This window comes from Streptomyces sp. NBC_00569 (assembly GCF_036345255.1).
Taxonomy (GTDB): domain Bacteria; phylum Actinomycetota; class Actinomycetes; order Streptomycetales; family Streptomycetaceae; genus Streptomyces.
Genome location: NZ_CP107783.1, coordinates 6,466,991 through 6,697,676, shown reverse-complemented (window position 1 = coordinate 6,697,676; position 230,686 = coordinate 6,466,991). Strand labels below are relative to the sequence as shown.

The following is a 230,686-nucleotide window of genomic DNA, read 5'->3' as shown; positions in this document are numbered from 1 at the left end:
GACACCGTGTTGCCGACCCACAGGCGCCGGTAGTCGACGGAGATACGCAGCGGGGTGAGATCGGCGAGAATCCGGCGGCGACCCCCCGGCTCGGGGCCCTTCACCGGTGCGAGAGCCGATATCGCGGGGGTCTCGGAAGCGTCTGCCTGGTCCGGCGAGGAGGGGGTGCTGGTCACACGGGATGCTAACAACGCCCGGCAAGACCACCCGTCCGGCGGAACCCCGCCCGGCTCATTCCAGCGCGCGCCCGGCGCCGCCCCGCCGCAGGATTTCAGAAGGGCCGTCAGTTGACGACCCGTCACGGTCTGCGCTCTCGGGAGGATCTGCCATGACCGTCAGTCTGGAGCAGTTGCGCCGCTGCCATCTCGCCGTCGACCTGGGGGCCGCGCGGACCCGGGTGTTCGTGAAGGGCGCGGGCCTCGTCGTCGACGAGCCGAGCGCCGCCGCCGTCAACACCCGCACCGGTGCCCTGATCGCGGTCGGTGAGCTCGCCGAGCGGATGACGGGCCGCACTCCCGACTACATCCGCGTCATGCGCCCCGTCTCCGGCGGCACCGTCGTCGACATCGACATGGCCCAGCGCATGCTGCGCCACCTCATCGGCGAGAAGCTGCGCCGCACGCTGCGCCGCAAGCCCCGGCTGCGCGCCGCCGCCTGCACCCCGCACGACGCCGACCCGCTCGCGCAGCGCGCCGCCGTCGAGACCATGGTCGGACTCGGCGCGCGCCGCGTCGAACTCGTCGACACCCTCATCGCCGCCGCCGTCGGCTGCGGCCTGCCCGTCGAGCGCCCCGAAGGCACGATGATCATCGTGTGCGGGGCGGCCACGACGCAGATCGCCGTTCTCTCCCTGGGCTCGATCGTGACCGCCGAGCGCATCCCGGTCGGCGGCGACGCCATCGACCACGCGGTGGTGCAGCACCTGCGCCAGCACCACGAACTGATGCTCCCGTCGCAGTCCGTACGTCCGCTGCAGATCGCCCTCAGCGGCAACGGCCTCACCCCGCACGGCCCGGAGTCGACGGAGATCCACGGCCGGGACGTGGCGACGGGCCTGGCCCGCTCGGTGCACGTGGACACGGCGGCCGTGCGCCACGCGATCCACACCCCGCTGACCGCCGTCCTCGACGGCATCGGCAAGGTCCTGCGGGACTGCCCGCCCGACCTGGTGGCCGACCTCGCGGACCGCGGCATCATGATGGTCGGCGGCAGCGCCCTGCTGCCCGGTTTCGACCAGATGCTCCGCGACGCCACGGGAGTGCCGGTCAGTATCGCCGAGCGCCCGGACGTCTGCGCGGTCCTCGGCCTCGGCGCGATGCTGGAGGGCAAGGTCCAGCCCCTCACCCTCACCCCGGTGGCCCGCTGATTGCAGCGACCGGGCCGACGCGGCGCGGGGACGGCGTCCTTCGATCCTGTGTGTCGCGGACCTGGTCACGCCGTCCGGGCACAGCGGGAGCTGATCCCCCGGCGCGAAGTCGCCCTCCCGCGGGCGAGCAGGTTCACCGTCACGCGCACCGAGCCCCAGGGCCGGTGCGCGGGCGGTCGGCCGCGGGCAGCCCACGGATGCCCCGCGACGCACGGACATCGGGGCCGGCCCGGTGGCCACAGTCGAGGAGGACCACCGACCGTTCCGCGGGTCGCGGCGAGGCAGAGATCACCAAAGAGTCCGGGCCCCCACGCAACGGACCGGCACCACCACAGCCGTCAGAGGAATGCGCCGACCGGTGCCGATCAGCCCGGCGGCGAAGGCCGGCGGCGAGCAAGCCGTCGGGAGCCACGACGGCCGGCATGGCGCGGCTCACCTCCGCACACACGGAGGGCCATGACCGAAGAGTGCGGGAAACGCGCTTGCCCTTGGCGGGTCCACGTTGTTCACCGTGCCGCGTAGTGGTGGGCTCGCCCTCCCTGCCACTTCACCCATGTCTCGTCGTCGAGGAGAGCGCTGTGCACCGTCACGCCGGCCTGACAGAGGAATTCGACGACGTCGGCATCACATCGGGCGATCCCGGCGACGTGTCCCTGGATCGCTACCTGCCGGCCCCCGGTGGGGATGGGCGGGTGCACGACGATCGGAGTGGAGTCCATACGGCGAACGGTGCTACGGGCCGGCCGATCCCGCGCGCGTGGGCTTCGGCGGGAACGTTGCGCTGTTCGCGTGACGGGACACATCGACAGTGCCGCGAGGCCGCGCCGCGACCGGTGCCGGGGAACGGCCTGTCCGAGTGCCCGGCTGCCTGCGGCGCCGTCCGTCCGTCACGGTCGCGCGTCCCATGTGCCATGCCCACCAAGCGGGTTCGCCCACGGATACGGCTCCCGGGACCGTCTCATCACCCGGTGGCTCGCCAGGCCGCACACACCGCTCGGTTCAGTCGGGCCGAACCACTGTGTGTGACGGATGCAAGGGCGCGCCGGGCATTTCCGCTCAGCCGATCGGCTGGCTGTGTCCCCTCGATGCGCGGGCGCTGCCGGTGCAGGGAATCCCACCCCGGAGCCCGAGCCGATCACCTCACCCGCCCCTTGGCCGCCTCGCGCCGTGTTACCGAACCGAGTGATCGATTTCGTCCTGCCGTCCGACGGCGGACCTCAAAGATCATGCTCAGGAGAGGCCCACCATCCGGCCGGCCCCGCACGAATCGTCGTGCGGGGCCGGCCCCACCGTCATGAACGGCTGAATCGTCGCAGTGGCCCCGCCGGACCGGACAGCTTCGAGAGAAGCGCCTGAGACGTTTCCATGAGGCGGTTTTCGTCACGCCCGACCGAGTCCGCACTACGTGAGGTGTCGAACGGCAAAGCGGGCTGCCAATGCTGTTCGAGGCGCCCTGTCGAACTCTGCTCGCAGATCTCGGGCTGAAGCGAAGAGGGGCGACGAGCGAATGCCGCTGTCGAAACCTGATCCTGCGACGCCAACTGATTGGCCACGAGATAGATGAGCGTGGCGACCGCGTCCTGATCCACGACGACTGTACGAGCGCTGCTCACCGGTGCCGCGGGTGCGGAACTCCCCGAATTCCTTCCCGATGCGATCGGAACGGCCTGCTCCCGCCGCCCGAACTCGCCGGCCGGCGGAGCACCGGATGCGCTCACCCTTGAGGGAACGGGGCGAATACCGAGGGAGTCCCTGCGCTCTTCGATGTAGTCGAACTGCTGGTAGAAACCCGGCAGTTGAGGCGTGTCCTTCTCGAATCCCTCGTGGAGCCGCTCCCTGCCGCGCAGGAGTTCGCGATGCATTTCCCCGTACGCACTGCCCAGCTTGATGGAGTCCTCGCCGCGGTCACTCAGGCCGCTCGCATAGGGGGCGGCGATGGCCAGCGCCGCCAGACCCGACAGCCCGGAGATGAGGACCTGCGCCGTGAGCATCGAGGACTCGGCGACCAGAGGCCAGGCCAGAAGGCCGGTGAGGAGGCTGACACCTCCCGCGGCGACGCCGCAGAGACGCTCCTTACGCACCAGGCGGAGGGCTTCGCGCGGCATCCTCCTTGCCCAGTACTCGGAGCTTTCGATGGTCTCTTCAAGTCTTTGCGAGATCGCTGCGTCGGCCGGATTCTTCGGTTTACTGAGCGAGCTCTGCGGCATTTTCATGCATCCCTCGAGTCCAAAGGGGCGGATTCGGCGGCACGGATCGACGGAGCAAGGCGGTCCACGGCCTGGCGAACGCTCAGCCCGTGCACGGTCGGCAATCCCACTCACTGCGGTGTGCGGCTGGTCGGCCATGGCGCCGTTCGTATACCCCCGTCCGTATACGGAATGTGCGACATGACCGACGGCAGCCGACGTGACGTTGACATTTGACTTTCCAAGGATCCACACGCTGGTGCGGGTATGTGCCCGCGCCCACGACTGCCTGAAGACATCTGCACGTTTCCGGCGAGCACGTCGCATGGAACGACACGAAGCCTTCAAGCGGCCGGACCCTTGTGAGGCATCCCGATTCGGCCGGCTCGATCGAGGCCCTGTGTCAGACCTCGATCGAGCCGGAAGAACTGGACATACCTCGACGCGCCTTCGACGAAGCGCGACATGCCCAGGGGAGCGCCCGAAATCACCCTCATGCGCGCACGGACGTGAGGTGGTCCGTACCAGCATTAAGCCATCTCGGGCGCGGCGTGCCCGGCTGGGTTAAACTTTCGTTGACCGCCCCGGCCCGATTCCGACGGGCCGGGGCCTCAACTGTTCCGGCGGCAGGTTCTACCAGTCGTTGCCACCGCGGTCGCCGCCGCCGTAGCCGCCGCCGCCGTAGCCGCCGCCGTAGCCACCCTTGCCACCACGGAAGTCGTGGACCACACGGAAGCTGCCTACGACGCCGTGCTTGACGAAGACGCCGCCGCGGACCCTGTGGGGCGAGACGCTGTTGCTGGTGCTCCACGGTCCGACCGTGGCCACGGGAGCCCCGTTGTCGCAGGTCGCACCGCGGAAGACCTCAACCGTCTTCCAGCTGTCGTTGCGGACGTTGAAGCTGTTCGCACCCAGACCGCTGACGATGGTGATGCAGCCGTCCGAGCCGGCCGCGTAAGACCGCTCGTTGATCTGGATCCGACCCTCGTAGTGGTAGCCGCCCTTGTTGTAGTTGCCTTCCTTCTCCTTGCCCTGGCCGGAGTCGCCACCGAGGGGCGCCGCCGCGGGAGCAGCCGCCTGACGAACAGCCGGAGCCGCAGCCGGAGCCGCCTCCGTGCCGGCAGCAGCGGCATAGTTGATGCCGGTGGCGGCAAGGGCTGCAGCGCCCGCAATGGCGGCGGTGACAGCGATGGAACGCTTGCTCATGTCAGTTTCTTCCTTTCGGAGAGATCGGCCGGACAGCCGCTCTGTGAATGAAGATACAGAAATCACACCATTCGTCACTTATCAGACAGGCTGAAAATGCGAGAAATAAGCCGTGTGGCCGTATGCCCGCAAAGTCGCCAGTCGGCAGCGGCATCCACATCGGCCCCCAATTGCCCTTGTTTGCGGGTCAGTTGACGTCTCGTAAGCCTCACCCGGCGACTCGCCGACAACTGCTCAAACTTCTGATGCCGTGTCGCAGTCTCCGCGTGGCGCGCCGTCGCTCGCGGCTCCTGCCGGTCGGGGCGAGGCTCGCCGACGCCACAGAGACCGCGCTTGAGGGCGGCAGCCTCGTCCGGGGTCTACAGCTCGACGACACGCCAAGCCGGCCCCTGGCCCCCGCGCCGTCGCCCTGGTCACCGGCGTTGCCACCGTCGCCGCCCGAGATCCTCAGAACATCCAGAGCGCCCAGGACGTGCCGGGCGTCTTCGACGGCCACGGCCGTCACCACGTAGACCGACCCCGTTCGCGACACGCCGTCCCCGATGCCGATGTCGACGGCACCCCTCTTCCTGGATGAGGGAGAGCGCCGCCTCGTCCGATCCGCCGTTCTCCGGACACCCTCCATGGCGCGCGCGAAGCCCTGTCCGGGCAGGCGCAGCTCTCGGCGGCGAACCCGTCGCGGGGCGACTGTCGGGAACCCGCGGCGAAGCAGGGCAGCCGACGCGTGGGCCGATGGGACCGACAGCACGGAAGGAACTGAGCGAACTGAAGGAACGGAAGGAGCGGGAAGGGGGAGGAAGGGCCGGAAGAAGGGGCGGATTCGGTCAGAACACCGTGTGCGCACCGGCCTGGCGCGCCCATGAACGCACCCTTGAGTACACCCTGGCCGACCTGGAGGGGGTGGCGGCACACTCAAGGCCTCAAGCCCCAGCCCTCTCCCCCTGAGGCGCCAGGGGCAGCGTCAGCAATGACCCGCTCGACCGGCTCGGGGGCCTCCCCCGAGCCGGGTGACGGAGGTTGCGCCCAACGGCTTGATCGCCGACTGTCCGGGCCGGCGACGGGCGACTGACGACCTACCTGACGGGTCATCACATCAGGTGAACGGCGGACGCTCCGGTGTGTCGCAGGTCAAAACGTTCCTGCATCGGAAACATTTGGTGAGGCGGATGTGACGACGGCAAGCGGCGGGTGGGCGCGCGATCACGGGACCCAACTGGCACCCGGTGCGGCCGAGCCGATTCACAGCCCGCCGCCCACGAAGGGCGTTCGGCCTGGATCCACGGCATGACCGCCACTGACTCGGCCTCGGCGGTTTCGTTGAGACCATCCGGTCGGTCGTCCGGTGTGTCGTTGACCGATGCCCAGTGGGCGGATCGAGCTGTTGCTCCCGGACCGGACACCGAAGCGTAGTGGCCGGTGGCGTGACCACCGGGAGAGGACGGACGCGATCGCCTTCACGTTCCAGACCGGGGTTCAGCGGGTTCGCCTGCCGGAGGGATGCGGCAACCGGCAAGGGGCTGCACCCGGTTGCGCATGTGCGCCGTGGACGGCGCCTGGGAGCGGGTCTTCACTGCGCTGATGGCTCAGACCGACGCCGACGGAGCCCCGACCGGGCCGTCTCAGTGGACTCCACGATCGTGCGCGCTCACCAGCATTCGGCCGGGGCCCACAAAAAAGGGCCCCGGCCGACGAACCCGACGCCCACGCCATCGACCGATCCCGCGGCGGACCGACCACGAAGATCCACCTCGCCGCCGACAGCCGCTCCGACCACTGGCATTCGTTCTCCCCGCCGGACAGGCCGGCGATGCGCCCGTCCCTACCGACGCCATGAGCCGCTCACGCGCGCCCCGGCAGCAGGGGCGGCTCCGCACAAGACCGGACATGATCCTGGCCGACAAGGCGCACTCTTCCCGCGCGACCCACGACCACCTGCGCTAAAGCGGTATCCGGACGGTGATCCCGGTACCGGCGGATCAGCGTGGCCACAGACTGCGTCGCGGCCGGCAGGACGCAGGCCAACTGCCTTCGACCGCTGGGCGTACAAGCAGCGCAACACCGTCGAACGGTGCATCAACCGGCTCAGGCAATGGCGGGGCCAACCCCACCCGCCATGAGCAGACAGCCACGGTCTACCCGGCCGGACTCCACATGTGCGTCGGAGCCGGGGCAGCTCCGCATCGGGATCGAAGCCGGCGTCGAGGTGGTCAAGCGTCTGCTGAAGCGTCCGTCCCGGCTGAACCCGCACGAGCGTGATGTCGTAGGGCGCCGAGTGAATCTACGAAACTTCCGGCTCCGCGGCGACAGCATCGGCTCAGCCTCAGAGCGCACTCTCCATCGAGCATGTCACCGAAGAGGTGATCCCAACAAAACTGCCCGGTCGGGTCTGCGATGGGAGATCCGGCTCCGGGCAGGCAAAGTTCCGGGACCGCCCACGAGCCCATCTCGAGGCGGTGCCGCGAACCGGCACTGCCTCGACGCGTCTTCGATGAAGCGCGGCGTGGCCCGGGGAGCGCCCGAAATGACCTTCATGCGGGCACGGGGCGCGAAGCGATCCGTGCCCGCATTAAGCCATTTCGGGCGTTGCGTGCCCGGCTGGGTTAAACTAGTTGACTGCCCCGGCCCGATTCCGACGGGCCGGGGCCTCAACTATTCCGGCGGCAGGTACTACCAGTTGCCGCCGCCGTGGTCGCCACCGCCGTAGCCGCCGCCGTAGCCACCCTTGCCGCCACGGAAGTCGTGGACCACACGGAAGCTGCCCACAACACCGTTCTTGACGAACACGCCGCCACGGACCTTGAAGGGGTGGACGCTGGTGCTGCTGCTCCACGGTCCGACCGTGGCCACGGGAGCCCCGTTGTCGCAGGTCGCACCACGGAAGACCTCAACCGTCTTCCAGCTGTCGTTGCGGACGTTGAAGCTGCGCGCGCCCAGACCGCTCACCACGGTGATGCAGCCGTCCGTCTCGGCCGAGTAGGAACGCTCGTTGAACTGGATCCGACCCTTGTAGTGGTAGCCGCCCTTGTTGTAGTTGCCTTCCTTCTCCTTGCCCTGGCCGGAGTCGCCACCGAGGGGCGCCGCCGCGGGAGCAGCCGCCTGACGAACAGCCGGAGCAGCCGGAGCCGCCTCCGTGCCGGCAGCAGCGGCGTAGTTGATGCCGGTGGCGGCAAGAGCTGCAGCGCCCGCGATGGCCGCGGTGACAGCAATAGAACGCTTGCTCATGTCAGTTTCTTCCTTCTCGGAGAGATCGGCCGGACAGCCGCTCTGTGAAAGAAGATACAGAAATCACACCATTCGTCACTTATCGGACGTGCTGAAAATCCGAAAATTAAGCCGTGTGGCCGTATCCGGCGGGGGCGCCCGTCGGCTACGGGGTGTTCGCCAACTCTCAATTGCCCTTCATTTACAGGACAGTTGACGTCTCGTGAGTCCTGTCCGGCGACTCGCCGTCAGCTGCTCAAATTTCCTGGTGCCGTGTCGTAGGTACCGCGTGGCGCGCCGTTGCCCACGGACCTGACCGGTCGTCCACGAGCGCTTCACGGGCAGAGGTCATCCGTGTTGTCGTCGCTCAAGCCCTCCATGCCTCGAACAGTCAGACCTGACAGTCAGACCTTTTGAGGCCCGATGGAGGCGTGCCCACACCCCTGTCATAGGCGAGGGTTCGTCGTGGGTATGCAACTGCCGGTGTCCGTACCGATCGACGGTCGTGGCAATCGACTCGCGCCCGAGACGCGCCTGAAGGACAGGCAGCGGAACCCTGCCGGCGATCAGCCGGGACGCGTGAGCATGGCGGAGGTCGTGAATTCTCGGACGCTTCGTCAGACCGACGGCGTCGACAGCGTCCGAGGCAGGCTTCCACCGGTGGGCGTGGACGACGCCGAGTGCCGCACCCCGACCTCCGGTGCAGTGAAGATCAGGCCCGTGGACTGCCGGCCCTTGCACAGGCGCTGGAAGAGCTCGACCTGCTCAGGTGTGAGGACCGGAGTCCGGCGGGACTTCTTGGTCTTGGGGCACACCGAGGAAGGTCCCGCCCTCGCCACGTCGTTTCCGAGCACGCTGCACACGGGAGCGGGCCGCTGCGAGACGCATATAAAGTCCCGCGGTCGCAGCGCGGTCATTTCACCCCACCTCAGGCCAGTGCTCCCGAGGCCGTCAATGATGTCGACCGCGTCGACGCGCACCTGCGCTTCAACAGCGCGTGTTCCTCGGGGTCCAGGAAGACCTCGTCGTCCTCGGTGTCGCCGGCTTTGGGCAGTCGCGTGTGCGCGCACGGACGGGAGTCACGCAGAGCCCGGATCAGCATCAACAGCCGACCGCGCGTTGCTGCAGAACAGGCCGTGCAGCGGAGCCGCCACTACGCCGAACGACTGCGCATGAGGGGTCTCCGGTGTTCCTGGGGTTTGGCTCAATCGAAGCCATGCAGGAGAGCGTGCGGCTCAACGGTGTGGCGTTCGCGTGGCGAACGCCCCCGTCGCGCTACCGTGAGATGTGGCGTTTCCCCTGGCCACATCGTTTTTGCTGAGGTGGGGCGGGTGGGACTCGAACCCACGGCCGACGGATTATGAGTCCGCTGCTCTAACCGGCTGAGCTACCGCCCCGTTTCGGCGTGGCGCGTACATGTGTGCGCGCCGTCTGCCGCAGCATAGCCGCTCATACGATCTCCTGCTCCGGATGGTCGGCCTTGCTCAGGGTGGAGGACTCCGCGCGCCCGCATACGGTTCCGCCTGGCGAAGAAGACGACACGAAAAGACCCCCGGGACTTCCCGGGGGTCTTGTCCGTCAGCTCTCCCGACTGGACTCGAACCAGTAACCTGCCGGTTAACAGCCGGCTGCTCTGCCAATTGAGCTACAGGAGATCGAGCTCCCCCGACTGGACTCGAACCAGTAACCTGCCGATTAACAGTCGGCTGCTCTGCCAATTGAGCTACAGGGGAATGTCTCGTGCATCGAACGCACCTACCTTGGCACTCGCCAGGGGGCGTGCGCTCGCTGCGACACATACATTAGCGCAAGCAGGGGGGTGCTCCGCCAATCGGTTCCCCCGGTGATCACAAGGGAAGGGTGGCAGCCATGCGCTACCGGCTCACATTCGTCGCCGGTCTGGCCCTGGGGTACGTACTCGGGACCCGGGCCGGACGCGAGCGGTACGAGCAGCTGAAGAAGTCCGCGCGCGAGTTCACGCAGAACCCCGCCGTCCGGAACACGGCGGAGTCGGCGGCCCAGCAGACGCGTCAGATCGCGGGCAAGGCGCTGCACTCGGTGAGCGAGAAGGTCGAGAGCCGGGTCCCCGATTCGGTGGCCGGCCGGGTGCGCTCGCTGCGGGAGCGCGGCCAGGGCAACAACGGCTTCGAGGACGACTGGGGCACCAGCAACACCTGAGCCCCACGGCCCCGGCGAAAGCGGGTCTCCCGCCCGGCCCCGGCCCGCGGGACGGGGCCGTCGCGGAGTGCGGCAGAATTCAGTCATGGGGATAGTCGCCGGGCTGGACAGTTCGCCCGATTTCACTCGGATCGTGGTCTGTGACGCGGACTCCGGTGCCGTGCTCAAGCAGGGCTATGCCCCGCACCCGCTCGAATCCGGCGAGGGCGGTGGCCGTCCCGCCGATGTCGATCCACAGGCGTGGCTCCTCTCGCTCGGCGAGGCCGCGGGCGGCGGGCTGCTCGAAGGCGTCCAGGCGATCGGGGTCTCCGCGCAGCAGAACGCGCTGGTGCCGCTCGACTCGCAGGGCAGCACCGTGCGGCCCGCGATGCCCGGGGGCGACAAGCGGACGCAGGCCGCGGCCGCGGATCTCATCGACCGGCTCGGCGGGCGTGAGGCGTGGGCCCAGGCCGTCGGATGTGTGCCGCAGGCCATGCATCCGGTGACGAAGCTGCGGTGGCTGGCGAGGAACGAGCCGGAGGCCGCACAGCGGGTCGCGCTCGTGCTCCAGGCCCACGACTGGCTGGTGTGGCAGCTCCTCGGCCGGCCCTCGCGGCGCACCACCGACCGGGGCGGGGCCTCGGGCACCGGCTACTGGTCGGCGGCGAGCGGCGCGTACCGTCCTGACCTGGTCGAGCTGGCACTCGGGCACCAGGCGATGCTGCCGGAGGTGCTCGGACCGGGGGACGCGGCGGGCACCACTCCGGAGGGGCTGATCATCTCGGCCGGTACGGGCGAGACGATGGCCGCGGCGTTCGGGCTCGGGGTGCGCCAGGGCGACGCCGTGGTGTCGCTCGGGGCCTCGGGTTCGGTCATGGCGGTGCACCACGAGGCGCTGGCCGATCCGTCCGGGATGATCACCTCCCTCGCCGACGCGACCGGTATGCATCTGCCCGTCGTCCATACGCTCAATGCGGTGCGGGCCCTTCGCGGTACGGCCGACATGCTCGGGCTCTCCGGGATCGAGGAGCTGTCCGACCTGGCGATGAAGTCGACTCCCGGGTCGCACGGCCTGGTCATGCTGCCGTATCTGGAGGGCGAGAAGACGCCGAATCTGCCGCACACCGCGGGCACCCTGAGCGGGCTGCGGCGGGAGTCGATGAAGCCGGAGCATCTCGCGCGGGCCGCGTTCGAGGGCATGCTGTGCGGGCTCGGGGACGCCATGGACGTACTGCGCGGGCGGGGGGTCGAGGTGCGGCGGATCTTCCTGCTCGGGGCGGCGGCCGAGCTGCCGGCGGTGCAGGCCGCGGCGCCGATGCTGTTCGGGACGCAGGTCGTGGTGCCGCAGCCCGCGGACTACGCGGCCCTCGGTGCGGCGCGGCAGGCCGCGTGGGCGCTGAACGGGCAGCTGCCGCAGTGGCAGGGCGCGGCGGCGCAGGTTCTGGAGCCGGGCGAGGAGCTGCCCGTCGGGCAGGCGGTGCGGCAGCAGTTCACCGCCGTACGGGAGCAGACGCACCCCGGAGCCTTCAATTCCGTAGGCGCTTGACCGTTTCGTCCCGCTCCACGTGGGTTTCTTGGCGGGCTCTTGGCTAAATCGGTTGAGGTAACACGGGTGGAGTGTCGGACGATGAGGGTCGTGCACCAATGACCCCTCATGACGGCCGACTTCGAGAGACCGAGCGTGCTCATACGACTCCTGCGGACCTACCTCGGTCCGTACAAGAAACCCATCGGCGTGCTCGTACTGCTGCAGTTCCTGCAGACCTGCGCGTCGCTCTATCTGCCCACCCTCAACGCGGACATCATTGACAACGGTGTCGTGAAGGGGGACACGGGCTACATCCTGACGTTCGGCGCCATCATGATCGCGATCACCGTGGTCCAGATGGTCTGCAACATCGGCGCCGTGTTCTACGGCGCCCGCACCGCGGCCGCGCTCGGACGGGACGTCCGGGCCTCCGTGTTCGACCGCGTGCAGTCCTTCTCGGCGCGCGAGATGGGCCAGTTCGGGGCGCCGTCCCTGATCACCCGCACGACGAACGACGTGCAGCAGGTCCAGATGCTCACGCTCATGACGTTCACGCTGATGGTGTCGGCGCCGATCATGTGTGTCGGCGGCATCGTCATGGCGCTGGGCCAGGACGTGCCCCTGTCGGGCGTGCTGCTCGCCGTGGTCCCGGTCCTCGGGATCAGCGTCAGTCTGATCGTGCGCCGCCTGCGGCCGCTGTTCCGCACCATGCAGGTGCGGCTCGACACGGTGAACCGGGTGCTGCGCGAGCAGATCACCGGCAACCGCGTCATCCGCGCCTTCGTGCGCGACGGCTACGAGAAGGATCGCTTCCGCGAGGCCAACGCCGATCTGACCGAGGTCTCCCTCGGCACCGGCAAGCTCCTCGCGCTGATGTTCCCGATCGTCATGACCGTGGTGAACATCTCGTCGATCGCCGTCGTCTGGTTCGGCGCGCACCGCATCGACAGCGGCGGCATGCAGATCGGCGCGCTCACCGCGTTCCTCGCCTATCTGATGCAGATCGTGATGAGCGTCATGATGGCCACCTTCATGTTCATGATGGTGCCGCGCGCCGAGGTCTGCGCCGAGCGCATCCAGGAGGTCCTCTCCACCGAGTCCAGCGTCGTGCCACCGGCCTCGCCGGTGCGGGAGCTGCGCAGCCACGGCCACCTGGAGATCCGGGACGCGGGCTTCCGCTACCCGGGCGCCGAGGAACCCGTGCTCAAGGCCATCCAGGTCACCGCGCGCCCCGGCGAGACGACCGCCGTCATCGGCTCGACCGGCAGCGGCAAGTCCACCCTTCTCGGCCTGGTGCCGCGCCTGTTCGACGCGACGGACGGCGAGGTTCTGGTGGACGGTGTCGACGTGCGCACCATCGACCCCGCGCTGCTCGCCAGGACCGTCGGGCTCGTGCCGCAGAAGCCGTACCTCTTCGCGGGCACGGTCGCGACGAATCTGCGGTACGGCAATCCGGACGCGACCGACGAAGAGCTGTGGCACGCCCTGGAGGTGGCGCAGGCCAAGGACTTCGTGAAGAAGCTGGAGAACGGGCTCGACTCCCCGATCTCGCAGGGCGGCACCAATGTGTCCGGCGGACAGCGCCAGCGGCTCGCGATCGCGCGGACGCTGGTGCAGCGGCCCGAGATCTATCTCTTCGACGACTCGTTCTCCGCGCTCGACTACGCGACGGACGCCGCGCTGCGGGCCGCGCTGGGTCACGAGACCTCCGAGGCGACCGTGGTGATCGTGGCCCAGCGGGTCTCCACCATCCGCGACGCGGACCGCATCGTGGTCCTCGACGAGGGCCATGTCGTGGGCACGGGCACCCATCACGAGCTGATGGACGGCAATGCGACATACCGGGAGATCGTTCTCTCCCAGCTGACGGAAGCGGAGGCGGCCTGATGGCGGGGCCAGGCGGGCGGATGATGGCCGGGGGCCCCGACCAGCGTTCGATGGACTTCAAGGGCTCGGGCAAGCGGCTCATCAGGCAGTTCAAGCCCGAGAAGACGACGATGTACGCGATGGTCGCGTGTGTCGTCCTGAGTGTGGGCCTGTCGGTGCTGGGCCCGAAGATCCTGGGCCGGGCGACCGACCTGGTCTTCGCGGGCATCATCGGGCGTCAGATGCCCGCCGGGAGCAGCAAGGCGCAGGTCATCGAGGCGATGCGGGCCAAGGGTGACTCCGGGGTCGCCGACATGCTCTCCGGGATCGACTTCACGCCCGGCCAGGGCATCGACTTCGGGGCCGTGGGCTCCGTGCTCGGGCTCGCCCTGTGCACCTTCCTGGGGGCCGGTCTGCTGATGGCCGTGGCGACGCGGCTGTCCAACCTGGCGCTCAACAAGACCGTCTTCCGGATGCGCGAGGACATCCAGGCGAAGCTGTCGCGCCTTCCGCTGTCGTACTTCGACAAGCGCCAGCGCGGTGAGGTCCTCAGCCGCGCCACGAACGACATCGACAACATCGGGCAGACGCTCCAGCAGACGATGGGCCAGCTCATCAACTCGCTGCTCACCATCATCGGTGTGCTGGTGATGATGTTCTGGATCTCGCCGCTGCTCGCGCTGGTGGCACTGGTGACGGTGCCGCTGTCGTTCCTGATCGCGACGCGGGTCGGCAAGCGGTCGCAGCCGCAGTTCGTGCAGCAGTGGAAGACCACCGGCAAGCTGAACGCGCACATCGAGGAGATGTACACCGGCCACAACCTGGTGAAGGTCTTCGGGCGCCAGGAGGAGTCGGCCAAGGCGTTCGCCGAGCAGAACGACGCGCTCTACGAGGCCGGGTTCAAGGCACAGTTCAACAGCGGGATGATGCAGCCGCTGATGTTCTTCGTGTCGAACCTCAACTATGTGCTGGTCGCCGTGGTGGGTGGCCTGCGGGTCGCCTCGGGTTCGCTGTCGATCGGTGACGTCCAGGCGTTCATCCAGTACTCGCGGCAGTTCTCCATGCCGCTGACGCAGGTCGCCTCGATGGCGAACCTGGTGCAGTCGGGCGTCGCCTCGGCCGAGCGGATCTTCGAACTGCTCGACGCGGACGAGCAGGAGGCCGACCCGGTGCCGGGCGAGAAGCCCGATCTGCTGCGCGGGCTCGTCGAGTTCGAGAACGTGTCCTTCCGCTACGAGCAGGACAAGCCGCTCATCGAGGACCTGTCCCTCGCCGTGGAGCCGGGGCACACCGTCGCCATCGTCGGCCCGACGGGCGCCGGAAAGACGACGCTGGTCAACCTGCTGCTCCGCTTCTACGAGGTCACCGGCGGGCGCATCACCCTCGACGGGGTCGACGTGGCGAAGATGTCGCGCGACGAACTCCGTTCCGGGATCGGCATGGTCCTCCAGGACACGTGGCTGTTCGGCGGCACGATCGCGGACAACATCGCGTACGGCGCGGCGAAGGACGTCACCCGGGAGCAGATCGAGGAAGCGGCGCGGGCCGCCCACGCGGACCGGTTCATCCGGACGCTGCCCGAGGGCTACGACACCGTGATCGACGACGAGGGGTCGGGGGTCAGCGCCGGTGAGAAGCAGCTCATCACCATCGCGCGCGCGTTCCTCTCGGACCCGGTGATACTCGTCCTCGACGAGGCGACGAGCTCCGTCGACACCCGTACCGAGGTGCTCATCCAGAAGGCGATGGCGCGGCTCGCCCACGGGCGGACCAGCTTCGTCATCGCTCACCGGCTGTCCACGATCCGCGACGCCGACACCATCCTGGTGATGGAGAGCGGGGACATCGTGGAGCAGGGCACCCACGACGCGCTGCGCGCCGCGGGCGGGGCGTACGAGCGGCTGTACGAGGCTCAGTTCGCGCAGGCCGTGGCGGAGGTGGAGTAGGCGCGTCTTGGGGGGCGGGGTTCTGCGTGCGGGTCGTTCGTGGCTGAGCTGAGTGCGCAGTTCCCCGCGCCCCCGATGGTCCGGCTGCGGGCCGTGGGGTTGAGCGCGCCGTTCCCCGCGCCCCTTACGGGGCGCCGCCCTCAGTCCAAGTAGCCCCTCAGCTGGTCCGCGAAAGCGTGGTCCCTGAGTTTGTTCAGGGTCTTGGACTCGATCTGGCGGATGCGTTCCCGGGTCACCCCGAATATGCGGCCGATCTCCTCCAGTGTGCGGGGGCGGCCGTCCGCCAGGCCGTAACGGAGCTGGACCACCTTGCGTTCGCGTTCGCCGAGGGTGGAGAGGACCGCCTCCAGGTGTTCGCGCAGGAGGAGGAACGCGGCCGACTCGACGGGGGACGTCGCGTCGCCGTCCTCGATCAGGTCGCCCAGCGCGACGTCGTCCTCCTCGCCCACGGGAGCGTGCAGCGACACCGGTTCCTGGGCCAGGCGCAGGACTTCGCTGACCCGCTCGGGCGGCAGGTCGAGGTGGTCGGCGACCTCTTCGGGCGTGGGTTCGTAGCCGCGTTCCTGGAGCATGCGGCGCTGCACGCGCACGACCCGGTTGATCAGCTCGACCACGTGGACCGGGACGCGGATCGTGCGGGCCTGGTCGGCGAGGGCGCGTGACATGGCCTGCCGGATCCACCAGGTGGCGTACGTCGAGAACTTGTAGCCGCGGGCGTAGTCGAACTTCTCGACCGCCCTGATCAGGCCGAGGTTTCCCTCCTGGACCAGGTCCAGCATGGTCAGGCCGCGGCCCACGTAGCGCTTGGCTACCGAGACGACGAGGCGCAGGTTGGCCTCGATGAGGCGGCGCTTGGCCATCCGGCCCATCACGACGAGTCTGTCGAGGTCGATGGCGAGCTGGGAGTCCGGGTCCGGGGTGCCCGTCAGCTTCTCCTCGGCGAACAGACCGGCCTCGACCTTGCGGGCCAGGTCGACCTCCTCCGCGGCCGTGAGCAGCGGGATCCGTCCGATCTCGCGCAGGTACTGGCGGAAGAGGTCCGAGGAGGGGCCGCCGGTGTCGGTGCGGCCGCGCGAGGGCGGGGGCTCGGGAGTCTCGGCGTCCACGGTGTCGAGGAGGAGGGCGACGGGCGGTCGGGGGCCGGCTTCCCGCCGTTCCGGATCCGACTCCGGCTCCGGCAGCTCGGCCGTGTCGGCCGGCTGTGGGGTGTCGGCGGGATCGCCGGGCGGGTCGGAGTCCGGATGGTTCTCCGGTCCCCGCTGCTGGGGGACGGCCGGAAGCGGCTCCGCGTCCGTGTCCGGCGCGGGGGTGCCCTGGGCGCTCTGACGCGCGGCACCGGTCTGACTGAGGGTCTGGGTCTGCACGGGGGCGACCTCCAAGGTGATCGCTGCTGAGGCGTGCGGCAGGGGTACACCGGGATCGGCGACGGCGGCCACACCGCTGTCCGTCCCGTACGCGTTAGGCGGAACCGCGGGGGTGTCGGACCCCTTGTCGGGGTTCCGGCCGCGCTCCGAGGACTCAGGCACCGGACCCAGTGTGCTGTACGACACAACGCCGCCACGAGGGGCGTGCGGTGACTTTTTGAGTCCGGTGCGTGACCGCTCGGTTACCGTGCACGACGCCTGCCCCTGCGCGGCGGGACGAAACCGGCCGGGCGGACCTCGTCCCGGGCCGTCGGGGACCGAGCGCTCAGAGCGCCTGCGCGCCGAGGTCCTGCAGAGCCCTGTCGTAGCGCTGGAGGACCATCAGCTCCTCCTGGACGGCGGACAGGCGCGCCGGGTCACTGTGCGAGCCCAGACGGGTCAGGGAGCCCTGCACGTCCCGGATGCGCCGGTCGACGGCACGGCGGCGCACGGCGACGAGCTGCTGGCCCGCGTAGACCTCGTCGACGGATCTGCGCAGGATGGCCTCGACGGCGAGCTCGGTGACCATGGCGCGCACCGCGTCGTCGGGGGCCGCCTCCCGTACCCGTACGAGATATGCCTGCGGGTCCTGGGTGCCGAGGTCGGCGCCGCCCGCCTCGATGATCGCCTCGCGCACCGCGGCGTACGGGGCGGCGGTGAACTCGTCCACGCCGTACGCGTCGAAGGCCGGGGAGACCAACTCGGGCCGCTGGAGGGCGAGTTTGAGTAGCTCGCGCTCGGTGGCGTACACGGGGTTGCGCAGGGTGAGGGCGGGGCCCGCGGCGGACGCGCGGGTCGCCGCGGCCTCGTAGGGCTGCTGCGGGCGGGCCGGGGCGGGGCCACGGCCGCCGCGGTCACGGGCCCAGCGGGCGAGCTGCGAGACACGCTTGACGACGAACTGGGTGTCCAGGATGCCGAGCATGCCGGCGAGCTGGACGGCGACCTCGTGCTGCGCGCCGCTGTTCTTGATCCGGGCGACGACGGGGGCTGCCTCGTCGAGCGCGGCGGCGCGGCCCGCGGGGGTCTCCAGGTCGTAGCGGGAGACGATGTGGCGCAGGGCGAACTCGAAGAGGGGGGTGCGGGGTTCGACGAGGTCGGCGACCGCCTCGTCGCCCTTGGCCAGGCGCAGGTCGCAGGGGTCCATGCCGTCGGGGGCGACGGCGATGTACGTCTCGGCGGCGAACTTCTGGTCGTCCTCGAAGGCGCGCAGGGCGGCCTTCTGGCCCGCCGAGTCACCGTCGAAGGTGAAGATCACACGGGCGCTGCCGTTGTCCATCAGGAGGCGGCGAAGGATCTTGATGTGGTCGCCGCCGAAGGCGGTGCCGCAGGTCGCGATGGCGGTCGTGATGCCGGCCAGGTGGCAGGCCATGACGTCCGTGTAGCCCTCGACGACGACCGCGCGGCTCGACTTGGCGATCTCCTTCTTGGCGAGGTCGATGCCGTAGAGGACCTGAGACTTCCGGTAGATCGGTGTCTCCGGCGTGTTCAGGTACTTCGGACCGTTGTCGTCCTCACGCAGACGGCGGGCGCCGAAGCCGACGACCTCGCCGCCGATGTCGCGGATGGGCCACATGAGACGGCCGCGGAAGCGGTCGATGGGCCCGCGGCGGCCCTCCTGGGAGATCCCGGAGGTGATGAGCTCCTTGTCGGTGAAGCCCTTGCCGCGCAGGAAGCGCGTGAGGTGGTCCCAGCCGGCCGGGCTGTAGCCGACGCCGAAGTGCGCGGCGGCGGCCTGGTCGAAGCCGCGCTCGGCGAGGAACTTGCGGCCGATCTCCGCCTCGGCGCTCTCCAGCTGGTCCATGTAGAACTGGGCGGCCACCTTGTGCGCCTCGACCAGGCGGATGCGTTCACCGCGCTGGTGCGAGGGGTTGTAGCCGCCCTCCTCGTACCGCAGGGTGATGCCCGCCTGACCGGCGAGGCGCTCGACGACCTCGGAGAAGGAGAGGTGGTCGACCTTCATCACGAACGTGATGGTGTCGCCGCCCTCCTGGCAGCCGAAGCAGTGGAAGAGACCCTTGCTGGGGCTGACCTGGAAGGACGGAGACTTCTCGTCGTGGAAGGGGCACAGGCCCTTCAGGTTCCCGCCGCCCGCGTTGCGCAGTTGCAGGTATTCGGACACCACGGCGTCGATCGGGACCGCGTCCCGGACCGCCTTCACGTCCTCGTCATTGATCCTGCCTGCCACGCAAGGATTCTACGGCGAGCCGCCGACACTCACGTCACCCGTCCTCCCCCTCGAGGAGCGCCGTGAGCGCGACGGACGGATCCGACAGGCGGTCCGCCCCGGGCCTGACCCCGCTGCGGATGAGTGCCTGGATGGTTTCCGTGACGTCCCACACGTTCACGTTCATCCCGGCGAGCACCCGCCCGTCCTTGAGCCAGAACGCGATGAACTGCCGCTTGCCCGCGTCCCCGCGGATGACGACCTGGTCGTACGAGCCCGGGGGCGCCCAGCCCGAGTACTCGAGGCCGACGTCGTACTGGTCGGAGAAGAAGTACGGCACACGGTCGTACGTCACCTCCTGGCCCAGCATGGCGCGGGCGGCGGCCGGGCCGCCGTTGAGCGCGTTGGCCCAGTGCTCGACGCGCAGCCTGGTCCCGAAGAGGGGGTGCTGCACGGCCGCCACGTCACCGGCCGCGTAGATGTCCGGGTCGGAGGTGCGCAGCGAGGCGTCCACGGCGATGCCGCCGCCGTGCGACCGGTCGGCGAGTTCGATCCCGGCGGACTCGGCGAGCGAGGTGCGCGGGGCGGCGCCGATCGCGGCGAGCACGTCGTGGGCCGGGTGCTCGTCGCCGTCGTCGGTGAGGGCGGCGAGGACCATGCCGTCCTGGCCGGTGATGCCGGTGAGGCGGGTCCCGAAGTGGAAGCGGACGCCGTGCTCGGCGTGCAGGTCGGCGAAGATCTGGCCGATCTCGGGGCCGAGGACCGCGTGCAGCGGGGTCGCCTCGGGCTCGACGACGGTGACCTCGGCGCCGTACTCGCGGGCCGCCGCGGCGACCTCCAGGCCGATCCAGCCCGCGCCCGCGATCACGATGTGGCCGTTGTCCCGGCCGAGGGAGGCGAGGACGCCCTTGAGGCGCTCCGCGTGGGCGAGGCGGCGCAGGTGGTGCACGCCGGCGAGCTCGGTGCCCGGGATGTCCATGCGGCGCGGCTCCGCGCCGGTGACCAGGAGCAGCTTGTCGTAGTGGACGACCGTGCCGTCGCCCAGCCGGACGTTCTTCACGGCCGGGTCGACCGCGACGACGGTCTGGCCGAGGTGCAGCTCGATGTCGTTCTGTGCGTACCAGGCCGGTTCGTGGACGAAGACGCTGTCCCGTTCCTCCTTGCCCTGGAGATAGCCCTTGGACAGGGGTGGGCGTTCGTACGGATGATCTCCCTCGTCCCCGATGAGGATCACTCTGCCGTTGAAGCCCTCGGAGCGCAGCGTCTCGGCCGCTTTCGCTCCGGCGAGCCCGCCTCCGACAATGACGAACGTCTGATCCGCGTCGACCACGTGATGCCTCCTCTTTGCCATGGCGCCAGATGCGAGCGTCCCGCACGGAGCGTGATGCGGGAAGGGGGCATGGCCCGAACAGGGCATCTTTTCGTCACGCCCAGTGGTCGATGGCCGGATTCGCGACGAGGACGACGACCGTGCGGGCGAGGACGACGACCGTGCGCAGGAGCGCGACCCGCACGAACCCGCTCCGCGGCGCAGCGCGGGCGGTCCTGCGGCAGGCGGGACGGCTCGGTTCGCTGCGGAGCGGGAAGCGGGGAGCGGGGAGCGGCAGCACCGTCCTGCGTCGCCGCACCCCGCCAGGCGACGTGCTCAGGGACGCGGCCCCGTGAGCCTCGCGTGCAGCTCGCGGGCCGAGGCGTCGGTGAGGGAGGCGATCTGGTCGACGATCACGCGCTTGCGGGCACGGTCGTCGCCCGCCGTGTCGAACAGGGCGCGGAACTGCGGGTCGAGACCGTCGGGCGCGCGGCGGGTGAGCGCCTCGGCGAGCTCCGCCACGACGATGCGCTGGTCGGCGCGGAGCCGCTCCTGCTGCGGGCGCTGCATCACGTACCGGTCGGCGACCGCCTTGAGAACCGCGCATTCGTACCGCGCCTCGCGCGGCACCACCAGTTCGGCCTCGTAGCGCGTGAGGCGGCCCGTGCCGTGGCGGGCGCGGGTGGCGCCCTCCGCGGCGAGGCAGAAGCGGCCGATGAGCTGGCTCGTCGCGTCCTTGAGGCGGGCCTGGGCGACGGCCGTGCCGTCGTAGCCGTGCGGCCACCACTCCTGGTCGAGGAGCCGGTCGAGCGCCGCCGCGAGCTCTTCGGGGTCCGTGTCCGCCGGTACGTAACGGCCGATCGCGACCGCGTAGATGTCACGGCGCTCGGGCTCCGCGTGCAGCATGTTCGGGTCGAGGTGGCCGGCGTGCAGCCCGTCCTCCAGATCGTGCACCGAGTACGCGACATCGTCCGACCAGTCCATCACCTGCGCCTCGAAGCAGGTCCTGCGCTCGGGTGACTCCTTGCGGATCCAGTCGAACACCGGGCGGTCGTCCTCGTACACACCGAACTTGGGCGAGGCCGGGTCGGTGGGGTGGCCGCCGCGGGGCCACGGGTACTTCGTCGCGGCGTCGAGCGCGGCGCGCGTCAGGTTCAGTCCCACGCTGACCAGCTCGTCCGTGTCGGCGCTGTGGACGAAGCGCTTGGGTTCGATACGCGTCAGCAGGCGCAGCGACTGCGCGTTCCCCTCGAAGCCGCCGCAGTCCTGCGCCACCTCGTTCAGCGCCTGTTCGCCGTTGTGCCCGAAGGGCGGATGGCCCATGTCGTGCGAGAGGCAGGCCGTCTCGACGAGGTCCGGGTCGCAGCCGAGTGCCGCGCCGAGCTCCCGGCCCACCTGCGCGCATTCCAGGGAGTGCGTCAGCCGGGTGCGGGGGCTGGCGTCCCAGGCGCGGTTCATCGTGCCCGGGGTGACGACCTGGGTCTTGCCCGCGAGGCGGCGCAGTGCCGAGGAGTGCAGGACGCGGGCGCGGTCGCGCTGGAAGGCGGTGCGGCCGGGGCGTTTGTCGGGCTCGGGTGCCCAGCGCTCCACCGAGGCGGCGTCATAGCCGGACGGGTCGGTGGCGTGGGACGGCGCGGTCGGGACAGTCGGGGCGGTCGGATTCTTCGTGGCGGGTGTTTCGTGGTTCGCTGCGGGTGTCTCGTGCGTGCCTTCCATGGACTGACAGTAAGGGCATGCGGTGACAAACGGTCAGGCCGACGTGAGTTGGCGCTGTACGGGGGCGGCCGCCGGGGACGCGAGGGTCCCGTCGTAGCGGTGGAGGAGGAGGCGGGCCATCGCCGTGTGCGCCCCGAGCGGGGCCGCGGCTATCCAGGGGGCGGCCTGCGCGCACTGGGTGGCGAAGCGGCCCGGCGCCGTGAAGTACGCGGCGACGGCGGCGCGGTGCCTCCCTCTGACGGCGAGAGCGCGCAGCGCGGCCGGGACGGTGGGGGCGGCGGCACTCGCGTAGGCCGGCACGACCGGGACACCCAGCCGCTCGGCCAGGAGTGCGGCCGTGCGGGCCGTGTCGGCGGCCGAGTCGGGGTCGCGGGAGCCCGCCGCCGCGAGGACCACACCGCTTTCCCTGCGCGTGCGGGCGTCGGGGCGCGGGTCCCAGCCGGCCTCCACCAGGCGGGCGTACAGCGTTTCCACCAGGAGCGGGTGCGGGCCCAGCGGCGGGGCGACGCGGGCCGTCAGGTGCGGGGCCGTGGCCAGGGCTGCCGGGATGTCCTGCTTGACGTGGTAGCCGCGCGACAGGAGCAGCGGGGCGAGGACGGCCCGGCCGGGGGCGAGGCCCGCGAGCGTGTCGGTCAGGAGCGGTTCGTTCAGCTCGATGTGGCCGAGGTGGACGGGGAGTCCCGGGCGTTCCTCGCGCACCTTGTCGAGCAGGGCGTGGACCGTGGCGAGCGCCCTCGGGTCGCGGCTGCCGTGCGCCACGACGACCAGGGCGGGCGGGGTGGACGGTGCGGGCCGTGTCTGCGGGGGGTTGCGGCGGCTGCCGTCGGGCCGGACGTGGCTGAGCTGGGTGCCGAGCTGGCTGGTGATCCTGGTCATGAGTTGCGCCGTACTGTCGAGGTGGGCCGTGCCGGTGGGCTCGTCGCGCTGATGTTTCGACGCCGTCATGAATCGATCCTGCCCGGGGGAGGTTGCGGCGTCGTTGCGGGGCGGTGACGCGTCGCTTCCCCGGGGCTCACCGCGTGTTCGGGCGCGTGTGAGGTGGTCGGGGTTCCCGCTGCCGTGTGAACCGGCCGGCGCAGACGTGCGTCCAGTCGTGCGACGACGTTTTCGAGCAGGGGTGGTCAGTGGTGCGGATCCGGTTGCCGCGTACGCGGCGGGGGTGGCGGCGGTTCGTACAGGGCGCGATGGCCGTGTGTGTGCTGGCGCTGTTGCCGGCGACGTGGCTGTTCGTCGTGACCGGGGACCGGCTGCGTACGGTCGACGATGCGCCGCGCACCGATGTCGCCGTGGTGTTCGGGGCCGGGCTGTGGGAGGGCGAGCCGTCGCCCTATCTCGCGCACCGGCTCGACGCGGCGGCCCAGCTCTATCGCGACGGGCGGATCCGGGTGGTTCTCGTGACCGGCGACAACAGCCGCGAGGACTACGACGAGCCCGACGCGATGCGCGCCTATCTGACCCGGCACGGGGTGCCCGGCGACGCTGTCGTCAGCGACTACGCCGGGTTCGACACCTGGGACTCTTGCGTGCGCGCCAAGAAGATCTTCGGGGTCGACCGGGCCGTGCTGATCAGCCAGGACTTCCATATCCGGCGCGCGGTCGCCCTGTGCGAGGCCGCGGGCGTCTCGTCGTACGGGGTCGGTGTCGACGACCGGCACGACGTGACCTGGTATTACGGCGGGGCCCGTGAGGTGTTCGCGGCGGGCAAGGCCGTGGTCGATTCCGTGTTCCGGCCCGATCCCCGGTTCCTCGGGGACAAGGAGCCCGGGGTTCGGGAGGCTCTGGAGGTACGGCGTCGTTGAGCGTCGCTCTGAGGGTGGGGTCTCGCTGCGCGTGGTTCTGGGGTGGGGTCTCGCTGCGCGTCGCTTCGGGGGCAGCCTCGCTGCGCGTGTTCTGGGGTGAGGTCTCGCTGCGCGTCGCTTCGGGGGCAGCCTCGCTGCGCGTGGTTCTGGGGTGGGGTCTCGCTGCGCGTCGCTCTGAGGATGCGGCCTCGCTGCGCGTGTTCTGGGGTGAGGTCTCGCTGCGCGTCGCTTCGGGGGCAGCCTCGCTGCGCGTGTTCTGGGGTGGGGTCTCGCTGCGCGTCGCTCTGAGGGTGCGGCCTCGCTGAGGCGTCTCGTGCGTCGTGGGGCGGGGCCGCGGGGGTGTGTCCGTCCTCGCCATCGCGGCGCCTCCGCCCCGTGTACCTTCACCGGCGCCCGCACCTCCGTGCTGCGGGCGGACACACCCCCACGTCCCCTCGCGACGGTATTGCGGCTGATCCGCCGCTGTTCGTTCTCGCCGGGCCGGCGGTACCGGTGTCCCCTCGCGGCGGTTTTGCGGCTGATCCGCCGCTGTTCGTTCTCGCCGGGCCGGCGGTACCGGTGTCCCCTCGCGACGTTTCGCGCTCATCCGCCGGTACTCGTTCTCACCGGGCCGCCTGTGGCGCTATGAGGGCGTCGTGTCTTGCGTGTAATCGGGCGTGGGACGGCGCGTAACAGGGTGCGCGCAGGGTGGGCCCATGCTCACTGTCACGCCCACTCACTGCCCCTACTGCTCCCTCCAGTGCGGGATGAATCTCGTCCCGACTGCCTCCGGTGTTGTCGAGGTCGAGGAGCGTGCCGGGTTTCCCGTCAACCGGGGCGCCCTGTGCGGCAAGGGGCGTACGGCCGCTGCCGTGCTGGCCCCCGGCGTGCGGCTGACCGCGCCGCTGGTCCGCCGGGGCGGCGTGCTGGAGCCTGCCTCGTGGGACGAGGCGCTCGGCCTGGTCGCCGAGGGGCTTTCCCGTACGCGTTCGGCTCATGGCCCGGACGCGTGCGGGGTCTTCGGCGGGGGCGGGCTCACCAATGAGAAGGCGTACGGGCTCGGGAAGTTCGCCCGGGTCGTGCTCGGCACCTCCCAGATCGACTACAACGGTCGCTTCTGCATGTCGTCCGCCGCGGCGGGGCAGCTCGCCGCGTTCGGGCTCGACCGCGGGCTGCCGTTCCCCCTGGAGGACATTCCGCGTACGGGATGCGTGGTCCTCGTCGGTTCGAACATGGCCGAGACCATGCCCCCCGCGGTCCGCTATCTGAACGAACTGCGGGAGAACGGCGGCACCCTGGTCGTCATCGACCCCCGCCGCACGCGCACCGCCGAGCTCGCCGACCTCCATCTCGCGCCCCGGCCCGGCACCGATCTCGCCCTTGCCCTCGGAATGCTGCATCTGGTGGTGACCGAGGGGCGCGTCGACGAGGAGTTCGTGCACGCGCGGACGCGGGGCTGGGAGGACGCGCGGGCCGCCGTGATGGCGCACTGGCCCGAGTACGTGGAGCGCGTGACCGGGGTCGCCGTGCCTCAACTGCGCGAGGCCGTGCGGATGTTCTGCGAGCCCGAGGCCGCCATGGTCCTCACCGCGCGCGGGCCCGAGCAGCAGTCCAAGGGCACCGACACCGTGGGCGCCTGGATCAACCTGTGCCTCGCGACCGGGCGCGCCGGGCGGCCCCTTTCCGGGTACGGGTGCCTGACCGGGCAGGGCAACGGGCAGGGCGGGCGCGAGCACGGGCAGAAGGCCGACCAGCTGCCCGGGTACCGCAAGCTGACCGACCCGGCGGCGCGTGCGCATGTGGCCGGCGTGTGGGGCGTGGACCCCGACTCCCTTCCCGGCCCCGGCCGTTCCGCGTACGAGCTGCTCGACGCGCTGGGGCGGGATGTACGGGCACTGCTGGTCATGGGGTCGAACCCGGTCGTGTCCGCGCCGCGCGCCGCGCATGTGGAGGAGCGGCTGCGGTCGCTCGACTTCCTGGCCGTGGCGGATGTGGTGCTTTCCGAGACCGCCGCCCTCGCCGATGTGGTGCTGCCCGTGACCCAGTGGGCCGAGGAGACGGGGACGGTGACCAGTCTGGAGGGGCGCGTGCTGCTGCGGCGCCGCGCCGTCACGCCTCCGGACGGGGTGCGGAGCGATCTGGAGGTGCTGCGTGAGCTGGCCGGGCGGCTGGGAGTGGAGAAGGGGTTCCCTGCCGATCCGGAGGAGGTCTTCGAGGAGCTGCGGCGGGCCTCGGAGGGGGGAGCCGCTGATTACGCGGGGATCTCCTACCGGCGGCTCGTCGAGGAGGACGGGGTGTTCTGGCCCTGTCCGGAAGAGGAACACCCCGGGACGCCCCGGCTCTTTCTGGAACGGTTCGCCACCGAGGACGGGCGGGCCCGCTTCGTCGCCGTCTCGCATCGTGCGGCCGCCGAGGAGCCGGACGCCGAGTTCCCGGTCCATCTCACGACGGGGCGCGTCGTGTCGCAGTACCAGTCGGGTGCGCAGACCCGGCGCGTGGCCGAGCTGAACGCCGCCGCGCCCGGCCCCTTCGTGGAGCTGCATCCGCGGCTCGCCGCGCGGATCGGGGTGGCGGAGGGGGAGCCGGTCGCCGTCGTCTCCCGGCGCGGGCGGGCCGAGGCGCCCGCCCGGATCACCGCGGGCATCCGGCCCGACACGGTGTTCATGCCGTTTCACTGGCCAGGCGCCGGGCGCGCCAATAACCTGACCAACCCCGCGCTCGATCCGACGTCCCGGATGCCGGAGTTCAAGGTGTGCGCGGTACGGGTCGAGGCGGCCGGCACCGGCTCCGACGACCGCCCGGGTGATGTGGTTCAAGTTTGAAACGTGGCGGTCGGGCGGTTAGCTTGGGGTTGTAGCTTGAAAGTTCAAGCATGTCGATTTCCGAGTCAGGAGACCCCCACGTGACCTCCCTCGCGAACCAGCTCGGCCCGCTCCGCGCGCCCGGCACCCCCACCCCTGCCGCGCCGGCTCACGCCTATGACCTCGGCCTTCTCGTACTGCGCCTCGCCCTCGGCCTGACCATGGCCGCGCACGGCGCGCAGAAGCTCTTCGGCTGGTTCGGCGGGGGCGGGATCGACGGGACCGGGCAGTTCTTCGCCGCCTCCGGCTACCCGTCGCCGAAGGCGTTCGCCGCCGTCGCCGGGCTCAGCGAGACCCTCGGCGGGCTCGGCCTCGTGCTCGGCCTGCTCACCCCGCTGGCCGCCGCCGCCGTGGCCGGCACCCTGGTCAACGCCATCGCCGTGAAGTGGGGCGGCGGATTCTTCGCGCCGCAGGGCATCGAGTACGAGCTCTTGATCGCACTCGGCGCCGTGGCTCTCGCCCTGACCGGCCCCGGACGCATCGCCGTCGACCGCTTCCTGCCGGGGCTGCGGTCCCACCGCCTCGGATACGGCGTCGGCGCCGTGGCGCTCGGTGTCGTGGTGGCGACGATCACCCTGCTGCTGCGCAAGTGAGACCGCGAATCGGCGAAGCGCCCTCGTGAATCGACGAGTTGGTCAGCTGGCGAGTTGGTCAGCTGGCGAGCCGGTTGGTGAGCTGGTGAGTTGGTGAGCCGGTTGGTGGTCGGTCGGCCGGCCGGCCGATGGGCAGTCGGGTGGCCAGTTGGTCGCCAGCCGGTTGATGGTCAATCCGCCTGCCGGCGGATCGTCAGCCGGTGGCCGGTCGGTTGCGAGCCAGTGGCCGGTGAGCCGGTTCGGCGCGGTGGCCGGTGAGCCGGCCGGCCGTGAGCCGGTGAGTCATCGTGGCCCGGGTGCTGACGCGCTCGGGCCGTCCGGCTTTCCGGCTCATGCCCTCACGCCCCGCCCGTCTCCCCCTCGATCCACGCCAGGTACGCGGCGCTCCCCCGTATCACCGGTGTCGCGATGATCTCCGGGGTGTCGTAGTCGTGCGCCTCCAACAGCCATGACTCCAGGGCCTCGTAGCCGTCGGCCGTGGTCTTGAGGAGCACCTGCCACTCCTGTGCGGTCTCCGTGTTGCCCTGCCAGCGGTAGACCGACGTGACCGGGCCCGCGATCTGGGCGCAGGCCGCCAGGCGCGCTTCGACCGCTCCCGCGGCCAGGGCGCGGGCCTTGGCCTCGTCGTCGGTCGTCGTGAGGACCGTCAGGGCCAGTGCGTTCATGTCCGTTCCTTTCGCGGGCCGTGCACACCTGATTCTGCACGTGAACACCTATTCACAGCTCCGCCACAGAGGCGCTATGGACATGACATGTCATGGACCCTTAAATCTGGGACGTCATCAGTGTGACCCCCTCAGCGCGCCCGCGCGCCGTCACTAGGAGCCCGATGAGACCTGCCCGGACCACATCGCGACTCACCACCGCCGGCATAGCCACGGCGGCCGCCACCCTGCTGGCCGCCGCCCTCGCCCCCACCGCGGGCGCCGACACCGCCCCGCCCACCCGGGCCGACGCCGTCCGGAACGCCGCGGCCGCGCTGCAGGCGGTGGCCGGGGACCTCGGGCTCACCTCAGCTCAGGGCACCTCCGTGCGGGACGTCGTCGTCGACCCGGACGGCACCCAGCACGTGCGCTACAACCGCACCTTCCGCAAGCTCCCCGTTCTCGGCGGCGACTTCGTCGTCCACCTGAACCGCGACGGCGGCTACCGCTCGGCGAACCGCGCGGTCCGCGGCGACCTCGCCGTGCCGAGCGTGACGCCCGCCCTCCCCGCCCCGAAGGCCGCCGATCTCGCCTCCGCCGCGCTGCGCGCCGCCAACCCGGGCGAGCTCCTGCGCAAGGTCGTCGCCAAGCCCGCGCTCGTCGTGGACGCGCTGCACGGCGCGCCGAAGCTGGCCTGGCGCACCGACGCCGCCGGCAAGGACTCGCTCGGCAACCCGGTCGCCCGTGTCGTCCTCACCGACGCCACGACCGGCAAGCAGATCGACGCCTGGGACAGCATCGAGACCGCGACCGGCGACGGGAAGTCCCTCTACTCGGGCACGGTGCCGCTGGAGACGACCCAGTCCGGATCGACGTACCAGCTCAAGGACGCGACGCGGGGCGGCACCTACTCGGGTGACGCGCAGAACAAGACCGACGGCTGCATCCTGACCATCTGCTGGAGCCGCGCTCCCGCGGTGGTGTTCACCGACGCCGACAACCATTGGGGCACCGGCGCGAACGCCGACCGCTCGTCGGCCGCCGTGGACGCCCAGTACGGCACCGACACGACGTGGGACTACTACAAGAACGTCCACGGCCGTAACGGCATCGGCGGCGACGGCAAGGGCTCGTACAACCGCGTCCACTACGGCAGCAACTACAACAACGCCTTCTGGGACGACACCTGCTTCTGCATGACGTACGGCGACGGTGACGGCTCGACGTTCGGGCCGCTCGTGGCGCTCGACGTCGCCGGGCACGAGATGTCGCACGGTGTCACGTCGAAGACGGCGGGGCTCACCTACTCGGGCGAGTCCGGCGGCCTGAACGAGGCGACGTCCGACATCTTCGGCACGCTCGTCGAGTTCTACGCGAACAACGCGTCCGACCCGGGCGACTGGCTCATCGGCGAGAAGATCGTGAAGCCCGGCTTCGGTCAGCCGGCGCTGCGCTTCATGGACAAGCCCAGCAAGGACGGCAACTCCGCGGACTGCTGGAGCTCGTCGGTCGGCAACCTCGACGTGCACTACTCGTCCGGGGTCGCCAACCACTTCGCGTACCTGCTCGCCGAGGGCAGCGGGCCGAAGGTCATCGGCGGCGTCCAGCACAACAGCCCGACGTGCAACGGCTCGACGCTGAGCGGCATCGGCAAGGACAAGCTCGGCAAGATCTGGTACCGGGCCCTGACCGTCTACATGACGTCCTCGACGAACTACGCGGGCGCCCGCACGGCGACGCTCAGCGCGGCGAAGGACCTGTACGGGGCCGGCAGCGCGGAGTACGCCGCCGTGGCCGCGACCTGGTCGGCCGTGTCCGTGGGCTGACGTCGCACCTGTGTGAACGAGGGTCCCCGCCGCCGACGGCCGCGGGGACCCTCGTCCGTCCGGCCTCAACTGCCGTACGGGCGGACCTCCTTCGCCTCCCGCAGCGCCTTCGCCCACCATGCCAGCTGGTCGAGCATCGACTTCGCCGCGGCGGCCGGCGCCTCGGGGTCACGGTGGGTGCCGGACGCGTCGAACTGGCTGCCCGCGTCGGCGAAGGAGACGGTGTCCCTGACGGTGACGGCGTGCAGTTCGGCGAAGACGGTGCGCAGGTGCTCGACCGCGCGCAGGCCGCCGGAGATCCCGCCGTAGGAGACGAAGCCGACGGGCTTGGCCTGCCATTCGGCGTGGTGCCAGTCGATGACGTTCTTGAGGGACGCCGGGTAGGAGTGGTTGTACTCGGGCGTGAGGACGACGAAGGCGTCGGCCGCGGCCAGCATCGGGGTGACCTTGGCCAGCTCGGCGCGCACCTCGGCGGACGGGTCGTAGGAGAGCGCGGTGGGCAGGTCGGTGTCGGCTGCGTCGATCACGTCGACGGCGAAGTCGGGGCGTTCCCCGAGCAGGGACATGAGCCAGTCGGCGACGACGGGGCCGAAGCGTCCCTCGCGGTTGCTGCCGATGACGACGGCGATCCGGACGGGGGCCTCGGCGGGGGCGGAGACAGGGGCCGAAACGGGGGTGGCCGACGGTGCGGCTGTGGTGGTCATGGGGCAAGCCTCGTACCTGAAGTTTGGTTGAGGTCAAGCGGGCGCCACGTGGGTCCGGTCACCCGTTCACCGGCTCCGGCCCTCCTTGTGGGTTCTTTTCCGCGGCACAGCGATGACCTGCTGGAATGTTCCTGCCGAGGTGTCAGATGACGCCCTTTCACCCGTTTTCTGATGGTCCATCAGGAGGCGTTCCGGGGCGAGTGCCACTTACCTCGACAGGGCAGGGGCGTGACCGACGCAGCGGCACTTGGGGGTGCCGCCGGCCGTGCCCCCTCGGAGGAGCACGACACGATGCGCACATCCCGCCTGCTGACCGCTGCCGCGCTCGCCGCGGCCGCCGCGGCACTGACCGCCGCGCCCGCGCACGCCGGCTCGGGCGGCCTCGAGGTGTACCCGGCGAACGCCACCGCGGGCGCCACGGTCACCGTGAACACCACCGCGTGCGGTGCGGCCCGCATCGCCGCCGGGGACGCGAGCGCGGTCGGCGCGGGCACGTTCATGCTCGCCCCGGGCACGCACGAGAAGGACGCCGAGGGGCGGTTCCAGGTGCCTCCGTCGGCGCAGCCCGGAACGTACGAGATCGTCGCGAAGTGCTCCGGCGGCGGGCAGGTGACGGGCGATCTGATCGTCGCGCTCACCCCCTCCTCGGACCAGGTCCATCCCAAGGGCCACGTGAAGACAGGGGTCGGCGGCGCGCTCGGCACCGACCCCGTGAAGACCGCGGCGGGAGTGGCGGCGCTCGCCGTCGCCGCCGCGGGCGGTACCTGGCTCCTGCATCGCCGGGCGAGAGGCGAAGGGATCTGACGGGCGCCGGACGGACGACCTCCGCTGTCCCTCCGGCCCCCTGGTACCGCTTGTCCTCTCCTCCCCCGGCCGCGCCTCCCCCTCGCCCGGCCGGGGAAGGAAGGCGACCCCCACCCGCCTCGACCTGGAGAAGCCGATGCCGCAGGCGCCCCGCCGAAGAGTTCGCAGCGGCCTCATAGCCGCGGTCACCGTTCTCGCCCTGTGTCTGGGCGCCTGGCTGCTGCGCCTGGGCACCGAGACGCACGGACCGCCCCAGCCGTCCGCCGCCCAGGCCGCGTCCGCGCACCCCGGCACCGGCCACGAGCCGCCCGGCGCGGCCCCCCTCTCCTCCTCGCCGCCCGACCGGATACGCATCCCCTCGATCCAGGTGGACGCGCCGCTCATGGGACTCGGCCTGACCCCGCAGGGCAGCCTGGACGTCCCGCCGCCCAAGGAGAAGAACCTGGCCGGCTGGTACGAGGCAGGGACCGCGCCCGGCGTCCGTGGCACGGCGGTCGTGGCCGGCCACGTCGACAACGCCGACGGTCCCGCCGTCTTCTACGACCTGGGTGCCCTCACCAAGGGCCGCACCATCGAGGTCGACCGCCGCGACGGCTCCGTCGCCGTGTTCACCGTCGACGCCGTCGAGGTCTACGACGCCGGCGCCTTCCCCGACAAGAAGGTGTACGGCGCCGCGGACCGGCCCGAGCTACGCGTCATCACCTGCGGCGGCGGCTACTCGAAGCAGACCGGCTACCGGGGCAACGTCGTGGTGTTCGCGCATCTGACAGGCAGCCGCTGAGCCCTCACACCGACGCCCCTCGCGCGCTGAGCGCAGCGTTCCCCGCGGGAAACGGGAGGGATGCGGCCGGGTAACACCGGCCCCGCAGGCTGCTGTGCATGACCTTTTCGACGGACACCGGACGCGTGGTGGTGATCGGTACCGGCCTCGCCGGTACCCGGCTCGCCCGGCGCCTGGGCTCGGCCGCCGTACTCATCGGCGAGGAGGCGCACGCCCCGTACAACCGGGTGCTGCTCGCCGAGGTCCTCGCGGGCAGCTACGGCGCCGACGTCATCGCGCTGCCCGGCCACACCGGAACCCACTTGCGGACCCGAGCCGTCCGCATCGACCGCGCCGAGCGCGTGGTGCGCTGCGAGGACGGCTCCGGCGTCCCGTACGACACCCTCGTGCTCGCCACCGGATCGAACCCGGTCCTGCCACCGCTGCGCGGCCTGTTCGCGCCGGGCGCGGCGGAGCTTCCCGGAGGGGTGCACGCCTTCCGCACCATGGACGACTGCCTGGCCCTGTCGCGGGCGGTGGCTCCCGGTGTACGCGCCGTCGTCGTCGGCGGCGGGCTCCTCGGAGTGTCCGCGGCCCGTGCGCTCGCCCTGCGCGGCGCCCAGGTGGTGCTCACACAGCAGTCCGAGCGCCTGATGGAGCGCCAGCTCGACCCCCGGTCCTCATACCTGGTGCACGAGCACCTCACCTCGCTCGGCGTGGAGGTGCACACGCAGTGCCGGGTACGGGGCGTGGGCGTCGCCGACGGGGCGGTCCGCCGCGTCGAGCTCGCCGACGGCTATGTCCTCGGCACTGATCTGACGGTCCTCGCGTGCGGGGTGCGCCCCCGGACCGGTCTCGCGGCGGCGGCCGGGCTCGACGTGCGCGAGGGGATCGTCGTCGACGACGAGCTGCGCACGTCGGACCCCCGTGTCCGCGCGATCGGGGACTGCGCCCAGCACGCGGGCCGCGTCTACGGGCTCGCGACCCCGGCCGTCGAACAGGCCGACGCCCTCGCCGAGAACCTGCTGTCCGGGCGGCGGAGCCCCTACGCGGGCACCCGCACCCTCACCCGGCTGACCCTGCCGCACGAGGCCGGGCCGCTCGACCTCGCGGCGTTCGGCGAGCCCGAGGCGCTGCCCGGTGACGACGTCGTGCAGCTCGCCGACGCCACCCGCGGCACGTACCGCAAGGTCGTCGTCCGCGGTGACCGGCTCGTCGGCGGGGTCCTGGTCGGCGAGCTCGGCACGGTCGGGGCGCTCGCCCGGGCCTGGGAGGCCGACGACCCGCTGCCCGACGCCGGCGCACCCCTGCTCCACCTGCTCACTCACGACGGAGGCCTCTGAGATGCCCACCATGCCCACACTCGTACTCGTCGGCCACGGCATGGTCGGCCAGCGCTTCCTGGAGGCCCTGGCCGAGCGCGGTCTCACGGACACGCACCGCGTCGTCGTGCTGTGCGAGGAGCCGCGCCCCGCCTACGACCGGGTCCAGCTCACCTCGTACTTCTCGGGCCGCACCCCGGACGACCTCTCCCTCACGGACGCCGGGTTCCTCGCCCGGCACCGCATCGAGCTGCACCTCGGGGACCCGGCCGAGCACATCGACCGCGCGACGCGGACGGTCACGGCGCGCTCGGGTCTCCAGGTCACGTACGACACGCTCGTTCTCGCGACCGGCTCCTACCCGTTCGTGCCGCCCGTGCCCGGCAAGGACGCGACGGGCTGTTTCGTGTACCGCACGATCGAGGACCTGCTCGCGATCGAGGAGTACGCGAAGCGGCGCGCCACGACCGGCGCCGTGGTGGGCGGCGGGCTGCTCGGCCTGGAGGCGGCCGGCGCCCTGCGCGGCCTCGGCCTCGACACACACGTCGTGGAGTTCGCGCCGCGTCTGATGCCGGTGCAGGTCGACGAGGGCGGCGGCGCGGCCCTCCTGCGCACCATCACGGGCATGGGCCTGAGCGTCCACACGGGCGTCGGCACTCAGGAGATCCTGACCGGCGACGAGGACGGCGCGGTGCGCGCCATGAAGCTGTCGGACGGCTCGGAGCTGGCGACGGACCTGGTGGTGTTCTCGGCAGGCGTGCGGCCGCGCGACCAGCTGGCCCGCGACATGGGCCTCACGGTCGGCGAGCGCGGCGGCATCACCGTCGACGAGCGGTGCCGCACCAGCGACCCGGCCGTCTACGCGATCGGCGAGTGCGCGCAGGCCGTGGACGGCCGCGTGTACGGCCTGGTCGCGCCGGGCTACGAGATGGCGCAGACGGTGGCCGCCTCGATCGCCTCGCAGGACGGACAGTTCACCGGTGCCGACCTGTCGACGAAGCTGAAGCTGCTCGGCGTGGACGTGGCGTCGTTCGGCGACGCGCACGGCGCGGCCGACGGCTGCCTCGACGTCGTCTACTCGGACTCGCGCTCGGGCACGTACAAGAAGCTCGTGGTGGGCCCGGAGGGGGAGCTGCTCGGCGGGATCCTGGTCGGGGACGCGGAGGCGTACGGGACGCTGCGCGCGCTGACCGGTTCGGTGCCGCCGGTGGCGCCCGAGCAGCTGGTGCTGCCCGCCGGCGCGGGGGCGCCGGTGGCGCTCGGCCCGGAGGCGCTGCCCGGCGACGCGGTGATCTGCTCCTGCCACAACGTCACCAAGGAGGCGATCCAGGCGCACGCCACGCTGCCCGAGGTGAAGAAGTGCACCAAGGCCGGAACGGGCTGCGGCAGTTGCGTGAAGCTGATCGGCCAGCTCCTCCCGCAGAGCGGCGACAAGGGCCTGTGCGGCTGCTTCCCGCACACCCGCGCCGAGCTGTACGAGATCGTCCGGGTCAAGCGGATCGCGTCGTACGCGGAGCTGCTCGACGCGCACGGGCGGGACGGTGCGCGCGGCGGCGAGGGCTGTGAGGTGTGCAAGCCGGCCGTCGGCTCGATCATCGCCTCCCTCGCCCCGACGATCGGCGCCGAGGGCCATGTCCTCGACGGCGAGCAGGCGGCGCTCCAGGACACGAACGACCACTTCCTCGCCAACCTCCAGAAGAACGGCTCCTATTCGGTCGTGCCCCGCATCCCCGGCGGCGAGGTCACCCCGGAGAAGCTGATCGTGATCGGTGAGGTGGCGCGCGACTTCGGCCTCTACACAAAGATCACCGGGGGGCAGCGGATCGACCTGTTCGGCGCGCGGGTCGAGCAGCTGCCGCTGATCTGGGCGCGGTTGGTGGACGCCGGATTCGAGTCGGGCCACGCGTACGGCAAGGCGCTGCGGACGGTGAAGTCGTGCGTGGGTCAGACATGGTGCCGCTACGGCGTCCAGGACTCGGTGCGCATGGCGATCGACCTGGAGCTGCGCTACCGGGGCCTGCGGGCGCCGCACAAGCTGAAGTCGGCCGTGTCGGGCTGCGGGCGCGAGTGCGCGGAGGCCCAGTCGAAGGACTTCGGGGTGATCGCCACGGCCAACGGCTGGAACCTGTACGTGGGCGGCAACGGCGGCGCGACCCCTCGCCACGCGGACCTCCTCGCGCAGGACCTGTCGGACGCCGAGCTGATCCGGCTGATCGACCGGTTCCTGATGTTCTACATCCGCACGGCCGACCGTCTGGAGCGTACGGCGGGCTGGCTGGAACGGATCGAGGGCGGCCTCGACCACGTTCGGGACGTCGTCGTGCACGACTCCCTCGGCCTCTGCGACGAGCTGGAGGCCCTGATGGCCGACCACGTCGCGCACTACCGCGACGAGTGGGCCGACACCCTCGACGACCCGGAGCGCCTGGAGCGCTTCGTGTCCTTCGTGAACGCGCCCGACGCACCGGACCCGCTGGTGCGGTTCGTCCCGGAGCGCGACCAGATCAAGCCCGACCTGCCCCTGCTGTCCATCGGCTCCCGCCCCCTGGAAGGTTCGGTGACGTCATGACCGTCGCTCCCGAGAAGACCGCCGTGATGGTGCAACTCCACCTGGAGGACGCCTGGTTCACGGTCTGCGAACTGGCCCGGCTGACCCCCGGCCGAGGGGTCGCGGCGCTGCTCCCCGACGGCCGGCAGGCCGCCGTGTTCCTGGACCGCACGGGCCGCCTCTACGCGGTCGGCAACCGTGACCCGTTCACGGGCGCCGCGGTCCTCTCACGCGGCCTGATCGGCTCGGCCGAGGGCCGCCCGTTCGTCGCGTCGCCGCTGCTCAAGCAGCGTTTCGACCTGGAGAGCGGCGCATGTCTCGACGACGAGGCCTACGCGGTCACCACGTACACCGTGCAGACCACGCCGAGCATCGCCTGACCCACGCCGGGCATGTCCTGACCGATCGCGCGCACGGCCGGCAGCGCGGGACCGCGCACATCCGGCCGTGCGGAGAGAGGGTGGGTCAGTCGTCGATGCCCGAGCGCTCCACCCCCGCCACGATCCACCGCTGGAAGAACAGGAACACCACGAGCAGCGGCACGATCGACACGGCCGCCGCGATGAACAGCTCGTGGAGCCGCACCACTTGGGACGTGGTGAAGGACGAGAGAGCCACCTGGACGGTCCATGCGTTGCGGTCCTGGCCGATGACCAGGGGCCACAGGAAGGAGTTCCACGCGCCGATGAAGACGATCGTGCCGACGGCCGCGAAGACGGGCCGGGAGTTGGGCACGACCACCCGCCAGTACGTACGCCAGTGGCCGAGCCCGTCGACGCGCGCCGCGTCCTCCAGCTCCCCGGGAAATCCCAGGAAGTACTGGCGGAACACGAAGCAGGCGAACGCGGAGAACAGGGTCGGGACGATCAGTCCGCGCAGTGTCGAGATCCAGCCCAGCGACGAGACGAGCACGAAGCTGGGCACGAAGGTGACCGCGGCCGGGACCATCAGGGTGCCGAGGATCGCGTAGAAGACCTTGTTCGCGTGCCGGTACGGGATGCGGGCCAGGCCGTAGCCGGCGAGCGAGGCGAGGAGGAGGGTGCCGAGCGTCGTCGCGACCGCGATGAGCGCGGAGTTGAGCAGGGAGCGGGCGTAGGGGACGGACGTGTCGCCGAAGAGCTCCCTCACGTTCCCCCAGTGCAGCGAGGACGGGAAGAACGTCCACTCGGGCGAGGTGATGTCGCTCTCGGCGGCGAGCCCGTTGCGCACAAGGAGGTAGAAGGGGATCAGGAACAGGAGCGCGAGCGCGATCAGCAGGGCGAGGCGCAGGGCGCGGCCCGCCCTGACCCGGGAGTCGTCCCTCACTGCGCCTCCTTCCGGCCCAGGCCGAACCACTTGGCCTGCCCCACCGTCACCACCGCGATGATCAGGGCGAGCAGCACCGCGCCCGCGCTGCCGAGCCCGAGGTTCTGCCCCTGGCCGAGCGCCGTGTAGTAGAGGTAGACGAGCGGGGGTCTGGCGTACGGCGGATAGCCGCGGGCGTCCGAGAGCAGGTTGTAGAACTCGTCGAAGGCCTGGAAGGCGTTGATGACGAGGAGCAGGACGACCGCCACGGAGGTGGCCCGCAGCTGCGGGAACGTGATGTGCCGGAAGACCTGCCAGCCGGGGCGCGCCCCGTCGACGGCCGCCGCCTCGTAGAGGGTGGGGCTGATGCGCTGGAGCCCCGCGAGGAACAGCACCATGTAGAAGCCGGCCTGGAGCCAGAGCCGTACGGTGACGATGACGGCCCAGTACCAGGGCGGGTCGGTCGTCGACAGCCAGGCGATCTGGTCGCCGCCGAACCAGCCGAGGACGGTGTTGGCGAGCCCGAACCGCACCCCGTTGAAGAGCGACATCTTCCAGATCAGGGCGGCCACCACGTAGCTGCAGGCGGCGGGCAGGAAGAAGACCGAGCGGAAGAACGCCTGGGCGTGGCGCAGGCGGTTCACCATGAGGGCGAGGGCGAGCGACAGCGCGTAGGTCGCGGGCACGATGAAGAGCGAGAAGACGAGGAAGGTCCACAGGCTGTCGGTGAACGCCTCGTTCTTCAGCATCGCCGTGTAGTTGCCGAGGCCGACGAAGTCGCTCGGGGTGACGGTGTTGTGGGCGTCGAAGAAGCTGAGGTAGACGCTCCAGCCGAGCGGGATGTACGTGAAGACGCCGAGGCCGAGGAGGAAGGGCCCGACGAAGATCCAGAACCAGAGGGTGCGGTTCTGGACGCCGGCCCACTTGCGTGCCGTGCCGCCCTGCCGGCTGCCTCTCTGCCGAGGGATCGCCTGGCGGCGGCCCTCTTGCCGGAGGCTCATTTCTTCTTCACGCGGTCGAGGTCGGCCGACACCTTCCGCACGACCTTCTTCAGCTCGCTGTCCGGGCTCGCGCCGTCCTTGATGATGCGGCTGAGGGCGTCCTGGTAGGCGGTCTGGCTGGCCGGTGTCCAGCGGAGGGGCTGGGCGTGGCCGTGGTCGGTCGTGAAGCGGACGGCGTCGGCCGCCGCGCCCTTCCTGAGCTTCCCGGCCTTCTTCGCCAGCGAGATCCGGGCCGGGATGTGGAAGCCGTACGAGAGGGCGAAGTCCTCCTGGTACTCGGTGCGGTCGATCCACAGCCACTTGAGGTAGTCCTTCGCGGCCTGCTGGTGCTTGCCTCGGGTGGAAATCGCCGCTCCGTACGCGCCGACCGGCACCGACGGCTCGCCGGCGCCGTCCTTCGGGAAGGGCAGCACGCCGAAGTCGTCGCCGAGCGCCTTCTGCACGGTGGGCAGCGCCCACAGGCCGGACCACTGCATGGCGGTCAGGCCCTGGACGAACGCCGACGGGTCGGACCAGTCGGAGGGCGCGCCCAGGAGCAGCGACCTGTCGGCGTACAGCTGGTGGATCTTGCCGAGGGCGCGGGCGGCGGCCGGGTCGTCGAAGCCGACCTTGCCGTCCTCGGTGACGAGTTCGAGGCCGGCCGCGTACAGGGGCGTGCCGCCGAGGACGCCGGCGCCTCCGTCGTTGCCGAGGAAGAGCCCCTTGGTCTTCTTCGAGGTGAGCTTCTTCGCGGCGTCCACGAGCTCGTCGAGCGTCCTCGGCGGCTCGACGCCCGCGTCGGCGAGCAGGCTCTTGCGGTAGTAGAGCATCTGCATGTCGATGACCTGCGGGATCGCCCAGATCCTGCCGTCGTACGTCTTCGGGGCGAGGACCGCCGGGTTGAAGTCGTCCTTGACCCCCTCGAACAGGCCGGTGAGGTCGGCGATCTGCTTGCCCTGGATCTGGTCGAGGGTGGGCCCGTTGACCTCGAAGACGTCGGGGCCCGAGTCGGTGAGGAGGGCGGCGGCCGTCTGCTCGTCGTAGTTGCCGGGCCGCCACTGGACGGTGACGCGCGCCTTGTCGTACGCGGCGGCGTACTTCTTCACGGCCTGCTCGGTGCCCTGCTCGCCGTACTGGTGGTACCACTGCGAAAGCTCCGGCCCGCCGCCCGGCCCTCCGTCGTCCCGGCCGGTGTGGGAGCCGCACGCGGTGAGCAGCCCCAGCGCGGCGCCGGTCCCGAGCAGTCCCCTGCGGCTGATGGTCATTGATCGTCCCCCTGCTGTTCGTACGCCCGCTGCTTTCGGCGTCCACGGATTCCGACGGCCCAACGATCAACCATGCAGTGGGATTACGACAGAGGGACTACAGCCGTATGTCGGCCCCTCCCGTCAGTACGGCGTCAACGTGCGCGGCGGGCGGATCAGCGACGCGTCAAGAGTGCTGACCCGGGGCGCCGCACGGGCTTACGGTGCGCTGCATGGGACGCGATACGAGGGCGGGATCCCGCGGGCGGGCGGCGGCGCCGGCTGTGCGGGACGCGGTGGTGCGGGACCGGCGGTGGGCCGCCGATCTGCGGGCGGCGGTGTTCTGCGCGCTCACGCTGTTCTGCCTGATCCTGGTGATCGACACGGCCAACGGCACGCTGAGCGCGGCGCGGGTCGGGCTGTGGGCGGGGCTCTCGGTGCTGCTGCACGCCGTACTGCATCCGCCGCTGGTCAGCGCGGGTCCCGGCTGGCTCGCCGTGCGCGGCATCCGGGGCACGCGGCGGGTCTGCACGGACCTGCTGACGTCGGTGCGCCACAGCGACGGGGTGACACCGCGGCTCGTGCTGCGCGACGCGCTCGGCGGCCGGGTGGAGCTGGACCCGAAGGTGCTCACCGACAACCCCGTCCTGTGGCACCGCCTGGAGACGGGCGCGCGCCGGGCCCGCGCGAACGGACTGCTCCGCTGCGGCACTCCGGTCATCGACCGCCTCGCGGCCCGCATCGACGGCGACGCGGCCCGCGCGGTCTTCGACGCCTCCGAACTCGACTAGCCGGCCGCCGGACCAGCCGGTCCGGCGGCTTGAAACACCCCCTGGAACGTCTTCTAGAACGTCACGCCCGTCAGCTGTTCCGACGCCGCCCACAGGCGCTCCCCCGCCGCGTCGTCGAAGGTCCGCCGGGCCCGCCACGACTTCGCGGGCGCCCCGCGCCACATCATCAGGGACGGGCCGGTGAACGAGTCCGGGAGCACCCCGGGAGCCGTCGCCGCGTACAGCGTGGGCAGCGCGCCGGCCTCGGCGGACTGGGCGATGACCCGGTTGCCCAGCTCGATGACCCGCTCGACGGCCTTGCGGCCTTCCATGCGCACGCCCTGCGTCGCGAGGTTCGTGGAGGCGTACCCGGGGTGCGCGGACGCCGCGACGACGTCGGACCCGCGGGCCGCCAGCTTGCGCGCCAGTTCGTGGATGAACAGCAGGTTCGCCGTCTTGGAGCGGCCGTACGCGATCCAGCGCCGGTAGCGGCGCTCGCTGTTGAGGTCCGCGATGTCGACGTCGGCGAGGGCGTGGAAGCCGCTGGAGACGCTGACGACGCGGGCGCCGGGTGTGTCGAGGAGTTCGGGCAGGAGCAGGCCGGTCAGCGCGAAGTGGCCGAGGTGGTTGACGCCGAACTGCGTCTCGAAGCCGTCGGCGGTCCGCCCCTGGGGCAGCGCCATCACGCCCGCGTTGTTGATCAGCAGGTCGAGCCGCTCGCCGCCGTGGGATCCGGCGAACTTGCGCACGGACGACAGGTCACCCAGGTCGAGCTGCTCGAAGTCGGCCTGCGCGCCCGGCACTTCGGAGCGCAGCCGCTGCAGCGCGGCCGTGCCCCGCGCCTCGCTGCGGCAGGCGAGGACGACGCGGGCACCCTTGCGGGCCAGCTCGCGTGCCGTGATGTAGCCGATGCCGCTGTTGGCGCCGGTGACCACGGCCGTGCGGCCGCTCTGGTCGGGGATGTCGCTCGCGTTCCAGCCGGTCATGGCTGCGCTCCCTGGACGAGGGGGTACGGGGGTGCCCGACTGTACTTACCCGTCAGTAGATGCGGAACCCCGCACCCTCGTTTCCCCGTACCCCCTTCGCCCCTGCGCTCAGCCCCGCACTTCGAACCGGTAGAGCGAGTACCCGTACGTCGTCTGCCGCTTCACGCCCAGCATCCGTACGCGCCGCGCCTCCACGGCGTCGAGGTCGACCGTGTCCACCCCGGCCGTGGTGCGGTCGCGGCGCGCGGCGACGGTGCTCCAGGACGAGCCCGTGGCGTCGGCGCAGACCTGGAGGTCGTAGTCCCGTCCGGCGGCCGTCTCCCAGTCGAGGACGATCCGCCGCACGGTCCGCGTCTGTTCCAGGTCGACCTCGATCCACTCACCGTCCGTGTACTTCGACGCCCAGCGGGTGCCCGGGTCGCCGTCGGTGGCGTTGGGCGCGGTGAGCGTGGCCGTCTCGGCGGACGACGCGGTGGTGGGGCGGCCGAGCGCCAGGTCGGGGATGTCGTACACCTGGAGGCTCCACACCGAGTACCGCGCGCTCGCGCGCTCCCGGCCGCGCAGGCGTACATGGCGGGCGGTGGTCGCCGGGAAGCCGAGTTCGTCCCAGCCCGCGCGGTCGCGGCCGGTGCGCTCGGCCACGGTGCGCCACGCGACGCCGTCGTCGGAGACCTCGACGGCGTACGCGGTGCCGTGGTCCTGCCCCCATTCGACGCGCACACGCTGTACGGGCCGGCTCTGCCCGAGGTCGACGGCCAGCCAGGGAGCCCGCTCGCGGCCGCTGGTCCACCGGGTGACCGGGCTGCCGTCGGTGGCGTACGCGGGGCGGGAACCCGCGGCCGTGGAGGAGGCGGTGGCCGGCGCGTCCAGGGAGATCTGGTCGGGTTCCGCGAGGGTGGGCGTGAGGGTGGTGAGCCCGGGTCCGGCGATCCCGCGCCGCAGCTCGGCGGTGAAGTCCCGGTAGCTCAGGCCCGCGCCGGACCCGCTCCACATCTTCTGAGCGAGCGTCCCGAAGGTCTTCTCGACCAGACCGTGGACGGCCTGCTGGGTGTACGTGGCGTGCACGAGGTCGTTCCACACGGCGGACATGGCGCCGCGCAGCTTCGGGTCGTGCGGCTGGAGGCTCTGATCGCCGGGGAAGACGTGCGGGGCCCAGCTCTCGTACAGATAGGGGCCGTCGAGGCCGAGCGGGTGGTAGTAGGTGGCGAACGGGACGATGTAGAGGAGCCCGTCGTTGGTGTTGACGATCTCGTAGCCGTCGGCCGTGGCCGCCTTGGGGCCGTACCAGCCGTTGTTCCAGCTGTGGATGGTGACGTCACGGTCGTAGCCGGACGTGCCGGAGGGCGCCATCTCGGTGAGGCTGCCCCAGGCGCGGGGGCGCTTTCCGAGGGTGCGCAGGTGGGCGGCCATGGCGTTGAAGTAGCCGCGGTACTGCTCCTCGGGGCCGGTGTACTCGTCGGCGCCGTAGTGGACCTCGGGGCTGCGGAACCAGGGCGCGAACTCGTCGAAGACCGTCTTCATGAAGGCCGTCGTCTCCGGTTTCGCGAGGTCGAGGTGGTCGGAGTTGCCGCCCTTCAGGCCGAGTTCGGGACGGAAGCGCACGAAGGAGCGGGCGTGTGCGGGCGCGTCGATCTCGGGGGTGAGCTGGACGGCGTGGGCGGCCGCGGTGTCCTCGAAAGAGTCCCAGTCCTCCCGCGCGTACGAGCCGTCGGATGCGGCGAGCCCGGCCCATTCGGGCTTTTCGCTGCGCAGCCGGAACGCGTCGTAGGCCTTGGACCAGTCGCCGCCTGCCGGGCTGATCTCATTGTCGTTCAGATGCAGTTGCAGGTCGTTGAGCTTGAACCAGCCCATCAGGCGCAGCTGGTCGCGGACGAAGCCCGGGGTGAAGTAGCGGCGGCCCACGTCGAGCATGAAGCCGCGCAGCCGGTAGTCGGGCCAGTCGTGGGCGGTGCCCGTGGGCAGTTCACGCCGCCCCTCGGAGCGCAGGAGTATCTGCAGGACCGAGCGCGTGCCGTAGTAGAGGCCGGTACGGGTGGGTGCGGTGACCGTGACGGCGGATGCGGTGACGGTGAGGGTGTAGCCCTCCTCGGCGTACCGGTCGCCTCCCGGCGCGTGCCGGTCGGCCGGGTCGAGGACGAGCCGCAGGCCGCCCCGTACTCCGCGGCCGGCACGGGGCGCGCCGGGCCTGATGCCGGTGACCTCTTCGATCTCGTCGGCGAACTGCCGGGCGAGCGTGAGGAGCTCACCCGGTTCCGCGGTCTGCACGACGACCGGTGCGCCCGCTTCGAGGCGGTACCGTCCCGTGGATCCGGCCCAGGCCTGGAGAGCGGGGATGACGACGGGGCGCTCGTTGACCGCGCTCCCGCCGGCGGCCCGCGCGGGGGCGGGCCCGAGCCCGATCGGCAGGGCGGTGGCTGCCGAGGTCACCGCGAGGGCGGTGACGAACGAGCGGCGTGACAGACGCGGTGAAGCCGTACCGTTACTCAGAGGCATGAAATGGACTACACCACTTGCCTCCCGGGCCTCACAAGGGAACGGACATCACAGAACCCCCAAGAGGGCCCGCCTCCGGGCACACGAAAGGGCGGTACCCCCCGCACAAGGGGTACCGCCCTCTCCTTCGGTGCACCGGAGCCGCCGCCTTTCGTGAGGGTCGGGCACCCAGACAACGGCTCCGGAGTTTTGCGGACCGGTTCCTACCGGTGGTCGCTGCCCGTCGACGTCGACGCGGCGCGGCCGGCCTCGAGGCGGGCGACCGGGATACGGAACGGCGAGCAGGAGACGTAGTCCAGGCCTACCTCGTGGAAGAAGTGGACCGACTCCGGGTCACCGCCGTGCTCGCCGCAGACGCCGAGCTTGAGGTCGGGCCGCGTGGCGCGGCCGGCCTCCACGGCGTTGCGCACGAGACTGCCGACGCCGTCCTTGTCGATGGTCTCGAACGGCGAGACCCCGAAGATGCCCTTCTCCAGGTACGCCGTGAAGAACGAGGCCTCCACGTCGTCGCGGGAGAAGCCCCAGACGGTCTGCGTCAGGTCGTTCGTGCCGAAGGAGAAGAACTCCGCGGCCTCGGCGATCTGCCCGGCCGTCAGCGCGGCGCGCGGCAGCTCGATCATCGTGCCGAGCGCCAGCTTCAGCTCGACGCCGGTCTGCTCCTGCACCTCCGCGATGACCTGCTCGGCCTCCTCGCGGACGATCTCCAGCTCCTGGACGGTGCCGACGAGCGGAATCATGATCTCGGCGCGCGGGTCGCCCTTGGCGTTCTTGCGCTCCGCGGCGGCCTCGGCGATGGCCCGTACCTGCATGGCGAACAGGCCCGGGATCACGAGGCCGAGACGGACACCGCGCAGGCCCAGCATCGGGTTCTGCTCGTGCAGGCGGTGCACGGCCTGCAGGAGGCGCAGGTCGTTCTCGTTGGAGTCCTGACGGGACTCGGCGAGCGCGACGCGCACCGACAGCTCGGTGATGTCGGGCAGGAACTCGTGCAGCGGCGGGTCGAGCAGGCGCACCGTCACCGGGAGCCCGTCCATCGCCTCGAACAGCTCGACGAAGTCCTTCTTCTGGAGCGGAAGGAGCTCCTTGAGGGCCTCCTCGCGCTCCGTCTCCGTGTCGGCGAGGATCAGGTGCTCGACCATCTCGCGGCGCTCGCCGAGGAACATGTGCTCGGTGCGGCACAGGCCGATGCCCTGCGCGCCGAAGCGGCGGGCGCGCAGCGCGTCCTCGGCGTTGTCCGCGTTGGCGCGCACCCGCAGCCGGCGGACGCGGTCCGCGTACGCCATGATCCGGTGCACGGCGCCGACGAGCTCGTCGGCGTCGTCGGCGCCGGCGTGCATGCGGCCCTCGAAGTACTCGACGACCGGGGACGGTACGACCGGCACCTCACCGAGGTAGACCTTGCCGGTCGAGCCGTCGATGGAGACGATGTCGCCTTCCTCGATGACCTGCCCACCGACCGTCATCCGACGGCGCTTGGTGTCGACCTCGAGGTCCTCGGCGCCGCAGACACAGGTCTTGCCCATGCCGCGGGCGACGACGGCGGCGTGCGACGTCTTGCCGCCGCGCGAGGTGAGGATGCCCTCGGCGGCGATCATGCCGTCGAGGTCGTCGGGGTTGGTCTCGCGGCGGATCAGGATGACCTTCTCGCCCGAACGCGACCACTTGACGGCGGTGTACGAGTCGAAGACGGCCTTGCCGACCGCGGCGCCCGGCGAGGCGGCGATGCCGCGGCCGATCTTCTCGACCTTCGCGTTCTCGTCGAAGCGCGGGAACATCAGCTGCGCGAGCTGGGCGCCCGTGACGCGCTGGAGCGCCTCCGCCTCGTCGATGAGGCCCTGGTCGACGAGCTGCGTCGCGATGCGGAAGGCGGCACCGGCGGTGCGCTTGCCGACGCGGGTCTGCAGCATCCACAGCTGGCCGCGCTCGATCGTGAACTCGATGTCGCAGAGATCCCGGTAGTGGGTCTCGAGCGTCTCCATGATCTGCATGAGCTGGTCGTACGACTTCTTGTCGATCGACTCGAGCTCGGCGAGCGGCACGGTGTTGCGGATACCCGCGACGACGTCCTCGCCCTGCGCGTTCTGGAGGTAGTCGCCGTACACGCCCTGGTGGCCGGAGGCGGGGTCGCGGGTGAAGGCGACGCCGGTGCCGGAGTCGGGGCCGAGGTTGCCGAAGACCATGGAACAGATGTTGACCGCGGTGCCGAGGTTGCCGGGGATGCGCTCCTGACGGCGGTAGAGCTTGGCGCGGTCGGTGTTCCAGGAGTCGAAGACCGCGTGGATGGCGAGGTCCATCTGCTCGCGCGGGTCCTGCGGGAAGTCCCGGCCGGCCTCGGTCTTCACGATCTTCTTGAAGCGGGTGACCAGCTTCTTGAGGTCGGAGGCGTCGAGGTCGGTGTCGACCGTGACCTTCTTGGCGGCCTTGGCCTTGTCGAGGGCGTCCTCGAAGAGCTCTCCGTCGACGTCCAGGACGGTCTTGCCGAACATCTGGATGAGGCGCCGGTAGGAGTCCCAGGCGAACCGCTCGTCGCCGGACTGCTTGACCAGGCCGAGGACGGACTTGTCGGAGAGTCCGATGTTGAGGACGGTGTCCATCATGCCGGGCATGGAGAACTTCGCGCCCGAACGGACCGACACCAGAAGGGGGTTGTCGGCCTGGCCGAGCTTCTTGCCCATCTTCTGCTCGAGGGCGTCGAGGTGCGCACTCACCTCGTCACGCAGTGCCACCGGCTCATCGCCACTGTCGAGGTAGACCTTGCAAGCCTCCGTGGTGATGACGAACCCGGGAGGAACCGGCAGGCCGAGATTGGTCATCTCGGCGAGGTTCGCGCCCTTCCCGCCCAGGAGGTCCTTGAGGTCCTTGTTTCCCTCGGTGAAGTCGTAAACGAACTTCACTACGTGGGGATCTTTGTTTTCCGACACGGGTCTCGACTCCTCGATGACTCGGTGGCTGCCCTGACGGCGAGGAACATACCCAGATCGAAGGCATCTGGGTACGTCCACTTGTGCGTCATACGGCCGTAACCACCCGTCCGCCGCTAGATCGAAAGTAACTAAGAGATAGCGACGCTCGGGGTCTTGTCTTCATTTCTTGAACGCTCAACCCCCATAGAGCCCCGATATCGCTCAGATGAGCGCACTCATCACTCATGTGAGTTCAAGTCATAAATGATCGAGCGGTGGCACTCAGTGCCATGCCTTAGAAATGTACAACCGGCCTCAACATGCTCATCTGAGCGCGACCCCTATCAGGGGTGGCGAGAATCACGCCGTTTCCGGACCTCGCGATGTCAGCATCCGGACGGAATGCGGGCGTTCACAGGCCGAGCGCAGCGAGCCGTTCCTCCGCCCGGTCCGGCGCGTAGAGGTGCTCCACCACGAGCGCACCCGCCCCGACCAGGGCAGACCGCTCACCCAGTCGCGCGGTGACCACGTCCAGATGAGCGGTGGAGCGCGGCAGGGCCCGCTGATAGAGCAGTTCACGTACGCCCGTGAGGAAGGGGGTTCCGGCCAGATCCCCCGCGATCATCAGGACCCCCGGGTTGAGCAGCGTCACCACCGTCGCCAGAACCTCACCCACACTGCGTCCGGCCTCCCGTGCCAGACGCACCGCTTCGGGGTGCCCCTCGGCGAGCAGCTCCCGCACGTCCGATCCCGACTCCGCCGGGACCCCGGCCTCCGTGAGCCGCCGCGCGAGGGCACGCCCGCTGGCCACGGCCGCCAGACACCCGTACGAGCCGCACCGACACAGCGTGCCCGCACCCTCGGGCACCCGGACATGCCCTATGTCGCCCGCTCCCCCGTCGATGCCCCGGTAGATCTGGCCACCGACGACGACGCCCGCGCCGATGCCGGTGGACACCTTGACGAGGGCGAAGGCCGCGCAGTCCGGGTGACCGGTGCGCTGCTCGCCGTAGGCCATCAGGTTGGCGTCGTTGTCGACGAGAACCGGGACGCCGGCCGCGTCACCTGAGCCACCCCCGTCACCCTCACCCGTCCGCTCGGCGAAGGCGCGGCCCAGGCGGCCCCTGATGTCGTAGCCGTCCCAGCCCGGCATGATCGGCGGCTGCACGACGCGGCCCGTGGCGGTGTCGACGGGACCCGGCACCCCGAGCCCGATGCCGCACACCGCGTCCGCGCTCCGGCCCGCCTCCTTCAGGAGCCCGGCGAACCAGCCGCCGAGCGCGCCGAGCACCTGCTCCGGCCCCTCGTCGACGGAGAGGGCGCCGGAGCGCTCGGCGAGCAGCTCGCCGGTGAGCGTGAGGACGGCGGCGCGCGCGTGCCGGGTGTCGAGGGAGGCGGCGAGGACGACCGCGTGGGCGTCGTCGAACTCCAGGCGCAGCGAGGGCCGCCCGCCCGTCGGCGACCCTGCGGGACCGCCCGCGCCCTCACGCAGCCAGCCCGCCCGGAAGAGCCGGTCGAGCCGCTGGCCGACGGTGGCCCTGGAGAGCCCGGTGGCCTCCTGGAGCGCGCCGCGCGTGATCGCCCGGCCACTGCGCACGAGGTGGAGCAGGTCCCCGGCGCTCGTCTGGCTCCGCGGCCGCTCTCTCGTCCGGTCCCCGGCCATGCGCACCCCTTGCGTTCGTCAACTGCGCGTTACATATTTGGTTTTGCTGGTTAAGTAGACGTAACTCTATTCTGGATACGGCTTAACTGACAGACCGTGGGAGTTCGTGTGGACCGCACAACCCGGCGGACCGGTGCGGCTCCGCGCCGCGCCTGCGATGCCGCCGCCGCTCCCCCGCGCGAGCGGGCCGCGCTGCACGAACGGGCCGCGCGGGTGCTGGAGACGAACTGGACGGGCACGTCCACGGTCCCCTCCCGCACCCTCTATCCGCACCAGTGGTCATGGGACTCCGCGTTCGTGGCCATCGGGTCACGCCATGTTGCGCCGCTGCGCGCCCAGTTGGAGCTGGAGACGCTGTTCGCCGCCCAGTGGGGCGACGGCCGGGTGCCGCACATCGTGTTCAACCCCTCCGTCCCTCTCGACGCCTACTTTCCCAGCCCCGACTTCTGGCGCTCCTCCACTTCGGGCCGGGCGGCCGGTGCGCCGCGCGCCGTGCAGACCTCCGGCATCGTGCAGCCGCCGGTGCACGCGCTTGCCGCGTGGCTCGTGCACCGCGCCGACCCCGGGCTGTCCCGGTCCCGCTCGTTCCTGGCCCGCATCCATCCGAAGCTCGCGGCCTGGCACCGCTATCTCCTGCACCGCAGGGACCTGGGCGGCGGCGGCCTCGCCTCGGTGATCCACCCCTGGGAGCAGGGCATGGACAACAGCCCCTGCTGGGACGCCCCGCTGAGCCGGATCGCCCCGGCCCCCGCGCGCGCGTTCCGCCGCGCCGACCTGGAGCACGGCACTCCCGACGACCGGCCCACCGACCTCGACTACGGACGGTACGTGCGCCTCGCGACTGACTACCGGGACAGTCAATACGCCGACGGGCCGGGCGAGTTCGCCGTCGAGGACCCCTCCTTCAACGCCCTCCTTATCGCCTCCGAGCACGCCCTCGCCCGTATCGCCTGCGAACTCGGCGCCACGGGCACGGCCCGCCACGCCCGCGCCGAACGCCTCACGGCAGCGCTGGTCGAGCGCCTGTGGGACCCGGCGACGGGCATGTTCTTCTGCCGCGACCTGCGCGCGACCGACAGCCACCACACCTCCCGCGCACCGGGACACGACACCTCCCGCGCGGCCACGGGGCCGATGTCACCCCCGGCCCTGATCCCGGAGTACGGCGTCTCCGGTCTGATCCCGCTCATCCTGCCGACGCTCCCCCGGCACGTGACCGCCGGCCTGCTGCGCACCGCCCGCGGCCCCCGCTTCGGCCTCGGCACGGCGGTGCGGCTCGTGCCGAGCTACGACCTGACGGGACCGGCCTTCGACCCCCACCGCTACTGGCGCGGACCGGCCTGGTTCAACACGAACTGGCTCATCGAGCGCGGCCTGCGCCTCCACGGCGAGCACGCGGAGGCCGAACGCCTGCGCACGGCGCTGCTCGGCACTGCGCTCGACACGGCCTTCGCCGAATACGTGGATCCGTACACGGGACACGGCTGCGGCGCGCGCGGCTTCGCCTGGAGCGCCGCGCTCGCCCTGGATCTGCTGCAGGAGCCGCGGGAGCGGCACGAGGGAGGGACCTGGGGATGACGGACCGACAGCATCAACTGCTCGTGCGGGGAGCCACGTTCGCGGCGATCGGCCCGAGCGGCGACATCAGCGGCGTACGCGGATCCGGCTCGCCCGACGGCCTGTTCGTGCGCGACGGCCGGCACCTCAGCCGCTGGCAGCTCACCGCGGACGGCGCCGCGCCCGAGGTACTCACACCCGCCGGACCGCCGGGCGGGGACAAGGCCGGGCGGACCGGCGCCGGTGAGGGCGTGGCGCACTGTGTGCTCGTGCCGCGCGGCGGCCGCCTGGAGCCGCCCGCATACACGCTCTTCCGCGAACAGGCCGTGGCGGACAGCGCGTTCGTAGAAACCCTGCGGGTCGTCTCCAATCGCGCGGCGCCGACGACGGTACGACTCGCGCTGACCGTCGACGCCGACTTCACCGACCAGTTCGAGCTGCGCGCCGACCACCGCACCTACACGAAGACGGGCGCCGTCCGCTCCCGGTCGGCGCTGGAGGACGGCGTCCGCTTCGGGTACCGGCGGGGCGAGTGGCGCTCGTCGACCACGGTGACCGCAGAACCCGCGCCCGACGCCGTCGAGGAGACCGGCACCGGCGCCCGCCGACTCGTCTGGGCCCTCGAACTGGCCGGGCACGGCACGGCCGACCTGAGCCTGCGCGTCGCGGCCCGTCCGCACGGCGCCCCCGGCACCCCGGTCCCCGCGTCCCCCGCCGACGCGGCGGCCGAACTCGCCGCGCGCACCGAGGATTTCACGCGGGACATCACACTGCCCGCCGCCTGGCCCGGTCTCGCCGCGGCCTGCACGAGGGGCCTGGCCGACCTGGCCGTGCTCCAGGTGCCGGCCACCGGCCCGGACGGCGAGCGGCTCAGCGTGCCGGGCGCCGGCGTCCCCTGGTTCCTCACACTCCTCGGCCGGGACGCGCTCCTGACCTCCCTGTTCGCCCTCCCGTACCGGCCGGGCCTGGCCGCCGCGACGCTCCCTGTGCTCGCCGCGACGCAGGCCACGGAGTCCACGGAGGACGCCGTCGCCCAGCCCGGCAAGATCGTCCACGAGATGCGGCACGGCGAGCTGGCGCACTTCGGACAGGTCCCGTTCGCCCGCTACTACGGCTCGGTCGACGCGACTCCCCTGTTCCTCGTCCTGCTCGGCGCGTACACGGACCGGACCGGCGACGTGGCGACGGCCCGCCGCCTCGAACCGCACGCGCGGGCCGCCGTCAGCTGGATGCTCGACCACGGCGGCCTCACCTCACGCGGCTACCTCGTCTATCGCGCCGACCGAGGCGGCCTCGCCAACCAGAACTGGAAGGACTCACCGGGCGCCATCTGTTCGGCCGACGGCAGCCGCCCCACGGGGCCCGTGACGGCGGCGGGCGCCCAGGGCTACGCGTACGACGCCCTGCGCCGCACCGCCGCGCTGGCCCGCACCGTCTGGAACGACCCGGTGTACGCGGACCTCCTGGAGCAGGCGGCGACCGACCTGCGGGACCGGTTCCAGCGGGACTTCTGGATGGCGGACCGCGCGTTCCCGGCGCTCGCCCTGGACGGCGACGGCCGGCACGTGGACGCGCTGGCGTCCGACGCGGGCCACCTCCTGTGGTCCGGCCTGCTCGACAAGGAGTACGGGGAGGTGGTCGGCCGGCGTCTCCTGGAGCCCGACTTCTTCTCCGGCTGGGGGGTGCGCACGCTCGCTGCCGGTCAGGCGGCGTACCACCCGCTCTCCCACCACCGGGGTTCGGTGTGGCCGCACGACAACGCCCTGATCGCGCTCGGGCTCGCCCGCTACGGGCTGCACGACGAGGCGCGGACGGTGGCGCACGCGCTGGTGGATGCGGCCGCGGCCTCGGGCCACCGGCTGCCCGAGGTGCTCGCCGGGTACGCGCGCGAGGCGTACCCGGAGCCCGTCCCCTACCCGCACGCGTGCGAGCGCGAGTCACGCTCGGCAGCGGCGCCGCTCGCACTGCTCACGGCGGTCTTTTAGGTGTTTGGCGACGGGGGCTTTGGGTGCCGGGGGGCTTTGGGTGCCGGGGGCCTTGAGGTGACCGGCGTCTTGCGGCGACCCGGCGCCTTGAGATGACGGGAGCTTCGAGTGACCGGCGCCCTTGGGTGACCGGCGCCTTCGGGCGACGAGGTCATGGGGTGACGGCGCCTTCGGGCGACCGGCGTCTTGCGTCGACGGGAGCTTTGGGCGACCGGCGCCTTCGGGCGACGAGGTCATTGGGTGACGGCGCCTTCGGGTGACCGAGGTCCTTCGGGTGACCGAGGTCCTTCAGCCGGTCGCGGCGTTTGAGCGACCGGGGGTCCGGGGGCAGAGCCCCCGGTTCCGGGAAGGGGCGGGGCGGGGGGAGAGAGAACACCTCCCCCACGACCAGTCACCCCCCGGACGTGTCCAGCTCCGCGTCCTCACTGACGCCCGCACAGTCCCACGGGTCCTTGAGCCAGCCGTCCGGCAGAACCACCCGGTTGTTGCCGGACGTACGGCCGCGAGGCCCGTCCGCGCCCACGGGCCACGCCTGATCGAGGTCCAGCTCGTCGAGCCCCGAGCGCAGCTCGTCGAGCGACGACGTCACGGCGAGCCGCTTGCGCATCTCGGAGCCGACCGAGAAGCCCTTCAGATACCAGGCCACGTGCTTACGGAAGTCGATGACACCGCGTGCCTCGTCGCCGATCCACTCACCGAGCAGACCCGCGTGCCGCACCATCGCGTCGGCGACCTTGCGCAGGTCGGGCGCCGCGGGCGCACCCGTGCCCTCGAATGCGGCGACGAGATCCCCGAACAGCCACGGCCGGCCCAGGCAACCGCGCCCCACCACGACACCGTCGCAGCCGGTCTCGCGCATCATCCGCACCGCGTCGTCGGCGCACCAGATGTCACCGTTGCCGAGCACGGGGATCTCCGGGACGTGCTCCTTCAGACGCGCGATGGCGTCCCAGTCGGCGGTACCGCCATAGTGCTGTGCCGCGGTGCGCCCGTGCAGGGCGATCGCCGTGACGCCCTCCTCGACGGCGATCCGGCCCGCGTCGAGGAACGTGATGTGGTCGTCGTCGATGCCCTTGCGCATCTTCATCGTGACCGGCAGGTCCCCGGCCCCGCTGACGGCCTCCTTCAGGATGGCCCGCAGCAGATTGCGCTTGTAAGGGAGCGCGGAGCCGCCGCCCTTGCGCGTCACCTTCGGGACCGGACAGCCGAAGTTCAGGTCGATGTGATCCGCGAGATCCTCTTCGGCGATCATCCGGACGGCCTTACCGACCGTCGCCGGATCGACGCCGTACAGCTGGATCGACCGCGGCTGCTCGCTCGCGTCGAAACGGATGAGCTGCATGGTCTTCTCGTTGCGCTCGACCAGCGCCCGCGTCGTGATCATCTCGCTCACGAAGAGACCCTTGCCGCCGGAATACTCCCGGCACAGGGTGCGGAAGGGCGCGTTCGTGATCCCGGCCATGGGCGCGAGGACCACAGGCGGCTGCACGAGGTGCGGACCGATGGTGAGCTGCTGGGACATCGGGCGGGCTCTCCGAAAACGTGGGACGGCGGGCAGGGACGGTTCTCCATTGTCCCCCACCTGGCGGGCGGCCCCGCCCGCGGTCGGGCTACCGTCGATTGCATGCCCCCTCCACTGACCCACCGCCGGCGGTTGCTCGTCCTCGCGATCTGCTGCATGAGCCTGCTGATCGTCAGCCTCGACAACACCGTTCTGAACGTCGCGCTGCCGAGCATGCAGAAGGAGTTCGGCGCGAGCGTCTCCGGCATGCAGTGGACCATCGACGCGTACACGCTGGTCCTCGCCTCGCTCCTGATGCTGGCGGGCTCGACCGCCGACCGGATCGGACGCCGCCGGATATTCAAGGCCGGCCTGGTGATCTTCACCGTGGGCTCGGTGCTGTGCTCCGTGGCGCCGAATCTGGAGTCCCTCATCGCATTCCGCATGGTCCAGGCGGTCGGCGGCTCGATGCTCAACCCCGTCGCCATGTCGATCATCACCAACACGTTCACCGAGCCCCGCGAACGCGCCCGGGCCATCGGCGTCTGGGGCGGCGTCGTCGGCATCTCCATGGCCGCCGGCCCCATCGTGGGCGGCGTCCTCGTCGACTCGGTCGGCTGGCGTTCCATCTTCTGGATCAACCTGCCGGTGGGCCTCGCCGCCCTCCTGCTGACCATGCGCTACGTCCCCGAGTCCCGCGCCCCCAAGCCGCGCCGCCCCGACCCGGTCGGCCAGCTCCTCGTCATGACGCTCCTCGGCTCCCTCACCTACGCGATCATCGAGGCCCCCGCCGCGGGCTGGACGTCCCCGGTCATCGTGACGTTCGCGCTGCTCGCCCTCGCGGCCCTCGTCGGTCTGATCGCCTACGAGCCACGCCGCGACGAACCCCTCATCGACCTGCGCTTCTTCCGCTCGGCACCCTTCAGCGGCGCCACGGTGATCGCGATCAGCGCGTTCGCCTCGCTCGGCGGATTCCTGTTCCTGTCGACGCTCTACCTGCAGAACGTACGCGGCCTCAATGCCCTCGACGCCGGCCTGTGGATGCTGCCGATGGCGGCCATGACCCTGGTGTGCGCCCCGATCTCCGGCCGCATCGTCGGCAGCCGCGGCCCCAGGATCCCGCTGCTCGTCGCGGGCATCGCGATGACGGCGAGCGGCGTGCTGTTCGCCGCGTTCGAGGCGGAGACGTCGAACGTGACCCGCTTCATCGGCTACGTCCTGTTCGGTCTCGGCTTCGGCTTCGTCAACGCCCCCATCACCAACACCGCCGTCTCGGGCATGCCCCGCGCGCAGGCCGGCGTCGCCGCCGCGGTCGCCTCCACCAGCCGGCAGATCGGCCAGACCCTCGGCGTCGCCGTCATCGGCGCGGTCCTCGCGTCAGGCATCGCGTCGGGCGTCGCGTCGGGCGTCGGCACGTCCTCGTACGCGACCACGTTCGTCGACGCGAGCCGGGGCGGCTGGTGGATCATCGTGGGCTGCGGCCTCGCCGTCCTCCTGGTCGGCCTCCTCACCAGCGGCCGCTGGGCACGCGCCACCGCCGAGCGCACCGCCCGCTGCCTGGAACAGCCGGAAATTCAGCAGGCCACGGCCGGCGCCAAGTCCTGAAGTGGCCGACGCCCGGCCCACGAGGCCTGAAGGTTTCTCGTGGGCCGCGTCACCGCACTCCTGGCCGGCCTCCTCTCCTCACCGACCGCCCGGTGCCGGTGAGACCCGGAAATTCAGGAGGCCACGGCCGGCGCCAGCTCCTGAAGCCGGTCGAGCCGCTCGCGGGACTCCTCGTCGGCGGGCGTGTACGTCACCAGACGGGCCCCCTGGTCCGGGCCGAGCCACAGATCGGTGTGGACCAGGGACATCGGCCCGACGTGCGCGTTGCGGAAGTACTTCGTCTTGCTGCGCGTGCCCACCACCTCGTGCAGCTGCCACGCCTCACGGAACTCCGGCGACTCGTCCTCGAGCCGCTTGAGCAGCAACTCCCAGGCGGGCTCGCCCAGATGGCCGGCCATCGACGCACGGAACTTGGCCGCCATCAGCCGGATCGTGTCCTCCAGGAACACGAACGACTTCCGCCACTGCTCGTTCGTGCAGATCAGCACCATGCAGTTGCGGTCCTCGGGTGCCACCGTGTCCAGGTCGCACAGCAGCCGCCCGTACGTGCGGTTGTACGCGAGGATGTCGTACCGGCTGTTCTGGATGCACGCGGGCAGCGGCTCCAACTTCTCCAGCATCAGCCGCAGCGCCGGCGTGACCGTCTGGCAGCTCGACGCGGGCGACGGATCGACGGCCCCGGCGAGCTGGAAGAGATGCGCGCGCTCACTCGTGTCGAGGAGCAGCGTGCGGGCCAGCGCGTCCAGGACCTGCACCGACACCTGAATGTCCCTAGCCTGTTCGAGCCACGTGTACCAGGTGACCCCGACCGCGGACAGCTGGGCGATCTCCTCACGCCGCAGCCCAGGAGTACGCCGGCGCCGGCCACGCGGCAGCCCGACCTGCTCGGGGGTGATGCCGGCGCGACGGCTGCGCAGAAAGTCGGCGAGCTCATGCCGCCGGATCTCGGACTCCCGCTTGGGCGACTCACGCGAGAACCCACCGGCCTGCCCCTGCCCCTGTGACTGTGCCTGCCCCGGTGCCTGTGCCTGCTCCTGCGCCGCAGTCGCCTTCGTCGTCCGCGCCATCGTGGTCATGCCTCCAGCCTGCCGCGCCACTGAGCCTGTTGCCAGGTAGTCCTTCTACCAGGATAAGAACACTCTGGTACCAGTCTGAGCGCCGGACGACGCTGGTACCCATGACCGGAACCGGGACCCGTTCCCTCTCTGTCTCCACCACAGCCCGCACCGCCACGGCCCCACCGGCACTCGGCGGACTCGGGCTCTTCACCGTGCTGGTCGGCGCGGCGCTCCCCCTCATCGACTTCTTCATCGTCAACGTCGCCCTGCCCACCATCGGCCACGACCTGGCCGCCGGCGAGGCACTCCTCGAACTCGTCGTCGCGGGCTACGGACTCGCGTACGCCGTCCTGCTCGTCCTCGGCGGGCGGCTCGGCGACCTCTTCGGCCGGCGCAGGCTGTTCCTCGGCGGCATGATCGCCTTCGGCCTGACCTCACTGGCCTGCGGCCTCGCCCCCGACGCCTGGACCCTCGTGGCCGCGCGCGTCGCGCAGGGCGCCGCGTCGGCCGCGATGCTCCCGCAGGTCCTCGCCACCATCCAGTCGACGACGACGGGCCGGCGCCGGGCGAAGGCCATGGGCCTGTACGGGGCCACGGCGGGCCTGTCCATGGTCGTCGGCCAGATCCTGGGCGGCGTCCTCGTCGCAGCGGACGTCTTCGGAACCGGCTGGCGGTCGGTGTTCCTGGTCAACGTGCCCGTCGTCCTGGTCGGCCTCTTCCTGGCAGCCCGCGCCGTCCCCGAGACCCGCTCCCCGCGCCCCGAACCGGTCGACGGCCCCGGCACGCTGCTCCTCGCCGCGTCCCTGCTCACGCTCCTCGCACCCCTGACCGAGGGCAGGGCGGCCGGCTGGCCCTTGTGGACATGGCTCTTACTGGCGGTCTTCCCCTTCCTCGCGTACGCCTTCTACCAGGTGGAACGCCGGGCAGACCGGCACGGCCGCACCCCACTGGTCCCGCCCAGCCTCTTCGCCCTCGTCTCACTGCGCCGCGGCCTGATCATGATCGTGCCGTTCTCCATCGGGTTCAGCGGCTTCATGTTCGTGATCGCGGTGGCGCTCCAGCAGGGCGAACACCTCGGCCCCGTACCGGCGGGCCTGGCTCTCGCGCCGATGGCCGCGGTCTTCTTCGCCGTATCTCTCGCGGGCCCGCGCCTCATCGCCCGCTACGGCACCCGGATCGTCACGGCGGGCGGCATCATCCAGGGGGCCGGCGTGGCCCTCATCGCCCTCGCGGCCTGGCGGACCTGGCCCGACCTGGGCGTCCTCGAACTGATGCCGGGCGCCGCGCTCGCGGGCGCGGGCCAGGCACTCCAACTCCCCATACTCTTCCGGCTCATCCTGTCCGAGGTACCGGCGACGCGGGCGGGAGTGGGCAGCGGCGTCATGATCACCACGCAGCAGTCGGCCCTGGCCCTCGGCGTAGCCACACTCGGCTCCCTCTTCCTCACCCTGACCCCGAGCCTGGGCATGCGAGACGCACTGGTGACAACCCTGCTGGTGCAACTGGCGGGCATAGCCCTGACGACAGCACTGAGCTTGAGACTGCCACGAACAGTGAGCTGAGCCCTGCGCCGCCCGAGGCCGCCCCGCGATGACCAGGGCCGACCCGGGGCGGACCAGGGGCTGACCAGGGCTGACCGTCACTCGCTCCCACCCCTCGCATGTCGGATGACAGGTGACTGGCATCAGTTAGCAGGTGACGGATGACGAGTGACGGATAACAGATGACAGCTGACAGATATTGAAAGCTGTCAGCTGTCATGTCATCGTGGCTAGGGAACACAGAACCATCGAATCGGCGGCACCGATCACCGATCTAAGGAGCGCCCGATGTCCCCCACCTCTCCCACCCTCCACCCCCGCCCTCTAGGCTCCACCGGTCCCGAGGTCTCCGCCATCGGGCTCGGCTGCATGGGGATGTCCGCGCTCTACGGCGAGGCCGACCGGGGCGAGTCCATCGCCACCATCCACGCGGCCCTCGCAGCCGGCATCACGCTGCTCGACACCGGAGACTTCTACGCGATGGGGCACAACGAGATGCTCATCGGGGAGGCCCTGCGCACCGCCCCCACCACACACCGCGAGAAGGCGCTGACCAGCGTGAAGTTCGGCGCTCTGCGAGACCCGGACGGTGGCTGGTCCAGCTACGACGGACGGCCGGCCGCAGTGAAGAACTTCGCCGCGTACTCGCTCCAGCGCCTCGGCGTCGACCACATCGACGTATACCGGATCGCCCGTGTCGACCCCGCCGTACCGATCGAGGAGACCGTCGGCGCCATCGCCGAGCTCGTCGAGAAGGGACACGTCAGGCACATCGGCCTGAGCGAGGTCGGCGCCGACACGATCCGGCGTGCCGCCGCCACCGCCCCCATCTCCGATCTGCAGATCGAGTACTCGCTGATCTCCCGCGGCATCGAGGAGGCCATCCTGCCGGCCGCCCGGGAGCTGGGCATCGGCATCACGGCGTACGGGGTCCTGTCACGCGGCCTGATCTCCGGACACTTCGGCCGGGACCGCAAGCTCGCCCCGAACGACTTCCGCGGGATGAGCCCTCGCTTCCAGGGCGAGAACCTCCAGCACAACCTCGACCTCGTCGAGTCGCTGCGCAAGATCGCCGAACAGAAGGGTGCCAGCGTCGCGCAAGTAGCCATCGCCTGGGTGCTCAGCCGCGGCAACGACATCGTGCCCCTGGTCGGCGCCCGTCGCAGGGACCGGCTGACGGAGGCGCTCGGCGCCCTCGACATCAACCTGGACTCGGCGGACCTTGCCGCGATCGAGGAGGCCGTGCCGGCCGGTGCCGCCGCGGGTGACCGCTATCCCGAGGCACAGATGTCGCACCTCGACAGCGAGCGCTGATCACCGCCCGGTACGGTCGGCATCATGGCAACCGAGACCCTGACCACCGAGCGCATCCTCGAGGCGACCGAGGAGGTGCTGCGCCGGCATGGTCCCGCCAAGGCGAACGTCGTCGACGTGGCCCGCGCGCTCGGCGTCAGTCACGGCAGCGTCTACCGGCATTTCGGTACGAAGGCAGAGTTGCGCGAGGCGGTCACGAAGCGCTGGCTCGACCGCACCACGAACGAACTGCAACTGCTCATGACAGACGGCTCGCTGACGGCACCCGCCATGTTGCGCCAGTGGCTCGCGACGCTGTTCGCGGCCAAGCGCCGCAAGGCGGGTGACGATCCGCAGCTCTTCGCCACGTACCAGGTGCTGATCACTGAGAACAGCCGAGTGGTCGAACTCCACGTCGGTGAGCTGATCATGCAGCTCGACCACATCATTCAGGACGGCATCGCCAAGGGGCAGTTCAGCCTTCCTCACCCCGACCCCGCCCTGACGGCCCGCGCGGTATTCGACGCGACCAACCGTTTCCACGATCCGGCGTACGCGGGTGAGTGGCAGAAGGCCGGCATCGACGAGGAGTTCAGAGCCCTCACGGATCTCGTCCTCCGCGGCTTGAATTCCTGAGACCGTATCCCCCACAGCACTCGGCCGGGCTCTGAAAGGGGTCCGGCCGAAAAGGTCCGGCCGAAAAAAGGGGGACTGGTCTGAGGCGGCCGGCCCGGGACCGGCCCCGAAACGCAGAAAACCCCCGTAACAGGATTCTCATCCGTTACGGGGGTTTTCTTCAAAAATAGTTCGGCGGCGTCCTACTCTCCCACAGGGTCCCCCCTGCAGTACCATCGGCGCTGTGAGGCTTAGCTTCCGGGTTCGGAATGTAACCGGGCGTTTCCCTCACGCTATGACCACCGAAACACTATGAAACTGTCAACCGCACCACGCTCTGTGACAAACGTGGGGTTGTTCGTGGTTTCAGAACCAACACAGTGGACGCGAGCAACTGAGGACAAGCCCTCGGCCTATTAGTACCAGTCACCTCCACCCGTTACCGGGCTTCCAGATCTGGCCTATCAACCCAGTCGTCTACTGGGAGCCTTAACCCCTCAAGGGGGTGGGAATACTCATCTCGAAGCAGGCTTCCCGCTTAGATGCTTTCAGCGGTTATCCTTTCCGAACGTAGCCAACCAGCCATGCCCTTGGCAGGACAACTGGCACACCAGAGGTTCGTCCGTCCCGGTCCTCTCGTACTAGGGACAGCCCTTCTCAATATTCCTACGCGCACAGCGGATAGGGACCGAACTGTCTCACGACGTTCTAAACCCAGCTCGCGTACCGCTTTAATGGGCGAACAGCCCAACCCTTGGGACCGACTCCAGCCCCAGGATGCGACGAGCCGACATCGAGGTGCCAAACCATCCCGTCGATATGGACTCTTGGGGAAGATCAGCCTGTTATCCCCGGGGTACCTTTTATCCGTTGAGCGACGGCGCTTCCACAAGCCACCGCCGGATCACTAGTCCCGACTTTCGTCCCTGCTCGACCCGTCGGTCTCACAGTCAAGCTCCCTTGTGCACTTACACTCAACACCTGATTACCAACCAGGCTGAGGGAACCTTTGGGCGCCTCCGTTACTCTTTAGGAGGCAACCGCCCCAGTTAAACTACCCATCAGACACTGTCCCTGATCCGGATCACGGACCCAGGTTAGACATCCAGCACGACCAGAGTGGTATTTCAACGACGACTCCCCCTGAACTGGCGTCCAGAGTTCAAAGTCTCCCACCTATCCTACACAAGCCGAACCGAACACCAATATCAAACTGTAGTAAAGGTCCCGGGGTCTTTCCGTCCTGCTGCGCGAAACGAGCATCTTTACTCGTAGTGCAATTTCACCGGGCCTATGGTTGAGACAGTCGAGAAGTCGTTACGCCATTCGTGCAGGTCGGAACTTACCCGACAAGGAATTTCGCTACCTTAGGATGGTTATAGTTACCACCGCCGTTTACTGGCGCTTAAGTTCTCAGCTTCGCACACCCGAAAGTGCACTAACCGGTCCCCTTAACGTTCCAGCACCGGGCAGGCGTCAGTCCGTATACATCGCCTTACGGCTTCGCACGGACCTGTGTTTTTAGTAAACAGTCGCTTCTCGCTGGTCTCTGCGGCCACCCCCAGCTCATGAAGTAAATTCAATCACCGGTGATGGCCCCCTTCTCCCGAAGTTACGGGGGCATTTTGCCGAGTTCCTTAACCATAGTTCACCCGAACGCCTCGGTATTCTCTACCTGACCACCTGAGTCGGTTTAGGGTACGGGCCGCCATGAAACTCGCTAGAGGCTTTTCTCGACAGCATAGGATCATCCACTTCACCACAATCGGCTCGGCATCAGGTCTCAGCCTTAATGTGCGACGGATTTACCTATCGCACGGCCTACACCCTTACCCCGGGACAACCACCGCCCGGGCTGGACTACCTTCCTGCGTCACCCCATCACTCACCTACTACAAGTCTGGTCCGTCGGCTCCACCACTTTCCTTTCCCCGAAGGGTCCGGAACGGCTTCACGGACTTAGCATCGCCTGATTCAATGTTTGACGCTTCACAGCGGGTACCGGAATATCAACCGGTTATCCATCGACTACGCCTGTCGGCCTCGCCTTAGGTCCCGACTTACCCTGGGCAGATCAGCTTGACCCAGGAACCCTTAGTCAATCGGCGCACACGTTTCTCACGTGTGTATCGCTACTCATGCCTGCATTCTCACTCGTGAACCGTCCACAACTCGCTTCCGCGGCTGCTTCACCCGGCACACGACGCTCCCCTACCCATCACGATCCCCGTTGGGGGTATATATCGCAATGACACGACTTCGGCGGTACGCTTGAGCCCCGCTACATTGTCGGCGCGGAATCACTAGACCAGTGAGCTATTACGCACTCTTTCAAGGGTGGCTGCTTCTAAGCCAACCTCCTGGTTGTCTGTGCGACTCCACATCCTTTCCCACTTAGCGTACGCTTAGGGGCCTTAGTCGATGCTCTGGGCTGTTTCCCTCTCGACCATGGAGCTTATCCCCCACAGTCTCACTGCCGTGCTCTCACTTACCGGCATTCGGAGTTTGGCTAAGGTCAGTAACCCGGTAGGGCCCATCGCCTATCCAGTGCTCTACCTCCGGCAAGAAACACACGACGCTGCACCTAAATGCATTTCGGGGAGAACCAGCTATCACGGAGTTTGATTGGCCTTTCACCCCTAACCACAGGTCATCCCCCAGGTTTTCAACCCTGGTGGGTTCGGTCCTCCACGAAGTCTTACCTCCGCTTCAACCTGCCCATGGCTAGATCACTCCGCTTCGGGTCTTGAGCGCGCTACTGAATCGCCCTATTCGGACTCGCTTTCGCTACGGCTTCCCCACACGGGTTAACCTCGCAACGCACCGCAAACTCGCAGGCTCATTCTTCAAAAGGCACGCAGTCACGACTGCATGTGCAAGCACATACAGCGACGCTCCCACGGCTTGTAGGCACACGGTTTCAGGTACTATTTCACTCCGCTCCCGCGGTACTTTTCACCATTCCCTCACGGTACTATCCGCTATCGGTCACCAGGGAATATTTAGGCTTAGCGGGTGGTCCCGCCAGATTCACACGGGATTTCTCGGGCCCCGTGCTACTTGGGTGTCTCTCAAACGAGCCGCTGATGTTTCGACTACGGGGGTCTTACCCTCTACGCCGGACCTTTCGCATGTCCTTCGCCTACATCAACGGTTTCTGACTCGTCTCACAGCCGGCAGACTGTGAAAGAGAGATCCCACAACCCCACATGCGCAACCCCTGCCGGGTATCACACGCATATGGTTTGGCCTCATCCAGTTTCGCTCGCCACTACTCCCGGAATCACGGTTGTTTTCTCTTCCTGCGGGTACTGAGATGTTTCACTTCCCCGCGTTCCCTCCACATACCCTATGTGTTCAGGTATGGGTGACAGCCCATGACGACTGCCGGGTTTCCCCATTCGGAAACCCCCGGATCAAAGCCTGGTTGACGGCTCCCCGGGGACTATCGTGGCCTCCCACGTCCTTCATCGGTTCCTGGTGCCAAGGCATCCACCGTGCGCCCTTAAAAACTTGGCCACAGATGCTCGCGTCCACTGTGCAGTTCTCAAACAACGACCAACCACCCATCACCCCGAACCAGCAGATTCGAGTGCACTGGGGTCGGCACTGAAGGCGACCGTTTCGGCCGTACCTTCAGACACCCAACAGCGTGCCCGACCCGGTTCCGCCCGGAGATCATGCTTTCCACGCTCCGAGGAGCAGTACTCACAGCCTCCGACCCGTGAACCCGGTCGAATAGTCAACGTTCCACCCTTGAGCAACCACCGTCGGACATTTGCCGACGAAATGGCTCTTGGACCACCAGACAATGCCTGGCAGCCAAAGTGCTCCTTAGAAAGGAGGTGATCCAGCCGCACCTTCCGGTACGGCTACCTTGTTACGACTTCGTCCCAATCGCCAGTCCCACCTTCGACAGCTCCCTCCCCACAAGGGGGTTGGGCCACCGGCTTCGGGTGTTACCGACTTTCGTGACGTGACGGGCGGTGTGTACAAGGCCCGGGAACGTATTCACCGCAGCAATGCTGATCTGCGATTACTAGCAACTCCGACTTCATGGGGTCGAGTTGCAGACCCCAATCCGAACTGAGACAGGCTTTTTGAGATTCGCTCCGCCTCGCGGCATCGCAGCTCATTGTACCTGCCATTGTAGCACGTGTGCAGCCCAAGACATAAGGGGCATGATGACTTGACGTCGTCCCCACCTTCCTCCGAGTTGACCCCGGCAGTCTCCTGTGAGTCCCCATCACCCCGAAGGGCATGCTGGCAACACAGAACAAGGGTTGCGCTCGTTGCGGGACTTAACCCAACATCTCACGACACGAGCTGACGACAGCCATGCACCACCTGTATACCGACCACAAGGGGGGCACCATCTCTGATGCTTTCCGGTATATGTCAAGCCTTGGTAAGGTTCTTCGCGTTGCGTCGAATTAAGCCACATGCTCCGCTGCTTGTGCGGGCCCCCGTCAATTCCTTTGAGTTTTAGCCTTGCGGCCGTACTCCCCAGGCGGGGAACTTAATGCGTTAGCTGCGGCACCGACGACGTGGAATGTCGCCAACACCTAGTTCCCACCGTTTACGGCGTGGACTACCAGGGTATCTAATCCTGTTCGCTCCCCACGCTTTCGCTCCTCAGCGTCAGTAATGGCCCAGAGATCCGCCTTCGCCACCGGTGTTCCTCCTGATATCTGCGCATTTCACCGCTACACCAGGAATTCCGATCTCCCCTACCACACTCTAGCCTGCCCGTATCGACTGCAGACCCGGGGTTAAGCCCCGGGCTTTCACAACCGACGTGACAAGCCGCCTACGAGCTCTTTACGCCCAATAATTCCGGACAACGCTTGCGCCCTACGTATTACCGCGGCTGCTGGCACGTAGTTAGCCGGCGCTTCTTCTGCAGGTACCGTCACTTTCGCTTCTTCCCTGCTGAAAGAGGTTTACAACCCGAAGGCCGTCATCCCTCACGCGGCGTCGCTGCATCAGGCTTTCGCCCATTGTGCAATATTCCCCACTGCTGCCTCCCGTAGGAGTCTGGGCCGTGTCTCAGTCCCAGTGTGGCCGGTCGCCCTCTCAGGCCGGCTACCCGTCGTCGCCTTGGTGAGCTTCTACCTCACCAACAAGCTGATAGGCCGCGGGCTCATCCTGCACCGCCGGAGCTTTCAACCCCCTCCCATGCGAGAGGGGGTGCTATCCGGTATTAGACCCCGTTTCCAGGGCTTGTCCCAGAGTGCAGGGCAGATTGCCCACGTGTTACTCACCCGTTCGCCACTAATCCACCCCGAAGGGCTTCATCGTTCGACTTGCATGTGTTAAGCACGCCGCCAGCGTTCGTCCTGAGCCAGGATCAAACTCTCCGTGAATGTTTTCCCGTAATCGGGACTACACCACGAGAGCGGAACCGTCGGGAGGAATAATCCCCACGATTCACTGCGTCCTCGCTAGTGCGCCTCACCCCGGTGTGGAAGTGAGGACTTTTTCAAAGGAACCTCCAACCCACAATGTGGGCCGGGGTTGTCAATCTGGCGTTGACTTTTGGCACGCTGTTGAGTTCTCAAGGAACGGACGCTTCCTTTGTACTCACCCGAGAGACTCTCTCAGGCTTTCCTCCGGGCAGTTTCCCTTCGGTCTTGCGTTTCCGACTCTATCAGACTCTTTCGTGTCCGATTTCCTCGGTGCCTTTCAGGTTTCCACTCCAGCCTTTCGGCTTTCCGCGTTTCCCTTTCCGGCGGTTCCGACTCTATCAGATCCTTTCGGGCCTGATTCCCAGTCAGCGGGGCTTGTCTTCGCGGCTGTTGGGCCGTTCCGACGTCCCAAACTTTAGCGGATTCCCCCGGCGGCGCCTAATCGGGCCATCGAGTCCACCGCGAATTGAATTCGGGCGCGCCGAATTCACTCCCGGTGGGAGATCGTGCTGCTTGTTTGGGTGCCGCTTGAGCGGCGGAGGTGTTGTCGCGGGGCCGACTGGCCGGGTGACAACTCGGAGGACTCTAGAGATGTCCGGGCCCCGTGTCAATTCGGCCCTACTGGGGCCCCTGGGCCGACGGGTCCACCGTCGCCTGGTGCTCCTGGGCGAGGTGCTCCTCGGCCTTGAGCCAGGGCAGGAACTGGGCGGGTTTCCGCCAGCCGCAGGTGTCGCATCTGATGGTGCGGCGCGGGCCCGAGCGCTGTACTCGCACCGTGTGCTCCCGGCCGTGCTGGTCCCAGCGGCTGACCTTGCTCGTGGTGGTGTTCGGCAGCATGACGCCTCCTCCGCCGCCCCTGTGGGCGTGCGTTCCGCAAGGAGTGTGCAGCAAGAGCAATATCAACAGGGGGGTTTCTGTGGTGCGTTGTGCGTCTCGCCGGCGTCCGCGGCCGCCCGGGAACGACGGAAGCGGCCCAGGAGCGCGATGTGCACGCTCCTGGGCCGCTTCCGTGGTGCCTGGTCCCCGAGGGGTGATCAGCAGCCGACGAGGCGCGTCGCCAGGTAGCCCTCGATCTGGTCGAGGGAGACCCGCTCCTGCTTCATGGTGTCGCGCTCGCGAACCGTGACGGCGTTGTCGTCGAGGGTGTCGAAGTCGACGGTGACGCAGTACGGCGTACCGATCTCGTCCTGACGGCGGTAGCGGCGGCCGATGGCGCCCGCGTCGTCGAAGTCGATGTTCCAGTTCTGGCGCAGCGCGGTGGCGAGTCCCTTGGCCTTCGGGGACAGCTCCGGGTTGCGGGACAGGGGCAGGACCGCGACCTTGACCGGGGCGAGGCGGTGGTCGAAGCGCATGACGGTGCGCTTCTCCATCTTGCCCTTGGCGTTGGGCGCCTCGTCCTCGACGTAGGCGTCGAGCATGAAGGCGAGCATGGAGCGGCCGACACCGGCGGCGGGCTCGATGACGTACGGGGTGTAACGCTCGCCGGCTTCCTGGTCGAAGTAGGAGAGGTCCTGGCCCGAGGCCTTGGAGTGCGCGGAGAGGTCGTAGTCCGTGCGGTTGGCGACGCCCTCGAGCTCGCCCCACTCGTTTCCGCCGAAGCGGAAGCGGTACTCGATGTCAGCGGTGCGCTTGGAGTAGTGGGAGAGCTTCTCCGCCGGGTGCTCGAACCAGCGCATGTTCTCCTCGCGCATGCCGAGGCCGGTGTACCAGTTCCAGCGCTGCTCCATCCAGTACTCCTGCCACTTCTCGTCCTCGCCCGGCTTGACGAAGAATTCCATCTCCATCTGCTCGAACTCGCGGGTGCGGAAGATGAAGTTGCCGGGCGTGATCTCGTTGCGGAAGCTCTTGCCCATCTGGGCGATGCCGAACGGCGGCTTGCGGCGCGAGGTCTGCTGGACGCTGGCGAAGTTGGTGAAGATGCCCTGGGCGGTCTCGGGGCGCAGGTAGGCGATGGAGCCGCTGTCCTGCGTGGGGCCGAGGTGCGTGGAGAGCAGGCCCGAGAACTGCTTGGGCTCGGTGAAGGTGCCCTTGTTGCCGCAGTTGGGGCAGTTGAGGTCGGTGAGGCCGTTCTCCGGCAGCTTGCCGTGCTTGGCCTCGTACGCCTCCTCCAGGTGGTCCGCGCGGTACCGCTTGTGGCAGGAGGTGCACTCGGTGAGCGGGTCGGTGAACGTGGCGACGTGACCGGAGGCCTGCCAGACCTCGGTCGCCAGGATCACGGACGAGTCGATACCGACGACGTCCTCGCGCGAGGTGACCATGTAGCGCCACCACTGGCGCTTGAGGTTTTCCTTCAGTTCGACGCCCAGCGGCCCGTAGTCCCAGGCGGCGCGCTGGCCGCCGTAGATCTCGCTGCACGGGTAGACGAAGCCACGGCGCTTGCTGAGGCTGACGATGGTGTCGATCTTGTCGGCGGCCACGGTGCTCTCTTCATTACGACGACGACGAAGCTGCTGCTTCAGAGCGAATGCGAATGCTTCAGGTTACCGGCGGCGTGGGGCTCCGGATCAAATCGGTTGGGGGTCCCGAGCCCGGGCTGGGGTGGGATGCCCGTTTCGGTGTGATCGCGGCGACTGCTTGTTGACAATCGTTTCCAGATTTGTTGAAAATGAGTGTCATGAACGTACGACGCCTCATACCCACCGCCGCCGTCGCCTCCGTCACCGTGCTCGGCATCACGGCCCTGTCGGCCTGCTCCGCCTCCTCGGGTGACGGCAGGAACAGCGACGGCAAGCTCGCGGTGGTGGCGTCGTTCTATCCGATGCAGTACCTCGCGGAGCAGATCGGCGGGGACCACGTCGCCGTCACCAATCTGACCAAGCCCGGCCAGGAGCCGCACGACCTGGAGATCAGCGCGAAGCAGACCGCGCAGCTCCAGGACGCGGGTGTCGCCCTCTATCTCAAGGGCCTCCAGCCGGCCGTCGACGACGCGATACAGCAGTCCGGGATCAGGACCAAGGTCGATGCCGCTTCCCTGACGCATCTGGAGAAGCACGGCACCGAGGTCGGCGGACACGCCGAGGAGCACGACCACGAGCACGGCGGCGAGGGCGGCCGGGATCCGCACATCTGGCTGGACCCGGTGAAGTACGCCGAGGTCGCCGAGGGTGTGGGCAAGGCCTTCGAGAAGGCCGACCCGGATCACGCGGCGGCGTACAAGAAGAACACCGCGGCGCTGGTCGGCAAGCTCGACGGACTGAACACACGGTTCGAGGACGGGCTGAAGAACACCGATTCGAAGGTGTTCATCACGACCCACGCGGCCTTCGGCTATCTCGCCGAGCGGTACGGGCTCACCGAGGAGGCCATCAGCGGCCTCGACCCGGAGAGCGAGCCCAGCGCGGCGCGTGTGAAGGACCTCCAGAACATGGCGAAGGCCGACGGGGTGACCACGGTCTTCTACGAGACCCTCGTCAGCGACAGGACGGCGAAGACCCTCGCGGGCGACGCGGGCCTCAAGACCGCCGTGCTCGACCCGCTCGAGGGCATCACCGACAAGTCCAAGGGCGACGACTACATCCAGGTCATGGAGTCGAACCTGAAGGCCCTGCAGACGGCGCTCGGCGCCAAGTGACCACGGAGGACAGCGGCATGGACGCATCGGTGAAGGCCGGCGAGCCCGTCATAGCCCTGCGCAGCGTGACGGCCGAGCTCGGCTCGCGTCCGGTGCTGCGCGGCATCGACCTGACCGTGCGACGCGGTGAGGTCGTGGCCCTGCTCGGCGCCAACGGTTCGGGCAAGTCGACGGCCGTGCGCACCGTGATCGGCCAGGTGCCCGTCAGCGGCGGCGAGGTCGAGATCTTCGGTACGCCGCGTCGGCGGTTCCGGGACTGGGCGCGGGTCGGTTACGTGCCGCAGCGGACGACCGCGGCGGGCGGGGTGCCGGCCACGGTCACCGAGGTCGTGTCCTCGGGGCGGCTGTCGCGGGCGCGCTTCGGTCTGCTGCGCAAGGCGGACCGTGAGGCGGTGCGCCGGGCGCTGGACCTGGTCGGGATGGCCGACCGTGCCAAGGACTCGGTGGACGCGCTCTCCGGCGGCCAGCACCAGCGCGTCCTCATCGCGCGGGCCCTGGCCTCCGAGCCGGAGCTGCTGATCATGGACGAGCCGATGGCGGGCGTCGACCTGGCGAGCCAGGAGATCCTCGCGAAGACGCTGCGGGCGCAGGTCGAGGCGGGTGCGTCCGTGCTGCTCGTCCTGCATGAGCTGGGCCCGCTGGAGCCGCTGATCGACCGTGCGGTCGTGTTGCGCGACGGCTGCGTCCTGCACGACGGGCCGCCGCCGGAGGCGGTCGGCCAGCACGCGCTGCCGGGCCACGACCACGTCCACCCACACACCTCGGATCTCACCCCCGTACGCACAGGACTGCTGAGCTGACATGGAATTCCTCGACTCCGCCTTCATGCAGCGGGCCCTGCTCGCCGCGGTCCTGGTGGGCATCACCGCCCCCGCGATCGGCATCTATCTCGTCCAGCGGCGGCAGGCCCTGATGGGTGACGGCATCGGCCATGTCGCGATGACGGGCGTCGGCCTCGGCTTCCTGCTCTCCACGTCGCCCGTGTGGATGGCGATGGCGGTCTCCGTGGTCGGCGTCGTGATCATGGAACTGATCCGCTGGTACGGGAAGACGCGCGGCGACATCGCGCTCGCGATGCTCTTCTACGGAGGTATGGCGGGCGGCGTGATGCTGATCAACCTCGCCCCCGGCGGTTCCACGGCGAATCTGCAGAGTTATCTCTTCGGCTCGCTGTCGACCGTCTCGCAGAGCGACCTCGTGTCGATCTGCGTCCTCGCCGGATTCGTCGCCGCGGTCACGATCGGTCTGCGCCGGCAGCTGTTCGCGGTCAGCCAGGACGAGGAGTTCGCCCGGGTCACCGGCCTGCCGGTGCGCGTCCTGAACCTGCTCGTCGCGGTGACCGCGGCGGCGACCGTCACCGTCGCGATGCGCGTCGTGGGTCTGCTCCTGGTGTCCGCGCTGATGGTGGTCCCGGTGGCGGCCGCGCAGCAGCTCACGCGGAGCTTCGCGGCGACTTTCGCGATCGCCGTGGCCATCGGCGTCACCACGACGCTGGGCGGCACGATCACCAACTACTACGTCGAGATCCCGCCCGGCGCGACGATCGTGCTGCTGACCATCGCGGCGTTCATCGTCTTCAGCCTGATCGCCACTCCGCTGGCCAGGCGCAGGGCGCGGGCGGCGGCGAGCGCGGCCGGCGACCCGGCGGAGTGCGCGATTCCGGGCCGGATCCCCGGTCAGGCCGGGGCCGAGGTCTGACCCGGGCACCGTGCGGCCTGGCACAATGGGCCGCCGGCAGTAAATCCGAGGAGGCAACAGTGGGAGCCCCGGTTCGAGGCAGGTCGACCCGCCAGCGTGCGGCCGTGGCGGCGGCGCTCGACGAGGTGGACGAGTTCCGCAGTGCCCAGGAGCTCCACGACGTCCTCAAGCACAAGGGTGACTCGGTGGGTCTGACGACCGTCTACCGCACCCTGCAGTCCCTCGCCGACGCGGGCGAGGTCGATGTTCTGCGCACGTCGGACGGCGAGGCCGTCTACCGGCGCTGCTCCAGCGGCGAGCACCACCATCACCTGGTGTGCCGGGTGTGCGGCAAGGCGGTCGAGGTCGAGGGCCCGGCCGTGGAGAAGTGGGCCGAGACGATCGCCGCGGAGCACGGGTATGTGAACGTGGCGCACACGGTGGAGATCTTCGGTACGTGCGCGGAGTGCGCGGGCGCCGCCGCGGAGAGCTGAGCACCGTTTCCTGCGTGTGCTGTGGGGGGTACTTCCGAGTACCCCCCACAGCCGTCTGATCAGCTGTTGGCGATCTGTTCCTCGTTCGGCATCGCTCCACCGAAGCGGCGGTCCCGGGAGGCGTACTCGAGGCAGGCGCGCCACAGGTCACGACGATCGAAGTCGGGCCACAGGACGTCCTGGAACACCATTTCGGCGTAAGCGCTCTGCCACAGCAGGTAGTTGGAGGTGCGCTGCTCGCCGCTGGGGCGCAGGAACAGGTCGACGTCCGGCATGTCCGGGTAGTAGAGGTACTTCGCGAAGGTCTTCTCGCTGACCTTCGACGGGTCGAGGCGGCCCGCCTTCACGTCCTCGGCGATGGCCTGCGCGGCGTCGGCGATCTCGGCGCGGCCGCCGTAGTTCATGCAGAAGTACAGGGTCAGCTTGTCGTTGCCCTTGGTCTGCTCCTGGGAGATCTCCAGCTCCTGGGCGACCGACTTCCACAGCTTGGGCATGCGGCCCACCCAGCGCACCCGTACGCCCAGCTCGTCGAGCTGGTCGCGGGTCTTGCGGATGAAGTCGCGGTTGAAGTTCATGAGGAAGCGGACCTCGTCGGGTGAGCGCTTCCAGTTCTCCGTGGAGAAGGCGTAGAGCGAGATCGCGCCGACGCCCATCTCGATCGCGCCCTGGAGGACGTCCATGACCCGCTCGGCGCCGACCTTGTGGCCCTCCGTGCGCGGCAGCCCGCGCTCCTTCGCCCACCGGCCGTTGCCGTCCATCACGATGGCGACGTGCTCCGGCACCAGCTCGCCGGGGATCTTCGGCGGCCGCGCGCCCGTCGGGTGCGGTTCGGGCGTCTTGTACTCACGGCGGGACCGTCCGAGAATTCCGCGACGTGCCATGTGGGCTCTCCCCTAGCTCAGTTCTAGCTTTTCTCTACGTAACGCAGGGAGCGCAGTCCGCGCTCCAGGTGCCAGTGCAGATACGCCGACACCAGTCCGCTGCCCTCTCTCACGAAGCGTGCCTCGCACGCGTCCGCCGTCTCCCAGTCGCCGGTCAGCAGCGCGCCGAGGAGGACGAGGGCCTGCGGTGAGGGTACGACGCTGCCCGGTACCCGGCAGTCGACGCAAACCGAGCCGCCCGCTCCGACGGAGAAGAACCGGTTGGGGCCCGGGAGGCCGCACTTCGCGCAGTCGCCGAAACTCGGGGCGTAGCCGTTCACGGCGAGGGAGCGCAGCAGGAAGGCGTCGAGGACGAGGTGGGGTTCGTGCTCGCCTCTGGAGAGGGTCCGCAGCCCGCCCACCAGGAGCAGGTACTGCTGGACGGCCGGCTCGCCCTCGTGGTCGGTGAAGCGCTCGGCGGTCTCCAGCATGGCGGTGCCGGCGGTGTAGCGGGCGTAGTCGCTGACGATGCCGCCGCCGTAGGGGGCGATGGTCTCGCTCTGGGTGCACAGGGGCAGCCCGCGCCCAATCAACTCGCTGCCCCGCGCGAAGAACTGCACGTCGACGTGCGAGAAGGGTTCGAGCCGGGCGCCGAACTTGGACTTGGTGCGCCGCACACCGCGCGCCACGGCGCGCACGCGCCCGTGATTGCGGGTGAGCAGCGTGATGATGCGGTCCGCTTCGCCCAGCTTCTGGGTGCGCAGCACGATGCCGTCGTCGCGGAACAGGCTCATCACGCACCCCCGCAGGATTCCGACTGGGGGTACGGGGGTCGGCCCCCGGGAGAAAACAGCATGATGCGGTCCGCTTCACCCAGCCTCTGGGTGCGCAGCACGATGCCGTCGTCGCGGAACAGGCTCATGGGCCCATTCTCGCCTACGCCGATGGGGTGGGGTCGGGGGACCTGTGAAGGATGGCGTCGGGGATCTGTGAACGGGGGTCAGGAGACCTCGCCGCGGCTTCTGGCGTTCGCATAGGCCGTTGCCGCCCGCAGCCGTTCGGAGGTCGTCGCCACCCGCACCGTGTCCGGGGCGCAGTCCCATTCGCGGCCGCCTCCGAAGGGCCGGAGCTGAACGTACGGACCCTCGTGCCCCATGACCCGGCCCACCTGTCCGGTGCTGATGTCGACGGCGTAAGAACCGATTGGCGGCTTCATCGGCGGTGGCTCCTGTCCATACGTTCCATGCGTTTCCCGGCGGGCGGCGGCGTCAACCGAAACAACGGCCACATTCCACAAGCGGACACGGGACGCGGCGCTGAATCGTCGGCGGTGTGCCGCGAGAGGCAATTGCCGACCTCCGCCGCGGGTATTCGCGCAGCTCTTCCCGCGCCTGTGACCGCGTGCCCGGGCCGCCGTTCCGCCCATGTCAGATGGCTCCCCGCCGCCGTCGAATTCCACGCATCCCACACCGGCGAGTACGCGTGCCAATTAGAGTGGGAACGACCTCTGGGCTCTATGCGGCGCGCGCGAATTCGAACACGCCATTCGGAACAGGGATGCTCGATGCTGTTTGAACCAGGGGGAATGTGCGCGCGTAACTCCACAGAAATCCAGCACGCTCACTCGACGCCTCTCGTCTCCTGTTCCGCGCGTGCCTCGATGCCCCGGAAGTGGTGTGCCATGGCCCGCTGCGCGCCCGCGGCGTCCTGGGCGCGCAGAGCCGTGACGATGTCGCGGTGGCGGCTGACGGTGACGTCGGGGTCGGGGTCGCTGGACCAGGAGCGCGCGCCGGCGACACGGTCGAAGACGTTCCAGAACGCGCCGAGGAGCTGCGGGATCAGCTCGTTGCCCAGCGAGCGGTAGAGCGTCTCGTGGAAGTCCCGATCGAGGTCGGCGAAGGGTTCGTCGGCCTGGCCCGCGGCGGCCATCTTCCGGACGATGTCGTCGAGCCGGTCGAGGATCTCCGGCGGGAGCGGGGCCGCGGCGACCCTGCGGATCAGGCCCTCCTCGAGGATCTCGCGGACCTGGAGGATCTCGGCGAGGGCGTGCGCGTCGGAGGCGGGCCGCAGCAGGGTGCGGAAGGTGAGGCCGTCGGCGAGCGGGGTGAGGGAGGCCTGTCCGACGTAGGTGCCGTAGCCGTGTCGGATCTCGACGATGTCGAGTGCCTGGAGGGCCTTGAGGGACTCGCGTACGGAGTTTCTGCTGACGCCGAGCGACTCCATCAGCTCGGCCTCGGTGGGCAGCAGTTCGCCGGGCCGCAGTCCTCTGTCCAGGATGAGCTGTGTGACCGCGCGCTGTACCTGCTGACTGACGCGGCGGTGCCGTATCGCCGGGTTCCTGGGCTCCTCAGACATGCGCCGCATCGTAGGCGCAGCAGACGTCCCACGTCCCATGTCGGGACCAAACTTCTTCCCGCCCGGCGCCCGGAGCTCTCCGGGCTTCTCTGCGCGATCCCTTGACCGGCCCTCGCGGCGCTCTTATGGTCACGTCGCTACCAAGACGTAGGACGTTGGATCTCCCGCGCATCTCCCTCTCTGGAGGCACCATGAGCGACCACGAGCCGACCGGCCGCCGATCCTTCCTCAAGTACACCGGCGCCCTCGGCGCGGCCGCTGCCATCTCCACCTCCCTGTCGGCCTGTTCGTCCGGGCCGAAGTCCACCAACGACACGGGCGACGGCAAGGGCGGCGGATCCTCGCTGACCGCCGTCATCGGGTACGGCAACGACGGAAGCTGGGACCCGACGCAGACCGCGTCGGCCTTCGCCATGGCCGGCAACCAGCACCTCTACGAGGGCCTCCTCGACACCGACCCGATCACGCGCGAGCCCTACGCGGCGCTCGCCACGAAGGTGCCGACGGATGCAGAACTGGCCACCACCTCCTGGAAGTTCACTCTGCGCGAGGGTGCCAAGTGGCACGACGGGAAGCCCGTCACGGCGGACGACGTGGTGTTCGTCTTCGACCGGATCCTCGACCCGGGCACGCAGTCGCTCGCCAAGGGCTTCTTCGAAAGCTGGCTGAAGGAGGTCAGGAAGACGGGTGACGACTCCGTCGAGCTCGTCCTCAAGTTCCCCTTCCCGGACGGCGCCGCGCGGCTGACCCTCGCCAAGATCATGCCGAAGCACGTGTTCTCGAAGCCGGGCGCGTGGGACGACGCGACCAAGGGCAAGGCGGTGGGCTCGGGCCCGTACCGGCAGACCTCGCACCAGCCGAAGACGAACACCACCTTCGAGGCGTTCGCGGACTACAACGGGCCGCGCAAGGCGTCGTTCAAGAAGATGAACTGGCTGACCATCGTGGACGCGGCGCCACGCGTCGCGAAGATCTCCGGTGGCAGCGCGGACGCGCAGATCGCGGACAACATCCCGTACGCGAACATCGCGCAGCTGAAGAAGGGCGGCCTCACCGTCGAGGGCGGCGCCGGGATGAACAACCTCTTCCTGATGTTCAACACCGCGCACAAGCCGTTCGACGACGTGCGGGTGCGTCAGGCCCTGCACTACGCCATCGACAGGCAGAAGATGATCGAGGTGGCACTCAAGGGGCACGGGAAGGGCGCGAGTTCGTTCCTGAACGAGGGCAACCCCGACCACCGGCCGGCGAAGACGGTGTACGAGTACGACCCGGACAAGGCGAAGAAGCTCCTCAAGGACGCCGGGGTCAGCGGGCTCTCGGTCTCCCTGATGTCCGTCAACGTGTCGTGGATCATGGACTGTCTCCCGACGATCAAGGCCTCGTGGGACGCGATCGGCGTGAAGACCACGCTCGACCCGCAGGAGACCACGGCCGTCTTCACGAAGATGGACCAGAAGAAGGACTACCAGATCGTGGCGGCCGCCTCGAACCCCAACCAGTTCGGGCTCGACGCCGACCTGATCATGCATTACAACTACGGCCCGTCGAACCTGTGGATGGGCTACGCGCGCTGGGCGGGCAGCTCCGACGCCAAGCACCTCTTCAAGCTGATGGACCAGGCCACGCGCGAGCCGGACCCGGCGAAGAAGAAGACGATGATCCAGGAGTACATCGACATCGTCGCCGAGCAGGCCGTGCTCTACCCGGTCGTGCACAACGAGCTGATGACGGCTTGGGACCCGAAGAAGATCACCGGTGTGCAGGCGCAGCCCTATCCCGGGATCAACGTGCTCAAGGCCAAGCCCGCGTAACGCGGCTTTCTCGCAAGGGAGTTCGTGCCCGTGGTCGTGATCGCCAGAATTCTGGCCCGCCGTCTGGTCCTGCTCGTGCCGCTGCTGCTCGGCATCGTTCTGTTCGTGTTTCTCGTGATGCGGTTCTCGGACAGCGATCCGGCGTCGGCGTTCTTCCAGGGCGCCAATCCGACGCCGCAGCAGCTGCACGACTTCCGGGAGCGCAACGGGCTGCTCGATCCGCTCCCCGTGCGGTACTTCCACTTCGTGGGCGATCTCGTCCGGGGCGACATGGGCGTCAGCGCCCTGACCCGGCAGCCGGTGGTCGACCAGGTGACCACCGCGCTGCCGCTGACGCTGCAGCTGACGTTCCTCGGCCTCGCGGTCGCGGTCGTCGTGTCCCTGGTACTCGGTGTCACGGCGGCCATCCACCGCGACCGGCTCCTCGACCAGATCGTCCGCGTCGTGTCGCTGACGGGCGTGGCGGCGCCCGGGTTCTGGCTGGCGCTGCTGATGATCCAGTATCTGGCGGTCGGGCAGGGCTGGTTCCCGACCGGCGGCTACATCAACCCGGCGGACTCCTTCACGGGCTGGCTCAAGTGCATGACGCTCCCGGCGCTCTCGCTGTCCCTGCCCGTCGCGGCGCAGCTGACGCGCATCGTGCGTACGGCGGTGGTCGAGGAGCTGGACAAGGACTACGTCCGTACGGCGATCGGCAGCGGGCTGCCGCCGGTCGTCGTGGTGGGGCGCAACGTGCTGCGCAACGCCCTGATCAACCCGCTGACCGTGCTCGGACTACGGGTCGGCTATCTGCTGGGCGGGGCGGTCGTCACGGAGACGATCTTCTCCCTGCCGGGGATGGGGAAGCTGATGATCGACGCGGTGAAGAACGGTGACCCGGCGGTCGTCCAGGGGGTCGTCCTGACGACGGCCGTCGGGTTCGTCGTCGTCAACCTCGCCATCGACATCCTGTATCTGATGGTCAACCCGCGGCTCAGGGGGGCGCAGAGCTAGATGGTCACCTCCCGTAAAGCGCTCGCCGAGGCACTGTCCCGGCCGGGCGTCCGGCTGCGCTCCCTGCGCCGGCTGCCCGTCCTGTCCCGGATCGCGGTCGCCGTCGTCGCGGTCGTCGTCCTCATGGCGCTGTTCGCGCCGCTGCTCGCACCTCACGACCCGCTCGACCAGCAGTCGCAGACCGACGGCACCGGGCACCCGTCGGGCAGTCACTGGATGGGCCAGGACAGCCTCGGCCGCGACATCCTCAGCCGGCTGATGTACGGGGCGCGCTGGTCGCTGGCCATCGGACTCGGCGCGACGCTCCTCGCGCTGGTGGTGGGCGCGGTGCTCGGCGCGATCGCGGCGACGTCGCGCAAGGCGGTCGACGAGACGCTGATGCGCTGCCTCGACATCGTGATGGCGTTCCCCGGGATCGCTCTCGCGGCCGTCCTCGTCGCCGTGTTCGGCGGCGGCATCCCCGTACTCATCTGCGCGATCGCCTTCCTGTTCACTCCGCCCGTCGCCCGTGTCGTGCGGGCCAACGTGCTCGACCAGTACGGCGAGGACTACGTGACGGCCGAGCGGGTCATCGGGGCGCGCACGCCGCACATCGTGCTGCGGCACGTCGCGGTCAACTGCGCGGCGCCGGTCCTGGTGTTCTGCACGGTGCAGGTCGCGGAGGCCATCGTCTTCGAGGCGTCGCTGTCGTTCATCGGGGCGGGGGTCCGGCCGCCCGACCCGTCGTGGGGCAGTGTCATCGCGGACGGCAAGAACATGGTCCTGATCGGGGGCTGGTGGGCGACCGTCTTCCCCGGCCTGCTGATGCTGCTCACGGTGCTCGCGCTCAACATCCTGTCCGAGGGCGTGTCCGACGCGTGGGCCGCGCCCGCCGCGCGTGACGTGTCCGGCGCGGAGGCGGACCGTCTCGAAGCGCCGAAGCCCGGCAGCGGCACGGTCCTCGAACTGCCCGGCCTCACCGAGGCCGCCACCCGGCTGAGGTCCCGCGCCCGGCCCCTGCCCGAGGGCGACCCCGTCCTCCAGGTCACCGATCTCGCGATCGGCTTCGACACCCGGCACGGCGGCGTGGACATCGTCGACGGCATCACGTTCGACGTGCGGCCCGGTGAGGTCCTCGGCCTGGTCGGCGAGTCGGGGTGCGGCAAGTCGCTGACCGCGCTGACCGTGATGGGGCTCGAACCCAAGGGCGCGCGGATCCGCGGCCGGGTCACCTTCGACGGCCAGGAGCTGATCGGCCGCTCGATGGGCGCCAGGCGCCGGCTTCTCGGCCACGACATGGCGATGATCTACCAGGACGCCCTGTCGTCCCTGAACCCGGCGATGACCGTGCGCTCCCAGCTCAAGCAGGTCGTACGCCGCGGCGGCCGGCGCACCCCGGCCGAGCTGCTCTCCCTCGTCGGCCTCGACCCCGAGCGGACCCTGCGCAGCTATCCGCACGAGCTGTCGGGCGGCCAGCGCCAGCGCGTCCTGATCGCGATGGCCCTGTCGCGCAGCCCGAAGCTGATCGTCGCCGACGAGCCGACGACCGCGCTCGACGTGACCGTGCAGGCGCAGGTCATCGAGCTGCTGCTGCGACTGCGCGAGGAGCTGGGCTTCGCGCTGATCCTCGTCTCGCACGACCTGGCGCTCGTCGCCGACGTCACGGACCGGGTGGTCGTGATGTACGGCGGGCAGATCGTGGAGACGGGCGTGACGGCGGACCTCGTCGAGGCGCCCACGCACCACTACACGCGCGGGCTGCTCGGCTCGGTCCTCTCTCTGGAGACGGCGGCGGACCGGCTGACGCAGATCAGGGGCGTCGTGCCGTCGCCGGCCGACTTCCCGGCGGGCTGCCGGTTCGCCGACCGGTGCCCGATGGCGAGCGAGGTGTGCCGGACGACGGCACCCGACCTGCTCGGCGGCCGGCGGCACGCGTCGGCCTGTCACCATCCGGCGGTGGTCCCGCCGCCCACGGTTCCGGCTCCCCGGGGAAGCGAGGCTCTGAAGTGACGGATCCCGTGGTCGAGTTGAGGGGTGCCCATGTGGTGCACCGGGCCCGCTCCGGCGGCCTGTTCGCCCGCGACCGGGTGTACGCCCTCACCGGCGCCGACCTGTCCGTGGCGCCCGGGGAGACAGTCGGCGTGGTCGGCGAGTCCGGCTGCGGCAAGTCGACGCTCGCCAAGGTCCTCGTGGGGGTGCAGCGTCCGACGTCCGGCACGGTCGTCGTGGACGGCCGCGACCTGTGGACCATGAAGCCGGGCAAGCGGCGCGCCACCGTCGGCGAGGGCGTCGGCATGATCTTCCAGGATCCGTCGACGGCCCTGAACCGGCGCCTGACCGTCCGCCAGATCCTGCGCGACCCCCTCGACGTCCACCGCCGCGGCACACCCGCCGCGCGTGAGGAACGCGTCCGGGAGCTGATGTCCCTGGTCGGGCTGCCGGGCGCGCTCGCGGGGGCGCTGCCCGGGCAGTTGTCGGGCGGGCAGCGCCAGCGCGTGGCGATCGCCCGCGCCCTCGCCCTCGAACCCGCGCTGGTCGTGGCGGACGAGCCGACGAGCGCGCTCGACGTGTCGGTGCGGGCGCAGATCCTGAATCTGTTGCTCGACCTGAAGGAACGCCTGGGCCTCGCCCTCGTGTTCGTCTCGCACGACATCCAGACGGTGCGGCGCATGAGCGACCGCGTGATCACGATGTATCTGGGCCGGATCGTGGAGGAGTCGCCGTCCGCCGACGTGCTCGACCGGGCCAGGCACCCGTACACCCGTGCGCTGTTCTCGGCGACGCCCGGTCTGCTCGACCCGATCGACCCGATCCCGCTGGTCGGCCCGGTGCCGTCGGCCACGCATCCGCCGAGCGGCTGCCCGTTCCGTACGCGGTGCTGGAAGGCCGACGCGGTGTGCGCGGAGGCGATGCCGGAGTTCGAGCCGGGCGGCGAGGGGCATCGGTTCCGGTGTCACCGTCCCGTGCGCGAGGGCCAGACCACGCACGAACTCGTCCAGGAGGTCTCATGACGCTGCCCACCCCGCTGACCGGAGTCGTCCCGCCCGTCTGCACACCCCTGACCCCGGACAACGAGGTGGACGTTGCATCCCTCGTACGCCTTGTCGACCACCTCGTCGCGGGTGGTGTCGACGGGCTCTTCGTGCTCGGCTCCTCCAGTGAGGCGGCCTTCCTGCCCGACCGGCACCGCAAAGTGGTCGTCGACACCGTCGTGGGTCATGTGGCCGGTCAGCTGCCCGTCCTGGCCGGGGCGATCGACATGGCGACCCTGCGTGTCCTCGATCACGCCCGTACGGCGGCGGAGGCCGGCGCGGACGGGATCGTCGCCACGGCGCCCTTCTACACGCGCACCCATCCGGCCGAGATCGCCCGCCACTTCCGGCTCCTGTCCCAGCGGTGCGGCCTGCCGGTGTTCGCCTACGACCTGCCGGTGTCGGTGCACTCCAAGCTGGGCGCCGACCTCGTCCTCGGCCTGGCCGCCGACGGGACGCTCGCCGGTCTGAAGGACTCCAGCGGTGACGAGGGCGCGTTCCGCGAGGTCGTCGTCGGCGCGCGCTCCCGCTCCGACATCACGGGGTTCAGCGTCCTGACCGGGTCCGAGCTGACCGTGGACTCGGCGCTCGCGATGGGCGCGGACGGGGTGGTGCCGGGCCTCGGGAACGTCGACCCGGCCGGATACGCGCGGCTGTACGCGTACTGCCGGGCCGGTGACCGGGAGCGGGCGCGGGTGGAGCAGGAGCGGCTGTGCGCGCTGTTCCGGATGGTGCGGGTGGGGGATCCGGCGCGGATGGGCGGGAGTTCGTCCGCGCTCGGGGCGTTCAAGGCGGCCCTGTATCTGCGGGGCGTGATCGACTGCCCGCTGACGGCGGATCCCCAGATCCCGCTGTCCGCGGAGGAGATCGAGCGGGTGGGGAAGTTCCTCGCGGCGGCGGGGCTGCTGTAGCGCGACGGTCAGGCGCAGCCCGGCTCGATCAGGCCCGACTCGTAGGCCACAATGACGAGTTGGGCCCGGTCGCGCGCGCCCAGCTTGCCCATGATGCGGCTCACGTGCGTCTTCGCCGTGAGGGGGCTGAGGCCGAGGACCTCGGCGGCCTCCGTGTTGGTGAGTCCGCGCGCCACGAGGGTCAGGACCTGGCGCTCGCGGTCGGTGAGCGCGGCGAGGCCGGGCGGGACGGGCCCGGGTTCGGTCGGGGCGCGCAGGACACGGGCGATCAGGCGGGCCGTGGGGCCGGGCGACAGCAGGGACTCGCCGGCGGCCACGGTGCGGATGGCGTCGAGGAGTTCGGCCGGCTTGGTGTCCTTGACGAGGAACCCGGACGCGCCCGCCCGCAGCGCCTCGACGACGTGTTCGTCGGTGTCGTACGTCGTCAGCATCAGTACCTTGACGCCCGCGAGGTCCTCGTCGGCGGCGAGCAGGCGGGTCGCCTCGATGCCGTCGAGGTCGGGCATGCGGATGTCCATGACGATCAGGTCGGCGCGGTGTGTGCGGGCCTGTTCCACGGCCTCGCGGCCGGTACCGGCCTGGCCGACGACCTCCATGTCGGGCGCTGACTCGACGAGCATCGCGAACGCGGCCCGTACAAGGGTCTGGTCGTCGGCGAGGAGTACGCGCACGGGCCGGGCCCCGGTCACCGTGCCACCCCGGTCGGCAGGACCGCCGCGACCTCGAATCCGCCCTGGGCGCGCGGCCCGGCGTCGAGGGTGCCGCCCACGCTGCGGGCCCGCTCGCGCATGCCGACCAGGCCGAAGCCCGCGGGCCGGTCGGGCTCGGGCGCGGAAGAGGACGGTGAGGGGGACGAGGGCGGTGACGCGCCGTCGTCGGCGACGCGCAGGTGGAGGGCGTCGCCCCGGCTGCGGATGCCGACGCGCACGGTGAGTCCGGGGCCGCCGTGCCGGACGGCGTTCGTGAGTGCTTCCTGGACGATGCGGTAGGCCGCGGCGCCCACGGCGGGCGGCGCCTCCACGTTGTCGACGGACAGGTCGACGGTGGCACCGGCGGTGCGGGCGGCCTCGGCGAGGTCGGGCAGCCCGTCGAGCCCGGGGAGCGGACCGCGGCTGTCGTCGGGGCCGGCGCGCAGCACTTCGAGGGTGGCACGCAGTTCACCGCGGGCCGTACGGCAGGTCTCGGCGATGTCGTCGAGCGCCTTGGCCACGGCGGCGCGGTCCAGGCGGTCCGGGTCGGCCTGCAGGACGTGGGCGGCCACCGACGTCTGGACGCCGACGAGGGTGATGCTGTGGGCGAGCAGGTCGTGCAGATCGCGGGCGACGCGCAGTCGCTCCTCCGCGACCCGGCGCCGCGCCTCCTCCTCGCGGGTGCGTTCGGCCCGCTCGGCGCGCTCCACGACCGAGGCGACGTACTGGCGGTGGACGCGGACGATGACGCCGACCAGCAGGAACGCGACGATCCAGCCGGAGATCCGCAGCGCCTCGGTGCCCTCGGTCATGCCCTCGCCGAACTTGACGCCGAGCATGATGCCGAGGACCCCGGCGCCGAGGAACAGGGTGCGCAGGGGGCGCCCCGTCACGGCGATCGTGTAGAGGGCGGTCATGGAGACGGCCATCGGCGCCGTGTGGTTGTAGTCGAGCGCGTGGTACGGCGCCACGCAGACGACGAGGCCGAGGAACGCCCGCACCGGCGCCCGCCGCCTGAACACCGACGGAATGTGCGCGGCCAGAAGCAGGGCCCAGCCGAGCGCGTCGGGGTGACGGCCGTTGCCGCTCGTCGTCAGGGCGATCACGACGGCGGCGACGGCCGCGGCGGCGGCCAGGAGAGCGTCCTCGCGCAGGGTCCGGGCGGCGCTGACGTCGCGCCGGCCGAGGCCCGGGACCAGGATGTGTTTGACGTCCACCGGTTCATCTTCCGTCAGGAGGGCGCGGAGGACGCCCCTCCGGGGAGAGAGGGGCGCCGTAGGGTCCGCGGGGCGGTCAGGGTGTGGGCGCGAGGGTGCGCTCCGGTTCGTCCGCCGGCGGCTGGGGCTGCGGCTTCCTGGACAGCGGCCCGGGCCACCACACCGTACGGCCGAGGGCCATGCTCGCCGACGTCACCAGGTACGTACGGACGAGGAACGTGTCCAGGAGCACGCCGACCGCGATGACGAAGCCCATCTCGACGAGCGACACCAGCGGCATGTTGGTGAGGACCGAGAAGGTCGCGGCGAGGACGAGTCCCGCCGAGGCGATCACCCCTCCCGTGGTGCGCAGCGCGGTCAGCGCGGCGGCCGCGGGTTCGGCGCCCGCGAGGGACTCCTCGCGCATGCGGTGCATGAGGAAGATGCCGTAGTCGACGCCGAGGGCGACGAGGAACACGAAGGTCAGCAGGCCGAGTCCGGGGTCGGTGCCCTGGAAGCCGAACAGCGGCCCGAAGACGAGCCCGGCGATGCCGAGCGAGGCGCCCCACACGGCGACGACCGCGCCCAGCAGGATCAGCGGCGCCACGAGGCTGCGCAGCAGCACGACGAGGATCAGCAGGACGGCGGCCAGGACGATCGGCACGACGACCTTGCGGTCACGGGAGTTGGTGTCCTTCAGGTCGAGCTGCTGGGCGCTCTGTCCGCCGACGTACGAGCCCTTGCCGTCGAGCCGGTCGCGCAGGGTCTCGATGGTGGTGGTCTCGCCCGTGGACTGGGGCGGGGCGGAGGCGGTGACGGAGATCTCCGTCCAGCCGTCTCCGCTGCGCACGCGCTCGGCGGCGGCGACCCCGGGCACGTCGCGCGCGATGGCGAGCGTCTCGCCGGCGCGGCCCGTCGGGGTGATCACGCTGATGGGCTGGGTGCCGCGCTCGGGGTAGGCGGCTGCGAGGGTCTGCATCGCGACGACGGAGTCCGGCTTGTCGGTGAAGGTGTCCTCCTGCTTGAGGCTGCCGGGCAGGCTGAACACGCCGAGCGCGAGCGCCCCGAGGAGCAGGGCGCCGCAGGCGAGGACGGTCAGCGGCCTGCGCCCGGCCGAGCTGCCCATCGCCGCGAACAGGGACCTGCGGGCCTTGGGCGTGGAGCCGTACGCCGGGACGAGCGGCCAGAACACGCGCCTTCCGAGCAGGACGAGGACGGCGGGCAGCAGCGTCAGCATGGCGACGAGCGCGCACAGGACGCCCACGGCGCCGAGCGGTCCCATGCCGCGGCTGCTGTTGAGGTCGGCGGCGAGCAGGCAGAACAGGCCGACGGCGACCGTCCCCGACGAGGCGAGGACGGCGGGCCCGCAGCCGCGCAGGGCGGCCCGCATCGCGTCGTAGGGCCGCTCGGTGCGGCGCAGTTCCTCGCGGTAGCGGGAGACGAGGAGCAGTGCGTAGTCGGTGCCCGCGCCGAAGACGAGGATCGTCATCACGCCGGAGCTCTGGCCGCTGACGGTGGTGCCGAACGCCTGGTGGAGCCCGTAGGCGACGCCCATCGACAGGAAGTCGGCGATGCCCGCGACGACGAGCGGCACGAGCCACAGGAAGGGGCTGCGGTAGATGAGGATCAGCAGGATCGCGACGACGGCGACGGTCGTGTAGAGCAGGGGGCCGTCGAGCGAGCCGTAGACCTCGCTCGCGTCGGTGGCGAGCGCTCCCGCTCCGCCGGTGCAGACGCTCAGGCCCCCGGTGTCGTGGGCGATGTCGCGCACGTCGTCGACGAAGGCGTCGCGGGCCTTCTCGTCGTGTCCGGGGGTGGTGCTGGCGACCGGGTACATGAGGGTGGCGCCGTCGCGGGACGGTACGCCCTTCGGGACGGCGGTGAGGTCGAAGGTCCGGTCGACGCGGGCGACCTGGGCGGCGGCCGTGGTGCGGTCGGCGGCGGTGAGTCCGCCGTCGCGGTGGTAGACGAGGACGAGTTCGGTGCTCTCCCCGCCCGGCAGTTCGTCCTGGATCTTCGCCACCTGTGTGGAGTCGGCACTCGCCGGCAGATAGTCGACGGCCCGGTCGTGCTGGACGTCGCTCAGCTTGCCGGCGAAGGGCCCGGCGATCGCGAGCACGACGATCCACAGGCCGAGCAGCGTCCAGGGCACGGCCGCCCGGCGCCTCTTTGTCGGTACGCCCCCCATCGGTGGGCCTCCCTCACATCACGGTGTCCGGTGTCGCCGTCCGGTCGGACAGGACGTCTCCAGACTCCCGTCGGGGAGGCCTCGGTTCGTCGGGCGTGAGGGCGAGGTGCGGGGTACTGCCGGGGGTGCGTGCGGCGGCTCGTTACTCCCTGGGGAGTACGGGCCCGCCGTACGGCGTCACGACGGGGTGCGGGCCGCTTCCAGAAGCTGGGACACCTCGTCGGTGCACATGGTGAGGGCGGCGCCCGCGGTGCTGAGTACGTCGCGCTCGGCGGGCGTGTAGGGCCCGTCGGCGAGCGCGATTCTGGCGCCCTGGAGGAGGATCGACTCGCGTCCGGCGGGGGCGAGGTGCGGGGCGAGCGGGTCGAGGGCCTCGTGGAGTTCGATGGCGAGTCCGGCGCCGGGCCCGCAGTGCTCGGGGACGCGGCCCGTGTCGGTGAGCAACGCCTCGACGAGCGCGGCGAGTCGGACGTCCGTGCAGTCGTCGAACCCGGCGCCGCGCAGCGTCGCGACGGCGGTCTCGAGGGCCGTACGGGAGGAGACTCCGCCCGCGGAGAGGACCGCCAGGACGACGGTGTGGACGGCGTCGCGGAGCATCGCGGAGAAGCGGTGCGTGGTGGGGTGGTCGAGGACGTCGGCGGCGAACCGGTCCTCACAGGCGGCGCATTCGACGACGGGGCCGGTGGCGCCGCGCGGGACGAGCGGGATGCCGAGGAGCACGAAGCGGCGACGGCCCGTGCGGCGGCGGTAGTTGCGGTCACCGCCACAGCCGGGACAGAAGAACTCCCCGTCGCCGACGGTGGTCCAGGCGGTGCGGACGCCGATGAGACGCGACAGGGGACGCGCCGCTGGAAGCAATGCTTGACCAGCAAGCCCGTTACGGTCGGTTCGTCCCCAAATCGGCAGCACGTCGCACACCTCCGTCGACCCCCAGGCCACATCGCCTGGTTGGGCGTGATGTTAGCCACATTGTTGATACGGCGTCATCACCTTGTACGGGACCGTGGCCGGTATACGACGCGGCCCCGCCCGCCACGAGGGCGGACGGGGCCGGTGAAGGTGCCGGTGACCTGGGTCAGCGTGCGGAGCGGTTGACCGCGGAGACCACGGCCTTCAGCGACGCGCGTGTCGTATTCGCGTCGATGCCGATGCCCCACAGGACCTTGTCGCCGATCGCGCACTCGATGTACGAGGCGGCCTGCGCGGAGGCGCCCTCGCTCATCGTGTGCTCCTGGTAGTCCAGCAGGCGGGCGTCGATGCCGACGGCCTGCAGGGCGTCGAAGAACGCCGAGATCGGGCCGTTGCCCGTACCGGTCAGGACGGTGGCCTCACCGTCGACGTCGGCCGAGACGTTCAGCGTGTCGACGCCGTCCGTGTCGGTCGTGCTCTGGCCGGCCTTGACCTGGATGCGGCCCCACGGGTTCTCGGCGTTGGGCAGGTACTCGTCCTGGAAGACCGACCAGATCTCCTTCGGCGTGACCTCGCCGCCCTCGGCGTCCGTCTTCGCCTGGATGATCTTCGAGAACTCGATCTGCATGCGGCGCGGCAGGTCCAGCTTGTGGTCGTTCTTCAGGACGTACGCGATACCGCCCTTGCCGGACTGCGAGTTGACGCGGATGACGGCCTCGTAGGAGCGGCCGACGTCCTTCGGGTCGATGGGCAGGTACGGGACCGCCCACTCGATGTCGTCGACGGACTTGCCGGCGGCCGCGGCCCGCGCGTCCATCGCCTCGAAGCCCTTCTTGATGGCGTCCTGGTGGGAGCCGGAGAAGGACGTGTAGACCAGGTCGCCCGCGTAGGGGTGGCGCGGGTGGACCTCCATCTGGTTGCAGTACTCGGCGGTGCGGCGGATCTCGTCGATGTCGGAGAAGTCGATCTGCGGGTCGACACCCTGCGAGAACAGGTTCATGCCCAGCGTGACCAGGTCGACGTTGCCGGTGCGCTCGCCCTGGCCGAACAGGCAGCCCTCGATGCGGTCGGCGCCGGCCATCAGGGCCAGCTCGGCGGCGGCGACGGCCGTGCCGCGGTCGTTGTGCGGGTGCACGGACAGGCAGACGTACTCGCGGTTCGACAGGTTGCGGTGCATCCACTCGAAGCGGTCCGCGTGCGTGGACGGCGTCGAACGCTCCACGGTGGCGGGCAGGTTGAGGATGATCTCGCGGCCGGGGCCCGGCTTGTAGACCTCCATGACCGCCTCGCAGACCTCCAGCGCGAAGTCCAGCTCGGTGTCGGTGAAGATCTCGGGGCTGTACTGGTAGCCGAAGGTCGTCTCGGGGCCGAGGATCTTCTCCGCGTAGTCCATGACGTGCTGCGTGCCGTCGATGGCGATCTGCTTGATCTGCTCCTTGGAGCCGCGGAAGACGATCTCGCGGAAGGTCGGCGCCGTCGCGTTGTACAGGTGCACCGTCGCGCGCTTGGCGCCCTTCAGGGACTGGACCGTGCGCTCGATGAGCTCCTCGCGCGCCTGCGTCAGCACGGAGATCGTCACGTCGTCCGGGATCGCGCCCTCTTCGATGATCGACCGTACGAACGCGAAGTCGGTCTCGCCGGAGGCGGGGAAGCCGACCTCGATCTCCTTGTAGCCCATGCGGACCAGGAGGTCGAACATCTCGCGCTTGCGGGCCGGGGACATCGGGTCGATCAGCGCCTGGTTGCCGTCGCGCAGGTCGGTGGAGAGCCAGCGGGGGGCGACGGTGACGCGCTTGCCGGGCCACGTGCGGTCGGGGATGTCGACCTGCTCGTACTGTCCGTACTTGTGGACCGGCATGGAAGTGGGGCGCTGGAAGTTCGGCATGTGCGGGGGCTCCTCGGGTGTGTCCGGAAGGACGGCCGACGGTCTAAGCGCAACACCGAACTCCGCGGGGAGGGGGTCGGCCTCGACTACAGGCCCTCGCCGCGGCAGCTAAGGAGAAGCAGCCCGTAACGCATGATGCGTCGCAGCCTAGCCCAGCCGTGGGAGGGACGCGGGTGTGTATCAGTATGCGGGACCGGCGTCAGGTAACGGGCAAGAGGTGACGAATCCCTCTATTTCATTAATCCTGGCCGCAGGTAGTGACAGTGAGGTCACGCAGTGCCACATTGCCGCACATGATCGTGAACCGTAAGGGCTTCGAGCCCGTCTTCTGCACCATCGTGCCGCCCCACATCCTCGACAAGGCCGCCCGGTCCGGTGACCCCGCGCTCTCGGCACCGGCCCGCCGCACCCTGGAACGCGACGCCCTGGAGCGCACGCGCCGCCGTCTGACCACCGTGATCGGCGCCCCCTCGGTGGCCGCGCCCGCGGGCGCCGTCGAGCACAAGCCGCACCGCACGGTCTTCGACGCGGGCCACCGCACCGAGCTGCCGGGCACGAAGGTCCGCGGCGAGGGCGACGAGCCCGGCAAGGACGCGACCGTCAGCCGCGCGTACGCGGGGCTCGGCGCGACCTTCGCGCTGTACCTGGAGAAGTTCGCCCGCGACTCCATCGACGGCAGCGGTCTGCCGCTGAACGCGTCCGTGCACTTCGACAACGACTACAACAACGCGTTCTGGAACGGCGAGCAGATGGTGTTCGGCGACGGGGACGGCGAGATCTTCCTCGACTTCACCATCCCGGTCGACGTGATCGGCCACGAGCTGACGCACGGCGTCACCCAGTACACGGCCAACCTCACCTACTTCGGGCAGCCGGGCGCCCTGAACGAGTCGGTCTCGGACGTCTTCGGCTCCCTGATCAAGCAGTACTCGCTCGGCCAGAGCGCCGCCGACGCCGACTGGCTGATCGGCGCGGGCCTCCTCGCGCCGCGCGTCACCGGCAAGGCGCTGCGCTCCATGAAGGCGCCCGGCACGGCGTACGACGACGACGTGCTCGGCAAGGACCCGCAGCCCGCCGACATGGACCACTTCGTGCGGACGAGCAGCGACAACGGCGGCGTGCACATCAACTCCGGCATCCCGAACCACGCCTTCTACCTGCTGGCCGTGGCGCTCGGCGGCAACGCGTGGGAGCGGGCCGGGCAGATCTGGTACGACGTCCTGACCGGCGGCGAGCTGGCGCAGGACGCGTCCTTCGCGGACTTCGCGAAGCTGACGGTGAAGGCGGCGCGCACCCGCTTCAAGGACGGCGAGGAGCTGGAGTCCGTCCAGAAGGCCTGGTCGCAGGTCGGCGTTCCGACGGCGTAGGGCCGGCAGGCACGAAGCCCGGCGGCCGCCCGGCTGGGCAGCGGGCGGCCGCTGGAGTAGACAGGTCCCATGCGTATTCAGGTCATCCGTACCGGAGGATTCGCCGGGATCGAGCGGCGGGCCGAGGTCGACACCTCGGGCCGCGCCGACGCCCACGAGTGGCACGCCCTGGCCGAGCAGGCGCTGGCCGGGGGCCAGGACACGCCGCCGATGGGGGTGCCGGACGGGTTCAGCTACACGATCACGGTGGACGGGAAGACCGTGCACTGCGCGGACCCGCGGCTCACGGACGAGCAGCGGGGGCTGATCTCGCGGGTCCTCAAGGAAGGGGCGTAGCGGCCTTCCGGGGGGTGCAACGACCTTTTCCTGCACGGGCGTTGACTTCCGTTACCGTCGGTACGCATGATCGCGCGCATGGCAGCGAGCGAACCGGTACCTCAGTTCCCGCACGACTTCCTGTGGGGCGTGTCCACCTCGGCCCACCAGATCGAGGGCGCCACCGACGCACGCGTCCCCTCGGTGTGGGACGCGTTCACGGCACAGCCGGGGCGGGTGAAGGACGGCTCGACAGCCGCCGTCGCCTGCGACCACTACCACCGTTACGGCGAGGACGTGGCGCTGATCGCCGGCCTCGGGGTCGGGGCGTACCGCTTCTCCGTGTCCTGGCCGCGGGTCATGTCGCCGGGCGGCCTCGACTTCTACGACCGTCTCGTCGACGCGCTGTGCGCGGCGGGCGTACAGCCCGTGCCGACACTCTTCCACTGGGACACCCCGCTGTCCGTGGAGGAGGCGGGCGGCTGGCTGAAGCGGGACACGGCGTCGCTCTTCGCGGACTACGCGGCGCAGGTCGCGGACCGCATCGGCGACCGTGTACAGAAGTGGATCACCCTCAACGAGCCCGCCGAGCACACTCTTCTCGGCCACGCGCTCGGCCAGCACGCGCCCGGCAGGCAGCTCCTGTTCGACGCGCTGCCGGTGGCCCACCACCAGCTCCTCGCCCACGGCCTCGCCGTACGGGCGCTGCGCGCGGCCGGCGCCACGGACATCGGGATCGCGAACTCGCACGGCCCGACCTGGCCCGCCTCCGACGACCCCGCCGACCGCGAGGCCGCGGACTTCTACGACGTGCTCCTCAACCGGCTCTTCGCCGACCCGCTGCTCCTCGGCGCCTACCCGGAGGGCATCGGCGACCTGATGCCGGGCGATGTGGTCGCCGATCTGAAGGTGATCGCGGAGCCCGTCGACTGGTACGGAATCAACTTCTACCAGCCGACCAAGGTGGGCGCGCCGCTCACCTCCGGCGAGGCGACGGAGTTCTCCGGCCTCACCCTGCCGCCCGAACTCCCCTTCTCCCCACGGGAGATCGAGGGATACCCCGTCACGGACTTCGGCTGGCCGGTGGTCCCCGAAGCGCTCACCGAGCTCCTCCTCGCCTTCCGCGACCGCTACGGCGACCGGCTCCCGCCCCTCGTCATCACCGAGAACGGCTGCAGTTACGAGGGGGTGGACGACCAGGAGCGGATCGCGTACCTGGACGGCCATCTGCGGGCCCTGCACCGCGCGCTGGAGGCGGGGGTCGACGTGCGCGGCTACTTCGTGTGGTCGCTGATGGACAACTTCGAGTGGGCGGAGGGCTACGCGCGCCGCTTCGGCCTCGTCCACGTCGACTACACGACCCTGGAGCGCACACCGAAGGCGTCGTACCACTGGCTGCGGGACGTGCTGCGGGCGCAGCGCGCATGACGGCCGCCGTCGCGGCGCTCGACGAGCCCGTCGAGCGGGTCGGGCGCGGCTGGACGGCCGCGCTGTCGCTGGCCAACGGGGCGATCTGGGTCGGCTGGTACGGGCCCCTGCAGATCCTGCTCGCCCTCCAGGCCGAGGACTTCGCACCCGGCACCGGCATGTCCAAGGAGACACTGCTCGCGTGGGTGACCGGGGTGGGCGCCGTGGTGTCGCTCGCCGCGAACCCGTTCTTCGGCGCGCTCTCGGACCGTACGGTGTCGCGGTTCGGGCGGCGTACGCCGTGGATCGTGGCGGGCGCGGGCGGCGGCGCGTGTGCGCTGCTCCTGCTGGCGGGGGCCGGGTCCGTGTGGACGATGGCGGCCGGCTGGTGCCTGGTGCAGCTGACGCTGAACGCGGCCTTCGCCGCGGTGACGGCGGCCGTGCCCGACCGGGTGCCGCGGCTCCAGCGCGGCGCGGTGGGCGGCTGGCTGGGGGCCGCGCAGATCCTGGGCGTGGTCGTCGGCACGGGGCTCGCGACCGTCGTGGGCGGGGTCGGCGCCGGGTACACGGCGTGCGCGGTGTTCGCCCTGGTGGGCGTCCTGCCGTACGTGCTGCGCCATCCGGACCTGCGGCTCGCCCCGGCGGACCGGCCGCCGTGGGCCTGGCGGACCTTTCTGGCCGGGTTCTGGCTGAGCCCTCGCCGCCACCCCGACCTCGGGTGGGCCTGGCTGACCCGCTTCCTGATCAACCTCAGCAACGCGCTGGTGCTCCTGTACCTCCTCTACTACCTGCGCGACCGCCTCCACTACGGCGACCCCGACCAGGGCGTGCTGATCCTGACGGCGGTCAACGGCGTGACCCTGCTGTGCACCGTCGTCGTGGCCGGGGCCGCCTCCGACCGGGTGGGGCGCCGCAAGCCCTTCGTGATCTGGTCGGGCGTCCTGATGGCGGCGGCGACGGCCGCGCTGTCCGGCTGGCAGACCTGGCCCGGCGCGATCGTCGCGGCGGCCGTCCTCGGCGTCGGCTTCGGCGTCTTCACCTCGGTCGACTTCGCGCTGATGACGGACGTCCTGCCCAGGGCCATGGACCGGGGCAGGGACCTGGGCGTCATCAATGTCGCCAACTCCCTGCCCCAGGTCGCCGCACCCGCGCTCGCCGCGCCGATCGTCACGTACCTCGGCGGCTACCGCGCCCTGTACCTGGTCGCGGCGGTGATCGGGCTCGCGGGAGCGCTCCTGGTGCGGCGGATCCGGTCGGTGGCCTGACGGGCGGTGCCTACAGCGCGCCGGCGTCCAGCGCCGTCCACACGGACGGGAAGAACGGGCGGAAGCCCAGTTCGCGGCGGATGCGGGCCGTCGACATGACGGCGGCCCACGGGTCCGGGTCCACCTTGTCGTACGCCTCCGGCGGCACCGGCACACCGTTGAGCTGAAGCACGTCGACCAGGGTGACCGGGGCGTCGTCGGCGATGTTGTAGACGCCGTGCGCGCCCGGCGCGTACAGCAGCCGTCGCAGACCCTGGGCGACGTCCGCGTGGTGGCCCATGTGCAGGCGCTGCATGGCGGGCCAGTTCGTCGCCATCTGCGTCACGTCGGCCAGGTGCGAATCCCCGTCTCCGTACACGAAGGGCAGCCGGGCGATGCGGAGGTCGTCGAGGCCCTCCATCGCCCGCAGCGCGCGCTCCGCCTCCCACTTCGACTCGGGGTAGGCGCCCCACAGGTGGCCGCCCGGCACCGTCCCGTCGTCCTCGACCAGCGGCCGGCCGCGCCCGCTGCCGTACACCAGACCCGTGCTGACCTGCACGAACCGCCGCACGCCCGAGGCCACGGAGGCCCGGGCCAGCTCGATCGCGGCGTCCCTGTTGACCGCCCGCGCCTCCTCGTCGGGCACTCCGCGGAAGGCCGCGGCGACGTTCACCACGGCGTCCGCCCCGGCCGTCGCCTTGCCGAGCACGTCCGCGTCCCGCAGATCTCCGACGACCACGTCCGCGCCCAGTGCGGCGAACCGCTCGCCTCGTGCCGCGTCCCGTACGAGCACCCGCACCTGGTCGCCCGGCGCCGGGTTCTGCAGCAGTCGCGGCACGAACCGCTGCCCGACCTTGCCCGTCGCACCTGTCACCAGTGTCAGCATGGCCGCCTCCTCGTGTTCGTAGCCATGTCCTGAGCCTGCGCGCTCGGCGCGCAGGGCGGGAGAGACGCGGTTATCCGGGGACTGGCGCTCCCTGGTTGCGCGACCGGTTACGAGCGATCCTGAAGAGGTGAACCGAGCCGAACTCGCCGACTTCCTGCGCCGCTCCCGCGCCCGCCTGGCGCCCTCCGACGTGGGCCTGACCGCGGGCTCGCGGCGCCGCACGCCGGGGCTGCGCCGCGAGGAGGTGGCACAGCTCGCCGGGATGTCCACGGACTACTACACGCGCCTGGAGCAGCGCCGCGGCTCCCATCCGTCACGGCAGATGCTGACGGCGCTGGCCCGTGCGCTGCGCCTCGACGACGCCGAGCGCGACCATCTGTTCCATCTGGCGGGCGAGGAGCCGCCCCGTCCTGGCCGTTCCTCCGGGCATGTGCGGCCTGGGCTGCTGCTGATTCTGGACCGGCTGCACGATCTCCCGGCGTCGGTGATCAGCGACTGGGGCGAGATGCTCGCCCAGAACACGATGTCGGTGGCCCTGACCGGCGACCACACCGGCAGGAACGTGATCCGCGACTGGTTCACGAACCCGGCGACCCGGCCCATGTTCCCGCCCGAGAACCACGAGGCGCACGCCCGCGCCCACGTGGCGAGCCTGCGGAAGGTCGCCGCGGCCCGCCCGGACGACCCGGGCCCGGCCGCCCTGGTGGCCGAACTGCGCGCCGGATCAAAGGAGTTCGAGGAGCTGTGGCAGTCCCACGACGTCGTGGTGCGCCGCCCCTCGCCGAAGCGCTTCCTGCACCCCGTGGTCGGCGCCCTCGACCTCGACTGCGAGGTACTGCTCAGCGACGGCCACGACCAGCAGCTCGTCGTGCACTCGGCACGACCGGGCACGGAGGCGTACGAACGCCTGGAGCTGCTGAGGGTCGTGGGCCTCCAGGACCTGACCCCGAGCACGTACGAGAGCTAGCGCCTCAGGGACCTGGAAGACCGGGCTCGCGCACCCGTCGCAGACCCCGCCTCAGAACCCCAGCTTGCGCAGCTGCCTCGGGTCGCGCTGCCAGTCCTTCGCGACCTTCACGTGCAGGTCCAGGAAGACGGGGGTGCCGAGGAGGGCCTCGATCTGCTTGCGGGACTTGATGCCCACGTCCTTGAGGCGCTTGCCCTTCGGGCCGATGATGATGCCCTTCTGGCTGGGGCGCTCGATGTAGACGAAGGCGTGGATGTCGAGGAGCGGCCTGTCCGCCGGGCGGTCCTCGCGCGGCAGCATCTCCTCGACGACGACGGCGATGGAGTGCGGCAGCTCGTCACGCACACCCTCCAGCGCGGCCTCGCGGATCAGCTCCGCCACCATGACCTGCTCGGGCTCGTCCGTGAGGTCGCCCTCCGGGTAGAGCGCGGGTCCCTTCGGCAGCAGCGGGACGAGCAGGTCGGCGAGCAGGCCGACCTGCTTGTCGCCGACGGCCGAGACGGGCACGATCTCCGCCCACTCGAAGCCGAGCTCCTTGCCGAGCTGGTCGATGGCGATGAGCTGCTCGGCGAGCTGCTTGCTGTCGACCAGGTCGGTCTTGGTGACGATCGCGACCTTCGGCGTCTTCTTGATGGAGGCGAGCTCCTTGGCGATGAAGCGGTCGCCGGGGCCGAGCTTCTCGTTCGCGGGCAGGCAGAAGCCGATGACGTCGACCTCGGCCCACGTCGTGCGCACGACGTCGTTGAGCCGCTGGCCCAGCAGCGTGCGCGGTTTGTGCAGGCCCGGGGTGTCGACCAGGATCAGCTGGGCGTCGGGCCGGTGCACGATGCCGCGCACCGTGTGCCGCGTGGTCTGCGGCTGGTCCGCGGTGATCGCGACCTTCTTGCCGACCAGAGCATTCGTGAGGGTGGACTTGCCCGCGTTGGGGCGGCCGACGAAGCAGGCGAAGCCGGCCCGGTGGGACGCTTCCCCGGACGGCTCGGATGACTGGGTACGAACGCTCATGGCGCCCATTGTCCCTGATCCATCGCGCCCTGCCGCACCTGCGGGGCAAGCCGGTCCACCGTGAGGCCCCCGAAACCCCCGCGCAACACGAAACACCACGGAAACGCGCGGGTCAGCGAACGGAAACGCACGGCGGTGAGGCTCGTCGTCCGCCCCCACGCCCGAGGAGACCCCCGTGCTGACCGAGAACGCGCCGCTGGCCGCCGCCGGCCTCGACACAGGCGACACCGCGTGGCTGCTGGCCGCGACCGCGCTCGTCCTCCTGATGACGCCGGGCCTGGCCCTCTTCTACGGCGGCATGGTCCGCACGAAGAGCGTCCTGAACATGCTGCTGATGTCGTTCGTGTCGATCGCGCTGGTCACCGTCGTCTGGCTGGTCGCCGGCTACTCGCTCGCGTTCGGCGACGACGCGTTCGCGGGCCTCATCGGCGGTCTGGAGCACGCGGGCATGGCGGGCATCACCCCGCACAGCCTGACCGGCACGGTCCCCACGTTCCTGTTCTCCACCTTCGAGCTCACCTTCGCGTTCCTGACGGCCGCGCTGATCAGCGGCGCGGTCGCGGACCGCACGAAGTTCGCGGCCTGGCTGGTGTTCGTACCGGTGTGGACGCTGCTCGTATACGTTCCCGTGGCGCACTGGGTGTGGGGTCCCGGCGGCTGGATCTCGCAGTCGCTCGGCGGGCTCGACTTCGCGGGCGGCCTCGTCGTGGAGATCGCCTCGGGCGCGTCCGGTCTGGCCCTGTGCCTGGTCCTGGGCCCGCGTCTCGGCTTCAAGAAGGAGGCGATGCGCCCGCACAACCTGCCGATGGTGATGACGGGCGCGGGTCTGCTCTGGTTCGGCTGGCTCGGCTTCAACGGCGGCTCGGCGCTCGCCGCGAACGGTGTGGCGGCCGCCTCCGTCCTCAACACGCTGATCGCGGGCTGCACCGGCCTGCTCGGCTGGCTCTTCGTGGAGCACAAGCGCGACGGTCACCCCACGACGTTCGGCGCCGCGTCCGGTGCCGTCGCCGGCCTGGTCGCGATCACCCCGGCATGCGGCGTGGTCGGCGTGCTGGGCGCCTGCGTGGTGGGTCTGGTGGCGGGCGTCGTCTGCTCGTACGCCGTCGCGTGGAAGTTCCGCTTCGACTACGACGACTCGCTGGACGTCGTCGGTGTGCACTTCGTCGGCGGGGTCGTCGGCACCCTGCTGATCGGCCTGTTCGCGACGGCCACGATGACCGGCGGCAAGGAGGGCCTGTTCTACGGGGGCGGGTTCGGGCAGCTCGGCAGGCAGGCGCTCGCCGTGCTCACCGTCGCGGCGTACACGTTCCTGGTGACGTACGGGATCGGCAAGGCGATCGACCGGGCGATGGGCTTCCGGGCCTCCGCCGACGAGGAGCTGACGGGCCTCGACCAGACGGTGCACGCGGAGAGCGCCTACGATCACGGCGTCCAAGCCGGACACCCCGCCCCGCACACCGCCCACTCCGCCCTGTCGAAGGAGCCCCCCGCATGAAGCTCGTGACCGCGATCGTCAAGCCGTTCCGCCTGGACGAGGTGAAGACCGCGCTCCAGGAGCTCGGCGTGCAGGGCCTGACCGTCACGGAGGCCAGCGGGTACGGGCGCCAGCGCGGCCACACCGAGGTCTACCGCGGGGCCGAGTACCGGATCGACCTCGTCCCCAAGATCCGGATCGAGGTCGTCATCGAGGACGCGGACCTCGACCCGGTCATCGACGCGATCGTGAGCGCGGCGCAGACCGGGAAGATCGGTGACGGCAAGGTGTGGGCGGTCCCGGTGGAGACCGTCGTCCGTGTACGGACGGGCGAGCGGGGGCCGGACGCGGTGTAGCCGCTCCGGCCCGGGGCCGGCTGTCTCAGCCGGCGGCCACGGCCCCGTGCACCACGCCGTCGGGCCCCGCGAGGAACACCGGCGTACCCGCGCCGCCGAGATCCCGCACCGCCGCCAGATCCTCCCCGTCGACCTCCGGGCCGTCGGAGACGACGGCGGCGGCCTCCAGCGACTGCGCCCCCGAAGCCACGGCCATCGCGACGGCGGTCCGCAGCGCGGAAAGCTTCAGGGAGTCCAGCGAGACGGTCCCCGCCACGTACGTGCGCCCCGTCTCGTCCCGTACGGCGGCCCCCTCGGGCACACCGTTGCGAGCGCGGGCGCTGCGCGCCAGCGTGACGATCTTGCGGTCCTCGGCGGTGAGGTCGTTGCTCTCAGTCATGGGGTGAGCATAAGGAACGCCACGACGCACACCCGGCAACGGGGTGCACGGCCCCACGCCACCCCTCCGGCGCCGCCGGCCACTCCGGCAGCGGCGCGCGCAGGATGATCGTGAGGTCGGGCCCGGCGGGCCCTGGCGGGCACCGTCAGGGACGTCGACTCGATGGGCCCAGGAACTCGCGCAGCTCCCGCCGGCGGTGCGCCGCCGTGCTGTCGTCAGCCACGGTCGAGCTTGAGGCGCTCGGCCCTCGGCAGGCCGGCCACCACGAGGTCGTACGAGTCCTCCACGAGCTCGCGGACCATCCTGTCCGGGAGTTCGCCGACGGTCACCGTGTTCCAGTGCCGCTTGTTCATGTGCCAGCCGGGCACGACCGCATCGTGCTCGGCGCGCAGGCGCACCGCGTCCTCGGGATCGCACTTGAGGTTGACGGTGAGGGGCCGCGCGTCCAGGTTCGTCAGGGCGAAGAGCTTGCCCAGGACCTTGAAGACGGACGTGTCGGGGTTGAACGGGAACTCCTCGACGGCCGCGTTGAACGACAGACACAAGGTGCGCAGCTCCTGCGGCGTCACGACGTCACTCCCCCTCTGCGCCCACCGGCTCCACGAGCACGGTCACGATCTTGTTGCGCCGGCCCGCGGCGGCCTCCGCGGTGAGCCGCAGCGCCCGCCCGTCGGGCAGTTCGACGACGGACGAGGCCTCCGCGATCGGCACGCGGCCGAGCGCCTTGGCGAGGAGCCCGCCGACGGTCTCCACGTCCTCGTCGTCGTACTCCTCGATGCCGTACAGCTCGCCGAGGTCGCCGATGTCGAGGCGGGCGGTCACGCGGAAGCGTTCGTCGCCGAGGTCCTGCACCGGCGGGAGTTCGCGGTCGTACTCGTCGGTGATCTCGCCGACGATCTCCTCGAGGATGTCCTCGATGGTGACGATGCCCGCGGTGCCGCCGTACTCGTCGATCACGACGGCGACGTGGTTGCGCAGCTGCTGCATCTCGCGCAGGAGGTCGCCCGCGTTCTTCGTGTCGGGCACGAACGTGGCGGGCCGCATCGCGGTCGAGACGAGCTCGCTCTCGGCGTCCCTGCTGATGTGCGTCTTGCGCGCCAGGTCCTTGAGATACACGATGCCGACGACGTCGTCCTCGCTCTCGCCGGTGACCGGGATGCGGGAGAACCCGGACCGCAGCGCCAGCGTGAGCGCCTGCCGGATCGTCTTGTACCGCTCGATGGCGACCAAGTCGGTGCGGGGGACCATGACTTCGCGGACCAGGGTGTCCCCCAGCTCGAAGACGGAGTGCACCATGCGGCGCTCCTCGTCCTCGATGAGGGACTCCTTCTCGGCGAGGTCGACCATGGCGCGCAGCTCGGCCTCGGAGGCGAAGGGCCCGCGCCTGAACCCCTTTCCGGGGGTCAGGGCGTTGCCGATGAGGATGAGCAGCGGCGGAATGGGCCCCATGATCCGGGCCAGCGGCAGCAGCACGTACGCGGCGGCCGTGGCCGTGTTCAGCGGGTGCTGGCGCCCGATGGTGCGGGGCGAGACGCCGACGGCCACGTACGAGACGAGCACCATCACGCCGATGGCGACGGCCAGCGCCTCCCAGGTCGCGTCGAACTCCTGGAGACAGGCGTACGTGACCAGTGAGGCGGCGGCCATCTCGCAGGCGACCCTGACCAGCAGGGCCACGTTCAGATAGCGGGTCGGGTCGGCGGCCACCTGGGCGAGCCGGTCGCTGCCGCGCCGCCCGGACCGGACGGCCTCCTCGGCGCGGAAGCTGGAGGTGCGGGCGATGCCGGCCTCGGCGCAGGCCGCCAGCCAGGCGACCACGACGAGGGCGACGGCGCCCGCGACGAGCGAAGGACTCATGACACGGTGGGCGCGGGAGACGGACCGGTCAGGCCCTTGTCACCACGCCACCCGTCCACGATGGCCGCCTGAAGCCCGAACATCTCGGCCTTCTCGTCGGGCTCCTCGTGGTCGTAACCGAGCAGGTGCAGCACGCCGTGCACGGTGAGCAGCTGAAGCTCCTCGTCCATGGAGTGCTGCGTGGGCGCGTCCTCGCCCTGCTTCTTCGCGACCTCCGGGCACAGCACGATGTCGCCGAGCAGGCCCTGCGGGGGCTCCTCGTCGTCCTTCGACGGCGGCCGCAGCTCGTCCATCGGGAACGACATGACATCCGTGGGCCCCGGCAGGTCCATCCACTGCACGTGCAGCTGCTCCATGGCGTCAGCGTCCACGACGATCACCGAGAGCTCGGAGAGCGGGTGGATGCGCATCCGCGCGAGCGCGTAGCGGGCGATGTCGAGGATCGCCTGCTCGTCGACCTCGGTTCCGGACTCGTTGTTGACGTCGATCGACATGCGGTGCTTGCTACTTCCCTCTGCCGCGGCCCTGGTGCGAGCCGTTCTCGGTGCCGTGCTGGCTGTCGTACTTCTCGTACGCGTCGACGATACGGCCGACGAGCTTGTGCCGGACGACATCCTGGGACGTGAGCCGCGAGAAGTGGACGTCGTCGAGGCCCTCCAGGATGTCCTGGACCTGCCGCAGGCCGCTCTTCGTGCCGCTCGGCAGGTCGACCTGTGTCACGTCACCCGTGACGACGATCTTCGAGTCGAAGCCGAGCCGGGTGAGGAACATCTTCATCTGCTCGGCGCTCGTGTTCTGCGCCTCGTCCAGGATGATGAAGGCGTCGTTCAGCGTGCGGCCTCGCATGTAGGCCAGCGGCGCCACTTCGATGGTCCCCGCGGCCATCAGACGGGGGATGGAGTCCGGGTCGAGCATGTCGTGCAGCGCGTCGTACAGCGGGCGCAGATAGGGGTCGATCTTCTCGTAGAGCGTGCCCGGCAGGAATCCGAGCCGCTCCCCCGCCTCCACGGCGGGCCGCGTCAGGATGATGCGGTTGACCTGCTTGGACTGCAGGGCCTGCACGGCCTTGGCCATCGCGAGATAGGTCTTGCCCGTACCGGCGGGGCCGATCCCGAAGACGACGGTGTGCTTGTCGATGGCGTCGACGTAGCGCTTCTGGTTGAGGGTCTTCGGACGGATGGTCCGGCCCCGCGACGAGAGAATGTTCTGAGTGAGAACCTCGGCCGGGGTCTCCTGGCCGTCACCCTCCCCGTTCTCGCTCGCCTTGAGCATGGCGATCGAGCGTTCCACTGCGTCCTCCGTCATCGGCTGTCCGGTGCGGAGCACCAGCATCATCTCGTCGAACACGCGCTGGATGAGGGCGACTTCCTTCGCGTCGCCCGCAGCGCTGATCTCATTGCCCCGGACATGGATGTCGGCCGCCGGGAAGGCCTTCTCGATCACGCGAAGGAGCGCGTCACCGGATCCGAGGACGGTCACCATGGGGTGGTTCGCCGGGACCGTGAAATGCGCTCGCGCCTGAGCGGTGGGTGTCTGAGTCATGGGCCGGCACTGAAGGCCTGCTCATCCTCCTCGTGCGGGGGCTCGCGCCGCGTCGACAGCCTTGCACTGCCCAGGGTACGACGGTGCACCGACAACGCCGTAGGCCTTTTCCGCGGGCCTACACGGACCGCCCGAAGCCGATCGTCGGCACCGCACGCCGCAGGGGCCACGGCCGGCTCGCCTCGGGCAGCAGCGCCTCCAGGAAGGCGTACCGGCGCAGGGCCGCGGGCTCCTGGTCGTCGTAGGCCTGCACATGCCGCCACCAGGCGGCGATCTCCGACCAGCCGGGCGCGGACAGCGATCCGCCGAACTCCTGCACGGACAGGGCCGCGGTCAGTCCGGCGAAGGCGAGCCGGTCGGCCAGCGGCCACCCCGCGAGCGTCCCGGTCACGAACCCGGCGACGAACACGTCCCCTGCGCCGGTGGGGTCGAGTGCGGCTACCTCGATGGCGGGCACGGAGGCGGTCTCCCCGCTCCGGGCGTCCACGGCGTAGGCGCCCTCGGCACCCAGGGTGACCACGGCCAGCGGCACGTGTTCGGCCAGGGCATGCGCGGCGGCCCGGGGGCAGGACGTACGGGTGTAGCGCATGGCTTCCTCGGCGTTCGGCAGGAAGGCCTCGCAGCGCGACAGGTCGTCGAGGGAGCTCAGGTCCCAGCTGCCCGTGTCGTCCCAGCCCACGTCACCGAAGATCCGCGTCCCGCGGCCCGCGGCCGTGGCGATCCAGGGCTCGCTCACCCCGGGGGCCAGGGACGCGACGGCGGCCCGCGCCCGCGGCGGGCACTCGGGGGCGGGCTCCTCCGGCGGCGGCTCGTGGCCGTGACTGACCATGGTCCGCTCGCCCTCGTACGCCATGGAGACGGTGACGGGCGAGTGCCAGCCGGCGACGGTCCGCGACGACGTCAGGTCGATACCCTCGCCCTGCTCCAGGCTGTCCCAGCAGTACTCGCCGTAGTGGTCGTCCCCGAAGGCGGCGGCCAGCGACGTCCGCAGCCCGAGCCGCGCGAGGGCGGTGGCCATGTTGGCGACGCCACCGGGGCTGGACCCCATGCCGCGCGCCCACGACTCGGTGCCCCGCACGGGGGCGCTGTCCAGCCCCGTGAAGATGATGTCGAGGAAGACGGTCCCCGTCAGATAGACGTCGCAGGGCGGATCGGCGGGGGTGCGCAGCCGAGCGAGCGGATCCACATGCGCCGGGTCGTTGGAGTTCACGATGGGCTCCCCAGAGTGGTGAGGGTCCGCACAGTGTGCCTGATACCCCCCGGACAACGCGCGTAGCACGGCGTACGGAACGGGGGCCGGTCCCCCCGGAACGGGGCCGCGACCACGGCCCGGCGCCCCGGAAAATCAGGGCCGCCTACCCCCACTCCCACCCTGCAAACAGAACGTGGCCCAGATCACACCGGCCCAGCTGTTTTCACCCTCCCCGCGCTTGATACAAATTGGCCGCGCCCCCTCGTGTCGCGAGCCCCGGCGCACCCCCAATCCCCTTGCCTGTTCAGGCATCCCCGCAATTCCGCATGCCCTGATCCCCGTACACCGCCACGCCTTGGAACGCCCGTGTCCCGCCGCACCCCCCGGCCCCTTGTCGCTCTCTTCACGGCCGGTTATCTGGCCCCGTATCTGCTGCCCACCGTCGTGGGCCGCCTCGGCGACAGCCTCCATCTCCCCCCGGCGCAGGCGGGCCTCATCGGCAGTGCGCTGCTGATGAGTTCGGCCGCGGCGGGCTTCACCTTCGCCGGCCGTGTGGACCGCGTGGGCCCCCGCACCCTCGCGAGAGCGGGCCTGCTGCTCGCGGCACTGGGATACAGCGCCGCCGCGGCGACGTCCTTCGTACCGCTGGTGGTCATCGGCGCGATGGCCGGAGGCTTCGGCTCGGGCACCGCGACGACGGTCGCCGCGACGGGAATCGCCGGGCAGCGCGACCCGCACCGGGCGTCGACGCTGGGCCTGCTCAGTGTCTCGGCGCTGGCGGGCGCGCTGTATCTGACGATGCCGCATCTGGGCACCGGGCACGCGCTGCCGTTCGCGGCGATCGCGCTGACGGCGCTGGCGACGTGGCCGGCGACCTCCGGTCTGGAGAGCGGCACCGCCCAACTCCCCACCCCGGCCGGGCAGCCCAGGGCCGCCGGCCCTCTCCCCTTCCGCCGCTCGGGTCTGGTCCTCGCCGCGGCGATGCTCTGCTGGTCGATGGCGCAGAACTCCCTGTGGGGCGTCAGCAGCCGCATCGGCACGGACCAGGCGGGCCTGACGGAGATCACCGTCGGCGCGGTCTTCGCGGTGGCGCTCGGCACGGCGCTCGTGGGCGTCCTCGGCGCGGGAGCGCTCGGGTCCAGGCTCGGCCGCGCCGCCCCGATCGGCGCGGGCACGGCACTGATCGCGTGCTGCATCGTGGTGAGCGCCCGCGCGGACGACCTCACGTCGTTCGCGACCGGTGAGATCGCGTGGAACACGCTGTACCCGGTCGTCCTGTCGTATCTGATCGGCCTGGCCGCGTCCCTGGACCCGCGCGGCCGCTGGGCGGTCCTCGTCGGCTCGGCGGCGTCGCTCGGCACGGCCTGCGGGCCGCTCACCGGCAGCGTCCTCTCGCAGACGGCGGGCTATCCGGCGATGGGCACGACGCTCGCCGTGGCGCTGCTCGTCCTGGCGCTGCCGCTCACGGCGGTGGCGCTGCACACGAGCGGCAGCCCGCTGCTGCGGCCCGGCACGGTCCGCAGGCGGGGCGGCGCCCCCGCCGCCCTGGTGGCCGGCGTGACGGGCGCCCCGGCGGGCGCGGTCCCGCAGATGGGCGCGCCGGAGCAGCCCGTCGTGGAGATCACGGTGAGCACGCCCCAACCGGCCCCGACGCAGGAGGAGTTCTCCACGGCGGGACCGCGGGGCGGTTCGGCGGGACTCGGTCAGTCGTCGAACGCGAACGCGTCGACCTCGGCGAGGTAGCGCGAGCGCAGCTCCTCGTCGTCGTCGAGGAACGACGCGACGAACGAGTTGCGGGCGAGCTCGCGCAGCCGCTCGTGGTCGAGCGCGAGCGCCTCGTGGACCGCGTGGAAGGTGTCTCCGACGTACCCGCCGAAGTAGGACGGGTCGTCGGAGTTCACCGTGCAGAGCAGACCGGCGTCCATCATCCGCGGCAGCGGGTGGTCCTCCAGTACGTCGATGGCGCGCAGCCGCACGTTCGACAGCGGACACAGCGTCAGGGGCACCCGGTCCCGCACGAGCCGCTCGACGAGCGCCGGGTCCTCGACGCAGCGCAGCCCGTGGTCGATGCGCTCGACGCCGAGCACGTCGAGCGCCTCCCACACGTACGAGGGGTCGCCCTCCTCGCCCGCGTGGGCGACCTTGCGCAGCCCGAGCGCGCCCGCGGCCTCGTACACCTCACGGAACTTGGAGGCGGGGTTGCCGACCTCGGCGGAGTCGAGGCCGACGCCCACGATCCGGTCGAGGTAGGGCTTCGCGGACTCCAGGGTCTGCATCGCCGACTCGGCGGACCGGTCGCGCAGGAAGCACATGATGAGCCGGGTGGAGACGCCGTGGCGCTCCACACTCTTCGACAGGGCGGCGCTCAGGCCCTCGACGACGGTCCCGATCGGCACGCCGCGGGCGGTGTGGGCCTGCGGGTCGAAGAAGATCTCGGCGTGCCGCACGCCCTGCTCGGCGGCGCGCACGAGATAGGCGTCGGCGAGCTGCTCGAAGTCCTCCTCGGTCCGCAGGACCGCCATCAGGCCGTAGTACAGGTCGAGGAAGGACTGCAGGTCTTCGAAGAGGTAGGCCTTGCGGAGGGCCTCGGTGTCGGCGAACGGCAGGTCGACGCCGTTGCGGGCCGCGAGCTCGAAGGCGAGCTCGGGTTCGAGGGTGCCTTCGATGTGCAGGTGGAGTTCGGCTTTGGGGAGCGAGGCGAGGGACATCAGAGCATGGTACGCCCGGTATTAGATGCGTTTGGGCACCTGGACCCGGTCCAGGTCGCGTGCCACCGTCAGCTCTCCGGTGAAGCCGGCGGCGCGGGCCTGGCGCTCGAACTCGTCGGGGTCGGAGTAGCGCTGACTGAAGTGCGTGAGCACGAGATGCCGCACCCCGCCCTCGGCCGCGACGCGCGCGGCCTGCCCGGCGGTCAAGTGGCCGTGGTCTGAAGCCAGTTGATGGTCGCCGTCGAGGAAGGTCGACTCGATGACGAGCAGATCGCACCCCTCGGCGAGCTCGTTCACCCCGTCGCAGAGCCGGGTGTCCATGACGAACGCGAACCGCTGCCCGCGCCGCAGCTCGCTCACGTCGTCGAGGGTGACGCCGCGCAGGGACCCCTCGCGCTGGAGGATCCCCACGTCGGGCCCGGAGATGCCGTGTTCGGCGAGCCGTCCGGGCAGCATGCGTCGCCCGTCGGGCTCCACGAGGCGGTAGCCGTAGGACTCGACGGGGTGGGAGAGGCGGCGCGCGTCCAGCGTGTACGACGGCGTCTCGGCGAGGACGCCGCCCTCGCCGCCCACCGGCTCCTCGGCGAGCGCGACGCTCTCGCGGTACGCGGTGGCGTACCGCAGCCGGTCGAAGAAACGCTGCCCCGAGCGCGGGTAGTGCGCGGTGACGGGGTGCGGCACCCGGTCCAGGTTGATGCGCTGGATGACCCCGGCGAGGCCGAGGGAGTGGTCGCCGTGGAAGTGGGTGACGCACAGCCGGTCGAGGTCGTGCGCGGCGACGCCGGCCCGCAGCATCTGGCGCTGCGTGCCCTCGCCGGGATCGAAGAGGATGCCCTCCCCGTCCCAGCGCAGCAGGTAGCCGTTGTGGTTGCGGTGCCTCGTCGGCACCTGGCTCGCGGTGCCGAGCACCACCAATTCCCGTGCGGACACGGCGCGTTGCCCGGCGCCCGCTAGCCGGGGGGCCACTGGAGACCGCGGCCCCCGAGGACATGGGCGTGGGCGTGGAAGACGGTCTGGCCCGCGCCGCTGCCGGTGTTGAACACGACGCGGTAGCTGCCGAGCTTCTCCTCGGCGGCGACCTCGGCCGTCTCCCGCAGCACGTCGGCGGCGATCTGCGGCTCGGCGGCGGCGAGGGTCGCGGCGTCGCGGTGGTGGACGCGCGGGATGACGAGGATGTGGGTCGGCGCCTGCGGGTTGATGTCCCGGAAGGCGACAGTGGTCTCGGTCTCCCGTACCAGTGTGGCCGGGACCTCCCCCGCGACGATCTTGCAGAACAGGCAGTCGGCCTGCGGCTCTCCGGCCACGATCACGTCTCCTCACACCGTCCGGTCACTACGCCGCGCATGCTATCCGGCCCGCCGCCGCCCGCGACGTCTGCCTCCTACGACAGGCCCTGCGTCCGCCCGCGCGGCTCCGGGAGTTCGGGTGCCGTCCGCGCCGGGTTCTCGGCGAGCGCCGCGAGGGCGATGCGCACGGCCTCGTCGAGCTGCGGGTCGCGCCCGGCCGCGTGGTCCTGCGGGGCGGCGACCACTTCGACGTCGGGGTCGACGCCGTGGTTCTCCAGTCCCCACTCGTAGCCGTCCAGCCAGGTCGCGTACTTCGGCTGCGTCACCAACGTGCCGTCGACGAGCCGGTAGCGGCTGTCGATGCCGATGACGCCGCCCCAGGTGCGTACGCCGACCACGGGGCCGATCCCGAGCGCCTTGATCGCCGCGTTGACGATGTCGCCGTCGGAACCGGAGAACTCGTTGGCGACGGCCACCACGGGGCCGCGGGGCGCGTCCATCGGGTAGCTGAAGGGGCGGGAGCCGCGCGGCAGGTCCCAGCCGACGACCCGGCGGGCCAGCTTCTCGACGACGAGCTGCGAGGTGTGTCCGCCGCGGTTCTCGCGCACGTCGACGACGAGTCCGTCGCGCGCCACCTCGACCCGCAGGTCGCGGTGGATCTGGGCCCAGCCGGGAGCCTGCATGTCGGGCACGTGGAGATAGCCGAGTCGGCCGCCCGACAACGCGTGGACGTGGGCGCGGCGGTCGGCGACCCAGGCGTGGTAGCGCAGCGGCTCCTCGTCGGCGACGGGGACGACGACCGCGTGGCGCGGGTCGCCGCCGCCGGCCGGGGAGACGGTCAGCTCGACGGGCTTGCCCGCCGTCCCGACCAGGAGCGGTCCGGGACCGGTGACGGGATCGACGGGGCGTCCGGCCACCGCGATGATCGCGTCACCCGCGCGCACGGCCACCCCGGGCGCGGCGAGCGGCGCGTGGGCGCGCGGGTCGGACGTCTCGGTGGGCAGGACGCGGTCGATGCGCCAACTTCCGTCCTCGTGACGGGAGATGTCGGCGCCGAGGAGGCCCTGCCGCCGGTCGCCGCCGCTCCAGCCGCCGCTCGGTGTGACGTAGGCGTGGGAGGTGCCGAGTTCCCCCTGGACCTCCCACAGGAGATCGACGAGGTCGTCGTGGGTGGCGACGCGGTCGAGGACGGGCCGGTAGCGCTCCTGGACACCGTCCCAGTCGACGCCGTCCATGTCCGCGCGCCAGAAGTTGTCCCGCATGAGGCGGCCCGCCTCGTCGTACATCTGCCGCCACTCGGCGACCGGGTCGACGTCCTGGCGGACCCGGCTCAGGTCGACGGTGATGTTGGTGTCGCTGTCGTCGTCGGAGGAGGCGCGCCGGTCGCTCGGTACGACCTTCAGTTTGCCGTCGGTCCACAGCAGGACGCGCTTGCCGTCGCCGCTGACGGCCAGGTGGTCGGCGTCGGAGGCGAGGTGCTCGATGCGCTGCTGGGCGAGGTCGTAGCGTTCGAGCTCGCTCTTGGGGTCGGGGTCGTCCGGGGTGGCACGGGACGCGCCGAGTACGCCCTGGAGCGGGTGCCGCAGCCACAGGACACCGTCCTTGGCGGCCCGCAGGGTCGTGTAGCGGGCCGCCTCGACCGGGAACGCGACGATGCGGTCGGCGAGCCCTTCGAGGTCGATACGAGTGGTGGGGGTGCCTTCGCTGTCGGGGGTCTCGGCGGCGGGGCTGTCCGGGGTGTCGAAGGGACGGCCGTGTCGCTGCGGGCCGAACGGGGACGGCGTCGCCGCGGCGAGCGTGATCAGGTGGGGCCGCGAGCCCCCGACGAACGCGAGGTCGAAGACGTGCTCGTCGTAGACCGGGTCGAAGGAACGCGCGGAGAGGAACGCGAGGTGTTTGCCGTCGAGGGTGAACGCGGGCGCGTAGTCCCGGAACCGCAGCGGCGTCGCCTCCGTCACCGACAGGTCCGCGGTGTTGGCGAGCTTGAGGTGGCGCAGGGGCGAGGGGCCGGGGTGCGACCAGGCGAGCCACGCCGAGTCCGGCGAGAAGACGAGACCCGTCACGTCCCCGTCCTCGCTGCGGTCGACCTCCCTGACCTCGCCGCTCTCGCGCTCGACGAGCAGCACACGCCCGTCGTGCGAGGCGACGGCGGCGCGGCTGCCGTCGGGCGCCATCGCGAGGTTCAGTACGCGGCCGAGCCGCCCGGCGGCGAGCCTGCGCGGGGTGGCGCCGGGCGCGATGCCGGTGGCGGGCGCGAACTCCAGGGCGTCGTCGCCCTCGGCGTCCGTCACCCACACCACGTGTTCCTCGCCCTCGACGCGGAAGGTGCGCGGGAGGCGGGCCCGTTCGCCGGGCCGGGCGGCCAGCGCGCGGGCGGGCCCGGAGCGGTGGGTGACCCAGTGGACCGCGCCGCGCACCGCGACGGCGCTGCCGCGAGCGGTGTGGTCGGGTGCCGCCGCGCCGAACCAGCGGGCGGCGCTGACGGGGTGGGGCTGGAGGTCGACGCGCTGCCCGCCGAGGCGGACGTCCAGGCGGCGCGGCGCGGCGTCCTCCGCGCCGTCGAGGGCGTCCACGATCCACAGTTCGCCGGCCGACGCGTACACGACGCGGGTGCCGTCACTCGACGCGTGCCGGGCGTAGAAGCCGTCGAGCGGCGTGTGCCGGCGCAGTGAACTGCCGTCCGCGAGAGACGAGTACAGGGCGCCGACACCTTCGTGGTCGGACAGGAAGGCGACCCGGTCACCCACCCACATCGGGTACTCGATGTTCCCGTCGAGCTCCTCGTGGAGGCGGACGAACTCGCCGTCGCCCGCCCGGTCGATCCACAGCTTCCCCGCGGTGCCGCCCCGGTAGCGCTTCCACCAGGCGGCCTCGCGGCCCATCGGCGCGGACAGCAGGACGACCTGCCCGCCGGACCCGGTCACGACGTCGCCCACGGGCCCGTACGGGAGCGTGGTGGCGGGTCCGCCGTCGAGGGGTACGGCCCTCGCCCAGCTGCGGCGCAGGGACGCCTGGCCCTGGGTGCTGAGCGCGAGGACCTGCCCGTCGGGGGTCCAGCCGCGCACCGTCGTCCTCGAACTGCCCCAGTACGTAAGGCGTTTCGAGGGTCCGCCGTCGACCGGGGCGATGTGCACCTCGGGGGCGCCGTCGCGGGTGGACGTCCAGGCGACGGTGGTGCCGTCGGGCGAGATCCGGGGGTGGCTGACGGGGACGTTGTCGGCGCTGACGCGCCAGGCGCGCCCGCCGTCGAGAGGGGCGACCCATACGTCGTCCTCGGCGGTGAAGGCGGCCAACTCGCCGTGCAGATGCGGGAACCGGAGATATCCAGAGTGCGCTGTCCGTATCACTCGATCACCCTAGGCACGCGCACCGCGTCCGGTCAGGGCTTTCGTCACTTGCCCGCGGTGATACGGCTTGTTCCGGCGCCCTGCGGGACCGAGGATCGCCGCGCGCTCAGCCGCCCATCAGCAGCCACTCCTGGAGCTCCACGATGTTGCCCTCGGGGTCCTTGAGGTGTGCGACGCGCATCCGGTCGGTCATCGGCGCGGGGCCCTGGAGGATCTCGGCGCCGCGCGCGACGATCTGTTCGCAGTACCGGTCCAGGTCGTCGACCCGCAGCACGACGAGGGAGCGGTACCCGTCCGGGGCGTCCCCCACCTCACCGATGACCCGCGCCATCAGCGTCCGGTCCTCGAGCGCGATGCCCGCGGAGCCCGCCACGGGGCTGAACTTCTCGTACGGTCCGTCCTGAGCCCCCGACTGCGGCCTGAGGCCGAGCACGTCCGCGTAGAAGCGGTAACAGGCACGGAAGTCGGTGACGAGAAGTCTGACCTGGGCGAGTTCCACGCGTCCCCCTGGGGGTCTGATCAGGACCAGCGACCGGTGCGGCCGAGGAGCAGCGCCGTCGCGGCGGTCCCCGCGGTCGACGTACGCAGAACGCTACGCCCGAGCCGGTACGGACGCGCGCCCGCCTCGGCGAACGCGGCGAGCTCGTCGGGCGAGACGCCGCCCTCCGGGCCGACCACGAGGACGATGTCCCCGGCCGTGGGCAGCTCGGCGGTGGCGAGGGCGCCGCTGTCGCAGTCGCGGTCCTCGTGCAGGACCGCCGCGAAGTCCGCCCCGGCGAGAAGTGCCGCCACCTGCTTGGTCGTCGCGGCGTCCGCGACGTCCGGGAAGCGCACCCGGCGGGACTGCTTGCCCGCCTCGCGCGCGGTGGCCCGCCACTTGCCGAGCGCCTTGGCGCCGCGGTCGCCCTTCCACTGCGTGATGCAGCGGGCCGCCTGCCACGGCACGATCGCGTCGACACCGGTCTCCGTCATGGTCTCGACGGCGAGTTCGCCCCGGTCGCCCTTGGGCAGGGCCTGGACGACGGTGATCCGGGGAGCCTGCGCGGGCTCCTCCTGGACGGGGCCCGCCGTGACGACGAGCCGGTCCTTGCCCTCGGCGGCCTCCACGACCGCCTCGGTCCAGCGCCCGCGCCCGTCGGTCAGGACGACGTCCTCACCGGCCCGCAGCCGCTTCACGGAGACCGCGTGCCGCCCCTCGGCCCCGTCGAGCACGTACGTCTTGTCGGACGGCACCTCGTCGACGACGAACACCGGCGCCGTCATGCGGCACCCCGCGCGCCCAACGCGTCGCTCGCCTCGGCGAGTTCGGCCGCGAGCACCTCGACGAGCTGGCCGGCGGGCAGCTCACGGGCGAGCCGGTGGCCCTGCCCCGCCCACAGCGCCATCCCCTGCGGGTCCCCGGCCTTGGCAGCGGCCTTGCGCAGCGTCGACGTCATGTGGTGGATCTGCGGGTAGGCGGCGGGCGCGTACGGGCCGTGCTCGCGCATGAACCGGTTCACGAGACCGCGCGCCGGGCGCCCGGAGAACGCCCGGGTCAGCTCGGTCCGCACGAACAGCGGGTTGGTCATGGCCTGCTTGTGCAGCAGGTTGGCGCCGGACTCGGGGCAGACCAGGAAGGCCGTGCCGAACTGTCCGGCGTCGGCGCCCGCGGCGAGCACGGCGGCGAGCTGCCCGCCGCGCATGAGGCCGCCGGTGGCGATGATCGGGATCTGCACGGCCTCGCGGACCTGGGTGATAAGCGCGATGAGTCCGATGCCGGAGCCGTCGGCCTCCGGGTTGTCCCGGTGCGTGCCCTGGTGGCCGCCCGCCTCGATGCCCTGGACACACACCGCGTCGGCGCCGGCCCACTGGGCGGCCTGCGCCTCCTCCGGGGTGGTCACGGTGACGGCGGTGAGGGTGCCGACGCGGGCGAGGGAGTCGATGACGTCGCGGCCCGGGCAGCCGAACGTGAAGGTGACGACCGGTACCGGGTCGTCGAGGAGGATCGCGAGCTTCGCGTCGAAGCCGTCGTCGCGGCCGCTGTCCGGGTCGCCCAGCTGCGTCTCGTACCAGGCCGCCTCACCGGCGAGCTGGCTGCCGTAGACGGCGACGGCCGCGGGGTCCGCGTACTCGGGCTGCGGCATGAAGAGGTTCACGCCGAACGGCTGGCCGGTCAGCCCCCGTACCTGCTTGATCTCCTGGTACATCCCGTCGGCGGTCTTGTACCCGGCGGCGAGGAATCCGAGCCCGCCGGCCTCCGACACGGCGGCGGCGAGCTGCGGACAGGAAGCACCGCCCGCCATGGGTGCCTGCACGATCGGATAGTGACAGAGATCGGTCAGCGTGGGGGACATGACCGCATCGTGCCACGTCCCCCGCATCGGACCGAATCGGCCCTTCCGCGTGGCATGTGCCACGCGTGATGCGGGGGACGTGGTCCCTGCTTCTTGCGTACGCCGGGCTCAGTCAGCGTCCGTTGAACGCATCCTTCAACCGCGAGAACAGCCCCTGCTGGCCGGGCTGGAACTGCCCCGTGGGACGTTCCTCGCCGCGCAGCTTCGACAGCTCACGCAGCACCCGCTCCTGCTCGGGGTCCAGCTTCGTCGGCGTGAGGACCTCGACGTGCACGATGAGGTCGCCGCGACCGCCGCCGCGCAGGTGCGTGATGCCGCGCCCGTGCAGCGGGACCGACTGACCGGACTGCGTGCCCGGCCGGATGTCGATCTCCTCCAGGCCGTCGAGCGTCTCGAGCGGCACCTTGGTGCCGAGCGCCGCCGCCGTCATCGGAATGGTGACGGTGCAGTGCAGATCGTCGCCGCGCCGCTGGAACACGGGGTGCGGCAGCTCGTGGATCTCGACGTACAGGTCACCGGCGGGGCCGCCGCCGGGGCCGACCTCGCCCTCGCCCGCGAGCTGGATCCGCGTGCCGTTGTCGACACCGGCCGGGATCTTCACGGTGAGCGTGCGCCGCGAGCGGATGCGGCCGTCGCCGGCGCACTCCGGGCACGGCGTCGGCACGACCGTGCCGAAACCCTGACACTGCGGGCACGGCCGCGAGGTCATGACCTGGCCCAGGAAGGACCGCGTGACCTGGGACACCTCGCCGCGGCCGCGGCACATGTCACAGGTCTGCGCGGACGTGCCCGGCGCGGCACCCTCGCCGCTGCAGGTCGTACAGACGATGGCCGTGTCGACCTGGATGTCCTTGGTGGTCCCGAAGGCGGCCTCGTCCAGCTCGATCTCGAGCCGGATCATGGCGTCCTGGCCGCGGCGCGTGCGCGACCGGGGACCACGCTGGGACGCCGTTCCGAAGAACGCGTCCATGATGTCGGAGAAGTTCCCGAAGCCACCGGCGCCGAAGCCGCCGGCTCCGCCTCCGCCCGCCTGCGAGAGGGGGTCGCCCCCGAGGTCGTAGACCTGCTTCTTCTGCGGGTCCGACAACACCTCGTAGGCGGCGTTGATCTCCTTGAACCGCTCCTGTGTCTTCGGGTCCGGATTCACGTCCGGGTGAAGCTCACGGGCCAGCCTGCGGAAGGCCTTCTTGATCTCGTCCTGGGAGGCGTCGCGGCGCACGCCGAGTACGGCGTAGTAGTCCGTGGCCACTTACGACTCCGCCAGGATCTGTCCGACGTAACGTGCCACTGCGCGTACTGCTCCCATCGTTCCCGGATAGTCCATGCGGGTCGGTCCGACCACGCCGAGCTTGGCGACTGCCTCGCTGCCCGAACCGTAGCCGACCGAGACCACAGAGGTTGAGCTGAGTCCCTCATGGGCGTTCTCATGACCGATCCGTACGGCCATGCCCGAATCGTTGACCTCACCAAGGAGCTTGAGGAGCACGACCTGCTCCTCAAGGGCCTCGAGAACCGGCCTGATGGTGAGGGGAAAGTCATGTCCGAAGCGCGTGAGATTGGCGGTACCGCCGATCATCAGACGCTCCTCGGTCTCCTCGACGAGCGTCTCCAGCAAAGTGGAGAGCACCGTCGCGACCGTGCCGCGGTCCTCCGCGTCGAAGGACTCCGGCAGGTCCTGCACCAGCTGCGGCACGTCCGCGAAGCGGCGTCCCGCGACCCTGCTGTTGAGCCGGGCCCGCAGATCGGCGAGAGAGGTCTCGCCGAACGGCGCCGGGCAGTCGATCATCCGCTGCTCGACCCGCCCCGTGTCCGTGATCAGTACGAGCATCAGGCGGGCGGCGGCGAGCGAGAGCAGTTCCACGTGGCGCACGGTGGACCGCGTCAGGGACGGGTACTGCACCACGGCGACCTGCCGCGTCAGCTGCGCGAGCAGCCGCACGGTCCGGCCGACGACGTCGTCGAGGTCGACGGCGCCGTCGAGGAAGTTCTGGATGGCGCGGCGCTCGGGCCCCGTCATCGGCTTGACCGCCGTCAGCTTGTCCACGAACAGGCGGTAGCCCTTGTCGGTCGGGATCCGCCCGGCGCTCGTGTGGGGCTGGGCGATGAAGCCCTCCTCCTCGAGCGCCGCCATGTCGTTGCGCACCGTCGCCGGTGAGACGCCGAGGCTGTGCCGCTCGGTGAGCGCCTTGGAGCCGACCGGCTCCTCGGTCCCCACGTAGTCCTGGACGATGGCGCGCAGCACTTCGAGCCTGCGTTCACTGAGCATTCGCGCGCACCTCCAGCTGTGTCGTCCGCGGCTGGCACTCGGTGCGGCCGAGTGCCAATGGTCTCCGGGTCAGTGTACGGCCGGTGGGTACGGGCCCGGCAAGGGCGCTAGCGTCGGACCCATGGACGACCTGGACTGGAATGCGGTGGGCTGGGAGGAGCTGTCCGCTCGGGCGGGGCGGGTCCGGCTGGCGGGCTGGGACTGCACGACGGGCCTGGTCGTGGGCGACGGGGCGGCGTTGCTCGTCGACACGGGTTCATCACTTCGTGAGGGTGCTGCGCTGCGGGCGGACACCCGGCGCCTCATGGGCCCGCACGCGCGCGTGACGCATATCGCTCTGACACACCCCCACTTCGACCATGTTCTGGGCACGGCGGCGTTCGCCGGTGTCGAGGTGTACGGCGCCGCGGGCATCGACACGGTGTTCACGCGGGGCCGCGACGACCTGCGGGCGTCCGCGGTGGCGCACGGCGTGCCGCACGAGGAGGCGGCCGAGGCCGCTGACGTGCTCGTCGTGCCGCAGCACCGGGTGTGCGGGGAGTGGACGCTCGATCTGGGCGGCGGGCTCCAGGTGCTGCTCGCGAACGTGGGTCCGGCGCACAGCGGGCACGACCTGGCGGTCCTGGTGCCGGGCACGCCCGAGGTCGTTTTCTGCGGCGATCTGGTCGAGGAGTCGGGCGAGCCGCAGGCGGGCAGTGACGCGGTGCCGGGCCGCTGGCCGGCCGCCCTGGACCGGCTGCTGGAACTGGGCGGTGAAGATGCCGTGTACGTCCCCGGGCACGGAGCCGCGGTGAATGCGGAGTTTGTCCGTGCGCAGCGTGCCGCCCTGGCGGCGCGTTTCGGCGTGTCGTAACCGTACGGCCGTTCGCACTCCTATCGTCTGCACCATGCGCCAGTACTCCCCCGACTTCACCCCGCCGTGGAAGAAGCAGCAGGCCGCGCCCGAGGTGGCGGCGGACGTGGATCTCGTGGTCGAGGAGGTCACGACCGGGTTCTGTGGGGCCGTCATCCGCTGCGAGAAGACGGCCCAGGGCCCGACGGTGACCCTGGAGGACCGCTTCGGCAAGCACCGGGTGTTCCCCATGGACCCGCGCGGCTTCCTGCTCGAGGGCCGGGTCGTCACCCTCGTACGCCCCCTGTCCGCCGCGCCCGTGCGTCCCTCACGCACGGCCTCCGGGTCGGTCGCGGTGCCCGGGGCGCGGGCTCAGGTCGCGCGGGCCGGGCGCATCTATGTGGAGGGCCGGCACGACGCGGAGCTGGTGGAGCGGGTCTGGGGCGACGACCTGCGCATCGAGGGCGTGGTCGTGGAGTACCTGGAGGGCGTCGACGACCTGCCCGCGATCGTCGCCGAATTCGCCCCGGGGCCCGACGCGCGGCTCGGCGTCCTCGTCGACCATCTGGTGCCCGGCTCGAAGGAGTCACGGATCGCGGCGCAGGTCACAGGCGAGCACGCGCTGGTCGTCGGCCACCCCTACATCGACGTGTGGGAGGCCGTGAAGCCTTCGGCCGTGGGCATCCGGGCGTGGCCCCGGGTGCCGCGCGGCCAGGACTGGAAGACGGGCGTGTGCCGGGCGCTCGGCTGGCCGGAGAACACCGGCGCGGCCTGGCAGCACATCCTGTCGCGGGTGCACAGCTACCGCGATCTGGAGCCCGAACTCCTGGGCAGGGTCGAGGAGTTGATCGACTTCGTGACGCTGCCCGCGGACCTCTCCTAGGACTGCCGGGAGCCCGTCCCAGGAGTGCCGGAGGCGCGTCTTCGCAGCGCCGGAGGCACGCCTTCGCAGCGCCGGAGGCACGCCTTCGCAGCGCCGGAGGTACGCCTTCGCAGCGCCGGAGGCACGCCTTCGCAGCGCCGGAGGCGCGCCTCAGTCGACGAGGTCGCGGACGACCGCGTCGGCGAGGAGGCGGCCGCGCAGGGTGAGGACGGCGCGCCCGGCCTCGTACGGGGCCGCTTCGAGCAGGCCGTCGGACAGGGCCCGGCCGGCGGCGGCGCGGCCCGCAGGCTTCAGGAGCGACAGGGGGCAGCCCTCCAGGAGGCGCAGCTCCAGCAGGATGCGCTCGACGCGCCGGTCCTCGTCCGACAGGAGCTCGCGCCCCGCGCCGGGCGAGCGCCCCTCCGCGAGGCGCCCGGCGTAGGCGCCCGGGTGCTTCACGTTCCACCAGCGCACCCCGCCGACGTGGCTGTGCGCGCCGGGACCCGCGCCCCACCAGTCGGCGCCGCGCCAGTACAGCTCGTTGTGCAGGCAGCGCCCGGTGTCGGTGGTGGCCCAGTTCGACACCTCGTACCAGTCGAAGCCCGCCCCGCCGAGGACCTCGTCCGCGATGAGGTAGCGATCCGCGTGGACGTCGTCGTCCGTCATCGGGACCTCGCCGCGGCGGATGCGCCGGGCGAGCTGGGTGCCCTCCTCGACGATCAGCGCGTACGCCGACACATGGTCAGGTCCGGCGCCGATGGCCGCCTCCAGCGAGGCCCGCCAGTCGTCGTCGCTCTCGCCGGGGGTGCCGTAGATCAGGTCGAGGTTGACGTGGTCGAAGCCGGCGGCGCGCGCCTCGGCGACACAGGCCTCGGGGCGGCCGGGGGTGTGGGTGCGGTCGAGGATCTTCAGGACGTGCTGCTTGGCGCTCTGCATGCCGAAGGAGATCCGGTTGAAGCCGCCTTCGCGGAGGGTCTCCAGGTAGGCGGGGCCGACGGACTCGGGGTTGGCCTCCGTCGTCACCTCGGCGTCGGGCGCGAGCCCGAACTCGTCGCGGATCGCCCCGAGCATCCGTACGAGGTCGTCCGCCGCGAGGAGCGTCGGGGTGCCGCCGCCGACGAAGACGGTGCGCACCTGGCGCGGGTCGTCGCCGAGGACCTTGCGGGCGAGACGGACCTCGTCGACGAGGGTGTCCGCGTAGTTGTCACGGGAGGCGAGCACACCGCCGGAGCCGCGCAGCTCGGTCGCGGTGTACGTGTTGAAGTCGCAGTAGCCGCAGCGCGTGGCGCAGTACGGGACGTGCAGATAGAACCCGAGGGGCCGGTCCGCCGCCCCGGCCAGGGCGGAGGCGGGCAGCGCGCCGTCGTCGGGGACGGGCTCACCGTCGGGGAGTGCGGAAGGCATGGACCCATTGTCCCGCAGCCGTGAGGTTGTCCCGCCGGCCGCTGCTCCGGGGGGTCAGCGGGCCTGGAGGACCAGGAGAGCGAGGTCGTCGTCCGGCGGGCTCTCGGAGAACTCGTGGACCAGGCGTCTGATCCGCTCGGCGAGCAGGGGCGCGGTGAGGCCCGCGCAGCCCGCGAGGGCGTGGGAAAGGCCGTCGCCGTCGTCGAACTGACGGTGCCCGTCCCGGCGCTCCGTCACCCCGTCCGTGACGCACAGGAGGGTGTCGCCGTCGTGGAGCACGAGACTCTCGCTGGTGTAGCCGGGGTCGTCGACGACGCCGAGGAGCACCTGGGGTTCGGCGGCGGACCCGACCAGGCCGTCGGGCCGCAGCAGGAGCGGCAGGGGGTGTCCGGCGGAGGCCAGGGTGCAGCGCATCCCGTGCTCGGTGGGCACCAGCTCCCCGTAGAGCAGGGAGAGGAAGCGGGGCGCGCCCTCGGGTGTGAGGCCCTGACCGCCCGCGGCGGCGAGCGCGCGGGCCGCGGCGTCGGCCGCCTCCGTGGCGTCGTCGAGGAGGAGCCGGTTGAGGCGGTCGAGGACCTCGGCGACCTGGTACCCCTCGCGGGCGAGCAGCCGCAGCCAGGGCCGGGCGAGGCCGATGACGACGGCCGCCTCCGGGCCCTTTCCCTGGACGTCGCCGAGCGCGAAGCACCAGCGGCCGTCACCGGCGGGGAACACGTCGTAGAAGTCGCCGCCCGGGCCGCCCGCGTCGCGCGGCTCGTAGACGAGCGCGGACTCGATGCCGGGGATCTGGGCGACGGCGGAGGGCAGCAGGCCGCGCTGGAGGATGCGGCTGATGGTGGCCTGGCGGGCGTAGCGGCGGGCTGCGCTGACGGCGAGGGCGACGCGGCGGGCGAAGTCCTCGACGAGGCCGGTGACCTCGTCGGGGAAGCGGGTCAGACCCGCCCGTCCGATGAGGAGGGTGCCCACCGCGCGGCCGCCCGCGCTGAGGCGGTAGGCGAGCGCGGCGCCGGCCGGGTCGCCGCCGAGGGACTCGAAGGGCCACGGCACGGGGACGGCCGCGCTGCGCGCCGCGTCGGTGGGCTGCGGCGGGTCCTTCTCCAGGATCTTGCGGAGCTCCTCCATGCGGTTCTCGCTGGTGTGCCAGACGCGGGCGAGGCGGGGCGTGGCGAGGACGCCGGTGCCGCGGCCCGCCCGGTCGGCGGCGCCCCGGTCCGGCCTGCCGTCCTCGTCGTCGAGCCAGACGGCGCACCAGTCGGCGAGGCGCGGCACCAGCATCTGTCCGGCGAGCGAGGCGACCTGGTCCTCGTCGAGCTGGCCCGCCAGCAGGTCGGACGCCTCGGCGAGGAAGGACAGCGCTCCGCGGTTGACCCAGTCCTGGTCGTGCGGGTAGCGGTGCGGCGTGGGAGCCAGTATGTCGGCGGCGCGCAGCCCGCGCTGAAAGGTTCTTGCGCCGGGGAACGCCTCGGGGGCACCGCCCCGCGGCTCGGCGCCGTCGACGGGGAGGCGGGCCCAGACGGTCTTGGTGCCGGGCTGGTACGTGATCCCCCAGGCGTCGGAGAGGGAGGCCACGAGGCGCAGGCCGCGCCCGCACTCGGGGGTGTCGGGACCCATGTCGGTGCGGTCGCTGCGCACGGCGCGGGCGGGGTGGTGGTCGGAGACCTCGATGACGAGGGCGGCGGCGGGCGCGCACCCTCCGTCGAGGTCGTCGGGGTGGCCGGTTTCGAGACGGCACAGCAGCTCGACATTGGTGCCCGCGTGGACGACTGCGTTCGTGACGAGTTCGCTGAGTACGACCACGGCGTCGTCGGTGAGCCGGTCGCCGCCGGCGGCCGTGGCTGTCAGGCCGAACTCGGCCCAGTCGGCGAGAGCGCCCCGTACGAAGCGGCGGGCGGCCGCGGGGGCCAGCGGGTTTCCGGGCAGCGAGGTTCGCACGGCGGCCGGTGCTCCCGGGGGACGGGAGGGCTCGTCGGTGGCGTAGGCGGTCTCCCGTTGCAGCGGAATGGACCCCACGGTGCGGCTCCTGAGCAGTTCGGGCGAAGACGCCTCAGACGACACGGACAGAGTGACAGACCGGCCCCGTCCATAAGCACCGAGTTACCGAAGTGGGCCACCATGAGCGAGAACAGTGCTACGCGTGCTCCGGATCCGGGCCGGATCGAGGCCACCGAACCGAGCTCGCCGCTCGCCGCTCGCCGCTCGCCGCGATGACGTCGGCGCGGGAGATCGGGGAGTCCCTGGCGGCCGAACTCGGCGCGATGTTCCACCAGATCACGGACCGCAGCAGGCCCACGACGCCGGGCTGACGCGTGTGCGGCGGGAGATCGTGCGGCAGGGGCGGCTCGGCGAGCGGGTGGAGGCGAGCCGGGGCGGAGATCGTGAACGTCACAGGTGAACGACGTGGTGACGATCACCGGCGCTCTGGTGGCACGGGCGGCGAACGCGACGCGGTCCTGGCCGCGGTGGCGGCCGACGCCCACACGCAGCGGGCCGACCTGCACGACGGGAACCGCCGCACCCGGGGACCTGCGCCGCCTCGGCCGCGCCGTGAACAAAATGGTCGACCAACTCGCCAGTTCACCGAAGAGGTGACCCGGGCGTAGCCCGAAAGGTCGGCACCGAGGGCCGGCCCGGCGGCCGGGCCGAGACGCAGGGCCTGTCCGAAAGTTGGCGGGACCCAACCGAGGCGGTCAACACGACGACGTCCCGCCCGACCGCACAGGTACGGAACATCCCGCCGGAGACGACAGCGGAGGCGCGCAGCGATCCGACACGTACGGTCATGATCGACGCGCCCGGCGAGCCGCTCGAACCGAACGGACCGCGAACACGATGCTCGACCAGCCGCCCGCGCCCGCCGACAAGCTCACCCGCGTCGCCCGCGAGATCGGCACCAAGGGCCGGCCCGGCGGCCGGGCCGAGACGCAGGGCCTGTCCGGAAGTTGGCGGGACACAACCGAGGCGGTCAACACGACGACGTCCCGCCCAACCACACAGGTACAGGACACCCCGCCGGAGACGACAGCAGAGGCGCGCAGCGATCCGACACGTACGGTCACGATCGACGCGCCACCGGCGAGCCGCTCGAACCGAACGGACCGCGAACACGATGCTCGACCAGCCGCCCGCGCCCGCCGACAAGCTCACCCGCGTCGCCCGCGAGATCGGCACCGAGGGCCGACTCGGTGGCCAGACCCACGTCCGCGGTGTCTCCGGCGCATGGAAGTACCTCCGACGGCCCCGCCGGTCCGCCGTCGGACGCGGACTGACGGCCGGCCCTCCTGCCGGACGCCGTCGAACTGCGCCGCCAGGTGACGCAGACGGAGGAGGTGTCACGGGAGACGCGCCGCGGCCGCACACCGTAGTGGCGGACCGCGACGCATCCCTCAAGTGGTGACGCGGGGCGTCACTTCTCGCGTGAACCCGCGTACATCTCGTCGATCAGGTGGCCGTACTCGCGCTCGACGACCGGCCGCTTCAGCTTCAGGCTCGGGGTCAGCTCGCCGTGCTCGATGTCGAGGTCGCGCGGCAGGAGCTTGAACTTCTTGATGGTCTGCCACTTCTGGAGGCCCTGGTTGAGCTCCTTGACGTACCCCTCGACCAGTTCGACCGTGACGGGGGCCGCGACCACATCGGCGTACGACTTGCCCTCCAGGCCGTTGTCCTTGGCCCACTCCAGGATGGACGGCTCGTCGAGGGCGATGAGCGCCGTGCAGAAGTTCCGGTCGGCGCCGTGCACCAGGATGTTCGAGACGTACGGGCACACGGCCTTGAACTGGCCCTCGACCTCGGCGGGCGCGATGTACTTGCCGCCCGAGGTCTTGATCAGGTCCTTCTTGCGGTCGGTGATCTTGAGGTAGCCGTCGGACGACAGCTCGCCGATGTCGCCGGTGTGGAACCAGCCGTCGGACTCCAGGACCTCGGTCGTCTTCTCGGGCAGCCCGTGGTAGCCCTGCATGACGCCGGGGCCGCGCAGCAGGATCTCGCCGTCGTCCGCGATCCGCACCTCCGTGCCGGGCAGCGGCTTGCCGACCGTGCCGGTGCGGTAGGCCTCGCCCGGGTTGACGAAGGACGCGGCGGAGGTCTCCGTGAGGCCGTAGCCCTCCAGGATGTGCACGCCCGCGCCGGCGAAGAAGTAGCCGATCTCGGGGGCGAGCGCGGCGGAGCCGGAGACGCAGGCGCGCAGCCGGCCACCGAACGCCTCACGCAGCTTGGAGTAGACGAGCGCGTCGGCGACCTTGTGCTTGGCCCCGAGCCCGAACGGCACCGAGGCCGAACCGGTCCTGCGGAAGTTGTCCTGGCTGGCCTTCGCGTACTCGCGCGCGACCTCGGCCGCCCACTGGAAGATCTTGTACTTGGCGCCGCCGCCGGCCCGCGCCTTGGCCGCGACCCCGTTGTAGACCTTCTCGAAGATGCGCGGCACCGCGGCCATGTACGTCGGCTGCACGACGGGCAGGTTCTCGATGATCTTGTCCACGCGGCCGTCGACGGCGGTGACGTGCCCGACCTCGATCTGCCCGGAGGTGAGGACCTTGCCGAAGACGTGCGCGAGGGGCAGCCACAGGTACTGCACGTCGTCCGGGCCGACCAGGCCCGTCCCGGCGATGGCCTTCGCCATGTACGACCAGTTGTCCTGCGGGAGGCGCACGCCCTTGGGGCGGCCGGTGGTGCCGGAGGTGTAGATCAGCGTCGCGAGCTGGTCCGCGGTGATCGCGCCGACCTTCTCCTTGATCAGGTGCGGGTGCTTCTCCAGGTACGCGGCGCCGCGTTTCTCCAGGTCGGCGAGCGTGAGCAGCCAGCCCTCGGGGTCCGCGGCGTCCGGCTCGACCCCGGCCTCGTCGACGACGACGACATGGGCGAGGTCCGGCAGCTCGGCCCGGCGCTCGCGGGCCTTGGCCAGCTGCGCCGCGTCCTCGGCGATCAGGACCTTGCTGTCCGAGTCCGCGAGGATGAACGCCGATTCCTCGGCATTGGTCTGCGGGTACACGGTGGTCGTCGCGGCGCCCGCGCACAGGATGCCGAGGTCGGCCAGGATCCACTCGACCCGCGTGGAGGAGGCGAGCGCGACCCGCTCCTCCGGCTGCACGCCCAGCTCGATCAGGCCGGCCGCGATGGCGTAGACCCGCGTCGAGGCCTGCGCCCAGCTCAGCGACTTCCACTCGTCGGGGCCCTCACCGGCGGCTGGTACCGGGTACCGGTAGGCCTCGGTATCCGGCGTGGCCGCCACGCGCTCCAGGAAGAGGGCCGCCACGGACGGCGGGCGGTTCTCGATCAGGGTCTGTGTGTCGCTCACGACGTCCTCCGGGGGCCCGCGGCAGCGCGGCGAGACTGGGCGCGGCTGGCTGATGGCGGCTTTTGTTTAACTGGCGAGTAACTACCGAGCAGTGATCAGAGTAGAGCGCGGTCGCCCGGTGCGTAAGGGGCCGCAGCCTGTCACTTCTTGTCGACAGCCGCTGTACACACGGCCCCCACAAAAGGCCCGCACAACAATGCCGGGAAATCAAGAGGCCCGCCGCACTGACGCGCGACGGGCCCCCGGACAGCTGTGCCGACCGGCCTACTTCTTCTTCGTACCGCTGTCGTCGCTGGAGAGCACGGCGATGAAGGCTTCCTGCGGCACCTCGACGGAGCCGACCATCTTCATGCGCTTCTTGCCCTCCTTCTGCTTCTCGAGCAGCTTGCGCTTACGGGAGATGTCACCGCCGTAGCACTTGGCGAGGACGTCCTTGCGGATCGCGCGGATCGTCTCGCGGGCGATGACCCGGGAGCCGATGGCGGCCTGGATCGGCACCTCGAAGGCCTGCCGCGGGATGAGCTCGCGCAGCTTGGCGACCAGCCGCACGCCGTACGCGTACGCCGCGTCCTTGTGCGTGACGGCGGAGAAGGCGTCGACCTTGTCGCCGTGCAGCAGGATGTCGACCTTGACCAGGCTGGAGTCCTGCTCGCCGGTGGGCTCGTAGTCCAGGGACGCGTAGCCGCGCGTCTTGGACTTCAGCTGGTCGAAGAAGTCGAAGACGATCTCCGCGAGAGGCAGCGTGTAGCGGATCTCGACGCGGTCCTCGGAGAGGTAGTCCATGCCGAGCAGCGTGCCGCGGCGGGTCTGGCACAGCTCCATGATCGAGCCGATGAACTCGCTGGGGGCGAGGATCGTGGCGCGCACGACCGGCTCGAAGACCTTGTCGATCTTGCCTTCGGGGAACTCGCTCGGGTTGGTGACCGTGTGCTCGCTGCCGTCCTCCATGGCCACGCGGTAGACCACGTTGGGCGCGGTGGCGATGAGGTCGAGCCCGAACTCACGCTCCAGGCGCTCACGGATCACGTCGAGGTGGAGCAGGCCGAGGAAGCCGACGCGGAAGCCGAAGCCGAGGGCGGCCGAGGTCTCCGGCTCGTAGACCAGCGCGGCGTCGTTGAGCTGCAGCTTGTCGAGGGCCTCGCGCAGGTCCGGGTACTCCGAGCCGTCCAGCGGATAGAGACCCGAGAAGACCATCGGCTTCGGGTCCTTGTAGCCGCCGAGCGCCACGGTCGCGCCGTTGTGCAGGGAGGTGATCGTGTCACCGACCTTGGACTGACGGACGTCCTTCACGCCGGTGATGATGTAGCCCACCTCACCGACGCCGATGCCGTCGGCCGGGGTCATCTCCGGAGAGGACACACCGATCTCGAGCAGCTCGTGCGTGGCGCCGGTGGACATCATCCGGATGCGCTCACGCTTGTTGAGCTGGCCGTCGACGACTCGTACGTAGGTGACGACGCCGCGGTAGGAGTCATAGACCGAGTCGAAGATCATCGCGCGGGCGGGTGCGTCGGCGACACCGACCGGGGCCGGGATCTCGGCCACGACCTTGTCGAGCAGCGCCTCGACGCCCATGCCCGTCTTCGCGGAGACCTTCAGCACGTCGTCCGGGTCACAGCCGATGAGGTTCGCGAGCTCCTCGGAGAACTTCTCGGGCTGGGCGGCCGGCAGGTCGATCTTGTTGAGAACCGGGATGATCTTGAGGTCGTTCTCCATCGCCAGATAGAGGTTGGCGAGAGTCTGCGCCTCGATGCCCTGAGCCGCGTCGACCAGCAGGACCGTGCCCTCACAGGCCGCGAGGGACCGTGAGACCTCGTACGTGAAGTCCACGTGCCCCGGGGTGTCGATCATGTTGAGGATGTGAGTGTTGCCCGGGTCCTCGCTCGGGGCCCAGGGCAGACGCACCGCCTGGGACTTGATCGTGATGCCGCGCTCGCGCTCGATGTCCATACGGTCGAGGTACTGAGCACGCATCTGCCGCTGCTCGACCACACCGGTCAGCTGGAGCATCCGGTCGGCGAGCGTGGACTTGCCGTGGTCGATGTGCGCGATGATGCAGAAATTGCGGATCAGAGCCGGGGCGGTACGGCTCGGCTCGGGCACATTGTTAGGGGTCGCGGGCACGCAGGGTCCTGTCTCTTGAGGCGCCTGTCGCCTCGGGTCGGATCGATACGTAGGTTCCATGGTCCCACGGACGCGGGACTGCGCCCGGTTTGGGCCGCTCGGAGCACGGCTGGTAACGTTGACAGCTGTGTCTCTTGCCCTCTCAGCACGAGGCACCTCAAGAGAAATCACCGGCACGTGGGCGTGAGTTCGCGTGCCTGAACCTGAAAAGGCTCATTTCGTGGCGAACATCAAGTCCCAGATCAAGCGGATCAAGACCAACGAGAAGGCTCGTCAGCGCAACAAGGCTGTCAAGTCCTCCCTGAAGACCGCGATCCGCAAGGCCCGCGAGGCCGTTGCCGCGGGTGACACCCAGAAGGCCGAGGAGCTGACGCGCGAGGCTTCGCGCAAGCTCGACAAGGCCGTCTCCAAGGGCGTCATCCACAAGAACCAGGCCGCCAACAAGAAGTCGGCGCTTGCTTCCAAGGCTTCTTCCCTCAAGGGCTGAGTACCCACTCCCTCACGGGACGGGCACTCCTTTGATGTGATCGCCGGACGGACCCGAGCGGGCCCTCTCTCTCCGCTCCCGGCCGGCACCCCGGATCTGCACGCGACTGCGTTCGCCACGCGGGTGCGGATCCATCGAGCTTGAACCTGAAACCCCGCACAGCAGTCCTTCCCCAGGACCGCCGGGCGGGGTTTTCGGCGTTCAGGCGGATACGTGTCCCAGGACCCGTGACCGGACGGCTCAGCCGCGACGGCTCAGCCGCGACGGGAGCGGGCGGCCCTCGCGATGGTGACCACAGCCTTCTCCAGGGCGTACTCCGGATCGTCCCCGCCGCCCTTGACGCCCGCGTCGGCCTCGGCGACGGCCCGCAGCGCGACGGCCACGCCGTCCGGCGTCCAGCCCCGCATCTGCTGACGCACCCGGTCGATCTTCCACGGCGGCATCCCCAGCTCGCGGGCGAGATCGGCGGGCCGGCCGCCGCGTGCCGACGACAGCTTGCCGATGGCGCGGACCCCCTGGGCGAGCGCGCTGGTGATCAGCACGGGCGCCACCCCCGTCGACAACGACCACCGCAGCGCCTCGAGCGCCTCCGCGGCGCGGCCCTCGACGGCCCGGTCGGCGACGGTGAAGCTGGAGGCCTCCGCCCGGCCCGTGTAGTAGCGCGCGACGACCGCCTCGTCGATCGTGCCCTCGACGTCCGCACCGAGCTGCGTCACGGCGGACGCCAGCTCCCGCAGGTCACTGCCGATCGAGTCGACCAGGGCCTGGCACGCCTCCGGCGTCGCGGAACGGCCGATCACCCGGAACTCGCTGCGCACGAACGCCAGCCGGTCCGCCGGCTTGGTCATCTTGGGGCAGGCGACCTCACGGGCCCCCGCCTTGCGGGCCGCGTCGAGCAGCCCCTTGCCCTTGGCGCCGCCCGCGTGCAGCAGCACCAGCGTGATCTCCTCGGCGGGAGCCGCGAAGTAGCCCTTCACGTCTTTGATCGTGTCGGCCGAGAGGTCCTGCGCATTGCGTACGACCACGACCTTGCGCTCGGCGAAGAGCGAGGGGCTGGTCAGCTCGGCGAGTGTGCCGGGCTGGAGCTGGTCGGACGTGAGGTCACGCACATCGGTGTCCGCGTCGGCGGCGCGGGCGGCCGCCACCACCTGCTGCACGGCGCGGTCGAGCAGCAGGTCCTCCTGCCCCACGGCGAGGGTGACAGGGGCGAGCACGTCGTCTGTTGCAGTCTTCCTGGCCATCGCGGTCAAGCATCCCACGCGGCACTGACAACCCCCGCCGTGCCGGAGAATGGGCGGGTGACCGATGCACGACATGTACTGGTGCTGCCCGACCGCGACGCCGCGGAGGAGGTGGCCGAGGAGCTTCCCGACCGGTTCGGCGTCACCGAGGAGCCACAGCTCGTACGGGACGCGCTGGCCGGCGAGGACGACGCCGAGGACGCCCAGTGGCTCGTGGTGATCGAGGACCCCACCGGCCGCCTCGACGCCGCCTCACTCGACGAATTCGCCGCGGAGCACGAGGGCTGGCTCGAAGCGCCTTAGCCGCGTCGGTCATGGCCGGGCTGCGGGAGCAGCCGGACCGCCCCCGCCGGCCGGGGCTGCGGGGGCGTCAGCCCTTGGGGACGATCTGGATGTCGAGCTCGATCGTCACGCTGGAGCCGATCGCCGCGATCCCACGGGCCAGCATCGTCTGCCAGTTGACCGTGAAGTCGTCGCGGTGCAGCTCCGTGGTGGCGCGGCAGGCGGCACGGGTCTCCCCCTCCATGCCGTTGCCCAGACCCAGGTACTCCGCGTCGAGCGTGACCGTGCGCGTCACACCGTGCAGGGAGAGGGCGCCCGTGATCGCCCAGCGGCTGCCGCCCTTGTGCACGAACCGCTCGCTGTAGAACTCGAGCGTCGGGAAGTGGTCCACGTCGAGGAAGTCGGCCGACCTGAGGTGGTCGTCGCGCATCTTCACGTTCGTGTCGATGGACGACGCGTCGATGACCACGTGCATCGCGGACTGCTCGACCCGCTCGGCGACGCGCAGCGCGCCCGCGAACGTGTTGAACCGGCCGTGGATCCGGGCCAGTCCGATGTGCCGCGCCGTGAACCCGACCGACGAGTGCGTCGGCTCGATCTCCCAGTCCCCGGCGTCGGGCAGGGACGGCGGCTGGGCGACCTGGAGCATGACGTCACCGAGAGACGAGTGCGTGCTGTCGCCGACCGAGGCGCTCCCCCGGTACGGCGTGTAGCCCTCCGCCGTGACCGCGAGCCGGTAGTCACCGGCGGGCACGGCCGCGACGAACGAGCCGAACGGGTCGGCCCCGCCACTCACGACCGTGCGCCCCATGGCGTCGCTCACCGCGAACTCGGCGCCGCGCACCGGCTCGTTGACGGGGTCGAGCACCCGGCAGCTGACGAACCCCGCACCGGGCGGCACGCTCACCCCCACGAGCGGACTTGTTCGTTGAGCCCGGTTCGTACGGTTTCCCAGCCAGCGGCCGAACATGTGCGAGACACCCCAGTGAAGCTTGACACCACCATCAACGAAGATGCATTCGACCACCGTTGTGGCATTCGAGGCAACACGGGCCCACATCGCGGGAATGCCAGAGACTGTTACCGCCTGTATAGAGATGCCTGAATTAGTCATTCCACTTACTGTTTCACCAGCTCGGAGGCATTTCTCCCAGCCGGTAACAGCGCGTCTGACTCGGGCGCGTGGCACCCGTCACGACCCGCCCGTCACCACACCGAGCCCCGCGCCCTCCCGCTCCCCCTTCCCTTCCCCGGAACGGGCCTTCCCGGACCCGTCCTGCCCGGAGCCGGCCTTCCCGGATTCGCCCTCCCCAGACCCGTCCTGCCCGGACCCGGTGACCGCCAACGCCCCGTCACGGTCCGTCCGGAGGACCGCCGCTCCCCCGGCCCGCAGCTCCGCGACCGTTCGCGCCGACGGATGTCCATATGGGTTGTCCTCGCCGCAAGAGATCAGGGCAAGCCGGGGCGCGACCCGGCGCAGGAGTACCGGATCCTGGTAGGCCGAGCCGTGGTGGGCGACCTTGAGAACGTCCACGGGTGGGAGCGCCGCCGCCGCGGGGGATCTCAACAGGGCACGCTGCGCGGGTGGTTCGAGGTCACCCATGAGCAACAGGGTGAGGCCCGCGGTGCGGACCAGCAGGGTGACGCTCGCGTCGTTCGGGCCGTCCGGGTCCGGGGCGGGTCGCGGCGGCGGCCACAGCACCTGCCATGCGAGCCGGCCCGTCCGCCGCTGCTCCCCCGCGACGGCCCGGGTCATCATGATGTGCCGCGCCTGCGCCAACCCCTCCACAAAACGCACCTGTTCAGGCGGCTCGTCGAACCCCGTCGTCTCGATCGCCCCCACCTCACGGCCCCGCAGCACCCCGGGCAGACCCGCGACGTGATCCGCGTGGAAGTGGGTCAGCAGGACGAGCGGGACCCGAGTGATACCGAGCGAGCGCAGGCAGCGGTCGACCAGCACCGGATCCGGCCCCGCGTCGACCACCACACCGGCCCCCGCGCCCGCCGCGAGCACCAGCGCGTCCCCCTGCCCCACGTCGCACATCACCATCCGCCACCCGGGCGGGGGCCACCCCGTGATCACCCGAGTCAGGGGCCTCGGCTGCGTGACCACGAGAACCAGGAGCAGCACACATATCCCCATGGCCCACGGAGACTTGAGCACCTGACGGCCCACGAGGACCACGCCCAGAGTGACGACGGCGAGCAGCAGCCCGCCACTCGGGCCACCGGGCCAGTCCACGCCTCCGCCGGGCAGTGCGGCCCCCGCGCGTGCGATGTCCGCGATCCATCCGGCGGGCCAGCTCGCGCACCGGGCAAAGGCCCTCGCGACCGGCATCGCCAGCGGCGCGGCGGCCAGCGCGGCGAACCCCAGCACCGTCGCCGGCGCGACCGCGAACTCCGCGAGCAGGTTGCAGGGCACCGCCACCAGACTCACCCGTGACGCGATGACCGCGATCACCGGCGCACACACTGCCTGCGCCGCGCCGGCCGCGGCGAGTGCCTCCGCCAGTCGCGGCGGACACCTGCGCCGTCGCAGTGCCGCACCCCAGCGGGGCGCCAGGGTCAGCAGCGCACCGGTGGCCAGGACGGACAGCAGGAACCCGTAACTCCGGGCCAGCCAGGGGTCGTACAGCACCAGGAGCAGGACGACGGTGGCCAGGGCCGGGATCAGGGACCTGCGCCGCCCGGTACCGATGGCGAGCAGCGCGACGGACCCGCAGGCCGCCGCCCTGAGCACGCTCGGCTCCGGTCTGCACACGATCACGAAGCCGAGCGTGAGCGCGCCGCCCAGCACGGCGGTCGCCCGAAGCGGGATCCCCAGCCTCGGTGCGAGGCCACGGCGCTCGGACCGGTGAGCGGTGCCGGGCGGGCCGATGAGCAGAGCGAGCAGGATCGTGAAGTTCGCCCCGCTGACCGCCGTCAGATGCAGCAGGTCGGTGGCCTCGAACGCCTCGTGCAACTCGGGCGGGACACGTGAGGTGTCCCCGACGACCAGCCCGGGAAGCAACGCGCGCGCATCCCCCGGGAGCCCCTCGGTCGCCTCCCGCAGCCCACCCCTCAACTTCCCCGCGAACCGCTGAGCCGTGGAGGGCGCACCGACGACCCGCGGGCTCTCGTCCCGCCCGACGCGGAGGAGGGCCGCGACCCGGCCTCCGCCGGCCGACGCGGGTGCCAGCCCTCCGCGCACGACCAGCCGCGTGCTGGGCAGGAGCGACAGCCACGGCGTCCTCCCCGCGTCGGCGCGGTCCACGTCGACGAGGACCAGGACCGGTGTACGCACCCGCGTCCCGGCGCCACCCGAGGACCCGCCCTGCGCGCCGACTCTCAGCACATCGGCGGCGATGACGACGGAGGAGGGAACCGAGTGGTCCCCCTGCACCCGGGGGCGTGTCAGCCGCGGGTCGGCCGTCACCTCCAACTCGACCGTCACCCGGGCGAATTCCCGGGCAAGCCCGGGAACAGGCCCGCGCGTCAGATCCGCGCCGTGCAGGGCGGCCGAGGCCGCGGACGCGGCGACGCACAGCAGCACAGCGGCCACGGACATACGAGGCCGGAGCGAGAACGCTCTGCGAGGAGGGCGGGGTGGCGGTGGCCCCAATGCCGGCGTCGAGGGATGCAGTGGCGGACGCGGCGGTTCCGTCCTTCCGTGCGCCCCTCGCGTCGCCCCACCCAGTAACAACACTCCGGCCACCGCCGCGCAGATCAGCGCCAGAGCCGTCACCCAGACCGCCGGTGCGTCCAGGGTCACCGCTGCCGTGACCCAGGCCGCGAGCGCCGGAGGGACGAGACGGAGGTCCGCCGGACCCTCCTGCCGAGGGTTCGAGTCACCCGAGGAGGAGTCCGAGACCGGCGCAACTCCCTTGTTCCTCATGGCCGTACGAGATTCTGGAGATCGGAGAAGCGCCGGTCGCCGATGCCGTTGACCTCACGCAGCTCGTCGACGGAACGGAACCCTCCGTGCTCGGTGCGGTAGTCGATGATGTGCTGGGCCAGCACGGGTCCGACGCCCGGCAATGTGTCGAGTTGCTCTGCGGTAGCGGTGTTGAGCCCGACCGGCCCCGCAGCCGCGGCCCCGGTTCCGGCGCCCGTCCCGGCAGAACCCGCCGAACCCGCAGAACCTCCCGAGCCGTTCCCTCCTGGCGCCGCCGGTGCGCCCACGACCACCTGCTCGCCGTCCGCCAGCAGTCGTGCCCGGTTGATTCCCGTGGGGTCCACGCCCGGGCGGATCCCTCCGGCGGCGCGCAACGCGTCGGCGACCCTGGATCCGGCCGGCAGTCGGTGGATACCGGGATTCCGCACCTTCCCGCTGACGTCCACGACGATCCCCGCCCCCGACGCCCCGGCCGCCCCATCTCCACCGCCCGCGGCCGACGCCCCGGACACGGTGGCTGCCGAGGGCCCGGCGTCCGGTTCCAGACCGGCGGCGGACGAACCCGCCGCTTCCTCGGGCGCCGCCGATCGGACCACCTCGGGCACGCTCACCGGCTGAGCCCGTCCGGTCCAGAAGTGGTGCACGGCGAAGCCCGCCGCCGCTACCAGGACCACGACCAGAGCGATCACGCTCCGCCGCTCCAGCCCGCACCGCGTCTGCATCCACAGCGGCAGCCGCTCCCGCACGGCAAGGCCGGCCCGTTCCCGCCACGAGGCCGTATCCCTCTCCGCCTCACCCTCCGGACCGTCCCACTCCTCCCTGAACTCCCCCGGAGCCGCACCCAGCCCGACCCTGGCCCCGTCCTCGTCGGCATCGGCATCGGCATCGGCATCGGCATCGGCATCGGCATCGGCCCGAGCCCACCGCGGCGGACGTGACGAGACCGTCCCGGCCCACGGTGGAAGAGGCGGACGCACCAGCGGCACCCACTCGGCCGGATCAGGCGAACCCTGCGAACCTTGCGGACCTGGCCGACCCGGCGGACCCGGCGGACCGGGCGAGAGACTCGGCGCACCATACAAACCCGGTGGCCCCGGCGGCCCGCCTCGCCCCTCGGCGAACAACGCCTCCGCCCGCAACTTCAACGCCTCGGCCGACGCCCGCCGATAGCGCCGCCGCACCCGCCTACGCCGCTGCCACGTCCCCGACACCGCCCCGGCGCCGGACACCCCCGACGCCACATCCCCCGCCGCGTCCAGCGTCTCCGAACGTACCGATGCCCCAGAAAGGGCTGATGTCCCTGAAAGTGCCGATGTCCCTGAAAGTGCTGATCCAAGTGCCATGCCACGAACGCTAGGCACTCCGCCGAAGCCGCGGTGATCATGCTCAATTCCCGGGGACAACCCGGCAGTTGTGGATAACTCCGTCACCCACAAGCACAGCCCAACTCAGGACCACGCCCCCGCCCCCCGCCTCAGAGCGACGCACCGCACAACACCGCATGGCATAACTCCGCAAGGCGCCGCATGGCACCGAAGCACCTCACCTCACCGAGGTGAGACAACCGCCCCCAGCAACCCCGGCCCCGTGTGCGCGCCGATCACCGCGCCGACCTCACTGACATGAAGATCCATGAGCCCCGGCACGCGCTCCCGCAGCCGGTCCGCGAACGTCGCGGCCCTGTCCGGCGCGGCGAGATGGTGCACCGCGATGTCGACCTCGCTCGTTCCCGCGCGCTCCGCGACGATCTCCTGGAGCCGGGCGATCGCCTTCGACGACGTGCGCACCTTTTCCAGCAGCTCGATACGACCGCCTTCGAGCTGCAACAGCGGTTTCACGGCGAGCGCCGAGCCGAGCAGTGCCTGGGCGGCGCCGATACGGCCACCGCGACGGAGGTAGTCCAGGGTGTCGACGTAGAAGTACGCGGACGTGGCGGCTGCCCGCTTCTCCGCCGCGGTCACGGCCTCGTCGACCGTGCCGCCGCCGTCGGCCACCTCGGCGGCGGTGAGCGCGCAGAAGCCCAGAGCCATCGCGACCATGCCGGTGTCCACGACTCTGACCGGCACCGGAGCCTCGCGCGCGGCGAGTACCGCGGCGTCGTGGGTGCCGGAGAGTTCGGACGACAGATGGAGCGAGACGACGCTGGTGGCACCCTCTTCGGCCAGCCTGCGATAAGTGGCGGCGAAGATCTCGGGGCTGGGCCGGGACGTGGTCACCGGCCGGCGCTTCTGCAGGGCTTCGGCGAGTGAGCGGGTGGAGATCTCGGCGCCCTCTTCGAGCGCCCGGTCGCCAAGGACCACGGTGAGGGGGACCGCGATGATGCCGTGGCGCTCCATCGTCCGCTGCGGCAGGTAGGCCGTTGAATCCGTGACGATCGCGACATGGCGGGACATGAGCTGGAGATTACCTGCCCGGGCCGGTGGACGGCAGACCGGCCCCAGCGGCCCGGTCACGCGTCAAGTCGTGCTCTCCGGGCGGGCTTTCTTCTGCCAAGGATAGGCCGGGCGCGGTTCGGTGGGCGAGAGCGCGGGCCGGTCGGGCGCCTCGGCCGGTCCGCCCTGCGGAGTCCCTGGCCAGGTCTGATGCGCGGCAGGGTGCTCCGGGGCCGACGCCTCGGGCCAGGATGGCGGCGTCTGCGCGGGCTGGGGCGACGGTTCCGTCGTCCAGTGCCGCAGTGCGCCCGCCTCGATGTCGATCTGGGCGCTCAGGGAATCCAGGTCGTCGTCGGCGATCCGGTGGGCGCGGTCCCTGGCCGCCCGGCGCAGGGAGTCGGCCGACGCGGTGATCTGCTCCGTCCGCTTGCGCAGGTCGGGCAGGAGCTCGGCGAGCTGCACCTTGTCCGGCTCGGTCTCAAGACGCTTGAGGTCGTCGTCCAGCTCGCGCCCGTGCACGCTGAGCCGGCCGAAGAGGTCCAGCGACTCCTTGAGCGAGGCGTCCTCGGCCACGCGCGCGTGGAGCGCGTCCTGGGTGGCTCTCATCGACGTACGCAGCTTGAGCCGCAGTTGCGCGAGCTCGCCGGCCGCGCCCGGCTGCACGAAGGTCCGCGCCTTGAGTGTCGTGTCCTCGACGGACCGGCGGGCCTGTGCGACCGTGCGGTCCACTCCCCGCTTGGCGGCGCCGACGACCTTCACCGTCACGTACGCGCCCAGGGCCAGGAACAGTACGAACATGAGCGCCACGATCGCGATCACGGCCTCTCCCATGACGCTCCTCCCGACAAGGTCGGCGGTCCGTCCGCCTCTTCCACCGTAAACGGAAAAGGCAGGCCGGAGGTTCCATCGGAACCCCCAACCTGCCCGTAGGGAACAACCCTGATCCGGCTGAACGACGTGGCCGCCCAGCACCGGACACCCCTCACGCGAGCCCGATGTCACCGCTCACGCCGGGACGATGTCACCGCTCACGCGAAGCCGATGTCACCGCTCACGCGGGGACGATGTTCACCAGCTTCGGCGCCCGCACGATGACCTTGCGGATGCCCGCGCCGTCCAGCGCGGCGACGACGCGCTCGTCGGCCAGGGCCACCTTCTCCAGTTCCTCGTCGGAGATCGACGGGGACACCTCCAGGCGCGCCTTGACCTTGCCCTTGATCTGCACGACGCAGGTCACGGACTCGTCCACGACGTACGCGGGGTCGGCGACGGGGAAGTCCTGGTGGACGACGGAGTCGGTGTGGCCCAGCTTGCGCCACAGCTCCTCCGCGATGTGCGGGGCCAGCGGGGCGACCAGCAGCACCAGGCGCTCGGCCACGCTGCGTGACAGCGGGCCGCCGACCTTGGTCAGGTGGTTGTTCAGCTCGGTGACCTTGGCGATGGCGGTGTTGAACCGCATGCCCTCCAGGTCCTGGCGGACGCCGTCGATCGCCTTGTGCAGGGCGCGCAGCGTGCTCCCGTCGATGGCGGAGTCCTCGGTGTCGACGACGGTGACCTCGCCGCTCGCCTCGTCGACGATGTTGCGCCACAGGCGCTGCAGCAGACGGAACTGGCCCACCACCGCGCGCGTGTCCCACGGCCGCGACACGTCCAGGGGGCCCATCGCCATCTCGTACAGGCGCAGGGTGTCCGCGCCGTACTCGGCGCAGATCTCGTCCGGCGTGACGGCGTTCTTCAGGGACTTGCCCATCTTGCCCAGCAGCCGGGAGACCTTCTCGCCCTCGTAGTAGTACGCGCCGTCGCGCTCCTCGACCTCGGCGGCGGGCACCGCGATACCGCGACTGTCGCGGTACACGTAGGCCTGGATCATGCCCTGGTTGTACAGCTTGTGGAACGGCTCGGCCGACGAGACGTGGCCCAGGTCGAACAGCATCTTCGACCAGAAGCGGGCGTACAGCAGGTGCAGCACGGCGTGTTCGGCGCCGCCCACGTACAGGTCGACGCCACCGGTCGGCTGCCCCTCACGGGGGCCCATCCAGTACTCCTCGATGGCCGGGTCGACCAGCTTCTCGCTGTTGTGCGGGTCCAGGTAGCGCAGCTCGTACCAGCACGAACCCGCCCAGTTGGGCATGGTGTTGGTCTCGCGGCGGTACTTCTTGGGTCCGTCGCCCAGGTCCAGCGTGACATGGACCCAGTCGCCGTTGCGGGACAGCGGGGTCTCGGGCTGGGTGTCGGCGTCGTCCGGGTCGAACGTGCGGGGGCTGTAGTCGTCGACCTCCGGCAGTTCCAGCGGCAGCATGGACTCGGGCAGCGAGTGGGCGACGCCGTCCTCGTCGTAGACGATCGGGAAGGGCTCGCCCCAGTAGCGCTGACGGCTGAACAGCCAGTCACGCAGGCGGAAGTTGACGGTGCCTCGGCCGATGCCGGTGCGCTCCAGCCACTCCGTCATGCGCGCCTTGGCGTCGGTGACGCCCAGACCGTCGACGGAGATCTGCTCGCTCGCCGAGTTGACCAGCCGCGCCTCGTAGGAGGCGAACGCGTCGTCCCACGTGGAGGTGTCGGTGCCGCGGTCGTCCGAGGGCTCCACGACGCAGCGCATCGGCAGCTCGAAGGCGCGCGCGAACGCGAAGTCGCGGGTGTCGTGGGCGGGGACGGCCATGATCGCGCCGGTGCCGTAACCCATCAGGACGTAGTCGGCGATGAAGACGGGGACCTGCTCGCCGCTGACCGGGTTGGTCGCGTACGCGCCGGTGAAGACGCCGGTCTTGTCTTTGGCCTCGGCCTGGCGCTCGACGTCGGACTTCGAGGCGGCCTGCTTGCGGTAGGCGGCGACGGCCTCGGCGGGCGTCGCGTGGCCGCCCGTCCAGACGTCGTGCGTGCCCTCGGGCCAGACGGCGGGAACGATCCGGTCCACCAGGTCGTGCTCGGGCGCCAGGACCATGTACGTGGCGCCGAACAGGGTGTCCTGACGGGTGGTGAAGACGGTGATGGCCTCGTCGCCGACGGGGAAGTCGACGCGGGCGCCCTCGGAGCGGCCGATCCAGTTCCGCTGCTGCAGCTTGATCGCCTCGGGCCAGTCCAGGGCGTCCAGGTCGTCCAGCAGGCGGTCCGCGTAGGCGGTGATGCGCATGTTCCACTGGCGCAGCTTGGCCTTGAAGACGGGGTAGTTGCCGCGCTCGGAGCGGCCGTCGGCCGTGACCTCCTCGTTGGCCAGGACGGTGCCCAGACCGGGGCACCAGTTGACGGGCGCCTCGGAGGCGTACGCCAGCCGGTACTCACTCAGTACGTCGGCCCGCTCGGCGGCGTTCAGCTCGTGCCACGCGCGCGTGGAGTCCGGTACGGCGCGTTCACCGCTCTCGAACTGCGCGATCAGCTGGTCGATCGGACGGGCCTTCTTCGCCTCGTCGTCGTACCAGGAGTTGAAGATCTGGACGAAGATCCACTGGGTCCACTTGTAGTACTCGGGGTCGATCGTGGCGAACGACCGGCGCTTGTCGTGGCCCAGGCCCAGCCGGCGCAGCTGGGACTTCATGTTGATCATGTTGGCTTCGGTGGACGTGCGCGGGTGGGTGCCCGTCTGCACGGCGTACTGCTCGGCGGGCAGGCCGAAGGCGTCGAAGCCCAGCGTGTGCAGGACGTTGTGCCCGTTCATGCGCTGGAAGCGCGCGAAGACGTCCGTGGCGATGTAGCCCAGCGGGTGGCCGACGTGCAGGCCCGCGCCCGAGGGGTACGGGAACATGTCCATGACGAACTTCTTCGGCTTGGCGGCCAGCGCCCTGTCCGCCTCGGTGTCGCCCGCCAGGTCACCGCTCGGGTTCGGCGCCTCGTACGTGCCGTCGGCGTCCCAGAAGTCCTGCCAGCGTGCCTCGATGTCGGCGGCCATGGTCGCCGTGTAGCGGTGCGGCGCGGCCACCTCGGAAGCGGCAGCGGAATTCGTCTCGCTCATGATCCTCAAAGCTCCATCGATCGTCTCTGCTTACGGAACTGACCGCGCTGGCCAAACAAAAATGCCCCTCGCACAGGAGGGGGCGCCGCGCCGATTCCGATCCGCGATTCGTCAGCGGTCGGGACTGATCAGCGCGGCTCGCTAAGCAGAAGGCGTACGGCACGCATGGCGTCAGGGTACCGCAGGGCCCACACGGGCCGCGACGCGCTTACCGGGGAGGCTCTCGGGACGGCTGCGCAAGGGCCGAAGGAGGCCTTCGGAAGGTGCATGGGCCAAGGGTTACCCCGCGTACCGACCCCTATCGGGGCAACACAAAGTCCACACCTCCGATAGATAACAACGAGATAACTCAAACCTCGTACTGGCTGGTATGGGTCGACCTAGAGTGCGGCAGCGGGACCACTTTGCCGAACCATTCGGAGTCGCCCCCATGAACCCTCCACTGAACTCCCCGTTGAACTCCCCGACGAACGGGCAGCCGCTGAATCCGTTCCCCCAGCTTCGAAATACCCGGCGCCCCCGGCGCAGGATCCGCCCGTCCCCCGCACCCAGCCGGACGGCACGAGGGGTCCTGTGCGCGGCGGCGCTGCTCCTGATACCCCTCGTGGTCCTCGTCGGGAGCGACGCCTTCCGCGCCGCGCTCGACTTCACCACCGGAGTGCTGTCCCTGGTCTCCCTGACGGCGTCCGTCGTCTGGGGCCTGGTCGCCTCCGACCGGCTGTTCCTGACCTCGCGCCAGCGCCTGCTCTCCCAGGGCGTGCACCGGGCCACGGCGGTCGCCTCGATCGGCTTCCTGCTGCTGCACGTCACGGTCAAGCTGGCCCTCGACCATGTGTCCGTGGTCGGCGCGCTGATCCCCTTCGGGCTCGGTGTGACCGGCAGCGCGGGCCTGATCGGCCTCGGCTCGCTCGCCGGGCTCCTGATGGTCACCACCGGCGTCACCGGCGCGCTGCGCAAGGCCTTCGCCTCCCCGGCCCAGATCGCCTCCCGCTGGCGCGCCCTGCACATGCTGGCCTACCCCGCCTGGTGCTCCGCGCTGATCCACGGCCTGTACGCGGGCCGGCAGCCGAAGACCTACGTGGTGGTCCTGTACTGCCTGTGCCTGGTCGCCGTGGGCGGTGCGGTCGCCCTGCGCGCGGCGCCGGGACCGGTCAAGCGCAAGGTCGCCGCCCGCGTCCTCGCGCTCCTCGACGGTGACGGCAGGACTCAGGGCACCCGCCGCAGGGACGTCACCGAATCCCCGCTGCCCGGCGGCGCCGGCCGCCCCGCACCGTCCGGCTCCCGCTTCGACGTGAACCGCGAGCCCCCGCCGCGGCCGCGCGACAACCCGCTCCAGATGCCGTCCCCCGGCATGCCACCGCTGTACGAGGCTCCGGCGCGCCCCGCGTTCGAGCCGCGCCCCGCCACCGCGGGCATCGGCTTCTCGGCCGCCTACCGCGCGGTCTCGACCCCGGTGGACCCGCTCTTCGGCGACCCGCTCCCCGGCGATCCGCTGACCCTCCTGGACCTCCAGCCCACCGAGGCCCTCCCGTTCGTCGACCCCGAGCCCCCCGAGCGCTGGCCGGCCCCGTCCCCGCCGCCCCCCGCTCCGGCACCCCCCTCGGCGTACGACCCCACTCTCGACACCCCCTACGGCGGCATCCCGAGCTTCGAGGAAGAGTCCGCCACCGAAACGCTGCCCGGCCCGTTCCAGGCACCCGCCGCGGGTGAGCCCTGGAACACGCCGCCCGGAGGCATTCAGTGAACACCGCGCTGCCCGACGTCCCCGAAGTCCGCGTCGTCGGTCTCCCCCAGCTCACCTCGGGCTTCGACCTGGTCGAGCGACTCGACCTCGACATGCATCTCAAAGTTCACGGCCCCCTCGAACCGATGGGCGGTGAGCAACTGGCCGCGCTGGCCGGGCAGATATCGCTGCGCGGCCGCGGCGGCGCGGGGTTCCCCTTCGCCAAGAAGCTGCGCGCCGTCGCCCAGTCCGCGATACGCCGCGGGGTGCGCCCCGTCGTCGTGGTCAACGGCAGCGAGGACGAACCCGCCTGCCGCAAGGACACGGTGCTGATCAACCGCGCCCCGCACCTCATCCTCGACGGCGCGCTCCTGGTCGCCGAGGCGCTCGGCGCCCGCACACTCGTGGTGGGCGTGACCCGCGACTCCACCGAGGCGTCCATGCAGGCGGCCCTCCTCGAAAGGGGCCTGTCCAACCGCCGTGGCGCCCCGCTACGCGCGCGCGTGCAGCGCAACCCCGTACGCATGGTCACCGGGGAGTCCTCCGCGCTGATCCGCTCGGCGGACGGCGGCCCCCCGGTGCCTCCGGGCCGCAAGGTGCGCGCCTCCGACTCCGGGGTCGGCGGCGCGCCCACGCTGCTGTCGAACGCCGAGACCTTCGCCCAGCTCGCCGTCGCGGCCCGCACCGGGCCCGAGCGCTACTGCCGCACGGGCCTGCGCGACGAGCCCGGCACGATCCTGCTGACCCTCTCCGGAGCCGTCGCCCGTCCGATGGTCCTCGAAGTGCCTGCGGGAGTGCCCCTGCGGTACGTGCTCCAGCTCGCGGGCGCCCCGCCGATGCCCCAGGGCGTGCTCACGGGCGGCTATCACGGCAAGTGGCTCGACGCCTTCGCGGCGCAGGAGGCGGTCGTCTCCCGCGCCTCCCTGGAGGCCGCGGGCGGCGCGCTCGGCGCGGGCGCGATCCTGCCGATCGGCCCGGACACCTGCCCGCTCGGCGAGGCGCTGCGGGTGGCGCAGTGGCTGGCCTCGGAGAGCGCGGGTCAGTGCGGGCCCTGCTATCTGGGTCTGCCGGCGGCGGCGCGCGGCCTGGAGGACGTGCTGAACGGCGGCGGCCCCACCGCCCTCGAAGCCCTCCAGCAGGTCACCAGGGCGGTGAAGCGCCGCGGCGCGTGCAAGCACCCGGACGGTTCGGCGGCGTTCCTGGAGTCGACGATCTCGGCGTTCACGGACGATCTGGCCGCGCATGTCCTGGGCGGCGGCTGCGGGCGCCCGGTGCAGGGCGTGCTGCCCCTGCACACGGAGGCGCCGCAGGGCGAGTCCCCCAGCGGCCGGCGGCTCGCGGTGGACTGGACGCTGTGCGAGGGCCACGGCCTGTGCGCGGACATCGTGCCGGAGCTGATCCAGCTGGGCCCCGACGGCTACCCCTCGGTGGCGGAGGCCCCGGTGGCGCGCTATTCGGAGGCGCGGGCCGTACGGGCCGTACGCCGGTGCCCCGCGCTGGCGCTCCGTATCGAGGAGGACCCGGCGGCGGTTCCGGCCCGTCCGGCCCTGCCGCCCGCGCTCCCGCCGGGCCGGGGGCGCAGGGCGCTGGGCAGCGGGCGCGGCTGACCCCGTGACCGCGCCCCGCGGGGCTGCGTGGCGGCATACGAAGACGGGCCACCCTGTTCGGGTGGCCCGTCTTCATGTCCAACTACTGTGGAGCTAAGGAGAATTGAACTCCTGACCTCCTGCATGCCATGCAGGCGCTCTACCAACTGAGCTATAGCCCCTCGTGGCCATGCGGCCGAGCCGCATGTTCACCGTGTCGCCCGGTTTCCCCGGCGGCGACGCCAACATTACCGGGCACCCGGTGCATCACCAAATCGTTTCCACCTTGGTCCGATTTGCCCGGATTTACTCCACCCTCAGGCCGTGGCGAACGAATAGAACCGCTTGAGCGTGCAGTGCTCGTCGAGCAGCCGGCCATAGATCGGCTCGCCCTCCAGCTCCCGATATGTCTCGATCGGGTCGCCCTTTATGATCAGCGCCCGCGCGCACTCCTCGCACCAGTACTGGTAGTCGGGATTGACCGGCTCCATGTCCCTGACGATGGGCGTGCCGCTGCCGCACCAGTCGCACGTCCTCCTGTGTGCACCCATCGATCAGCTCCAGCTGTGGCCGCAGGCCGTGCACACGTACGAGATCCCGGCGTTGCCGCCGAGCATCTGCGCGACGTGGAGGGAGCCGCAGGACGGACAGTCGAGGAAAGGGGGAGAAGAGGGGGCGGGGGAAGGGAGAGTCATGTGCTGCCCGCTATGGGCCGCTTCGGCCGGTCTCACTGTCACGCCGAGGGGGCGGTCGGCCGCCTCGGTGATGCGCGCGGGCATCGCGTTCTCCCTCCCGTCGGGCCGTCTTCGTCCATCGGACGCGACCCTCTACCGGCCGTCCGATTCTGCCACGGCCGGAGCGTCACGGTCAGCGACGCATGAGTACCGGTCCGGACACGGCGCCGAGTTCGCCCGCTCCGGCCAGCACTTACGCACACACCCACACACGAGGACCACATCCGCAGACCTATACGCCCCTGGGACACCAAGCACCTCAAGGCAGTTGGAGAAAGTGTGCCGGGTAACAAAAAATCCCGCCCTAACCCGGACGGGATCTTTGTGAAGCGGACGCTTCGACTGTGGAGCTAAGGAGAATTGAACTCCTGACCTCCTGCATGCCATGCAGGCGCTCTACCAACTGAGCTATAGCCCCTTGCGTTCTCCCCGCACTGCGCGGCTGCGAACAAGAAGAACTTTAGCCTGCGACCTGCCGGAAAGTGAAATCCGGCCGTCCGGCCCCGTCGGGGACTCAGTCGTCGTCGCCGAGCACGGGCTCCGGGAGCGTGCCCGCGTTGTGCTCCAGCAGCCGCCAGCCGCGTGCCCCCTGGCCGAGGACGGACCAGCAGCAGTTGGAGAGACCCCCGAGACCTTCCCAGTGGTGGGCCTCGAGACCGAGGAGGCGCCCGATGGTGGTGCGGATCGTGCCGCCGTGGCTGACCACGACGAGCGTGCCGTCCTGCGGCAGCTTCTCCGTGTGGCTGAGCACGATGGGGGCGGCCCGGTCGGCGACCTCCGTCTCGAGCTCGCCGCCGCCGCGGCGCACCGGCTCGCCGCGCTTCCACGCGGCGTACTGGTCGCCGTAACGGCCGATGATCTCGTCGTGCGTGAGGCCCTGCCACTCACCGGCGTAGGTCTCGCGCAGGCCCTCGTCGTGCGTGACGTCGAGGCCCGTGAGCGCGGCCAGCTCGGCGGCCGTGGCGGCGGCCCTGCTGAGGTCGGACGCGACGATGGCGTCCGGCTTCAGCGAGGCGAGCAGCCGGGCCGCCCGGCGGGCCTGGGCGACGCCGGTCTCGGTCAGGCCGATGTCCGTGGAGCCCTGGAAGCGGCGCTCCAGGTTCCAGGCGGTCTGGCCGTGCCGCCACAGGATGACGCGCCGTCCGCGGGCCGCTCCCCCGGCCGCACCGGCGCCGGCCCCCGCGGCGGTCAACGCAGCTCTCCGCCCAGCTCGCGAAGCTCCTCGGCCTCCTCCGCGGCCTGCGTCGCCTGGGCGTGCTCCGCCGCCTTGCCACGGGTGGCCTTGGCGTCCTCGGGAAGCTCCAGCTCGGGGCAGTCCTTCCACAGGCGCTCGAGGGCGTAGAAGACCCGCTCCTCGCTGTGCTGGACGTGGACGACGATGTCGACGTAGTCGAGGAGGATCCAGCGGGCGTCGCGGTCGCCCTCGCGGCGGACCGGCTTGGCGCCGAGCTCCTTGTTCAGGCGCTCCTCGATCTCGTCGACGATCGACTTGACCTGGCGGTCGTTGGGCGCGGAGGCCAGCAGGAAGGCGTCGGTGATCGACAGCACATCGCTGACGTCGTACGCGATGATGTCGTGCGCGAGCTTGTCGGCAGCCGCCTGTGCGGCGGTGGTGATGAGCTCGAGGGAACGGTCAGTGGCGGTCACTACAAGGCTTTCCGTCGGCGGGCAGTAATCCCCTGAAGGGATACCCCAAGGGTCTCACGGACCGCCGACGGCCCTTACTGGATTGTCCGGGCCCCGGGAGCACGCCCCCCGGGCCCGGCCGCGCCTACTGTCCGCCCGTGTAGTTCTGGCCGAGGACCACGGACACGTCCGCGTTCGCCACGGTCTTCCCCTTGCGCACCGCGCTCGTCGGCAGGCCCAGGGTCTTGGCGACCTCGACGGCGTCCTGCTTGCGGTCGGCGTCCTGGTACGTGACCTGCGACGCGGCCTGGGGCGCGCTGCCCGTCCCGGCGTCGACGAACGTGTAGCCGCCGTTCACGAGCGTGACCCTGGCCTTCTCCGTGCGGGCCTTCACGCCGGTGGCGTTCTTGATACCGACGCGTACGGAGGCGTCCTTGCCCGGGTTCTTGACCGTGCCGCCGAGGACGTCCTTGACGACGCTGTCGGTGGCCTGCTCGGACAGGGTGCCGTCCTGCTGCACGGGCAGGAGCGCGGTCTTGTAGTCGCCGCCCTTGGCCCGGTCGGCGAGCTTGGCGAGGAACGCGCCGAGATCCTTCTCGCCCAGCGACGGGTCGAGGATCTGGGCGAGGGACTGGACGGTGACGGTGGCGGCGTGCGGGTCGGACGACAGCTTGCGCAGCACGCCCTGCATGACCTGGCCGAACCGCATGAGCTGAGCGGTCTCGGACTCGCCGGGCGCACGGTAGGTGGCGTACGCGACGGCCATGGGGCCGCTGAGCGTCTGCTGCTTGCCCTTCTTGACCAGCGGGGACGTCGCCTTCTTCCCGGACTTGGCGGCCGGGTCGGGGACGTCGGCATTCGTGTCGATGTCGATGTTGCCGACGAGCTCGACGAGGTTGTTGAGGTACGGGGTGTCGAGCCGCCACGTGCCCTCGACGTCCGTGCCGAGGACGGTGTCGATGGCGTCGCGCGTGCCGGAGGACCCGTCGCCGTCGACGGACTTGCCGAGCGTCGTCGCGCTGCCCTCGTCGTCCGTCAGGGCAAGGGAGTTGGGGAGCAGGACGGTGGTGCCCTGCTTGGTGGTGGTGTTGTTGACGAGCAGCGCCGTGGAGGTGCCGCCGCCCTTGGTGTTGTGCAGATGGACGACGATCACGTCGCGGTTCTGCGGGCCCGCGGTGTCTGCGGCGCCCTTGCCGGAGTCGGTGGCGCCGAAGCCGGGCAGCTTGCCCGCGTACCAGAGGTAGCCGACGCCACCGGTCACGCAGAGCACGAGGACGACGACGAGCGCGACGACCCGGCTGCGGCCGCGACGGCGGGCCTCCTCGCGGCGCTCGGTGCGCGACTCGGTGAACTTCAGCCAGTCGATGACGTCTTCGGAGTTCTCGTCCGGCTCCTCGACGAAGGAGAACTGCTCGGTGCGGTACTCGGGCGCCCCGTCGCGCTCGCGCGCCGCGGGCTCGGTCCGGGGAGCGGCCTGCGCGGGGATGTGCGCGGTCGCGGTCTGCTCCTCGACGCGCTGCTGCTGCCCCGTTCCCGCGCCAGCCCCGTAGGGGTCGTAGGACGGGGGCGGCCCCTGCTGCGCGGGCGCACCGGCTCCGTAGGGGTCGTACGTGTCGTACGAGGGCACCGGCGGCTGCTGGCCGGTGGCGTACGGGTCGTAGCCGTAGCCCTGGCCCTGGGGCGCTTGCGGATACTCGTACTGCGCAGGCTGCTGGGGCACCTGCCGGTACACGGGCTGCCCGTACTCGTCGTAGCCGACGAGCTCGTACTGGTCGGACGTGTTGGACGCGTCCCCCGAGTAACTGCCCGAGTAACCGTCGTATCGGTCGTTCACCGGTGCCCCTCTCGGCTCACTCGCCGCGGTACAGCTCACGCTTGTCGATGTAGCGCACCACACCGTCCGGGACCATGTACCAGACGGGGTCACCCTTGGCGACCCTCGCACGGCAGTCCGTGGACGAGATGGCGAGGGCCGGTACCTCGACGAGCGAGACTCCGCCCTCCGGCAGACCGGGGTCGGTCAGCGGGTGGCCCGGCCGGGTGACCCCGATGAAGTGCGCCAGGGAGAACAGTTCTTCCGTGTATCGCCAGGTGAGGATCTGGCCGAGGGCGTCGGCGCCCGTGATGAAGAAGAGGTCCGTGTCCGGATTGAGCGCGCGCAGATCGCGCAGCGTGTCCGTGGTGTACGTCGGCCCGCCGCGGTCGATGTCGATGCGGCTCACCGAGAACTGCGGGTTCTCGGCGGTCGCGATGACCGTCATCAGATAGCGGTCCTCGGCCGGAGTGACCAGGCGGTCCGTCTTCTGCCACGGCTGCCCGGTCGGCACGAACACGACCTCGTCGAGGTGGAACTGCGCGGCGACCTCGCTGGCCGCCACCAGGTGTCCGTGGTGGATCGGGTCAAACGTTCCGCCCATGACGCCGAGACGCCGCTTGGCGGTGCTGATCCGGGCCCGGTCCGGGCCGCCGGCCGGGCCGTTGACCGGGCCGGTAGGCATGTCCTGCTCTCCCATGCGTGCAGAGCCTACTGGCCCGGTGGGGGTGCCTTCGCCGTCAGGGCCTAGCGGTCCCGGTTGAAGCGGGTGACGATCCACAGCAGCAGCAGGAGGAGGAACAGGGCGCCGCCGCCGGTGAGGTAGGGGCTGAGGCTCGGGTGGTTGCCGCCTTCCTCGCCGCCCTCGGCAGCGAGGGTGGCCAGCTGGGCAGCGGTGCTGTGGAGGCTCATCGTCAGCAGGACCTATCCGGGTGAGACGGGATGGGAAGTCGGGCTCTGGGTGGTGACATGAGGTCTGGATAAAGACTTCCCGCTCATCGTATGCGGGGGTGTCCTCGGCGATCACGCCGACTCTGCCGTATGCGTGTCCGCCCCGCAGCCGCGTCAGTCGTCGCGCTTGTAGCCGCGCAGCAGGAACCAGCCCAGGAACACGCTGCCGAGGACGCCCACGACGATCACGATGCGCAGCAGATTGCCGGCGCCCTGCTGGTCGGAGGCGGCTGCGCTGACCACCTGGGTGAGCCAGGCGGCGTCGGGTGTGTGCTCCATGGCGTTTCGCTCCTTCGGTGTGCTGCCCCGCCACGGTATCTCCGCCTACTGTGGAGACCTCCTCGGGGGCACAACCGAACATGACGGCACACGAACATGGGGGACGCATGCCCGACGTCAACGACGGCAACGACGACCAGCGCGAGCACGTACCGAGCAGGCAGCGCCGGCGCTTCGAGGGGATCTCCTCTCGCGCGTACGAGCACCCGGCGGACCGGTCGGCCCTGGTGGCGCTGCGCAAGCTCAGCGGTTTCGACACGGTGTTCAAGGCGCTCAGCGGACTGCTGCCCGAGCGGAGCCTGCGCCTGCTGTTCCTGTCGGACTCGGTCCGGGTCTCCGACGACCAGTTCGCGCACCTCAACGACATGCTGCGGGACGCCTGTTACATCCTGGACCTGGAGAAGGTCCCGCCGATGTACGTCACCCAGGACCCTCAGCCGAACGCGATGTGCATCGGCCTGGACGAGCCGATCATCGTCGTCACGACCGGCCTGGTGGAGCTGCTCGACGAGGAGGAGATGCAGGCGGTCATCGGCCACGAGGTGGGCCACGCGCTGTCCGGGCACTCCGTCTACCGGACGATACTGCTGTTCCTGACCAGCCTGGCGCTCCGCGTCGCGTGGATCCCGCTCGGCAACTTCGCGATCATGGCGATCGTCACGGCGCTGCGCGAGTGGTTCCGCAAGTCGGAGCTGTCGGCGGACCGCGCCGGCCTGCTGGTCGGCCAGGACCTCAAGGCGTCGATGCGCGGCCTGATGAAGATCGCGGGAGGCAACCACCTGCACGAGATGAACGTGGACGCGTTCCTCAAGCAGGCCGAGGAGTACGAGGCCGGGGGCGACCTGCGCGACTCCGTGCTGAAGATCCTCAACGTGATGCCGCGCACGCACCCCTTCACCACGGTCCGCGCGGCCGAGCTGAAGAAGTGGGCCGCGACCCGCGACTACCAGCGGATCATGGACGGCCACTACCCGCGCCGCAGCGAGGACAAGGACACCTCGGTCACCGACTCGTTCCGCCAGTCGGCCTCGCACTACGCGGACAACGTGCGCAACTCCAAGGACCCGCTGATGAAGCTGGTCACGGACATCGCGGGCGGCGCGGGCGACCTGGGCGGCAAGCTGCGCGGCAAGTTCGGCGGCGGCAGCGGCGGTGCGAACACGGGCAACCACGGGACGCCGGAGGACGGCGCGTAGGTCCCGCGGGGCTCAGAGCGAAGGCTGGGCGCCCGGCGCGAGGGCGCCGCACAGCGAGGTGGTGCCGCCCGTGGCGAACGGGTCGGTGCCGGCCGGGCCGCCCTTCTTCGGCGTCTGCCCCGCGAGCAGCGGGTGCAGATGCGCGGTCGAGTCGACGGAGCAGGACAGCGGCCCGGCCTGCACATAGCTGACGACCACCTCGGCCTGGTGCATGCGCAGGTCGTCCCGGTCGAAGCGGAAGTGCAGCTCGCGGCGGACGGTGAACAGGGACGCCTTCGCGTCGGAGCCGGTGCCGACCGGGCGCAGCGCGTAGACGAAGGTGTGGTCGGAGGCGACCTCCAGGGTGTCCGCGTCGGCCTCCGTGGCGCGCAGGGTGCCGTGGACGCGGATCCCGGTGTCGGCGAGCGCGGCCTGCTTCGGGTCGAAGCGGACGAGCCAGCCGGTGGCCGCGTGCCGTCCGTCGGCGGCGGGCCGGTCGAAGCTCCGGTCGAACTGGTCGAGCTGCTGCGGGTCGACCAGGATCCGCACGGGCCGCACCGCTTTCCCGGTGAGCACGTCGGGGTCGAGCGAGGACTCGACGAGGTAGTCCTTGGCGGTGGTCAGGGCGGCGAAGACCTGACTCTCGGAGAAGTGTGAGGTGTGCCGGGCCGGAGGCAGGGCGATACCCTCGGCGGCCGTCGCGAACTGGGCGGCGGGACTGTGCGCGTAGAGCTCGGACACCGAGACGGCGCCGGGTACCCGGCCCTGCGGCGAGAGCGGGATGACGGTCATCCGCAGCGGTTCGGGCCGGCGGCCGGCGGTGACGCCCTGGTAAGGGTTGCGTACGCCCATGTAGATCGCGGTGCCGAACGCGATGACGATCAGGATGACGAGGATGACGGCCTGCCGGGTGAAGCCGCGGCGCAGTCCGGGGCGGCGGCGTACGGCGGGCGCGTGGTCGGTGATGCGCTCCTGCGCGGAGAACTCCTGGAGCCGGGCAGCGCGGATGAACGACTCGTCGAAGACGACGGATCGGTACTCGTCCTCACCACCACCGCCGGGAGCGCTCTCGGGGGTCCCCTCCGGTGGGTCTCCTGGCTCGCCCATACCTTCAGGGTAGGTCTGCGGGGGGTCCGGTAAACGCGCTGGTACGCGACAACTTCCGACAGGGTCTCCACCCTGTGCCGACGGGGTGTACCCGTGCGTGGTCAGGGGATCCGCGGGGTCGCGGGGACCGGTGACTGGGAGTAGTCGGCGGAGGCGTCGGGGGCCGGCGGGAAGCCCTTCTCCAGCTCGGTCGTCGCGGGCGGCGGGACCCGGTCCTGGCGGCCCCCCGACGAGGCGCCGCGGTAGACGGCGGTGAAGGCGAGCGCGACCATGCCGATACCCATGACGAGGGCAAGCAGCCAGGCGACGGGGCGGCGCCAGCGCACCTTCGCGGCGTACGCGCCGGGGAGCGGGTAGCCGTCCTCGTCGACATCGGGGTCGTAGAGGTCGTCGGCGTCCGGGCCGTGGCTGCCGTAGCCGCCTCGCGGGTCGAGGCCGTACCCGTCGTCGTAGAGGTCGTCGTCGACGGCGGAACCACGGGTGCGGGCCCTTCGCGCCTCGGCTTCCTGGGCCTCGGCGCGCGCCTGCGCCGCGGCGAGCAGCCGCTCGACCGCGGTCGGTTCATGGACCTCGGCGGCCTGCACGAAGTCCTCGTCGAAGACCACGGAGGCGAACTCTTCGTCCGCACCCCCGCGGTCGCGGTCGTCGTCGGGCTCCCAGCCGTCAGGGAACGGCGTGCCCCCCACGTCCTCCGGCACGCGTCCAGAGTAGACCTGGGGGGTCGTTTTGGGCAGTCGGTGCGGGAATTCCCTTTGTTCCCGTCCGCATGCCCGCGGCTACCGGATGTGGCCGTCGCCCGTGACGATGTACTTGGTGCTCGTCAGCTCCGGAAGGCCCATGGGGCCCCGGGCGTGGAGCTTCTGGGTGGAGATGCCGATCTCGGCGCCGAAGCCGAACTGGCCGCCGTCCGTGAAGCGTGTCGAGGCGTTCACGGCGACCGTCGTGGAGTCGACCAGTTGGGTGAAGCGGCGGGCCGCCTGCTGTGAGGTGGTGACGATGGCCTCGGTGTGGCCGGACGACCAGAGGCGGATGTGCTCCACGGCGGCGTCCAGGGAGTGCACGACGGCGGCCGCGATGTCGTACGAGAGGTACTCGGTCTCCCAGTCCTCGGGGGTCGCCTCGACGACGGTGGCCTTGGAGCCCTCGGCGTACGCGAGGACGCGCTCGTCGGCGTGCACGGTGACGCCGGCCTCGGCGAGGGCCTCGAGGGCGCGGGGCACGAAGGCGTCGGCGATGTCCTGGTGGACGAGGAGGGTCTCGGCGGCGTTGCAGACGCTGGGGCGCTGCGCCTTGGAGTTGATCAGGATGTCGACGGCCATGTCGAGGTCGGCGTGGGCGTCGACGTAGACGTGGCAGTTGCCGGTGCCGGTCTCGATGACGGGGACGATCGAGTTCTCGACGACGTTCTTGATGAGGGAGGCGCCGCCGCGCGGGATGAGGACGTCGACCAGGCCGCGCGCCCGCATCAGTTCGGTGACGGAGTCGCGGCCCTCGCCGGGCACGAGCTGGATGGCGTCGGCGGGCAGTCCGGAGCCGCCGACGGCGTCGCGCAGCACGCGCACGAGGGCGGTGTTGGACTCGTACGCGGACGAACTGCCGCGCAGGAGAACGGCGTTGCCCGACTTGAGGCAGAGGGCGGCGGCGTCCACGGTCACGTTCGGGCGGGCCTCGTAGATGATGCCGACGACGCCGAGCGGGACGCGGACCTGGCGCAGGTCGATGCCGTTCGGGAGGGTGTTGCCGCGGACGACCGTGCCGACCGGGTCGGGCAGGGCGACGACGTCGCGCACGTCGGCGGCGATGGCGCGCACCCGCTCGGGCGTGAGCGTGAGGCGGTCGATGATCGACTCGCTGGTGCCGGCCTCGCGGGCGCGGGCGATGTCCTTGGCGTTCGCCTCGACGATCTCGGCCGTGCGCACTTCGAGGGCGTCGGCGATCGCGGCGAGGGCATCGTCCTTCGCGGCCCGCGGCAGCGGGGCGATCACACCGGCCGCCGACCGGGCGCGGTAGGCGGCCTGGGTGACGGGGGTCATCGAGTCGTACGGCGAGAGCGAGGTCATAACGGCAGGGTAATGGGCGCGCCGGGGCCGTCCGGCGCCTGTTCCGAACCCTGAGATGTGACCTAAAACGGGTGTACGCCCACCGGGGTGGCCGGCAGGGGCCCGTATCCCTCGGCGATGCGCTGGTGGTACGTGTCGCGGTCGATGACCTCGAGGCCGACGATCTCCCACGGCGGGAGCTGGGAACTCTGCCGGTGCTCGCCCCACAGGCGCAGCGCCACGGCGGCCGCGTCGTGCAGGTCGCGGGCCTCTTCCCAGTAGCGGATCTCGGCGTGGTCGACGGCGTACCGGCTCGTCAGCAGAAAGGGGTGGTCGTGCGCCAGTTGTTCGAGTCCGCGCCGTACCTCCGCGAGGGGCGCGTCGGCGCCGGAGACACTGAGAGTGACATGCCAGAGGCGGGGGCCTTCCACCGTCACGACGCTCTCCTCCTGCCCGCTGCCCTGGTACGACTCGCCGGCCGCGACGCTGGTCAGTGCCCGCTCCGCAGACCCTCGGGACGTCGCCCCCGGGCGCGCTCGTCTCACGACGGCCTCCTTTGCGCAATGGTCGTGCGGAACTTCCTGAAACAAAGTTCAGCAGGCCAAGCGCCGTCATGGGGCGGTTTTGGGGAAGGTCCCCCGCCGGAGGCCCGCCTTTCGGCCGTTTACACGGTTTACGACCAGCGCGGACGCCGGATCTTCACGAGTGCGCCGGGGCGGTCAGGCGCGCAGCAGCACGAGGTCGTCACGGTGGACGACCTCACGCTCGTAGGCGGGCCCCAGTTCGCGGGCCAGCTCGCGAGTGGAGCGGCCGATGAGTTGCGGGATCTCCTTGGCGTCGAAGTTCACCAGGCCGCGCGCGACCGCGCGCCCCGTGGTGTCGCGCAGCTCGACGGGGTCACCCGCGTTGAACTCGCCCTCGACGGCCGCGATGCCCGCGGGGAGGAGCGACTTGCGTCCCTCCACGACGGCCTTCACCGCCCCGTCGTCGAGCGTGAGCGCGCCCTGCGGCGTGGAGGCGTGCTGGAGCCACAGGAGGCGGTCGGCGCTGCGCCGGCCCGTGCGGTGGAAGTACGTGCCCGTGTCGCGGGCGGCGAGTGCGTCGGCCGCGTGCACCGCGCTGGTGAGGACCACGGGGATGCCCGCGGCCGCGGCGATCCCGGCCGCCTCGACCTTGGTCACCATGCCGCCGGTGCCGACGCCCGCCTTCCCCGCGCTGCCGATCTTGACGTGCGCGAGGTCGGCGGGGCCGCGGACCTCGGAGATCCGCGAGCTGCCGGGCTTGGCGGGGTCGCCGTCGTAGAGGCCGTCGACGTCGGAGAGGAGGACGAGGAGGTCGGCGTGGACGAGGTGGGCGACCAGGGCGGCGAGCCGGTCGTTGTCGCCGAAGCGGATCTCGTCCGTGGCCACGGTGTCGTTCTCGTTCACGACGGGCAGGGCGCCCATCGCGAGGAGCTGGTCGAGGGTGCGCGACGCGTTGCGGTGGTGGGCGCGGCGGGCCATGTCGTCGCTGGTGAGCAGAACCTGGCCGACGCGGACGCCGTGGCGCGCGAAGGAGGCGGTGTAGCGGGCCACCAGAAGACCCTGGCCGACGCTCGCGGCCGCCTGCTGGCGGGCGAGGTCCTTGGGGCGCCGGTGCAGGCCGAGCGGCGCGAGCCCGGCGGCGATGGCGCCGGACGAGACGAGCACGATCTCCTTCTCGCTGCCGCCGCGGACCTTGGCGAGCACGTCGACGAGGGCGTCGACCCGGTCGGCGTCGAGGCCGCCCTCGGCGGTGGTGAGCGAGGAGGATCCGACCTTGACCACGATCCTGCGGGCTTCCGCCACGCCCTGCCTCATGTCCTGCCCTGCCGCTGACACGTGCGTTCCCCATCGGTGCTGACCGGCCGTGAGCCTCGTCCCGGCCACGGCCCAGGTCTTGCAATCTACGTGAGCGACACGGCGCGGCGCCTCCGGGTTCCGAGGGGCGGACGGCAGTCTCACGCGATAAGGAATTCCACCGGGGGCGGAGAAAGGAATCGTCACCCGGAGATCGTGGGGCCTTTGCCCCTTTATCCGGTGATAGCTGTCACGAAGGATTGCTAGCGAGGGCGCGAAAGTCATACGGTCAGTGGTCGGCCTTCGTCGAAGAATGCCGCGCACCCCCCGCAGATCTTTCCCCCCGCCACCCGACCCCCTGCCAGGAGCCCCGCCCAGTGCCCTCCGCCGGCCTTGCCCCCCGCCGCGTCGTGCAGCTCTCCGCGCTCTTCGCGATGTTCGCGCTCTACACGGCCCAGCTCGTCAGCGCGCTGATCCCGTACGTCCCGGTGTTCGTCGCCGCGAGCGCAGCAGGTCTCGCGCTCGACACGTATCTCCAGTACAAGCAGCCCGGCCTGCTCTCCCTCCTCGGCAAGATCCGCTTCGATGTCACCGTCCGCCAGCTGCTGCGAGACATGCTGATCCTGGTCGGTCTCCTGCGCATCGACGGCATCGAGCCGCTGGCCGAGCAGTCCCCCCTCACCATCGCGCTGCTCGCCTTCTACGCCCTGCACTTCGCGTGCCAGGCCGTGGCCGTGCTGGTACGGCGCACGCGCGCGCTGCCCATCGTGACGCGGAACATCGACGCGTCCGAGCTGCGGCTCTCCGCGGCGCCGCCGCGCATCCTGGCCCGCCGCCAGGGCCACCGCCTGCTCAGCTTCGCCGCCCCCGGCACCGTCGGCCTGCTGATCACCGCGGCCACCACCGACGCGCTCTGGGGCGGCATCGGCCTCGCCGTCTCGATCGTGCTGCTCGGCGGCGGCACCGTCTACCTCGCGACCTGGCTGCTTCCGAAGAAGCGCGCCCTGAGCGAGCAGAAGGTCATGGCCTGGCTCGACCGGTGGCTGGCCGACTACCAGCCGACCGTCGCGATGTACTTCTCGGGCGGCACGTCGTCCGCGTACCAGGCCAACATGTGGCTCTCCACGCTGTCCGAGGTCGACGGCAAGCCGCTGATCGTGCTGCGCGAGCGGTTCATGGTCCAGAAGATCGACGCGACCGACGTACCGATCATCTGCTTCCCGAAGGTCGCCACGATGTTCTCCCTGGAGAACTCGACGCTGAAGATGGTGCTGCACCCGGCGAACGCCGCGAAGACCTCCCAGGTCCTGCGCATCCCGACGATCAAGCACGCCTTCATCAACCACGGCGAGAGCGACAAGCTGTCCTCCTGCAACCCGTACGCGAAGGCGTACGACGAGGTGTGGGTGGCCGGGCCCGCGGCCCGCGAGCGCTACCAGCTCGCCGACATCGGCGTCGAGGACAAGGACGTCGTGGAGGTGGGCCGCCCGCAGCTGTCGCCCATCAGGCGCGCCACCGGCGCGCCCCAGGGCACGTACACGACGGTCCTCTATGCCCCCACCTGGGAGGGCTGGGACGGCAACCCGGGCAACACGTCGGTGCTTCTCGCCGGCGAGAACATCGTCAAGCACCTGCTCGCCGACGACTCCGTACGCCTCCTCTACAAGCCGCACCCGATGACCGGTTCGGTCGACCCGCGCGCGGGCGTCGCGAACGAGCGCATCAAGGCGATGGTCCGCGAGGCGGCCGCGAAGCGCTCCGGCGCCCGGCCCGGCCCCGAGGCCGCCGCCGAGCTGGTCCGCCGCGCGGCGGAGCTGGACAGGCTGACGTCGACCGCGTTCCGCGCCAGCGCGGACGAGATGGAGCGCATGATGCTCCAGGGCGCGCCCGACGGTGACCGGCAGTCCGCCGTCACCGACGCGACCGCCGCGTGGGAAGCCGCTTACTGGGCGTCCTTCCCGGAGTGGGAGCACCTGGTCATCACGGACGCCCGCCCGGCGATCTTCACCTGCTTCAACCAGGCCGACGTCCTCATCAGCGATGTCTCCTCGGTCGTCTCGGACTGGCTGACGAGCGAGAAGCCGTACGCCGTCGCGAACACCTCCGGCATGTCCGAGAGCGATTTCCGCGCCGGATTCCCGACGGTGAGCGCGGCGACGATCCTGACGCCCGCGGCAACGGAGGTACCCGCCCTTCTCAAGGCCGTACGCGCCCCGGAGACGGATTCCCACGCGGAGGCCCGCGCGGAGCTCAAGGAGCACCTCCTGGGCCCCTCCGACCCGCCGTCCCTGGAGCGCTTCAACGACGCGGTGCGCGCGCTGTGCGACCGGGCCGACGAGCGCCGCGTCCGCATGGAGTCCCGCCTCGCGGCGGAGATCCCCGGCCAGCGCGACACGGGCACGGACGCGGACGAGTTCGCCGAGGCGCTGGATTCCGACTCGGAGTCCGGCGACGCGGTCACGGCGTAGCGCTTGCCGCGCGGGCTGAACGCTGAAGCCCGTCGCACAGGCTGAACATGAGGAAGGCCCCCGGGAGATTCTCCCGGGGGCCTTCCTCGTGAGCTGGGCCACAACGCCCGACTGCGCCTGGAACGGCTCGACTCGTCCTGTCCCTGCTCCGCCCCGTCCCGCTCCGTCCGCTTGGCGCGGCGGCGCCGGGCCGCGCGGGGCGCGGCTCCTCGAAGCGGTGTGCTGGACCTGGTCACGGCGCCCCGCCCGACTCCGTCCGTCGGCCCGGGCAGCGCGCCCGATGACCTAGAACGGCTTGAACTCGTCGTACTCCTGCTCCGCCTCGTCCTGCTCCGCCTGCTTGTCGCGGCGGCGCTGGGCTGCGGGGCGCGGCTCCTCGAAGCGGTGGTCCTCGCCACGGCGGCCGAGCATCTCGGCGCCTGCCATGACCGTGGGCTCCCAGTCGAAGACGACCGCGTTGTCCTCGGGGCCGATGGCCACGCCGTCGCCCGTGACCGCGCCGGCCTTCATGAGGGCGTCCTCGACGCCGAGGCGGTTGAGGCGGTCGGCGAGGTAGCCGACGGCCTCGTCGTTGTTGAAGTCGGTCTGGCGCACCCAGCGCTCCGGCTTCTCGCCGCGCACGCGGAAGAGGCCGTCCTCCTCCTGCGCGACCGTGAAGCCCGAGTCGTCGACCGCCTTCGGGCGGATGACGATGCGCGTCGCCTCTTCCTTGGGCTTGGCGGCGCGCGCCGCGGCGACCATCTCGGCGAGGGCGAAGGACAGCTCCTTGAGGCCCTTGTGGGCCACGGCCGACACCTCGAAGACGCGGTAGCCGCGGGCCTCCAGGTCCGGGCGGACCAGGTCCGCGAGGTCCTGGCCGTCCGGCACGTCGATCTTGTTGAGGACGACGAGGCGCGGGCGCTTGTCGAGGCCGCCGTACTGCTTGAGCTCCTCCTCGATGATGTCGAGGTCGGAGACCGGGTCACGGTCCGATTCGAGGGTGGCCGTGTCGAGTACGTGGACCAGGACCGAGCAGCGCTCGACATGGCGCAGGAACTCCAGGCCGAGGCCCTTGCCCTTGCTGGCGCCAGGGATGAGGCCCGGCACGTCGGCGATGGTGTAGACGGTCGAGCCGGCGGTCACGACGCCGAGGTTCGGGACGAGCGTCGTGAAGGGGTAGTCGGCGATCTTCGGCTTCGCGGCCGACAGGACCGAGATGAGGGACGACTTTCCGGCGCTCGGGTAGCCGACGAGCGCGATGTCCGCGACCGTCTTGAGCTCGAGGACGATGTCCTGGAGATCACCGGGCACACCGAGGAGCGCGAAGCCGGGCGCCTTGCGGCGGGCCGAGGCCAGCGCCGCGTTGCCGAGGCCGCCGCGGCCGCCCTGGGCGGCGACGTACGTCGTGCCCTGGCCGACGAGGTCGGCCAGCACATTGCCCGCCTTGTCGAGGATGACGGTGCCGTCCGGCACGGGCAGGACGAGGTCCTGACCGTCCTTGCCGGAGCGGTTCCCGCCCTCGCCCGGCTTGCCGTTCGTGGCCTTGCGGTGGGGCGAGTGGTGGTAGTCGAGGAGCGTCGTCACCGCCTGGTCGACGACCAGGATGACGTCGCCGCCACGGCCGCCGTTGCCGCCGTCCGGGCCGCCGAGCGGCTTGAACTTCTCACGGTGAACGGAGGCACAGCCGTGGCCTCCGTTACCCGCGGCGACATGCAGTTCGACGCGGTCCACGAAGGTGGTCATGGTTCAGTGCCTCCTGGGGATTCCCCCGGCGAAGGGCCGGAGGAGTACGAAATGTCTTTGCTCGTCGTTCATTGGAAACACACGAAGGGCGGACCTGCTTCCCGATCCGGAAGCCGAAGCTTCTGGCCGGGCAAGCAAGGTCCGCCCTCGCGAAAACGCTCTACGGAGCCTGAGTCCTAGGAACTAGGGGTTTCAGGCGACCGGAACGATGTTCACGACCTTGCGGCCGCGGTGCGTACCGAACTCCACCGCACCGGCGTTCAGCGCGAACAGGGTGTCGTCGCCACCGCGACCGACGCCCGTGCCCGGGTGGAAGTGGGTGCCGCGCTGGCGGACCAGGATCTCACCGGCGTTGACGGTCTGACCGCCGAAGCGCTTCACACCGAGCCGCTGAGCATTGGAATCGCGCCCGTTCCGAGTGGACGATGCGCCCTTCTTGTGTGCCATCTTGTCTCAGTCCCTTACTTCGCAGCCGCGGGGATGCCGGTGATCTTGATCGCCGTGTACTGCTGACGGTGACCCTGACGACGGCGGTAGCCGGTCTTGTTCTTGTACCGAAGGATGTCGATCTTGGCACCCTTGTGGTGGTCCACGACCTCGGCCTGGACCTTGATGCCGGCCAGCACCCACGGGTCGCTGGTCACAGCGTCGCCGTCGACAACGAGCAGCGTAGAGAGCTCTACGGTGTCGCCAACCTTGGCGGTGGAAATCTTGTCAACCTCAACGATGTCGTCGACAGCAACCTTGTGCTGGCGACCACCGCTGCGCACGATGGCGTACACGCGGATCTCTCTCTCGCTCGGAACGAAACCCCTGAAGCCAGCCGCTCACACGTGCCCGAGGGCCCGTGATGTTCCGGATTGGACGAGCGGCCTCCCCCGGCGGACCGGGAGGTGAGGTGCTCAGGGGTGCGGCGCTCAACAGACGCCGACGGTCAAGGTTACGGGTCACCCGCCGAAAGGGTCAAACCAGCCCCCTTCCGCCGGGTGCGCGCGGGCTACGCGGGCGGCTTCTCACCGTCCTGCGGCAGCGGCTTCACGCCCTTGCACAGGTCCGTGGCGTCGGCCGTGCCGGGCCAGGTCACGTTCCACACCCGGTTGAAGTGGTCGCGGTAGGCGTCGTGCACGGAGTCGTCGTCGACCTTGACGATCGCCTCGTCGTTCTCGCGCAGCGCGGGGCCCGTGTAGTTCTGCGACCCGGTGAAGGTGATCTTGTTGGGCTTGCCGTCGTACATGCCGTCCACCAGCAGGTACTTCGAGTGGATGATGTACGGCGTCGTGAGCTTCTTGCCGGCGTTCAGCGGGTCCCGGTCGTCGTTGAAGCAGCGCAGCGAGGGACCGCCGGTGGCGTGCAGAGCCTCCCACGTCCCCTTGGGGCCGCCCAGGCTCTTGGCGCTGTCGGTCTCCGCGTACATGAGGCTGACGGTGCAGCCCTGCTTCTTCAGCGAGACCAGCTTGTCGGCGATCTGCTTGCGGGTGACCTTGAAGATCGCGGCCCGGATGACGGTCTTCTTCGCGGCGCCGGTGACCGGGTCCTTGTAGGAGCAGGCGACGTTGTTGAGGACCGAGTACATCGTGTCGGACTCGTTGACCGTGCCGGCCCGCGGGAAGAAATACGCCTTGTACAGGCCGTTGCTGACGGTGCGGTAGTCCCACGTCGACCAGCTCTTGCCGGTCATGTCCGTGAAGTAGTCCGAGTACGCCTCGTACATCACGCCGTTGTTCGGCAGCATCAGCGCGTCGTTGTAGAACCTCGTGTGCGCCGACGGCGTCGAGTTCGACGTGGTCTGCACGACGACGTTCGTGGCGCCCTCGACCGCGGAGAACAGCCAGAACTTGTTGTGCATGATCGACTGGCCGTACTTGGGGTCGCCCAGGCAGGACTTGTGCGCCGGGCAGAGCGTCACGAAGGACGACCCCGCGCTGCTGGTGCCCAGGGCCGCCTTCAGCTGGGCGTACGACGTGTTGGTGGGGCGGTCGCTGACGCTGGACTCGTCGAGCAGCATCTGCACGTTCACGCCGCGGTTCTTGGCCGCGACGAGCGCGTCGACGACCGACTGCTCCCACACATGGTAGACCGCGACCTTGATCACCGAACCGGGCAGCGCCGCGTTCGTCAGCTGTATCAGCCTGGTGCGGATCGCGTACTGCTGGTCCGTGGTGCCGTGCGGGTCGTTGAAGATCGGCCCCTCGGTCCACGTCGGGGTGTCCGCGGCGGCGGTCCCCCCGGACGCGGTGGCCTGGATCCCGGCTGCCGAAAGGACCGTGGCGATGGCCACGGCCTGTCTGCCACCCTTGACCGGTTTCACGGCACGGTGGCGGCCCGTGCCTTTCAGGCGCGCGTGCGCCATTGCTACCCCTCCCCAGTTTCACGGGCCGCGTGTTCTCCCCAACGCGCGGTCACGTGATCGTTCATGTTCACTCGTGCGACTCCATGAGTTTTACAGGTAGTTGGCCGGTCTCCAAGAGCAGGGTGCGGTTCAGCCGGAGTCACATGGCCTGGGACACGCCGACGCCCCCGCTCCGCGCAGTGCGGCTCGGGGGCGTCGGATCCGGATCTACCGCGTTGCTCAGGCCTCGTCGGCCGCGGCGGAGACGGACGGCTGAGCCTGCTGCTCGGCCGCCACGGTCTTCTTCGCGGTCGCCTTCTTGGCGGCGGTCTTGGTCGCCGCCTTCTTGGCCGTCGTCTTCTTCGCGGCCGTCTTCTTGGCCGCGGTCTTCTTGGTGGCGGCCTTCTTCGCCGTCGCCTTCTTGGCCGTCTTACGGGCCGTCTTCTTGGCGGCGGGCGCCTCCTCGGCGGCCTCGGGCCCGGCCTGCTCCGGCTCGGCCTGCGCCTCCGTGGCCGACGGGACGACCACGACGGCCGTCTCCTCGGACGCGGTGGGCGCGGTGGCCTTGCGGACGGCGCGGCGACGCGGGCGGGCCGGAGCCGCGCTCTCGACGGGCGCCTCGGCCTTCTCCTCGGCCACAGCGGCCTTGGGCTCCTCGGCCACGACGGGCTCGGGCTTGGCGGGCGCCGTGACGGTCACCTCGGCCTCGGCGGCGGCCTTCGGCGAACCGGCCGGGGCCGTCGCCTTACGGGTCGCCCGACGGCGCGTACGCCCCTTGGGAGCGGCGTCCTCGACGGGAGCGGGCTCCGCCACGACCGGCTCGGCCACGACGGGCTCCGCCACGGCCTGCGGGGCCTCCTCCTTCGGAGCCTCCGCCTTGGCGGCCTCCTTCGGGGCCGCCTCGCCCTTGGGCGCGCCGGCCGGAGCCGACGCCCTGCGGGTCGCACGACGGCGCGAACGGCCACCACGGGCCGCGGCCTCCGCCTCGGCGGGGCTGCTGTACAGCTCCTCGTCGGGCACGAACTCGGGCTCGGCCAGCGCGACCGGGGCCGCGACCTCGGCGGCGACCTCTGCCTCGGTCTCCACCTCCGTCTCCAGCGCCGCCTGCTCGTGGTCGTGCTCGTGCGGGAGCTCCGCGCCGTTGCCGCCACGGCCGCGCTTCTTGCGCTTGCCGCCGCCGCCGGCGGACGTGGGCTGCTCCATGTGGACGATGACGCCGCGCCCGTTGCAGTGGACGCAGGTCTCGGAGAAGGACTCCAGGAGGCCCTGGCCCACGCGCTTACGGGTCATCTGGACCAGGCCGAGCGAGGTGACCTCGGCCACCTGGTGCTTGGTCCGGTCACGGCCCAGGCACTCGAGGAGCCGGCGCAGGACCAGGTCCCTGTTGGACTCCAGGACCATGTCGATGAAGTCGATGACGACGATGCCGCCGAGGTCACGCAGGCGCAGCTGGCGCACGATCTCCTCGGCCGCTTCGAGGTTGTTCCTCGTCACGGTCTCTTCGAGGTTGCCGCCCTGGCCGGTGAACTTGCCGGTGTTGACGTCGACGACGATCATCGCCTCGGTCTTGTCGATCACCAGCGAGCCGCCGCTGGGCAGCCACACCTTGCGGTCGAGCGCCTTGGCGAGCTGCTCGTCGATCCGGTACGTCGCGAAGACGTCGACCTCGGAGGTCCACTTCGAGAGGCGGTCGGCCAGGTCGGGCGCCACGTGGTTGACGTAGCCGTGGATCGTGTCCCACGCGTCGTCACCGCTGACGATGACCTTGGAGAAGTCCTCGTTGAAGATGTCGCGCACGACGCGGACGGTCATGTCCGGCTCGCCGTAGAGCAGGCTCGGCGAGCTCGTCGAGATCTGCTTCGACTTCTTCTGGATGTCCTCCCACTGGGCCTGCAGACGCTCGACGTCGCGGCTCAGCTCCTCCTCGCTCGCGCCCTCGGCGGCGGTGCGCACGATGACGCCCGCGTCCTCGGGGACGATCTTCTTGAGGATGGTCTTCAGACGCGCGCGCTCGGTGTCGGGCAGCTTGCGGCTGATGCCGGTCATCGACCCCTCGGGGACGTAGACCAGGTAGCGGCCGGGCAGCGAGACCTGGCTGGTCAGGCGGGCGCCCTTGTGGCCGATCGGGTCCTTGGTGACCTGCACGAGGACGGACTGGCCGGACTTCAGGGCGGTCTCGATGCGGCGCGGCCCGTTGGCCATGCCGAGCGCCTCGAAGTTGACCTCACCGGCGTAGAGCACGGCGTTGCGGCCCTTGCCGATGTCGATGAAGGCGGCCTCCATGGACGGCAGCACGTTCTGGACCTTGCCCAGGTACACGTTGCCGACGTACGAGGTCGCCTGCTCCTTGTTGACGTAGTGCTCGACGAGGATGTCGTCCTCGAGCACGCCGATCTGGGTGCGCTCGCCGTGCTGGCGGACGACCATGACCCGCTCGACGGCCTCGCGGCGGGCCAGGAACTCGGCCTCGGTGATGATCGGCACACGACGGCGGCCCTGCTCGCGGCCCTCGCGGCGGCGCTGCTTCTTGGCCTCGAGACGCGTCGAGCCCTTGATGGACTGCACCTCGTCGGCGCCGGTGCCCCGCTCCTCCTGCTTACGGGGCTCGCGGACCTTCACGACCGTGCGCTCGGGGTCGCTGTCGCCCGGCTCACCGTCGGTGGAGGCGTCACCCGCGCGGCGACGACGGCGACGGCGGCGACGGCTGCTGCTGGAGCCGGACGGGCCGGACTCCTCGCGCTCGTCGGCCTCGTCGGCCTCATCGCTCTCGTCGGTGGGCTCGGCGCCCTCGTCGGTGGGCTCGGCCTCTTCGTCGGTCTGCTCGTCGGACTCGGCGTCCGCGGAGTCACCGCGACGGCGACGGCGGCCACCACGGCGCCGGCGGCGCGTGGGGCGGTCGCCCTGCTCGTCGTGGTCCTCGTGGTCCTGGTCGCCCTCGGCCTCCTCGGCCTCGGCCGGCTCCTCGACGGCGGCGGGCCGCTGCGGCTCGGCGGCCGGCGCGGCGGGCTGCTCCTCGGCGGCGCGGCCACGGCGGCGGCGCCGGCGCGGCGTCTCCTCCGCGATCACATCGGCCACGGTCACGGCCTCGGCGGGAGCCTCGGCCTCGACCGGCTCCTCCTCCACCGCGGCCTCGGCGGCGGCCGCAGCGGCGGCGCGCTCCGGGGTCTGGAACATCGGCTCGGCGAAGACCGGCGCCTGGAAGACGGCGACGGACGGCCGCGCGGGACGGCGCGAGCCCTTCGTGCCCTTGGTCTCGTCTGCGGCGGGCTCGGCGGCGGGCTCAGCGGCGGCGCGCGAGGCGGCCTTCTTGGCGGAGCGCTGCGCGGGCTCGGAGAAGCCGACCGCGGCCTTGCGGGTGGCGCGGCGGCGGGGGCGGCGCCCGCCTTCGGCGTCCTCGTCGGACGCGGCGGCGGGGGCCTCGCTCTTGGGAGCCTCGGTCTTGGGGGCCTCAGACTTCGGGGCCTCCGCCTTCGGGGCCTCCGTCGCGGCGGGCTCGGCGGCGGCCACGGGCTCGGCCTGCTCGGGTGCGCCGGCGGGGGCGGTGGAGCGGCGGGTGGCACGCCGGCGGGTACGCCCGGCGGGGGCGGCCTCAGGCTCGGGGGCGGTCTCCGGCTCGGGGGCGGTCTCTTCCGCGGCCACGGCGGGCGCCGCGGCGGGCTCGGTCACCGCGGGGGCCTCGGCCTGCTCGGAGGTACCGGCGGGGGCGGAGACGCGGCGGGTGGCACGGCGGCGGGTACGCCCGGCGGGCGCGGCCTCCGGCTCGGGGGCGGTCTCTTCCGCGGCGACGGCGGGCGCGGCGGCAGCAGCGGGCTCGGCAGCCTCGGCGCTCTCTGCCGCGTCGGGAGTCTTGGGTGCGCCGGCGGGCGCGGAGGCGCGGCGGGTGGCACGCCGGCGCGGGCGCCCGGCGGGTGCGGCGTCCTGCGCGGGGGCCTCGGCGGCGGCCGCGCCTGCCTCGGTCTCTTCGGCCTCGTCGGCGACGGGGTCGGCGGCGGCCTTCGCGGCCGGGGCGGTTTCGGCGGCGGCACCCGTGGGCGGGCCCGCGGGGCGCGAGGCCGCACGGCGCCGGCGGCGCGGCGGCAGGGTGTCGCTGGGACTGTTGTTGTCGGTTCCCACGGACGACGACGTCTCAGTGGGTTCGGTGGGCTCGAGCATGCGGGTGGATCTCCCGTCAGGCTCCCGGGCGCCGCGCCTGGTCCGGTGACGTCCGCGGCTCGCGCGTTCATGCGCGGTGCCGCCGTCCGGGGCGCGGGCGCCGCACGGGAGCTCTCTGTCTGTTCTCGCCGGTTCCGTACGCCATGTGTGCGTACGGCCTGGCGAAAGTCCTTGGGTTCGTGCGCTGCCCGACCCAGGTGGCTCCCGAGTACGAGGGCGGCGCTTCGACGACCGTCCTTACGCGGAACCTGGCACCGGCGCCGTCGCGGTGGCAGCTGCGGCGCTCCCCCCGCTTGCGGGAGGTGCGGCCTCGACTGCCTCGCGGTCGGGCGCGAGCGGGTCGGTCACCGTGCCGGTCTCTTCATCGAAAAGCCCCTGCGCCAGCCTGGTCACCGCTGCGGGGACCGGCGGCGCCAGGTCGGCCACAGCTCGGAGACCGGACAGAACGTCGTCGGGTCGAACGGCAGGCGTCACGTGCCGAACAACCAGGCGCAGTATCGCACAGGCCTTGTCGGTCGGCCTATCAGCCTGGGCGTCGTTCGCCTGCGGGACCTCGGCGGCCTCGAGGCTCACGACGGCGGCGCGGGCGTCGAACGTCCGCATCCCGTTCTTCGTCCTTCGCTGGACCTCGACGGCCTCCGCCGCCACGAACGCGTCCGCGGCGGCCTTGGCCTCGGCGGCGTCGACGCCGTCGAGCCGCAGCTCCCAGACGGATGCGGTGAGCCGGTCGGCGAGGCCCGAGGTGCGGGACTCGACGGCCTCGATGATGTCGAGCCCCGTGGGGAGCGACTCGTCGAGGAGCTCGCGCAGCGTGTCCGGATCGCGCGCTTCGGTGAGCGCGATCTCCAGGTACTCGGCTTCGCTGCCCGTGCCGGTGGGTGCGGCATTGGCGTACGACACCTTCGGGTGCGGCGTGAACCCCGCCGAGTACGCCATGGGCACCTCGGCGCGGCGCAGCGCACGCTCGAAGGCGCGCTGGAAGTCACGGTGGCTGGTGAACCGGAGGCGGCCGCGCTTGGTGTAGCGCAGTCGGATGCGCTGCACCGCGGGTGCGGGCGGCGGGCCTTCGGGCTGTCGCTTGCCCAGTGTTCTAGTCCTTCGTGAGTGCGGTCGTACTGCTACCTAGAGTACGTGCCTGCGGCGGAACAGGTTCCCGCCGGTCCCTGACCAGCGGATCGGGCTCCGCCCGTTTTGCTCCGAAGAGCGCCCGGCGGACGTCCGCCCTGGCCTGGCGCACGCTCTCGCGCGCCGCCGCGAGGGCCTGACGCGCGGTGCGCCTCGCGTCCTTGACCGCCCGGGCCGCGGGCCGCCACACGGAGTCCCGTACGAGGTGCCCCAGTGGGGTGCACACCTGGCGGTACGCCCAGCGCACCGGGTCCACGAAGGTCCGCCGCAGGAGTCGGCCGAGGAACCGTCCGACGGCCCGCGAAACGTGTCCGGAGACACGCCACGCGTGCCCGAGCGCCTCGCCGGTCTCGCGCACGAGGACGACGACCGCCCGCCCGACGGGCACGAGCACCCGGCGCCAGAGGGCGACGGCGGGCACGACGAAGATCCACCGTACGAGGGTGACGGCGACGGCCCGGACCCCACGCCCGAACCGTCCGACGCCGGCCCACACGCCACGCGCGAGCCGTGCGAGCCCTGACCGCACACCCCGGCCGAGCCACGTCAGGCCCGTGCCCAGCGCTCGGCCGGCGAGGGCGAGTTGAGCCCCAACCAGCTTGAGAAGAAGGGCAGTTGCGCGTCCGGCGGGTGCGAGTACGCGGGTGTGGAGCCAGACCCAGGGCCAGACGAAGAGAGCCTTGGCGAGCCAGATGACGACGGTCGCCGTGCCGCGCGCGAGGAGGACGATGCCGCGGCCGAGTGGCGTCAGCGCGTGTGTGTAGAACCACACCGCGGGGACGACGACGAGGGCGCGCAGCAGTGCGGTGAGGCCTGCTCCCAGGGCACGGCCCACCGCCGCGAGGCCCCGCGCCAGCCAGGCGATCCCGCCGCCGAGAGGCACGAGCACGCGCGCGTACAGCCACACCCACGGCCAGACGAAGAGCGCCCGCAGCAGCCACGCACCGCCCACGCGCAGGCCGCGCCCGGCCGCGGTCAGCCCGGCCCACGCAGCGGAAGCCAGGCGCGCGACACCCCGGCCCACAAAGGCGAGACCCGCCCCGACCCCCCGCGCAAGCCACCCGATCCCCCGCCCCACCGCGACCACCCCGGCCCACACAGCGGAGGCCAGGCGCGCGACACCCCGGCCCACAAAGGCGAGACCCGCCCCGACGCCCCTCAGAAGCCACCCGACGCCCCGCCCGGCCGCGACGACACCGTCCCGGACGACGGAGGCGAGACGCGCGATCCCTCGGCCCGCGAGAGCGAAGCCCGCCCGTACCCGTCGCGCCAGCCACGCGATCCCGCGTCCGGCCGGTGTCATCACCCGGAGGTACCACCAGGCGACCGAGGCGACGACGCCCTTCCACCACACCCACAGCGCTCCGGCCCGCACCCCGCGGCCGACCGGCGCGAGGACGTAGCGCCACAGCGCGACCCACGGCCGGACGAAGAGCGCTTCACCGGTCCAGGTCAGCGCGACGGCGACCCCCCTGCCGACCGGAACCAGCACGCGCTCCCACAGCGCCACCCACGGCCACACGAACAACGCCCGGCCCAGCCACGCCAGCGCGGTGCCCGCGCCCCGTGCCGCCGGGGCCAGTACGCGTGCCCAGAGCCACACCCACGGGACCACGAACACCGCGCGCAGCAGTTGTCCGGTCCCGCGGGCCAGGGGCACCAGGCCACGACGCCACACGGCACGTCCGCCGGCGGCGACGGCGTCCCAGGTCAGGCGGATCGGTACGACGAGGACCAGGACAACGATGCGCACCGGGATGCGGATCGCGGCCACGAGGCAGCCCTCGGGCGGCCGTTCGGCGGCAACGGGCTCCGCGGGCGTCGGGGGCTTCTCCCAGTCCATGCCTTCTCAGACGCCGGAGCACGGCATACGGATCCGCGTCACGGGAACTTCACGCACACCTCTGGCCATGGCCACCTCTGTCTCGTATTCATAACGGGTCTGGGCCAAACAGGCCGCCTGCAGAAGGACGTTGGAGGACACCCCCGATGAGCACGAGCTCACCGCACCCCGAGCACAGACCCGAACTCTCCCGCCGCACCCTCATCGGCGGCGCCGCGGCCGCCGGTGTGCTGGCCGCGCTGCCGCTGAGCCTGCGCACCGCGCTCGCCGCGCCGGGCAGGCCCGGCAAGCTGGAGGACATCCAGCACGTCGTGGTGTTCATGCAGGAGAACCGGTCGTTCGACCACTACTTCGGCACGATGCAGGGGATACGGGGGTTCGGTGACCGCGCCGCCGTGCGCGGGATCAACGGCCGGCCCGTGTTCCACCAGCCCGACCCGTCACGCGCCGAGGGCTGGCTCGCGCCGTTCGCGATGAACGCCGCGCACACCAGCGCCTATCAGCAGGGCGCCGCCGCCTTCGGGTTCGGCGACTCGATGAACGCCCGCAACGACGGCATAGCCGACGGCTACGTCACCCGGCGCGGCAGCGGCTGGCTCGGGCAGGGCTACTACGAGCCCGCCGACATGCCCTTCTACAACGCGCTCGCCTCGGTCTTCACCATCTGCGACCACTACTACTGCTCGACCGAGACCAGCACCAACCCCAACCGCGAGCACCTGATGACCGGCACCAGCGGCGGCACGGTGCGCGACATCGCCGTCGTCGACAACCAGGAGCCCGGCTTCGAGTGGACGACCTACGCGGAGCGCCTCGAAGCGGCGGGCGTCAGCTGGAAGACGTACCAGGCGCAGGAGAACTTCGACGACAACGCGCTCGCCTGGTTCGACACCTTCCGCGCCGCCGGGCCCGGTGAGCCGCTGTACGAGCGCGGCATGAAGAAGGTCGGCAACCCCGGGCAGACGAACGACCCGTGGGCGATGGGGGACGCGCTCGTCGCCGCGTTCGCCGAGGACGTGAAGAACGACACGCTGCCGCAGGTCTCCTGGCTCGTCGCGCCGGCCGCCCTGTCCGAGCACGCCAGCTACGCGCCGCCGCACGGCGAGGATCTGACGGCGCGTCTGCTGTCCGCGCTCGCCGACAACCCCGAGGTCTTCGCCAAGACCGCGTTCATCCTCAACTACGACGAGCACGGCGGCTTCTACGACCACCTGGTCGCGCCCGTGCCGCCGGTCGCCGAGGGCCGTGGCCGGTCGACCGTGACGCCCGACGGTGAGGTCGTGGTGCGGGTCAGCAAGGGCGGCTCGACCTTCTACCGGCCCGTCAACCAGCGGGGCCAGTACCGCGTGAAGGGTGCCGACGGGTCACTGACCTGGTCCGACACGCTGCCCGCCGGTGAGACGAAGGCCGCGGGGCCCTTCCCGCTCGGGCTCGGCATGCGCGTACCGATGATCGTCGTGTCGCCGTGGACGCGCGGCGGCGCCGTGGCGTCGACGGTGTGCGACCACACGTCCGTCATCCAGTTCCTGGAGAAGCGCTTCGGGGTGCACGAGCCCAACATCAGCCCCTGGCGCCGCGAGATCACCGGCGACCTGACCGACGTGTTCGACTTCTCCGGCAAGAACCCGTCGTGGCCCACGCTGCCCGACACCAGCGGCAACCGCCAGAAGGTCACCGACACCGGCAAGCTGCCCGCGCCCACCGTGCCCAAGCCGCAGCTTCTGCCCGAGCAGCAGCGCGGCAGCCGCACCGCCCGCCCCACCCCGTACGACCTGCGGGTCACGCCCCGCGTGCGCGGCGGCAAGGTCATCCTGGACCTCGCCAACCACGGCCGCCAGGGCGCCGTCCTCGCGGTGTACCCCGAGCCCGGCGTCGCGCCGAAGCACTACACGCTGAGCCCCAAGTCGAAGCTGTCCGACGTGTGGAGCCCCGGCGACAACGGCTACGACCTGCGCGTCCACGGGCCGAACGGCGCCCTGTGGCATCTGCGCGGCGACGCGGCGGGCACGTACGAGGCGCACCTGGACCTCGCCGACGACGGCCGCGGCGCCGACGTCGAGCTGACCAACCACGCCCGCACCGCCCGCACGTTCCTCGTCGGCGATCTCGCCTACGGCGGCGGCACCCGCGAGTTCCGTGTCGGCGCGGGCGCACACCGCACCGTCCGGATCCGCGTGCCGCGCGAGGGCTGGTACGACGTGGCCGTCACCGTCCGCGACCAGCCCGGCTTCCTGCGCCGGTACGCGGGCCGGGTCCCCGGCAAGCTGGAAGGTGTCACCGACCCCGCGATGGGGCTGCCCGACGCGCTCGGCGTCACGGTGTCCCTGGAGGCGGCGTCGACCACGATCGACGAGGCGATCCTGGTCCCGGGCAGGGCCGCCCGCGTCCGCGCACGGTTCGACGCGACGAGCGCCGTGTCCGCGATCGAGGCGCACCCGGTGGTGCCCAAGGGCTGGGCGGTGAAGGCGGTTTCGGCGCCGCCGGCCTCGCTCGCGGCGGGCGCGTCGGCGACCGCCGAGTGGGAGGTGCAGGTGCCCGGCGAGCTGTCGGGCACGGCCGCGTACCGGCTGCTCGTGACGGCCCGGGCCCGCTCCGGCGAACGGTTCGTCCTGGCCGACGGCGAGGTCTCGGCGCGTACCGCCCCCTCCATGGCGGGCCGTCTGCTCGGCGAGGACTTCGAGTCGGTGGCGGACTCGCTGGAGCCGGTGTCGGGGGTCGTCGGCTGGACGGCGAAGGCCCCGAAGGGCTGGTCGGTGGTGAACGCGGCCGGTATGCCGCAGGGCACCGCCCGCCTCCAGGGCTGGACGTTCCACACCAAGCGGGCCTGGTCACCGGCGGGTCAGGACCGGGGCGGCTTCGGCCGTGCGCTCGGCGTCGTCGCGGTCGCCGACCCGGACGACTGGGACGACACGGGATCGCCGTCGTCGAAGGGCACGTTCGACTCGACGCTGGTCTCCCCCGCGGTCCCGGTGCCGCCGGGCACGTCGAAGCTGTACGTGGCCTTCGACTCGCACTACCGCCAGGAGGCCCCGCAGAAGGCGGCGGTGACGGCGCTCTTCGACACGGGCGAGGAGACGCGCCTCCTCCACTACAGCGCCGACGCGACGGGCAACGACAACGCCGGCCATGACGCCGAGAACACCTTCGTGACGAAGGAACTCGCGGTCCCGGCGGGCGCGAAGACGGTCACCCTGAAGTTCCGCATGTACGACGCGGGCAACAACTGGTACTGGGCGGTCGACCACGTCCGCGTGGACGACAAGCCGATCACGGCGTGACACGAGCGAGGGGCCGGGACACCATGACGGCGTCCCGGCCCCTCGACTCCCGCTGTTCGTGCGCTACTTGACGACCGTCAGCGGCAGCAGCTTCTTGCCCGTCGGGCCGACCTGGATGTGCGTGTCCATCTGCGGGCACACGCCGCAGTCGAAGCACGGCGTCCAGCGGCAGTCCTCGACCTCGGTCTCGTCGAGCGAGTCCTGCCAGTCCTCCCAGAGCCAGTCCTTGTCGAGACCGGAGTCCAGGTGGTCCCAGGGCAGGACCTCCTCGTACGTGCGCTCACGCGTCGTGTACCAGTCGACGTCGACACCGACCTCGGGCAGCGTCTTCTCGGCGCAGGCCATCCAGCGGTCGTAGCTGAAGTGCTCGCGCCAGCCGTCGAAGCGGCCGCCGTCCTCGTAGACCGCGCGGATGACGGAGCCGATCCGGCGGTCACCGCGGGAGAGCAGGCCCTCGACGATGCCGGGCTTGCCGTCGTGGTAGCGGAAGCCGATGGAACGCCCGTACTTCTTGTCGCCGCGGATCTTGTCGCGGAGCTTCTCCAGGCGGGCGTCCGTCTCGGCGGACGACAGCTGCGGGGCCCACTGGAACGGCGTGTGCGGCTTGGGCACGAAGCCGCCGATGGAGACCGTGCAGCGGATGTCGTTCTGGCCGGAGACCTCGCGGCCCTTCTGGATCACGTTCATCGCCATGTCGGCGATCTGGAGGACGTCCTCGTCGGTCTCGGTGGGCAGGCCGCACATGAAGTACAGCTTCACCTGGCGCCAGCCGTTGCCGTACGCCGTGGCGACGGTCCGGATGAGGTCCTCTTCCGAGACCATCTTGTTGATGACCTTGCGCATGCGCTCGGAGCCGCCCTCGGGGGCGAAGGTCAGGCCGGAGCGGCGGCCGTTGCGCGTGAGCTCGTTGGCCAGGTCGACGTTGAACGCGTCCACGCGGGTGGACGGCAGCGACAGGCCGATCTTGTCCTCGGTGTACCGGTCGGCGAGGCCCTTCGCGATGTCACCGATCTCGGAGTGGTCGGCGGAGGACAGCGAGAGCAGGCCGACCTCCTCGAACCCGGTCGCCTTGAGCCCCTTCTCGACCATGTCGCCGATGCCGGTGATGCTTCGCTCCCGCACGGGGCGCGTGATCATGCCGGCCTGGCAGAAACGGCAGCCGCGGGTGCAGCCGCGGAAGATCTCGACGGACATCCGCTCGTGGACGGTCTCGGCGAGCGGGACGAGGGGCTGCTTCGGGTACGGCCACTCGTCGAGGTCCATGACGGTGTGCTTGCTGACGCGCCACGGCACGCCGGACCTGTTCGGCACGACGCGGCCGATGCGGCCGTCCGGCAGGTACTCGACGTCGTAGAACCCGGGGACGTAGACACCACCCGTCCTCGCGAGACGGAAGAGCACCTCCTCGCGGCCGCCGGGGCACCCCTCGGCCTTCCAGGCGCGGATGATCTCCGTCATGTCGAGGACGGCCTGCTCGCCGTCACCGATGACGGCGCAGTCGATGAACTCGGCGATCGGCTCGGGGTTGAAGGCCGCGTGGCCGCCCGCGAGGACGATCGGGTCGTCGATCGTACGGTCCTTGGCCGCCAGCGGGATGCCGGCGAGGTCCAGGGCCGTGAGCATGTTCGTGTAGCCGAGCTCGGTGGAGAAGGAGAGCCCGAACACGTCGAACGCCTTGAGCGGCCGGTGCGAGTCCACGGTGAACTGCGGCACCTTGTGCTCGCGCATCAACGCTTCCATGTCCGGCCAGACGCTGTACGTGCGCTCGGCGAGAACGCCCTCGCGCTCGTTCAGCACCTCGTAGAGGATCATGACGCCCTGGTTCGGGAGCCCGACCTCGTAGGCGTCCGGGTACATGAGCGCCCAGCGGACGTCGGAGCTCTCCCACGGCTTGACGGTGGAGTTGAGCTCACCGCCCACGTACTGGATCGGCTTCTGCACATGCGGGAGCAAAGCTTCGAGCTGTGGAAAAACCGACTCTGCGGCTTCGGCAGGCATACCCGGGACCTTCGTGAGCTGACAGGGATGACTGTCAAGCGTAACGCGGTCAGGAGACAGCCTTCGCCCACAGCGGTGGCAGCTCCTCCTCGGCATGCTCGGCGAGCGCCTCCTCGCGGCCGTACAGCAGCCCGTATGTGAAGGAACTCTCCCCCGCCGCGTGGGCCTGCGCCGCCAGGTCGCGCAGCGCCTCGCGCGCCATCACGCTGTCCTGGTGCTCGCCGAGCAGGTTCTGCAGCGCCTTCGCGTGCTTGCCGACGTCCTTCGCCCGCGCGCCGAGCGCGGGCGCGGCGACCTCGGCCGCGTACCGGGCGCGCTTGGCGGCCTTGCGGGCGCCGTGCAGGGCGAGGTCGCGCGCCGGGCCGGGATCCGTGTCGAGCGCCTCCTCGACACGGCCCGCGAGCCGCTTGTAGTCCCGCCGCACGGCCTTGGCCAGGGCGTTCTTCGGCTGCTTGGCCCGCAGCGGGGGCGCGTCGACGAGTGTGTCGAGGGCGGCGAGGAGCGCGAGGTAGCGCCTGCCGTCGAGTACGGCGATCAGATGGCGGCGCGATCCGGAGCGCCGGGCCCGTGACCAGCTCCGCAGCCGGGGGCGGACGGGGCCCTGCGACAGCTCGCTCGGCAGTTCGGCGAGGGCCGCGGTCAGCCGCTCGGTGAGGACCTCCTGGTCGCGGTCGACGCCGAGCTCACCCGCGAGCCACTTCAGCTCGTCACCGACCGGACGCGTCACGTCGCGGTCGAGGATCTTGCGGTACGAGCGCAGGGCGCTGCGCAGCCGGCGGGTGGCGACGCGCATCTGGTGCACCGCGTCGGGCAGGTCGCGGCGGACGGCGGGGTCGAGGTCGACGATCGCGTCGCGCTGGGCCCTGAGGTAGGCGAGGACGTGGTCGGCGGGGGTCTCGGGGTCCTCGGCGGGCCGGGCCGGGCGCGGGCCGATGCCGGTCTCCGTGAGCGCCCGCGCGAGCTTCGACGGGGAGGCCGAGCGGCTCGCGCCCGCCTTGCGGAGCTTCTTCTCGACCTTGCCGAGGAACGCCGGGTCGCCGCCGTCCGCCAGCTCGACCTCGATCTCGGTCCAGGCGGCGGCGCCGGCCCCGCCGGTGAGCCGCTCGGCCCGTACGCCGTCGACGCTGACCTCGGCGAGCAGCGCGCCGTCGGCGTCGTTGAGATCGCGGACGTCACGCGAGGAGCGCAGCCTCATCAGGGGTACGAGGTCGGCCTCGCGCACCCGGGAGCGCACGAGGCCGGTGAGGTCGCGGGGCACGTCGTCGGAGAGCGGTGCCCGGATCTCGTCCCGCACGCCCTCGGCGAGGGAGACGGGGAGCTTGAGGTGCCAGCCCGCGTCGGCCCCGCCGGTGCGGCGACGCAGGGTGATCGCCGCGGCCGCGAGGCGCTGGTCCACGGTGTCGTAGTAGACGGCGTCGAGGTCGACGACGCCTTTGTCGATGACGGCCGAGACTCCGGCGACACGGCTCAGATCCGGCAGTCCGAAGCCTTCGTCGGCCACGGGCGCCTCGTACTTGCGCTCGATCTCCCGCTTGGTCTCCGCCATCGGTCCTACCTCCGAGTGAACCGCTGGTCCGCATCAGTGGCGCCGACGCCGATGCGTTCCAACTTATGCACCTGCCCTCGGGCAGCGGTCAGGGCTTGGCCGTCATGAAGCTCGATGGAGCCAAGTGAGAAGCCGCCCCGCTCGCGGGGTGGAGGATTCACAAACCGAATTTAGTCGCCATTCGGTTGTATGGGCAGCCCTCTGCCGGAGCCAGGTTCCTGTCCGGCTCGGGCAGAGGGCTGCTTCGTCCGGGTGTTCCTACGCCGACATGGGCCTTTGGACGCGGATCGACTGGAGTAGCCCGATCGCCACCCAGACGGCGAACATGGACGATCCTCCGTACGACACGAACGGCAGGGGCAGACCCGCCACCGGCATGATGCCGAGCGTCATGCCGACGTTCTCGAAGGACTGGAAGGCGAACCAGGCGATGATCCCGGCGGCGACGATCGTGCCGTAGAGCTCGGTCGTCTCGCGGGCGATGCGGCAGGCACGCCACAGGATGACGGCGAGCAGGAGCAGGATCAGTCCGGCTCCGGCGAAGCCGAGTTCCTCGCCGGCGACGGTGAAGACGAAGTCGGTCTGCTGCTCGGGCACGAACTGGCCGGTGGTCTGGGAGCCGTGGAAGAGGCCGGTGCCGGTCAGGCCGCCCGAGCCGATCGCGATGCGGGCCTGGTTGGTGTTGTAGCCGACGCCGGCCGGGTCGAGCGCCGGGTTGGCGAAGGCGGCGAAGCGGTTGATCTGGTACTCGTCGAGGATGTGCAGCCGCCAGACGGAGACCGCGCCGAGCACACCCGCGCCGAGCAGGCCGAACACCCATCGGTTGGAGGCGCCGGAGGCGAGCAGCACACCGAGCACGATGATGACCGCGACCATGATCGTGCCGAGGTCGGGCATGAGCAGCACGACGAGCATCGGGACGGCCGCGAGGCCCAGCGCCTGCAGCACCGTGCGGTGGTCGGGGTGCTGCCTGTCGCCCGCGTCGACCCGTGAGGCCAGCAGCATCGCCATGCCCAGGATGATCGTGATCTTGGCGAACTCGGCGGGCTGGAGCGACACTCCGCCCGCGGCGAGCCAGTTGCGCTGGCCGTTGATCGTGTCGCCGAGCGGGGTCAGCACCAGCAGCATCAGGAAGACCGAGGCGCCGTAGAGGATCGGCACGGCCGTGCGCAGAGTGCGGTGGCCGAGCCAGATCGTGCCGACCATCAGGCCGAAGCCGATGCCGGCGTTCATGAGGTGCCGGATCAGGAAGTAGTACGGGTCGCCCTGGTTGATCTCGGTGCGGTTGCGCGTCGCCGAGTAGACGAGCGCCGAGCCGATCAGCGAGAGCGCGACCGCGGACAGCAGTATCGGCCAGTCGAGGCGGCGGGCGACCGAGTCGCGGGCGAAGATCCGCGTCCAGCTCGCGCGCTCGGGGCCGTAGCCGGAGACGGAGAAGTTGTTCGCACCGGTCATGTGAGGAGCCTCCGCCGCTTCTTCGGACGGGCCGTACGCCGTCGTGTGTTGCGGTTGCTCGCGGTCGGCGAGGGTGTGGTGGCCGCGGTCTGCTGGTCGTTCGTGCCGGACTTCTCCTTCTCGCCGGCCTGCAGGTCCTTGACCGGGTCGTCGGAGATCTTCGCGGCGTCGATCGAACCGTCCGCCTGGATCTTCGGCAGGCTCTTCAGGGGGGTGGGCAGCAGGGCCTTCTTCTTGTCGATCGAGCCGTCGGCGGAGACGCCGTACAGCGCGTTGTAGATGTTGCGGACGGCCTCACCGGAGGCGCCGGAGCCCGTACCGGCCTGGGAGATCGTCATGATGACCGTGTAGTCCTTGGAGTACGTGGCCAGCCATGACGTGGTCTGCTTGCCGTAGACCTCGGCGGTACCCGTCTTGGCGTGCAGCGGGATCTTGTCCTGGGGCCAGCCGCCGAACTTCCAGGCGGCGGTACCGCGGGTGACGACGCCGGCGAGGGCTTCGTTCATGCCCTTGAGCGTCGCCTTGGTGATCGGGAGCTTGGCCTTGACCTGGGGCTTGATCTCCTTGACGGTCTTGCCGTCGGCGCTGACGATCGCCTTGCCGATGGTCGGGACGTACTCGGTGCCTCCGTTGGCGAGGGCCCCGTAGATCATGGCCTCCTGGATCGGCGTGAGGAGGGTGTCACCCTGGCCGATGGAGTAGTTGATCGAGTCGCCCTCGCGCATCTTGTTGCCCTCGAGGCAGTTCTCGTAGGCGATCTTCTCTACGTAGCTGCCGTTCTTCTTGCCGGTCCTGCACCAGCTGTCCTTGTTGGACTTCCAGAAGCGCTGCTTCCACTGGCGGTCGGGGACGCGGCCGGTGACCTCGTTGGGAAGGTCGACGCCGGTGGTCTTGCCGAGGCCGAACTGGTGGGCGGCCTTGTAGAAGTAGTCCTTGGGGGTCTTCTTCGGGTTGATGCCGCCGTCCTTCTTCCACTCGCGGTCGGCGAGGCCGTAGAAGACGGTGTCGCAGGAGACCTCCAGCGCGCGGCCCAGGGAGATGGGGCCGAAGTTCTCACCCTCGAAGTTCTTGAAAACCTGGTTGCCGACCGAGTAGGAGCTGGTGCAGGGGTAACCGCCGTCCCACTTGTAGCCGGCCTCGGCCGCGGCGGCCGTGGAGATCACCTTGAACGTCGAACCGGGCGCGGACTGACCCTGAATGGCCCTGTTGAGCAGCGGGTAGTCGGAGTCCTTGCCGGTGAGCTTCTTGTAGTCCTTGCCGGAGATGCCGCCGATCCAGACGTTCGGGTCGTATGTCGGCGCGGACGCCATGGAGACGACCCGGCCGGTCTTGGCCTCCATGACGACGACCGCGCCGGAGTCGGCCTTGTAGTTCTCTTCGGTGATCTTGTCGTACTGCTGGCGGGCCACCTTCATCGCCTCGTTCAGCTGGTACTCGGCGACGCGCTGGACACGGGCATCGATGCTGGTGACGACGCTCGCCCCGGTCTCGGCCTTGTCGCTCTTGGCCCTGCCGATGACGCGGCCGAGGTTGTCGACCTCGTAGCGGGTGACGCCGGCCTTGCCGCGCAGCTCCTTGTCGTAGGTGCGCTCAAGGCCGGAGCGGCCGACCTGGTCGGAGCGCAGGTACGGCGACGAGGTGTCCTTGGCCTTCTCGATCTCGGCGTCGGTGACGGGCGAGAGGTAGCCGAGGACCTGCGCGGTGTTGGAGCCGCCCGGCCCGGCGTAGCGGCGTACGGCCTCGGGCTCGGCGGTGATGCCGGGGAAGTCCTCGGAGCGCTCGCGGATCTGGAGGGCCTGCTTGGGCGTGGCCTCGTCCGTGATCGGGATGGGCTGGTAGGGCGAGCCGTTCCAGCAGGGCTGCGGCGTCTTGGCGTCGCAGAGGCGGACCTTCTCCGTGACGTCGCCGGCCTTCATCCCGAGGACGCCGGCGAGCTTGGCGAGAACGGCCTTGCCGTCGTCGGGCATCTTCATCAGGTCCGTGCGGGACGCGGAGACGACCAGGCGGGTCTCGTTGTCGGCGATCGGCACACCGCGGGCGTCCAGGATCGAGCCGCGCACGGCGGGGCTGACGACCTGCTGGACGTGGTTGCCGGAGGCCTCCTTGGCGTACTCGGCGCCGTTGCGGATCTGGAGGTACCAGAGGCGGCCGCCGAGGGTGAGCAGGAGGGACAGGACCAGGATCTGGAGAACGACGAGCCGGATCTGGACGCGTGGGGTCCGCCCGGTCTCGGGAATGTTGGTCATGCTGCCTCCCCCTCTCAGTGCGTGTACGCGGTGATGTGCGCGGCGATCACAGGCGCTTGACCCCCTTGATGCGGCCGGCCCGCGCGGTGCGCGCCCTGGCGGCCTTCAGCCGGAGTCCACCGCGCTGGTTGCCGATGCGCAGTCCGGTGCCGGAGGAGAGCCAGCCGGCGGTGACATCGGTGGTCTTGCCGGCGCCGGGCGAGGAATCGGCCAGCGGATCGTTGTCGGCGCGTCTGGCCAGGGCGATGATGAACGGCACGGTGAACGGCGCGAGGAGCAGATCGTAGAGCGCGGCCGTGAACAGCAGGCTCGCGATGCCCACATGGCGGGCCGAGGTGTCACCGACGAGGGCGCCGACGCCCGCGTAGAGCAGGGTCGAGCCGATGGCCGCGGCGACGACCACGACCATCGGGCCGAAGGCGGACCTGAGCTGGCCGTTGTCCGGCTTGGCGAGGCCGACGAGGTAGCCGACGACGCACAGCACGAGGGCGTAGCGCCCGGCGGCGTGGTCGGCCGGCGGCGCCAGGTCGGCGAGCAGACCCGCGCCGAACCCGATGAACGCGCCGCCTACATGGCCGTACACGAGGGCGAGGCCGACGACGGTCAGGAGCACGAGGTCCGGCACGGCGCCGGGCAGTTGGAGACGGGCGAGTACGCACACCTGGACGACCAGGGCGACGATCACCAGGGTGGTGGAGAGCAGCAACCGGTTGAAGCGCATGAGATCCAGCTCCTACTGCTCGTCGATGCCGTTGGCGTCGGCCGCGGGACCGGACGGCGTGGCCGTGACGGTGACGGTGGGCGTCGGCTTGGGCTTGGCCGGCTTGGACGGCAGCACCTCGTCGCGCGGATCGGTGCGCGGAGCCTGTACGACCACGCCCACGACGTCGAGCTTGGTGAATCCGACGTACGGCTTCACATAGATCGTCCGGGTCAGGTCGCCGCCCGTCGGATCGACGCGCACCACCTGCCCCACGGGCACGCCGGGCACGAACGGCTTGTCGGCCTGGGACCCGAAGGTCACCAGACGGTCGCCCTTCTTGACCGTGGCCTTGCCGTTGAGGAGCTGCACGCGCAGCGGCCGGTCGCCCTGTCCGGAGGCGAAGCCGAGCTCGTCGGTGCGCTCCATGCGGGTGCCGACGGTGAAGTCGGGGTCGTTGGCGAGCAGGACGGTCGCGGTGTTGGGTCCTACGGTGGTCACACGCCCCACGAGTCCGTCCCCGTTCAGAACGGTCATGTCGCGCTTGAGGCCGTCGGCGGCGCCGGCGTCGATGGTGACGGTCCAGGAGAACCCCTGCGCTGCTCCTATGGCGATGACCTGGGCCCCCTTGATGCCGTACTGCCCTGCGCCCGCCGTCTTCAGCATGGAGTCGAGCTGGCGGATCTTGCTTCGGTTGCGGTCGTCGCTGCCGAGCTTCGCCTTCAAGGCGGCGTTCTCACGCTCCAGTTCGCTGACGCGGTTGTGCCGTTCACCGGAGTCCTTGACGGCAGCTATGGCGTTGCCGATCGGGTCGACTGCGCTGGAGACGCCGTTCTCCACGGGGCCGAAGACCGTGGCGGCGGCCTGGCGGGCACCGTCGACCGGCGAGTCCTCCCCACCGCGGATGTCCACCGTGATCAGTGCGAACGCGATGGCGATCAGCAGCACCAGGAGCAGCCGGCTCTCTCGTGTGTCCCTCACGTGCGGCGGCCGTGCCTTCCTCAATCGGATTCTGCGGAAACCCTGAGGTACCGCAGGTTATGGGGAATTCTTACGCCTTGCCTATATATCAACGATCCGCCGTACGAAGTGGCAGGCACTCGTACGGCGGACGTCTCGCGTCAGGTCATCTGCGCGGCTGGGCGTCCAGCACCTGCTGGAGCGCCTCGAACTCCTCTACGCACTTGCCGGAACCGAGCGCCACGCTGTCGAGGGGGTCCTCGGCGATGTGGATCGGCATGCCCGTCTCACGGCGCAGCCGCTCGTCGAGGCCGCGCAGCAGGGCGCCGCCGCCGGTGAGCACGATGCCCCGGTCCATGACGTCGCCCGACAGCTCGGGCGGGCACTTGTCCAGGGTCGTCTTGACGGCGTCGACGATCGCGTTGACCGGTTCCTCGATCGCCTTGCGCACCTCGGCGGCCGAGATGACGACGGTCTTCGGAAGTCCGGACACGAGGTCACGCCCGCGGATTTCGGTGTGTTCGTCGGAGTCGAGGTCGTACGCGGAGCCAATCGTGATCTTGATCTGCTCGGCAGTCCGCTCACCAAGGAGCAGCGAGTACTCCTTCTTGATGTGCTGGATGATCGCGTTGTCCAGCTCGTCCCCGGCGACCCGGATGGACTGTGCTGTGACGATTCCGCCGAGCGAGATCACCGCGACCTCGGTGGTGCCGCCGCCGATGTCGACCACCATGTTGCCCGTGGCCTCGTGGACCGGGAGGCCGGAGCCGATGGCCGCGGCCATGGGCTCCTCGATGATGTGCACCTGGCGGGCACCGGCCTGCGAGGAGGCCTCGATGACCGCGCGGCGCTCGACACCGGTGATGCCGGAGGGCACACACACCACGACACGGGGGCGAGCGAGGTAGCGCCGCTTGTGGATCTTCAGGATGAAGTAGCGGAGCATGCGCTCGGTGATCTCGAAGTCGGCGATCACGCCGTCCTTCAGCGGACGCACGGCGACGATGTTGCCCGGCGTGCGGCCGATCATCTTCTTGGCTTCGGCGCCGACAGCGAGGATGCCGCCGGTGTTGGTGTTGATCGCGACGACGGACGGCTCGTTGAGTACGATCCCGCGACCCCTGACGTACACCAGCGTGTTGGCGGTCCCGAGGTCGACAGCCATGTCACGGCCGATGAACGACATTGAGTTCCCCATCAGGATTCGTCTGGCCTTCCCAAGTGGAGCGTTTGATGGCTTGTTAGGTAGGCGAGGTGGGTGCGAGTGGCGTGGAGGCTTACATCGTAGTCTCGCCTGCACGAACACGGCGCGAGGGTCTTCGCCATTGTCAGCAGATGAATCCCCGCTCCGCTAATGGGGACGTGCCGACGGAGTGTCGCGTTCCCCCAATGGGGGCGCATATGCCAAAAGGCGGCCGAATTTCTCCGGCCGCCCCTGTTCAGCGGCGTTCCGCAACTGACGCAGCGTCAGAAAAAGAACTTTCCGGTCTCACGGACCGGACTACACGTGTCCGGGGAAGAAGATCTTCAGCTCGCGCTCGGCCGACTCCTCCGAGTCCGAGGCGTGGATCAGGTTCTCGCGGACGATGGTGCCGAAGTCGCCACGGATGGAGCCGGGAGCAGCGGCGATCGGGTCGGTCGGGCCGGCCAGCTGACGCACACCCTCGATGACCCGCTCGCCCTCGACGACGAGAGCCACCACGGGCCCGGACGCCATGAAGGCGACCAGCGGCTCGTAGAAGGGCTTGCCCTTGTGCTCGCCGTAGTGCTGCTCCAGGGTGTCCTGGTCCAGGTTCCGCAGCTCCAGCGCGCTGATCGTCCAGCCGGCCTTGCGCTCGATCCGGCCGATGATCTCCCCGACGAGACCGCGGCGGACGGCGTCGGGCTTGAGAAGGACAAGAGTGCGCTGAGTCATGGTGCGGCTCCAAAATCTTCGTGGGATGACCGCACGATACCGGGCACGGCTACGCGGTGTTACCTCCGGCCTCGGCCTGGGCGGCCCACCTGGCCTTGGCCTCGTCGATCCTGCGGCCGAAGTGGACGGAGGCCCACCAGAGCCCGGCGAAGCAGAGCCCCAGGACGAACATCATCGGCACGACGAACCCGCTGGCTACGAGCGCCGCTTGAAGCACCCACCCCAGCTCGATGCCGCCGCGCCGCCCGAGCGCCCCGCACAGCAGCACGGACAGCAGCATGGCGACACCGCACACGCCCCACACGACCCCGTCCGAGAGGTCGGGGTCCTTCATGGCGACGAGTCCGGCGAAGCCGATGACGAAGAACTCACCGATCAGGGTCGATGAACACAGCACGCGCACAGCGGATCAGCCCTTCCCCAACAGCAGCCGGGCCTCGCCGACAGTGATCACGGAGCCGGTGACGAGCACACCGCCGCCGGAGAACTCGCCCTCTTCCTCGGCCAGCGTGATGGCGGCCTCGAGAGCGTCGTCGAGGCGCGGCTCGACCTGCACGCGCTCGTCCCCGAAGACCTCGACCGCGATGGCGGCGAGCTCGTCGGCGTCCATCGCGCGATGGCTGGAGTTCTGCGTGACGACGACCTCGGCGAAGATCGGCTCGAAGGCCTCGAGCAGCCCGCGCACGTTCTTGTCGCCGCTCGCTCCCACGACTCCCACCAGCCGGCTGAAGTCGAAGACCTCGCTGATGGCCTCGGCGGTGACGCGGGCGCCGGCCGGGTTGTGCGCGGCGTCGAGCACCACGGTCGGCGAACGCCTCACGACCTCGAGCCGGCCGGGCGACGTGGCGCCGGCGAAGGCCTGGCGGACGGTGTCCACATCGAGCAGCCGGGCCTGCTCGGACCCGACCCCGAAGAAGGCCTCGACCGCGGCCAGCGCGACCGCCGCGTTGTGCGCCTGGTGGGCGCCGTGCAGCGGGAGGAAGATCCCGTCGTACTCCCCGCCGAGCCCACGCAGGGTCAGCAGCTGCCCGCCCACGGCGACCTGCCGGGAGACGACGCCGAACTCGAGTCCTTCCCGGGCCACGGTGGCGTCCACGTCGACGGCCTTCTTCAGGAGTACCTGAGCGGCGTCGACGGGCTGCTGCGCCATGATCACCGTGGCGCCCTGCTTGATGATCCCGGCCTTCTCCTGGGCGATCTCGCCCGGGGTGGAGCCCAGCCGGTCGGTGTGGTCCAGATCGATGGGCGTCACGACGGCCACCGAAGCGTCGATCACATTGGTGGCGTCCCAGCTGCCGCCCATTCCGACCTCGACGACGGCGGCATCGACGGGCGCGTCGGCGAAGGCGGCGTACGCCATCCCCGTGAGCACCTCGAAAAAGGAAAGCCGGAATTCCTCTTTCTGGTCGACCATCTCCACATACGGGGCAATGTCCCGATAGGTCTCGATGAACCGCTCGTAGTCGATCGGCGCACCGTCGAGACTGATGCGCTCGGTGATCGACTGGACGTGAGGCGACGTATAACGCCCGGTGCGCAGCTCGAAAGCGCCGAGAAGGGCCTCGATCATGCGGGCCGTGGACGTCTTGCCGTTCGTCCCCGTGATGTGGATCGAGGGATAGGCGCGCTGCGGGTCACCGAGCACGTCCATCAGAGCGGCGATACGCGAGACGGACGGCTCCAGCTTGGTCTCGCCCCACCGCCCCGCGAGCTCGGTCTCGACTTCTCGCAGGGCCTCGGCCACCTGGGGATCCTGCGGCCGCGCGGGCACGCCGTCCCCCTGCGGAGCACCCCCCTGCGTGCGGAGGGTACGGCTGCCGGCCTCGATCAGTGCCAGATCGGGGTCACGCTCGGTCTCGGCGTCCACGATGTCGTCGAAGCCGTCGGATTCGCCGCTGTCGCGCGGGGGGAGCTCACTCACACAAGCCAGTCTACGGAGAACCACCGACACGGCCCGGCCCGCACCCCACCCGGCACGTCAGGGACTTTCGGCCCGTCCGTTTCAGGACCTTGGTCCATCCGGACCACGGCATCGCCCTGCAAACTTGGCGATCATGGACATAGGCATCGATCTCGGCACTGCCAACACTCTTCTCTACGTACGCGGCAAGGGGATCGTGCTCAACGAGCCGTCTGTGGTGGCGCTGAAACAGAACAAGACGACCGTCGCCGTCGGCACCGAGGCCAAGGAGACGCTCGGCCGCACCCCGGGCTCCATCACCGCGATCCGCCCCCTCCGCGACGGCGTGATCAGCGACTACGAGGCGGCGGAGGAGATGCTCCGCCACTTCGTGCGCAAGGCGGTCCCGGGCCGCCGCCCCAGGACCCGCATGGTCATCTGCGTCCCGAGCGGGGTCACTCCGGTGGAGCGCCGGGCGATCGTCCACGCGGCACAACGTGCCGGAGCCCGGGCGGTCCACGTCATCGAGGAACCCATGGCCGCGGCCATAGGCGCGGGCCTCCCGGTGGCCGAGGCGCGCGGCTCGATGGTCGTGGACATAGGCGGCGGCACCACGGAGGTGGCGGTGATCTCGCTGGGCGGTATCGTCACCGCCCAGTCCCTGCGCGTCGGGGGCGACCGCATGGACGAGGCGATCACGGACCACGTGCGCAAGGAACACGGCCTGCTGATCGGCGAACGCACCGCGGAGGCGGTCAAACTGACCATCGGCTCGGCGGCCCCGGCCGAGGAACTCTCCGAGACGGGCACCTTCACCGTGCGAGGCCGTCAGAGGCTGGCCGGCCTCCCCCACACCGCGACCCTCACCACCCAAGAGATCCGGGAGGCCCTCAACTCCCCCGTCGAGGCGATCGTCTCGGCGCTCAGGGCGACCCTCGAGGAGTGCCCGCCCGAGCTCTCCGGTGACGTCATGGAGCACGGCATCGTGCTGACGGGCGGCGGCGCGCTGCTCCCGGGCCTGGACGTGCGCATGACGGAGGCGACCGGTATCCCGGTCTTCCCCGCGGAGGCCCCGCTGGACAGCGTGGCGCTGGGCTGCGGCAAGTGCGTGGAGGACTTCGACTCGCTCCAGCGCCTGCTGAAGGCCGCTTGAGTGGCCTGAGCCCAAAGGTGCGTGGGACCGGAAAAGGGCTGACCCGAACCGGGGACGCCGGGAGACCACCCGGCGCGGTGCGCCCCCAGGCCCCGTACGGAGAAGGTCCAATCGGACCATGTGGTACGCACACAACCCCGGCCGACGCGCACGCCAACTGCTGGGCGACGGCACCGCCCTGCTGTGGGCGGCGCTCTGGGCAGCGATGGCACTGGCCGTGTACCGGCTGGTGCAGCCGGCGTCCGAACCGGCCCCTCACCGTCCCCGTATCCCGCTCCTCGGCAGCTCGGTGGACGGAGCGCTGCGGGGCGTGGCGCACGCGGGCGACCGGATCGTGAGCGCGGCACCGGCCACGCAGGGCCCCGCGGCCGCACAGGCCCTCGCGGTCCTGGGCGCGGTGGCACTCTTCGTGATCCCGGTGGGCCTGATGCTCACGGTGTGGCTGCCCCGCCGCCTCCGCTGGACGCGCCAGGCTGCGGCGGCGCAGGAACTGGCGGGGACGGAGGACGGCCGCGAACTACTGGCGCTGAGGGCGCTGTTGCGCCCGCTGGACGAACTCGCGGCGACGGCGGCACTGCTCCCGGTCGCGCCCGACGAGACCCCGGACCTCGACCAGGACCCGGACCCGGACCCGGACTTGGACCTGGACTTGGACCTGGACGTCCCCCCGGACCCCGGCCCGGGCTCGCTGGCGAAGGGCTGGCGAGAGGCGGACCCGGTGGTGCTGGACGCGTTGGCGGACGCGGAGCTGCAACGCCTGGGGCTGCGAACGTAAAACCCCTCGCCCCCGGAGAAACGCGAAGGCCCCCCGGAACCACGAGGATCCCGGGGGGCCTTCACCACACATCACGCACATGACTCACGCCGGACGCGTCGCACGTCGGAGCAGTCAGCCACGTCAGGCCTGAGGCAACCGCTCCAACTGCTGCTGAATGCGGGCGATGTCCTCGTCCGCCTTGGCGAGGCGCCCACGGATCTTGTCGACGACGGCGTCCGGCGCCTTGGCGAGGAACCCCTCGTTGCCGAGCTTGCCCGTGGCCTGGGCCTTCTCCTTCTCGGCGGCGGCCAGATCCTTGGCGAGCCGCTTCCGCTCGGCCGCCACATCGATCGTGCCGGACAGGTCGAGCGCGACCTGCGCGCCGCCGACCGGCAGAGTGGCGGTCGCCGAGAAGGCGTCACCCTCGGGCTGCAGCCGCAGAAGCTGCCGGATGGCGGCCTCGTGCGGAGCGAGCGCGGTCCCGTCGAGGACGAGCCGGGCCGGCACCCGCTGACCGGGCTGAAGACCCTGGTCGGCACGGAAGCGCCGGACCTCGGTGATGACCTGCTGGAGCGTCTCGATCTCGCTCTCCGCGGCAGCGTCACGGAAGCCGCTGTCCTTCGGCCACTCGGCGATCACGAGGGTCTCGCCACCTGTCAGCGTCGTCCAGAGCGTCTCGGTGACGAACGGGACGATCGGGTGCAGCAGACGCAGCGTCACATCGAGGACCTCGCCCAGGACACGGCCCGAGACCTTCGCCTGCTCGCCGCCCTCGAAGAACGTCGTCTTCGACAGCTCCACGTACCAGTCGAAGACCTCGTCCCACGCGAAGTGGTAGAGGGCGTCGGAGAGCTTGGCGAACTGGAAGTCGTCGTAGAAGGCGTCGACTTCGGCGACGGTCTTGTTGAGCCGGGACAGGATCCAGCGGTCCGTCGCGGTCATCGCCTCGGGCGCCGGCAGCGGTCCCTCGACGGTCGCGCCGTTCATCAGCGCGAAGCGCGTCGCGTTCCAGATCTTGTTGGCGAAGTTACGGGAGGCCTTGACCCAGTCCTCGCCGATCGGCACGTCGGCACCGGGGTTGGCGCCGGTGGCCAGGGTGAAGCGCACGGCGTCGGAACCGTACGCGTCCATCCAGTCGAGCGGGTCGACGGCGTTCGGGTTCGACTTCGACATCTTCTTGCCGAACTCGTCGCGGACGAGACCGGTGAGGGCGACGGTCTTGAAGGGGACCTGGTCCTCCATGGCGTACAGGCCGAACATCATCATCCGGACGACCCAGAAGAAGATGATGTCGTGGCCGGTCACCAGGACGTCGGTCGAGTAGAACTTCTCGAGGTCCGGGGTCTTCTCCGGCCAGCCGAGCGTGGAGAACGGCCACAGGCCGGACGAGAACCAGGTGTCGAGGACGTCCTCGTCCTGGGTCCAGCCCTCCGCCTCCGTGCCGGGGATCGGGTCGTCGGGGCCGACGCACACGACCTCGCCGTTCGGCCCGTACCAGACGGGGATCCGGTGGCCCCACCACAACTGGCGTGAGATGCACCAGTCGTTGAGGTTGTCGACCCAGTCGAAGTACCGCTTCTCCATGTCCTTCGGGTGGAGCGCGACGCGCCCGTCGCGGACCGCGTCACCGGCGGCCTGTGCGAGCGTGTCGACCTTGACCCACCACTGGAGGGACAGGCGCGGCTCGACGGTGGTCTTGCAGCGCGAGCAGTGGCCGACGGAGTGGACGTACGGACGCTTCTCGGCGACGACACGGCCCTGCTCGCGCAGCGCGGCGACGATCGCGGAGCGCGCCTCGAAGCGGTCGAGCCCCTGGAAGGGACCGTGCACGGTGATGACACCGCGCTCGTCCATGATCGTCATGGACTCCAGGTCGTGCCGCTGGCCGATCGCGAAGTCGTTCGGGTCGTGGGCGGGCGTCACCTTGACGGCGCCGGTGCCGAACTCGGGGTCGACGTGCGTGTCGGCGACGACCGGGATGGTCCGGTCGGTGAGCGGCAGCTTGATGCGCTTGCCGATCAGGTGCGCGTAGCGCTCGTCGTCGGGGTGCACCGCGACGGCGGTGTCACCGAGCATGGTCTCGACGCGGGTCGTGGCGACGACCACCGTCTCGTCGCCCTCGCCGTACTTGAGCGAGACGAGCTCGCCGTCGTCGTCCTGGTAGTCGACCTCGATGTCCGAGATCGCCGTCAGACAGCGCGGGCACCAGTTGATGATGCGCTCGGCGCGGTAGATGAGCCCGTCGTCGTACAGGTTCTTGAAGATGGTCTGGACGGCCTTCGACAGGCCCTCGTCCATCGTGAAGCGCTCACGCGACCAGTCGAGGCCCGCGCCGAGGCGGCGCAGCTGGCCGAGGATCCGGCCGCCGTACTCGTCCTTCCACTGCCACACGCGGTCGGTGAACGCCTCGCGGCCCAGGTCCTGGCGGGACTTGCCCTCCTCGGCGAGCTGCTGCTCGACCTTGTTCTGGGTCGCGATGCCGGCGTGGTCCATGCCGGGCAGCCACAGCGTCTCGTAGCCCTGCATGCGCTTGCGGCGCGTGAGGGCGTCCATGAGCGTGACCTGGAAGGCGTGGCCCAGGTGGAGCGCGCCCGTGACGTTCGGCGGGGGGATGACGATCGTGTACGGCTCCTTCTCGCTGTTCGCGTCAGCGGTGAAGTAACCCCGGTCTACCCAGCGCTCGTACAGCGCCCCCTCTACCTCGGCCGGCGCGTACTGGGTCGGCAGTTCGGTGGTGGGCGCTGGATTCTGCTGCTGAGTGTTCTCGGTCACGGGCCCAGTTTAGAGGCGTGGCAGGGGTGCCCCGAAACCGGATTCCCGTGCGACGCGGCGGCCGCCCCGGCCGTCTGGCACAACCTTTCAACAACATGGCACCGATCCGCCCCTGGGTTCCCCACACATGGCCACCTTCCGCCAGGATGTTCGGAACGCATAAGCATCGGGAGGGAACCCCAGAAATGAGCTACAACCAGCCGGGCCCGTACGGCGGGCAGCAGCCTCAGCAGCCCGGACCCTACGGCCAGCCGCAGCCGGGCCCCTACGGGCAGCAGCCCCCGGCCGCACCCCAGCCCGGCTACGGCTACCCGCAGCAGGCGCCGCAGGGCGTGCCGCCCCAGCAGCCCCAGTACGGCCAGCCGGGTGGCTACAGCCAGCCCCAGCAGCCCGGCCCCTACGGGCAGCACCCCCAGGCCCCCTACGGCCAGGTCCCCCCGCCTCCCGGCCCTCCCCAGGGCGGCAAGAAGAAGACGGGCCTGATCATCGGCGCGGTGGCCATGGTCGCGGCGCTCGGCGTGGGCGCGTACTTCATGTTCGGCGGTGGCGGCTCGTCCGTGGCGGACGACGGCCCGCACAAGTTGACTACGCCGGCGACGGTGATGGGCGACTACAAGCGGGTGAGCGAGGACAAGGGCCCGCAGGACGCGACCTCGGGCGACGCCAAGGTCCTCGCGGAGAGCGGGGTCACGAACGCGAAGGCCGTCAGCGCCATCTACTCGACGCTCGACCTCACCCCCGGGTCGCAGCCGTCGGCGGCAGCTGTCGCCACCTCGAAGGCGGTCTCCTTCATGGGCATCTACGGCAAGGTGAAGGACCCGGAGGCGGCGATCGACGCCACGTTCGCCGGGATGAAGAAGGACCAGGCGAAGAAGTCGACGCCCACGATGACCTTCAAGGGCGACCCGCAGTCGGTCGAGCCGGACGGCCTCGACGGCGCGGTGATGAAGTGCCAGCAGGCGCAGGCGAAGAACATCGCGACCAAGCAGATCGACACCCAGTACATGTGCCTGTGGGCGGACTACAGCACGATCGGCATGGGCGTCCCGGCCGCAGGCGGCAAGGGCATGAGTCTCGACGACTCCGCAAAGGTCACCGCCGACCTGCGCAAGGAAGTCCGCGTCGCCGAGTAACACGTAACACCCGTTGAGTGCGGGGCCGTTCGAGCATCGGCTCCCGCCCCGCACCCAACGTCCCCTCCCCGCTCTCACCCTGCGACGTGACCGCGCTCACAGCCTCCCGAATTGCCCCGGAACAAGATCTTCCGCGTGGCATGCTCCTGACTTCACTTCCCCCACAGGAGGCAGAGAGTGCGAAGAAGATTCGCCGTCACGCTGGCAGCCGGAGCCCTGGCAGTCCTCGCCGTTCCCCTGGCGGCCGGTCCCGCGGCAGCGTCGGAGTACAACAACTGGTGCCCTGTCGTTCAGCTGAAGGGCGGGGCGCCCACGCAGACCGCGTACGCCCACATCGAGGGCGACTGGGCCACGAAGTACAAGCTGGACCCGGTCGTTCTGCTTGCCCGTGACACCTACGCCGACGGTCACAACGTAGGCGTCCGACTCATCACCTGGCAGGCCGACGGAGACGTCAAGTACTGGTCGTGGCACCACTACTACGGCGGTGACAACGGCCAGGACTTCTGGAAGTCGACCGCTTCCGACACCCAGGGCATCAAGGCCGCCGCGGTCCAGGGCGGCGTGTTCGAGGGCAGCGACCTGCTGGCTTCCTGCGTCAGCAGCAAGATGGCCAACCCCATCTGGTAACTGCCGGCGCCAGGCCACGGACACCTGAGGGGCGCCCGGCGATCAGCTCGCCCGGCGCCCCTCAAGCATGTCGTGCTGTCCCGCCTAGGCGGACTTCTGCTCTCCGCTGCCCGAGCCGCGGGCGTCGCGGGGGATCAGCGTCGGGTTCACGTTCGAGTGGACGGCCTCTGCCGTGATGACGACGCGGGCCACGTCCTTGCGGGAGGGGACCTCGTACATCACGGACTGGAGGACTTCCTCCATGATCGCGCGCAGGCCGCGCGCGCCGGTGCGGCGCAGGATGGCCTGGTCGGCGATGGCCTCCAGGGCCTCGCGCTCGAAGTCCAGCTCCACGCCGTCGAGTTCGAAGAGGCGCTGGTACTGCTTCACCAGGGCGTTGCGCGGCTCCAGGAGAATCTGGAGGAGCGCCTCGCGGTCCAGGTTGTGGACCGAGGTGATGACGGGGAGACGGCCGATGAACTCGGGGATCATCCCGAACTTCACCAGGTCCTCCGGCATGACCTCCTGGAACTGGTCCTTCTCCTCCAGCTCGCGCTTGGAGTGGATCGTCGCGCCGAAGCCGATGCCCTTGGCACCCGCCCGCGACTCGATGATCTTCTCCAGTCCGGCGAACGCGCCGCCCACGATGAACAGCACGTTCGTCGTGTCGATCTGGATGAACTCCTGATGGGGGTGCTTGCGGCCGCCCTGGGGCGGGACGGAAGCCGTGGTCCCCTCAAGGATCTTGAGCAGAGCCTGCTGGACGCCCTCACCGGACACATCGCGCGTGATCGACGGGTTCTCGCTCTTGCGGGCGACCTTGTCGATCTCGTCGATGTAGATGATCCCGGTCTCGGCCTTCTTGACGTCGTAGTCGGCCGCCTGGATCAGCTTCAGGAGGATGTTCTCGACGTCCTCGCCCACATAGCCGGCCTCCGTGAGCGCCGTCGCGTCGGCGATGGCGAACGGAACGTTCAGCATGCGGGCCAGGGTCTGGGCCAGGAGTGTCTTGCCCGAGCCCGTGGGGCCCAGGAGCAGGATGTTGGACTTCGACAGCTCGATCGCGTCGTCGCGTCCCTGGGCTCCGCCGTTCTCACCGGCCTGGACCCGCTTGTAATGGTTGTACACAGCGACCGAGAGGGCTTTCTTCGCGGCCTCCTGGCCGACGACATAGCCTTCGAGGAACTCGTAGATCTCGCGAGGCTTGGGAAGTTCTTCCCAGCGGACCTCGCTCGTCTCCGCGAGCTCTTCCTCGATGATCTCGTTGCAGAGGTCGATGCACTCGTCGCAGATGTACACACCGGGGCCTGCGATGAGCTTCTTGACCTGCTTCTGGCTCTTTCCGCAGAACGAGCACTTGAGCAGATCGCCGCCGTCACCGATGCGTGCCACGAGGTGCTTCCCCTTCGCCTGGGAGACGCTCGCGTAAGCGACTCCTGGTGCCTGTATCCGACGGTACCTTGCCGGGCCCCCCGTTCGGGCCCCCCTTGGCACGGTTCACTTCGACGTGAAGCGTGCCAAGGAGCGGCAGACGATACAGCGCTGCGTCACGCGGCCGCGGTGTTGTTCATCTTCCGGGTGGAGATGATCTGGTCGATCAGGCCGTACGCCAGGGCGTCCTCGGCCGTCAGGATCTTGTCGCGCTCGATGTCGTCGCGGATCTTCTCGATCGGCGTCGTGGAGTGCTTGGCCAGCATCTCCTCGAGCTGCTCACGCATCCGGAGGATCTCGTTCGCGGCGATCTCCAGGTCGGAGAGCTGCTCGCGGCCGGTGCCGCCGGAGGGCTGGTGGATCAGGACGCGGGCGTTCGGCAGCGCCATGCGCTTGCCCGGCGTACCGGCCGCGAGGAGCACGGCGGCCGCGGAGGACGCCTGGCCCATGCAGACCGTCTGGATGTCCGGCTTCACGAACTGCATCGTGTCGTAGATGGCCGTGAGCGCCGTGAAGGAGCCGCCGGGGCTGTTGATGTAGATGGAGATGTCGCGGTCCGGGTCCATCGACTCCAGGCACAGGAGCTGCGCCATGACGTCGTTGGCGGACGCGTCGTCGATCTGCACGCCGAGGAAGATCACACGCTCCTCGAAGAGCTTCGCGTACGGGTCGTACTCACGCACGCCCTGCGAGGTGCGCTCGACGAAGCGCGGGATCACGTAGCGGTTGTCGACCTGCGGGCCGGTGTACAGACCGCTGCCGGGGATGTTGTTCATGGTCGGTGTTCCGTCCTTGTGAGGTGGGCTTGGATGACCGCGTAACCGGGGATTCAGGCCCCGGTGCCGCCGCCGCCCGGAACACCCGTAGCGGCACTGATGATCTCGTCGATGAGGCCGTACTCCTTGGCCTCTTCGGCGGTGTACCAGCGGTCGCGGTCACCGTCACGGATGATCGTCTCGACGGTCTGCCCGGAGTGCCGGGCGGTGATCTCCGCCATGCGCTTCTTGGTGCGCAGCAGGTACTCGGCCTGGATCTTGACGTCCGAAGCCGTACCGCCGATGCCGGCGGAGCCCTGGTGCATCAGGATGTCCGTGTTCGGAAGCGCGAAGCGCTTGCCCGGAGTACCGCCGGTCAGCAGGAACTGGCCCATGGAGGCGGCCATGCCCATGCCGATGGTGACGACGTCGTTCTGGATGTACTGCATGGTGTCGTAGACCGCCATGCCGGCCGTCACCGAACCGCCGGGGCTGTTGATGTAGAGGTAGATGTCCTTGTCCTGGTCGGCAGCGGCCAGGAGGAGCATCTGGGCAGTGATCTTGTTGGCGATCTCGTCGTCGACCTGCTGGCCCAGGAAGATGATGCGGTCGTTGAGCAGTCGGCTGTAGACCTGGTCGCCGAGGCCACCACCGAGGGACGGCTCACCGGCGGCGGAGGGCATCAGATTCGTCACGTATCCACCTGCTCGTCTCTGACGGCAACGCGCCGTCTCGCGTCTTGTACGGAGGGCTGGGGACCCGCACCTGCACACCGCCTTCCGGCGGCGGCTGCGGGGACTCATCTGCCCTCGTATTCATGGACCCTAACGCGCGGGTCCCTTCGGTGAATCCCGCAAGGGGAACTGTTCGCTGTGAGCGCATGTCGCACCCCGCCCGCAGGTACGACCGGGCCCCGGGACGATGTCGTCCCGGGGCCCGGTCACGCAGAAGAGATCAGACCGAGGCTCAGGCCTCGTTCTTGTCCTCGGCCTCGGCGGAGGCGTCCGCCTCGACGGTCTCGCCGGCGGCGGCCGACTCGTCCTCGTCGTCCTCGAGGTCGACGATCTCGCCGTTCGTGTCCTTGACCGTGGCGGCCTCGACGACGACCGCGAGGGCCTTGCCGCGGGCGACCTCGCCGACCAGCATCGGGACCTGGCCGCCTTCGACGACGGCCTGGGCGAACTGGTCGGGGGACATGCCGGAGGACTGCGCGCGCCGCATGAGGTGCTCGGTGAGCTCCTCCTGGTTGACGTTCAGCTTCTCCTTGTTGACGAGCTCGTCGAGGACGAACTGCGTCTTGATGCCCTTGACGGCCTGCTCGGCGGTCTCGGCGTCGAACTCCTCGACCGTCTTGCCCTGGATCTCGAGGTACTTCTCGAGGTCGAGGCCCATCTGGCCGAGCTGGTGGTGCTCGAGGTTGTGCTTGCGGGTCTTGACCTCGTCCTCGAGCAGCTTCTCGGGAACGGGGACCTCGACCAGCTCGAGCAGCTTCTCCAGGACGCGCTCCTGGGCCTGCGTGGCCTGGTCGTACTGCTTCATGTTCTCGAGGCGCTTGCGGCTGTCGGCCTTCAGCTCGTCGAGGGTGTCGAACTCGGAGGCGAGCTGGGCGAACTCGTCGTCCAGGCCCGGCAGTTCACGAGCGGCGACCTGGGTGACCTTGACGGTGACCTCGGCCTCCTTGCCCTCGGCGGAGCCGCCCTTGAGCTCGGAGGTGAAGGTGGCCTCGCCACCGGCCTCCAGGCCCTTCACGGCCTCGTCGATGCCCTCGAGGAGCTCGCCGGAGCCGATCGTGTACGAGACGCCGGACGCAACGCCGTCCTCGAGCACCTCGCCGTCGACCTTGGCCTCGAGGTCGATCGTGACGACGTCGCCGTCCTCGGCGGCACGCTCGACCGGGGAGGTGGAGGCGAAGCGCTCGCGGAGCTGCTCCACCGACTTGTCCACGTCCTCGTCGCTGACCTCGATGGCGTCGACCTCGACCTCGATGCCGGAGTAGTCCGGAATCTCGATCTCGGGACGGATGTCGACCTCGGCGGTGAAGTTCAGCGTCTCGCCGTCCTTCAGCTCCGTGATGTCGACCTCGGGCTGGCCCAGCACGTTGAGCTCGGCCTCGTTGACCGCTTCGGTGTAGAACTTCGGAAGCGCGTCGTTGACGGCCTCCTCAAGCACAGCACCGCGGCCGAACCGCTGGTCGATGACGCGGGCAGGGATCTTGCCCTTGCGGAAGCCCTTCACCGTGACCTGCTGGTTGATCTTCTTGTACGCCGCGTCGAGGCTGTCCTTGAGCTCCTCGAAGGGCACCTCGATGCTGAGCCGAACCCGGGTCGGGTTCAGGGTCTCCACGGCGCTCTTCACGGTTCGGTCTCCTTGGGGGCTGACTTCTGGGTTCCTGCCCGGTTAAGAGACACACGGGCACGCAGCTTGCATAGTAACGGCAAGCCGGAGCCGACCCACAACGCGATCTTGAGGAGGCGTCTACCGCTTGAGACGCTGCTGTTGCGACGCTGGTCGGGGTGGCGGGATTTGAACCCACGGCCTTCCGCTCCCAAAGCGGACGCGCTACCAAGCTGCGCCACACCCCGTCGGTGCGACACGTAGGGTACATGCACGCGGCCGGTGCGGCTGCCGCATTACGAACCGAGTGAATGCGGTGTGCGACGAGGGGCTCCGACCCGCTACGATGCTTCCCGTTGCCGCGGTCACCGACCTGCGGCGCGAGCTGTGCGGGCGTAGCTCAATGGTAGAGCCCTAGTCTTCCAAACTAGCTACGCGGGTTCGATTCCCGTCGCCCGCTCTTGTGGCCCCGGGCCCGGTTCTCACGAACCGGGCCCGGGGTTTTTCACATCCTGGGCCGGACAGTCTCCCGAGCGGTCAGAACTGGATCGAGTTGATCGTGTCCGCTATCGAGTTCAGGAATCTCTGGATGTCGTCGGCCATTCCGGTCGAGGCCAGGAAGAACCCGAACAGGACCGCCACGACGGCAGGCCCGGCCTTGATCGACCCTCCCCGGATCAGCACCACGAGAATGATCGCCAACAGCAGTACGACTGACAGCGAAATGGCCACACTGATCACACCCTAGGTCGGTCCGCACTCCCGGCCCGGGGGGTACGACCCCGCACACCCCCGCCAGAACCATCGTGCCACCAACACGGCCCCCGTATGCGGCGGGTGACGCATCGTCGGCCACCCCCGTGCGGCGGCGCGCCGGCCGCGCACCCATGGGGCACATGATCAGCGCCTGTTCCCCGGGCAATTCCGTGGGTTCCCGCGGCCGGTAATTCGGCCTGATCGTTTCCATGCACACACAGCATGTCCACATCGCGGGCACGCAGGTCACGCGCGTGTTGTTCGCAGCGAATTCGAATTGTCGCGGGGGCCACATCCAGAGTGGTCGAGTCCGGCCGATATGCACTATTTAATCAGGATGAGAGTGGTCATAACGGACTCATATGGATGCCTCCCGAAGTCCTTCCGGAAGACCTGCGAAAACTTCGCCATCGGTATGCAGACTTCTCCGAATCGGGGGCACACGCGCGGTAAGGAGGATTTGACGTGAGGGTTTTACGAAATACCGCGGGCGCCGCTAAGGTGCCTCAGATGTTCCGCGCTGCCCCCACCCGAGCCCCGCTCCCTGCGGCACAGACGGCCCCCGCCCATCAGCCACCGAATACGGCAGCCGCTCCCCCCACACCGGCCGCCAAGCCCGCGAAACAGCGGGACGCGTTCTTCGACAACGCCAAGTACCTGGCCATCGTGCTGGTCGCGATGGGCCACTCCTGGGAACCGCTGACGGATCACAGCCGCGTCGCCGAGGCGCTCTACATGACCGTCTACACGTTCCACATGCCGGCGTTCATCGTGATCTCCGGTTACTTCTCCCGCAGCTTCGACATGCGGCCCGACCGGCTCCGGCGCCTCATCACCGGGGTCGCGGTGCCGTACGTGATCTTCGAGGTCGCGTACACCTTCTTCAAGCGCTGGGCGGACAACGATCCGACCCAGCCGTTCAGCCTGCTCGACCCCTGGTATCTGACCTGGTTCCTGGTCGCCCTGTTCGTGTGGCGGCTCACCACCCCGCTGTGGAAGATCGTCCGCTGGCCGGTGCCGCTCGCCGTCGCCATCGCCGTACTCGCCTCCGTCTCCCCCGACATCGGCGACGACCTCGATCTCCAGCGCGTACTGCAGTTCCTCCCCTTCTTCGTGGTCGGCCTGTTCCTGAAGCCCGAGCACTTCCAGCTGGTGCGCCGGCGTGAGGTGCGGATCCTGTCCGTGCCGATCTTCGCGGCGGCCCTGGTGCTGGCCTACTGGGCCGCTCCGCGGATGACGTCGGCGTGGTTCTACCACCGCGACAGCGCGCAGGAGCTGGGCGCGCCGTGGTGGGCCGGTGCCGTGATGACGTTCGCGCTCTTCGGCTGCTCGGTCGTCCTCACCGCGTGCTTCTTCGCCTGGGTGCCGCGGCGGAAGATGTGGTTCACCGTGCTGGGCGCGGGGACGCTGTACGGCTACCTGCTGCACGGCTTCATCGCGAAGGGCTCGCGGTTCTGGGGCTGGTTCGACGACTACGCCTGGCTGCACAAGCCGCTGGGCGAGGTGTTCGTGACGGTCGTCGCGGCCTCCCTGATCACGGTCCTGTGCACTCCCCCGGTCCAGCGGATGTTCCGGTTCGCGATGGAGCCGAAGATGGAGTGGGCGTTCAAGAAGGACGCGGCCGAGGTGGCGCGGGATCGTGGGCGGGTCCGCGCCTGAGGGTGCCGTCGCCGGTTGCCGGGCGGGGGCGTGTCGGGCTTGTCGCCCGGGTCCCCGCCCCCGCCGTGCGGGGACGGCTCGCCTACGGCTCGTTGATGCCCAGTAGCGATCTCATCCCCGCGTACTTGCTTGTCAGGCGCTCCCTCGTCGCTGTGTCCAGGGCCGCCAGACGGGCGGGGTCCGCGTTGTGGGCCAGGTCCGACTCCTTCACCAGCAGCGCGCCCGGAGTGGCCAGAATTCGTTGCGCGTAGGCCTCTTGAGGCTCTCCGGAGCGCTTGGTGAGGGCGAGGACGACGGCCTTCGTGCGGTCCGTGAGGTCCGCCGCGGCCAGCCACTGCGGTGAGAGCGCGTCGTCCTCGATCGCGTCGTGCAGCCAGGCCGCCGCGATCTGCTCGTCGTCGCCGCCCCGGGCGCGTACACCTTCGGCGACCGCCTCCAGGTGTTCCGCGTAGGGGCGTCCGGCCTTGTCCGTCTGGGTGGCGTGGGCCCTGCGTGCCAGGGCCTCCACCTCGGCGAGGGTCAGCATGCGGCCGACCCTACGGGCCTGCGCAGGGCCGCCCGGGCCGGGAGCGCGGTGGCGGCCGGGCCGAGGACCAGGACGGACCCGGCGAAGGAGCCGTACACGAGCGGCGGGATGTACGGGGACCGCCCTGTCAGGCCGTTCATCATCGGCACCAGGGTGGCGACGGCGATGCCCGTGCCGAGCCCGATGCCTGCGAGGGCGACCAGGAGCGTCTCCCAGCGGATCATGCGCATGACCTGGCGGTGGGTGGAGCCGATCAGCCGGAGCGTGCCGAGTTCGCGGCGCCGGTCGAGGACCGTCATGACGAGGGTGTTGACGGCGGCGACGGCGGCAAATCCGCCCAGGACCGCGGCCATGACCGTGTTCGCCCAGGCGTTGAGCTCACGGTCGAGGGACCGGGCCGTGGTGTGGTCGCCGCGGTCCAGGACCGTCCCGAGCGGGGCCAGGGAGTGCGGTGTGCCGCCCTTCGTCCACAGCTCCGTGCCGAAGGACGCGGTGACGTGGCCGGCCAGGTCGGCCCCGGGCAGCGTCACCTGGGAGAGCCCGAGGCCCCTGCCGTAGGTCGCCGCGACCTCGGGGGCCGTTTTGGTGCCGTCGGGCAGGCGGATCTCCAGTCGGTCGCCGACGGAGACATGGGCGGTCCTGGCGAGGTTGGCGTCGAGGGCGATCTGTCCGGGGTGCAGAGTGAGGGCGCCGTCCTGTACGTCGAGGTTCTGGACGTGGGCGAGGTCGCGTGCCGTGCCGGTGACGCCCTGGGCGGACGCCGGCTCCAGCCGGCGGTCACCGCCGGATCCGGCCGGGACGAGGACGGACGTCTTGAGGAGGCCGACGGCCGAGGTCACGCCGGAGGTCTGTGCCGCCTGCCGTACGGCGTCGGGGGCGAGGCCCGCGTCCCCGGTGACGATGTGGTCGGCGGTGATGCCGGCCTTCTGCTGGTCGCTCGCGACCCGGTCCTCACTCGTGTGCATGAAGACGAGGACCGAGGAGAACGCCATGGCGAGGACGATCGGCGTGATCGCCGAGGCCAGACGGCGCGCGTTCGTACGGGAGTTGGCCGCGGCGAGGTTCGCGGAGGCGCCCGCCGTGCGCAGCGGAAGCCCGAACAGGGCGGCGCAGGCGCGGGCCACGAGAGGGCCGAGCAGGGCGACCGCGAGCATGAACAGCATGACGACGCCGAGCGCCGCGTTGGCCGCGTCCTCGCCGGTGGCGGAGGCGGCGAGCCCGGCGCAGACGGCGCCGCCGACGGCCGCCGCGACACCCAGCGGCGTGCGGATCCAGCCCACCCGCAACCGCTCGGTGGACGCCTCGGACAGGGCCTGGCCGGGCTTCATGCGCGAGGGGCGGCGGGCCGCCGTGTAACCGGCGGCGAGCGCGGTGAGCAGGGCGGTGCCGACGGCGGCGAGCAGCGGGATGTACGAGACCGAGAGGTCGACGGGCGGCGGGATCGCGCCCTTCTCCTTGAGCCGGCCGAACCACCAGCGGGCGAGCGCGATGCCGGGCAGGCAGCCGGCGGCGCCCGCGAGCGGGGCGACGAGGAGGGTCTCGGTGGCGATGGAGCGGCGGATCTGGCGGGGCGTCGTGCCGATGGCGCGCAGCAGGGCGAACTCGCGGGCGCGCTGGCCGACGGAGAGGGCGACGGTGCCGGCGGCGGTGAACGCGGCGACGGTGGCGGCGATCCCGCCGAAGGATCCGCCGAGTCCGGTGAGGAGTTCCCTGGCCTCGGCGAGCGAGCCGTCCTCGGCGGCGCCTCGGTCGTCGCCGGTGTGGACGTCCGCCCTGGCGCCGAGCGCGTGGGCGACCTGGGCCTTGAGGGTTCCGTCGGCGACTCCGGACTTGGGGAGTACGGCGATGGCGTCGATGCGGCCGGGCTGTCCCGAGACGCGTACGGCTTCGGAGTCGGCGAGCCAGGCGGTGGGGTGCGGCTGTGTGGCGGTGGTCCCGGAGACGCGGTAGGCGCGGGTGCCCTCCGGGGTGGTGAGGGTGACGTGGTCGCCGACGGAGGCGGCCGTGCCGGCGAGGACGGCTTCGCCGGGGTGCGGGGCGCGGCCCGCGGTGAGCTTCTCGCCGGTGAATGCGGTGGAGCCCCAGTTGTGGGCGGTGAGCGGATTCCTGTCCCGCTGCACGGGGAAGGTCAGGTCGGCGACGGCGGTGCGCGCGCCGGGGGCCGAAGCGGCCTTCGCCACCAGGGAGTTGTCGAGGAGGGCGCGGTCGGGCACCTGGACGGATTCGTCCTCGCGGTCCTCGCCGGAGCCGGTGCCGAAGTGGGCGCGCTGGTCGGCGGCGGCGCCTACGGGGCGCCCGAGATGGGGGTCCCCCCTGCTCGGGCGAAGCCGAGAGCTTGGGGGAGCTCGGGCGGGACACTGGCGCGTACGCCGGTCTCCAGGAGGATGCCGCAGGCCGAGACGATCATCGCGGCCATCATCAGGGCGACGAAGGTGCCGGCGAAGGCCGCGGGCTTGAAGCGGACGGCGGCGCGGGCGAGGCCGTTGGGGACCATCAGGCGGCCACTCCCGCGGAGGCGGGGGCCGCCAGGGTCGCCATGCGGGCGGCGATCGTCCGCGCGGACGCGCCCTGCAGCTGGTCGACGAACCGGCCGTCGGCGAGGAACAGGACGCGGTCGGCGTAGGCCGCGGCGGCCGGGTCGTGCGTGACCATGACGACGGTGGCGCCCATGCCGTCGACGGCCGTGCGCAGAAGTCCCAGGATGTCGGCGGCCGTTGTCGTGTCGAGGGCCCCGGTGGGCTCGTCGGCGAAGACGACGTCGGGGCGGGTGATCAGGGCGCGGGCGATGGCGACGCGCTGCTGCTGGCCGCCGGAGAGCTGGCCCGGACGCCGCTTGCCCTTGTCGCCGAGGCCGACCTGGGCGAGGACCTCGGCGGCGCGGCGCCGGTCGGGGCGGTGTCCCGCGAGGCGCATGGGCAGGACGACGTTCTGCTCGACGGTGAGCGAGGGCAGCAGGTTGAAGGCCTGGAAGACGAAGCCGAGGCGGGTGCGGCGCAGGGCGGTGAGCCTGTTCTCGCTCATGCCGGTGATGAGGGTGCCGCCGAGGTGGACGGTGCCGTCGGTGGGGCGGTCCAGGCCGGCCGCGCACTGGAGGAACGTGGACTTGCCGGAGCCGGAGGGGCCCATGACGGCGGTGAAGCTGCCGCGGGGCAGGGCGAGGTCGATGCCGCGCAGGGCGTGCACCGCGCCGCCGCCGCGGCCGTACTGACGGCGGACTCCGCGCAGTTCGACGGCCCACCTGTCGTCCCGCGGTGCCTCGTCGTGCCGCTTCTTGCGCAGGCCCATGGTCGCCCTCTCGTACATGCCGGATTCGATGTCTCGAACGTACGGATTAGGGGGCCTTCCCGACCATGAGGACCGCTGGCGAAACGGGGGTGGGGAGAACCCCACCCCGCGCCCCGAAAATGGTTTGGTAAGCTAACTATTGACGCGTTCTTGACCATCTCTTGACCTGAGCCATCCCTTTGACCGAGCCAAGAACGGAAGGAACGGACCCATCGGACATGCAGACACCCTGATAGCCATGGGCGGCGCCTTTCTCGCCGCCGCCGTCCTCGCCCGCCTCGGCGGACGCATCGGACTTCCCACCATCCCCCTGTTCATCCTGGCCGGGATCCTCCTCGGCCCCCACACGCCCGGCATCGTGCTGGTCGCCGACCCGCACGACCTGGAGATGCTCTCCGCGCTCGGCCTGGTCCTGCTGCTCTTCTACCTGGGCCTCGAGTTCCATCTGGACGACCTCAGGACCGGCGGCCGGAAGATGGCCGTCGCCGGGGGCACGTACCTCGCGCTGAACGTCGGCGCGGGCCTCGGCTTCGGATTCGCCCTCGGCTGGGGCACCTCCGAGGCTCTGGTCCTCGCCGGGGTCCTCGGCATCTCCTCGTCGGCGATCGTCACGAAGGTGCTGGTCGACACCGGCCGCCTCGGCAACCCGGAGACCAGGCCGATCCTCGGGATCATCGTCGTCGAGGACATCTTCCTGGCCCTCTACCTGGCCGCGCTCCAGCCGATCCTGTCCGGCGCGGACAGCCTGGCGTCGGCGGTCATGGACGGTGGCAAGGCCTTCGGCTTCCTTCTGCTGCTCGCGCTCGCGGCGCGCTTCGGCACCCGCATCGTGGGCCATCTCTTCAACACCAAGGACGACGAGCTCCTCGTCATCTCCTTCCTCGGCGCGGCCGTGTTCGTCGCCGGGGTCTCCGAGTGGTTCGGGGTCGCGGACGCGATCGGCGCGTTCATGGTCGGCCTCATGCTCGGCTCCACCACCTCGGGCGAGCGCATCCGCAAGCTCGTGCACCCCCTGCGGGACGCGTTCGGCGCGATCTTCTTCTTCGCGTTCGGCCTCTCCATCGACCCGGGCGACCTGCCGACGGTGCTGTGGCCGGTGCTGGCCGCTGTCGCGGTGACACTGGTGATGAACGTGCTCGCGGGACTCGGCGCGGCGCGCGTGTACGGGTTCGGGCCCGGCCCCGCCGCGAACATCTCCACGACGCTGCTCGCCCGGGGCGAGTTCGCCCTGATCCTCGCCACGATGGCCGCGGGCGCGGGCCTGGACGAGCGGCTGTCGCCGTTCATCGCGGGCTATGTGCTCCTGCTCGCGGTCCTCGGCCCGCTGGCGGCGGGCCGCTCGGAATGGCTCGCGCGTCGCCTTCCAGGGGGGCGGGGGAACGGGGCGCCCCTCGAGGAACGGGTGGGCGCCGGGGTGTGACGGATGCGCGCCGTGGGGGCGAGCTCTCGTTGCCGGGTGCGCGTCTTCTGTGGCTGGTCGCGCAGTTCCCCGCGCCCCTGAGATGCGCACTTCGTGCGCCCGTCTCAGAGGTGCTTGACGAGGCTGCGGCGAAGCCGCATGCCTTCAGGGGCGCGGGGAGCCGCGCGACCGGCGACGACGTACGCCGCACCCGGCCAGGGATCCGCACCCCGGCGGAGCCGTCACGTGTCCCTGCAGATCAGCAGCAGCGCGCGGTCGTCGTTGACGTCCTTGGCCACCGCCTCGATCAGGTGCCAGGCCGCGCCGTGGAACCCGCCCGACACATAGCGGTCCGCTTCCCCGGTGAGGCGGTCGATGCCCTCGGTGATGTCGCGGTCGGACGTCTCCACCAGGCCGTCCGTGAAGAGCATCAGGACGTCGCCGGGGCGCAGGGAGCCCTTGGTGGAGTCGAACTGCGCGCCGTCGTAGACGCCGAGGAGCGGGCCCTCAGCGGCCTTCTCCTCCCAGCGTCCGCTGCCCGCGCTGAGCTGGAGGCCCGGCGGGTGCCCCGCCGAGAAGAGTTCGTAGTCGCCCGACTCCAGGTCGAGGACGAGGTGGATGGACGTGGCGAAGCCCTCGTCCCAGTCCTGGCGGAGCAGATAGCCGTTGGCGGCCGGCAGGAAGGCGTGCGGCGGCAGGGAGCCGAGGAGTCCGCCGAAGGCTCCGGACAGGAGCAGCGCCCTCGATCCCGCGTCCATGCCCTTGCCCGACACGTCGGTGAGGACCACCTCCAGCGTGCGGCCGCCGTTCGTGCGGGCCGCGACGACGAAGTCGCCGGAGAAGGACTGGCCTCCGGCGGGGCGCAGCGCCATCTCGCGGTGCCAGCTCTTGGGCAGCTGCGGCAACTTGCTCTGTACGCGGATGCGTTCACGCAGGTCGAACAGCATCGTGCCGCCGCGCCGCCACGGCACGCCGACCCGGCTGCGGAACTGGGCTATGAGCAGGCCGAAGAAACCGCAGGCGGCCACGACCAGGACGGTGCCGGGGGTGACCCGGGCGGCGCCCTCCGAGTACGGGCCGAGTCTGACCGACTCCACGATGAGCGCCGCGGCGGCCGCCGCGTACAGGCCGAGGAGGCTGGCCGGGCGCAGCAGCAGTCCGCCCGCCACGATGGGCAGGACGAGCGCCGTCGGGGAGCACCAGACCGAGTTGAGGAGGGTGCCGCAGGCGATGACCGGGACCATGAGGAGCAGGCCCACCATCGCGACCCAGTCGGAACCGTCGCCGCGGAAGTAGTCGACACCCGATCTGCGCATGCCGATGCGAGCCCGGTGCAGTCTCATCTTCATCCGGGCCGGAAACGTCTCGGCTTGCGCGCGTCGTCCTGCCATTGCTCGTGGACCTTATCCATCGGGCCAGCTGCTTCGCACGGGAGGTCCCACTTGTCCGTCTTCCAGGCAGCTCCGGCGCCTTCCCGGGGCGGGGAAAATCTCTCGCTTCGTCCACGGTGTCCTGGTAGGGATGGCTCATGACGATGGACGTACGGGTGCTGCGCCGGGAGAACTGGCACGAGTGGTACGCGAAGCTGGAGCTGGCCTTCGGAGGAGTTCCCGAAGCGCCCGAGGAACGCGCGCTGTGGGACGACCTCACCGAGTTCGACCGGTCCATCGGCGTGTGGGACGGCGACCGGTGCGTGGGGACGGCGGGGGCGTTCACGTTCCGGGTGACGGTGCCGGGCGGGGCCCAGGTCCCGGCGGCGGGCGTCACGATGGTGTCCGTCGCGGCGACCGACCGGCGGCGCGGGGTCCTGACGTCGATGATGCGGCGCCAGCTCGACGACGTACGGTCCTGGGGCGAGCCGCTCGCCGTGCTCACCGCGTCCGAGCCCGCGATCTACGGCCGCTTCGGGTACGGGATCGCGACGCGGCAGGCGAGCGTGGAGATCGACTCGACGCGGGTGCGGATCAACGCCCCGGCGGGCACGGACGACGTTCGGCTGCGGTTCGCCGACGTCGCCGAGGCGGCCGCCGCGTGCGAGGCCGTGTACGTGCGGACGATCGGCACCCGGCCCGGCATGCTCGCCCGCAGGCCCGGCTGGGAGCGGCTGCCGCTGCTCGACCCTCCGTCGGAGCGCGAGGGCGCGTCGCCGATGCAGTGCGTGCTGGCCGAGCGGGACGGCGAGACGGTCGGCTACGTCCGGTTCCACAACAAGCCCGAGTGGGACGCGGCCGGTCCCAAGGGCCGGATCACGCTGCGGCACATCGACGCGCTCGACCCGGCGGCGTACGCGGCGCTGTGGCGCTTCCTCCTGGACATCGACCTGACGTCGACCGTCCAGGCACGCAACCGGCCGGTCGACGACCCGCTGTTCTCCCTCGTCAGTGACATCCGGCGGTGCCAGGTGCGGCTGCGGGACTCGATGCACGTACGGCTCGTGGACCTCGGGGCCGCGCTGGAGGCCCGCACATATCAGGCGCCGGTCGACGTCGTCCTGGACGTGACGGACGAGTTCTGTCCGTGGAACGCGGGGCGGTGGCGGCTGACCGGGGACGCGAAGGGGGCGTCCTGCAAGCGCACCGACGACGACGCCGATCTCGCCCTGTCCGTACGGGAGTTGGCCACGGTCTACCTCGGTGACACGTCGCTCTCGGCGCTGGCGGCGGCCGGCCGGGTGCCGGAACTGCGTCCCGGCGCGGTCGACGAGGCGGCGCTCGCGTTCGGGTCGACCGTGGCGCCCTGGCTGCCGCACGGGTTCTGACGCGGCGGGTGTCGGGTGCGGGTCAGCGGGGCGGCTGGCACCTCGGGCACCAGAAGAGGTTGCGGGCCGCGAGGGACGCCGTGCGGATCTCCGTGCCGCACAGATGGCAGGGCATCGTGGCCCGCCGGTAGACGTACACCTCGCCGCCGTGGTCGTCGACGCGCGGCGGGCGGCCCATCGCCTCGGGGGTGTGCTCCGGGCGGACGGTGTCGATGCGGTTGTGCCGGACGCCCTCGCGCATCAGCGCCACCAGGTCCGTCCAGATCGCCGTCCACTCGTCGGACGTGAGGTCCTTGCCCGGGGTGTACGGGTCGATGCCGTGCCGGAAGAGGACCTCGGCGCGGTAGACGTTGCCGACGCCCCCGATGATCTTCTGGTCCATGAGCAGCGCGGCGACGGTGGTGCGGCTGCGGGAGATACGGCGCCAGGCGCGGTCCGGGTCGTCGCCGTTCCTGAGCGGGTCGGGGCCGAGACGGTCGTGTATCGCCTGCTTCTCGGCGCCCGTGATCAGGGCGCAGGTCGTGGGGCCGCGCAGGTCGGAGTAGTGCGTGTCGCTCAGCAGCCGCAGGCGGACCGTGTCCGTGGGCGGCGGGGCGGGAGTCGTTCCAAGGGCGTACTTGCCGAAGAGGCCCAGGTGGATGTGGATCCAGCCGGTTTCCGCGAAGCCCAGGAAGAGGTGCTTGCCGTGGGCGTCCACCCCGTCGAGGACCAGGCCGTCCAGGAGGGCGGAGCTGTCGGAGAACTTGCCCTGCGGGCTGCGGACGCTCACCGGCCGGCCGGCGAAGCGCTCCAGGTGGTCCTGGGCCAGGCGGTGGATGGTGTGGCCCTCTGGCACGGGTCTCTGTCTCCTGGGGTTGGTGGGGGCGGGCCGGGGGATTCTCTCCCCCGGCCCACCCCTTCCCGAAAGTCCTGGGGCTCCGCCCCAGACCCCGCTCCTCGAACGCCGGAGGGGCTGGATCGAGGGGCTGAGTCAGTCCTGCGGGTGGTGGGCCGGGATCGGGGGGAGGTCGCCCGTCTCCTCGTAGCGCGACAGCATCTCGATGCGGCGCGTGTGACGCTCCTCGCCCGAGTACGGGGTGGAGAGGAAGATCTCGACGAACTTCGTCGCCTCTTCCTGCGTGTGCATGCGGCCGCCGATGGAGACCACGTTCGCGTCGTTGTGCTCACGGCCCAGCGCGGCGGTCTGCTCGCTCCAGGCGAGGGCCGCACGGACGCCCTTCACCTTGTTCGCGGCGATCTGCTCGCCGTTGCCGGAGCCGCCGATCACGATGCCGAGGGCGTCCGGGTCCGCCGCCGTGCGCTCCGCGGCGCGGAGGCAGAACGGAGGGTAGTCGTCCTGGGCGTCATAGATGTGGGGCCCGCAGTCGACGGGCTCGTGGCCGTGGGCCTTGAGCCATTCGACGAGGTGGTTCTTGAGTTCGTAGCCGGCATGATCCGAGCCGAGGTACACGCGCATGGGTCCGAGTGTGGCACGTCCCACCCGGGCACGGCGCGGTCGGGTCGTTGTCGCCGTTCGTTTACGCGCAAACGTCTCGGAGGCGAAAATCACGATACGGAGTCAGGTCTTCCGTCCGGTACGTCCCTGGGTTTGAATGCGTGGGCTCGTGACCCGAGACTTAAGGATTCGTCCATGACCTCGCAACCCTCCCTTGCGAAGGCCGACCAGGCGCCCCACAATCCTGGAGATTCACAGCCTGACGACGGCCAGACCGGTAACAACGGTCCCGACGGGCTGAAGGCCGGACTCAAGAACCGGCACCTGTCGATGATCGCCATTGGCGGTGTGATCGGTGCCGGCCTCTTCGTCGGCTCCGGTTCGGGCATCGCCAAGGCCGGACCCGCCATCCTCATCTCGTACGCCCTCGTCGGCACGATGGTCGTCCTGGTGATGCGGATGCTGGGCGAGATGGCTGCCGCACGGCCGTCGTCCGGCTCCTTCTCCGCCTACGCCGACCGTGCGCTCGGCCGCTGGGCGGGCTTCTCCATCGGCTGGCTGTACTGGTTCTTCTGGGTCGTCGTCCTCGCGGTCGAGGCCACCGCCGGTGCCGTGATCCTCAACGGCTGGGTGCCGGCCGTGCCGCAGTGGGGCTGGGCCCTGATCGTGATGGTGGTCCTGACCGCCACGAACCTGGCCTCGGTCTCCTCCTACGGCGAATTCGAGTTCTGGTTCGCGGGCATCAAGGTCGTCGCGATCGGCGGGTTCGTGATCATCGGTCTGCTCGCCGTGTTCGGCGTGCTGCCGGGCTCGGACAATCCGGGTGCCGGATTCGCACACCTGACGGACGCGGGCGGGTTCATGCCCAACGGCGCCGGGTCGATCCTCACCGGCGTCCTCATGGTCGTCTTCTCCTTCATGGGCAGCGAGATCGTCACGCTGGCCGCCGGCGAGTCCGAGGACCCGCAGCGTGCCGTCACCAAGGCCACGAACAGCGTGATCTGGCGCATCGGCGTCTTCTACCTCGGTTCGATCTTCATCGTCCTGACGCTGCTGCCGTGGAACGACAAGTCGATCACCAAGGACGGCTCGTACGTCGCGGCCCTGAACTCGATCGGCATCCCCCACGCCGGTCAGGTCATGAACGTCATCGTGCTGACGGCCGTGCTGTCGTGTCTGAACTCCGGGCTCTACACCGCCTCCCGCATGGCGTTCTCGCTCGGTCAGCGCGGTGACGCGCCCAAGGCGTTCGCCAGGACGAGCAAGCGCGGTGTGCCGCAGGCCGCAATCCTCGGGTCGGTCGTCTTCGGCTTCGTCGCCGTCTGGTTCAACTACCAGTGGCCGGACACCGTCTTCAACTTCCTGCTGAACTCCTCCGGCGCCGTCGCCCTCTTCGTCTGGCTCGTCATCTGCTTCACACAGCTGAAGATGCGCGGCATCATCCTGCGCGAGCAGCCCGAGAAGCTCGTCGTGAAGATGTGGCTCTTCCCGTATCTGACATGGGTCACGATCGCGATGATCTCGTTCGTGCTCGTCTACATGCTCACCGACGACGCGGGCCGCGAGCAGGTCGTCCTGTCGCTGCTCGTGGCGGCCGTGGTGGTCGCTATCGCGCTGGTGCGCGAGCAGGTGCAGAAGCGGAAGAAGGTCTCCGCCTGACCCGTCCGGGTATTCCCGGAAAGGTCTCGGTACAAAAGCTGACGGCGGGTGTCAGGTAATGCGGGCAGAGTCTGCCGCATGAATTCCGACGACATCCGTACACAGCAGCTCGTCCTGCGGCCCGGCGACGCCGGGTACGACGAGGAACTGGCCGGCTTCCAGACCGGTTTCGCCCAGCGGCCCGACGTCATCTTCGCGGCAACCTCCGCCGGTGACGTCGAGGCCGCTGTCGCGTACGCGGCCGGTGCCGGCCTGCCCGTCGGCGTGCAGGCCACCGGGCACGGGCTGCCCGAGGACTCCGAGGGCGGGGTGCTGATCTCCACGCGGCGCATGGACGGGGTCGTGGTGGACGCGGCGGCGCGCACGGCGCGGGTCTTTGCGGGGACGCGCTGGCGGCAGGTCGTCGAGGCGGCCGCTCCCCACGGCCTCGCCCCGCTGAACGGCTCGGCGCCGGGCGTGGGCGCGGTCTCGTACACGCTGGGCGGCGGACTCGGCATCCTGGCGCGGGAGTTCGGTTACGCGGCCGATCACGTCCGGTCGCTCGACGTCGTCACGGCGGACGCACACCTGCGTACGGTCTCCGCCGACGCCGAGCCGGAGCTCTTCCGCGGCCTGCTCGGCGGCGGCGCGAATCTGGGCGTCGTCACGGGTCTGGAGATCGCTCTGGTGCCGGTCGCCCGGCTGTACGGGGGCTCGCTCGCCTTCGACGGCGCGAAGGCCGACGCGGGGGCCGTGCTGCGGGCGTACACGGACTGGGCGCGGACCGTGCCGGACGCGCTGACGTCGTCCCTCTCCGCCCTCGTGTACCCGGACATCCCCGCGCTCCCGCCGCACCTGCGCGGCCGGTACGTGATCTCCGTGCGGGTCGCCTTCACCGGGAGCGCGGACGAGGGCGAGCGGCTCGTGGCGCCCCTGCGGGCTGCGCTCGGACCGGCTCTGTCGGACAGCCTGCGCGAGATGCCGTACACCGAGAGCCACACCATCCACAGCGACCCGGACTTCCCGCACGCCTACTACGGGGACAGCGCGGTGCTGCGGGAGCCGGCCGTGGAGGGCGTGTCCGAACTCCTCGCGCTGTGCGGGCCGGACGCCTCCTCCATGCACGTCGTGCAGGTCAACCACCTGGGCGGGGCCCTGTCGAGGCCCGCCGAGAACTGCGTGCCGTACCGGGAGGCACAGTGGCTGGTGCGGATCCTGTCGCCGCTGGACGGGACGGACCGCGAGGCCGTCCGCGCTCATCACGCCCTCGCGTTCAAGCGGGTCGAGGAGCAGCGGATGGGCCGGTCCCTGAACTTCGCGTTCGGCGGCGGCGACCGCACGGAGGGGCTGTACGACGCACAGACGCGGAAGAGGCTCGCCGATGTGAAGGCCGCGTACGACCCGGCGAACCTCTTCCGGAGGAACTACAACGTGCGCTGAGCGCCCGTGGCGAGAACTACTTGTCGGCGAACTTCCAGGCGGTGGGCAGCACGCCCATCGCCAGGGCCGCCTTCACGGCGTCGCCGATGAGGAACGGGGTGAGGCCCGCGGCGACCGCCTGCGTGAGGGTCATGCCGGTGGCGGCGGCGAGGTAGGGCACGCCGACCGCGTAGATGATCGCGGAGCCGAGGACCATGGTGCCCGCGGTGCGCAGGACCGAACGGTCGCCGCCGCGGCGGGCGAGCGCACCCACCACGGTGGAGGCGAGCAGCATGCCGACGACGTAGCCGAAGGAGGCGCCGCCCGCACCGGAGGTGCCCTGCGCGAACCACGGCATGCCGGCCATGCCGACGAGCGCGTACACGGCGAGCGAGAGGAAGCCGCGGCGGGCGCCGAGCGCGGTGCCGACGAGGAGCGCGGCGAAGGTCTGCCCGGTGACCGGGACCGGGGAGCCCGGCACGGGCACGGCGATCTGGGCCGCGATGCCGGTGAGGGCCGCGCCGCCGAGCACGAGCGCGATGTCGCGGGTGCGCGAGGCGGGCAGCAGGTCGGCCAGGACCTTGCCGGGGCGGGTGGAGACGGCAGCCGTACTCATCGGGACTCCGCGGGGGTGAGGGCAGGTTGGGACACCGTGACGCTATCCCAGGGGCCGATCCCCGATCACGGTCACTGCTCGACAAAGGGTGACGGCGCGTGTTGGTGGGCTCTTCACAAAGGGCGTTACTCATGCGCGACTTGGCGTGATGCTCGTCACTGAGGCCAGAGCCGAATCGGCCCGTTTTGCGCCCGGGGTCGGCCGCCGGGGAGACTGTAGGTTCCTGCCAAACCCACGCGAGCCCCGAAAGCAGTCTGAACCTCCCATGCACGACCACCTCCCGTCCGAACCCGAACCGCTCGGAGGCGGACTCAAGCAGCGGCATCTGACGATGCTGGGCCTCGGTGGTGTCATCGGGGCGGGGCTGTTCGTCGGCTCGGGCGCCGGTATCGCGGTCGCGGGGCCCGGCATCGTCGTCTCGTATCTGATCGCGGGCACGCTCGCGATGTGCGTGATGCGGATGCTGGGCGAGATGTCCGCCGCGATGCCGGCGTCGGGTTCGTTCTCCGTGCACGCGGAGCGGGCGCTCGGCCGCTGGGCCGGGTTCAGCGTCGGCTGGCTCTACTGGTTCCTGCTCGTCGTCGTCCTCGCCGTGGAGGCGACGGGCGCGGCGCAGATCGCGAACGGCTGGGCGCCGGGCGTGCCTCAGTGGGCGTGGGTGCTGGTGTTCATGCTGGTCTTCACCGGGGCGAACCTGGCGGCCGTGAAGAACTTCGGCGAGTTCGAGTTCTGGTTCGCCGCTCTGAAGGTGTTCGCGATCGTCGCGTTCCTGATCCTCGGCACGCTCGCGGTCTTCGGGCTGCTGCCGGCTGCGTCTGATTCCTTTGGGGACCCGGTCGGCTTCACCAACCTCACCGGGCAGGGCGGCTTCCTGCCGCACGGCTGGCAGGGCGTCATCTCCGGTGTGCTCGCCGTCGTGTTCGCGTTCGGCGGCCTGGAGGTCGTGACGATCGCGGCCGCCGAGTCCGACGACCCGGTGCGCGCGGTCTCGCGGGCGGTGCGCAGCGCGGTCTTCCGCATCCTCTTCTTCTACATCGGCTCGATGCTGGTCATCGTGACGGTTTTGCCGTGGACGGCACAGAAGGCGGGCATCAGCCCGTACGTCACGGTCCTCGACTCGATCGGGGTGCCGTCCGCGGGCCAGATCATGAACATCGTGGTGTTCGTGGCGCTCCTCTCGGCGCTCAACGCGAACCTCTACGGCTCGTCGCGCATGGTGTTCTCGCTGGCCGAGCGCGGTGAGGCGCCCCGCGCGCTGCTGAAGGTGAGCGGCGGGGGCGTGCCGCGCCGGGCGGTGCTCGCGTCGGTCGCGTTCGGCTTCGTCTCGGTGCTGCTCAATCTGGAGTGGCCGGAGTCCGTCTTCCTCTACATGCTCAACTCGGTCGGCGCGGTGCTGCTGTTCGTGTGGGCGCTGATCGCGGCGTCGCAGCTGCGGCTGCGGCGGCTCGTGGAACGGGAGGCGCCCGAGCGGCTCATGCTGCGGATGTGGGGCTTCCCCTGGCTGACGTGGGTGACGCTCGCCGCGATGGCGGCCGTCATCGGGCTGATGCTGACCGACGACGCGGCCCGTCCGCAGCTGTTGTGGTCGACCGGCGCGACCGTGCTCGTCGTGGCCGTCGCGGGGGTGCGGGAACTGCGCGCGCGGCGTGCCTGAACCTTCACGATGTGTGAGCGTCGTGTCCGTATACCGGTCAGCTGTTCCCTGTAGGCGGTGCCGCTGCTCAGACTGTGGGCCTTTCCCCGTCTCAGCTAATGAACAGGGCACATCCATGTCTCGGACGTCCGCGCAGTCGCCGGTCGACGCGCAGCCGATCGATCAGTCGCCGGCCGAGCCGCCGCTGTCGCGCGGTCTCAAGCAGCGCCATCTCTCCATGATCGCGCTCGGCGGTGTGATCGGTGCCGGCCTCTTCGTGGGCTCCGGAACCGCCATCGCGGCCGCCGGACCGTCGATCATCCTCGCCTACGCGATCTCGGGCGCACTCGTGATGCTCGTGATGCGCATGCTCGGCGAGATGGCCGCCGCGTACCCCGCCTCCGGCTCGTTCTCCGTGCACGCGGAGCGGGGCATCGGCCCGTGGGCCGGGTTCACGGCAGGCTGGTCGTTCTGGTTCCTGCTCTGTGTGGCCGTGGGCCTGGAGGGCATCGGCGCGGCGGGCATCGTGCACGGGTGGCTGCCCGGCGTGCCCGAGTGGGCGCTGGTCGCGCTGTTCATGCTGCTGTTCACCGGCACGAACCTCGCGGCCGTGAAGAACTTCGGCGAGTTCGAGTTCTGGTTCGCGACGCTCAAGGTCGGCGCGATCGTGCTCTTCCTCGTCATCGGCGTGCTGGCGATCCTCGGTGTCCTGCCCGACGTCTCCGCGCCCGGTATGGACAACCTGACGGGCCACGGCGGCTTCATGCCCAACGGCACGGAGGGGCTGATCGTCGGCCTGCTCGCCTCGGTCTTCGCGTACGGCGGTCTGGAGACCGTCACCATCGCCGCGGCGGAGTCCGAGCACCCGGTGCAGGGTGTCGCGAAGGCGGTCCGTACGGCGATGTGGCGCATCGCGCTCTTCTACGTCGGCTCGATGGCCGTCGTCGTGGTCCTGCTGCCGTGGACGGCGAAGGAGATCCCGACCAAGGGCCCGTACGTCGCCACGCTCGACCACCTGGGCATCCCCGGTGCCGGCCAGATCATGAACGTGGTCGTCCTCATCGCCCTGCTGTCGGCCATGAACGCCAACATCTACGGGGCCTCCCGCATGGCGAGCTCGCTCGTCGCCCGTGGCATGGGCCCGAAGGTGATCGGCAAGGTCACCGGCGGTGTGCCGCGCGTCGCGGTCCTGGTCTCCGCCGTCTTCGGCTTCGTCTGCGTCCTGCTGAGCTACTGGCGCCCGGACGACGTCTTCGCCTGGCTGCTCAACACCATCGGCGCGATCATCCTCGTCGTCTGGTTCTTCATCGCCGTCTCGCAGCTGGTCCTGCGCCGCAAGCTGGAGCGCGAGGCCCCGGAGAAGCTCGTCGTGAAGATGTGGGCGTACCCGTACCTCACGGTCCTGGCCCTCATCGCGATGGTCGCGGTCTTCGTCCTGATGGCCCGTGAGCACGACACGCGCGTGCAGCTGTACTACACGGGCGGCCTGACCGTCGTGCTCGCGATCGTCGGCTACGTACGCCAGAAGGCGGCTCAGTCGCGGGCGACGGCCGACGCGTAGCTCTCCCCCGCTCACCGAAGGACCCCCGGGCCAAGTGGCCCGGGGGTCCTTCGCGTTGCGCCACACACTCCTGCTGCTAGCCTGCATTTGCACATTACTTGCAATAAGCTCTGCAGTACGCAGCCGGAGGGCTCGGTCATGGCCATTTACACGCTTCCTGAACTTCCGTACGACTACGCGGCGCTCGAACCGGTCATCAACCCGCAGATCATCGAGCTCCACCACGACAAGCACCACGCGGCGTACGTGAAGGGGGCGAACGACACCCTGGAGCAGTTGGAGGAGGCCCGCGACAAGGAGTCGTGGGGCGCCATCAACGGCCTGGAGAAGAACCTCGCGTTCCACCTCTCGGGCCACATCCTGCACAGCATCTACTGGCACAACATGTCCGGCGACGGCGGCGGCGAACCGCTGGCCGCGGACGGCGTGGGCGACCTCGCGGACGCCGTCACCGCCTCCTTCGGCTCCTTCGCCGGGTTCAAGGCCCAGCTGACCAAGGCCGCCGCGACGACGCAGGGCTCCGGCTGGGGTGTCCTCGCGTACGAGCCGGTGAGCGGGCGCCTCGTCGTCGAGCAGATCTACGACCACCAGGGCAACGTCGGCCAGGGCTCGGTCCCGATCCTGGTCTTCGACGCGTGGGAGCACGCGTTCTACCTCCAGTACAAGAACCAGAAGGTCGACTTCATCGAGGCCATGTGGCGCGTCGTCAACTGGCAGGACGTCGCCAAGCGGTACGCGGCCGCGAAGGACCGGGCGTTCAACCTGCTGGTCGCCCCCTGAGCCCCTGAGGCGTCCCGCCTCGTGATCGTCTTCTCAACCATCGCGACGGCGGGCGGAAAGACGGAAGACCCCCGCGAGGACATGACTCGCGGGGGTCTTCCGGTTTACGGGCTTCCGGGCCACCGTGGGTCCATGACGGACCCCTCCAAGCGCTGCCGCAACTGCGACGACGCGCTTCAGCTCTTCCGCCGGCTCAAGCCCGAGGAGCTCAAGTACGTCACCACCTGGGCCAAGAAGGGCGAGGCGAACAACTACCGGCGCTGCGCCAACGGCTCGTGCCGGCGCGTGCAGCACCACTTCCGGCACTGGGACGGCCGCACCCTCCCCGAGACGTTCGCCTAGTCGAAGACCGGCCCCTGCGTCCGCGTGCGCTTGATCTCGTAGAAGCCGGGGACCGAGGCGACCAGGAGCGTGCCGTCCCAGAGCTTCGCGGCCTCCTCGCCCTTGGGGGCCGGGGTGACGACGGGGCCGAAGAACGCGATCTGCTCGCCGTCCGCGCCGGGTACGGCTATGACGGGCGTGCCGACGTCCTGGCCGACCTTGTCGATGCCCTCCTTGTGGGAGGCGCGCAGCTCGGCCTCGTACTTCGTGCCGTCCCAGTGGTCGAGGAGGGAGGCGGGCAGGCCGACCTCGTCGAGGGCGGCGGCGACCGCTTCCTTCGTGGGGCCCTCGCCGCCGTTGTGGATACGCTTGCCGAGCGCGGTGTAGAGGTCTCCGAGCACCTCGGCGCCGTGCTCCTCCTGCGCGGCGATGACGACGCGGACCGGGCCCCAGGCCTTCGTCTCCAGAAGCTCGCGGTACTCGTCGGGCAGGTCGTCGAGCCTGTCCTCGTTCAGGACGGCGAGGCTCATCAGATGCCAGCTGACCTTGATGTCGCGGACCTTCTCCACTTCGAGGACCCACCGTGAGGTCATCCAGGCCCAGGGGCACAGGGGGTCGAACCAGAAGTCGACGGGGGTCTTCTCGGACATGGTTCTCCTCATGTATTCCGTGGCGTTGACTCTCCTCGCCAACGTCCCGCACCGGCGTCCCATTCCCGGCTGTCCGCGGTCAGGGGCACATGGCAGGATCGGTCCTGTTCGCACCACAAGTGCAGCCAGTCGAGTCACAAGGGAGTGCCGCCCGTGCCCGGAGAGAATCTTTCCCGCGACGAGGCCCGCGAGCGGGCGGGCCTGCTGTCCGTCGACGGGTACGAGGTCCAGCTCGATCTGCGGTCCGCGGTCGGCGAGACCGAGGGCGAGGGGCCCCGGACGTTCCGCTCGGTGACCACGATCCGGTTCCGGGCCACCGAGCCCGGCGCCGCCACCTTCGTGGACCTGATCGCTCCGTCGGTGAACGCGGTGACGCTGAACGGCGAGGACCTCGACACGGCGGCCGTCTTCGACGGGACGCGGATCGCGCTCGACGGCCTGGCCGCGGAGAACGAGCTGGTGGTCGACGCCCAGTGCGCCTACAGCCGCACCGGCGAGGGCATGCACCGCTTCGTCGACCCCGAGGACGGCGAGGTCTATCTCTACACGCAGTACGAGCCCGCCGACTCGCGGCGTGTCTACGCCAACTTCGAGCAGCCCGACCTCAAGGCGCCCTACCGCTTCGGCGTGCAGGCGCCCGACGGCTGGACGGTCTGGTCGAACGGGGTGGGTGAACTCGTCGACGGCGTATGGAAGTTCGCCGAGACGAAGCCGATCTCGACGTACATCACGGCGATCGTCGCCGGCCCGTACCACTATGTGACGGACTCCTACGAGCGCGTCTTCGAGGACGGCACGAAGCTGGAGATCCCGCTCGGCGCGATGTGCCGCAAGGGGCTCGCGAAGCACTTCGACGCCGACGACGTGTTCCTGGTGACGAAGCAGGGGCTCGACTTCTTCCACGACCACTTCGACTACCCGTACCCCTTCGGGAAGTACGACCAGGCGTTCGTGCCGGAGTACAACCTCGGCGCGATGGAGAACCCGGGCTGTGTCACGTTCCGCGAGGAGTTCATCTTCCGCGGCAAGGTGACGCAGGCGTCGTACGAGCGGCGCGCGAACGTCATCCTGCACGAGATGGCGCACATGTGGTTCGGCGACCTCGTGACCATGCAGTGGTGGGACGACCTGTGGCTCAAGGAGTCCTTCGCGGACTTCATGGGGACGTTCTCGATGGTCGAGGCGACGCGCTTCACCAACGGCTGGATCACCTTCGCCAACAACCGCAAGGCGTGGGCGTACCGCGCCGACCAGCTGCCCTCCACGCACCCGGTCACGGCCGACATCCGCGACCTGGAGGACGCCAAGCTCAACTTCGACGGGATCACGTACGCGAAGGGCGCGAGCGTCCTGAAGCAGCTCGTCGCCTACGCGGGGCGCGAGGCGTTCCTCGAAGGGGCCCGGCGCTACTTCAAGCGGAACGCGTACGGCAACACGCAGCTGGGCGATCTGCTGTCCGTCCTGGAGGAGACCAGCGGGCGCGACATGGCCACGTGGTCGCGGGCGTGGCTCCAGACGGCGGGCGTCAACTCCCTCACCCCGCAGCTGACGTCGAGCGCCGACGGGCGCATCACCGAGCTGGCCGTCGTCCAGGAGGCCGCCGATTCCCACCCCACGCTGCGGCCGCACCGCGTCGCCGTGGGCCTCTACCGGCGCGACGGCGCGGGCGGGGCGCTCGCGCGGTACGCGCGCGCCGAGATCGACGTGGACGGGCCGCGAACCGTGGTGGACGAGCTGGCCGGCGCCGAGGCGCCCGAGCTGGTCCTCGTCAACGACGACGACCTCACGTACTGCAAGATCCGCTTCGACGAGAACTCGCTGGCCACCCTCCGCGAGCACCTCGGCGACATCACGGACCCGCTGGCGCGCGCCCTGTGCTGGTCGGCTCTGTGGAGCCTGACGCGGGACGGGCTCATGCCCGCGCGCGACTTCATCGGCCTCGTGCTGCGGTTCGCCGGGCGCGAGAGCGACATCGGCGTCCTGCAGATGCTGCACACCTGGGCGAACTCGGCGGTCACGCACTACGCGTCGCCCGAGTGGCGCGCGGAGGGCAGCAGGCAGCTCGCCGAGGGCGCGCTGCGTGAGCTGCGGTTCGCCGAGCCGGCCAGCCAGAACCAGCTGACGTGGGCGCGGTTCTTCGCCTCCGTCGCCTCCGCCGAGGACGACCTCGGGCTGCTGCGCGGCCTGCTCGAAGGCACCGCGAAGATCGACGGGCTCGATGTCGACCAGGAGCTGCGCTGGTCGTTCGTGAACGCGCTCGCCTCCACGGGCGAGGCAGACGAGTCGGTGATCAACGCGGAGCTGGCGCGTGACGACACCGCGTCCGGCAAGCGGCACCAGGTGCGCTGTCTGGCGGCGCGCCCGTCCGCAGCGGTGAAGGCGCAGGCCTGGGCACAGGTCGTCGAGTCGGACGCGCTGTCGAACGCGCTGGTCGAGGCGACGATCGCCGGCTTCCAGCAGCCGGCGCAGCGCGAGCTGACCGCGCCGTACGCGGAGCGGTACTTCGCGGCGATCGAGCGTGTCTGGCAGGAGCGGTCCATCCAGATCGGCATGGACGTGGTGAAGGGCCTGTTCCCCTCGCTCCAGGACTCGCAGGGCACGCTCGACGCGACCGACGCGTGGCTGGCGGCGCACGAGGACTCGGCGCCCGCGCTGCGCCGTCTCGTCCTCGAGGCGCGTGACGACCTGGCCCGCGCCCTGCGCGCGCAGGCGTGCGACGCGGCGGCCGGGATGTAACCCGGAAGGCACAACAGGGCTTCTACGGCCGGGAGTTACCGAATGCGGGTACTTCCGGCCGTAACCCCTCGCCCGGCCTGCCCTTCTCGGCAGTCGAACGCCCGTACTTTAGGGCAGGCTTGTCCCTTTTTGTCGACGAGCGTGTAACAGCGGTTAGGGGCCCGGCCGGCGCCGGGAATGGCCATGCCATGAACCACAACACCCCGCTGTCCCCCCGCCCCCTCCAGCACCTCGACGACTGCCGGCAGCGCGTCCTGAGCGCCGCCCAGCTCAAGGCGCACGGGGTCAACTCCGCGGCCCTGAACGAGCAGTGCCGGCCGGGCGGCCCGTGGCAGCAGCTGCTGCCCGGCGTGTACCTGCTCCACCCCGGCCTGCCCACCACCGACGAGCGACTGCACGCCGTCCTCCTGTACGCGGGCCGCCCCCACACCCGTACCGCTGTCGCCGTGCCCACGCAGACCACCCCCGACGAGCCGCACCCCCCTCAGGCCGCGCCCCAGGTCCCGTACGCCAACGCGATGGTCACCGGTCTCGCCGCACTGGCCCTGCACCGTTTCGTGTCCGTTCCGCCGCTGCTCTCCCTCGACCGGATCGACGTCATGGTGCCGCGCACACGGCGGCTGCGCTCGACGGGTCTCGCCCGGCTCGTGCGCAGTCACGGCATGCCCGCGCCGCAGCGGATCGCGGGGGTGCCGGTGGCGCCGGTGCCGCGCGCCCTCGCGGACGCCGTCGCCCAGCTCGACGACGCGGCCGCGGTGCGGCGCCTGCTCACCGAGGCCGTCCGCGGCGGCCACTGCGAACCCGCCGCCGTGGTGCGGGAGTTGAACCAGGCCAGGCTTCTCACCCGCCCGCACGTCATCGACGCCGTGGACTCGCTGCTCGCCGAGGGGCGCGCCATCGCCGAGGACCGGCTGTACGAGATGGTGCGCGAGTACGGTCTGCCCGACCCGCTGTGGAACGTGGATCTGCGCCTGCCCGGCGGGCCGCACCTCGGCGGCGTCGACGCGTACTGGCCCGACCAGGCCGTCGCCGTGGAGCTGGACACGCGGACACCCCGGCACGGGCTGCGTCCGGAGCTCCAGGAGGAGAGCGACAGCCTGGAGTGGTCCGAGTACGCCCGCAAGCGCGAGCACCTGGAGCGCCTGGGGATCACCGTCGTCCACATCACGCCGCGCAAGCTGCGCGAGTCCCTCGAACAGCAGGCGACGGTCGTGCGGACCGCCCTGATGGCGTCCCTGGACCGGGAACCGGCGGCGTACGTGATGGTCCTCCCCCACTGAGCACCGCCGGCCCCCGGTCACTCACCTACGCGTCCCTTCGGGCTGCTTCGGGCAGAACTCGGCCTCGATGACCGCCTGACTGTCACCCGTCCAGTCGCCGTTGAAGTTGAACGAGAGGGTGTGGCGGCCGTCGGGCGTGGTCACGGAGTCCGTGTTGGAACCGTGGATGCCGCCGCTGTGGCCCCAGAGCTCCTTGCCGCAGCTGAGCTTCTGCCGCATGAGGGCGAGACCGTAACCGAGACCCGGCTCGTCCTTCGAGACGGGGACGGTCTTCTTCATCTCGGCGAGCTGTGCGGCGGGCAGCAGCCGGCCGCGCAGGAGCGCCGAGTAGAAGCGGTTCAGGTCCGCCGAGTCGGAGACCATCTCGCCGGCCGACGAGGCGATGGTCGGGTTGAGCTCGGTGACGTCGTACGTCTTCTTGTCCGGGTCGTCGGGGAACTTGGTGTAGGCGCGGCCCGCCGGGCGCGGCACGGTGACGGCGGTGCCGGGCAGGCTGGTGGCGCGTAGGTGGAGGGGCTCGATGATGCGGTGGCGGATCTCGTCGGCGTAGGAGTGCCCGGTGACCTTCTTCACGACCATGCCGGCCAGCACGTAGTTGGTGTTGGAGTAGTTCCAGGACGTGCCGGGCGCGAAGTCGGGCTTGTGGGCCATGGCGACCGACACGAGCCTGCCGGGGGCCCAGGTGTCGTAGCGGTGCTTCAGGAAGCCGTCGCGACCGAAGACGGTCTGCTGGAAGTCCTTGTCCGCCGTGTAGTCGTAGATCCCGCTGGTGTGGTTGAGGAGCTGGCGGACGGTGATCTTCCGGCCGTCGTGGCCGTGTCCGGTGACGACGCCGGGCAGCCAGTGGTCGACCCTGTCGTCCAGGCTCAGCCTGCCCTCGGCCTCCAGCTGGAGGAGGACGGTCGCGACGAACGTCTTGGTGATGCTGCCGACGCGATAGCGGTCCCGGTCGCCGCGCGGGGTGTTCGTCCGCAGGTCCCCGAGGCCCGAAGTGCCCCTCCAGGTGCCGTACTTGTCCGTCGCCTGCCCCGTCACCCCGGGCACGCCCGCCGCGACTGCGGCGTCCATGGCCTGCTGCGTCGCCCGGTGTCCGTCCTTGGCCGGCGCGTCGGCGAGCGCGGGGGTCGCGAGCGCCCCCGCCGTCACCGACACGACTGCGGCCACACCCACCAGGCCGGTACGCACTGACATCCCGTGTCTCCTTCGCCGATGTTCGACAGCTGTGTGCTGCGGTCGACCTGGGTGACTCAGGGGGCACGGGAAGGGGTTGAGGGCCATGATCGGGTTGAGCGGGATCAAGCCGTTCTCAGGCCTCGCGTCTCAGGATCCGCGTCTCGGGCCCCGCGCCTCAGGCCTTGCGCAGGACGAGTTCCGTGTTGCGGTCGCCGGGGGTGCCGGAGAGGGTGGCGCGGGATCCGGGGGCGTTGAAGGAGAGTTCGCGGTAGAGGGCCGCGAGGCCGGTCTGGGTGAGGTCGGTGAAGTCGGTGCGGTGCGGGGCCGCGGACTCGATGAGCGTGGTGAACAGGGAGACCGTGCCGTCGTGGTTGTCGGTGATCTCGATGACGCGGGCCAGCTGCGGGAAGTCGACGTGGGACGCGGTCGAGATCTCCCAGAAGGAGCGGCCTTCGGGGCCCGCGTGCGGGGTGATGTCGTTCTTGTGACTGTGGCCGTTGACCCAGGCCAGGACATTGCTGTGGCGTCCGAGGAGCGCGAGGAGCTCGTCGCCTCCGTGCCGGGCCTCACCGGGGTGGTGCGGGTCCTGGCGGAGGTTGCGCATGGTCTTGCTGGTGTGGTGGCTGAAGACGAGGACGTGGGAGTCCCCGTTCTTCTCGTTGTCCTTGAGTGTGCGCTCCAGCCAGTTGAGCTGGGCTGTGCCGATGGAGCCCTCGTAGTGGCCGCCGGGGTCCGTCGTGTCGAGGCTGATGCCGAGGATGTCGTCCGCGACGCGGAAGGCGTAGTACTGGGTGCCGGCGTCGACGTTGGCCTGCGTGTAGCCGTGGCCGTGCGGGCCCGGGCCCGTGTGCGCGGGATCGAGGTGGGCCTTGAGGTACTCGGCCGGGGTGAAGGGGGCGCGGGACTCGTCCGGGGTGACCGAACGCATGTGGCGGGCCTGGGACTTGAGGAGGTCCTTGAAGGCCTGTCCCTCGGGGTCGCCGCCCTTCTTGACGTTGTCCCAGATCGCCTTGCCCGCGGAGTCCGGCAGCTCCATCAGTTTCCGCCCGCCCACCGCGAAGTCGGCGAAGAAGGAGTCGCCGGGCGCGTAGCAGCCGCCGGGCAGCGCGTCGTGGTTGCCGACGGTCGAGTACCAGGGCAGGTTGAGCCCCGGGCTGCGCAGCTCAGCGATCGCGGCGTCCAGGAAGCCGTGGATGCGGGGGAAGCCGAGCTGCTTGTCGGCGTCGCGCAGGGCGGTGTCCGGGTGCCAGTACAGCTTGAGACCGCTGTCCTGCACGCCTTCGTAACGGCGCGGGTCGCCGGTGTTCGGGGTGATGCGCCCGCCGCTCATCGCCTTCAGGAACCAGTCCAGCTCCGACTTGGCGTTGTTGTCGGTGTTGTCGCCGGTCGTCATCACGAAGTGCAGGGGCGACGCGGTGACGGGCGCCCCGCGCAGCGCGTTGACCCGCTCCACGAGGGAGACCGCCCCGGCGACCGAGAGGGACTCCTGGGGACGCCAGGCGCTGGCGGTCTGGGAACGCAGGTACTCGTAGCGCAGCGGGTGCTGTACGTCGACCAGGTGCAGGTCGGTGAACTGGACGAACGCGGCGAGCGCGGTGCGCCGGCCCTCGCGCCCCGACTTGGCGGACGCGAGGTCGCCGCGGACGACGCGCTGCCAGGCGGGGCCGTCGCCGAGGCGCCGGTAGCCCGCGCCGGCGGGGGCGGCGGCGACGGATCCGAGGGTGGTGCCGCGCGTGTAGGGCGCGAGCGGGGCGGCGGGGGCCCGGCGGGAGACGGCGGCCGGGACCGGTCCCGGCGCGGGAGGCGCCGCCGCGGGCCCCGCGGCGGCGCTGCTCGTGCCGGGGCCGAGTGCGTAGCCGATCCCGGCCGTCAGGGAGACGGCTCCGGACGCGGCGAGGAAGGTGCGGCGGTCGAGCGCCGAGGCGATGGAGGCGGCCCTGGCGGCGGTGGCGGATGCAGCGGTGTCGGCGACAGAGCGTATGCGCGGCATGGCGCGGTCTCCCCGAGTGCGATCGCGTCGGCAGTGGTCGCGGGGCGCTCGCCGTGGCAGAACTACCCGCTCGTACTGGATCGTTGACATCGGGGATGACCTGCGCGTTAACGAGGCCGCAACGGGCAGCGCCGATCACGCCACGTGGATCACCGGCCACCCTGCGCGGTCACGCACGCCTCGCGTGCCGTAGAGGAGCCGGTCACTCCGTGTTCACTTTTCGGGGAAGAGGTGGCCCGACGTGGGCCTGTCGCGCCACAGTTCGAGGCCCGCGTCGACGAGTTCGACACGGGCGAGGCGGGACACGTCGTCGAGGGTGTGCCAGGCGGCCATGTCGGTGGAGCCGTTCACCTCGTGGCGCAGTTCGCCGCCGGCGATGCGGCCCTCGTAGACGAGGCGCAGTCCGTGGAAGTCGGCGACGGCGCCCAGTTTGCGCGGGTAGCGGCGCAGGACGGAGTGGACGCCGAGCAGGGTGACGGGCTCGACCGCGTAGCCGGTCTCCTCGTCGAGCTCGCGGATCACGGTGTCGTACGGGTCCTCGCCGTGGTCCATGCCGCCTCCCGGCAGCGTCCAGCGTCTGGTGCCGTCGCCGGCCACCCAGCGGGCGAGCAGCACCTGCCCGTCCCGTACGCAGACTGCGTAGGCCGCGACCCTCAGTTCCCTGTGCACACGGTGACGTTATGCGGTCCGCGGCGGGTCGGGGTGGTGAACGTGCGGGTCGGCGACGCGGCGGGCGGGGCCTCTCGCGGTGCGCGTGCACCGTGCCCCGCTGTGCGCGTTTCCCCGTATGCGGCGCTTTGTCCGCGATGACGTATGGCGGAAGTACGCCATGACCTGATCACGTCACGGGCAACTCTCCCCAAACAGGCGTCACTTACGTAAAGCTGACCGGTCATCCGGCACCGAATTCCGGACCCTTTCCGACCTTTACGTACAGGGATGCTGATGACCCTCGATCCCCAGCGCGCACCGATATCCGGAGCGAGACGGGCGGCCCGGCTCGCGGCCGCCGCCGGCCTCGTCGCAGCGCTCACCGCAGCCGGGCCGATACCCCTGGCCTACTCCGCGGACGGGCACACCACTCCGTCGACCGACGCACCCGTCAAGTCGGCCGGTGACAAGCTCGGTTCGTCCGACGCGCAGCTCCTCGACCAGGCCGAGGCGGCCGGCGAGAAGAACGTGACCATGATGGTCGCGACCACGCCCGGCTCGACCGAGCAGGTCGCGCACCAGCTCGACGCCGTCAAGGGCGGCTCCGTCGGCCGGACCTACGACAAGCTCGGCTACGTCCGCGCCACCGTGCCGACCGCCAAGGCGGACGCCGCTATCAAGGCGGCCGAGAAGCTCTCCTCCGTGCAGGGCATCGACCTGCGCCAAGAGATCGAGCTCGACGACCCGACGCCTGCCGGCGACACCGCCAAGGGCTCGCAGGGCGCCTCCGGCTCGTACGCCGCGCCCGGCAAGGGCACCCCGGCGAAGAACCCGTACAACCCGTCCTTCGAGACGGGCGCCGTCGACTTCGTGAAGGACAACCCGAAGGCCGACGGCCGCGGCGTCACGATCGGCATCCTCGACTCCGGTGTGGACCTCGGCCACCCGGCGCTCCAGAAGACCACCACCGGCGAGCGCAAGATCGTCGACTGGGTCACCTCGACCGACCCGATCGTCGACGGCGACGCCACCTGGCGCGCGATGGTCACCCCCGTGGCCGGCCCGACGTTCACCTACGGCGGGCGCACCTTCAAGGCCGCCGCCGGCGCGTACCAGGTCTCGACGTTCAAGGAGTCCGCCACCACGGGCGGCGACGCCAAGGGCGACCTGAACCGCGACGGCGACACCACCGACTCCTGGGCCGTCCTCTACGACGCCAAGGCCGGCACGGTCACCGTCGACCTGAACGACAACGCCGACTTCACCGACGACACCCCGATGAAGCCGTACAAGGACGGCTACCAGATCGGGTACTTCGGCAAGGACAACCCGGCGACCGACGTCGTCGAGCGCATCCCGTTCGTCGTGGAGATCCGCAAGGACGTCCCGATGGACCCGTACGGCGGCGACTGGGTCGGCAAGAAGGCCGACTTCGTCAACATCGGCGTCATCGAGTCCGAGCACGGCACGCACGTCGCGGGCATCACCTCCGCCAACGGCCTGTTCGGCGGGAAGATGAGCGGTGCCGCGCCCGGCGCGAAGATCGTCTCCTCGCGCGCCTGCACCTGGTCCGGCGGCTGCACCAACGTCGCGCTCACCGAGGGCATGGTCGACCTCGTCACCAAGCGCGGCGTCGACATCGTCAACATGTCGATCGGCGGCCTGCCCGCCCTCAACGACGGCAACAACGCCCGCTCGCTGCTCTACAAGCGCCTCATCGACACCTACGGCGTCCAGCTCGTGATCTCCGCGGGCAACTCCGGCCCCGGCGCCAACACCATCGGCGACCCCGGCCTCGCCGACAAGGTCATCTCCGTCGGCGCGTCCATCTCCAAGGAGACCTGGGCCGCCAACTACGGCTCCGGCGTGACGAAGCGCTACGCCATGATGCCGTTCTCGTCGCGCGGCCCGCGTGAGGACGGCGGCTTCACGCCGACCATCACCGCGCCCGGCGCCGCGATCAACACGACGCAGACCTGGCTGCCGGGCTCCCCGGTCGCCGAGGCGGGCTACTCCCTGCCGGCCGGCTACTCGATGCTCCAGGGCACCTCGATGGCCTCCCCGCAGGCCGCGGGCGCCTCGGCCCTGCTGCTCTCCGCCGCCAAGCAGAAGCACATCGCGCTCACCCCGGCGAAGCTGCGCACGGCGCTCACCTCGACCGCGAAGCACATCAGCGGCGAGCAGGCGTACGCCGAGGGCTCCGGTCTCATCGACATCGTCGACGCGTGGAAGTCCATCAAGCGCGGCGCGGACGCCCACGCCTACACGGTGAAGGCCCCGGTCGACACCGCGATCGACTACGCGCTCCTGGACCCGGGCTTCGGCACCGGCATCTACGACCGCGAAGGCGGCCTCAAGGCCGGCCAGAAGAAGACCTACGACGTCACCGTCACGCGGACGTCGGGCCCGGACCGTGCGGTCCGCCACGAGCTGTCCCTCAAGAACAACTCGGGCTCCACGTTCCGCATCGTCGGCGACGACACCGTCTCGCTGCCGCTGAACAAGCCGGTCACCGTCAAGGTGCAGGCCGCGCCGAAGAGCGCCGGTCTGCGCAGCGCCATCCTGGAGGTGGACGACCCGCGCACCGAGGGCGTCGACCAGCAGGTCATGGCGACCGTCGTCGTCGCGACGCCGCTCGCGAAGCCGTCGTACACGTTCTCGGACTCCGGCTCCGTGCAGCGCAACAGCACGAAGTCGTACTTCCTGACGGTCCCCGAGGGCGCGAAGTCCCTCGAGGTCGCGATGAGCGGTCTGAAGGACAAGAGCCAGACCCGCTTCATCTCGATCCACCCGTACGGCGTCCCGGTGGACGACACGTCGACGCCGAGCTGCTACCCGAACTACAACCCGGACAACGTCTGCCGCCCCGACCTGCGTTCGTACGCGGACCCGCAGGCCGGTGTCTGGGAGATCGAGGTCGAGGCGCGCCGTACGTCGCCGCAGCTCGACAACCCGTACAAGCTGGACGTCGCCGTGCTCGGCGCGGCCTTCGACCCGGCCGTGCAGACCGTCCCCGAGGCCAAGGTCGGCACCCCGGCCGCCGTCTCGTGGAAGGTGACGAACAAGTTCGCCGCGCTCGACGGCAAGCTGAAGGGCGGTCCGCTCGGCTCGTCCAAGACGGCGCGTCCGTCCGTCAAGGAGGGTGAGACGCAGACCTCCACGGTCGTCGTCCCCGCGGGCGCCGAGCGTCTGGACGTCGCCATCGGCGGCGTCTCCGACAACGCCGCCGACCTGGACCTGACGGTCTACGACCAGGACGGCAACCAGGTCGCCCAGTCCGCCGACGGCGACTCCGAGGAGGCCGTCAGCATCAGCAAGCCGGCCGCCGGCACCTACACGGTCGAGGTCGTGGGCTACTCCGTCCCGTCCGGTTCGACGGAGTACGACTACCGCGACGTGTTCTTCTCCCCGACGCTCGGCCAGGTCAAGGTCGACGAGGCGAAGTCCGTGAAGCTCGGCAACGGTGACTCGACCCAGGTCACCGCCGAGGTCGTCGCCGCGGCGGCCGCGCCGGAGGGCCGCGAGTTCTTCGGCGAGGTGCAGCTCCTGAACGGGCGCGGCACGGTCGCCGGGCTCGGCAGCGTGAAGATCGAGAAGGTCACGCCGTAACGGTGACCCGGTAGTCCGGTAACGGCAAAGGGCGGGCGTCCTGAGGGACGCCCGCCCTTTGCCGTTCCCTGTGCCGTTCCCCTTTGCGGCCCCCGTCGCCGTCCCGTCGGAACGAGCCGTCACACGCCCGGGCCGGGGGCCTTCGAGCAGGTCAGGGCGCGGGAGCCGGGCAGTGCGTTGACGACCATGTCGCGCAGGGACGCGCGGTCCGCCGCCTTCACTGCCCAGTTGTCCGGGAACTCCTCGCCCTTGGGAATGCTGATCAGCGTGCGGTCGCCCGGCTTCAGGCGCGGGTCGACGTCGTGATCCATCCGGAAGGTGACCTTCTCCGGTCCCTCGGCGGGCTTGTAGTAGCGGGTCGCGGTCAGCGTGATCGTGTCGCGTTCCGCGCCGGGCACGGGCTCGACCTTGACGACCGTGCCCTCGACGATGAGCCGCGAGCACGCCACGAAGCCCTCCGGCGTCACGTCCGCGCCCTGCTTCCCGCTGTCCGCGGCCCCACCGTGGTCCGCCGCGGACTTGTTGTCGGCGCCGCCGCCGGGAGCGACGGCACCCAGCCACACCAGCCCGCCGAGCAGCGTGGCCGCGCAGGCGGCGGCGAGCGCCCCGAAGGCTACGGCGAGGGGCCTGCGGCGGGGCCGCCGGGCGGCCACCGGCGCGGGGCGCGGCAGCGCCCGCGCGGCGAGCGCGTCCCCGATCCCCCGCACCTGCTCCGCGAGCAGCGCGACATCGGCCTGCGCCGCCGCGTGCGCGGCGACCGTCTCGGGGTCGGCCGCGTCCTGCGGGAGCAGCGGTTCCCCGGTGAGCGCCGTCATCAGCGCGCGGTCCTCGTGCTCCATGTCACACCACCTCCCCTTCGCGCAGCCGCGCCCGCAGCATCCGTACCGCCGTGTGCAGCCTGCTCTTGACCGTGCCCTCCGGGATGCCCAGCTCCTCGGCTATCGCCCGTACCGGGAGATCCGCGTAGAAGCGCAGCACGACGACCTGGCGCTGGGTGTCCGGCAGCTCGTCCAGGCCCTGCGCCACCGCCAGCGACAGGACGCGCGACTCGGCGCCGTCCTGCGCGGGCTGTTCCTGGCGCAGCGAGGCGAGGCGCTCTCCGAGCCGTTCCTGGCGGCGGCGCGCCCGGTGCCAGTCCATCGCCAGGTTCGAGGCGACGACGGCGGCCCACGCCGACACGTCGCGCGGTGCCTCGTCGCCCCGCGCGGCCCGTTCCAGCAGCCGCAGCCGCACCTGCTGCACGCCGTCCTGAAGGTCGCCGTGCGGCACCCCGCCCAGCGACAGGACGGCCCGCACCCGGTCCTCCTGTGCGGCATCCAGCGGATCGGCCGCCTCCGCGCGGCGCGTTCTTCTGCGCAGCAATGCCCCTCCCCTCCCCCTGGCTCTCCCGCGTTTCCCCTAGGACGCCGGGACCGGGCGAAACGTTCGCACCGTGAGACAGGGATGAATGTGGCGTCCCGCACCCCGGACAATGGATTGGACAAGGCGGCCGGGGACAGACGCATCATGGAGCGGCACCCCCGCTGTTCTGTTCGTGTACGTACGGAGGAAAACCCTGTGAAGGTCGGAATCGTCGGAGCCACCGGTCAGGTCGGCACGGTCGTGCGCAAGATCCTCGTCGAGCGGGACTTCCCGGTCGACGAGCTGCGCCTGTTCGCCTCGGCCCGCTCGGCCGGGACGGTCATCGACGGTGTGACGGTGGAGGACGCCTCGACGGCCGACTACACGGGCCTCGACATCGTCATCTTCTCCGCCGGTGGAAGCACCTCCAAGGCGCTCGCCGAGAAGGTCGCGGCCCAGGGCGCGGTCGTGATCGACAACTCGTCGGCCTGGCGCAAGGACCCCGAGGTCCCGCTGGTCGTCTCCGAGGTCAACCCGCACGCGATCGCGGACCGCCCCAAGGGCATCATCGCCAACCCGAACTGCACGACGATGGCCGCGATGCCGGTCCTTCGTCCGCTGCACGAGGAGGCCGGCCTCGAAGCGCTGGTCGTCGCCACCTACCAGGCGGTCTCCGGCTCGGGCCTCGCGGGCGTCGCCGAGCTGCATGGCCAGGCGCAGAAGGTCGTCGCCGAGGCGGACAAGCTCACGCACGACGGCTCCGCCGTCGAGTTCCCCGAGCCCCAGGTCTACAAGCGGCCCATCGCGTTCAACGTGCTGCCGCTGGCCGGCTCCATCGTCGACGACGGTCTGAACGAGACGGACGAGGAGCAGAAGCTCCGCAACGAGTCCCGCAAGATCCTCGAGATCCCGGGCCTCAAGGTCTCCGGCACCTGCGTGCGCGTGCCGGTCTTCTCGGGCCACTCGCTCCAGATCAACGCCCGCTTCGCCCGTCCGCTCTCCGTCGAGCGCGCCACGGAGCTCCTCGCGGGCGCCCCCGGCGTCGCGCTCTCCGAGATCCCCACGCCGCTCCAGGCCGCGGGCCAGGACGCCTCGTACGTGGGCCGCATCCGCGGTGACGAGACCGTGGAGAACGGTCTGTCGCTGTTCGTCTCGAACGACAACCTCCGCAAGGGCGCCGCGCTGAACGCGGTGCAGATCGCGGAGCTGGTGGCGGCCGAGCTCAAGGGCTGACGCCCGGCCGCCGCGGACGCGCGGCGGTTCTACCGCGGCCTGCGCACCTCGAACTGGAAGCAGCCGTATTCGAGGGCCCGCACGTGGACGAGCGCCACGTGCGGGTCGCCGAACGCCTCGGCGAACGCCGCGTCGAAGCCGGCCGTTGCGTCCTCGGGGATCTCCAGGAGGCGTCCGCCGACGATGTGCCCCTCGGCGTCGTAGCGGCGCACGGTGCGCAGGGCGCCGGGCCGGTCGAAGGGGTAGCCGGCGGCGTCCGCGGCCGGTCCGCCGCAGTCGTCGGCGTGGATGAAGACCGGGCCCTGCTCGTCGTACGCGCCCGGGTGCGCGCCCGTGGCCTCGCTCCAGCGGCGCAGCGGCGCGTACGAGACGAGCGCGATCCGCTCGCCGGGCTCGACGGAGCGCAGACAGCAGCGCAGCGGGGATCCGACGGCCGCGTCGTCGGTGGCGGTGAACGCGACGCAGGGGCGGCCCGCGTCGTCGGTGTCCCGCAGCTCCTTGAGAGCGGCCGGTGCGATGGGCTGTGCGGTGTACGTGGTCATGTACTCCAGGCTCGTCCCGCGCGCGCGGGACCACCGGCGGAAAACGGACATCGCGCTCTCCGCTTCCCTCGTGGAAGGATGACCGGAAACGTCAAAAACGTAGACCGGATCTAGGAGATGACCGCGTGCCTGGCACCAATCTGACCCGTGAAGAGGCGCAGCAGCGGGCGAAACTGCTCGATGTCGAGTCGTACGAGATCGAGCTGGACCTCTCGGGAGCGCAGGAGGGCGGCACCTACCGGTCCGTGACCGGCGTGCGGTTCGAGAGCGCCGAGGCGGGCGCGCACACGTTCATCGACCTGGTCGCCCCGGCGGTCCACGAGGTCGTCCTGAACGGGCACTCGCTCGATGTCGCCGCCGTGTTCCGCGACTCGCGGATCGAGCTCAAGCACCTGAAGGCGGGGGCGAACGAGCTGCGGGTCGTCGCCGACTGCGCGTACACCAACACGGGTGAGGGTCTGCACCGCTTCGTCGACCCGGTCGACCAGCAGGCCTATCTGTACACGCAGTTCGAGGTGCCGGACGCGCGCCGCGTCTTCGCCTCCTTCGAGCAGCCGGACCTCAAGGCGACCTTCCAGTTCACCGTGAAGGCACCGGCGGGCTGGACGGTCGTCTCCAACTCCGCCACCCCGGAGCCGAAGGGTCCCGACGGGACTGTCTGGCACTTCGAGCCGACGCCGCGCATCTCCACGTACATCACGGCCCTGATCGTCGGCCCGTACCACGCGGTGCACTCCTCGTACGAGGGCGCGGACGGGCAGTCCGTGCCGCTCGGCATCTACTGCCGGCCCTCGCTCGCCGAGTTCCTCGACTCGGACGCGATCTTCGAGGTCACGCGGCAGGGCTTCGACTGGTTCCAGGAGAAGTTCGACTACGCGTACCCGTTCGACAAGTACGACCAGCTCTTCGTGCCGGAGTTCAACGCGGGGGCGATGGAGAACGCGGGCGCGGTCACCATCCGCGACCAGTACGTGTTCCGTTCGAAGGTGACGGACGCGGCGTACGAGGTGCGTGCGGAGACGATCCTGCACGAGCTGGCCCACATGTGGTTCGGCGACCTCGTGACGATGGAGTGGTGGAACGACCTCTGGCTGAACGAGTCGTTCGCCACGTACACGTCCATCGCCTGCCAGGCGTACGCCCCCGGCAGCCGCTGGCCGCACTCGTGGACGACGTTCGCCAACTCCATGAAGACGTGGGCGTACCGGCAGGACCAGCTGCCCTCGACGCACCCGATCATGGCCGAGATCCGCGACCTCGACGACGTCCTCGTCAACTTCGACGGCATCACGTACGCCAAGGGCGCCAGCGTCCTCAAGCAGCTCGTCGCGTACGTCGGCATGGACGAGTTCTTCCAGGGCGTGCAGGCGTACTTCAAGCGCCACGCGTTCGGGAACACGCGCCTGTCCGACCTGCTCGGCGCGCTGGAGGAGACCAGCGGGCGCGACCTGACGGCGTGGGCGAAGGCCTGGCTCCAGACGGCCGGCATCAACGTCCTGCGCCCGGAGATCGAGACGGACGCGAACGGCGTCATCACGTCCTTCGCCATCCGGCAGGAGGCGCCCGCGCTCCCCGCCGGCGCCAAGGGCGAGCCGACGCTGCGCCCGCACCGCATCGCGATCGGTCTGTACGACCTGTCCGCTCCGGGCGCCGGCGCCGCGGGCGGCAAGCTCGTACGCGTCGACCGCATCGAGCTGGACGTCACGGCCACCGAGCTGACCCAGGTCCCGCAGCTCGCCGGCAAGCGCCGCCCGGCCGTGATCCTCCTCAACGACGACGACCTGTCGTACGCGAAGGTCCGCCTGGACGAGGAGTCGCTCGCGTTCGTCACCGAGCACCTCGGCGACTTCGAGTCCTCCCTGCCGCGCGCCCTGTGCTGGGCGTCGGCGTGGGACATGACGCGCGACGCCGAACTGCCCACCAGCGCCTACCTGGAGCTGGTCCTGTCGGGCATCGGCAAGGAGACGGACATCGGCGTCGTGCAGTCCCTGCACCGCCAGGTGAAGCTGGCCATCGACCTGTACTCGGCCCCTGTGGGACGCGACGCGGCGCTGACGACCTGGACCGAGGCGACGCTGGCGCACCTGCGGGCAGCGGAGGCGGGCAGCGACCACCAGCTGGCGTGGGCCCGCGCGTTCGCGGCGACGGCCCGCACACCGGAGCAGCTCGACGTGCTCGAGGCGCTCCTCGAAGGAACGCAGACCGTCGAGGGCCTGGCCGTCGACACGGAGCTGCGCTGGGCGTTCGTGGAGCGGCTCGCGGCGGTCGGCCGCTACGACGAGGCGGAGATCGTGGCGGAGTACGAGCGGGACCGGACCGCGGCGGGCGAGCGCCACGCGGCGACGGCCCGCGCGGCGCGCCCCACCGCCGAGGCGAAGGCGGAGGCCTGGGCGTCGGTCGTCGAGTCCGACAAGCTCCCGAACGCGGTCCAGGAGGCGGTCATCGCCGGCTTCGTCCAGACCGACCAGCGCGAGCTGCTCGCCCCGTACACGGAGAAGTACTTCGCCGCGGTCAAGGACGTGTGGGAGTCCCGCTCCCACGAGATGGCCCAGCAGGTGGCGGTCGGCCTCTACCCGGCGATCCAGGTCTCGCAGTCCACCCTGGACGCGACGGACACCTGGCTCACGGCAGCCGAACCGAACGCGGCCCTGCGCCGCCTGGTCTCGGAATCCCGAGCGGGCGTGGAGCGCGCGCTGCGGGCGCAGGGGGCTGACGCGTAGTACGTCACCACCTGGTCCAGGAGGGGCGCCCCGCCGCGTGCGGGGCGCCCCTCCTCCTTTGCCGCGTCCTCAGGCCGCCGCCCGGGCGACCCCCAGCATGGTCTGCGTGTGCAGGTTCGTCTGCGCAGTCAGCGGCACCCAGCGGGGCTCGTACTGCCGCTCCATGTCCTGGCACCAGTCACCGACCAGGCCGTCGAGCCGGGTCGCGACGGCCGCGTCCGCGGGGGCCGGCCGCTCACCGAGGGCGCCGCGCAGCATGGCCGCGGCGCGCAGCGGGGTGCGGCGTGCGGAGATGCCGAGGGAGACGGAGTTGCCGACGGTGGCGGCGAGGTCGGCGGCACCGAGTTCGCGCGCGTCGTACGACGTCCAGGTGTCGACGATGCCCGGGGCGACCTCGATGAGTTCCTTGGCTGCGGCAAGGAAGGGCAGCCGCTCTTCGGGCACCCGGGAGGTGCACTCCCCGAGTACCGCTTCGAGCTGCTTGGTCCGGCTCAGCAACAGCTCGCCGAGCCGGGCGAGTTCACGCTCACGGGTGCCGGCCGTGGGGCGCGCGTCACTCACCGCGGGCACGGCCCAGTACGGCGTCTCGACGACGGCGGAGACCGTCCCGTGCCGCATGGCGTACGTCCAGGTGGCCTCGGACGTGAAACCCGTCGGATCGCGTTCGTCGGCGGCCTGTGCCCCGGGCAGCACGAGCACGCCGGGGGCGTCGACGTACCAGCCCATGCCGTCGAACGGGCGCAGCTCGAGAGGGATGCGCTGACGGGCAGCCACCCCACGGAAAACCTCTGCCGCACCGGGGACCTGGCGCGTCAACTGCAGGAAGGAACCGCCGACTTCGACGCCGTGCAGCGAGAACTGGACGGCGGGACGCAGCTCGTCGATGAGCCGCACCAGGGCCTGCGACTCGGGCATCGGGTCCCGGCCCTCGCCCGTCACGGGAAGGAACTCCGGCTGACTCGTGACCTGGTCATCGGCATGAGCGCCGCCGCGGGCTGGACGCTGCTCCTGGTGCACGAGTGCGCCCATCTGTTGGTGGCTCGGGCCACCGGTGTGCCCGGCCGGATGCGGCTGGGCACACGGTTGCAGTTCCTCGTGGTGCAGACGGACATCAGCGGTATCGAACTCGCGCCCCGGCGGCACCGGCTGACCGCCTATCTGGCCGGTATCGCCACCAATCTGGCCGTTGCCGCGACGGGGGTCCTGGCCGCCTCCCTCGCGGATCCGGGCACGACGCTCCACCGGTTGCTCTCCGCGCTGACGCTGCTGGCCCTGCTGCCGCTTCCCTTCCAGCTCCTGGTCTTCCTGCGCACCGACCTGTACTTCGTACTCCAGGACCTCACCCGGTGCCGGGACCTTTTCGGCGACGGGGCCGCTTACGCTCAGTACGCGGCGCGGCGGCTCGTGGGCGTCGCGCACCGCACCCTGCCGGACCCGGAGGATCCCAGCAGGGGACTCCCCGATCACGAGCGCCGGGCCGTACGCACGTACAGCGTGGTGCTGGTCCTGGGCACAACACTGTGTCTTCTGTTCCTCGCGGCGGTCACCCTGCCTGCCGACGTGACCCTTTTC

The 230,686-nt window shown here is 70.6% G+C and carries 179 protein-coding genes, 7 tRNA genes, 3 rRNA genes and 3 pseudogenes (2 of these 192 cut by a window edge); 69 read left to right on the top strand and 123 right to left on the bottom strand.

Features of this window, described 5'->3' with window-relative positions; translation table 11 throughout:
• Positions 1-122: the beginning of an MFS transporter gene (locus OHO83_RS30075; RefSeq protein WP_266676321.1), read on the bottom strand. Its footprint begins 1,156 nt before the window's first position; the window shows 122 of its 1,278 coding nt (coding positions 1-122); the start codon lies at positions 120-122; its stop codon lies beyond the left edge, outside the window.
• Positions 123-328: 206 nt separating this feature from the next.
• On the opposite strand from OHO83_RS30075, the gene OHO83_RS30070 reads away from it, so the two are divergent.
• Complete coding sequence (locus tag OHO83_RS30070; RefSeq protein WP_266670282.1) at positions 329-1,366, top strand: rod shape-determining protein; 1,038 nt, start codon at positions 329-331, stop codon at positions 1,364-1,366.
• A gap of 506 nt (positions 1,367-1,872) precedes the next feature.
• Here the strand turns inward: OHO83_RS30070 and OHO83_RS30065 are convergent.
• The 3 genes from OHO83_RS30065 to OHO83_RS30055 all read right to left on the bottom strand — a co-directional run bounded on the left by OHO83_RS30065 (position 1,873) and on the right by OHO83_RS30055 (position 4,758).
• A complete protein-coding gene (locus OHO83_RS30065; RefSeq protein ID WP_266670284.1) occupies positions 1,873-2,085 on the bottom strand; it encodes a hypothetical protein in 213 nt (70 codons plus the stop codon).
• A gap of 573 nt (positions 2,086-2,658) precedes the next feature.
• Positions 2,659-3,573 carry a hypothetical protein gene (locus tag OHO83_RS30060; protein ID WP_330279998.1) on the bottom strand — a complete coding sequence of 305 codons (915 nt, stop codon included), beginning with the start codon at positions 3,571-3,573 and terminating at the stop codon, positions 2,659-2,661.
• A 612-nt stretch (positions 3,574-4,185) separates the two neighbouring features.
• Positions 4,186-4,758 (bottom strand): hypothetical protein, encoded by a 573-nt coding sequence (locus OHO83_RS30055; RefSeq protein ID WP_266670288.1) that lies wholly within the window; start codon positions 4,756-4,758, stop codon positions 4,186-4,188.
• Between the two features lie 1,344 nt (positions 4,759-6,102).
• Between OHO83_RS30055 and OHO83_RS30050 the strand changes: the two are divergent.
• Positions 6,103-7,014 (top strand): annotated as a pseudogene (locus OHO83_RS30050) (IS5 family transposase).
• A 411-nt stretch (positions 7,015-7,425) separates the two neighbouring features.
• Here the strand turns inward: OHO83_RS30050 and OHO83_RS30045 are convergent.
• The 6 genes from OHO83_RS30045 to OHO83_RS30025 form a co-directional block, all read right to left on the bottom strand.
• Positions 7,426-7,980: a hypothetical protein gene (locus OHO83_RS30045; protein WP_266670290.1), complete on the bottom strand. Its 555-nt coding sequence runs from the start codon at positions 7,978-7,980 to the stop codon at positions 7,426-7,428.
• Between the two features lie 327 nt (positions 7,981-8,307).
• Positions 8,308-8,562 (bottom strand): tyrosine-type recombinase/integrase, encoded by a 255-nt coding sequence (locus tag OHO83_RS47050; protein WP_405603706.1) that lies wholly within the window; start codon positions 8,560-8,562, stop codon positions 8,308-8,310.
• A 14-nt stretch (positions 8,563-8,576) separates the two neighbouring features.
• Positions 8,577-8,813: a hypothetical protein gene (locus tag OHO83_RS30040; protein WP_330279997.1), complete on the bottom strand. Its 237-nt coding sequence runs from the start codon at positions 8,811-8,813 to the stop codon at positions 8,577-8,579.
• Positions 8,814-9,282: 469 nt separating this feature from the next.
• Positions 9,283-9,356 (bottom strand) — tRNA-Ile (locus OHO83_RS30035).
• Between the two features lie 185 nt (positions 9,357-9,541).
• Positions 9,542-9,614, bottom strand: a tRNA-Asn gene (locus tag OHO83_RS30030).
• A 5-nt stretch (positions 9,615-9,619) separates the two neighbouring features.
• Positions 9,620-9,692 (bottom strand) — tRNA-Asn (locus OHO83_RS30025).
• A gap of 136 nt (positions 9,693-9,828) precedes the next feature.
• On the opposite strand from OHO83_RS30025, the gene OHO83_RS30020 reads away from it, so the two are divergent.
• The 4 genes from OHO83_RS30020 (at position 9,829) to OHO83_RS30005 (ending at position 15,456) form a co-directional block, all read left to right on the top strand.
• Positions 9,829-10,137, top strand: a complete 309-nt coding sequence (locus OHO83_RS30020; protein ID WP_266670294.1) for a YtxH domain-containing protein — start codon at positions 9,829-9,831, stop codon at positions 10,135-10,137.
• A gap of 85 nt (positions 10,138-10,222) precedes the next feature.
• On the top strand, positions 10,223-11,662 hold the full coding sequence (locus OHO83_RS30015; protein WP_330279996.1) for an FGGY family carbohydrate kinase: 1,440 nt from the start codon (positions 10,223-10,225) through the stop codon (positions 11,660-11,662).
• Positions 11,663-11,797: 135 nt separating this feature from the next.
• Positions 11,798-13,531, top strand: coding sequence for an ABC transporter ATP-binding protein (locus OHO83_RS30010; RefSeq protein WP_330280809.1), 1,734 nt, complete (start codon positions 11,798-11,800; stop codon positions 13,529-13,531).
• Complete coding sequence (locus tag OHO83_RS30005) at positions 13,531-15,456, top strand: ABC transporter ATP-binding protein (protein WP_266670298.1); 1,926 nt, start codon at positions 13,531-13,533, stop codon at positions 15,454-15,456. Before OHO83_RS30010 ends, OHO83_RS30005 begins: the two co-directional genes overlap by 1 nt.
• A gap of 140 nt (positions 15,457-15,596) precedes the next feature.
• On the opposite strand, the gene OHO83_RS30000 is transcribed toward OHO83_RS30005, so the two are convergent.
• The 6 genes from OHO83_RS30000 to OHO83_RS29975 all read right to left on the bottom strand — a co-directional run bounded on the left by OHO83_RS30000 (position 15,597) and on the right by OHO83_RS29975 (position 22,993).
• Positions 15,597-16,982 (bottom strand): RNA polymerase sigma factor, encoded by a 1,386-nt coding sequence (locus OHO83_RS30000; RefSeq protein WP_330279995.1) that lies wholly within the window; start codon positions 16,980-16,982, stop codon positions 15,597-15,599.
• 163 nt (positions 16,983-17,145) lie between these two features.
• Positions 17,146-19,044 (bottom strand): DNA primase, encoded by a 1,899-nt coding sequence (gene dnaG, locus OHO83_RS29995; RefSeq protein WP_266670302.1) that lies wholly within the window; start codon positions 19,042-19,044, stop codon positions 17,146-17,148.
• Positions 19,045-19,078: 34 nt separating this feature from the next.
• Entirely contained in the window at positions 19,079-20,353 is a 1,275-nt protein-coding gene (locus OHO83_RS29990) for an NAD(P)/FAD-dependent oxidoreductase (RefSeq protein WP_266670304.1), read from the bottom strand.
• A gap of 94 nt (positions 20,354-20,447) precedes the next feature.
• A complete protein-coding gene (locus OHO83_RS29985) occupies positions 20,448-20,651 on the bottom strand; it encodes a hypothetical protein (protein ID WP_266670306.1) in 204 nt (67 codons plus the stop codon).
• 17 nt (positions 20,652-20,668) lie between these two features.
• On the bottom strand, positions 20,669-22,048 hold the full coding sequence (locus tag OHO83_RS29980; RefSeq protein WP_266670308.1) for a deoxyguanosinetriphosphate triphosphohydrolase: 1,380 nt from the start codon (positions 22,046-22,048) through the stop codon (positions 20,669-20,671).
• 33 nt (positions 22,049-22,081) lie between these two features.
• Positions 22,082-22,993: a sirohydrochlorin chelatase gene (locus OHO83_RS29975; RefSeq protein WP_266670310.1), complete on the bottom strand. Its 912-nt coding sequence runs from the start codon at positions 22,991-22,993 to the stop codon at positions 22,082-22,084.
• Positions 22,994-23,232: 239 nt separating this feature from the next.
• Here OHO83_RS29975 and OHO83_RS29970 point away from each other — a divergent pair, with 239 nt between their 5' ends.
• From OHO83_RS29970 to OHO83_RS29960, 3 genes are all read left to right on the top strand, one after another.
• Positions 23,233-23,847 carry a SanA/YdcF family protein gene (locus tag OHO83_RS29970; RefSeq protein ID WP_266676325.1) on the top strand — a complete coding sequence of 205 codons (615 nt, stop codon included), beginning with the start codon at positions 23,233-23,235 and terminating at the stop codon, positions 23,845-23,847.
• A 695-nt stretch (positions 23,848-24,542) separates the two neighbouring features.
• Positions 24,543-26,648: a molybdopterin oxidoreductase family protein gene (locus OHO83_RS29965; protein ID WP_266670312.1), complete on the top strand. Its 2,106-nt coding sequence runs from the start codon at positions 24,543-24,545 to the stop codon at positions 26,646-26,648.
• An 80-nt stretch (positions 26,649-26,728) separates the two neighbouring features.
• On the top strand, positions 26,729-27,280 hold the full coding sequence (locus OHO83_RS29960; protein ID WP_382510890.1) for a DoxX family protein: 552 nt from the start codon (positions 26,729-26,731) through the stop codon (positions 27,278-27,280).
• Between the two features lie 338 nt (positions 27,281-27,618).
• Here OHO83_RS29960 and cutA read toward each other — a convergent pair whose 3' ends face one another.
• Entirely contained in the window at positions 27,619-27,945 is a 327-nt protein-coding gene (cutA, locus tag OHO83_RS29955) for a divalent-cation tolerance protein CutA (RefSeq protein WP_266670314.1), read from the bottom strand.
• Positions 27,946-28,109: 164 nt separating this feature from the next.
• Here cutA and OHO83_RS29950 point away from each other — a divergent pair, with 164 nt between their 5' ends.
• The gene (locus OHO83_RS29950; RefSeq protein WP_266670316.1) at positions 28,110-29,750 is read left to right on the top strand and encodes a M4 family metallopeptidase; all 1,641 of its coding nucleotides are present in this window, start codon (positions 28,110-28,112) and stop codon (positions 29,748-29,750) included.
• A 65-nt stretch (positions 29,751-29,815) separates the two neighbouring features.
• On the opposite strand, the gene OHO83_RS29945 is transcribed toward OHO83_RS29950, so the two are convergent.
• Positions 29,816-30,454, bottom strand: coding sequence for an NADPH-dependent FMN reductase (locus OHO83_RS29945; protein WP_266670318.1), 639 nt, complete (start codon positions 30,452-30,454; stop codon positions 29,816-29,818).
• Between the two features lie 291 nt (positions 30,455-30,745).
• Between OHO83_RS29945 and OHO83_RS29940 the strand changes: the two genes are divergently transcribed.
• From OHO83_RS29940 to nirD, 5 genes are all read left to right on the top strand, one after another.
• Complete coding sequence (locus OHO83_RS29940; protein ID WP_266670320.1) at positions 30,746-31,258, top strand: hypothetical protein; 513 nt, start codon at positions 30,746-30,748, stop codon at positions 31,256-31,258.
• 136 nt (positions 31,259-31,394) lie between these two features.
• On the top strand, positions 31,395-32,039 hold the full coding sequence (locus tag OHO83_RS29935; RefSeq protein WP_266670322.1) for a class F sortase: 645 nt from the start codon (positions 31,395-31,397) through the stop codon (positions 32,037-32,039).
• A 98-nt stretch (positions 32,040-32,137) separates the two neighbouring features.
• Positions 32,138-33,361 (top strand): NAD(P)/FAD-dependent oxidoreductase, encoded by a 1,224-nt coding sequence (locus tag OHO83_RS29930; RefSeq protein WP_329435335.1) that lies wholly within the window; start codon positions 32,138-32,140, stop codon positions 33,359-33,361.
• Position 33,362: 1 nt separating this feature from the next.
• Positions 33,363-35,909 carry a nitrite reductase large subunit NirB gene (nirB, locus tag OHO83_RS29925; RefSeq protein WP_266670326.1) on the top strand — a complete coding sequence of 849 codons (2,547 nt, stop codon included), beginning with the start codon at positions 33,363-33,365 and terminating at the stop codon, positions 35,907-35,909.
• Complete coding sequence (gene nirD / locus OHO83_RS29920; RefSeq protein ID WP_266670328.1) at positions 35,906-36,268, top strand: nitrite reductase small subunit NirD; 363 nt, start codon at positions 35,906-35,908, stop codon at positions 36,266-36,268. The genes nirB and nirD overlap by 4 nt, the downstream gene beginning before the upstream one ends.
• A gap of 85 nt (positions 36,269-36,353) precedes the next feature.
• On the opposite strand, the gene OHO83_RS29915 is transcribed toward nirD, so the two are convergent.
• The 3 genes from OHO83_RS29915 to OHO83_RS29905 are packed head-to-tail and all read right to left on the bottom strand — an operon-like array spanning position 36,354 to position 39,417.
• Positions 36,354-37,193, bottom strand: coding sequence for a carbohydrate ABC transporter permease (locus OHO83_RS29915; protein WP_266670330.1), 840 nt, complete (start codon positions 37,191-37,193; stop codon positions 36,354-36,356).
• Positions 37,190-38,173, bottom strand: coding sequence for a carbohydrate ABC transporter permease (locus OHO83_RS29910; protein WP_329435330.1), 984 nt, complete (start codon positions 38,171-38,173; stop codon positions 37,190-37,192). The genes OHO83_RS29915 and OHO83_RS29910 overlap by 4 nt, the downstream gene beginning before the upstream one ends.
• Positions 38,170-39,417 carry an ABC transporter substrate-binding protein gene (locus OHO83_RS29905; RefSeq protein ID WP_330279994.1) on the bottom strand — a complete coding sequence of 416 codons (1,248 nt, stop codon included), beginning with the start codon at positions 39,415-39,417 and terminating at the stop codon, positions 38,170-38,172. The genes OHO83_RS29910 and OHO83_RS29905 overlap by 4 nt, the downstream gene beginning before the upstream one ends.
• Positions 39,418-39,629: 212 nt before the next feature.
• On the opposite strand from OHO83_RS29905, the gene OHO83_RS29900 reads away from it, so the two are divergent.
• Entirely contained in the window at positions 39,630-40,187 is a 558-nt protein-coding gene (locus OHO83_RS29900) for a hypothetical protein (RefSeq protein ID WP_266670334.1), read from the top strand.
• Positions 40,188-40,240: 53 nt separating this feature from the next.
• On the opposite strand, the gene OHO83_RS29895 is transcribed toward OHO83_RS29900, so the two are convergent.
• From OHO83_RS29895 to OHO83_RS29880, 4 genes are all read right to left on the bottom strand, one after another.
• Complete coding sequence (locus OHO83_RS29895) at positions 40,241-41,152, bottom strand: oxidoreductase (protein ID WP_266670336.1); 912 nt, start codon at positions 41,150-41,152, stop codon at positions 40,241-40,243.
• Positions 41,153-41,260: 108 nt separating this feature from the next.
• Positions 41,261-43,645, bottom strand: a complete 2,385-nt coding sequence (locus OHO83_RS29890) for a galactose-binding domain-containing protein (RefSeq protein ID WP_330279993.1) — start codon at positions 43,643-43,645, stop codon at positions 41,261-41,263.
• A 203-nt stretch (positions 43,646-43,848) separates the two neighbouring features.
• Positions 43,849-46,566, bottom strand: coding sequence for a pyruvate, phosphate dikinase (gene ppdK / locus OHO83_RS29885; protein ID WP_266670340.1), 2,718 nt, complete (start codon positions 46,564-46,566; stop codon positions 43,849-43,851).
• 394 nt (positions 46,567-46,960) lie between these two features.
• Positions 46,961-48,211 carry an ROK family transcriptional regulator gene (locus OHO83_RS29880; protein WP_266670342.1) on the bottom strand — a complete coding sequence of 417 codons (1,251 nt, stop codon included), beginning with the start codon at positions 48,209-48,211 and terminating at the stop codon, positions 46,961-46,963.
• A 108-nt stretch (positions 48,212-48,319) separates the two neighbouring features.
• Between OHO83_RS29880 and OHO83_RS29875 the strand changes: the two genes are divergently transcribed.
• Positions 48,320-49,789: an MGH1-like glycoside hydrolase domain-containing protein gene (locus OHO83_RS29875; RefSeq protein ID WP_330279992.1), complete on the top strand. Its 1,470-nt coding sequence runs from the start codon at positions 48,320-48,322 to the stop codon at positions 49,787-49,789.
• Complete coding sequence (locus OHO83_RS29870; RefSeq protein WP_330279991.1) at positions 49,786-51,753, top strand: amylo-alpha-1,6-glucosidase; 1,968 nt, start codon at positions 49,786-49,788, stop codon at positions 51,751-51,753. Before OHO83_RS29875 ends, OHO83_RS29870 begins: the two co-directional genes overlap by 4 nt.
• Positions 51,754-52,144: 391 nt before the next feature.
• Here OHO83_RS29870 and dusB read toward each other — a convergent pair whose 3' ends face one another.
• Entirely contained in the window at positions 52,145-53,275 is a 1,131-nt protein-coding gene (gene dusB, locus OHO83_RS29865) for a tRNA dihydrouridine synthase DusB (RefSeq protein WP_266670348.1), read from the bottom strand.
• A gap of 102 nt (positions 53,276-53,377) precedes the next feature.
• On the opposite strand from dusB, the gene OHO83_RS29860 reads away from it, so the two are divergent.
• Positions 53,378-54,859 (top strand): MFS transporter, encoded by a 1,482-nt coding sequence (locus OHO83_RS29860; RefSeq protein WP_330279990.1) that lies wholly within the window; start codon positions 53,378-53,380, stop codon positions 54,857-54,859.
• Positions 54,860-54,972: 113 nt separating this feature from the next.
• On the opposite strand, the gene OHO83_RS29855 is transcribed toward OHO83_RS29860, so the two are convergent.
• Positions 54,973-55,935, bottom strand: a complete 963-nt coding sequence (locus OHO83_RS29855; protein WP_330279989.1) for a helix-turn-helix transcriptional regulator — start codon at positions 55,933-55,935, stop codon at positions 54,973-54,975.
• A gap of 101 nt (positions 55,936-56,036) precedes the next feature.
• On the opposite strand from OHO83_RS29855, the gene OHO83_RS29850 reads away from it, so the two are divergent.
• The 3 genes from OHO83_RS29850 to OHO83_RS29840 all read left to right on the top strand — a co-directional run bounded on the left by OHO83_RS29850 (position 56,037) and on the right by OHO83_RS29840 (position 59,387).
• The gene (locus OHO83_RS29850; RefSeq protein ID WP_330279988.1) at positions 56,037-57,479 is read left to right on the top strand and encodes an MFS transporter; all 1,443 of its coding nucleotides are present in this window, start codon (positions 56,037-56,039) and stop codon (positions 57,477-57,479) included.
• A gap of 267 nt (positions 57,480-57,746) precedes the next feature.
• Positions 57,747-58,772: an aldo/keto reductase gene (locus tag OHO83_RS29845; protein ID WP_266670356.1), complete on the top strand. Its 1,026-nt coding sequence runs from the start codon at positions 57,747-57,749 to the stop codon at positions 58,770-58,772.
• Between the two features lie 24 nt (positions 58,773-58,796).
• A complete protein-coding gene (locus OHO83_RS29840) occupies positions 58,797-59,387 on the top strand; it encodes a TetR family transcriptional regulator (RefSeq protein WP_266670358.1) in 591 nt (196 codons plus the stop codon).
• A gap of 169 nt (positions 59,388-59,556) precedes the next feature.
• On the opposite strand, the gene rrf is transcribed toward OHO83_RS29840, so the two are convergent.
• From rrf to OHO83_RS29815, 5 genes are all read right to left on the bottom strand, one after another.
• Positions 59,557-59,673 (bottom strand): 5S ribosomal RNA (gene rrf, locus OHO83_RS29835).
• A gap of 89 nt (positions 59,674-59,762) precedes the next feature.
• A 23S ribosomal RNA gene (locus OHO83_RS29830) occupies positions 59,763-62,885 on the bottom strand.
• 319 nt (positions 62,886-63,204) lie between these two features.
• Positions 63,205-64,732, bottom strand: a 16S ribosomal RNA gene (locus OHO83_RS29825).
• Together the 16S, 23S and 5S rRNA genes form the textbook arrangement of a ribosomal RNA operon.
• A 660-nt stretch (positions 64,733-65,392) precedes the next feature.
• Complete coding sequence (locus tag OHO83_RS29820; protein WP_100594289.1) at positions 65,393-65,611, bottom strand: hypothetical protein; 219 nt, start codon at positions 65,609-65,611, stop codon at positions 65,393-65,395.
• Between the two features lie 197 nt (positions 65,612-65,808).
• A complete protein-coding gene (locus OHO83_RS29815; RefSeq protein WP_100594288.1) occupies positions 65,809-67,191 on the bottom strand; it encodes a glycine--tRNA ligase in 1,383 nt (460 codons plus the stop codon).
• Between the two features lie 197 nt (positions 67,192-67,388).
• Here OHO83_RS29815 and OHO83_RS29810 point away from each other — a divergent pair, with 197 nt between their 5' ends.
• The 4 genes from OHO83_RS29810 to OHO83_RS29795 are packed head-to-tail and all read left to right on the top strand — an operon-like array spanning position 67,389 to position 70,516.
• Positions 67,389-68,345 carry a metal ABC transporter substrate-binding protein gene (locus OHO83_RS29810; RefSeq protein WP_329435314.1) on the top strand — a complete coding sequence of 319 codons (957 nt, stop codon included), beginning with the start codon at positions 67,389-67,391 and terminating at the stop codon, positions 68,343-68,345.
• Between the two features lie 17 nt (positions 68,346-68,362).
• Entirely contained in the window at positions 68,363-69,145 is a 783-nt protein-coding gene (locus OHO83_RS29805; protein ID WP_116513669.1) for a metal ABC transporter ATP-binding protein, read from the top strand.
• Position 69,146: 1 nt separating this feature from the next.
• Positions 69,147-70,043 (top strand): metal ABC transporter permease, encoded by an 897-nt coding sequence (locus OHO83_RS29800; protein WP_266670365.1) that lies wholly within the window; start codon positions 69,147-69,149, stop codon positions 70,041-70,043.
• A gap of 17 nt (positions 70,044-70,060) precedes the next feature.
• Positions 70,061-70,516: a Fur family transcriptional regulator gene (locus OHO83_RS29795; protein ID WP_405603704.1), complete on the top strand. Its 456-nt coding sequence runs from the start codon at positions 70,061-70,063 to the stop codon at positions 70,514-70,516.
• 59 nt (positions 70,517-70,575) lie between these two features.
• Here the strand turns inward: OHO83_RS29795 and OHO83_RS29790 are convergent, their stop codons facing one another.
• The 4 genes from OHO83_RS29790 to OHO83_RS29775 all read right to left on the bottom strand — a co-directional run bounded on the left by OHO83_RS29790 (position 70,576) and on the right by OHO83_RS29775 (position 73,740).
• Positions 70,576-71,397 carry an isoprenyl transferase gene (locus OHO83_RS29790; protein WP_266670369.1) on the bottom strand — a complete coding sequence of 274 codons (822 nt, stop codon included), beginning with the start codon at positions 71,395-71,397 and terminating at the stop codon, positions 70,576-70,578.
• Between the two features lie 23 nt (positions 71,398-71,420).
• Positions 71,421-72,170 (bottom strand): DNA repair protein RecO, encoded by a 750-nt coding sequence (gene recO / locus OHO83_RS29785; protein WP_116513067.1) that lies wholly within the window; start codon positions 72,168-72,170, stop codon positions 71,421-71,423.
• A 206-nt stretch (positions 72,171-72,376) separates the two neighbouring features.
• A complete protein-coding gene (locus OHO83_RS29780) occupies positions 72,377-72,592 on the bottom strand; it encodes a hypothetical protein (protein ID WP_266670371.1) in 216 nt (71 codons plus the stop codon).
• A gap of 404 nt (positions 72,593-72,996) precedes the next feature.
• Positions 72,997-73,740, bottom strand: a complete 744-nt coding sequence (locus OHO83_RS29775; RefSeq protein WP_266670372.1) for a FadR/GntR family transcriptional regulator — start codon at positions 73,738-73,740, stop codon at positions 72,997-72,999.
• A gap of 182 nt (positions 73,741-73,922) precedes the next feature.
• Here OHO83_RS29775 and OHO83_RS29770 point away from each other — a divergent pair, with 182 nt between their 5' ends.
• Genes OHO83_RS29770 through OHO83_RS29750 form a run of 5 tightly spaced genes read left to right on the top strand, consistent with a single transcriptional unit; the run spans position 73,923 to position 80,460 of the window.
• Complete coding sequence (locus OHO83_RS29770; protein ID WP_266670373.1) at positions 73,923-75,545, top strand: ABC transporter substrate-binding protein; 1,623 nt, start codon at positions 73,923-73,925, stop codon at positions 75,543-75,545.
• Between the two features lie 30 nt (positions 75,546-75,575).
• Positions 75,576-76,538: an ABC transporter permease gene (locus OHO83_RS29765; RefSeq protein ID WP_266676331.1), complete on the top strand. Its 963-nt coding sequence runs from the start codon at positions 75,576-75,578 to the stop codon at positions 76,536-76,538.
• Positions 76,539-78,527 carry a dipeptide/oligopeptide/nickel ABC transporter permease/ATP-binding protein gene (locus OHO83_RS29760; protein WP_330279987.1) on the top strand — a complete coding sequence of 663 codons (1,989 nt, stop codon included), beginning with the start codon at positions 76,539-76,541 and terminating at the stop codon, positions 78,525-78,527. It begins immediately after the preceding gene.
• The gene (locus tag OHO83_RS29755; RefSeq protein WP_330279986.1) at positions 78,524-79,528 is read left to right on the top strand and encodes an ABC transporter ATP-binding protein; all 1,005 of its coding nucleotides are present in this window, start codon (positions 78,524-78,526) and stop codon (positions 79,526-79,528) included. Before OHO83_RS29760 ends, OHO83_RS29755 begins: the two co-directional genes overlap by 4 nt.
• Complete coding sequence (locus OHO83_RS29750; protein WP_266670379.1) at positions 79,525-80,460, top strand: dihydrodipicolinate synthase family protein; 936 nt, start codon at positions 79,525-79,527, stop codon at positions 80,458-80,460. The genes OHO83_RS29755 and OHO83_RS29750 overlap by 4 nt, the downstream gene beginning before the upstream one ends.
• Before the next feature lie 8 nt (positions 80,461-80,468).
• On the opposite strand, the gene OHO83_RS29745 is transcribed toward OHO83_RS29750, so the two are convergent.
• From OHO83_RS29745 to leuA, 5 genes are all read right to left on the bottom strand, one after another.
• Positions 80,469-81,149 carry a response regulator gene (locus OHO83_RS29745; RefSeq protein ID WP_266670381.1) on the bottom strand — a complete coding sequence of 227 codons (681 nt, stop codon included), beginning with the start codon at positions 81,147-81,149 and terminating at the stop codon, positions 80,469-80,471.
• Complete coding sequence (locus OHO83_RS29740) at positions 81,146-82,366, bottom strand: sensor histidine kinase (RefSeq protein WP_389572560.1); 1,221 nt, start codon at positions 82,364-82,366, stop codon at positions 81,146-81,148. Before OHO83_RS29740 ends, OHO83_RS29745 begins: the two co-directional genes overlap by 4 nt.
• A 76-nt stretch (positions 82,367-82,442) precedes the next feature.
• Positions 82,443-84,533: an MMPL family transporter gene (locus tag OHO83_RS29735; protein WP_330279985.1), complete on the bottom strand. Its 2,091-nt coding sequence runs from the start codon at positions 84,531-84,533 to the stop codon at positions 82,443-82,445.
• A gap of 177 nt (positions 84,534-84,710) precedes the next feature.
• On the bottom strand, positions 84,711-85,442 hold the full coding sequence (locus OHO83_RS29730) for a TerB family tellurite resistance protein (protein WP_389572554.1): 732 nt from the start codon (positions 85,440-85,442) through the stop codon (positions 84,711-84,713).
• A gap of 166 nt (positions 85,443-85,608) precedes the next feature.
• Positions 85,609-87,327, bottom strand: a complete 1,719-nt coding sequence (gene leuA, locus OHO83_RS29725) for a 2-isopropylmalate synthase (RefSeq protein WP_266670387.1) — start codon at positions 87,325-87,327, stop codon at positions 85,609-85,611.
• Positions 87,328-87,620: 293 nt separating this feature from the next.
• On the opposite strand from leuA, the gene OHO83_RS29720 reads away from it, so the two are divergent.
• From OHO83_RS29720 to OHO83_RS29705, 4 genes are all read left to right on the top strand, one after another.
• Positions 87,621-88,694: a M4 family metallopeptidase gene (locus OHO83_RS29720; RefSeq protein ID WP_329435304.1), complete on the top strand. Its 1,074-nt coding sequence runs from the start codon at positions 87,621-87,623 to the stop codon at positions 88,692-88,694.
• Between the two features lie 69 nt (positions 88,695-88,763).
• Positions 88,764-89,030, top strand: coding sequence for a protealysin inhibitor emfourin (locus OHO83_RS29715; protein WP_266670391.1), 267 nt, complete (start codon positions 88,764-88,766; stop codon positions 89,028-89,030).
• Positions 89,031-89,096: 66 nt separating this feature from the next.
• Positions 89,097-90,437 carry a GH1 family beta-glucosidase gene (locus OHO83_RS29710; protein ID WP_266670393.1) on the top strand — a complete coding sequence of 447 codons (1,341 nt, stop codon included), beginning with the start codon at positions 89,097-89,099 and terminating at the stop codon, positions 90,435-90,437.
• The gene (locus OHO83_RS29705) at positions 90,434-91,681 is read left to right on the top strand and encodes an MFS transporter (protein ID WP_330279984.1); all 1,248 of its coding nucleotides are present in this window, start codon (positions 90,434-90,436) and stop codon (positions 91,679-91,681) included. The genes OHO83_RS29710 and OHO83_RS29705 overlap by 4 nt, the downstream gene beginning before the upstream one ends.
• A gap of 10 nt (positions 91,682-91,691) precedes the next feature.
• On the opposite strand, the gene OHO83_RS29700 is transcribed toward OHO83_RS29705, so the two are convergent.
• Positions 91,692-92,546 (bottom strand): NAD-dependent epimerase/dehydratase family protein, encoded by an 855-nt coding sequence (locus OHO83_RS29700; protein ID WP_266670397.1) that lies wholly within the window; start codon positions 92,544-92,546, stop codon positions 91,692-91,694.
• Positions 92,547-92,673: 127 nt separating this feature from the next.
• On the opposite strand from OHO83_RS29700, the gene OHO83_RS29695 reads away from it, so the two are divergent.
• Positions 92,674-93,513, top strand: a complete 840-nt coding sequence (locus OHO83_RS29695) for a helix-turn-helix transcriptional regulator (protein WP_266670399.1) — start codon at positions 92,674-92,676, stop codon at positions 93,511-93,513.
• Between the two features lie 51 nt (positions 93,514-93,564).
• Here the strand turns inward: OHO83_RS29695 and era are convergent, their stop codons facing one another.
• Complete coding sequence (gene era, locus OHO83_RS29690) at positions 93,565-94,527, bottom strand: GTPase Era (protein ID WP_266670401.1); 963 nt, start codon at positions 94,525-94,527, stop codon at positions 93,565-93,567.
• Positions 94,528-94,696: 169 nt separating this feature from the next.
• On the opposite strand from era, the gene OHO83_RS29685 reads away from it, so the two are divergent.
• Positions 94,697-96,013: an ammonium transporter gene (locus tag OHO83_RS29685; RefSeq protein WP_382473643.1), complete on the top strand. Its 1,317-nt coding sequence runs from the start codon at positions 94,697-94,699 to the stop codon at positions 96,011-96,013.
• Positions 96,010-96,348: a P-II family nitrogen regulator gene (locus OHO83_RS29680; RefSeq protein WP_266670405.1), complete on the top strand. Its 339-nt coding sequence runs from the start codon at positions 96,010-96,012 to the stop codon at positions 96,346-96,348. Before OHO83_RS29685 ends, OHO83_RS29680 begins: the two co-directional genes overlap by 4 nt.
• 25 nt (positions 96,349-96,373) lie before the next feature.
• On the opposite strand, the gene OHO83_RS29675 is transcribed toward OHO83_RS29680, so the two are convergent.
• The 6 genes from OHO83_RS29675 to OHO83_RS29650 form a co-directional block, all read right to left on the bottom strand.
• Positions 96,374-96,727: a cytidine deaminase gene (locus OHO83_RS29675; protein WP_266564390.1), complete on the bottom strand. Its 354-nt coding sequence runs from the start codon at positions 96,725-96,727 to the stop codon at positions 96,374-96,376.
• A 215-nt stretch (positions 96,728-96,942) separates the two neighbouring features.
• On the bottom strand, positions 96,943-97,296 hold the full coding sequence (locus OHO83_RS29670) for an MmcQ/YjbR family DNA-binding protein (protein ID WP_266670408.1): 354 nt from the start codon (positions 97,294-97,296) through the stop codon (positions 96,943-96,945).
• Between the two features lie 4 nt (positions 97,297-97,300).
• Positions 97,301-98,584, bottom strand: a complete 1,284-nt coding sequence (locus OHO83_RS29665) for a hemolysin family protein (RefSeq protein ID WP_266670410.1) — start codon at positions 98,582-98,584, stop codon at positions 97,301-97,303.
• On the bottom strand, positions 98,581-99,078 hold the full coding sequence (gene ybeY / locus OHO83_RS29660; RefSeq protein ID WP_116513047.1) for an rRNA maturation RNase YbeY: 498 nt from the start codon (positions 99,076-99,078) through the stop codon (positions 98,581-98,583). Before ybeY ends, OHO83_RS29665 begins: the two co-directional genes overlap by 4 nt.
• A 10-nt stretch (positions 99,079-99,088) precedes the next feature.
• Entirely contained in the window at positions 99,089-100,126 is a 1,038-nt protein-coding gene (locus tag OHO83_RS29655) for a PhoH family protein (protein WP_266670412.1), read from the bottom strand.
• A gap of 118 nt (positions 100,127-100,244) precedes the next feature.
• A complete protein-coding gene (locus tag OHO83_RS29650) occupies positions 100,245-101,336 on the bottom strand; it encodes a carbohydrate kinase family protein (RefSeq protein WP_329435301.1) in 1,092 nt (363 codons plus the stop codon).
• A gap of 348 nt (positions 101,337-101,684) precedes the next feature.
• On the opposite strand from OHO83_RS29650, the gene OHO83_RS29645 reads away from it, so the two are divergent.
• Positions 101,685-103,061: an MFS transporter gene (locus tag OHO83_RS29645; RefSeq protein ID WP_330279983.1), complete on the top strand. Its 1,377-nt coding sequence runs from the start codon at positions 101,685-101,687 to the stop codon at positions 103,059-103,061.
• Here the strand turns inward: OHO83_RS29645 and OHO83_RS29640 are convergent.
• The 9 genes from OHO83_RS29640 to hrcA form a co-directional block, all read right to left on the bottom strand.
• The gene (locus OHO83_RS29640; protein WP_266670418.1) at positions 103,022-104,026 is read right to left on the bottom strand and encodes an adenosine deaminase; all 1,005 of its coding nucleotides are present in this window, start codon (positions 104,024-104,026) and stop codon (positions 103,022-103,024) included. The two genes, OHO83_RS29645 and OHO83_RS29640, sit on opposite strands and share 40 nt — an antisense overlap.
• A 21-nt stretch (positions 104,027-104,047) precedes the next feature.
• Entirely contained in the window at positions 104,048-104,956 is a 909-nt protein-coding gene (locus tag OHO83_RS29635) for a ribonuclease Z (protein WP_266670419.1), read from the bottom strand.
• 20 nt (positions 104,957-104,976) lie between these two features.
• Positions 104,977-105,330 (bottom strand): histidine triad nucleotide-binding protein, encoded by a 354-nt coding sequence (locus OHO83_RS29630; RefSeq protein ID WP_266670420.1) that lies wholly within the window; start codon positions 105,328-105,330, stop codon positions 104,977-104,979.
• Between the two features lie 77 nt (positions 105,331-105,407).
• A complete protein-coding gene (locus OHO83_RS29625; protein WP_266670421.1) occupies positions 105,408-108,659 on the bottom strand; it encodes a S41 family peptidase in 3,252 nt (1,083 codons plus the stop codon).
• 106 nt (positions 108,660-108,765) lie between these two features.
• Positions 108,766-109,158: a VOC family protein gene (locus OHO83_RS29620; protein WP_330279982.1), complete on the bottom strand. Its 393-nt coding sequence runs from the start codon at positions 109,156-109,158 to the stop codon at positions 108,766-108,768.
• Positions 109,159-109,178: 20 nt separating this feature from the next.
• The gene (locus OHO83_RS29615; RefSeq protein WP_266670424.1) at positions 109,179-109,922 is read right to left on the bottom strand and encodes a 16S rRNA (uracil(1498)-N(3))-methyltransferase; all 744 of its coding nucleotides are present in this window, start codon (positions 109,920-109,922) and stop codon (positions 109,179-109,181) included.
• On the bottom strand, positions 109,919-110,992 hold the full coding sequence (locus tag OHO83_RS29610; RefSeq protein WP_266670425.1) for a nitronate monooxygenase: 1,074 nt from the start codon (positions 110,990-110,992) through the stop codon (positions 109,919-109,921). The genes OHO83_RS29615 and OHO83_RS29610 overlap by 4 nt, the downstream gene beginning before the upstream one ends.
• 112 nt (positions 110,993-111,104) lie before the next feature.
• A complete protein-coding gene (dnaJ, locus tag OHO83_RS29605) occupies positions 111,105-112,241 on the bottom strand; it encodes a molecular chaperone DnaJ (RefSeq protein WP_266670426.1) in 1,137 nt (378 codons plus the stop codon).
• The gene (gene hrcA / locus OHO83_RS29600) at positions 112,242-113,258 is read right to left on the bottom strand and encodes a heat-inducible transcriptional repressor HrcA (protein WP_266564353.1); all 1,017 of its coding nucleotides are present in this window, start codon (positions 113,256-113,258) and stop codon (positions 112,242-112,244) included.
• Positions 113,259-113,379: 121 nt separating this feature from the next.
• Here hrcA and OHO83_RS29595 point away from each other — a divergent pair, with 121 nt between their 5' ends.
• Both OHO83_RS29595 and OHO83_RS29590 read left to right on the top strand, forming a co-directional pair.
• The gene (locus OHO83_RS29595) at positions 113,380-114,111 is read left to right on the top strand and encodes an MBL fold metallo-hydrolase (protein ID WP_266670427.1); all 732 of its coding nucleotides are present in this window, start codon (positions 113,380-113,382) and stop codon (positions 114,109-114,111) included.
• Positions 114,112-114,145: 34 nt separating this feature from the next.
• Positions 114,146-114,973 (top strand): DUF3097 domain-containing protein, encoded by an 828-nt coding sequence (locus OHO83_RS29590; RefSeq protein ID WP_330279981.1) that lies wholly within the window; start codon positions 114,146-114,148, stop codon positions 114,971-114,973.
• 150 nt (positions 114,974-115,123) lie between these two features.
• On the opposite strand, the gene hemW is transcribed toward OHO83_RS29590, so the two are convergent.
• Positions 115,124-116,356, bottom strand: coding sequence for a radical SAM family heme chaperone HemW (hemW, locus tag OHO83_RS29585; protein WP_266670429.1), 1,233 nt, complete (start codon positions 116,354-116,356; stop codon positions 115,124-115,126).
• Positions 116,357-116,410: 54 nt separating this feature from the next.
• The gene (locus tag OHO83_RS29580; protein WP_330279980.1) at positions 116,411-118,366 is read right to left on the bottom strand and encodes a SpoIIE family protein phosphatase; all 1,956 of its coding nucleotides are present in this window, start codon (positions 118,364-118,366) and stop codon (positions 116,411-116,413) included.
• 194 nt (positions 118,367-118,560) lie between these two features.
• On the opposite strand from OHO83_RS29580, the pseudogene OHO83_RS47045 reads away from it, so the two are divergent.
• Positions 118,561-119,585, top strand: a pseudogene (locus tag OHO83_RS47045) (hypothetical protein); the annotation flags it as partial.
• A 174-nt stretch (positions 119,586-119,759) separates the two neighbouring features.
• Here the strand turns inward: OHO83_RS47045 and OHO83_RS29565 are convergent.
• Positions 119,760-121,646 carry an AMP-dependent synthetase/ligase gene (locus OHO83_RS29565; protein ID WP_266670432.1) on the bottom strand — a complete coding sequence of 629 codons (1,887 nt, stop codon included), beginning with the start codon at positions 121,644-121,646 and terminating at the stop codon, positions 119,760-119,762.
• Positions 121,647-121,910: 264 nt separating this feature from the next.
• Positions 121,911-123,770, bottom strand: a complete 1,860-nt coding sequence (gene lepA, locus OHO83_RS29560; protein WP_266670433.1) for a translation elongation factor 4 — start codon at positions 123,768-123,770, stop codon at positions 121,911-121,913.
• A gap of 220 nt (positions 123,771-123,990) precedes the next feature.
• Between lepA and rpsT the strand changes: the two genes are divergently transcribed.
• Positions 123,991-124,257: a 30S ribosomal protein S20 gene (rpsT, locus tag OHO83_RS29555; RefSeq protein WP_100594244.1), complete on the top strand. Its 267-nt coding sequence runs from the start codon at positions 123,991-123,993 to the stop codon at positions 124,255-124,257.
• 254 nt (positions 124,258-124,511) lie between these two features.
• Here rpsT and holA read toward each other — a convergent pair whose 3' ends face one another.
• Positions 124,512-125,498: a DNA polymerase III subunit delta gene (gene holA / locus OHO83_RS29550; protein ID WP_266670434.1), complete on the bottom strand. Its 987-nt coding sequence runs from the start codon at positions 125,496-125,498 to the stop codon at positions 124,512-124,514.
• Between the two features lie 57 nt (positions 125,499-125,555).
• Between holA and OHO83_RS29545 the strand changes: the two genes are divergently transcribed.
• Positions 125,556-125,801, top strand: coding sequence for a hypothetical protein (locus OHO83_RS29545; protein WP_116513028.1), 246 nt, complete (start codon positions 125,556-125,558; stop codon positions 125,799-125,801).
• Between the two features lie 67 nt (positions 125,802-125,868).
• Here the strand turns inward: OHO83_RS29545 and OHO83_RS29540 are convergent, their stop codons facing one another.
• The 6 genes from OHO83_RS29540 to leuS all read right to left on the bottom strand — a co-directional run bounded on the left by OHO83_RS29540 (position 125,869) and on the right by leuS (position 135,972).
• The gene (locus OHO83_RS29540; RefSeq protein ID WP_266670435.1) at positions 125,869-126,750 is read right to left on the bottom strand and encodes a YceI family protein; all 882 of its coding nucleotides are present in this window, start codon (positions 126,748-126,750) and stop codon (positions 125,869-125,871) included.
• A 222-nt stretch (positions 126,751-126,972) separates the two neighbouring features.
• Positions 126,973-129,654, bottom strand: a complete 2,682-nt coding sequence (locus OHO83_RS29535; RefSeq protein ID WP_330279977.1) for a ComEC/Rec2 family competence protein — start codon at positions 129,652-129,654, stop codon at positions 126,973-126,975.
• Complete coding sequence (locus OHO83_RS29530) at positions 129,651-130,631, bottom strand: helix-hairpin-helix domain-containing protein (RefSeq protein WP_443066066.1); 981 nt, start codon at positions 130,629-130,631, stop codon at positions 129,651-129,653. The genes OHO83_RS29535 and OHO83_RS29530 overlap by 4 nt, the downstream gene beginning before the upstream one ends.
• Before the next feature lie 570 nt (positions 130,632-131,201).
• Positions 131,202-132,047 (bottom strand): DegV family protein, encoded by an 846-nt coding sequence (locus OHO83_RS29525; protein ID WP_266670437.1) that lies wholly within the window; start codon positions 132,045-132,047, stop codon positions 131,202-131,204.
• A gap of 63 nt (positions 132,048-132,110) precedes the next feature.
• Positions 132,111-132,857: a hypothetical protein gene (locus OHO83_RS29520; protein WP_266670438.1), complete on the bottom strand. Its 747-nt coding sequence runs from the start codon at positions 132,855-132,857 to the stop codon at positions 132,111-132,113.
• 220 nt (positions 132,858-133,077) lie between these two features.
• Positions 133,078-135,972 (bottom strand): leucine--tRNA ligase, encoded by a 2,895-nt coding sequence (gene leuS, locus OHO83_RS29515; protein WP_330279975.1) that lies wholly within the window; start codon positions 135,970-135,972, stop codon positions 133,078-133,080.
• 430 nt (positions 135,973-136,402) lie between these two features.
• On the opposite strand from leuS, the gene OHO83_RS29510 reads away from it, so the two are divergent.
• Both OHO83_RS29510 and OHO83_RS29505 read left to right on the top strand, forming a co-directional pair.
• On the top strand, positions 136,403-137,716 hold the full coding sequence (locus OHO83_RS29510; protein ID WP_266670440.1) for a cytochrome b/b6 domain-containing protein: 1,314 nt from the start codon (positions 136,403-136,405) through the stop codon (positions 137,714-137,716).
• Positions 137,713-139,302, top strand: coding sequence for an NADH-ubiquinone oxidoreductase-F iron-sulfur binding region domain-containing protein (locus OHO83_RS29505; RefSeq protein ID WP_116513022.1), 1,590 nt, complete (start codon positions 137,713-137,715; stop codon positions 139,300-139,302). The genes OHO83_RS29510 and OHO83_RS29505 overlap by 4 nt, the downstream gene beginning before the upstream one ends.
• Before the next feature lie 88 nt (positions 139,303-139,390).
• On the opposite strand, the gene OHO83_RS29500 is transcribed toward OHO83_RS29505, so the two are convergent.
• From OHO83_RS29500 to OHO83_RS29455, 10 genes are all read right to left on the bottom strand, one after another.
• Positions 139,391-139,463, bottom strand: a tRNA-Ala gene (locus OHO83_RS29500).
• Between the two features lie 135 nt (positions 139,464-139,598).
• Entirely contained in the window at positions 139,599-139,832 is a 234-nt protein-coding gene (locus tag OHO83_RS29495; protein ID WP_116513021.1) for a hypothetical protein, read from the bottom strand.
• A gap of 3 nt (positions 139,833-139,835) precedes the next feature.
• Positions 139,836-140,060 carry a hypothetical protein gene (locus OHO83_RS29490; RefSeq protein ID WP_266670441.1) on the bottom strand — a complete coding sequence of 75 codons (225 nt, stop codon included), beginning with the start codon at positions 140,058-140,060 and terminating at the stop codon, positions 139,836-139,838.
• A gap of 300 nt (positions 140,061-140,360) precedes the next feature.
• Positions 140,361-140,433: transfer RNA gene (locus OHO83_RS29485), tRNA-Ala, on the bottom strand.
• A gap of 96 nt (positions 140,434-140,529) precedes the next feature.
• The gene (locus OHO83_RS29480) at positions 140,530-141,207 is read right to left on the bottom strand and encodes a histidine phosphatase family protein (protein WP_266670442.1); all 678 of its coding nucleotides are present in this window, start codon (positions 141,205-141,207) and stop codon (positions 140,530-140,532) included.
• Positions 141,204-141,662, bottom strand: a complete 459-nt coding sequence (gene rsfS, locus OHO83_RS29475) for a ribosome silencing factor (protein ID WP_116513018.1) — start codon at positions 141,660-141,662, stop codon at positions 141,204-141,206. Before rsfS ends, OHO83_RS29480 begins: the two co-directional genes overlap by 4 nt.
• A 124-nt stretch (positions 141,663-141,786) precedes the next feature.
• Positions 141,787-143,475 (bottom strand): LCP family protein, encoded by a 1,689-nt coding sequence (locus OHO83_RS29470; protein ID WP_330279974.1) that lies wholly within the window; start codon positions 143,473-143,475, stop codon positions 141,787-141,789.
• A gap of 16 nt (positions 143,476-143,491) precedes the next feature.
• The gene (gene nadD, locus OHO83_RS29465; protein WP_266670448.1) at positions 143,492-144,154 is read right to left on the bottom strand and encodes a nicotinate-nucleotide adenylyltransferase; all 663 of its coding nucleotides are present in this window, start codon (positions 144,152-144,154) and stop codon (positions 143,492-143,494) included.
• A gap of 47 nt (positions 144,155-144,201) precedes the next feature.
• Positions 144,202-144,366 (bottom strand): hypothetical protein, encoded by a 165-nt coding sequence (locus OHO83_RS29460; RefSeq protein WP_266670450.1) that lies wholly within the window; start codon positions 144,364-144,366, stop codon positions 144,202-144,204.
• A 153-nt stretch (positions 144,367-144,519) separates the two neighbouring features.
• Positions 144,520-144,684 (bottom strand): hypothetical protein, encoded by a 165-nt coding sequence (locus OHO83_RS29455; protein WP_266670452.1) that lies wholly within the window; start codon positions 144,682-144,684, stop codon positions 144,520-144,522.
• 107 nt (positions 144,685-144,791) lie between these two features.
• On the opposite strand from OHO83_RS29455, the gene OHO83_RS29450 reads away from it, so the two are divergent.
• Positions 144,792-145,880, top strand: coding sequence for a M48 family metallopeptidase (locus OHO83_RS29450; RefSeq protein WP_266670454.1), 1,089 nt, complete (start codon positions 144,792-144,794; stop codon positions 145,878-145,880).
• A 12-nt stretch (positions 145,881-145,892) separates the two neighbouring features.
• On the opposite strand, the gene OHO83_RS29445 is transcribed toward OHO83_RS29450, so the two are convergent.
• The 5 genes from OHO83_RS29445 to proB all read right to left on the bottom strand — a co-directional run bounded on the left by OHO83_RS29445 (position 145,893) and on the right by proB (position 150,843).
• Positions 145,893-146,966: an SCO2583 family membrane protein gene (locus tag OHO83_RS29445; protein ID WP_330279973.1), complete on the bottom strand. Its 1,074-nt coding sequence runs from the start codon at positions 146,964-146,966 to the stop codon at positions 145,893-145,895.
• A gap of 101 nt (positions 146,967-147,067) precedes the next feature.
• Positions 147,068-147,664: an SCO2584 family spore wall biosynthesis protein gene (locus OHO83_RS29440; RefSeq protein WP_266670458.1), complete on the bottom strand. Its 597-nt coding sequence runs from the start codon at positions 147,662-147,664 to the stop codon at positions 147,068-147,070.
• A gap of 78 nt (positions 147,665-147,742) precedes the next feature.
• Complete coding sequence (locus tag OHO83_RS29435; protein ID WP_266670460.1) at positions 147,743-149,026, bottom strand: glutamate-5-semialdehyde dehydrogenase; 1,284 nt, start codon at positions 149,024-149,026, stop codon at positions 147,743-147,745.
• Between the two features lie 62 nt (positions 149,027-149,088).
• Positions 149,089-149,550, bottom strand: a complete 462-nt coding sequence (locus OHO83_RS29430) for a hypothetical protein (protein ID WP_266670462.1) — start codon at positions 149,548-149,550, stop codon at positions 149,089-149,091.
• A 174-nt stretch (positions 149,551-149,724) separates the two neighbouring features.
• The gene (proB, locus tag OHO83_RS29425) at positions 149,725-150,843 is read right to left on the bottom strand and encodes a glutamate 5-kinase (protein ID WP_266670464.1); all 1,119 of its coding nucleotides are present in this window, start codon (positions 150,841-150,843) and stop codon (positions 149,725-149,727) included.
• Positions 150,844-151,199: 356 nt separating this feature from the next.
• Between proB and OHO83_RS29420 the strand changes: the two genes are divergently transcribed.
• Positions 151,200-153,290 (top strand): hypothetical protein, encoded by a 2,091-nt coding sequence (locus OHO83_RS29420; RefSeq protein ID WP_330279972.1) that lies wholly within the window; start codon positions 151,200-151,202, stop codon positions 153,288-153,290.
• Positions 153,291-153,575: 285 nt separating this feature from the next.
• Here the strand turns inward: OHO83_RS29420 and obgE are convergent, their stop codons facing one another.
• From obgE to OHO83_RS29385, 7 genes are all read right to left on the bottom strand, one after another.
• Entirely contained in the window at positions 153,576-155,012 is a 1,437-nt protein-coding gene (gene obgE, locus OHO83_RS29415; RefSeq protein ID WP_266670468.1) for a GTPase ObgE, read from the bottom strand.
• A gap of 192 nt (positions 155,013-155,204) precedes the next feature.
• A complete protein-coding gene (rpmA, locus tag OHO83_RS29410; protein ID WP_100594223.1) occupies positions 155,205-155,459 on the bottom strand; it encodes a 50S ribosomal protein L27 in 255 nt (84 codons plus the stop codon).
• Positions 155,460-155,473: 14 nt separating this feature from the next.
• Complete coding sequence (gene rplU, locus OHO83_RS29405; RefSeq protein ID WP_116513007.1) at positions 155,474-155,794, bottom strand: 50S ribosomal protein L21; 321 nt, start codon at positions 155,792-155,794, stop codon at positions 155,474-155,476.
• Positions 155,795-156,009: 215 nt separating this feature from the next.
• Positions 156,010-157,362, bottom strand: a complete 1,353-nt coding sequence (locus OHO83_RS29400) for a phospholipase D-like domain-containing protein (RefSeq protein WP_266670471.1) — start codon at positions 157,360-157,362, stop codon at positions 156,010-156,012.
• Positions 157,363-157,581: 219 nt separating this feature from the next.
• Positions 157,582-161,493, bottom strand: a complete 3,912-nt coding sequence (locus tag OHO83_RS29395; protein ID WP_330279971.1) for an Rne/Rng family ribonuclease — start codon at positions 161,491-161,493, stop codon at positions 157,582-157,584.
• A gap of 237 nt (positions 161,494-161,730) precedes the next feature.
• Positions 161,731-162,537, bottom strand: coding sequence for a TIGR03936 family radical SAM-associated protein (locus tag OHO83_RS29390; protein WP_266670475.1), 807 nt, complete (start codon positions 162,535-162,537; stop codon positions 161,731-161,733).
• 46 nt (positions 162,538-162,583) lie between these two features.
• Complete coding sequence (locus OHO83_RS29385; RefSeq protein WP_330279970.1) at positions 162,584-164,461, bottom strand: hypothetical protein; 1,878 nt, start codon at positions 164,459-164,461, stop codon at positions 162,584-162,586.
• Positions 164,462-164,607: 146 nt separating this feature from the next.
• On the opposite strand from OHO83_RS29385, the gene OHO83_RS29380 reads away from it, so the two are divergent.
• Complete coding sequence (locus OHO83_RS29380) at positions 164,608-167,739, top strand: phosphocholine-specific phospholipase C (RefSeq protein WP_330279969.1); 3,132 nt, start codon at positions 164,608-164,610, stop codon at positions 167,737-167,739.
• Between the two features lie 63 nt (positions 167,740-167,802).
• Here the strand turns inward: OHO83_RS29380 and OHO83_RS29375 are convergent, their stop codons facing one another.
• The 10 genes from OHO83_RS29375 to folC all read right to left on the bottom strand — a co-directional run bounded on the left by OHO83_RS29375 (position 167,803) and on the right by folC (position 180,480).
• Positions 167,803-169,737: a TIGR03960 family B12-binding radical SAM protein gene (locus tag OHO83_RS29375; protein WP_330279968.1), complete on the bottom strand. Its 1,935-nt coding sequence runs from the start codon at positions 169,735-169,737 to the stop codon at positions 167,803-167,805.
• Positions 169,738-169,786: 49 nt separating this feature from the next.
• A complete protein-coding gene (locus OHO83_RS29370; RefSeq protein ID WP_330279967.1) occupies positions 169,787-171,283 on the bottom strand; it encodes a CYTH and CHAD domain-containing protein in 1,497 nt (498 codons plus the stop codon).
• Between the two features lie 258 nt (positions 171,284-171,541).
• On the bottom strand, positions 171,542-172,738 hold the full coding sequence (rodA, locus tag OHO83_RS29365) for a rod shape-determining protein RodA (RefSeq protein WP_266670485.1): 1,197 nt from the start codon (positions 172,736-172,738) through the stop codon (positions 171,542-171,544).
• On the bottom strand, positions 172,735-174,984 hold the full coding sequence (gene mrdA, locus OHO83_RS29360) for a penicillin-binding protein 2 (protein ID WP_266670487.1): 2,250 nt from the start codon (positions 174,982-174,984) through the stop codon (positions 172,735-172,737). The genes rodA and mrdA overlap by 4 nt, the downstream gene beginning before the upstream one ends.
• A 46-nt stretch (positions 174,985-175,030) precedes the next feature.
• Positions 175,031-175,705 carry a rod shape-determining protein MreD gene (gene mreD, locus OHO83_RS29355; protein ID WP_329435250.1) on the bottom strand — a complete coding sequence of 225 codons (675 nt, stop codon included), beginning with the start codon at positions 175,703-175,705 and terminating at the stop codon, positions 175,031-175,033.
• A gap of 12 nt (positions 175,706-175,717) precedes the next feature.
• A complete protein-coding gene (gene mreC / locus OHO83_RS29350; protein ID WP_266670491.1) occupies positions 175,718-176,665 on the bottom strand; it encodes a rod shape-determining protein MreC in 948 nt (315 codons plus the stop codon).
• Positions 176,666-176,810: 145 nt separating this feature from the next.
• Complete coding sequence (locus OHO83_RS29345; RefSeq protein WP_059131610.1) at positions 176,811-177,830, bottom strand: rod shape-determining protein; 1,020 nt, start codon at positions 177,828-177,830, stop codon at positions 176,811-176,813.
• A gap of 315 nt (positions 177,831-178,145) precedes the next feature.
• The gene (ndk, locus tag OHO83_RS29340) at positions 178,146-178,559 is read right to left on the bottom strand and encodes a nucleoside-diphosphate kinase (protein WP_329435249.1); all 414 of its coding nucleotides are present in this window, start codon (positions 178,557-178,559) and stop codon (positions 178,146-178,148) included.
• Between the two features lie 49 nt (positions 178,560-178,608).
• Entirely contained in the window at positions 178,609-178,962 is a 354-nt protein-coding gene (locus tag OHO83_RS29335; protein WP_266670496.1) for a DUF4233 domain-containing protein, read from the bottom strand.
• Positions 178,963-178,968: 6 nt separating this feature from the next.
• Complete coding sequence (gene folC / locus OHO83_RS29330; RefSeq protein ID WP_266670498.1) at positions 178,969-180,480, bottom strand: bifunctional tetrahydrofolate synthase/dihydrofolate synthase; 1,512 nt, start codon at positions 180,478-180,480, stop codon at positions 178,969-178,971.
• 133 nt (positions 180,481-180,613) lie between these two features.
• Here folC and OHO83_RS29325 point away from each other — a divergent pair, with 133 nt between their 5' ends.
• Positions 180,614-181,612 carry a rod shape-determining protein gene (locus OHO83_RS29325; RefSeq protein WP_330279966.1) on the top strand — a complete coding sequence of 333 codons (999 nt, stop codon included), beginning with the start codon at positions 180,614-180,616 and terminating at the stop codon, positions 181,610-181,612.
• A gap of 118 nt (positions 181,613-181,730) precedes the next feature.
• On the top strand, positions 181,731-182,387 hold the full coding sequence (locus tag OHO83_RS29320; RefSeq protein ID WP_329435245.1) for a hypothetical protein: 657 nt from the start codon (positions 181,731-181,733) through the stop codon (positions 182,385-182,387).
• 123 nt (positions 182,388-182,510) lie between these two features.
• Here OHO83_RS29320 and OHO83_RS29315 read toward each other — a convergent pair whose 3' ends face one another.
• A complete protein-coding gene (locus OHO83_RS29315; RefSeq protein ID WP_266670504.1) occupies positions 182,511-185,141 on the bottom strand; it encodes a valine--tRNA ligase in 2,631 nt (876 codons plus the stop codon).
• Between the two features lie 185 nt (positions 185,142-185,326).
• On the opposite strand from OHO83_RS29315, the gene OHO83_RS29310 reads away from it, so the two are divergent.
• A complete protein-coding gene (locus OHO83_RS29310) occupies positions 185,327-186,274 on the top strand; it encodes a hypothetical protein (RefSeq protein ID WP_330279965.1) in 948 nt (315 codons plus the stop codon).
• 177 nt (positions 186,275-186,451) lie between these two features.
• Positions 186,452-186,904: a hypothetical protein gene (locus OHO83_RS29305; RefSeq protein ID WP_266670508.1), complete on the top strand. Its 453-nt coding sequence runs from the start codon at positions 186,452-186,454 to the stop codon at positions 186,902-186,904.
• An 84-nt stretch (positions 186,905-186,988) separates the two neighbouring features.
• Here the strand turns inward: OHO83_RS29305 and clpX are convergent, their stop codons facing one another.
• The 5 genes from clpX to OHO83_RS29280 form a co-directional block, all read right to left on the bottom strand.
• Positions 186,989-188,275, bottom strand: a complete 1,287-nt coding sequence (gene clpX, locus OHO83_RS29300) for an ATP-dependent Clp protease ATP-binding subunit ClpX (RefSeq protein WP_266564255.1) — start codon at positions 188,273-188,275, stop codon at positions 186,989-186,991.
• A 155-nt stretch (positions 188,276-188,430) separates the two neighbouring features.
• Positions 188,431-189,090, bottom strand: a complete 660-nt coding sequence (locus OHO83_RS29295) for an ATP-dependent Clp protease proteolytic subunit (protein WP_266670511.1) — start codon at positions 189,088-189,090, stop codon at positions 188,431-188,433.
• Positions 189,091-189,143: 53 nt separating this feature from the next.
• Positions 189,144-189,752 carry an ATP-dependent Clp protease proteolytic subunit gene (locus tag OHO83_RS29290; protein WP_116513663.1) on the bottom strand — a complete coding sequence of 203 codons (609 nt, stop codon included), beginning with the start codon at positions 189,750-189,752 and terminating at the stop codon, positions 189,144-189,146.
• 283 nt (positions 189,753-190,035) lie between these two features.
• Entirely contained in the window at positions 190,036-191,424 is a 1,389-nt protein-coding gene (gene tig / locus OHO83_RS29285; RefSeq protein ID WP_266670514.1) for a trigger factor, read from the bottom strand.
• A gap of 150 nt (positions 191,425-191,574) precedes the next feature.
• Positions 191,575-191,651: transfer RNA gene (locus OHO83_RS29280), tRNA-Pro, on the bottom strand.
• Between the two features lie 141 nt (positions 191,652-191,792).
• Here OHO83_RS29280 and OHO83_RS29275 point away from each other — a divergent pair.
• Positions 191,793-191,863, top strand: a tRNA-Gly gene (locus tag OHO83_RS29275).
• Positions 191,864-191,940: 77 nt separating this feature from the next.
• Here the strand turns inward: OHO83_RS29275 and OHO83_RS29270 are convergent.
• Entirely contained in the window at positions 191,941-192,135 is a 195-nt protein-coding gene (locus OHO83_RS29270) for a hypothetical protein (protein WP_100594330.1), read from the bottom strand.
• Positions 192,136-192,669: 534 nt separating this feature from the next.
• Between OHO83_RS29270 and OHO83_RS29265 the strand changes: the two genes are divergently transcribed.
• Positions 192,670-193,818: an acyltransferase family protein gene (locus OHO83_RS29265; protein WP_266670516.1), complete on the top strand. Its 1,149-nt coding sequence runs from the start codon at positions 192,670-192,672 to the stop codon at positions 193,816-193,818.
• An 82-nt stretch (positions 193,819-193,900) separates the two neighbouring features.
• Here the strand turns inward: OHO83_RS29265 and OHO83_RS29260 are convergent, their stop codons facing one another.
• The 3 genes and pseudogenes from OHO83_RS29260 to OHO83_RS29250 all read right to left on the bottom strand — a co-directional run bounded on the left by OHO83_RS29260 (position 193,901) and on the right by OHO83_RS29250 (position 197,629).
• Positions 193,901-194,344: an HD domain-containing protein gene (locus OHO83_RS29260; protein ID WP_266670518.1), complete on the bottom strand. Its 444-nt coding sequence runs from the start codon at positions 194,342-194,344 to the stop codon at positions 193,901-193,903.
• A pseudogene (locus OHO83_RS29255) lies at positions 194,338-196,838 on the bottom strand (ABC transporter permease). The gene OHO83_RS29260 and the pseudogene OHO83_RS29255 overlap by 7 nt, the downstream one beginning before the upstream one ends.
• A complete protein-coding gene (locus tag OHO83_RS29250; protein ID WP_330280807.1) occupies positions 196,838-197,629 on the bottom strand; it encodes an ABC transporter ATP-binding protein in 792 nt (263 codons plus the stop codon). The pseudogene OHO83_RS29255 and the gene OHO83_RS29250 overlap by 1 nt, the downstream one beginning before the upstream one ends.
• A 238-nt stretch (positions 197,630-197,867) precedes the next feature.
• Here OHO83_RS29250 and OHO83_RS29245 point away from each other — a divergent pair, with 238 nt between their 5' ends.
• Positions 197,868-199,049, top strand: coding sequence for a cation:proton antiporter (locus OHO83_RS29245; RefSeq protein ID WP_266670520.1), 1,182 nt, complete (start codon positions 197,868-197,870; stop codon positions 199,047-199,049).
• 221 nt (positions 199,050-199,270) lie between these two features.
• Here OHO83_RS29245 and OHO83_RS29240 read toward each other — a convergent pair whose 3' ends face one another.
• Positions 199,271-200,419 carry a PP2C family protein-serine/threonine phosphatase gene (locus OHO83_RS29240; RefSeq protein WP_266670522.1) on the bottom strand — a complete coding sequence of 383 codons (1,149 nt, stop codon included), beginning with the start codon at positions 200,417-200,419 and terminating at the stop codon, positions 199,271-199,273.
• Between the two features lie 137 nt (positions 200,420-200,556).
• On the opposite strand from OHO83_RS29240, the gene OHO83_RS29235 reads away from it, so the two are divergent.
• Entirely contained in the window at positions 200,557-201,786 is a 1,230-nt protein-coding gene (locus OHO83_RS29235; protein WP_330279964.1) for a GNAT family N-acetyltransferase, read from the top strand.
• A gap of 22 nt (positions 201,787-201,808) precedes the next feature.
• On the opposite strand, the gene OHO83_RS29230 is transcribed toward OHO83_RS29235, so the two are convergent.
• A complete protein-coding gene (locus OHO83_RS29230; protein ID WP_330279963.1) occupies positions 201,809-202,621 on the bottom strand; it encodes an Fpg/Nei family DNA glycosylase in 813 nt (270 codons plus the stop codon).
• A gap of 135 nt (positions 202,622-202,756) precedes the next feature.
• Positions 202,757-203,242 carry a ribose-5-phosphate isomerase gene (locus OHO83_RS29225; RefSeq protein ID WP_266670528.1) on the bottom strand — a complete coding sequence of 162 codons (486 nt, stop codon included), beginning with the start codon at positions 203,240-203,242 and terminating at the stop codon, positions 202,757-202,759.
• A gap of 174 nt (positions 203,243-203,416) precedes the next feature.
• Here OHO83_RS29225 and OHO83_RS29220 point away from each other — a divergent pair, with 174 nt between their 5' ends.
• Both OHO83_RS29220 and OHO83_RS29215 read left to right on the top strand, forming a co-directional pair.
• Positions 203,417-204,880: an amino acid permease gene (locus OHO83_RS29220; RefSeq protein ID WP_266670530.1), complete on the top strand. Its 1,464-nt coding sequence runs from the start codon at positions 203,417-203,419 to the stop codon at positions 204,878-204,880.
• A 78-nt stretch (positions 204,881-204,958) separates the two neighbouring features.
• Positions 204,959-206,299: an FAD-binding oxidoreductase gene (locus tag OHO83_RS29215; protein ID WP_330279962.1), complete on the top strand. Its 1,341-nt coding sequence runs from the start codon at positions 204,959-204,961 to the stop codon at positions 206,297-206,299.
• 16 nt (positions 206,300-206,315) lie between these two features.
• Here OHO83_RS29215 and OHO83_RS29210 read toward each other — a convergent pair whose 3' ends face one another.
• Positions 206,316-206,894: a biotin transporter BioY gene (locus OHO83_RS29210; protein WP_266670534.1), complete on the bottom strand. Its 579-nt coding sequence runs from the start codon at positions 206,892-206,894 to the stop codon at positions 206,316-206,318.
• Between the two features lie 265 nt (positions 206,895-207,159).
• On the opposite strand from OHO83_RS29210, the gene OHO83_RS29205 reads away from it, so the two are divergent.
• The 4 genes from OHO83_RS29205 (at position 207,160) to OHO83_RS29190 (ending at position 211,210) form a co-directional block, all read left to right on the top strand.
• Positions 207,160-208,548: an amino acid permease gene (locus tag OHO83_RS29205; protein ID WP_330279961.1), complete on the top strand. Its 1,389-nt coding sequence runs from the start codon at positions 207,160-207,162 to the stop codon at positions 208,546-208,548.
• A 115-nt stretch (positions 208,549-208,663) separates the two neighbouring features.
• Complete coding sequence (locus OHO83_RS29200; RefSeq protein WP_330279960.1) at positions 208,664-210,088, top strand: amino acid permease; 1,425 nt, start codon at positions 208,664-208,666, stop codon at positions 210,086-210,088.
• Positions 210,089-210,226: 138 nt separating this feature from the next.
• A complete protein-coding gene (locus tag OHO83_RS29195; RefSeq protein ID WP_266670540.1) occupies positions 210,227-210,868 on the top strand; it encodes a superoxide dismutase in 642 nt (213 codons plus the stop codon).
• Between the two features lie 132 nt (positions 210,869-211,000).
• Entirely contained in the window at positions 211,001-211,210 is a 210-nt protein-coding gene (locus tag OHO83_RS29190) for a hypothetical protein (RefSeq protein WP_266670542.1), read from the top strand.
• On the opposite strand, the gene OHO83_RS29185 is transcribed toward OHO83_RS29190, so the two are convergent.
• Entirely contained in the window at positions 211,207-211,839 is a 633-nt protein-coding gene (locus OHO83_RS29185; RefSeq protein WP_330279959.1) for a mycothiol-dependent nitroreductase Rv2466c family protein, read from the bottom strand. The genes OHO83_RS29190 and OHO83_RS29185 overlap by 4 nt on opposite strands.
• Before the next feature lie 153 nt (positions 211,840-211,992).
• Here OHO83_RS29185 and pepN (OHO83_RS29180) point away from each other — a divergent pair, with 153 nt between their 5' ends.
• Both pepN (OHO83_RS29180) and OHO83_RS29175 read left to right on the top strand, forming a co-directional pair.
• Positions 211,993-214,575 carry an aminopeptidase N gene (gene pepN / locus OHO83_RS29180; RefSeq protein ID WP_330279958.1) on the top strand — a complete coding sequence of 861 codons (2,583 nt, stop codon included), beginning with the start codon at positions 211,993-211,995 and terminating at the stop codon, positions 214,573-214,575.
• A gap of 188 nt (positions 214,576-214,763) precedes the next feature.
• Positions 214,764-215,855: a hypothetical protein gene (locus OHO83_RS29175; protein WP_330279957.1), complete on the top strand. Its 1,092-nt coding sequence runs from the start codon at positions 214,764-214,766 to the stop codon at positions 215,853-215,855.
• Positions 215,856-215,876: 21 nt separating this feature from the next.
• Here OHO83_RS29175 and OHO83_RS29170 read toward each other — a convergent pair whose 3' ends face one another.
• The 3 genes from OHO83_RS29170 to OHO83_RS29160 form a co-directional block, all read right to left on the bottom strand.
• Positions 215,877-217,046 (bottom strand): serine hydrolase domain-containing protein, encoded by a 1,170-nt coding sequence (locus tag OHO83_RS29170; protein WP_266670550.1) that lies wholly within the window; start codon positions 217,044-217,046, stop codon positions 215,877-215,879.
• 157 nt (positions 217,047-217,203) lie between these two features.
• Entirely contained in the window at positions 217,204-219,018 is a 1,815-nt protein-coding gene (locus OHO83_RS29165) for a TIGR03767 family metallophosphoesterase (RefSeq protein WP_266670552.1), read from the bottom strand.
• 213 nt (positions 219,019-219,231) lie between these two features.
• Positions 219,232-219,687, bottom strand: coding sequence for an NUDIX hydrolase (locus OHO83_RS29160; protein ID WP_266670554.1), 456 nt, complete (start codon positions 219,685-219,687; stop codon positions 219,232-219,234).
• A gap of 276 nt (positions 219,688-219,963) precedes the next feature.
• Here OHO83_RS29160 and OHO83_RS29155 point away from each other — a divergent pair, with 276 nt between their 5' ends.
• Positions 219,964-223,278 carry a S8 family serine peptidase gene (locus OHO83_RS29155; protein ID WP_266670556.1) on the top strand — a complete coding sequence of 1,105 codons (3,315 nt, stop codon included), beginning with the start codon at positions 219,964-219,966 and terminating at the stop codon, positions 223,276-223,278.
• A gap of 119 nt (positions 223,279-223,397) precedes the next feature.
• Here OHO83_RS29155 and OHO83_RS29150 read toward each other — a convergent pair whose 3' ends face one another.
• Positions 223,398-224,117, bottom strand: a complete 720-nt coding sequence (locus OHO83_RS29150) for a hypothetical protein (RefSeq protein ID WP_266670558.1) — start codon at positions 224,115-224,117, stop codon at positions 223,398-223,400.
• A gap of 1 nt (position 224,118) precedes the next feature.
• A complete protein-coding gene (locus OHO83_RS29145; protein WP_227294681.1) occupies positions 224,119-224,640 on the bottom strand; it encodes a sigma-70 family RNA polymerase sigma factor in 522 nt (173 codons plus the stop codon).
• Between the two features lie 195 nt (positions 224,641-224,835).
• Here OHO83_RS29145 and OHO83_RS29140 point away from each other — a divergent pair, with 195 nt between their 5' ends.
• A complete protein-coding gene (locus OHO83_RS29140; protein WP_266670561.1) occupies positions 224,836-225,852 on the top strand; it encodes an aspartate-semialdehyde dehydrogenase in 1,017 nt (338 codons plus the stop codon).
• Positions 225,853-225,881: 29 nt separating this feature from the next.
• Here the strand turns inward: OHO83_RS29140 and OHO83_RS29135 are convergent, their stop codons facing one another.
• Positions 225,882-226,394 (bottom strand): DUF1203 domain-containing protein, encoded by a 513-nt coding sequence (locus tag OHO83_RS29135; protein WP_330279956.1) that lies wholly within the window; start codon positions 226,392-226,394, stop codon positions 225,882-225,884.
• Between the two features lie 125 nt (positions 226,395-226,519).
• Here OHO83_RS29135 and pepN (OHO83_RS29130) point away from each other — a divergent pair, with 125 nt between their 5' ends.
• A complete protein-coding gene (pepN, locus tag OHO83_RS29130; RefSeq protein ID WP_330279955.1) occupies positions 226,520-229,114 on the top strand; it encodes an aminopeptidase N in 2,595 nt (864 codons plus the stop codon).
• A gap of 69 nt (positions 229,115-229,183) precedes the next feature.
• Here the strand turns inward: pepN (OHO83_RS29130) and OHO83_RS29125 are convergent, their stop codons facing one another.
• A complete protein-coding gene (locus OHO83_RS29125) occupies positions 229,184-230,053 on the bottom strand; it encodes a hypothetical protein (RefSeq protein WP_330279954.1) in 870 nt (289 codons plus the stop codon).
• A 39-nt stretch (positions 230,054-230,092) separates the two neighbouring features.
• Between OHO83_RS29125 and OHO83_RS29120 the strand changes: the two genes are divergently transcribed.
• Positions 230,093-230,686: the 5' portion of a hypothetical protein gene (locus OHO83_RS29120; RefSeq protein ID WP_330279953.1), read on the top strand. Its footprint extends 144 nt past the window's final position; the window shows 594 of its 738 coding nt (coding positions 1-594); its start codon is at positions 230,093-230,095; the stop codon falls past the right edge of the window.

What these genes read in the sequence shown, in the direction of transcription:
- OHO83_RS29400 (WP_266670471.1), bottom strand. Translation starts at nt 157,362, where the DNA reads ATGGCGCACGCGCGCCTGAAAGGCACGGGCCGCCACCGTGCCGTGAAA.
- nadD (WP_266670448.1), bottom strand. Translation starts at nt 144,154, where the DNA reads ATGGGAGAGCAGGACATGCCTACCGGCCCGGTCAACGGCCCGGCCGGC.
- OHO83_RS29240 (WP_266670522.1), bottom strand. Translation starts at nt 200,419, where the DNA reads ATGGCAGGACGACGCGCGCAAGCCGAGACGTTTCCGGCCCGGATGAAG.
- OHO83_RS29220 (WP_266670530.1), top strand. Translation starts at nt 203,417, where the DNA reads ATGACCTCGCAACCCTCCCTTGCGAAGGCCGACCAGGCGCCCCACAAT.
- OHO83_RS29975 (WP_266670310.1), bottom strand. Translation starts at nt 22,993, where the DNA reads ATGACGGCGTCGAAACATCAGCGCGACGAGCCCACCGGCACGGCCCAC.
- OHO83_RS29710 (WP_266670393.1), top strand. Translation starts at nt 89,097, where the DNA reads ATGATCGCGCGCATGGCAGCGAGCGAACCGGTACCTCAGTTCCCGCAC.
- OHO83_RS29525 (WP_266670437.1), bottom strand. Translation starts at nt 132,047, where the DNA reads ATGTCCCGCCATGTCGCGATCGTCACGGATTCAACGGCCTACCTGCCG.
- ndk (WP_329435249.1), bottom strand. Translation starts at nt 178,559, where the DNA reads ATGACTCAGCGCACTCTTGTCCTTCTCAAGCCCGACGCCGTCCGCCGC.
- OHO83_RS29435 (WP_266670460.1), bottom strand. Translation starts at nt 149,026, where the DNA reads ATGACCTCGCTCTCGCCGTACGACTCGATGACCCCCGTCACCCAGGCC.
- leuA (WP_266670387.1), bottom strand. Translation starts at nt 87,327, where the DNA reads ATGCCGAACTTCCAGCGCCCCACTTCCATGCCGGTCCACAAGTACGGA.
- OHO83_RS29750 (WP_266670379.1), top strand. Translation starts at nt 79,525, where the DNA reads ATGACGCTGCCCACCCCGCTGACCGGAGTCGTCCCGCCCGTCTGCACA.
- OHO83_RS29375 (WP_330279968.1), bottom strand. Translation starts at nt 169,737, where the DNA reads ATGCCTGCCGAAGCCGCAGAGTCGGTTTTTCCACAGCTCGAAGCTTTG.
- OHO83_RS29445 (WP_330279973.1), bottom strand. Translation starts at nt 146,966, where the DNA reads ATGGGCGAGCCAGGAGACCCACCGGAGGGGACCCCCGAGAGCGCTCCC.
- OHO83_RS29490 (WP_266670441.1), bottom strand. Translation starts at nt 140,060, where the DNA reads ATGCCCGCGCGCATCACCGAGGCGGCCGACCGCCCCCTCGGCGTGACA.
- OHO83_RS29935 (WP_266670322.1), top strand. Translation starts at nt 31,395, where the DNA reads ATGCCGCAGGCGCCCCGCCGAAGAGTTCGCAGCGGCCTCATAGCCGCG.
- OHO83_RS29195 (WP_266670540.1), top strand. Translation starts at nt 210,227, where the DNA reads ATGGCCATTTACACGCTTCCTGAACTTCCGTACGACTACGCGGCGCTC.
- OHO83_RS29855 (WP_330279989.1), bottom strand. Translation starts at nt 55,935, where the DNA reads ATGACCACGATGGCGCGGACGACGAAGGCGACTGCGGCGCAGGAGCAG.
- OHO83_RS29800 (WP_266670365.1), top strand. Translation starts at nt 69,147, where the DNA reads ATGGAATTCCTCGACTCCGCCTTCATGCAGCGGGCCCTGCTCGCCGCG.
- OHO83_RS29510 (WP_266670440.1), top strand. Translation starts at nt 136,403, where the DNA reads ATGAACCCTCCACTGAACTCCCCGTTGAACTCCCCGACGAACGGGCAG.
- OHO83_RS29880 (WP_266670342.1), bottom strand. Translation starts at nt 48,211, where the DNA reads ATGGCCGGGGACCGGACGAGAGAGCGGCCGCGGAGCCAGACGAGCGCC.
- OHO83_RS29380 (WP_330279969.1), top strand. Translation starts at nt 164,608, where the DNA reads ATGAGCACGAGCTCACCGCACCCCGAGCACAGACCCGAACTCTCCCGC.
- OHO83_RS29980 (WP_266670308.1), bottom strand. Translation starts at nt 22,048, where the DNA reads ATGGAAGGCACGCACGAGACACCCGCAGCGAACCACGAAACACCCGCC.
- OHO83_RS29805 (WP_116513669.1), top strand. Translation starts at nt 68,363, where the DNA reads ATGGACGCATCGGTGAAGGCCGGCGAGCCCGTCATAGCCCTGCGCAGC.
- OHO83_RS29395 (WP_330279971.1), bottom strand. Translation starts at nt 161,493, where the DNA reads ATGCTCGAGCCCACCGAACCCACTGAGACGTCGTCGTCCGTGGGAACC.
- OHO83_RS29260 (WP_266670518.1), bottom strand. Translation starts at nt 194,344, where the DNA reads ATGCTGACCCTCGCCGAGGTGGAGGCCCTGGCACGCAGGGCCCACGCC.
- OHO83_RS29460 (WP_266670450.1), bottom strand. Translation starts at nt 144,366, where the DNA reads ATGAGCCTCCACAGCACCGCTGCCCAGCTGGCCACCCTCGCTGCCGAG.
- cutA (WP_266670314.1), bottom strand. Translation starts at nt 27,945, where the DNA reads ATGAACGCACTGGCCCTGACGGTCCTCACGACGACCGACGACGAGGCC.
- OHO83_RS29895 (WP_266670336.1), bottom strand. Translation starts at nt 41,152, where the DNA reads ATGACCGGCTGGAACGCGAGCGACATCCCCGACCAGAGCGGCCGCACG.
- OHO83_RS29210 (WP_266670534.1), bottom strand. Translation starts at nt 206,894, where the DNA reads ATGAGTACGGCTGCCGTCTCCACCCGCCCCGGCAAGGTCCTGGCCGAC.
- OHO83_RS29205 (WP_330279961.1), top strand. Translation starts at nt 207,160, where the DNA reads ATGCACGACCACCTCCCGTCCGAACCCGAACCGCTCGGAGGCGGACTC.
- OHO83_RS29320 (WP_329435245.1), top strand. Translation starts at nt 181,731, where the DNA reads ATGTGGTACGCACACAACCCCGGCCGACGCGCACGCCAACTGCTGGGC.
- OHO83_RS29705 (WP_330279984.1), top strand. Translation starts at nt 90,434, where the DNA reads ATGACGGCCGCCGTCGCGGCGCTCGACGAGCCCGTCGAGCGGGTCGGG.
- OHO83_RS29190 (WP_266670542.1), top strand. Translation starts at nt 211,001, where the DNA reads ATGACGGACCCCTCCAAGCGCTGCCGCAACTGCGACGACGCGCTTCAG.
- OHO83_RS29290 (WP_116513663.1), bottom strand. Translation starts at nt 189,752, where the DNA reads ATGCCCTCCGCCGCCGGTGAGCCGTCCCTCGGTGGTGGCCTCGGCGAC.
- OHO83_RS29910 (WP_329435330.1), bottom strand. Translation starts at nt 38,173, where the DNA reads ATGAGCCTCCGGCAAGAGGGCCGCCGCCAGGCGATCCCTCGGCAGAGA.
- OHO83_RS29905 (WP_330279994.1), bottom strand. Translation starts at nt 39,417, where the DNA reads ATGACCATCAGCCGCAGGGGACTGCTCGGGACCGGCGCCGCGCTGGGG.
- OHO83_RS29520 (WP_266670438.1), bottom strand. Translation starts at nt 132,857, where the DNA reads ATGGGAGAGGCCGTGATCGCGATCGTGGCGCTCATGTTCGTACTGTTC.
- OHO83_RS29780 (WP_266670371.1), bottom strand. Translation starts at nt 72,592, where the DNA reads ATGAAGCCGCCAATCGGTTCTTACGCCGTCGACATCAGCACCGGACAG.
- OHO83_RS29715 (WP_266670391.1), top strand. Translation starts at nt 88,764, where the DNA reads ATGCGTATTCAGGTCATCCGTACCGGAGGATTCGCCGGGATCGAGCGG.
- OHO83_RS29155 (WP_266670556.1), top strand. Translation starts at nt 219,964, where the DNA reads ATGACCCTCGATCCCCAGCGCGCACCGATATCCGGAGCGAGACGGGCG.
- OHO83_RS29845 (WP_266670356.1), top strand. Translation starts at nt 57,747, where the DNA reads ATGTCCCCCACCTCTCCCACCCTCCACCCCCGCCCTCTAGGCTCCACC.
- OHO83_RS29200 (WP_330279960.1), top strand. Translation starts at nt 208,664, where the DNA reads ATGTCTCGGACGTCCGCGCAGTCGCCGGTCGACGCGCAGCCGATCGAT.
- OHO83_RS30070 (WP_266670282.1), top strand. Translation starts at nt 329, where the DNA reads ATGACCGTCAGTCTGGAGCAGTTGCGCCGCTGCCATCTCGCCGTCGAC.
- OHO83_RS29945 (WP_266670318.1), bottom strand. Translation starts at nt 30,454, where the DNA reads ATGACCACCACAGCCGCACCGTCGGCCACCCCCGTTTCGGCCCCTGTC.
- obgE (WP_266670468.1), bottom strand. Translation starts at nt 155,012, where the DNA reads ATGACCACCTTCGTGGACCGCGTCGAACTGCATGTCGCCGCGGGTAAC.
- OHO83_RS30055 (WP_266670288.1), bottom strand. Translation starts at nt 4,758, where the DNA reads ATGAGCAAGCGTTCCATCGCTGTCACCGCCGCCATTGCGGGCGCTGCA.
- nirD (WP_266670328.1), top strand. Translation starts at nt 35,906, where the DNA reads ATGACCGTCGCTCCCGAGAAGACCGCCGTGATGGTGCAACTCCACCTG.
- OHO83_RS29770 (WP_266670373.1), top strand. Translation starts at nt 73,923, where the DNA reads ATGAGCGACCACGAGCCGACCGGCCGCCGATCCTTCCTCAAGTACACC.
- OHO83_RS29965 (WP_266670312.1), top strand. Translation starts at nt 24,543, where the DNA reads ATGCTCACTGTCACGCCCACTCACTGCCCCTACTGCTCCCTCCAGTGC.
- OHO83_RS29495 (WP_116513021.1), bottom strand. Translation starts at nt 139,832, where the DNA reads ATGGGTGCACACAGGAGGACGTGCGACTGGTGCGGCAGCGGCACGCCC.
- OHO83_RS29930 (WP_329435335.1), top strand. Translation starts at nt 32,138, where the DNA reads ATGACCTTTTCGACGGACACCGGACGCGTGGTGGTGATCGGTACCGGC.
- OHO83_RS29810 (WP_329435314.1), top strand. Translation starts at nt 67,389, where the DNA reads ATGAACGTACGACGCCTCATACCCACCGCCGCCGTCGCCTCCGTCACC.
- OHO83_RS29455 (WP_266670452.1), bottom strand. Translation starts at nt 144,684, where the DNA reads ATGGAGCACACACCCGACGCCGCCTGGCTCACCCAGGTGGTCAGCGCA.
- OHO83_RS29720 (WP_329435304.1), top strand. Translation starts at nt 87,621, where the DNA reads ATGATCGTGAACCGTAAGGGCTTCGAGCCCGTCTTCTGCACCATCGTG.
- OHO83_RS29170 (WP_266670550.1), bottom strand. Translation starts at nt 217,046, where the DNA reads ATGTCAGTGCGTACCGGCCTGGTGGGTGTGGCCGCAGTCGTGTCGGTG.
- OHO83_RS29970 (WP_266676325.1), top strand. Translation starts at nt 23,233, where the DNA reads ATGGCCGTGTGTGTGCTGGCGCTGTTGCCGGCGACGTGGCTGTTCGTC.
- hrcA (WP_266564353.1), bottom strand. Translation starts at nt 113,258, where the DNA reads ATGCTCAGTGAACGCAGGCTCGAAGTGCTGCGCGCCATCGTCCAGGAC.
- OHO83_RS29820 (WP_100594289.1), bottom strand. Translation starts at nt 65,611, where the DNA reads ATGCTGCCGAACACCACCACGAGCAAGGTCAGCCGCTGGGACCAGCAC.
- OHO83_RS29535 (WP_330279977.1), bottom strand. Translation starts at nt 129,654, where the DNA reads ATGAGGAACAAGGGAGTTGCGCCGGTCTCGGACTCCTCCTCGGGTGAC.
- OHO83_RS29610 (WP_266670425.1), bottom strand. Translation starts at nt 110,992, where the DNA reads ATGTCCCCCACGCTGACCGATCTCTGTCACTATCCGATCGTGCAGGCA.
- dusB (WP_266670348.1), bottom strand. Translation starts at nt 53,275, where the DNA reads ATGTCCCAGCAGCTCACCATCGGTCCGCACCTCGTGCAGCCGCCTGTG.
- proB (WP_266670464.1), bottom strand. Translation starts at nt 150,843, where the DNA reads ATGAGGCAGGGCGTGGCGGAAGCCCGCAGGATCGTGGTCAAGGTCGGA.
- OHO83_RS30060 (WP_330279998.1), bottom strand. Translation starts at nt 3,573, where the DNA reads ATGCCGCAGAGCTCGCTCAGTAAACCGAAGAATCCGGCCGACGCAGCG.
- OHO83_RS29860 (WP_330279990.1), top strand. Translation starts at nt 53,378, where the DNA reads ATGCCCCCTCCACTGACCCACCGCCGGCGGTTGCTCGTCCTCGCGATC.
- rpmA (WP_100594223.1), bottom strand. Translation starts at nt 155,459, where the DNA reads ATGGCACACAAGAAGGGCGCATCGTCCACTCGGAACGGGCGCGATTCC.
- holA (WP_266670434.1), bottom strand. Translation starts at nt 125,498, where the DNA reads ATGGCCAGGAAGACTGCAACAGACGACGTGCTCGCCCCTGTCACCCTC.
- rodA (WP_266670485.1), bottom strand. Translation starts at nt 172,738, where the DNA reads ATGACCGGTGCGAACAACTTCTCCGTCTCCGGCTACGGCCCCGAGCGC.
- OHO83_RS29790 (WP_266670369.1), bottom strand. Translation starts at nt 71,397, where the DNA reads ATGGCACGTCGCGGAATTCTCGGACGGTCCCGCCGTGAGTACAAGACG.
- OHO83_RS29640 (WP_266670418.1), bottom strand. Translation starts at nt 104,026, where the DNA reads ATGTCCCTCGCCTCGCTCCCCAAAGCCGAACTCCACCTGCACATCGAA.
- OHO83_RS29450 (WP_266670454.1), top strand. Translation starts at nt 144,792, where the DNA reads ATGCCCGACGTCAACGACGGCAACGACGACCAGCGCGAGCACGTACCG.
- OHO83_RS29615 (WP_266670424.1), bottom strand. Translation starts at nt 109,922, where the DNA reads ATGACGGCGCCGGTGTTCGTCGTCGACGAGGTGCCGTCCGACAAGACG.
- OHO83_RS30065 (WP_266670284.1), bottom strand. Translation starts at nt 2,085, where the DNA reads ATGGACTCCACTCCGATCGTCGTGCACCCGCCCATCCCCACCGGGGGC.
- OHO83_RS29665 (WP_266670410.1), bottom strand. Translation starts at nt 98,584, where the DNA reads ATGAGTCCTTCGCTCGTCGCGGGCGCCGTCGCCCTCGTCGTGGTCGCC.
- OHO83_RS29595 (WP_266670427.1), top strand. Translation starts at nt 113,380, where the DNA reads ATGGACGACCTGGACTGGAATGCGGTGGGCTGGGAGGAGCTGTCCGCT.
- OHO83_RS29735 (WP_330279985.1), bottom strand. Translation starts at nt 84,533, where the DNA reads ATGGGGGGCGTACCGACAAAGAGGCGCCGGGCGGCCGTGCCCTGGACG.
- era (WP_266670401.1), bottom strand. Translation starts at nt 94,527, where the DNA reads ATGGGCGCCATGAGCGTTCGTACCCAGTCATCCGAGCCGTCCGGGGAA.
- OHO83_RS30020 (WP_266670294.1), top strand. Translation starts at nt 9,829, where the DNA reads ATGCGCTACCGGCTCACATTCGTCGCCGGTCTGGCCCTGGGGTACGTA.
- OHO83_RS29675 (WP_266564390.1), bottom strand. Translation starts at nt 96,727, where the DNA reads ATGACTGAGAGCAACGACCTCACCGCCGAGGACCGCAAGATCGTCACG.
- OHO83_RS29185 (WP_330279959.1), bottom strand. Translation starts at nt 211,839, where the DNA reads ATGTCCGAGAAGACCCCCGTCGACTTCTGGTTCGACCCCCTGTGCCCC.
- recO (WP_116513067.1), bottom strand. Translation starts at nt 72,170, where the DNA reads ATGAGCCTGTTCCGCGACGACGGCATCGTGCTGCGCACCCAGAAGCTG.
- mrdA (WP_266670487.1), bottom strand. Translation starts at nt 174,984, where the DNA reads ATGACCAACATTCCCGAGACCGGGCGGACCCCACGCGTCCAGATCCGG.
- hemW (WP_266670429.1), bottom strand. Translation starts at nt 116,356, where the DNA reads ATGCCTTCCGCACTCCCCGACGGTGAGCCCGTCCCCGACGACGGCGCG.
- OHO83_RS29235 (WP_330279964.1), top strand. Translation starts at nt 200,557, where the DNA reads ATGACGATGGACGTACGGGTGCTGCGCCGGGAGAACTGGCACGAGTGG.
- OHO83_RS29890 (WP_330279993.1), bottom strand. Translation starts at nt 43,645, where the DNA reads ATGCCTCTGAGTAACGGTACGGCTTCACCGCGTCTGTCACGCCGCTCG.
- OHO83_RS29135 (WP_330279956.1), bottom strand. Translation starts at nt 226,394, where the DNA reads ATGACCACGTACACCGCACAGCCCATCGCACCGGCCGCTCTCAAGGAG.
- OHO83_RS29250 (WP_330280807.1), bottom strand. Translation starts at nt 197,629, where the DNA reads ATGGGCCTGCGCAAGAAGCGGCACGACGAGGCACCGCGGGACGACAGG.
- leuS (WP_330279975.1), bottom strand. Translation starts at nt 135,972, where the DNA reads ATGAGCGAGACGAATTCCGCTGCCGCTTCCGAGGTGGCCGCGCCGCAC.
- OHO83_RS29870 (WP_330279991.1), top strand. Translation starts at nt 49,786, where the DNA reads ATGACGGACCGACAGCATCAACTGCTCGTGCGGGGAGCCACGTTCGCG.
- OHO83_RS29850 (WP_330279988.1), top strand. Translation starts at nt 56,037, where the DNA reads ATGACCGGAACCGGGACCCGTTCCCTCTCTGTCTCCACCACAGCCCGC.
- OHO83_RS29760 (WP_330279987.1), top strand. Translation starts at nt 76,539, where the DNA reads ATGGTCACCTCCCGTAAAGCGCTCGCCGAGGCACTGTCCCGGCCGGGC.
- OHO83_RS29950 (WP_266670316.1), top strand. Translation starts at nt 28,110, where the DNA reads ATGAGACCTGCCCGGACCACATCGCGACTCACCACCGCCGGCATAGCC.
- OHO83_RS29245 (WP_266670520.1), top strand. Translation starts at nt 197,868, where the DNA reads ATGGGCGGCGCCTTTCTCGCCGCCGCCGTCCTCGCCCGCCTCGGCGGA.
- ybeY (WP_116513047.1), bottom strand. Translation starts at nt 99,078, where the DNA reads ATGTCGATCGACGTCAACAACGAGTCCGGAACCGAGGTCGACGAGCAG.
- OHO83_RS29225 (WP_266670528.1), bottom strand. Translation starts at nt 203,242, where the DNA reads ATGCGCGTGTACCTCGGCTCGGATCATGCCGGCTACGAACTCAAGAAC.
- OHO83_RS29165 (WP_266670552.1), bottom strand. Translation starts at nt 219,018, where the DNA reads ATGCCGCGCATACGCTCTGTCGCCGACACCGCTGCATCCGCCACCGCC.
- nirB (WP_266670326.1), top strand. Translation starts at nt 33,363, where the DNA reads ATGCCCACCATGCCCACACTCGTACTCGTCGGCCACGGCATGGTCGGC.
- OHO83_RS29295 (WP_266670511.1), bottom strand. Translation starts at nt 189,090, where the DNA reads ATGAACAACATCCCCGGCAGCGGTCTGTACACCGGCCCGCAGGTCGAC.
- OHO83_RS29940 (WP_266670320.1), top strand. Translation starts at nt 30,746, where the DNA reads ATGCGCACATCCCGCCTGCTGACCGCTGCCGCGCTCGCCGCGGCCGCC.
- OHO83_RS29775 (WP_266670372.1), bottom strand. Translation starts at nt 73,740, where the DNA reads ATGCGGCGCATGTCTGAGGAGCCCAGGAACCCGGCGATACGGCACCGC.
- OHO83_RS29345 (WP_059131610.1), bottom strand. Translation starts at nt 177,830, where the DNA reads ATGTCGTTCATCGGCCGTGACATGGCTGTCGACCTCGGGACCGCCAAC.
- OHO83_RS30015 (WP_330279996.1), top strand. Translation starts at nt 10,223, where the DNA reads ATGGGGATAGTCGCCGGGCTGGACAGTTCGCCCGATTTCACTCGGATC.
- OHO83_RS30045 (WP_266670290.1), bottom strand. Translation starts at nt 7,980, where the DNA reads ATGAGCAAGCGTTCTATTGCTGTCACCGCGGCCATCGCGGGCGCTGCA.
- mreD (WP_329435250.1), bottom strand. Translation starts at nt 175,705, where the DNA reads ATGCGCTTCAACCGGTTGCTGCTCTCCACCACCCTGGTGATCGTCGCC.
- OHO83_RS29370 (WP_330279967.1), bottom strand. Translation starts at nt 171,283, where the DNA reads ATGGCGGAGACCAAGCGGGAGATCGAGCGCAAGTACGAGGCGCCCGTG.
- OHO83_RS29900 (WP_266670334.1), top strand. Translation starts at nt 39,630, where the DNA reads ATGGGACGCGATACGAGGGCGGGATCCCGCGGGCGGGCGGCGGCGCCG.
- OHO83_RS29540 (WP_266670435.1), bottom strand. Translation starts at nt 126,750, where the DNA reads ATGTTCGGCCGCTGGCTGGGAAACCGTACGAACCGGGCTCAACGAACA.
- OHO83_RS30005 (WP_266670298.1), top strand. Translation starts at nt 13,531, where the DNA reads ATGGCGGGGCCAGGCGGGCGGATGATGGCCGGGGGCCCCGACCAGCGT.
- OHO83_RS29840 (WP_266670358.1), top strand. Translation starts at nt 58,797, where the DNA reads ATGGCAACCGAGACCCTGACCACCGAGCGCATCCTCGAGGCGACCGAG.
- OHO83_RS29680 (WP_266670405.1), top strand. Translation starts at nt 96,010, where the DNA reads ATGAAGCTCGTGACCGCGATCGTCAAGCCGTTCCGCCTGGACGAGGTG.
- OHO83_RS29655 (WP_266670412.1), bottom strand. Translation starts at nt 100,126, where the DNA reads ATGACTCAGACACCCACCGCTCAGGCGCGAGCGCATTTCACGGTCCCG.
- OHO83_RS29150 (WP_266670558.1), bottom strand. Translation starts at nt 224,117, where the DNA reads ATGGAGCACGAGGACCGCGCGCTGATGACGGCGCTCACCGGGGAACCG.
- OHO83_RS29215 (WP_330279962.1), top strand. Translation starts at nt 204,959, where the DNA reads ATGAATTCCGACGACATCCGTACACAGCAGCTCGTCCTGCGGCCCGGC.
- OHO83_RS29310 (WP_330279965.1), top strand. Translation starts at nt 185,327, where the DNA reads ATGAGCTACAACCAGCCGGGCCCGTACGGCGGGCAGCAGCCTCAGCAG.
- OHO83_RS29385 (WP_330279970.1), bottom strand. Translation starts at nt 164,461, where the DNA reads ATGGACTGGGAGAAGCCCCCGACGCCCGCGGAGCCCGTTGCCGCCGAA.
- OHO83_RS29265 (WP_266670516.1), top strand. Translation starts at nt 192,670, where the DNA reads ATGTTCCGCGCTGCCCCCACCCGAGCCCCGCTCCCTGCGGCACAGACG.
- OHO83_RS29325 (WP_330279966.1), top strand. Translation starts at nt 180,614, where the DNA reads ATGGACATAGGCATCGATCTCGGCACTGCCAACACTCTTCTCTACGTA.
- OHO83_RS29700 (WP_266670397.1), bottom strand. Translation starts at nt 92,546, where the DNA reads ATGCTGACACTGGTGACAGGTGCGACGGGCAAGGTCGGGCAGCGGTTC.
- OHO83_RS29590 (WP_330279981.1), top strand. Translation starts at nt 114,146, where the DNA reads ATGCGCCAGTACTCCCCCGACTTCACCCCGCCGTGGAAGAAGCAGCAG.
- OHO83_RS29175 (WP_330279957.1), top strand. Translation starts at nt 214,764, where the DNA reads ATGAACCACAACACCCCGCTGTCCCCCCGCCCCCTCCAGCACCTCGAC.